This window comes from Pseudomonas mendocina (genome assembly GCA_037482215.1).
Classification (GTDB): domain Bacteria; phylum Pseudomonadota; class Gammaproteobacteria; order Pseudomonadales; family Pseudomonadaceae; genus Aquipseudomonas; species Aquipseudomonas mendocina_E.
Genome location: CP148074.1, coordinates 4,145,135 through 4,375,820, shown reverse-complemented (window position 1 = coordinate 4,375,820; position 230,686 = coordinate 4,145,135). Strand labels below are relative to the sequence as shown.

Sequence of the window (230,686 nt, the reverse complement as noted above, 5' to 3'; positions counted from 1 at the left end):
GGCCATGGTTATGCACAGGGCCAGAAACTCTTCGGCTGTGAGTACATAAAGGGCACCGGTTTTTTGCAGTTTGACGTCGAGCTTATCCATCACTCGCGGTGGCATGTTGCTGCAAAAGTGATGACTGACCAAACGTACCAGCGGCCAGATCGGACGAATCCAGCCGGGCACCGGGTCCATGTAGGCGCGGTTTTCGTCTGGCAGTAGCGACAGCAGAGAAATGATCAGCAGCAGCGTACAGGTGACGGTAACGCCGAGGCTGGCGCTGCTGAGCAGGACAAGGATCTCGTTCATGATTAGGCGTCGATCGTGGTGATTTTACGAATGAACAAGAAGCCCAGAACTTCCATGATGACCATGACGGTCAACACGATCAGGCCGTTGCGTGTGGTGTACAGCTGGCTCATGGCTTCCGGCTCAATCACGCTGAGAATGCCGGCGAGGAAAATCGGCAGCATCGCCATGAACGTACCCTGAGCTTTACCTTGAGCGGTCAGACTGTCGATCTTGCCTTCCATCACTCGCTTGCGGCGCAGCATAGCGGCCATGGAGTTGATGGTTTCTACCAAGTTGCCCCCCACTTCACGGCTGATGCGAATCGCTGAACTGGCCATGATGAAGGAGGGCAGAGGTAGACGTTTTTCCAACTTGAGCAGGGCATCTTCCAGGGTGATACCGAGGCGGATGTTTTTGACCAGCAGGCCGAACTCCTGATTAAGCGGGGCAGGGGATTGCTGCACCACATTCTCCAGCGCCATGTTCAGGCTGGCACCTGATTGCAGGCTGCTGGAGAGCAGCATGAAGGCGTCGGGCAGTTGTTCTTCGAACTTCTTCAGGCGGGTTTTGCGCATCTGGTTGATGATGAGCTTTGGCACGAACAGCATCAGCACCGCACCGGCAATGGTGACGACGAGGATGCCGAACACCACGTGCAGGAACAGGGGAATCAATACCATGAGCATGGCATTGGCGATGAAGAACTGTTTGCCGCTGGCGAAGATGAACATATCCGCCATATCCAGTTCGGTACTGCGGGAGAACTGGCTGCGGTAAAAGGCCAGCTGATCGCTGACCTTGTCCGTCAACAACATGGCCGCGGCGAAGCCTGCCACTGCCAGCAACAACGCACACAAATAAAGCAGCATCTCAGACATGGCGCGGTACCGTGCGGAAGATGTCCATGTTCACCCCAATCCCGCGCTCGCGGAGTTCTTCATAGAACTCCGGAATTAGCCCGGTGGCCTGGTAATAGCCTTTAACCCGTCCGTTCTCATCGAAACCTTGTTGTTGGAAGGTAAAGATTTCGTTGAGCTGAATGGTGCTCTGCTCCATGCCGGTGATTTCGGTGATGCTGGTGATGCGACGGGAACCGTCACCGAAACGGGTTTGCTGGACGATGATTTGCACGGCTGAGGCGATTTGTTCGCGGATCGCTTGTACCGGTAAGTCCATGCCTGCCATCAGCACCATCACTTCCAGGCGGCGCAGCATGTCCCGTGGTGAGTTGGCGTGGCCGGTGGTGAGTGAGCCGTCGTGGCCAGTGTTCATGGCCTGCAACATGTCCAGTGCTTCACCGCCCCGGCACTCACCGACCACGATACGATCAGGACGCATCCGCAGACAGTTTCGAACCAGGTCACGGATGGTGACCTGCCCCTTACCTTCCATGTTAGCCGGGCGAGCTTCCAGTGCTACCACGTGAGGCTGCACCAGTTTTAGTTCGGCGGCGTCTTCCACCGTCACTACCCGTTCTTCCATCGGGATGAAGTTGGAAAGGATGTTTAGCAGCGTGGTTTTACCTGAGCCGGTACCACCGGATACCACGATGTTCATGCGCTGCTCTACCGCTGTACGCAAGAACTCCACCATCGGTTCGTTGATCGAGCCGAACTTGATCAGATCGTCGGTGGTGAGCTTCTTCTCGGAGAACTTACGGATGGTCAGGCACGGACCGCGCAGGGCCAACGGTGGGATGATGGCGTTAACCCGGGAGCCGTCTTTAAGACGTGCGTCGACCATGGGTGAGCTTTCGTCGATACGACGGCCTAGCGGCGAGATGATCCGCTCGATGGTGGACAGAACCGCTGCGTTGGAGCTGAAGTTGATCGGTGTCCGTTCCAGGCGGCCGGCGCGCTCAACGTAGATGTCGTTGTGCGCGTTTACCATGATTTCGCTGACGGTTTTGTCTGCCAGCAGGTCTTCCAATGGACCGAGGCCGACGGCTTCATCCAGTACGATTTTGCGAAGTACATCGGTGCTTATGTTTGCGGGCAGTCGTGCTGCAATTTGTTCGATGATGCCGTCGATAAGTTCAGACAGGGTCTCACGGACTTCATCCGGGCCCAGATCATCCAAATTCATCCGGCGTAAATCGAGGGCGCGGAACAGTTCGGTGTGGATGAACTGTGACCACTCCATGTAAGGCAGTTCGTCTTCTGGCTCAAGCTCCAGCGTTTCGTGCTCGTGAGCCTCCGGGACTTTTTCTTCGCAGACCTTCTGCTCCAGCGAATTGACGCGGATATGGTAGCCGCCGATAGCAATCACATCGGTCGGTGCCAGCGGACCATGCCGGTTGACGACCTGGCCGTTGACCCTGACCTCATAGCCGCGGCTGACATCTTCAACAAACAGGCCCGCTAGGCATTGCTCAATGCGCGCATGGACAGGCGCGACTTTCCAGCCGCGCAGCCTGACCAGTCCGGTACGTGCTTTGCCCAGTTCGCAGGAGGCGCTGGCGCAGCTCAGTTTGTCGACTGGCTGGCCATCCTTGTAAGTGACTTCTATCTCAAACATGGACGCCTCAGTCGATCAGTTCGATGTTGCCGAAGGATTTCTGATACTTCTTGATCATCTCGTCCTGTTGTTTCTGAGCTTCTTCCGTCACAGAACCTGGGCCGTTAGTCATCAGGCGTGGGGTGATGAAAATAACCAGCTCGGTACGCTTGCCCTGAGCGCTCTTATTGCGGAACAGGCCGCCAATCAGAGGCAGGTCTTTGAGGAAGGCGATACCTTCAACAGTGGCTTGAGCGTCTTCGGAAACCAGACCTGAAAGCACCAGTGTTTCACCGACTTTCAGCTGGACTTCGTTCTCCGTGCGACGGGTTTTAAAGGCCGGATAGCCCTGTACTTGGTTCGCCTTGTCCACCTGGCTGATTTCAGCCATGACGTGGGTGGACACCATTTCGCTGCCGTACAGTTGCGGGGCAATATTGAGCATGACCCCGTAGTCTTTATATTCAACGGAAGGGCCATTGATGCTGCTGGTGACCACCGGTACCTGGCCGCCCACGGTCAGTTCGGCTTTACCGCCGCTGCGTGCGCTCAGGCGCGGGGAGGCAAGGGTCAGGGCTGAGCCGTTTTTCTCCAGCAGGTTGATACGAGAAGTCAGCTCGCTGGCGATACCCCAGTAAGCGTGCGATCCCACATCACCGACTTGTGCATTGAGACCTTTGAAGGTGTCTCCAGTAAATTGGCCGCGATACAGGTTGTTGGTGCCACCATCCGCATTAAAGGCAAACGTAGGGCCGTTGATGTTGGTGCTCCAGTTAACGCCCAATTCCTCTACATCGTCTTTGGCGAACTCAGTGATACGCACATCGAAGTAGATCATTGGCGCAAGGAATTCGGACATCTCCTGAGCCAGTACCAAAACATCCGGGTAACGTTCTTTGAGCAGGTCGATACGAGCCATGTCGATCTCGTGCAGATCGCCATCGATAACAATCTGGCGGCCTACCGGCTTGATCTTGATGCCTGGAATTTGGCCAAGCATGGCCTGAACTTCGGTGAGGATTTCAGCCGAGTCGACCTTGGTCGCTGCGCCGCCTTGTTCCTCGGCCAGAACCAGCACGTTGTCATAGAACTTGGCGGCTTCTTTTACCCGGTTCAGGTATTCAGGGCTCAGGCGGCCCTCAAGCACAACCTGACGGCCAACGGTGCGGATTTTCAGACCCGGAATGTTGGCCAGCATGGCTTTCAATTCTGCCTGCTGGCGGTAGCCATTGGCTTTGGCGACGACCACGCTCATTTTGTGGCGGGTGCCGTCATCGAACCAGAAATGCACAGTGGTTTCGCCGTCTTTTTGGGCGGTGACCACGACTTCCTCGTTCTTCAGCATGGTGGCGCTGATGATCTCCACATTACCGACCGCCACACGCTCAACGCCTGGTGCTTCAAGCACACTGACGTCGCCGTCATACAGGACGATGGAGGGTGGGATGTCATAGGCCTGGGCGCTTACTCCCCAGGCCGTGGCGCAGAAGAACCCCAAAGCTTTTTGAATATTCATTGTTGCCCCAGCGTATTACGCAGATAAATTGTGTCCCGTGCCGGTACCCCGGCACGGTATTGCTTAGTTATTCCTGACGCAGGGTCTTGACCGGAAGAACCCCTTCTTTGCCGGTACCGCCGGGTATGAATTGGATCATCCGGGCGGCTTCGGTGCGTTTGGCGGGTGTTGTGTCAGTGGCTTTCGGGGCTTCCAGGCCGATGGTCACGCCGCGATACAGCACGTTGCCGTTGGCATCTACGATTTTGCCGTCTACCAGTGTGCCGATCAGCTTGCCGTCCATGCCGTACACCGAGTCGCCACGCAGTACGCCGATGATGGTGCCGCTGGCGTCGCGAACCACTTGAACCATGTCTTGCTCAACGCCAACTTCAGCACCCTGAATCGCGTTGCCGGACATATCTTGAACCTGGCCATCCTTAACGGTGCCGACCTTGCGGCCCTGTGCATCGATGATGTCGTTGCCGGATACAGTGCCGATCACATTGCCTTGTGCGTCACGCACCACGCGGGTGTTGTCGGCTACCGGGCGGCCGTCTTTGTCGAGCATGGTTTGCTCGACTTTGCCCAAGACCTTGCCGCTGCTGTCCACTACTTGGCCGTCCTTCACTGAACCCAAGACTCTACCGCTGGCATCGACCAGCTTGCCGTCTTTGACAGTGCCGATGATTTTGCCGTCTTTGTCACGGACCACTTCGCCCATTTCACCGACGACTTTGTTGTTGGCATCCATCAGCACGGTGCTGACTTCACCCAACAATTTCCCGTCTAGGCCGTAGGCTTTGCCGTCGCGGAAATGACCGATCAAATTGCCATTTTCATCATGGATTTCATCGCCGACGCGGTAGCCGATGATGTTGCCGTTGGCGTCGCGCACAACCTGACGTTCACGGTTGGTGTCTGTGGTGGTGGATGGCTGCACTTGCGAGGTGCGCATGTCGATCACCCGGCCATGTTCATCCAATGCAGCATTTTTCTCGACTGTGCCCAGTGACTTGCCATCTAAGCCAACGGCTTTACCATCCACAAGGGTGCCAATCGGGTTGCCCGCGGCATCGACCACTTTGCCATCGACAATACGACCGACCACATTGCCTTGTGCATCTCGTACCACAGTCGCTTTTTCACGCATGCGCAGCAGCGGATCATCTGGGGACAGGCCGCGGACAATACGACCCATGACTTTTCCGTCCAGACCAATGGCCTGACCTTCAACGATCTTGCCGATGATCTTGCCGTTGGCATCAATAATGTTGTCACCGACGATGCGGCCCAGCAGGTTGCCTTCGGCATCCAGCACAACATCCACGGTTTCGACCGGTGGCGGGTCAAGCAGGTTGGAGACTGTGATCTGCCCAAGGTTTGCGTTGCTGGTGTCTTTCGGGTGACGCAGTACGGCAACCAGTTCGCCTGACTTTTCTGCCAGCTCGACACGTGCTACCTGAGCGGGGGTGAGCATCAGGGACAAGGTCGAGAAGTTCATGTTGAAGCCGTCTGGTGTGCTGCGGTCGTAGAAGTTCTCGTACTTGCGACCGTTGGCGTCCTCGCGGCCTGCTGCCAGTACCGCGACGTCTTCGAGCACAGTCATGACCACATCGTCAGCGTAATTGGGCTGAGCTTGTAGACCGACTTCTTCAGCGGTAAAGGTGCCAAGCAGGTCGATACGGTCGCCGGGGCGCAGCATGCCATCGAAGGAGTTGATCTTGCTGACCTTGACGGTTTTAACGCGCTTGCCCAGCTCGACGTTTTCCGAGAATCGAGTTACGCCGTCACGCTCTACCGCATCCCAGGTAATCGGGCGACCTTTTTGCAGCTCCATGAGGGTCATACGGCCTTCTAAGCGCGGCCAGTCTTCAGCCATGACGGCGTTGGAGGGCAGGTATTCACGCGGTACATCGAGTGCAGCCACGAGCTCGCGCTTGATGGTCTGTGACTTGCCAATGTTGTTATTGGGGACAATAACCGACAGCTTGACCTGATTGGCCGGGCGGTAGGCAGCTTTGTACTGAGATTCTTTGGCCTTCAGATAGGCCCAGCCCAGCAGTGCTGCCAGCACGCCACAGGCGATGGCAATGATCAGCAGTTTTTTTCCTGAAACAGATGACATGTTTCTCCCCATCAAGCAAAGGCGCACAAGGCGCGGATCTAGCTTTTATTAAGTGTGTGGCCGTATGGCGATTCTTTGTGACGCGCTTAGCGCAACTCCCAGTTGCCATCCGTCTTGAGTACAACGGTCTTGCTGGTCCGGCAGTCGGCACTGCTCGTATCGACGTAGCTACTGGGCTGCAGGAATAACTGGTCACCCAAGCCAAACGTGTTCAGTAATGAGCTGTTCATACCGGTGCTCCAGTTGTTTTCGGTCACGACGCACGGTTTGTATTTTTTAGGCTCGGATATGGGTAACTGAGAGTTTTCAAAAATGACTGTGACCAGTTCACCCTCAATGGTTTTAGTCTTCGAAAAGTCCTGTGTGTCGGTTTGAACGCTGCTTTCGGTGTAGATAAAACCGTTTGCTTCACGGCCGGAGATAAAAGGCTTGCCGTTTCCATCCAGGCTGATCACAGGGCGGGTTTGTACTGCCGTGAGGTTGGTTGGCTGCGGGTCGAGCCGCTTGCGAGACACTGCGTCGTAATAGTTGTCGTTGTAGAGGTAGGCAAAACCTACAACGGCATTTCCACGACTCAGCGCGAGAAGCTGAAGAGGGTTGCCATCATCATCCGCCCACTCCGAGCCGGTGCTGTAGCCGTCAATGACTTCACCGGTTTCTGTATCGACGAACTCGCACTGACCGTAATTCGGCCCTGGAGTCGTGATTGGACGGCACCAAGCGATTTCTTTGCCGTTCTCGTCAATCAGGCGGTTATTGCGATCCAGTTTGCCCACGGCTTGGCCTGAGGCGTCAAACACGGTCGTAATAACGGGGGGATAGTCTGGTGGCGGAATGTCCACAGGGGTTTCTGGTGAGCGATCACCATCATCGCCATCCCCTTCATCGCGGATGGCTGTGCTGGTTTGGAACTTGGGGTTTCCATAGAGTTGAACTTTGTTCATCTCACTGGACTGGGTGTGATAACTGTCCTGAACATTGTCAAACAGCTCAGTGACATCTGTGGTTGCAGCCAGCAGGGCAGCGCCGGTAACGCCCAGCACTACCAGATATTCAGTCATGGATTGGCCCAGTTGCTTTCTCATCAGCGATCCATCCTGTTGAGTAGCACTTGGGTTTTTTCCGCATGGCGCAGCAGGCCCACTGTCATCAGCTCACGGCCTTTTGCAAAGCTCAGTACAGTGGCGTTGTCCTGCACACTGCGGTGCTCCAGTTTCCAGCCTTGATGCAGCAACTCGGTTTCGTACCAGGCACGGGTCGCATGCATGGTGTCGTGGCTGAGGATGAGCACCATGCGGCCTTTGCGAATCTTGTCGTCACTGCGCATGTCGCTGACGACTTGAGCATCTGGCTGCACTGGCATGCCGCTGCCCAATTCCAGGGTCGCGCCACCGTTTTCAGGTGGATTGGTGATGGTCATGCGGCCATAGCTGAAACGCTCATTTTGAGCTTTGACCTGAACCATCATCATGCAGTCTTCGTTGATGTGCAGGATCTGGTCCCAGCCATCGAACTCGGTGAAGTCGACGGCGTCAGCCCACTCGCCCGCGTAGAAGCCCTTCACCCCACTGACTGTGCTTGGAACGCGGAAAGCCCGTGCGTTGAGTGGCGTGTGATTCCACTGAATGCTGTCGCCAATACTGCTGACGAGCATGTCATCCATGCGCGGGAAATCGTCAAAATCACAGTCGGCCTGAGCGTGCAGGCAGATGCTCAGAGCCATCAAAGGCCAATATGTGCGCATAAACCTATTCATCGAAGTAGCAGAAGCCGGTGGTGACATTGCATCGAGGTTTGCTGTCGTTGATCGGAGCGGTATCAACCGGTGCCAGATCCAGTGTCTTAAACGAGGGCTCGAAGATGCCGATGATTGATTGCACGGTCTCGAAGATCGGGTTCTCGTCGATCAGCGTACCCAGTACGAAATCGTCCACCTTCTCATCGAAATGGCTGCCTTCACCGTCCTCGGTTTGGGCGACCCAGCCGTCGGCCAGAACCGCTGAACGGGCGCCGACATTGAGCTCGTTAAAGCGGTCGCCAAATAGAGGCTGGTTGCCCAACTGACTGCCACCTGCAATCGGCACCGGAATGTTGACTGAGGTGGTGTAGAAGTTGCGGGTTGGGTGGGCGATCTGCATAAAGTCCTGATCACCCTGGCCGAAGCTGATGACGTTCAGCACATCGGCCACCACACCCATCACCGTGTTATAGCCATCCACGATGCTGTACGCGGTTGACGGCGTTGCCTGATTGGCAATGGCGGAGGACTCGGCCATATCGCCAGGCCCGGTCATAGGCTGGCCGCCTTCACCGTGGGTCCAGCGCCAAAAGTTGTTGGCCCGCGTAGCGGTTTGCGGGTCGATGTCCTGCGCATCAAACGGCTGGGGATCACGACTGAAACTGAGGATGCGGCGCTCAGCTGTGTTGAGGATGTCTTCGTCGTTACGCGTGGCCAGATAACCATCCTCCAGGTTCATCTGGCTTGGCATGGTCTCGCCTTCAACGCCGTTAGTCTGGTACCAGACAGTACGCTCCCAAGCGGTATAACGTGCGGCTTCTTGCGCCTTGTACGACATGTCAGAGAGCTTGGCGACCACTGGGACCAGTACAAATAGGATCAACAGAAAACCGGCGGTCATGACTACAAACTCGGTCATGGCCTGGCCGTTCTGGCGGTGGCATTCAGGCCGACGGATCATTGCGGAATCGCTCCGATAATGCCGTCTTTGGCTTCGTCCAGAACCTTGTCGGTAATTTCCTCGATGGGGCCTCTGGCAAAGGTATTCAGCGGTGCCGGAATCTTGTCGAGCATGACGTCGCGCCCCGGTTTGACCACGTTGTCAAAAGCCAAGTCGATCAAGAAACCTGCGACATAGGAGGGCGTGATACTCAGCATGCCCAGGAGCTCTTGAATATCGATCTTGCCCGAGGCAATAAACTCGATAAACCGGCTTGGCTCGCGCAGGCGTGCATCCCAGAACGGGCTGTACTGGTTGGCAGATTCGTCCCGTCCTGACGGTGGCGCAAAGAAGGTCTCGGCTGAGGAGACAGTCATCATCCGTTCGCCATCGCCCCACAGAAATACCAGCGGGTTGTCATCCACACCGTTGGTCTCCAGAGCAAAGCGACCCTGACGAAGATTCAGGCTGTCTGGATTATCGCTGGTGCGAATGCTCTCCAGCGGCTTGGAGACGGCAACCGTGAACTCCTTGCTCACACCGGTTTCGGCATGGTCTGAACCCAAGCTGAAAAACGAAGGTGAACCGCTGTAGCCGATGGTTACGTCAGAAGGCATATGCCCGTGCGAGGTCGGCACAATGGGCATATGCGCCCAGCCCCACGTCGTGGCGTGTACCGGTCGCATCGCGTCACCGTAGGGGACATTCTTTTTGTACAGCATGGCATCGGCAGGTGTTCCCCACTGTGAGGGGAACAACTTTTGGTCGCCCTGGTTGGTGACCAGCTGATGCGTACCGGCTCCCAGTGGCAAGCCAAAACCTAATCCAAATTCGCCGTCAAAAATCGACACGCAGCCCACAAAAGGCATGCACAACTCAACCGCCAGTGAAATGTTGAATTCTGCTCCCATGGAGCTGTAATCCAGAGAGGACCAGCCGTAGACGGGGATGCCCTTACTGGCGTTGGCGATACTCAGCGGGTTGTACACAAAGGCGGTGCCGCCGTTGTTGAATACCCCCACTTCGAAACTGAAGCCCAGCTTGATATTGATAAAACCTAAGTAGATTGGGATTTCCGGAATCCCAAAGCCCACCGTCGCGTTGAAATTTCGCTTGCTCAGCCAATCGTTACGGCTGCCGTTGAGCAACGCTGCGAAATACCGGGCAGAGTTTCGAGCATCAATACTGCTCAAGCTATTCGGCGTTCGGTTATGCATTTCCGGGGAGTTGCTGACCAGCATGGACGCCGGTGAACCACCCAGAAAGTCCGAAACGATACTGCCAGGTGTCGGGTTACTTTCTTCTATTTCCATGCCCGTTGAGGATGGACCTGGTGGTGTTCCCGGCGTGGGGGCTGCCGGTTCATTATTGGCGCCGGTCGCAGCATTGATCAGATCCGCAAGCGACAGGTAATCAGCGAAATAGGTCAGGATGAAGTTCTGGATCAGGAACAGTTGCGACATGGTCGCAACCTCTAGGTTGTCGTCTGACCTGTGGGTCATTCTGTGCTGTTTGACCACCTCCTGGGGCACCGATATTTGTGCCTCGAAGGTCGCAATCGAGAAGGCTTTCTGGAAGAAGCCCATGATCATGTTGAAGCTGGAGACCACCCGTGGATAGATCGACACCACAGGTGTCGCAGCGGCCTGAACACCCATACCGATGATCTGATACGGCAAGGTCACAACCGACAAGATGTCGCTGATCATCGGCTTGGGGGCCGGAGGCGCGACTGGAATCTGGTAAGCCGGGAAGGAGTTAACCCAGCCTGCAATATTGGCGTAGCGCTTGGACCACGACATCAGCGCAACCACCTGCCCAACCGATAGCTCGTTAGCGATGATGGCGCGGTTGGTGTAAGCGATCAGGTTCTGGTGACGGGCAAAAAGTTTTGCCTGTGAGTAAACGGCGGCGTCAGCAGCGTTTTCCAACTGCACACGGTCACGCGTGAGAATGCCCTGATTGAACATGACAATCAGGGCGATCAGCGTGATGCCAACAAAAAGCAGGCCAAATACCATGGCCTGCCCTTGTTGGAGCTTCCGGTTCATGACGCCGCGCATGGCTTACTGACGTTCTTCTTGCTGGAACTGGCCGAGGTTATGAGACGTGGTACCTGCTGCTTTGGCCTCGTCACCTGTTTGCCGTGCGGACTGGTCAGCCTGACCACCACCCAGCTCAGCAGCCATATCTCCCACCTGTTCACGAACGGTACTGCCGAACAGGTTGTATACAACGATGGCGGAAATGGCGATCAACGCCACGATGATGATGTATTCGGTCATGCCCTGACCAAGCTGGCGGGCGCGTGATTTGAGTGACATGAAAATCCCCTTTGACCCTGTGAGTCGTGTGTTGGCTGAGTGACTGAGCGGGCTCGGACACACAGGGTTGGCAGCCTGTGCGGCTCAAGCGGATAGGTCATGCAGACTGCTCAGTTGTTCGAACGGTCAGGATGCCTATTGGGGCGGGACAGTAGCGGAGGGCGGGGGAAGAAAGCCCCGTTTGTTTGAATAGGGTCTGTTTTTGAAAATTAAAAATACTTGAGATCAGGGATTTTTTTTTGAAGAAAAAAGCGGCTAAGCCGAGCAGCCGCTCGTAATTCAGAGAGGGCGAGGAATCCTTATGATGTGCGGGCTCAAGGCTGTTTTGGGTATGGGGTGAGTGGCGTTTCTATGTGTCCGTATTCCATACGATTGGTGCCATTTTTGTGGCACCAATAAAGCGTCATTAATTTGTAAAAATGTGATGCAAATCACAATATTTACGAAATATAGTGGGAACTAAATGGGTTTGTTGTGCTTCCGGCGCTGGTAAAACGTCACCAAAGAGCGGTTTAATCCATTCCAGACGAAATTCATATTCCACATTGGTATTGATTGATTTTTTTTAATCTCTATCAGTTTGGTTTTTGGCTCAGGCGGAAACCTGGAAGGTTCCCACCTGGGTAATGGCTTAGACCGGCTACAGAAACGCAGTGCGTTTTGCGGTCGTGAGCAGCGATAACAAAAAGCTTGGCGATACCTGCGCAAGGAACTGCTCTATCGCCGGAGTTAACCAAGGGTAATTTCGGTGTCTCTCATCTCTTCAAACAGAACTACTCTAAGCGTTCTAGGCTTTTGCTCGGCTCGGATAAGCCGTCAATCTCGGCCCAGGTTGTGGGCTGTATTTGTCATTTTCGTGTTGAGCGTGATGTGTGGTCCCGTATCCCACGCAGAGGTGCTGCTTTCTGTGCGCAGTGCGGACCAAACCCTCGATATCACCCGGGAGCAGATCGAGTCTTTGCCGCAACAACAGCTACGTACGTCGACCGCCTGGACCGATGGCGTTAGGGAATTTAAAGGGCCACTGCTACGGGATGTACTGAGCCTATTGGATAAGCCAGTCGCTGAGACAGCTACAGCCAGACTTATTGCCTTGAACGAATACGAGGTGAAGGTCGCGATCAGGGACTTTCTGACCTGGGATGTCATTGTCGCGTATGAGCAGGACGGCAAGGCTTTGACCCGCAGCACCAAAGGGCCGCTTTGGGTGGTCTATCCCCGTGACCAGCATGAGGAGCTTCAGGATTCCCGCGTCGATCATCGCTGGGCTTGGATGCTTCGAACCATTGTCATTGAGCCCTGAGAGTACCTGTGATGCGTGCGTGTATTTTATGCATCGAGGATGAGGCGACTTTGTTGCGCGATCTTTGTGAGGAGCTGGAGAGCGCCAACTATCAAGTGTTGGCGGCTCGCTCAGTGGACGAGGCGCTTGCGCACCTTGAGTTCACGCGACCGGATCTGATTTTAAGTGACGTTATGCTGGGGGGCGATGCCCAGCGTGATGGCTACTTCATCCATCAGTACCTACGCACTCAACGGCCCGATTTAGCTGAAACGCCTTTTCTGTTTCTGACTGCACTCGGCCAGCGTGACGCTTTGCTTGAAGCCAAGCGCCAAGGCGTTGATGATTACTTGGTCAAGCCAGTGGACTACGACATGTTGCTGGCCACCATCGAGTCGCGGCTGGCGCAAGTTGCTCGCTTCAGAAGCCACGCGCAGCGGGGCCAGCAGGATATTTTGTCACGACTCAGCGGCGTATTTGATCAGCTACCGGGTGCTGTGCTGTTGTGTGACCAGCGTGGCCATTTGTTCTATGCAACACCCAAAGCCAAGCACATCTCTGCGGAAGAAAACCTTTGGCAGGTAAATGCCGGTGGAGCGCTTTGCTGGCCGGCCTTTAAGGCAAGCAGCGCCGAGAAAATCGCTAAGGCACTGGCTGATCTTAAAACCGCTGGAGAGCGCAAATCGCTTGCGATGGAGCGTCACAGTGGCGATGCAGCTGTAGCCGCGAGCGTTGTGTGTCTGGATGATGGATACGCAAAAGGTGACTCCACCTGCTTGTTAGCTGTGTTTCTGTCTTCGACTTACAGCCGCACCTTGCCGGATGTGGGGACATTGCGCGAAGTGTTTGGTTTGACCCCCACCGAGGCCAATGTTGCCTTGTTGATGGCTCAAGGCATGCGTACTGAAGATGTTTCCCACGAGCTGGGAGTTTCTTCGACGACTGTGGCGTTCCACTTACGCAATATTTTTTCAAAAACCTGCGTGACACGTCAGTCGGAGTTGGTGGCGCTGATTCTTTCCACGGGGTGGGCGATTCCCAGTTTGCCTGCTGCGGTTTCCGAGCTACGTACTCGCAGCAGATGAAGCGACAACGGCAAGTACGAAGCCTGGCATTCGCGGCGATCCTGATATTTGCGCTGATGCTGGGCTATGCCCTATACAAGCTGCTTAATCTGCAATCTGAGATAAGCGCTGACATTGGCGAGAATATGGTCTGGGCAATCAGCCAGAGTGTGTACCAGAGTGTTCAACTGGAGCGCGCTGCACAGGTGTCACCGCCTACTGCGGACTCCAAGTCGGACCTCGCGCTTCATCTTGATTTACTCAAATCCAGCTTGATGATCCTGAATCAGGGGCCTCAACTGCGCTACATGCAGCGCAGTGGTGTGGACGCTCGCATCCGCGATGTCATTTTCAGTTTGGATCACCTGCCCATCAACTACGAGCTTGTCACCAGAACGCTGCGTCAGGTTGGCAATACTGTCATGCTTGCTGAGCGCGAAGATGCAGGCCGGCGCCGTGAGGATCACCGCCGATTAGTACTTCAAGTGATCTTGACGGTCGTTGGACTGCTAGTTGCAGGATCGCTGCTATGTTGGCAAATGTTGCGCAATCTGCGAATGGCCACGCAGGCCAAGGAAGCCCTGCAACTTCAGCACTTACAAACCCAGCGTTTGCTTGAGGTGCTTCAGCAGGAGCGCTCGGTACGCATGCGTTACCGGGACTTTGTTTCGCTGATGTCTCATCAACTTCGTACCCCGCTTGCCGTGATTGATTCAACAGCCCAGCGGCTCAAGCGCCAGCTCACCGACGCAACGCTTCACGAGGCCAGCGTGAAGGAGCGCTCGCAACTGATCCGGAACTCAGTCAACCACCTCAACTACCTGATTGGTCGGGTGCTTGAAGGTTTGCGTCTGGATGAAGGGGTGAACGGCAGTGACGGTGAGAGGCGTTTGGATCTACAGCCTTGCAACTGGCTTGAGTTGGTCGAGTCGTCTTTGGAGCGCTTTGGCGATTTACTGCATGATCGTGAGATTCGCCGTCATCAGGACGGGAAAAACACAGACTTTACAGTGAATTGCGACAAGACGTGGTGTATCGAAATCATCTGTAATCTTGTTTCAAACGCACACAAATACAGCCCGCCAGGATACCCAATTGAAATTTCCCTGGTGCGCCAAGGCGGACATTTTAAGTGTGCTGTACGCGACTATGGGCCGGGTGTGTCTGAGCAAGAAAAGTCGCTGATTTTCGAGCGTTTTTACCGCTCTGAAAACAACCTGAGCGTGGCAGGTATAGGCCTCGGTCTGCCCATCGCCCGTACGCTTGCAGAGTGGCACGGAGGATCACTTGAGGTGATGAATGCCGAAGGTGGCGGAGCCGTATTTACCTTGACGCTGCCTGCTTAAGTTCAGCGGTGATTTGAAGCCGCCGTGGGGCGGCTTCGAGCGGTCCTAACAAACCCATCAATTCTGGATCAGACAGTTCTCTGAGAAGGTCTGATACGACAGTTTGCGGACTTGGCCTTTGGAGTCTTCATAGGTCATGACCGCAGTCCCAGGCTGGCAGATTTGGCTATCCTGAGGGTGCTTGATGGACAGGACACGGGCAATATCCAGCTTGTTGCCGTAGCGGTACGTATCGGCCTGAGAGTCATTGGCTTGTACCCAGCTGGAAAAGGCGAGCAGTGATAATGCAAGAGCGAATATGCGCATGAGAGTTACCTGTTTGCAGTGCAAGTTTTGAGCTCTGTTTGCGAGGTCTGAATAACCTTATTCGACGCCGCTTATGCGTTTGTTATCAGGAGCAGTACTAATCCTAGACTGCTATCTGAGGTCTGGGAAATCGCTAACGCTGATCGTTGTCATTGCCTATTTCGATAGCCTGTAGCCCCGCGGGGCTGTCACTTTGGCGGCTGGGCCAAGGCTAGTCCAGAACCTGTCTCTACAACCCAGTGAATAACCTGCTGGCTGAGCTCGTCAGCGGCCGTGCCAAATGCAGCGACGACTTGGCCGATCTGCGCGGTTGCGCTAGGCGTGCTCACTTTAAAGCGCCGACTGGCAACAATGCTTTGATCTCGGACATTCACCAGTTGTGCGTCCAACTGGATCTGCGTACTGACGATGCCATCCTCATACCGGCTGTTAAATCGCCGCAGGGTGCTGGTCAAGGCAAGGTCTGCATAGAGGTTTTGTTCGTCACTGCTCAACGCTTGAATGCGTCCGTCATCACGAAATGCATCCAGCAGGCGATTTCGCACTAACTCCGGTGCATGTTCACTCCAGCGTGCGCCCTGGTATGCATTGATGTGGGCAGCCTTGGGTACAACCAATATGCGTGTGCTATCTAGCATGCGCTCGCTGTTGGGTGTTTCTACCTTTAGTGCCCAATTGACGGTCGGGCTTTGTGCGGGCAGCTCTTTGGCTGGCAGGGGGTAAATATCCAACGGCTCACTTTCAGGCAGAATTGAGCAGCCGCCCAGCAAGGCCAATGTCAGCAGAAGACGAGTGGGCTTCATGGCTGGAACTCCTTAATGCTGTCATTGCGTAGCAGATAACCGGCTGGGTCTTCTTCAAGGCGGCGGGTAAAAGATTGCAGATTGTTTAGGGTTTTACGCAGTTCAGCGATTGTTGGGCCAAGCTCGCTCATACCTTGCATACCCCCATTGATGGCGTTGCGGTTGTCGTTAAGCAGCTGCTCTACCACGCTACTGCTGCGCTCCAGTGACGCCAGAGTGCGTTGGGCATTATCCATCGCATCTCGGCCCTGATTACTCAGCAGGGCGTTAGCATTTCGCATCAGCTCGGCGGCCTCACGGCTGGCGCTGCTCATCTGTTGCAGAGCCGTGCGCAGCTCTTCACGCTGGCCGGCGATGCTCGCGGTGGTTTGCTCAATGTTTTCCAGCGAGTGGGTGATGTGCTCGATGTTGGCGTCGGAGAACAGGTCATTGGCGCGATTGAGCAAGCTGGTGACATTGAGCACCAAGTCCTCACCGTTGGACATGAGTCGCGTCAACGGCGAAGGGTCAGCGACGATCTCCCCAGGATTGCCATCTTCACCTTTCAGTTTGGGGCTGTGCGGTGTACCGCCATGCAGTTGAATCAGTGCTGCACCGGTAATGCTGGTGATCGAAAGGCGCGCGCGGGTGTCACGGCGAATCGGGGTTGAGGCGGTCACACGGATGTGCGCGCGGACTTTGCGCGGATCATCCTTATCCAGGGACAGACTCAGCACATCGCCGACTTTGATGCCGCTGTATTGCACAACACTGCCGGGCGTCAGGCCTGTCACCGCTTCATTGAAGATCACCACATAGTCGTTCATCTCTTCATCGGAGCTGGAGTGGTTCAGCCACAGGGCAAAGGCCAGGGCTGCTGCCAATGCGATGAGGGTGAACAAACCGATCAGTACATGATGGGCACGGGGCTCCATTCAACTTCTCCTCGATATGTCACGGGCGGCTTGTCCGGCGGCGCGTCCGCGGGGGCCGTGAAAATAATCATGAATCCAGGCGTTGTCATACGCGGCGACCACATCCAGGCGGTCAGCCACCAGCACGTGTTTTTCTGCCAGCACCGCTACCCGGTCGCAGATGGTGTATAGCGTGTCCAGATCATGGGTGACCAGAAACACGCTTAAGCCCAGCGCATCGCGTAGGGTTAGAATCAACTGATCAAACGCTGCCGCGCTGATGGGGTCCAGCCCTGCGGTCGGTTCGTCCAGAAACAGGATGTCAGGCTCCAGTGCCAACGCGCGGGCCAACGCGGCGCGTTTGACCATTCCGCCAGACAGTTCTGTGGGGTATTTATCGCCCGCCTCCAGCGGCAGTCCGACCAAGGCCAGCTTCACCTGAGCCAGCCGTTCAGCGCTGGTGCGACTCAGACCTGCATGTTCAATCAGAGGTAAGGCGATATTTTCAGTCACCGTTAGTGAGGAGAACAGGGCTCCGCGCTGATACAGCACGCCAAAGCGTCTCTCTAATTCCGAGCGGCGTTCGGTTGGCAGTGCCAGCAACTCCTCACCGAATACATGGACCGTGCCCTCATTGGCTTGGCGCAAGCCCAGAATACTACGCAGAAGGACTGACTTACCCGTGCCTGAGCCGCCTACCACGCCGAGAATCTCACCCCGATACAGATCAAGGTTGAGGTTCTGGTGCACGGTCTGGCTGCCAAAGCGATTAACCAGATGACGGACTTCGATGATGGACTCTTTCGTCACCAGCCCATCTCCATCAGGAACAGTGCGGCAAGGGCATCCAACAGGATGACCACGAAAATTGACTGCACCACGCTGCTGGTGGTTCGCTCGCCCACCGACTGTGCGCTGCCGGTCACCTTGAAGCCCTCAAGGCAGCCAATCACCGCGATCAGAAAGGCGAACAGCGGAGCCTTGCCGAGGCCGACAAAGAAGTGTCGCAGCTCGATGTCCTCTTTGAGCATGCTCAGGTACAGCGTCGGGGAAATATCCAGGCTCAGTGCGCTGACCACCGCACCACCGAGCAGGCCGCTGAGCATGGCGATAAAAGTCAGAATCGGCAGGGCAATCAGCAGGGCGAACACACGTGGCAACACCAGCAATTCCATCGGATTGAGGCCGAGTGTACGAATGGCATCAATTTCCTCGTTGGCTTTCATTGAGCCGATTTGGGCGGTAAAGGCACTGGCTGTTCGGCCCGCCATGAGGATGGCAGTCAGCAGTACGCCAAACTCCCTTAGAAACGAGAAGGCAACCAGGTCTACTGTGTAAATACTGGCGCCAAAGTCCGCCAGCACGGTGGCACCGAGAAAAGCCACCACAGCCCCAACCAGAAACGTCAGCAGTGCCACGATCGGCACGGCATTGAGCCCACTCTGCTGGAGGTGGGCAACCAGTGAAGTCATGCGCCAGCGTTGGGGCTTCAGGATAATGGCGAGCATCGCGGCCAGCGTCATACCGATAAAGCCGGTCAGGGCAACGGCTTGCTGCCACAGATCCTCAACGCCGCGGCCGATCTGCCCGAGCAGCTCACGCCACAGCGGAACCGGTCTGGCAGGCGGGGTATCACACTTATCCGCCATGGCCGTACCCACTGCCATCAGCAAACCACGGCGCTCTTTGCTTAGGCCTGTTGAGGCCACTTCTGCTAAACGCTGACTGCCGAGTAACTCAACTAACAGCGCAGCCCCAGCAGTGTCTAGAGCACCCAACTGGCTCAGGTCAACGGCAATATTGGCGCTCACGTGCTGGCGCTGGCCGTGTACCAGCGGCTCTAAGGTCGCATAGTGAGCGAGCGTCCAGTCACCGCCAATCAGTAAGCTGGCGGTCTCATCTGTCGGTGACGGAACGGTGATGTAGGGAGTTGTCATGGGCGGACAGCTTACATCGCTCTTCTACTAAGCGCCCAGAGTCCCGCCTGGGATTTTAGTGAATATGCATTATTCGGTCGGTTGATTTGGCGGGTGCGGAATAAAGCAGATTGAGGTCGAGATCAGAACAGTCTGAGACCGCCTGCAGCCATAGGCTTGGGGACTACTGACCCATTATCTGGAGCGACCTGTGAAACCGATAACCGTCCTGCGTGACACTACCCCTGTTCCCGTACTTGATGCCTGCAAGTGGACTCGAATCGACGGCGAGCCTCACACCGTCAACCTGAATGCTTACACTTCCGAAGATGGCAGCAAGATCATGGGTACCTGGATCTGCACGCCCGGCAAGTGGCAGGTCGCTTACGAGAAGTGGGAGTACTGCCACTTTCAGGAGGGCTACTGCATCATCACGCCAGAAGGCCAGGAGCCCATTCACTTGCGGGCGGGCGATATTTTTATCGTCGAACCCGGCATGAAGGGCACCTGGGAAGTGGTGGAAACCGTACGCAAATACTTCGTATTTGCCTGATTCGGTCCAATGATCAGGGCTTGAAGTTACGAACGTCCTTCGCCCACTCATCCAGCACCGGCTTGATGTCTTTGAGAGACAGCTGAGTGCTACTGTTCTCCAGCTGCTGACCGTGACCTTTGCGTACAACGCGGGTCACCGGTTTGCGGCTAGCACCATCCAGAACTTCGACCTCAACGTAAACATCCGTTTCAAGATCACGGGTGCCTGCTGCGGTACTCGCGGCTGCGGCCACCAATGCGATAGGAATCACCTCATACACCTTCAACCCTTCCGGAGTGAGTTCCACCGCGCTAATGGCAGTGCGCAGAATCAGGCTGTTGGCATCCGGGTGATGGGCGATTGTCATTGAGCTAGACATTTCACGCTGGATCGCCTGCTGCAAATATACGGCTATCTCATCCAACGTTTGCTGGCTGACCTGATCATTGGGCTTCGGCGCCGGATAGAAAACCGGCTTTTCTACGTAAATCGAGTGATAGTTCTGCGGCTTAAAATCCGCCGCGACCCAGCGCATCACCGGTACACCACTGGCGGACTGAGCAGGCTTCAGTTGCGAGTAATCGCTGAGAAAACCGGAGTATTGGTCAGGAGTAGTTGTTTGGCTGGCGCAGCCGGTAAGAAACAGTGAAACCGATAAAACAATGGCTAAAGGCAGGCGCGTCATTTCGGTAGTCTCAGCAGTGGAGGATGCCTTAACTGTAGTTCAGCGCCCAAGCGTCACACACATACCTAGGTGTTAGTTCTGGTTCAAAGACAGGAATATTCTTATCTGCTGGCTGGGAGTCTGGTGGGTTATCGGTTTTTTCTTCTTTCTTAGCTAAGCGTGATCAGGCTGCTGTGCTTGGGTGATCGGCATCTGTGAACAATATGCTCGGGCGCTTGAAAGGCTATAGAAGCCCAACCTGCTCCAGTGCTAGCAGCAGATGAGCTACCAGATATCGAGCAGTCTAATAATTGACTGTATAAATTGTTGCAACTATGGCGCTTGCATCGTGCTTGTAAGAGTAGCTATTCCATTCTGGATGTTTGATATTCCTTAACTTGCCTGATTTATATTTTGCTAGGTTTAAATGCAATACTAAGAATGCTTTATTAAGCAGTGACTCCAGCATTTTGCGTGAAGACAATTATCAGATAAGTTATTGATTTTTAGGGTCTTATATATTCATAAAGATATGATTGTTTGCTTTCTTTAACTTTGAACCTTGGTGCTATTTCTGTTAATTAATCCTTGAAGCCTTGATAATGGCCATTCGGTCATGTTCTCATTCGGCCGCCACACGGAGACTGTGCGCCTAATCAAAGGACTGATAGTAATGAGAGTCGCTGTTTATTTATCGGCGCTAGGGCTGCTATTCGCGTTTTATTCGACTGTGTCTTTAGGGCAGACACCCGGTGAGATCGATCTCATTCGTGAGCGTCAGGACCGCCTTTTACAAGAGCAGCAAAAACGGCTAGAGGAACTACGGCAGTTGCCTGGGCCGTCGCCTCAGCAATCAGCAGACCCCACGCCTGATCAGTCTGATCGCTGCTTTACCATCCAGAGTATAGAACTGAGTGGGGCCACACTGCTCAGCGCAACAGACAAGGCCCGTCTCGTTGAAGACTACACAGGAAAATGTCTTGGCGCTGGTCAGTTGAACCAGCTGCTCAAAGACATCACCAATCATTATCTGAACCGAGGGTATGTGACTACCCGTGCATACTTGCCACAGCAAGATCTTGCTGGTGGAGTTTTGCACGTTACGGTTGTTGAGGGGCGGCTTGATGGATTGAACAGTTCTGAGCTGGCCTCTGACAAAGAGTTAGCCATGGGCTTCCCCGGCAAAACGGGCGATATGCTTAATCTTCGGGAGCTTGAGCAGTTGGTTGAGCAGATCAACCGGCTACCTTCGCGCCAAGTCCAACTCGATCTGGTTCCAGGTGAAGAAGTGGGAGCCAGCGTCGTTCAGTTACAGGGCCAGCGCAGCAAACCCTGGCGCGTTAATGTGTCCAGACACAATGATGGGCAATTGAGTACTGGCGAGCAGCAGTGGGGGCTTGGTCTGGACTGGGACAGCCCCTTAGGTATTGCCGATCAGTTGAGCCTTAGAGCTGGCGGGGATGCCGTCAGCGACAGCTATCGCAAATCTGATAATCAGAGCCTGTATTACAGCATTCCCTATGGCTGGTGGACGTTCGCCTACAGTTACAACCAGAGCTATTACCGAACCAAGACCCAAAGCAATGGGTTCTCGTTTGATCAGGATGGCGATAGCAGTACTCACGCCCTGCGCGCTGAGCGGGTTATGCACCGTGACAGTGTTAGTAAGACAGGGGTTAGCTTTGGTTTAAGCCATGTGCGCACCAACAACTTTATTCTCGGAAACCGTATTGGTACTTCCAGCCAGCGCCTTTCAGAGGCGCAATTGGGGATTAACCATGGTCGGCGTATCGGCAATGCCTATATCAATGCTGATATCGGTTGGCAGCGTGGTATCGGTGCTTTTGATGCCCAGAACGAAGGGCATCCAAGAGGCGGTGAACCCGTAGCTCGTTACAACAAGTACACACTGACGCTGAGTTACTTGCAGCCGTTTCAATTGTTGGGTGAGACCTTCTCTTTTGACAGTCTGCTCAATGGCCAGCGTAGCGAGGACGTGTTGTTCAGCCCGCAGCGTATCAGCCTGGGGGGGCTTAGTTCGATCCGGGGTTACAAGGATCAGTCGTTGACTGGCGATACGGGGGCTTATTGGCGTAATCAGATCCGTTGGCGCAGGCCTGTGAGCTGGGAGCTGTTGCAGCCTTTTGTGCAGGAATACGGTGTCGCGTTTGCTTATGACGTAGGTGTCATCAGTGGTGACAGCTATAACCCAGAGCAAAAAGGCAGGCTTTCCGGCAATGCAATCGAGCTAAGCGCCAGAGGCAAATACTTGGCAGTTTCGGCCACTTTTGCCCGCTCCTTGGAGCGGCCTGATGCGCTGGAGCGCCAGGAGCATCCTGTGTATTTCCGTGCGGACATTTTTTTCTGACTTTATAAAAATCAACAAAGATTCAATGGAGTTTCAACATGGATGTTAGAGCGCCATTTTTTCAGAACATAGCTTGTGTTCTGATCGGGGTTATTTTTCTCAATCCGTTGATGTCTGCAACAGCACAAGTTGTTGTAGATGCCAAAGCTGCGGGCAATACAACGCTGGGGCAGGCTGGCAATGGCGTACCCATCATCAATATTGCGGCGCCTAACGGCAGCGGCCTGTCTCATAACAGCTTTACGGACTACAACGTCGGTAAACAGGGGCTGATCCTGAACAACTCGACTGAACGGACTCAGTCGACTCAGCTTGGGGGCATTATCGTTGGTAACGGTGCCCTGAATGGGCGGGCAGCGGGCGTTATCCTCAATGAAGTGACAGGTCCGCGTGCGAGCCAGATGCTGGGCTATACCGAAGTTGCCGGTAAATCGGCTCATGTCATTGTGGCAAACCCGCACGGTATTACCTGTAACGGTTGTGGCTTTATCAACACCCCCAGAGCGACGCTGACTACGGGTAAACCAATTGTTGAAAACGGTAACCTGAGTCGCTATCAGGTTGATGGTGGGCAGGTTGTGGTTGAAGGCGCAGGGATTGATGCCAGTAACCTCGACAGTTTTGAGCTGATTGCCCGTAGCGCAACGATCAACGCGCAAATCAACGCCAACAAGCTTGCAATAATTGCCGGGGCAAACGACGTAGATGCCAAGACCCTGGCGGCGACGCCGCGTGCTGCCAATCCGGCAGATGCTCCGCAGTTGGCCATCGACTCAAGTGCCTTGGGCGGTATGTATGCCGGAGCAATTCGCTTGGTCGGCACCGAGAAGGGAGTCGGGGTAAAACTGGCCGGCAATATGGCAGCCAGTGCAGGTGATATTCAGATTGATGCAGGTGGCAAGCTCAGCTTGGCTCAGGCATCGACGCAGAGCAATTTGCTTGCCTCGGCCCAGTCCGTTGAACTGACGGGCAATACCTATGCCGCAGGCCGGGTCCAAATCAAGAGTGAGAAGGGCCTGGATAACCAAAAGAGCCTCGCCGCTCGTAATCAGATCAATTTACAAGCAACTCAGATCAGCAATGCTGGAATCATCGAAGCTGGAGTTGAGAGCAATCTGAGCCGTAACGCTCAGGGAGATGTGACGCTCGCAGGTCAGACTATTCGCAACGGTGGCAGTGTCATAGCCAGCCGGGATCTGCAAATCAATGCCGGTGGCCAGCTAAATAATCAAGCAGGTGGCCTCAAAGGAACAGAAACAAGAATCAATGCAGGCCAGTTGAACAATCGAAACGGGCTTATTCAGGCTGAGCGTGAATTGGCTGTTGAAGCCAAACAGGCCATTGATAATCAGAAGGGGGCGCTATCGGGTGCTGACATCAAAGTCAGCACTGCGCAGTTGGATAATCGCGCGGCCAAAGTCACCGCCAGAAATGAACTCAAACTTTCAGCAGATCAGAGTCTTGATAATCAGGGGGGGAGCTTAAAAGGTGCTTCCGCCCGGATTAGCGCGGGAGCGATCAATAACCGCTCAGGGGAAATTGTTTCTGAGCAGCATTTTCAGCTGACCAGTGCCAGTCTGGACAACAGTCAGAAGGGTGTGCTTTCGAGTAAGCAGAATCTGACCCTTAACGTATTGGGGGCGATCAACAATAGCCAATCAGGCAGTTTGGTCAGTCAGGGGAGCCAGCACATTGATGCCGGGAGCATAAACAACAGCCGTGATGGCCTGATCTCGAGCCAGGCAGAGTTAACCCTCCAGGCAGGACAGATTGATAACCGAGCCGGAGGCATTAGTGCTGGTAAGAACCTGACTATTACAAGCACCGCGCTGGATAACAGTGACAAAGGCAGGGTTAACAGTAAGGGCAATACCCAGCTTGCTCTTGAAACGCTGAGCAACACCTCAGCAGGCAGCATCGTCAGTGATGGCACGCTCAAGTTGAAGGCCGGTGACGTCAATAACACCAAGGGGCAAATCGCAGCACAGGGAGATTTGACGGCAGAGGTTGCGGGTGGGGTTATCCAGCAAGGCGGTAAGTTGCTCAGCGAAGGGGCATTGCTGCTCAAGGCTGATCAGATTGACAGTCGGGGCGCAGAGATAGTCGCGAACCAGGGAATTCAAGTCCAGGCGCGTGCTATTGATAACCGGGGCGGGGTGCTTTCGAGCCAAGGTGCCGTACAGCTTAAACTTGCAGAACAGCTGGATAACCAAGGTGGCAAGGTTATTGGGGATTCTGGCCTGAGCTTGACTGTAGCGCGCTTGTTGAATCAGGCCAAAGGGGTCTTAGCAGGGCGTGATGGACTAACGCTAGTAGCTGACAGCCTTAACAACAGCCAGGGCGGCCTCATCAACAGTAAGAGCCGCATCGACGTTACCCTGAGCGGAGATCTGGACAATCAGCAAGAAGGATCCCTGGTTAGTTCAGGAGCAATCACTGTAAAAACAGCTCGCCTCGGCAATCAGGCGGGCGTGATCTCCAGTGCCGGTACACTGACACTTCAGTCCCTAGGGGCTGTGAATAATCAGAGTGGCGCCCTCAAAGGCGGCAAAGTCCAGGTTGATGCAACTGATATCGACAACCGTGACGGAGAGATTTTGTCTGACAGCCAGTTGCATTTGACAGGCAACGGGCTGGACAACCATGACGATGGACTGCTCCTGAGTCAGGCGGAACTGAGCCTGCAGTTCGACAAGATAGATAACCGAACCGGTGCAATCGGTGCTGGTGCTACGCTGGATATTGCTGCCGCAACGTTTGATAACAGTGACGAAGGGCAGGTGAGTGGCAAAGGTAATGCCCAGCTTACTCTGGGGGCTCTGCGCAATACGGCCTCAGGCAGTATAGTCAGCGATGGAAAACTCACCCTCAAGGCTGATGCTGTCAACAATTCGCAGGGGCAGATAGCTGCTCAGGGCGATCTAACCGCAGAGATTGCCAAGGGGCTGACCCAACAGGGCGGCAAGCTGCTTAGCCAGGGGGGCTTGCAGCTTAAGGCTGATCATATTGATAACCAGAATGCACAGATAGCTGCCAATAAGAGCATTCAAACTCAGTCGCGCTCATTTGATAACCGCGGCGGTGAGCTTTCCAGTAAGGGAGCTGTTCTGCTCAACGCGAGTGAGCTGCTGAATAACCAGAGCGGCCAAATCATTGGTGATAATGGCCTGACTCTGACCGTGGCGCGTCTGCTGAATCAGGCCAAAGGGGTTTTAGCAGGGCGAGATGGCGTCACGCTTGTAGCTGACAGTCTCAACAACAGTGACGGCGGCCTCCTCAACAGTAAGCAACGCATCGACATTTCCCTGACCGGTGAGCTGGACAACCAGCGACAAGGACTGCTGAGCGCGGGCAGTATCAGTGTTAAAACGGCACGGCTGGAGAACCAGGCCGGAGTGCTCTCCAGTGTGGGTGAGTTGGTCCTTCAGACTCAGGGGGCTGTGAACAACCAAAGCGGTACGCTGCAAGGCCTGAAAACCCAGGTTATTGCGGGTGGTATTGATAACCGCAGCGGCGAGATTTTGGCTGATGGGCACTTGCAGGTAGACAGCGGCAGTCTGGACAACAGTCAGGACGGTCTTCTCCTCAGTAAGGGGACACTGACAGCAAATATCACCGGTCATCTCAACAACAGTCAGTCAGGCAGCATAGCCAGCCAGGGAAGCCAGCGCCTCGATACCGCAAGCCTGGATAACAGCGCAGACGGTTTGCTGTCGAGCCAGTCAGAGCTAAATCTGAACGCTGGTCAAATTGATAACCGGAGCGGGGCAGTCAGCGCAGTTACAGTCCTGAACATTGCCAGCACGACATTGGATAACGCTGACAAGGGGAAAATAGTCAGCAAAGGTGAGGCACTCATTAGCCTCAAAACGCTGAGCAATACTGCCGCAGGCAGCATTGTTGCCGATGGCAAGCTTGCCCTTAAGGCCGATGAGGTCAACAACTCGCAGGGGCAGATAGCGGCCCAAGGGGATTTGACTGCAGAGGTCGAAAAATCTCTGATCCAGCAGGGAGGTAGTCTTCTTAGCCAAGGTGCATTGCTGCTCAAGGCGGATTTGGTTGATAACCAGAACGCAGAAATCTCCGCGAATCAGGGCATTCAAGTCAGTTCACGCTTGTTTGATAACCGCGGTGGGGAGTTATCGAGTAAAGGTACTGTACGTCTCAGCGCCGCTGAGCAGCTGAATAACCAGGGCGGTTCAGTTATTGGTGACAGTGGGCTAACCCTGACCGTCGCTCGGTTGTTGAATCAAACCAAGGGTGTCCTGGCGGGGCGTGATGGCTTGAGCCTTAAGGGTGACTCGCTGGTTAATACAGATGGCGGCCTTCTCAGCAGTGCAAAGCAAATTGATGTTGTACTTAGCGGCGGCCTGGAAAACCAGCGAAACGGTTTGCTAACCAGCGAAGGTGGGATAACCGTTGACGCAGCAAGTATTAACAACCAAACCGGCAGTTTTTCCGGTGCAGGCAATTTAACGCTGAACAGCCAAGGCGCGCTGAATAACCAAAGCGGCAAGCTGTTAGCGGATGGGCAGCTCAACCTGCAAGGCAGCCAACTCGACAACAGTCACTCAGGCCTTATCAGTGCTAAAGGCGTGGTCACGGTCAATACCGGAGAGCTCAATAACAGCCAGCAGGGCAGCGTTACCAGTAACGCAGATATCACACTGAAGGCAGGTAATGCAGATAACAGCCAAAAAGGCCGTATTGCTGCAAAGGGTGCAATCGACGCCAACTTCACCTCCTTGAGCCAGCAGGCAGAAGGGATGCTGACTAGTGAAACCAGCATCACTCTGGACCTGAATAATGGTGTGCTGACCAATCGCGAGCGGGGGCTGATAGCAACGCCTGGAACGTTACTTTTGCGTCAGATCGCATCGGTGGATAACAGCCTGGGCGGGGAGTTATCCAGTCAAAAAGCCTTCACACTCCAGACGAGTGAACTGAGTAATCAGGGCGGACGGCTGATCAGTGGCGAAACACTGTTGGTACGTATTGCCAGAGTTCTGGATAACAGTCTTAAAGGCGTGCTCTCTGCTGGCGCTGATTTGACTGTAGTGGCCGACAGCCTGAATAACAGTGATGGCGGTACCTTAGTAAGCCGAGGCGACACCAACCTTGAGTTGAAGGGAATCTTTAACAATCAGAATCAGGGGAATGTCGTTGCGGGAACTGAGCTTAAGGCATCCAGCGGCACATTGCAGAACAATAACCAGGGCCTCATCTCAGCCAAAGCTGATCTCGAAATAAATACAGGCACGCTGGACAACCGTTCAGGCGGCCAACTGATCAGCCAGGCAGGCATGAACATCACCAGTGCGGATCTTGATAACCGCTCAGGTGCCCTCAGCAGCAAGCAAAATTTGACTGTTTCTGCGGATAACCTGAATAACAGCGCTCTTGTGAATGGCCAACCTGCAGGACTGATCACAAGCGAGGGCGCTCTCACCATCACCGCCAAGCAGTTGAATTCCAGTGACGGTGGTGAGCTTTCCAGTAAAGGGGATCTGCAGTTACTGGTTGAACAGCTCATACAGCGGCAGGGACGCTTGATCACAGAGAAGGGTTTAAGCCTTGATCTGCAAGGTGGGGATCTGGATAACAGCGCCGGGCTTATCAGTGTACGCGGCCCGCTCAGTATCGAAAATCTGCGAGTACTGAATAACAGTAAAAAAGGCGAGATATCCAGTCAGCAGAGCTTCAGTCTGCTGGCCAAATCTATCGACAACAGCCAACAGGGACGGATCATCAGTTCTGAGCACTTACAACTGAATGTGGATGATCTGGACAACAGTGGCCAGGGCCTTCTTTCAGGTTGGCAAGGGTTGTCTGTTAAAGGTACAAGCCTCAACAACAGTGCATCCGGTACGCTTTCAAGTAAAGAAGGTGCTCTCGACATTAAGCTGGCAGGTGCCCTCGATAATAGTAATCAGGGCGCGATGGTGAGTCTGGGCAAACAGACACTTGCAGCCGCCAGTCTTAATAACGCCAATGGGATTGTCTCAACTGAGGGTGATATTGACCTCAACATAGTAGGCAAACTCAACAACACCCAGAATGGCCTGATATCTGCGAAAAAGACTCTGGAGCTGAATCAGAAGACGGCTCAGATTGAAAACCAGAATGGTCAAATCAATGCCCAGCGTATCCAGCTGCAAGCTCAGAGCTTGAACAACAGCGCTGGATTGCTCAGTAGCCAGAGCACACTAGACCTCAACCTGCAGGGTAGCCTGACTAACATCCAGAATGGACAACTGGCCAGTGCCGGAAACCTGCTGCTGGTCGCCAATAATGTGGATAACAGCGCGGGGCAACTGATCAGTAAAGGCTTGCTCACGCTTACGGCCAATAGCCTGAATAACAGCCAGAAAGGCACTCTGGCAAGCCAAGGGAATCTGCTGCTACGTCTGAACAAAGGCACCTTGCAGAACCAGCGCGATGGTTTGATCTACAGCAAGGCAGGCAGCCTCGATGTACAAGCCGGTAGCCTTAATAACCAAGCCGGTACGTTACTGAGCCAGGGCGATAGTCTTGTGCGCCTTACTGGAGCTATTAATAACCAAGGTGGTCGGGTGGAAAGCCAGACCGGCAAGCTCGACCTTGAAAGCACATCATTTGATAACAGCAACGCTGGTGTACTGAGCAGCAGTAAAGGGTTACTCAAGCTGGTAACCGGCCTGTTCAATAACAATGCAGGTACCGCGCAGGCAAAATCGCTTGAGGTTCAGGCAACTGGCGGCGTGCGTAACCACAAGGGTTTTATCTCTGCGCTTGCGGGAGAAGCACGGGTCAATACGACTGATTTCGATAACCAAGGTGGGGGGCTCTACGCTAGTGGTTTGCTGTCTGTCGCAGGTCAACAGTTCCTCAACCAAGGTGCAGCCTTGGGACAAGGCGGTAAGGTCGGGGCCGGTCGTATCGACTTTGGCCTGTCAGGCATACTCAACAACCAGTTTGGTCAGTTGGAAAGTGAAAGCGATCTGCAGCTGCGCGCCAGCCAGATCAATAACGTGGTCGGTAACCTGAGAGCATTGGGAACGGCCGGGAAAACCCGCCTTATCGCAAGTGGTGGATTGAATAACGCCTACGGCGTTGTAGAAACCGCCAACCAAGACCTGGATCTGCAAATCGGCAGCTTCAATAATGCGGGCGGTCGTGTGCTTCACACCGGGACCGGCACATTTGGCTTGGGTTCTGCTCTCGTAACTCAGGCTGGTGGCAACCTTACCAGCAACGGTCTGCTCAATATCCGTGCAGCAAGTTGGCAAAACAGCAGTGTGCTTCAGGCCGGTAAGCTGGTGCTGGACATTGGAGAGTTTAGCCAGACTGGCAGCGGGCAATTGTTGGCCCGTGAGTCGATCACTGGAACAGGCAATAACTGGTCGAACGACGGACTGCTTGCCAGTGATGGCAGCATCAGCATTAATCTTTCGGGCAAGTACAGCAGTGCGGGTAGGCTCACAAGTCTGGGCAGCCTGACCTTGAACGCTAATGTGGTGGATATCGCCAATACCGCCAGTATTAGCGGTGCAGGTCAGACCACTGTAGGGGGGCGGAGCCTGCTTACCAACGATGGCAAGCTGACCTCAGCCGGGGACATGCTGGTAAATGCCGGAACCCTGAACAACTACGGCACGCTAGGGGCCGCCCAACAACTGAGGATCAATGCCCCAAACCTGCGTAACCAGAATGGCCTGATCTTCAGCGGCACCAATATGGTGCTCGACGTTGACCGACTTACTAACTTCTATGCAGATATCTACAGCCTCGGCGATCTGCGTATCGGTCGTGAAGGTGCGATCGATGGGCAGGCTTCTGTTGAGAACATTTCTGCGACGCTGGAAAGCTCCGGTGATCTTTCGATTCGTACCTGGGCCTTGACCAATCGTAGTGAGAAGTTTGCAGCTGAGCGTAAGCCTGCCTCTGGTGTCATCACCATGCGCTGCTATGACTGCGGTGGAGATAACTACAATGTCGATTTCACACTGAAAGAGACTTACAAGAATACAATCACTGAAGACTCACCCTCTGCCTTTATCTCCGCTGGCAGGGACTTTATCTTCGAGGGGGGGGGACTTACCAACCAGAGAAGTAGCATCACAGCGGCGCGTAACATTACCGCCAATGCGTTCCAATTCGTTAACCAAGGGGCTGTCGCTGGTGATGTGGAGCGGGTTCGCGTCTACAACTGGCAGGTAACAGATGGAACGGTCGAGCGTTTTATGGGCGGTGACATGGCCCAATACAACCAGGCCAATGACCCTAAGTCTTCCAAATACAATCCGGATGCACTCGCGCCTGCACCCTGGAAGTTAGCCAGCTACGGTCGGCTAGTCAGCGATGTAGAACGTGTCACTCCAGGAAGCGAAGGCCACTACGCTGTTGTCCAAGCCGGCGGTAACGTCACCATCAACGCCACCCAAAGCCTTGAAAACAGCGTCATTAATGAGAGTGCAAACTACAAAGGCGGAGCTAGCCGTGTAGGCAATACAAACACGTCCGGAACCGGCAAGACTTTTGTCGTCAAACTCAACCCTCAATTACCGCCAGATCTCGCTCAAAAACAGGTCAACCCGCTGGCATTACCGGGGTTTGCTTTACCGCAAGGTGAAAATGGTTTGTTCCGTTTGAGTGGCCAGGGAGCATCGTCGCTCAACGGACGATCGTCCATTGCGGCCGTTGAGCGCGGAACTGTGAGCGGAGCTACTGTCGGCATCAATACCAGCCACGAACTGTCAAAATTTAAAGTGGAGTCCGGCTCTGCAGTTACGGTTGCGGCAGGACCAGATACTGGAGCAAACGTCAGGCCAAAAGGCGATTACACCTTACCGCAAGATGGACCACTTTCTGCTTCGACTGTTGCTGTAGGGCGTGGCGCAGATATCGGCGCGAACGCAGGTGGCAATCTATTACCGCAAAACCCGACCCTTTCAGGTTCTGCCTGGCAAATTGTCCCAGAGAACGGCAGACAGCATCCGATTAATCAAGACAAGGGCCAGCTAAATGTCCCGGTATTAGTGAGTGCGAAAAACTTCCTCAGTACTGCTATGCCAGCCCATAGCAGCAAATACCTGATCGAAACCAATCCGGAGCTGACCAACCTCAAACAGTTCCTCAGCTCCGATTACCTGTTGGGGGGGCTTGGTAATAACCCCGATGTGGCCCAGAAGCGCCTGGGCGATGGCCTGTATGAGCAGCGCCTGATCCGTGAAGCCATCGTTTCCCGTACCGGGCAACGCTTCCTTGCAGGGGCAGACTCTGACGAAGCCACCTTCCGCTACTTGATGAACAACGCAATCGCCAGCAAAGAAAAGCTGAACCTCTCTGTTGGCGTTAGCCTCAGTGCGGAACAGATAGCTGCACTGACCCACGACATCGTCTGGCTTGAAGAACAAGAGGTTAATGGCGAAAAAGTCCTGGTGCCGGTGCTTTACCTGGCACAGGCAGAGGGACGTCTGGCTCCAAACGGTGCGTTGATTCAGGGGCGCGACCTCAACCTGATCAGCGGAGGTGAGCTGAAGAACAGCGGTACCCTGCGTGCGTCCAACAACCTCAACGCTGTCGGCAATAACATCAGTAACAGCGGCCTGATCGAAGCAGACAACCGCCTAAGCCTGCTCGCCAGTGACACGATCCGCAACAGCCAAGGTGGCGTGATTGCAGGACGTGACGTAAGCCTCACCGCACTGACCGGCGACATCATCAACGAACGCACTGTCTCCCGTTATGAGACCACTACTGGCAACCGCCAGAACGTGCAAGACATTGCCGACAGTGCCGCGCGTATTGAGGCAGCTGAGCGCCTGACGCTTGTGGCCGGGCGGGATGTCGGCAACGTTGGCAGCGTGCTTAGCAGCGGCAGTGACATGCGCATAACGGCAGGACGTGACGTTGCCATCACCTCGGCGGAAACCACTGAGCAGCAGAGCATTGGCAAAAACAATCGTGAGGAGCGTATCCGGCAGATCGGTTCAGAGCTTCAGTCCGGGCGCGACATCGTCATCGGAGCCGGGCGAGATATCGCCGTTGTGGCCAGCGATATAACCGCCACAAGGGATATCGACTTTGATGCCGGACGCAACACGCTGTTGACCTCTGCTGCTAACGAAGAGCACTCCTATTCGAAACGCAAAAAAGTCACCCGTCAGAACGACAGTGTCGAACAGCAATCGACAGAAATCACAGCAGGTGGCAGCGTAAATATCCGCACGGATGAGAACCTGATCCTGCAAGCCAGCGATATCAAGGCAGGCGAAGATGCCTACCTTGTAGCCGGTGAGAGTCTGGCGCTGCTCAGTGCGGAAGATTATGAGTACTCGCTGTACCAGAAAAAGAAAAAGGGCTCATGGGGTCGCAAGAGCTTCCGCCGTGATGAAGTGACCAAAGTCACCAACGTAGGCAGTGAAATCACCACGGGTGGAAACCTGAACCTGGTCAGTGGCGGTGACCAGCTCTACCAGGCTGCCAAGCTGGATAGTGGTGAGGACATCAACATCACCAGCGGCGGTGCAGTGACCTTTGAGGGGGTTAAGGACCAAAGCCAGGAAAGCCACAACAAAAGCAAAAACAGTTGGGCATGGAGCAGCATGAAAGACAAGGGCAGGGTTGATGAAACCTTGCGCCAGAGCCAGCTCACTGCCCAAGGTGAAGTGCTGATTAACGCGGTCGGCGGACTGAAAATCGACGTTAAGCAGATCAACCAGCAAACCGTAAGCCAAAGCATTGATGCAATGGTGAAGGCTGATCCTAGTCTTGCTTGGTTGAAAGAGGCCGAAGCCCGTGGCGATGTGGACTGGCGGCAAGTACGCGAGCTGCATGACAGCTGGAGCAAGAGCCACTCAGGGCTAGGTGGCCCGGCGATGATTGTGATCGCGATTATTGTCACTTACCTGACCTGGGGGGCAGGATCAAGCATGGTGGGAGCTGCGCAAGGTAGTTGGCAGGCTGCCGCTGCAAATACCGTTGCAAGCTCCGTCGCCTCGAATGCCGCTACTAGCACGATTAACAACCGCGGCAATTTGGGGGCTGTAGTTAAAGATGTTACATCCACTGAAGCTGTTCGTGGTTACTTGGTAAGTGGAGCAACCGCTGGACTCACCACCGGACTATTTGATGGCATGCTCCAGACGAAGACCAATCCCTTAACCGGCGAGGTCAAGGTTGATCTTTCTAGTGTTGAGGGTATTGGACGCTTTGCGGGCAATCAGCTATTGCAAAACGGAACATCAACTGTCCTTGATCGTGCTCTCGGGGGAGATAGCACAGTAAGCAATGTTTTACGTGCAAGTCTTGCAAGTACTTTTGCCGCTGCTGGTTTCAACTGGGCTGGTGATATATCAGCCCCCAACAGGTGGGACCTTAAAAACGGAAGCCCTGCCAAGATAGGTTTACATGCAATTGTTGGTGGTCTTGCTGCTGAAGCTGCAGGTGGTGACTTCAAGACAGGCGCGTTAGCCGCTGGGGCTAACGAGGCGCTGGTTGACAGCCTTTCTGACTGGTATGGAAAAATGGATCCGGAGCAGAAGAAAAGTCTGCTCGTGATGAATTCGCAAGTACTTGGGGTGCTTACGGCAACCGCACAGGGCGGTGATGAGAAGGATATGCAGGTTGGATCTTGGGTTGCTAAGAATTCAACGCAATATAACTACCTAGAACATCCGGACGTTAAATCCCTCGACCAAGACATGGCCTCGTGCACTGGGGTGGATGCTGGGAAATGTCAGGAACAAAAGTGGATCAGTGGCGGTTATGACGCTGAAAGCCAGGAACTGTTCGACGTCGCTATGACGACCAGCGGGTCCATGATGGCGAAGTATCGCAGAGACCAGGTTGCCGGCAGCCTTGACGCGTTGATGGCCATGCAATGCTCGACCTCAACCTGCGAGGGCTACAAAGCCACGCTGGTCGAGCGAGCGTTGACCAGCTATGTGCACCTGAGCGATGTGATCGGGGAATGGGCTCCGAGCATGGACCGGTTCTCCTTGATTGCGGGCGGAGCTGTTGGTGGGAAATCCCAGTCGTATGTGAGGCCGGCAGGAACACCTACTCCCGCGGGTATTAGTCAGTTTGAGAAGGCGGTAGAGTATTGGAAAGGCGTGGGGGCAAAAGGCCGCTCGTTGGCAGGGAAAACCATTGATGATTTGTCTAGTGCGGGAAAAGTGTTGGACCCCGCGGATAAATCAGGGCAGCTTTCACTAGCTGGCCGAGCGCTCCAGAAGCATGGCAGCCGAGAAGGTAGCGCATTCCCTAGCGTTAAAGGGAGTCCTTCCGAAATCAATGCTCAAGGTCAAAAAATAGCTGATGATATTTTGAGTAATCCCGCGTCGACCATAACCTACAAAGACACCGGGAGGTTTGGGAAAGTTATGGATGTAGTTGCTCCCGACGGAAGGGGGCTTCGCTACGATGCTAGTGGGAAATTTATTGGTCTGTTGGAGCCGCCGAAGCCATGACACATCTAACCTCTTTGATGAGTAGCCCTCCAGATCGAGAAAATTTGGTTTTCGAAATCTGGTTGGGAACTGATCAACTAGCTGAAGTATCCCACGAACCAGGAAGACCAGTTGAAATCGAAATATACCCGCCTGCTGAAGGCGGGAAGTGGAGTTTTGAGCTTGAAGAATTTATGTCTATGTTGAGTCAGGCAGTTAAAAATTTACAACAGCTATAATTAAGTTGGTCCAAAAGCAACTGGCGAAGTTGTGCCGCCCACGCCTGTTGCGTCTTCAGGTACGACGAGGACAGGTGTTGTTCGTACAAATGCTACTGACTGGCGAATATTGCGTGATAATTGGGACGATCTTGGGTATGGCCAAATATTTAAGAGAAATGGGACAGATTTATTTTCCAGAAAAATATGAAGGATAAATTATTCATAGCCCGTCTAAGCTGAAGGCCTCAAGTGAGGAGGTGGTTATGCCAAGGATGGGGCGTATCGTTTTGCCAAACTATCCACATCATGTGGTTCAGCGAGGGCACAACAGGCAAGTGGTGTTTGCTGATGAGGAGGATTATCAGCGGTACATTACTGACCTGCGAGAGTTGAAGGATGTCTTCGCGAGAAAAGGGGACAGATTTATTTTTCTGGCGGTGAAAGCGTGAATAAATAAATCTGTCCCCTTTTTCGCATCATTATTATCTGGTTATTTGAAAGGGGACTTTCCAGAGGCTGTTACTGCTGAGGCGTTAAGTGATGGTTTTGGGCGTTTTATAAAGCGTTTAGGCCTTCCTGAAAATGTCGCTTCAAAAGTGTCTAATGCTGTTGGTGCTGCCGGAACTTGGGATGTTTTAGTGGGCGCTTCGAAAGAGTTTTATAAAGGTGAGTGATTTTAATTTATTTATGTATAAGAGTAGGTTCTTGGTTGGGTTTGTTTTGTTGCTAGGTATAGTGCTAAATTGCGTTTTAAGATTGGGAGGAGGGGGGTATGAGCTTGTTAGTGCTACATTTGGGCAGGTGTGGTTCGGTCAAGCAGTATTTTCTTATGTAAGGGGGGGGCGAGTATCAATTGGCCCTAGTGGGTTTGAAAAGGATGATGATCCTGTTTGTCGTGCTGTTTTGGCTGGTTTTTCGCTAATTGTGTACATATTGTGTTTTTTCTTATCCTTCAAGGTTTAAGAAAAGGGGGCAGATTTGAATGGCACTTACTTAACATGCTTAGGGTGTCCATGCTTCCTGACATCCGCCCTTGCTGACCGACGAGGTTTGGTCAGTAATGGGTACGCTTGAGGCCTTCGCTTTATTGCTCGCGGTTCGATACGTCCTGAGAAAAGGAGAAAAGGGACAGATTGAACTACCTCCGATATTTCGGACACGCTATGAATTCAATCCCTCCCGCAGCTTCTAACTACTCCTCCCTCGTCTAAAAACCAACGCCTTCAACGCACTATCCGGATTGCTATCCGGGAACTCCGGTGGGTTCTCCAAGCGCTCGATAAACTTGAGTTGTGGGGCCTGTTCGTTCATTGCGTTGATCAGATATTCCGGGCCGATTTCCGGGTCGTTGCTGCAGGCCAGGACAGTTCCGTTTTCACTGAGCAATTCGGGCAGGCGGCGCAGGACTTTGGGGTAGTCCTTGCTGAGGACAAAGCTGCCGCGCTGGAAGGAGGGCGGGTCGATGATGATCAGGTCGTACGGGCCGGATTTGCGCAGTTTGCCCCAAGAGTTAAACAGGTCGTGGCCGAGGAATGACACCTTGCTCAGGTCGTGATGGTTCAGTCGGTGATTATCACGGCCACGGGCCAGCGCTGCTTTGGCCATGTCCAGATTGATCACCTGCTGAGCTCCGCCTGCAAGGGCTGCTACGGAGAAGCCGCAGGTGTAAGCAAACAGGTTGAGCACCCGTTTACCGGCAGACTGCTGTTGCACCCATTGGCGGCCCAGGCGCATGTCCAGAAACAAGCCGCTGTTCTGCTTTTTGCCCAGATCAAGGCGGTAGCTCAAGCCGTGTTCGCAGATGTCCCAGTGGTCCTGCGGCTCGCCCAGCAACCACTCGCTTGGGCTCTCCGGCAGGTAGCGCAGTTGCACAAGCAGGCTGTGCCCTTGGCTGGTTTGCCAGGCCTCACTGTTGCTCAAGTCAAGCAGCATGGCGCGTAGTGCGTCCAGTACCTCATCACTCACAGGTTTGAACAGCGTTACCAGCAGCACGCCTTGTAACCAGTCCACTGTGATCTGTTCCAGCCCTGGCCAGCAGCGCCCCCGGCCGTGAAAGAGGCGGCGGGTTTCGGTTGGGGCAGGGGTGAGAGCGTTTAGTAGGTGCTCTTGCAGGGTCTTGAGGTTAGCTGGTGTCATAGCGGTGCATCGGCGGTGTGGGCGTCTATGGTAGCAGGTGCTTGCATGCTGCATGGGGCGTGCAGATCGTCAGCTGATGGGAGCCAAGGCCTGTCCTTGAGGCTTTGGCTTGAAACTTATGGCAATCATGACCCTCTCAGCTGCTGAGATTTTTGATGATTTGGTCAGCTCGGCGGCCTGTGTTTTTTTTTACAGCACGCTAGAATGCGCGCCGTTGAGCATGGAGCAGTTTGCCTGCCACTGTTTGACCACCAAGATTTTTTCCGGCGACGTTAGAAAGCTGACGCAGCTGGGCTATAACTATTTTGCTTTTCGCAAGTCATGAGGTTGGAACATGAGCGACGAAGATCTGGAACACGACGAGTTAGACGGCGCTGACGAAGACGAAGGCGAAGAACTGGCCGCGGCTGATGATGTTGATGGTGCTGATGACATCGAGGGTGATGACGAGATCGCACCGGCGGCCAAAAGCAAGAAGGCCAAGGCTGTTGTCGATGTAGACGAGTTGCCGAGCATCGAGGCCAAGCAGAAGGATCGTGATGCGCTGGCGCGCGCGATGGAGGAGTTTCTGGCCCGTGGCGGTAAGGTTCAGGAGGTTGAGCCGAACGTCGTGGCTGATCCGCCCAAGAAGCCAGACAGCAAATACGGCAGCCGCCCTATCTAAGCTGGCTTAAAGAAAACCCGTATACCTTATGGTTACGGGTTTTTTTCTATGGGGTGCGGTTTAGCTCCAGCGCTTGAGCAGCTCTGGGAGTTGCGAGAGGCTGCGGATTTCGGCGTCAGGCTGATAGTCGGCTTCCCAGGTTTTGCCCTGTGGGTTGAACCAGATGGCACGTAGTCCGGCGCCCTGAGCACCGGCGATGTCGTCGGTTGGGTGGTCGCCGATATGCACGGCCAGCTCGGCGCTGCTGCCTGCGCGCTTAAGGGCCTCTTGGAAGGGAATAGGATCGGGTTTGCCGATGCCCAGCTCTTCAGCGTTTAAGGCAAATTGAAAATAGTCTGCGATGCCGATGCGGTGTACATCCGCATTGCCATTGGTGATAACCCCCAGTTGAAAGTCCTGTGCCAGGCTGTGCAGCGTGGGCCGTGCATCGCTGTACAACTCGACCCGGTTGCGGGCCTCCAAGAACGTTTCAAAGGCCTCTTCGGCCAAGGTTTGCGCTTGTGAGGCTGCGTAGCCAGCGCTGTGCAGGGCGTGGGCTAAGGCGCGGCGGCGCAGTTCACTGATGCGGTGCTTGAGGCCGGGGTCTTCGGCTAATAGGGCGCTGCGAATCTTCCAGTAGTCTTCGAATGGCAACGCACCCAGCCGAGGTGCATAGGTGGCCAGCCAGTCACGCAAGACGATTTCGGCCGCCTCAATGGCGGGGGCAACATCCCACAGCGTGTCGTCCAGATCGAAGGTGATCAGTTGAATACTCATTCGCTGCTGTCCTTGCGTTTAGCCCTTGGGTGAGCTTGATCGTAAACCGCTGCCAGGTGTTGGAAGTCCAAGTGGGTATAAACCTGAGTCGTGGCAATGTCGGCATGGCCAAGGAGTTCTTGCACGGCACGTAGGTCTTGGGACGACTCCAGCATATGGCTGGCGAAACTGTGTCGCAGCATGTGAGGGTGCACGTGTTGCCCCAGTTCGCGCACTCCAGCCTGACGTACCCGTAACTGTACGGCGCGAGGGCCAATGCGTCGGCCCTGTTGGCTGATAAATACAGCACCGTCAGCAGGTCGGGCCATGGCTCGCAGAGGCAGCCAGTTCTCCAAGGCTTTACGGGCTTTGCTGCCCACCGGCAGTTCTCGGGTTTTGTTGCCTTTACCGAGCACGCGCACCAGACCTGAGGGCAGGTCCAAATCGTCGAGGTTGAGGTTAACCAGCTCCGACAGGCGCAGGCCGGAGGAGTAGAACAGTTCCAGCATGGCCTGATCACGCAGGGCGATGAAGTCGTCTTCCAGCGCACCATCCAGCAGTTGTGCGGTGCGATCGGTGTCCAGCGTTCTGGGCAGGCGCCGTTCGCCTTTTGGTGGTGTCAGGCCGCTGGCTGGATCGCTTTCGCAATGGCCTTCGCGAATCAGGTAGCGGTACAAGCCGCGTGTTGCCGAGAGCAGGCGGGCCAGGCTGCGGCTGGATTGCCCCTGCATGTGCAGGCGGCCGATCAGGCGGCGCAGCTGAGCGCTGTCCAGCTCACGCCAGTGCTGCATGTGTTCGGTCTGACAAAAGCTCAGGACTTTGCTCAGGTCCTGGTTATAGCCGCTCAGGCTATGGGGAGAGAGCTGGCGCTCACTGCGCAGGTGTTCGAGGTAGGCATCCAGTAGGTCTTGCATGGAGGCTCCCGCCGGGGCGCTGCCACCCCGGTGTAGGATCAGCGTACCGAACGTAGCGGTGTCGCGTGGCTGGGCACAACGCGGGCCAGGACTTCGGCGATATAGCCGAGGAACAGGGTGCCAATTGAGCTTTTGTAATGCTGCGGGTCGGCACTGCCAATGGCCAGTACACCGTGGTTGCCCTGATGGTTAATCGCGACTACAGCCGCTGAGCCGATCTGGCTGCCGTCTTCCTCACCGAAGAGGAAGTTCAGCTCATGCTCGCGCAGGCCGCCGCAGATGGTTTTGCCGCCGCTGAGCAGGCCGCCGATGGCTTGTTGAGCCTCGGCGCTGGTAACCGAACGGCCGACCGGTAAGGGCGCGTCGCTGAACAGGATGAGGCCGACAAAGGGCACCTGAAACTCACGGCGCAGGCTGTCTTCAACGCAACTGACGACTTCTTCCAGGCTGTTGGCGTCCAGCAGATCTAGGATCAGGCGGCGGGTCTTTTCAAACAGGCGGTCGTTGTCACGGGCAACGTCCATCAGTTGCGAAAGGCGGTGGCGCATCTCGATGTTGCGGTCGCGCAGCAGTTTGACCTGACGCTCCACCAGCGACACGGTATCGCCACGTTGGTGTGGAATACGCAGATCAGGGATCAACTCGTCGTGGTCGATAAAGAACTCCGGGTGCAGGCGCAGATAGGCTGCGACGGTCTCGGAATCCAGTACCTGTGGGGCGTCCTGTGTATCGGTCATAAGCGAACCTGTCCTTCGTATACGCGTACTGCTGGGCCGGTCATCATAACGGGCTGGCCTGGGCCTGCCCACTCGATGTGCAGTTTGCCGCCCGGCAGCTCGATCTGCACCGGCGAATCCATCCAACCCTGGCTAATGGCTGCCACAGCCGCAGCGCAGGCACCTGTGCCGCAGGCCTGGGTTTCACCGACACCACGTTCCCATACGCGCAGTTTGGCGTGACTGCGGTCGAGCACTTGCAGGAAACCAATATTGGCCCGCTGCGGAAAGCGTGGGTGGTGCTCAAGTTTCGGACCGAGGCTATGCACGGGGGCTGTTTCGACATTATCCACGCGCAGCACACCATGGGGGTTGCCCATGGAGATGGCCGCGAGCTCGACCTGCTGGCCGTCGACTTCAACCTGATAGCTCAGGGCCTGTTGCTCAGCCTGGAACGGCACTTGTGCCGGTTGCTGGCGCGGAGCACCCATGTCCACGGTGATCTGGCCGTCGTGACGGACATTCAGCTCGATGATGCCGCTCTTGGTTTCAACGCGGATCAGCTTCTTGGTGGTCAGGCGCTTGTCCAGTACAAAACGGGCAAAGCAGCGTGCACCATTACCGCATTGCTCAACTTCCGAGCCATCGGCGTTGAAAATGCGGTAGCGGAAATCCACGTCTGGGTTGCTCGGCGGCTCCACAATCAGTAACTGGTCGAAACCAATACCGGTATGGCGATCGCCCCAGTGTTTGACGTTTTTCGGCTGGATGTGCGCGTGCTGGCTGATCAGGTCAAGGACCATGAAGTCATTACCGAGGCCGTGCATCTTGGTAAAACGCAGAAGCATAGGCTGATCCTTTAACTCGGCAGGCAGCTCTCGCCGGCGAACAGCTCGGTGAGGGTTTCGCGGCGGCGCACTTCAAAGGCCTCGTCGCCATCCACCATCACCTCAGCCGCACGGCCGCGAGTGTTGTAGTTGGAGCTCATGACAAAACCGTAAGCACCGGCAGAACGTACAGCCAGCAGGTCCGCTTCTGCCAGTACCAGCTCGCGGTCTTTGGCGAGGAAGTCACCGGTTTCGCAGATCGGGCCGACAATGTCATAGCGACGTGCTTCGCCGTCGCGCGGCTGCACCGCCGACACGTCCATCCAGGCTTGATACAGCGCCGGACGGATCAGGTCGTTCATCGCCGCATCAACAATGGCGAAGTCTTTGTGCTCGGTGTGCTTGAGGTATTCGACGCGGGTCAGCAGCACGCCTGCGTTGGCGACGATATAACGGCCCGGCTCGAAAACCAGGGCCAGATCACGCCCCGTCAGACGCTGGCGAATTGCCTGTACGTAATCGCCTGCGACCGGCGGTTGCTCGTCGCGGTACTGCACGCCAAGGCCGCCACCGAGATCTAGGTGCTTGATGGTGATGCCGCGCTCGGCCAGACGGTCGATCAGAACCAGCAGGCGGTCCAGGGCGTCGAGGAACGGCGGCAACGTGGTCAGCTGGGAGCCGATGTGGCAGTCCACGCCGATGATGTTCAGGTTCGGCAGCTCGGCAGCGCGGGCATAAACTGCCTCGGCCTGCTCGATATCGATGCCGAATTTGTTTTCTTTAAGGCCGGTGGAGATGTACGGGTGAGTACCTGCGTCCACGTCCGGGTTCACGCGCAGGGAGACGGGCGCCTGTTTGCCCATTTCGGCTGCGACGACTTGCAGGCGCTCCAGCTCTTCGCTGGATTCAACATTAAAGCAGTGCACGCCCACTTCTAGTGCGCGGCGCATGTCGTCACGGCTCTTACCGACGCCTGAGAACACCACTTTAGCCGGATCGCCACCGGCGCTAATGACGCGCTCAAGCTCACCACGGGAAACGATATCGAAACCGGCACCCAGGCGCGCCAGCACATTCAGCACACCGATGTTGGAGTTGGCTTTTACCGCAAAGCAGACCAGATGCGGCATACCTTGCAGGGCGTCGGTGTAGCTGCGGTACTGCGCCTCAATGTGGGCGCGGGAGTAAACGTAAGTCGGTGTGCCGAAACGCTGTGCAATCGCGGACAGGGCAACACCTTCCGCGAACAGCTGACCGTCGCGGTAGTTGAAAGCGTTCATGAACAGTCCTTATTCGGTTTGCGCGGCGGCAGGTTTGCTTTCGTCAGGCAGGTACAGAGGACCTTTCTGGCCGCAACCTGCGAGCAGGGTGCTGACGGCAAGCATCGCGATAAAGGCTGTGAACAGGCGCTTCATGGTGAAATCCTTGAAAAAATGCATGATTGCACCGGAGTATACCGAGCGCCAGACGCCTTGCCTATTCGCCGGGCATCCCGTCTGGCGCGGCTTTGCCTGTAATGTTGCAGGCTTGTGTATGACCACTGCGGTAATCGGGAGCCAGGATGGAACAGTCGCTCAACCTCAGCAGTTCGGTTTCTGTCGCTTATGTTCAGGGTTTGCTGGATTACCTCGGGCGACGGGGTCTGGATATGACGGAGTTGCTGCAGCAGGTGCGTCTAAACCCGCACATACTGACCCAGCGCGATCAGCGTATTGCTGCCAGTACCTATCTTGAGCTTCTGGAGCTTGGCAGGAAGCTGACCGGGGACGACAGCCTTGGCCTGCACGTGGGGGAGTCGGTGCGTCCTGGCTATTACGGCGTACTGGGCTACCTGATCATGAGTTGTGCAACGTTGGCTGATGCGCTGCATCGGCAGGCGCGGTATGCCTCGCTGGTGGGCAACCTTGGCCGTGTCGACCTAGCGGATGAGCCGCCCCGGGAGGGCTGGGAGGCGCATGTCGTACACAGTTGGGTGCCTTATTCGACGCAACAGCAGCGGCAGTTGAGTGAGGAAACCTTGGCCGGGTGGGTGACATTCGGGCGCTGGATAAGCGGTCTGGATATTCCGCCCAGTGAGGTGCGCTTTCAGCATGCTGCACCGCCAGACACTTCGGAGCATGCGCGAATTTTTCGTTGCCCGGTTTTGTTTGGTCAGGCAGATAACGCTTTGGTCTTTCCCAAACGGCTATTGCCGACCCCGCTGGGGCAGGCGGATGCTCAGCTCAGGCTGATGCTGGATGCCTATGCCGAGCGCCTGTTGGCGGAAAGCCAGCAGGGCCATAGCGTGCTGGACCGGGCGCGGATGGAGCTTTTTCGATTGCTGCCGGAGTCTGGCGCTGATTTGCAACAGATTGCAGAAAAGCTGGCCATGAGCCCAAGAACCTTACAGCGCCGCCTGAGTGAAGCCGGGATGTCATTCAACCAACTGGTGGATGACACCCGCCAGCAACTGGTGCTGCATTACTTGCGCGACCCGGCGCTGGAATTGACCGAAATTGCCTTTTTGGTGGGCTTTAGTGAGTCGGGCTCTCTGGCCAGAGCTTTTCGCCGTTGGACTGGGCAAACACCCGGCGAATACCGCCGCCAGCTGTCGCCTTGAGATGAGTTTCTGCTTTGTGCCTTGCTTAACCGCCAAGGGCACGGTTTCATAGCGCGAAGTTCGAAATGTGTCGTGCTGATTTTTTGAGGTAGCCGTAATGAGTTTGACTGAAGCCCGTTTCCACGATCTGGTCGACGCCACCCAGCAAGCGGTGGAAGACATTTTTGATGACAGCGACCTGGATCTTGACCTGGAAAACTCGGGTGGTGTGCTAACTGTGCGTTTCGAGAACGGCACACAACTGATTTTCAGCCGTCAGGAGCCGCTGCGTCAGCTGTGGTTGGCGGCGCGTTCGGGTGGCTATCACTTCGATTATGACGAGGAGAGCAGCCAGTGGGTGTGTGACAGCAGTGACGAAGCGTTGGGTGAGATGCTGGCGCGCATCACCTTGGAGCAATCCGGTGCAGAACTCGACTTCGACGAGATCTGACAGTCCAAGGCAGAAGGTGGCCTCACCCTGTCGTCGGCAATGTTGTCTGAATAATCAAGATATGTGCTTGGGTTGCGGGCGCCTTCTGGCAGAAATCCTGCAATGGGCCGCCCTAGACAGTGCCGCACGTCGGCAGGTTTGCGCACAGTCAATGCAGCGACTGCAGGCGGCTAAACAGGCCCATACAGAGTAGGGTCTTGTTTATTTAATTGGCTGTGGTAGGGTCAATGCAAATTCAGCGAAAACCCCATCATCACGATGGGGTTTTTTGCATTTATTACGTTTAATTTAAAGGAGATGTAATCGCACTATGAGTAGCGCACCTTCAATCACTATCACTCGCTTGGACCTGCAGCGTCTGGAACAGATGCTTGATGACCTGGACGATTTCGGGCCAGGTGCCGAGGCCCTGCAAGCTGAGCTTGATCGCGCCGAAGTGGTTGGCCATGACGAGGTGCCAGCCGGTGTGGTTACCATGAACTCTCGCGTGCATTGCCGTGAGATCAGCAGCGGTAAAGACTACAACCTGACGCTGGTTTACCCGCACGAAGTCGGCCCTGAAGGCACTGTCTCGGTTCTGGCTCCAGTGGGCACGGCGCTGTTGGGGTTGAGCGTAGGCCAAGAGATCGACTGGCCAACGCCATCTGGCAAGGTGCTGAAACTGAGTCTGCTGGCGGTGGACTATCAGCCTGAAGCAGCTGGTGAGTACACCCGTTCCTGATTGGCCCCGGCGCTCGGTTCTTTACAGAACCGAGCGAGGATCAGGCGAGGCAAAAAAACGCTGAGGAGCGGACTGGGCTCGCATTCGAGTTTGCGCAGGGAATGAGCATTCCAGACTGTTTTTAACGAAGTTTCATCAAGCGCAGGCACTTTTCATACAGCGCCTAGGACTTCTCCAGCGCCAGATTAAGCGCCGCTTCCAGGCGGCTCTTGTAGCGTAAGTAATGCACGCTCTGAACAGGGCCCTCGCCATACACGGCGGACAGATCCAGGTCGGTGATATAGCAGGGGTAGCGGGCATTATCGCGACGTTGCGAGAGAATGTGCTGAGCCACCGCCGTAAACAGTTCAGTGGTGTATTCCAGCTCAGAAAACTCCCGGTGGTTGCAGTACAGGGTCACGTAGGCCGGCTTGCTGGCCACGGTATCCACAATGGCCTGCACATCGTAGAACGGGTGGCTCAAAGGGGCTGATGGCGCTGGGCGCTGCTCCAGCCGCTGTGGACGTTGCGGGTGATCTGGCAACACCCGGTAGTACTGAATCTCTAACTGCTGGAGCGGGGTGCCGGTATCCAATGGCAATAGGGCATTGCGCCGATACAGCAGCGAGTGCAGAAAGCGTTGCAGAGGTGTAAGCAGGCTTTGCTCATCCCTGAATGGAACACGCTGGCGCCAGAGCGAGTTGTGCTCGTCGAGTACGCTTAGCTCGGCTTGATCACCGGCTTCATTGAGGCGGTAGAACACCTGGATACAGTTGGGGCGACCAGCCGGCAAGATCAGGGCAAGGTCTTCACCCTCCAAAGCTCCCCGGTCCAGGTTGAGCGTGCTGTACTGCGCTTGGCCTTCACCCAAATGCTCCAGCAGTGCAGGCAGGCCTTTTACGCAGGTATGGCTGACTGTGCCCGCTTTGAGGCTGAGCAGGTGGTATTGCTGCTTGATTTGTAGCAGGTAGCGGATGTCGTGCTGCTTGCTGTAGTTGCTGGTTGCGTCGCTGAACAGTTCTTCTACCCGCTCGGCAATGGCTATCGCCCGGTTACGGCAGAAACAGCGCACCCGCAGATTCGGGCGGTTGCCATTATCGGGCAGGCCATTCAAGTAGTCGCGCAGGCACTCCAGTAAGGCATTGGGCCCGGCATAGCGGCTTACATGCAGCTCGTTCCAGCTGTTCAATGTAACTTGATCCAGGGTCAGGATCAGGTTTTCCCGAACACCTGAATAGCCCAGTGCATCGGTGCGCCCCGTGGTCATGTGCATGTTCATTTGGCTGAACTGCTTTAGCGGGTCGATGCCGACGTTGATCAGTAACAGCACCTCGACGGGCTCGCTGGGGCGCAGAAGGGCTTCTTCATCTGCAGGGGGCAGCGGCAGCGGAATGCTTTGCTGCAGGCTGAGGATCAGGTTGGACAGTTCGTTATCGCTCATGTCACTGCTGCCTGGATGCAGTGAGAGCCGGGTGCTGGCATCAATGACGCCGTTACGGTGACACCACGCTAGCAGTTCAACCAGTTCGCGGCTGCGTCGCAATGGGGCAAAGTTTTCCAAGTCGCGGGCACCCAAACTGCCGCTGAAAAAGGCCCAGGTGGTGTCTTTGGGGGCTTCAGGCACAGGCAGTTGGGCCAGGGTCAGGGTGTCTTCGCCTAAGTCCGGGGCGATGCCAGGGTTGATGAATTCGATCTTGCCGGATTTACGCTCGAAGGCGGCATACAGGCGTCGCCCAAGTATGGCCATGTCTCGGGCGCTGACGCTGTTGGTCAACAGCTCCTTGCGGGCAAACTGGGAAAGAAAGCGATAGCTGTAGTTCAGTTCGTTAACCAGCATGCGCCGTTCGGCGCTGACCTGACGTAGCTTCCACTGGCTGCGACTGTCGAGCATGGCCAACTGGCGGTTATCCCAGTTCCATTCGCGGGTGAGCTTCTCAAGCAAGATGCGCTGCCAGCTTTTTCCGGGGGTGCGTGGCGGGCGGCTGAGCTTCTTATCGACTTTTAAATACAAACAGCGCCTTACCAGTTCTAGACGTTCGTGCTCGCCCCGGGATTTAAGGTATTCCTCAAGGCGGCGGTAGATGACTACGTACGGGTCCAGCTCGTCTATGTCCAGGCGGTTGGCGTACACCGCTTGCTTGAAACGCAGTGACAGGCATTCGACATTAGGTTGTTCGCTGGCGTAAACCTCGGTCAGTAGCAGCTTGAGTACGGATTTGTAGGGCGACTCAATGCCTTTGAACAGTTGCCACATGCCTGCACCGATAAACTCTTCTGCTGGGATGTGGGCGAGATGGCCAAGGTCGAGTACGTCTTCTGCGCGGATGAAGCGTTTGGCCAGCAGTGTTCCGGTGTAGTTCTCGTAACGGTGTTCTTCATAGGCTGGCACCAGCCACCAAAGGGGGGTGCGACCGCCTAGCCAGATCGCCGTGCGGTAGAACTCATCCAGCAGTAGGTAGTGCTGCGTAGTGCCGCAGTCGTCAGAGGTCAACTGGGTATCCCGCATGCCCTGAATAAAGCGCTGCGGGTCGATCAAAAAGAAGTGAGCTTCAGCACCTTGTGTCGCTGCCCAGCCTTCAAGTAAGTCGCACTTTTTGCGCAGTTCTCGCAGTTGTTGCTCATTGAGATCGCTGGCATGGCAGAGCCATAAATCCATGTCGCTTTGTTCAGCCTGAGCGACCGTACCTAAGCTACCCATTAAAAACAGGCCGTGGATCGGTAGCACGTGCTGGCCGCGGTAGGGTTTATAGCTAAAGGAACGGCTAAAACGCTGAGCTTCGGTGAGTAGCTCGTCATCCGGCTCGTAGTGGCTGAGGCCAGCTGGGGTCATGCCTGAGACATAACCAGGCAGCAGTGGATGATTGACGTGGAACAGCAGCGGCAAAAGCCTCAGAACCAACTGCTGGCGGGTCGACAAGGCTTGCATGGCGCGTTGCAGGCGGCCCTGATTAACCTTGAGGAAGCGTGCGCGCAGCTGCGTCAGCACTTTGCGATCAATGCCGTCTTCGATGTCCGGGCGTATTTCGTCGATACGTCTCATTATGGTGCTTCTGCTCGACAACTGATTTCCAGGCAGTGCATGTTCAAACCTCAAGTGCCCCAGCGACTTGAGGTTATGTCTGGATGCCGGGCGGTTCGGCATCCAGACGGGGGCTTCAGGCGTTGGCTGCCACTTTGAGAATGGTCAGCAGGCCTTGGGCGTGTTGGGCCGCATCCAGGCCCAGGCTGGTCAGATAACCGCCATCGGGCTGGCTGATCAGGCCTTTGTCGTATAAGCGTTGGGCGGCGGCAACAGCCGTTGCGGCGGCAGTGTGGTGAACCTTGATGCCTTCTTGCGTGCTGTCGAGGTTAAACAGGGCAAGAATTTCCAGTTCGGCAACCAAATCGGGGGTAAAGGCCATATGAGCTCCGGCTATAAGATGTGTGTACTGCGTTTTGCCTGCCGCTGCCATTAGGGCGTGGTGACGCCTGTTGGCAGTGTAGGGCACCTGACACCTTGTTGCTCCCTGATGCTGCCAGAAGTTGCCGGGCAGCGGTAAAAATCCTGCTGCGGCTATTCGCCCTGTTCTGGTAACTGTGGCAGTGCACGCAGGCCCTGCTCGTAGCGGGCCAGATCAAATGGGCGGTCGGCGGCGAGCATCTGCTCGATTTCATCGGCCAGAACCAGGGCCATCATCTCGATGATTTCCTCACGCTCGATGCCAACCAGGGTCAGCTTATTCATCACGGCTTGAACAAATGGCGGGTCACCCGCCTCAAGCTGGTTTTCAATGGCCTGACTCAGGGTGTCCTGGGCGAAGTCTTCGTCTTCCTGTTCGTTCATATGTGCTCCGTTAGCCTTAGCCCTGGGCGAAATCCAGCAGGGCTTGGCCGGTAAGGCGGTAGATGATCCACTCGTCCAGTGGACGGGCGCCGAAAGATTCATAAAACTCGATTGCCGGGGTATTCCAGTCCAGCACTGACCACTCGAAGCGGCCACAGCCTTTACTGACTGCAAGTTGGGCCAGATGGCGCAGCAGCGCTTTGCCTGCACCTACGCCACGGCTTTGTGGGCTGATGTACAGGTCCTCAAGGTACAGACCGTGTTTGCCCAGCCAGGTGGAGTAGTTGAAAAAGTACACGGCATAGCCGATCGGCACGCCGTCGTACTCACAGATCAGGCCGTGAGCAGTGCTGCCGTCAGCGAACAGGCTGGACTCGATACCGGCCACATCCGTTTTAACCTCGTGCTCGGCTTTCTCATAGATTGCCAGTTCGGTGATAAAACGCAGGATCAGTGCGGCGTCATCGCGGGTAGCGGGGCGGATGTGCAGGGACATTAGGTTCTCCTAACCGGTACTTGAACTGACAAACTGTTCAAAAACTGTTCCGTTTCGGCATGAGAGCCGAGGCGTATGTAGCGTTGTGAGGGTGGGGCTGCTTTCATTTCTGCGCTGTAGCGCGAGCGATACACCGGGTGCCGAGTCCACGTCCAAGCGAGAATAGATCGCCGTGGGTCGAGCCTGAATAGATTAGCCCAGCGCTCGCGATTACCGTTCCACAGTTCTGCGCGGGTCAGCAGGCGCTTTAGGGTGCGCAAGATGACTTGGCGCATGACTGTTGCACGCGGAAAGTCCAGCCAGATGACCATGTCTGAGTGTTGCAGAATCTGCTGACGCACTGCGCTGTAGTTTCCCTCAACAACCCAGTGTTCAGGCTGCAGCATTTTGCTCACCTGTTTTAGAAATTCATCTTCCTGCAGTGGCTGCCAATTGGCTTGGTGGTAGAGCGCATCCAATTCGATATGTGGACAGCCCAGCTCCCTCGCCAAGTGGCGGGCCAATGTGGTCTTGCCCGATCCTGAGCAACCGACCACAGAAATGCGCCGTCCTAGCGCATCGCCTAGCACCTTAGCGGCTGGACAGCAGTTCGCGGCCACGCACGACAGCTTTACGCACCTGATTCGGTGCCGTGCCGCCAATATGGTCGCGGGCGTTGACTGAGCCCTCAAGGGTCAGGAAAGCAAATACGTCCTGCTCGATCTGGTCGCTGAACTGGCGTAGCTCTTCCAGGCTCATTTCGGCCAGGTCTTTGCCGGTGTCGACGCCATATTTCACCGCATGGCCAACGATTTCGTGGCAGTCGCGGAATGGCAGGCCTTTGCGTACCAGGTAGTCCGCCAGGTCGGTCGCCGTGGAGAAACCGCGCAGGGCCGCTTCACGCATGATGGCGTGCTTCGGCTTGATCGCCGGAACCATGTCGGCGAAGGCGCGCAGGCTGTCGCGCAGGGTGTCGGCGGCGTCGAACAGGGGCTCTTTGTCTTCCTGGTTGTCCTTGTTGTAAGCCAGTGGTTGGCCTTTCATCAGGGTCAGCAGGCCAGTCAGGGCGCCAAATACGCGTCCGGTTTTGCCACGTACCAGTTCCGGGACATCCGGGTTTTTCTTCTGCGGCATGATCGAAGAGCCGGTGCAGAAACGATCCGGCAGGTCGATGAATTGGAACTGGGCGCTGGTCCACAGCACCAGTTCTTCGGAGAAGCGCGACAGGTGCATCATTGCCAGCGACGCGGCGGCACAGAATTCGATGGCGAAATCGCGGTCGGAGACGCCGTCCAGGGAGTTACCGCCGACTTGATCGAAGCCCAGCAGCTCAGCGGTGATTTCACGCTGGATAGGGTAGGTCGTGCCAGCCAGTGCCGCCGAGCCTAACGGCATGCGGTTGGTGCGCTTGCGGCAGTCCACCAAACGCTCATAGTCGCGGCTGAGCATTTCGAACCAAGCCAGCAAGTGGTGGCCAAAGGTGACCGGCTGAGCGGTTTGCAGGTGCGTGAAGCCCGGCATGATGGTGTCGGCTTCGCGCTCCGCCAGGTCCAGCAGGCCCTGTTGCAGGCGGGTGATCTCGGCCAGGATGAGGTCGATTTCGTCACGCAGCCACAGGCGGATGTCGGTAGCCACTTGGTCGTTACGGGAACGGCCGGTGTGCAGCTTCTTGCCGGTGATACCGATGCGGTCGGTCAGGCGTGCTTCGATGTTCATGTGCACGTCTTCCAGATCGACGCGCCAGTCGAACTGACCGGCTTCGATTTCGCTCTGGATGGTCTTCAGGCCATCAATGATGGTGTCGCGCTCGCTGTCGTTGAGCACACCGACCTTGGCCAACATGGTGGCGTGGGCGATGGAGCCCATGATGTCGTGGCGGTACAGGCGCTTGTCGAACTCGACAGAAGCGGTGAAACGGGCAACGAAGGCGTCGACAGGTTCGCTGAAGCGTCCGCCCCAGGATTGGTTGGTTTTTTCAGTGCTCATGGGTTTCGCTCGGCTGGTGCGCTAAATCGGGCTGGCCGCTTTGTGCGACCGGCAAACAAAAATGTATGCCGATAATAACAGGCTGGCCCACAAATTAGCCCAGCAGTTGAGCGTGTGCTGGGATATGTGTACTTAGAGGTGCCCTTAGTTGGCTGAAATTGGCCTCGAATGACGCATTGAATGCATAACTGTACCTGTTTCACAGTTTAAAGAAGGCAAAGCCCCAGCTCTTCTTTAATATGGCTTGCTTAACTGTCGTTAGCGGGTTCGGCGCGTGGGGGCGTGATGGCAAGGTCAGCATTCAGACTTAAAACCAATAAAAAGCCTGCTGTTGATGATGATTTCTTCGTGCCTGAGCTGTGTGAGCCAGAAGCACTGTTGAGCATGCTGTTATTGGCGGAGCTGCTGGTGTTGGTGCTGGTGCTGTCGGAGCCGATGCGTCCCGGCTTTGATTGGGTAAAACTGGCGCTGACGTCGCTCTTCGTTCAGTGGAATATGTTGCTATCGGCTGCCACGTTATGCCGGTTACGCCCATTGTTGGCGCAGTTGCCTGCGCCTCTGGCTGGCGGCTTGTGTTGTGCCATTGTGGTTGTGCTATGTCTGGGCTGTACGGCGGTCGCCGACTATTTTGAGCTGGGTGGGCCGCTGCCTCATCCTGGGGAAGTGAATCTGTACCTGCGTCACGGCCTGATCAGTCTGATCATGTCGGCACTGTTATTGCGCTATTTCTATTTGCAAAGCCAGTGGCGCAAGCAGAAGCAGGCTGAACTGAATTCCCGTATAGAGGCGTTGCAGGCGCGAATTCGGCCCCATTTTCTGTTTAATAGCCTGAACAGTATTGCCAGTCTGGTTGTGGTCGATCCGCACAAAGCCGAACAGGCTGTACTGGACCTTTCTGACCTGTTTCGGGCCAGTTTGGCCAAGCCGGGCAGCTTGGTGTCATGGCGTGAGGAAGTTGAACTGGCTCACCGTTATTTATCGATTGAGCGCTATCGTCTCGGAGAACGTCTACAGTTGCAGTGGGAGATCGGTGAAGTTCCAGAAGATTTACCCATACCACAATTGACATTGCAGCCCCTGTTGGAGAATGCAGTTGTCTATGGCATCCAGCCGCGGGTTGAGGGTGGATTAGTCAAGGTGGAAGGCCGATACCTAGATGGGGAGCTGCGTCTGTGCGTTAGCAGCCCTTATGAACATGAGAAGGAAGTGCAACCTTCCAGGGGAACTCGGCAAGCGTTGAAAAATATTGAGGCGCGATTGGTGGCACTTTTTGGAACAAAGGCCAGTCTTAGCGTAGAGCGCCGTGAAGGTCGCCATTTCACTTGTCTACGCTATCCTTGTGCAAGAACAAAGCAGGAAGCCCGTGCACTATGAATGTCCTGATTGTCGATGATGAACCGTTAGCGCGTGAGCGATTGAGCCGCATGGTCGGCGAGCTCAGTGGTTATCGCGTGCTGGAGCCCGCTGCAAGCAATGGCGAAGAGGCCTTGAGCCTGATCGACAGCTTGAAGCCGGATGTAGTGCTTTTGGATATCCGCATGCCTGGCCTGGACGGCCTGCAGGTTGCGGCGAAGTTGTGTGAGCGTGAAGCGCCTCCGGCGGTTATTTTCTGTACGGCCTACGACGAGTTCGCTGTGGAGGCTTTCCAAGTGAGCGCGGTGGGTTATCTGGTCAAGCCAGTGCGTCCAGAAAGCCTTGCCGAGGCGTTAAAAAAAGCTGAACGACCCAATCGAGTGCAACTGGCAGCGTTAACGCGCCCAGCTGCAAGCGGCGGTGTGCCGCGCAGCCATATCAGTGCTCGTACTCGCAAAGGCATTGAACTGATTCCGCTGGAGCAGGTGATCTATTTCATTGCCGACCACAAGTACGTCACCCTGCGCCATACCGGCGGTGAGGTGCTGTTGGATGAGCCGCTCAAGGCCCTTGAGGACGAGTTTGGTGAGCGCTTTGTGCGCATCCACCGTAACGCGCTGGTGGCACGGGAGCGGATTGAGCGTTTGCAGCGAACCCCGCTCGGTCACTTCCAGTTGTACCTCAAAGGCATGAACGACGAGGCCTTGATCGTCAGTCGCCGCCATGTGGCAGGGGTACGTAAACTGATGCAGACCCTGTAAGGCTCTGTATCACCCGCATGTGACGCCTCACGTTCCCGGCCATTCGGTCGGGAGCGGGATTGGCGTCTGGGCAGGCTTGAACGCGGTTAGCCTGTTATCATCATAGGCAGTTTGTCTTCTGGAATTGCCCATGTCTCGTGAAATCCGCATTGCTACCCGCAAAAGTGCTCTTGCCCTCTGGCAGGCCGAACACGTCAAAGCGCGTCTGGAACAGGCTCATCCTGGTCTGACGGTTACTCTGGTTCCCATGGTCAGCCGTGGCGATAAGTTGCTGGATGCGCCGTTGGCGAAAATCGGCGGCAAAGGTCTTTTCGTTAAAGAGCTGGAAACTGCGCTGCTTGAGAATGAAGCCGACATCGCGGTGCATTCGATGAAGGATGTGCCCATGGATTTCCCTGAAGGCCTGGGCTTGTATTGCATCTGTGAGCGTGAAGATCCGCGCGATGCATTTGTGTCTAATACCTATGACAGTCTGGATGCATTGCCTGCTGGCAGCATTGTCGGTACTTCCAGTCTGCGCCGCCAGGCTCAGTTGCTGGCGCGCCGCCCCGATCTGACTATCCATTTCCTTCGCGGTAACGTGAATACCCGTCTGGCCAAACTGGATGCAGGCGAGTACGACGCCATCATCCTGGCGGCCGCTGGCCTGATCCGCTTGGGCTTTGAATCACGGATTCGCTCCTCAATTAGCGTTGAAGACAGCCTGCCTGCCGGTGGCCAGGGTGCTGTTGGCATCGAGTGCCGCACCGCCGATGCCGAGATCCATGCGTTGCTGGCGCCGTTGCATCATCGTGAGACAGCATTGCGCGTGACTGCTGAGCGTGCACTCAATAAGCACCTCAATGGTGGCTGCCAAGTGCCGATCGCTTGCTATGCCGTGCTGGAGAACGAGCAGCTGTGGCTGCGCGGTTTGGTCGGCCAGCCAGATGGCACACAGTTATTACGTGCTGAGCAACATGCCGCAGCCGCTGATGCTGAGCAGCTGGGCATCAGCGTAGCCGAAGCGCTACTGGCTCAAGGTGCAGGCGAGATTCTGCACGCCGTCTACGGTGAGGCATCGCGCGAGTGAGACGCTGGCGTTTGCTGCTGACCCGGCCAACTCAGGATTCAGCTGAACTGGCGTTGACGCTGGTGGCGCAGGGTGTTTACAGCTGCAGCCTGCCGTTGCTGGCGATTGAGCCGTTGGCTGAAACCGAGCAGCAACGGCAGTGCATGGCTGGGTTGGATCGTTACGCAGCAGTGATTGTGGTCAGTAAGCCAGCGGCAACACTGGGCATTCGATTGATGCAGCGCTGTCTTGCGCAAAACCCAGCCGGGCCCCGGTGGTTTACGGTGGGGGCCGCTACCGCCAAGATTCTTACTGCTCAGGGGCTGGCTGTGTATTTCCCCGCGCACGGCGATGACAGCGAGGCCTTACTGGCCATGCCGCAGTTACAGCAGGCGTTGGCTGGACAGGTTTCGCCACGGGTGCTGATTATGCGGGGTGATACCGGTCGCGAGCTGCTGGCTCAGCGACTGGGCAGTCAGGGCGTGCAGGTGGATTACCTGCCGTTGTATCGTCGGGTTATGCCTGTGTATCCAGCTGGTGAGCTGGCCCGGCGCGTCGCTGAAGAGTCGCTCAATGGGCTGGTCGTCAGCAGTGGCCAGGGCTTTGAGCATTTACGCGAGTTAGCGGGGGATGCATGGCCTGAGCTGTCTCGTCTAACCTTGTTTGTACCGAGCCCGCGAGTTGCTGAACTGGCAAAGGCAGCTGGCGCTCAAACCGTTGTGGATTGTCGTGGCGCCAGCGCCGCGGCGTTGCTGGCAGCGCTGCACAATCAGCCTGTCGCCGATCTCTGATGTAAAGGATGAACTCGTGAGCGAAGCAAGCACCCCGAAAGATCAGTCCCCGGAACTACCCGTCATTGAGCAGCCGGTCATCCCTGAGCCGGTTGCTGCAAAACAAACAGGCAGCGGTAAAGGGTTGGCAGCCCTGGCGTTGCTAATCGCACTGGGTGGTGCGGCCGCTGGAGGCTGGAGTGCCTGGCAGTTGTATGAGAAGAAAACAGCTGAGCAGACGCAAGCGAGCCAACTGGATACCGTGCAAGCGCAATTCGCTGGGCTGACTCAGGGGCTTTTGGCCGAGCAGAAGCGTGGTGAGGCGTTACAGCAGCGGTTGGATCAATTGCCAGCTTCTGAGGAGCTGGAGACGCAGCGCCGTTTGGTCAGTCGCTTACAAGGTGATCAGCAGTTACTTAACGAGCGCCTCGAAACTGTGTTGGGCGCGAGTCGACAGGAGTGGCGAATCGCTGAGGCCGAGCACCTGTTGCGTCTGGCCAGCTTGCGCTTGTCCGCCTTGCAGGATATTCCCAGTGCCACGGCGCTGGTGAAGGCCGCAGATGACATCATCAATGAACAGGATGATCCGGCTGCCTATGCTGCCCGTGAACAGCTGGCTAAGAGCCTGGTTGCGTTACGCTCGACCCACAATCCAGATCGCCTCGGGCTTTTTCTGCAAATCGGTGCGGTGCGTGAGCAGGCTGCTCAGTTGAATGCCCTGGCACCAGTGTTTGATGGCGAGGGCGGTGTACTGCGTGAGTGGGCGCAGGAGCCCGGTGGCGAGCAGCAATGGTGGCAGCGGGCATTGGAAACCCTCTCCGAATACTTCCGTCTGGACTTCGATGCCGACCGTAACATCAAACCTATGTTGGCCGGTCAAGAGCTCGGCCAAGTGCGTCTGGCGCTGAACCTTGCGCTTGAACAGGCTCAGTGGGGCGCTTTGCATGGGCAGACAGGTGTCTACCGTCAGGCCATGGAGCAGGCTCGAGATACGCTTGATACCTATTTCGATGCTGATCACCCCAATAGCCGTACATTGCGCACGCAGATTGTCGAGCTGGAGCAACGTCCAATTGATGTGACACCGCCTGATCTGAGCCCAGCCCTAAATGCTGTGCAGGCGTATATCGAGGCGAAGCTGACCGCCCGCGCCCAGCAAGGTATCCCAGCTGCCAAGGGGGCTGAGCAACCCGCTGCCGCAGGGGAGGTTCAGGAATGAAAAAGCTGCTCTGGATTGTTCCGTTACTGTTGGTGATTGCTGCGGTAGTCAGCCTGTTGATCTTCGGTGTGCCGGTACCGGGCCAAAAAGGCTACGTACTCATCGCGTTCGAAAGTTTCCGCTATGAGTCCACACTCTGGAGTTTCCTGCTGCTGGTGCTGGCGCTCTGTTTGCTGGTGTATGGGGTTCGCTTGTGTTTGCGGATACTGGTTACGTCCGGCGGGCTGGTAAACCCGTGGTCGCGCCTGCATAACAATCGCCGTGCGCGTATTGCAGCACGCAGGGGCTATGTCGAATTGGTTGAGGGGCATTACCCTTCGGCTCTGCGCCATCTCAAACGTGCAGCTGATACCGGCGATGAACCATTGGCTTACTTTCTCGGCGCGGCCCGTGCGGCACATAACCTTGGCCGCTATGAAGAGAGTGATGAGTTACTGGAGGCAGCGCTGAATCAGCAGCCGCAAGCAGAGCTGGCGATTGCTTTGCAGCATGCCGAGATGCAGCAAGAGCGAGGTGAGATGGATTCCGCTTTGGAGACTCTGCACGCCATGCGGACGCGATTTCCGCATCATCAACAGGTTTTGCGTCAGCTTAAGCAGGTTTACCTGCAACGCGAGGACTGGTCTGGGCTTGTCGGTTTGCTCCCAGAATTGAGTAAGGCCAGTGTTCTTGGCAATGCCGAGCTCGGTGTATTGGAGCAGAGTGCTTGGCGCGGGCGATTGCTACAAACCGTCGCGCACAGTGCAGGGGATAACGAATCAATCCGCAAGGCCCTCCAAGAGGTGTGGAGTGCAATGCCTTCTCCCTTGCATAAGAACGCAGAGATCGTGGCGGTCTATGTGGATCAGCTGCGTCTGGCCGGGGCTGATGCTCAGGCCGAGGAGCTGTTGCGCAGCGCGATAAAACAACGCTACGACACAACGCTGGCAAGGCTCTATGGGCTGCTTCAAGGCGCCGATGCCGCGCGCCAATTGAAAACCGCTGAGGGCTGGTTGAAAGAGCATCCCGATGATGCGGGCTTGCTGCTGACGTTGGGGCGTTTGTGTCTGCGAACTCAGCTTTGGGGCAAAGCGCGCGATTATCTGGAGTCGAGCCTGCGTTTTCAGCAGCATCCTGAAACCTGCGCCGAGTTGGCCCACCTGCTTGCACAGCAGGGTGAACTTGCGCGTAGCAACGAGTTGTATCAAGAAGGCTTAAGGCTGCTCGATTCCCGCCTCTCTCTGCCGCTGATTGCCAAAGTAGGCTAGCCACTGCAGAAGATTGTGCGGCAGCTTGGCATGTGTGCTGCCGCACAATCTGGCGTATAAATACTACCGTCTGTCGGGTTTTATCTGACTATAGTGCCAAAAAAACATCTGTGCTTTTTGCGCGTATTGTTCAGTTTTCCAGATGCACAGGTGCATCCTGTTGCCGGTTATTACCCTTGAGCTAGGGCGCTGTAAATTAATTCGCCTAGTTTTTATGTGGTTGTTAAATAATTTCTAATGGCTGCTTAATGTCCAAACGGCTGTATGAAATTTTACATTTGCACATATTGAAGCCACCCTGTTGCCAGCCTAATCTCCGGGTGGCTTTACTGAATTACAGCATAGAAGCGTGACCCGGGCATTCTGGTGATTTGAGGTGTCGGGGCAATAGCAAAAGGGAAGGAGAGCGCCATGCTCGAGACATGTCGGAATGCTCAGGAGCGCTGGGGCGGGGTCAACCAACTGATTGACCGCTGGCTGCAAGAGCGAAAAGAGTTAGTTGTAGCGTACGTGGACATTATTGGTTCCGGGCGCGAACTCAGCTGTAATGACCAGCAACTGCAGCGTTTTTGTGAAGTGCTAGTTGACTATGTGTCTGCCGGTCATTTCGGGGTTTACGAGCAACTGACCAATGAGGCCAAGGCCTTTGGTGACCAGCGTGGCCTTGAGCTGGCCAAACAGATCTATCCCCGTATCGAAGCCATTACTGAGGTTTCCCTCGCTTTCAATGACTTGTGTGACAACGGTGACTGCCGGGATTCCAGTAGCTTGAGTGAGGAACTTAAGCGCTTGGGTCAATTGTTGCGTGAGCGTTTCGAGCTTGAGGACTGCCTGATCGAAGTCCTCCATATGGCTCATCAGGAAAAGGCTGCTGCTGAGGCCTGACACCCGCCCCTTACTTGTCTCTGATTTCAAGCAGCTCCAGCTCGAATATCAGCGGGGAGTAAGGGGCAATCAAATCCCCTGCACCTTCTTCTCCATATGCCTGAGCGGACGGGATAGTGATCCGCCAGTAAGCGCCAACAGGCATTTTCATCAGGGCTTGCTGCCACCCTGCAATCACACTGTCCAGGCTGAACCATTGTGGTGTTTGAGTTTGATCAAAACTCGAGCCGTCGGCCAGGTAACCTCTGTAGTTCACACGCACTTTGCTGTTGGCCTTTGGCATCGGACCGTTACCTGCTCGTAGCGGTTGTATCAGGATGCCGTTGGGAAGAGCCGTGATACCGCTTTTAGCCTTTTCCAGAGCCAGAAAACGACGTTCAGCTGCTTTGGCTTTTTCTACTTGTGGATCGGGTGCTTGTGCCAATTTGGCCTCGTGCTCGGCCAGCAGTGCTTCAATGCGGTCTGGTTCGAGTCGCAGGGGCTCACCGCGATAAGCCTGACGAAGGCCTTCGAGCAGTGGTTGCAGCTCTACTTGCGGCACTTCATGCCGCAGTCGTTCTCCCAGTTTCACCCCGAGGCTGTAGGCCAGGTCCTGCGAGTCTTCACTGCTGTATGCCAGAGGGGCAAGCAGGAAAAGAAACAGCAGAGAAAAGCGTGGCATAAGGGTGTGCTCCGTCTGAAGTTGCGGCGATTATGCCTGTTAGACCGACAAGCTCAATGCATAAGGTGGAAAGACAGGTGTGAGGCAGTCTAGTATGGCAACAACTTCACACGCCCGGAGGCGCAGCCATGTCGTCAGTCAAAAACGCAAAGAAGAAGTCTGTGAGTACTCCGCTGCATCTGTTGCAGCAACTTTCCAGTAGTCTCCTTGAGCATCTTGAGGATGCTTGCAGCCGGGCATTGGTTGATGCTGAGAAGTTGCTGACCAAATTGGAAAAGCAGCGTGGCAAAACTCAGGAAAAACTGCTCAAGGCACGCAATAAGATTCAAGAAGCCGCCAAGGCTGGCAAAAGCAAGGCGCAAGCCAAGGCTAAAGACGCCGTTGCTGAGCTGGAGCATCTGTTGGATGCTCTTAAGGCGAGCCAGACTGAAACTCGCGAATACATCGCAGGCCTCAAGCGTGACGCTCAGGAAAGCCTCAAGCTGGCGCAGGGTGTTGGCAAAGTGAAGGAGGCCGCTGAGAAAGCACTGGATAGCCGTAATAAACCAGCCGCGAAACCTGCCGCTACAAAAGCTGCTGCTAAGCCAGCCGCAAAACCTGCTGCTGCCAAAACAGCTGCTAAGCCAGCCGCAAAACCTGCTGCTGCCAAAACAGCTGCTAAGCCAGCCGCAAAACCTGCTGCTGCCAAAACAGCTGCTAAGCCAGCCGCAAAACCTGCTGCTGCCAAAACAGCTGCTAAGCCAGCCGCAAAACCTGCCGCTGCCAAAACAGCTGCTAAGCCAGCCGCAAAACCTGCCGCTACCAAAGCTGCTGCTAAGCCAGCTGCGAAACCTGCTGCTGCCAAAACTGCCGCTAAGCCAGCCGCGAAACCTGCTGCTGCCAAAACAGCTGCTAAGCCAGCCGCGAAACCTGCTGCCAAAGCTGCCGCTAAGCCAGCTGCGAAACCTGCTGCCAAAGCTGCCGCTAAGTCAGCTGCGAAACCTGCTGCCAAAGCTGCCGCTAAGCCAGCCGCGAAACCTGCCGCTGCCAAAGCTGCCGCTAAGCCAGCTGCAAAACCTGCCGCTGCCAAAACTGCTGCAAAACCAGCCGCACCTGCCGCAACTGCTAAGCCAGTAGAAAACAAAGCAGTAGAGGCTAAGCCAGCCGCTGCAGAGGTTACCGCCCCGGTAACCAACACCACTGCACCTGCCTCAGGTGTTTAAATCATCAGCTCTGCCGCTGTGCAGCGTAACAGTTGCACGGCCGCAGGGTTGAGTGGCTCTGGCCCTAGTTGCCCGAGCCAGTCTTGCGGCGTCGTGTCGGGCTCATTCAGCCAGTGATGAGTGAGCTCCGTCAGACGCCGTAATTGTTCACGTTCCGCCTCCAGCTCTAGCCTTTTCACGTGCTCGCGCAACTGCAGCAAGTGCGTATCCTCTTGGGCTGGCTGGCGCCAGCTTTGCCTGAGTTGACGTAGCGCCTGCACCACCTGCTCATGCCAGTGGCGCGTGTGGTTCTGTAATTCGAGCACACGCTCGGGCCTGCAGGATGCCTGGTGCTTTTCCAGCCAGACTGCACAGATCACGACACACACGTCAGCCCCCTGTGCCTGTAATTGCAGGCAAGCCTGCTCGACTCCGGGCTGTTGGTATAAGGTGACAGCGAACGGCCACAGGTCTGTTGGCATCGTGCTTCTCGCGTAAGTAAAAGGGGACTCTGGTAGACTCCGCCGCCATTATGATCCGACTACAAAATCTCACACTACAGCGTGGTCCTCAGCGTCTTCTGCAAGACGCCGAGATGACTTTGCATCCCGGCCATAAAGCCGGTCTGATCGGTGCCAACGGCGCCGGTAAATCCAGCCTGTTTGCTCTGCTGCGCGGCGAGTTGATTGCCGATGCGGGCGACTGCCTGATCCCGGCTGACTGGCGAGTGTCGCACATGCGCCAGGAAATCGAAGCGGTGGATCGCATCGCAGTCGATTACGTGCTGGACGGCGACATACGTCTGCGCCAAGTACAGGCCGAGCTGGCCGCCGCCGAAGCCGCCCACGATGGCGCAGCTGTGGCGCGCTTACATGTTGAGCTGGATACCCTGGACGGCTACAGCGCCGATGCACGTGCGCGTAAGTTGCTGGCGGGTCTTGGATTTGATAACGCGCAGATGGATCGCCGTGTCGGCGATTTTTCCGGTGGCTGGCGGATGCGCCTGAATCTGGCGCAGGCGCTGATGTGCCCGTCAGACCTCCTGCTGTTGGACGAACCCACCAACCACTTGGACCTGGATGCGATCCTGTGGCTGGAAAGCTGGCTGAAAGCTTATCCCGGTACTTTGCTGCTAATTTCCCATGACCGCGATTTTCTGGATGCTGTAGTGGACAACGTTGCCCATCTTGATCAGCAAAAGCTCACGCTTTATCGCGGTGGTTATACCGCCTTTGAGCGCACCCGTGCTGAACGTCTGGCGCAACAGCAGCAGGCGTATGAGAAGCAGCAAGCGCAACGGGCGCACATGGAAAAGTACATTGCCCGCTTCAAGGCGCAGGCAACCAAGGCCCGTCAAGCCCAGAGCCGGATCAAGGCACTGGAACGAATGGAAGAGCTGTCAGCAGCTCACGTTGACTCCCCGTTCGACTTTAGCTTCCGCGAGTCCGACAAAATCTCCAGCCCGCTGCTGAGCCTGAGTGAAGGCTGCCTGGGTTATGGCGACAAGGTGGTGCTGGAGAAGGTCAAACTGAGCCTAGCTCCCGGTGCCCGCTTGGGTTTGCTCGGGCCCAATGGTGCAGGTAAGTCGACCCTGATTAAAAACTTATCCAACGAGTTGCAGCCCATCAGTGGCGAATTACAGCGCGGTGAGAATCTGTCTGTCGGCTACTTTGCTCAGCATCAGTTGGATGCGCTCGATGATCTCGCCAGCCCGCTGCTCCATCTTCAGCGTTTGGCGCCTACAGAACGTGAGCAAACACTGCGCGACTTCCTCGGTGGCTTTGATTTCCGTGGCCCCCGTTGCGATGAGCCGGTGCAAAACTTCTCCGGTGGTGAAAAGGCACGACTGGCCTTGGCGTTGATTGCCTGGGGCAAGCCCAACCTGCTGCTGCTCGACGAACCGACTAACCACCTGGACCTTGAAATGCGCCTGGCCCTGACCATGGCGCTGCAAGAGTTCAGCGGCGCAGTGGTGGTGGTTTCCCACGACCGTCACCTGCTCAAGAGCACAACAGACGAGTTCTTGCTGGTGGCTGATGGCCGTGTGCAGCCGTTTGATGGTGATTTGGATGATTATGCCCGCTGGTTGGTGGATTACCGCGCCCGTCAGCAGCCAACTACCGCTGCGGCTGAAACTAACCCGGATAAGTCCGATAAGCGACTGCAGCGCCAAGCTGCAGCAGCCCTGCGTCAGCAGTTGGCGCCTTATAAGCGTGAGACTGAAAAGCTTGAGAAAGAGCTGGGGCAGGTCCAGGAGAAGCTGGCCACTGTTGAAGAAAAACTAGGTGACAGTGACCTATACGATCCTGCCCGCAAAGATGAGCTCCGTGATTTGCTGGCTGAGCAAGCTAAGCTAAAAGCACGTGAGGGCGATCTTGAGGAGCGCTGGATGGAGGCTTTGGAAGCGCTGGAGGCTTTGCAGGCTGAGCTGGAGGCTGCCAGTTGAGTCTGACGTTGCCTTCACTTGAGTGGCTGTTGACCTGGCGGGAGCCTTTGCTTAGAGCCGGACAGGTGATTTTAATCCTGTTCTTGGCGTGGCTAGGTCAGCGTATTTTGACCCGTGCGATCAGCCGTCTAGCTGTTCGTTACCCGCAGTTACCACCTGAGTTAATGCTGCCGGTACGGGGGCTGGTACGATGGTTGATACTCGGCAGCGCATTTATGCTCGTGCTAGAGCGTTTAGGGGTTTCTGCTCAGGTACTCTGGACAGCTTTAACCGGTTTTGCAGCGGTAGCGGCGGTGGCGTTTTTCGCCATTTGGAGCGTGTTGTCAAACATGTTCTGCTCGTTGCTTATTTTCGCCCTTGGTCCCTTTCGTATCGGGGAGTATGTCGAGGTTATGGAAAGTGCCGACAAGCCGGGTGTCTGCGGACGTGTGATTGCCATCAATCTGTTCTATACCACCTTAGAAGACGCTACCGGCGACGCGCCGGGGGCTTTGTTGCAGATTCCGAATAGTCTTTTTTTTCAAAAAGCCGTGCGCCGATGGCGTCATGGCGAACAACCCAAACCGCGTAATAAAGAGGTTTAAGAAAATATGGAATGGCTGGCTAACCCGGAGATCTGGGTTGCTTTTCTGACGTTGACTGCTCTGGAGATTGTTCTGGGGATCGACAACATCATCTTCATCTCGATCCTGGTCAGCCGTTTGCCCAAGGCACAGCAACCGAAGGCGCGTTTCTTTGGTCTTGCATTGGCTATGGGTACGCGGATCCTGCTGTTGCTGTCGATTAGCTGGGTGATGCGCCTGACGACCGACCTGTTCACGGTATTGGGCCAGGGGATTTCCGGTCGCGACCTTATCTTGTTCTTCGGTGGTCTGTTCCTGCTGTTCAAGAGTACGGCAGAGATCTACCACAGTTTGGAGGGTGAGGAAGAAGGCCCACAGGCTGGCGGTAAGACTTACGGCTTCATGGGCATCATTATTCAGATTGCCATCATCGACATCATCTTCTCGCTGGATTCGGTGATCACCGCGGTAGGTATGGTCAACAACGTACCGGTGATGGTGGCTGCCATTGTGATCTCGGTTCTGGTGATGATGCTGTGCGCCGGTACCATCAGCAACTTCATCGACAAGCACCCGAGCCTGAAAATGCTGGCGCTGTCGTTCCTGATCGTTGTGGGTACCGTGCTCATTGCCGAGTCGTTCGATGTGCATGTGCCGAAGGGCTATGTGTACTTCGCCATGGCCTTCTCCTTGGCCGTTGAGGCGATCAACATCCGCATGCGTACACTGCGCGCTCGTGCCCGGAAGGAAGAGCTTGATCCGGTGCAGCTGCGTAAGGGCTCGCCGTACTGATTACAGTCTGTGCGTAGCGTCAAGACAGGGGTAGGCTAAGGCCTACCCCTTTTTTATGTGTTCGGAAATGGAGTTGAGCAGCATGGCGATTGAGACATGGCTGGCGTTTTTTGTGGCCTGCTGGGTGATCAGCTTATCGCCCGGTGCCGGAGCGATTGCATCCATGTCAGCGGGTTTGCAATACGGTTTTCTGCGTGGCTACTGGAATGCGCTGGGCCTGCAAATAGCGCTGGCCGTACAGATCGCTATTGTTGCAGCGGGTGTGGGGGCGGTGTTGTCGGCCTCTGAGCTGGCGTTTGGGTTGATCAAGTGGTTTGGTGTGGCCTATCTGGTGTATCTCGGCTACCTGCAGTGGAAAGCTCAGCCCAGTGAAATGCAGGCGGATGCTGGTCGACCCATTGGCCGTCCACTGAGTTTGGTGGCGCGGGGCTTTCTGGTGAATATCAGCAATCCCAAGGCAATCGTCTTCATGCTGGCGGTACTGCCGCAGTTTATTGATCCGAAGTCTCCGTTGCTGATGCAGTACCTCATCATGGGGGTGACTATGATCACAGTCGACTTGATCGTCATGGCCGGTTACACCGGTTTGGCGGCCCGAGTATTGGGCGCTTTGCGCTCACCGCGTCAGCAGCGTGTGCTCAATCGCACGTTTGGTGGCTTGTTTATTGGTGCTGCGGCTTTACTGGCTACGGTGCGTCGGGCGGCTAGTTGAGGGCCGGACGGTAGAAACCCAAGGCTTGGGCCGATGTCTACAACGGGCGCCCAAGCTAACTATTTGTAACAGTTTATTGCTGATGGAGAGGCTGGCGCTCATAATCGAACGCTAACTGTTTGCATTTGGTACTCCTTCCCAATGAAGATCCTCTCCCGATTCTGCAACTGGATGCTGTTGCCGGTTCTGGCTTTTTGCAGCCTGAATGTCTTAGCCGGGCCGGTCGATGGTGCCGCTCAGGCACTGCATCTGCTGGGCTACCTGAGTGTTGACTACCCTGCGACCGTAGCAGCAGGGCAGGTGATTGATACTGGTGAGTACAACGAGCAAGTCGAGTTCTTGGGCGTGCTGCATGGCCTAATTGTGGCGCTTCCTGCCCGGCCTGAGCGGGTAACCCTTGAGCAGGGTGTAAACGAGTTGCAGCAGGCTGTTGAGCAACGCAAGGATGGCGCCGCGGTGGCAGCACAGGCGCGCCAACTGGCAGCCATTCTGGCCAAAGCCTATGACGTTTCGCAGACTCCGGCGATAACCCCTGATCCATCCCGGGGTGCGACGTTGTTTGCTGAAAATTGCAGCGTTTGCCATGGAGCGACAGGTGCCGGTGATGGCCCCGCCAGCATGGGCATGGAGCCGCCCCCTGCCAACCTGCGCAGCCATGCACGTATGGATCACCTGAGTCTGTACGACCTGTTCAATACCGTCGGGTTGGGTATTGAGGGCACCGATATGGTGTCATTCGCGGATCAGCTTGATGAGCGGCAACGCTGGGATATCGCCAGCTACATCGCGGGGTTCACCGCAAACCCTGCGCTCAAGGGCGAGCCCATTGCCCTCAGTGAACTGGCCAGCCTGACGCCGGCACAGGTGACCGAACAGCGTGGCGCTGAAGCGGCCGAGCTGTTTCGGGCCCAGCGTGCGCAGCCGCCTATGCAGCAGCGCGGCCCTAAGCAGTTGATCGAGCATACCGTGCAGACCCTGGAGCAAAGCCTGGCTGCCTACCAGGCGGGCGATTCGGCGCAGGCTTACGATTTGTCGGTTGGGGCCTATCTGGAAGGCTTTGAGCTGGTCGAAAGCGCTCTGGATAACCTCGATACCGAGCAGCGCAAGACCACTGAGCGAGCGCTGATGGCTTATCGGCAGGCGTTGCAGGACAGCCAGCCGGTGGCTCAGGCCGCGCAGCGTCTGGAACTGGCCAAGGCTGAACTGGCTAAGTCGGCCAAATTGCTTGAGGGCGAAGGTATGTCCGCCTCCCTGAGCTTCATTTCCAGCTTGCTGATTCTGCTGCGTGAGGGGCTTGAAGCGATTCTGGTACTGGCGGCAATTTTGGCCTTTCTGCGCAATACCGAGCAGCACCATGCTGTACGCAGTGTGCATGTGGGGTGGGCACTGGCGCTGGTTGCCGGTGTGGCGACCTGGGCCCTGGCGGCGTATCTGATTGATGTCAGCGGCGCCCAGCGTGAGTTGCTGGAGGGCGTTACAGCCCTGTTCGCGAGTGTCATGGTGCTGTGGCTGGGTGTGTGGATGCATGACCGCCGCCATGCCGCCGCTTGGCAGGATTACATCAAGAGCAGTTTGGTCAGCGGCGGTGGACGCTTCGGTTTTGCAGTGCTGGCGTTCTTCTCGGTTTACCGCGAGCTGTTTGAAGTCATTTTGTTTTACGAAACCCTGTGGTTACAGGCTGGGCCGCAAGGCCATGGCATGGTTCTGGCCGGCGCCGCTGCGGCGTTGGTGCTGTTGTTGGGGCTGGCGTGGGTGATTCTGCGCGGTTCGCGCAAGCTGCCGCTGGCGACCTTCTTTGGCTTGAATGCAGTGCTGTTATGCGTGCTCTCGGTGGTGTTTGCAGGCCATGGTGTGGCAGCGTTGCAAGAGGCTGGCGTACTGGGCACTCGGCCGGTGGCGTTCTTCGAATTTGACTGGCTTGGCATTCATGACGATGCCTACACCTTGTCTGCACAAGCACTGGCATTGCTTGCCATCGTTGTTTTGTATGGCCGCAGCTGGCTGGCGGCACGGCGTAAAGCCGCTGTCAGTGCGTAGGGCGATGAAAGCCGGTATGGCGTACCATGCCGGCTTTTGCCTGAGTTAGAAGCGAACCATGCGAGTTTGGATTGATGCAGATGCCTGCCCAAAGGCTGCCAAGGATCAGGTGGTCAAATTTGCCCTGAAACGAGGTTTTGAGGTCGTTCTGGTGGCTGGCCAGTCGCAGATCAAACCTGCCTTCAACTGCGTGCGGCTGATTGTGGTGCCCAGTGGCCCTGATGCGGCAGACGACTATCTGGTCGAGCATGCTGTGGCGGGCGAGCTGGTTATTTGCAGCGATATTCCGCTGGCAGATCGCCTAGTCAAGAAGGGTGTCAGCGCACTTGACCCGCGTGGACGTGAGTTTGATGAGCGCAATATGGGCGACAAACTGGCAACCCGAAATCTGTTTACCGAGTTGCGTGAGCTGGGGCAGGTCGGAGGTGGCCAGGCCCCTTACAGTGACCGTGACAAACAGGCCTTTGCCAACAGCCTTGACCGCATCCTGACTCGCCTGCAACGCAAGCAGCCCGCAGGCTGATGCCTTATCCGCAGAGGTAAGTGCCTGTACCTACGGCAACGAGAGTGCCATCGTCACTGTGCAGCTCCGAGCGTACCACTGCGACTTTATTGCCACTTCTCAGCAGCACTGCACTGGCCGTGAACAATTGGCCGCGGCCTGGGCGCAGATAATCCACGCGCAAGTCGATAGTCCCTAGCTTGGAGAGACGGGCCATGCGCTCGCTGGCCGACAGATGTTGGTGTTTGTCGAAGGCGCCGATCAGTGCCATCGCTCCGCCCGCCACATCAAGCAGTGAACTGATCACGCCGCCGTGAAGGATGCCATGGACAAAGTTACCGATCAGCTCGGGCTTCATGGGCAGAGTCATGATGACTTTTTCAGCACTCATTTCGCCCATCTGAATGCCCAGCGCTTGATTGAAGGGTATGCGCTGAAAAAAGTTGATCACCGCGTCGCGCTGTTCAGCTGAGAGTTCAAACGGTTTTGTGCTCATGGCGGCCCTGCCTGCAAAAGAATGCCTGCAAACTGCCGCAGCACACCCGGCCTGACCAGAGGGCAGGCCGGAGTGGCGTAGCCATTGTCGCGAATGCCTTAGGCACCCTCTCAATGGCCAACGTGCAGATTACGCTGCAGGGTGGGCGCTGAGCTCCAGGATGCGGTCAACCAGCTTGTTGATGCCGGAAGCCGCTTCGCTGATGGACTGGGCGAGCATGTAAGCCGGCGTGGTGACCAGCTTGTGCTTTTCATCTTCGACGATGTCGGATACTTCGCATTCTTCGTGTTGGGCGCCCATCTGGGTCAGGGCTGCCGCTGTATCAGCATCCTTACCGATGGTGCAGATCACGCCAGCGCCGAAGATTTTTGCGGCCATGGCCGGGGCAATGCACATCAGCCCTACTGGTTTACCCGCACTGGCAAACGCTTGTACGGCTTGCAATACGTCGGGTTGGACGGTGCAGTTGGCGCCAGCGGTGGCGAAGTCCGACAGGTTTTTAGCCGCACCAAAGCCACCCGGCAGGATCACGGCATCAAAGTCAGCTGCGTGCAGCTCTTTGACATCTTTGATGTTGCCCCGGGCAATTCGGGCTGATTCCACCAGTACGTTGCGGGTGCCGTCCATTTCGTCACCGCTGTAGTGATCCACCACATGCAGTTGCGGGATATTCGGAGCAAAACACTGCACCTGCGCACCGCGCTGGTCGAGGCGCAGCAGGGTAATCACGCTTTCGTGGATCTCTGCGCCGTCGTAGACGCCGCAGCCGGAAAGAATCACCGCGACTTTTTTGTTCATCTCTATCTCCTGATAAATGCAGGGCGAAGGGCATCGCCTTATAACGAATCTGTCGCCAAACGCTACCAGGGTTGGCACAGTTGGCCGTGAGGCCTGACAAACCTTGAATTAAGCTTTATGAAGTAATCCTAGCTGTAAGCCGGTTCTCGCGATACGGCAGACCTATAAATACAAATCGACAGTCCTGCTCAATGCAGAGACATGCCGGAGCACGTCGGGGAGAGACATGGACTACATACTCTACGCAGTACCGTTTTTCTTTGTATTGATCGCCCTTGAATTGCTGGCGGACCGTTGGCGTGGTGTCAGCACCTATCGCTTTTCTGATGCGATCAACAGCCTCAGCACTGGCGTGTTGTCCACCACGTTTGGGCTGATCACCAAGGTGGTAGGGCTCATCACCTACACACTGGCCTGGCAATACCTGGGGCTTTTTGAGCTGTCGGCCGATGACCTCTGGGTATGGCTGTTTGCCTTTGTCTTCTACGATTTCTGCTACTACTGGAACCATCGCCTGGGGCATGAGCGCAATGTGTTGTGGGCGGCTCATTCGGTCCATCACCAGAGCGAGGATTACAACCTCAGTACTGCCTTGCGCCAGACCAGCAGTGGTTTTCTGTTCAGCTGGATTTTCTACCTGCCCATGGCGGTTGTCGGTGTACCGCCTTTGGTGTTCTTGACCGTTGCAGCGATGAACCTGCTTTATCAGTTCTGGGTGCATACACGGCATATCCCCAAGCTGGGTTGGCTGGAGTGGATTCTGACCACGCCGTCGAACCATCGTGTTCACCACGCGCAAAACCCACGTTATATGGATCGTAATTACGGTGGTGTGTTCATCGTTTGGGACAGGATTTTTGGCACCTTTCAGGAGGAGCTGGATGAGGAACCTGCGATCTTTGGTGTTACCACGCCGCTGGCCAGCTGGAACCCGCTGTGGGCAAATATCCAGTTCTATGTGGCGCTGTGGAAGGATGCGGTACGGGCCGAGTCGTGGTGGGACAAGGTGCGCATCTGGTTTATGCCGACTGGGTGGCGTCCCGCTGATGTGGCGGCGAAATACCCCGTAGAAAAACCGGACTTAAGTCGTTTTGTGAAGTTTGATGTGCCCCTGACGTTGGCGCAAAAAATCTATGCCGGTGTCCAGTTTGCCCTTTACCTTGCGTTGGGCAGTGCTCTGCTGGGATTAGGAGAGTCGATGACCATGGCGCAGGCCTTGGTGGGGGCCGTATGGGTAGCGTTTGGCCTGTATTGCATTGGCGCCTGGCTGGAAAACCGCCCTATGGCCAAAGCGCTGGAGCTGCTGCGATTGGTGCTGAATGCGGTGTTTCTCTGGTTGGCTATTGCGGTCGGTATGGTTGCGCAACAGCCTGTGCTCTGGTGGGCGCTGCTGACTTACAGCCTGATTAGCCTCATTGTGATTTTTTGGGCCCCGCGTCCGGCTCCGGCGCGTACTGCCTGAGCATTATCGTCTTACGACTTTGGTGCGCTGCCTGTCTCGCAGTGGCAGGCAGCAGGCCCAGGGGGTGGTACCATGGATGGTGATCCGGACCTGGGCTCTGCATGAATGGCGTTTGCGCATGCTAGCAGCGCTTATTGCACAGTCGAGTTTGGCCATCCCGCGTTCAGTCTTCCTGGTGTAAACAGCGCATGCAGCGCTGGCAGGCTGGCGTGTACACATCAGTGATGTGTTGTAACCATTTGGTCATAATGTCCGCTTATAACTGTCCTGCTTGCCTGTGCTACAGGCTACGGAGTCTGCTGTGAGCGTTACCCCCGCCAATCGCCTGTTTCCCGGAACTCGTCTGCGTCGTAACCGCCGTGACGACTTTTCCCGCCGTCTTGTTCGTGAAAACCGCCTGAGCACCGATGACCTAATCCTGCCGGTGTTTGTTCTGGATGGTGAAAACCGTCGTGAAAGCATTCCGTCCATGCCGGGCGTGGAGCGCCTGTCCATCGACTTGCTGCTGAAAGAGGCTGAGCATTGGGTTGCCCTTGGTATTCCGGCGCTGGCGCTGTTCCCGGTAACGCCATTGGAGAAGAAATCCCTGCAGGGTGAAGAGGCGTGGAACCCCGACGGTATCGCTCAGCGTGCTATCCGCGCTTTGCGCGCCAAGTTCCCGGAGCTGGGCATCATCAGCGATGTCGCTTTGGACCCGTTCACGACCCACGGTCAGGACGGCATTCTCGATGAAGATGGCTACGTGCAGAACGACATCACCGTCGATGCACTGGTTAAGCAGGCCTTGTCCCACGCCGAAGCGGGTGCTCAGGTCGTTGCACCGTCGGACATGATGGACGGTCGCATTCAGGCCATTCGCGAGGCGCTGGAGCTGGCTGACCATACCAACGTGCGCATCATGGCTTACTCCGCCAAATACGCCAGTGCCTACTACGGTCCGTTCCGTGATGCTGTCGGCTCGGCGGCTAACTTGGGCAAAGGCAGCAAGAACACTTATCAGATGGACCCTGCCAACGGTCACGAAGCCCTGCACGAAGTGGCAGCGGACTTGGCCGAAGGCGCCGATATGGTCATGGTCAAACCGGGCATGCCGTATCTGGATATCGTCTGGCGAGTTAAAGATGCGTACAAGGTGCCGACCTTTGCGTATCAGGTCAGTGGTGAATACGCGATGCACATGGCCGCCATCCAAAATGGCTGGCTGAGTGAAGCGGTGATCCTTGAGTCACTGACAGCCTTCAAACGTGCCGGTGCAGATGGCATTCTGACCTACTTCGCCGTACGTGCAGCAGAACTCTTGAAACAAGGGCAATAATTAACCAGGAGCACCCATGAATACCGAAGGACTCACGAATACTGAGTTGCAGGACAGCACCGTCGCAGTACCAGAGGAGGCCGTGGTCGAGACACCCTGTGTCGAAACACCTGCCCCGGTTGTTGCAGCACCGGTTCCTGGGCTGGATGACAGCAGCTTGTACATCCATCGTGAGCTGTCGCAGTTGCAATTCAATATCCGCGTGCTGGAACAGGCGCTGGATGAGTCCTATCCGCTTCTGGAGCGCCTGAAGTTCCTGCTGATTTTCTCCAGCAACCTGGACGAGTTTTTCGAAATTCGGGTTGCTGGCCTGAAGAAGCAGATCAACTTTGCCCGTGAACAAGCCGGTGCGGATGGTTTACAGCCGCACCAAGCTTTGGCCCGCATCTCTGAGTTGGTGCATGAGCAGGTTGAGCGTCAATACGCCATCCTCAATGACACCCTGTTCCCGGAGATGGCCAAGCACAATATTAATTTTATCCGCCGTCGTTTCTGGACACCCAAAATCAAGACCTGGGTGCGCCGTTACTTCCGCGATGAGATTGCGCCGATCATTACGCCGATCGGTCTTGATCCAACTCACCCGTTCCCGCTGCTGGTGAACAAGAGCCTCAACTTTATCGTTGAGCTTGAAGGGGTGGATGCGTTTGGCCGCGACTCCGGTCTGGCAATCATCCCAGCCCCACGCCTGTTGCCGCGCATTATCAAAGTGCCGGAAGAGGTGGGGGGCGCAGGGGACAATTTCGTATTCCTGTCCTCCATGATCCACGCCCACGCCGATGACCTGTTCCAGGGCATGAAGGTGAAGGGTTGCTACCAGTTCCGTCTGACCCGAAACGCCGACCTGTCGGTGGATACCGAGGATGTCGAAGACCTGGCCCGTGCCCTGCGTGGCGAATTGCTCAGCCGTCGATATGGCGATGCGGTGCGCCTGGAGGTGGTCGACAGCTGCCCGAAACCGCTGGTGGATTACTTGCTCAAACAGTTCGGCCTGAGCGAAGGCGAGTTGTACCGTGTTAATGGCCCGGTCAACCTGATCCGCCTGTTCAGCATTACCGGGCTGGAAAGTCACCCGGAGCTGCAATACGCGCCGTTTACTCCGGTAATCCCCAAGCTGCTGCAAAATGCAGAGAACATCTTCAACGTGGTGAGCAAGCAGGACATCCTGCTGTTGCACCCATTCGAATCCTTCACCCCCGTGGTTGACCTGCTGCGCCAGGCGGCTAAAGATCCCCATGTGTTGGCCATTAAACAGACGCTGTACCGCTCTGGGGCGAACTCGGAAATCGTCGATGCGCTGGTGGAGGCTGCCCGTAACGGCAAGGAAGTCACCGCGGTCATTGAACTGCGCGCGCGCTTCGATGAAGAGTCCAACCTGCAGCTGGCCAGCCGCCTGCAAGCGGCGGGTGCAGTGGTTATTTATGGTGTGGTGGGCTTCAAGACCCACGCCAAAATGATGCTGATCCTGCGCCGCGAAAACGGCGAAATCGTCCGTTATGCCCACCTGGGTACCGGTAACTACCATGCTGGTAACGCCCGCTTGTACACTGACTACAGTCTGCTTACCGCCGACGTAGCGCTGGGTGAAGACGTGTCCAAACTGTTCAGCCAGCTGATTGGCATGGGCAAAACCCTGCGCATGAAAAAGCTACTGCATGCGCCGTTTACCCTGAAGAAAACCCTGCTGGACATGATTGCGAAGGAAACTGCGCTGGCTGCAGAAGGGAAGTCCGCGCACATCATCGCCAAGTTCAACTCCCTGACAGACCCTAAGGTCATTCGTGCCCTGTACAAGGCCAGTCAGAGTGGGGTGAAAATCGACCTGGTGGTGCGCGGTATGTGCTGTCTGCGTCCGGGGATTCCAGGGGTTTCCCATAACATTCAGGTGCGCTCAATTATTGGTCGCTTCCTCGAACACACCCGGGTTTTCTACTTCCAGAATGGCGGTGAGGAAAAGATTTACCTCTCCAGTGCTGACTGGATGGAGCGTAACCTCGACAAGCGTGTCGAGACGTGTTTCCCGGTAGAGGGCAAAAAATTGGTCACTCGGGTGAAGAAAGAGCTGGAAAGCTACCTGACTGACAATACTCAAGCCTGGCTGTTGCAGCCCGATGGCCGTTATGTGCGCTGTTCGCCCAGTGGTAACCAGAACCCACGCAGTGCTCAGGCCGGTTTGCTGGAGAAGCTGACAGCACCACAAGTCAGCGTGCGTTGAATGCGAGCTCGATAACGCCAGCATGGCAAAACAAAACGGCAGCCTAGGCTGCCGTTTTAGTTTCAGCTGATACGCAGATCCAAGTTGATCCGCTTAAGCCATTCGGCTTCAGCCTCAAAGTCAGCCTGAGTCAGCGGGTTTTGCTCAAGCCAGCCTTTGGGGAAGATGATTTCCAGGCTGCTTTCGCTGGCTTTCAACTGCACTTCCGGCATCTCCTGATTACCACGAATGTGGTGGAACAGGATGGCGAAACGCAGCAACACACACAGACGAATCAGCTGGGTGCCTTCGTCAAAGTCGGAAAATTTGTCTTTAGGAATGTTGCGGCGGTGGCCGCGAACCAGCAGGGCAAGCATTTCCTGATCGCGGCGAGAAAAACCTGCGAGGTCCGAATGCTCAATCAGATAGGCGCCATGCTTGTGGTAGTGGTAATGAGCAATGTCCAGACCCACTTCATGCACTCTGGCAGCCCAACGCAGCATGTCGCTGTGCCATTCCTCTTCCAGCTCCCAGTCTTTGGCGACCTTATTCAGGGCGGACAGGGCTTTGGCCTCAACCCGAGCAGCCTGATACTGATCGACGTGGTAGCGCTCCATGAAGGAAGTCAGCGTGCGTTCGCGCACGTCCTCATGCTGGTAGCGGCCTAGCAGGTCGTACAGAACGCCTTCGCGCAGGGCGCCTTCAGAGTGACTCATGTGCTCGAGGTCACAGGCATCGAAAATGGCTTCGAGAATGGCCAGGCCTGAGGGGAAAATGGTGCGGCGATCTGGCTTGATACCATCCAGGTCAATTTTCTCTACATCACCGGCCTTAAACAGCTTTCGCTTAAGCCATGCCAGGCCTTGGGTATTAACTTCACCGTTACCCAGTCCCGCTGCTTTAATCGCCAAGCCAACAGCTTTGATCGTGCCTGAGGCGCCTACCGCTTCTTCCCAGGTGATCCGACGCAGGGCGTTTTCAATCCCCATCAGTTCCAACCGGGCAGCGGTGTAAGCCTGGGCGTAACGTGCGGCAGTGATCTTGCCGTCTTTAAAGAAGCGCTGGGTATAGCTCACGCAGCCCATTTGCAGGCTTTCACGCAGCAGGGGCTCGAAGAACTGGCCGATAATAAATTCGGTACTGCCGCCGCCAATATCCGCCACCAGACGCTTGTTCGGGGTGTCGGCAATGCTGTGGGAAACGCCCAGATAGATCAGGCGCGCTTCTTCACGACCCGAGATGACCTCGACTTGGTGACCGAGAATCTCTTCTGCACGGCGAATGAATACCGCACGGTTACGGGCTTCACGCAGGGCGTTGGTGGCGACTACCCGCACTGCACCTTCTGGCAGCCCGGCAATCATTTGCGCGAAGCGGCGCAGACAATCCAAACCGCGATTGATCGCTTCCTCGCTGAGCTGATGGTTTTCATCCAGCCCTGCTGCCAGTTGAACCTTTTCCCCGAGCCGTTCGAGGATGCGAATTTCTCCATGATCGGCCTTGGCCAGCACCATATGGAAGCTGTTAGAGCCCAGATCAATGGCGGCTATAAGAGGAAAGGATTCGGCAGTTTTATGCGGCATAACAGACAATTCTCGAGGCTGAACCGCGCCATCCTGCCACGATAGGGCAGCCTAGCCAACGCATTCTGATGCCGCAGGGGTTCGTTACAGTGAAGTTTATAAAGGTGTCCGTTGAAAGTCTGACCAGTTGTCTGAAATTCCCTGACTTTGCAGTTTCATATGTCTGCGTTGATAACCTTTATAGATAAGCTCAATGGCGATTGCCTTCCTGTCAGGGGGCAAGACAGCTATCATGTCGGCCATCTTTATGCTTCCGTAAACGGAGATTTTCCATGAGCGAATTCATCACCAACGTCAGCGATGCCAGCTTCGAGCAGGATGTCATCCAGGCTGAAGGTCCGGTTCTGGTCGATTACTGGGCTGAATGGTGCGGTCCCTGCAAAATGATCGCTCCGGTGCTGGATGAGATTGCTCAGGCTTATCAGGGCAAGCTGAAAGTTTGCAAACTGAACATCGACGAGAACCAGGAAACTCCGCCTAAGTTCGGCGTGCGTGGCATCCCGACTCTGATGCTGTTCAAAAACGGCAACGTTGAAGCCACCAAGGTTGGCGCACTGTCTAAGTCGCAACTGGCTGCTTTTATCGACGCCAATATCTGATTTAAGCGTTAACAAAAGCCCCGCTATATGCGGGGTTTTTTGTTTAAAGATACTAGACGCGATAAATATTCAAGTGTTACATTCGTTGTCGCTGCATTTTCTATGTGGCCCTCTGCAAGCCGTCGCCGGCACTTCTACTCGAACTATCGACAATTAAAGCAGGCGCTCAGCCGTTCTCAGCGGCACGGCTTATCAAGCTGAATAGCTTATTTCCCTCCTTACAATGATTACGTCATTCCTATGAATCTGACCGAACTCAAGCAAAAGCCGATTACCGAACTGCTGGAACTCGCCGAACAACTTGGCCTGGAAAACATGGCCCGTTCGCGTAAGCAGGACGTGATTTTCTCTCTGCTGAAAAAACATGCAAAAAGCGGCGAGGAAATCTCCGGTGATGGCGTGCTGGAGATACTCCAGGACGGTTTCGGCTTCCTCCGCTCTGCGGATGCTTCCTATCTCGCTGGCCCCGATGACATCTATGTCTCGCCGAGCCAGATTCGTCGTTTCAACCTGCGCACGGGCGATACCATCGTCGGTAAGATCCGTCCGCCGAAGGAGGGCGAGCGTTATTTCGCCCTGTTGAAGGTTGATACCATCAACTTCGACCGTCCAGAAAACGCGAAGAACAAGATTCTGTTCGAGAACCTGACGCCGCTGTTCCCTAATGAGCGCCTGCTCATGGAAGCTGGTAACGGTTCCACTGAGGACATCACCGGCCGTGTGATCGACCTTTGTGCTCCGATTGGTAAAGGCCAGCGTGGCCTGATCGTGGCACCGCCGAAAGCGGGTAAAACCATCATGCTGCAAAACATTGCAGCAAACATTGCCCGTAATAATCCAGAGTGCCACCTGATCGTTCTACTGATCGACGAGCGTCCGGAAGAAGTAACCGAGATGCAACGCACCGTGCGCGGCGAAGTGGTTGCATCGACCTTCGATGAGCCGCCAACCCGCCACGTGCAAGTGGCCGAAATGGTGATCGAGAAGGCTAAACGTCTGGTTGAGCACAAGAAGGATGTGGTCATTTTGCTCGACTCCATCACCCGTCTGGCCCGCGCCTACAACACCGTCATCCCAAGCTCCGGCAAGGTGCTCACCGGTGGTGTTGATGCCCATGCTCTGGAGAAGCCGAAGCGTTTCTTTGGTGCTGCCCGTAACATCGAAGAAGGCGGCTCACTGACCATCATCGCCACCGCGCTGGTTGAAACCGGCTCGAAGATGGATGAAGTGATTTACGAAGAGTTCAAAGGCACCGGTAACATGGAGCTGCCGCTGGACCGCCGTATCGCTGAGAAGCGCGTGTTCCCAGCCATCAACATCAACCGCGCAGGTACCCGTCGCGAAGAGTTGCTGACTGCTGAAGACGAACTGCAGCGTATGTGGATTCTGCGCAAGCTGCTGCACCCGATGGATGAAATCGCTGCCATCGAATTCCTCATCGACAAGCTCAAGGTCACCAAGACCAACGATGAGTTCTTCCAGTCGATGAAGCGCAAATAATTGCGGTGATGCCGTAATCAGAAAGCCCCTCGGGATTCCCGCAGGGGCTTTTTTTATTCCTCTTTAAATTGTTTTTTATCCTACTAATTTGATCGGGATATATCGGGGGTTAATTACCAGTTTCTAGTTATTGTGTTTGGAAGGTTTTTTTGATTCATGTCAAATGTTTGCTAAGTATCCGAAAAATCTAGTTTTTTTCTCATCTTAAGCCCCGTCGAACATTGCGTTCAGTGTGAGCAATGTGCAACGCTAATATCCAAATGCCATCATGGAGTATCGTCGCCGAAAAGCTGTTTTGGTGGTGAGTGGGTGGTCGAACGCTTGTGGCTGGGCAGTTTGTTCATGGATGGGCATATATGCTCCAAAGGATGGTCCTTCCATGACGAATAACAAGTCGCGTTTCCCTGCACGTTCTCAAGCCTATGCGCTTGAGCCTAGGGTTTTGTTTGATGGGGCAGGTGCGGTCGCGGCTGTCGAGCAGCTTCCAGCGTCTGGGGAGCCTGTTCAGCATGCACCCGAGGCAGAGCAAGGGGCCGTACCAGCTGCGTTTGCTATGCCCATGTTGTTTGGCTCAGCACCGGAGATTGAAAGCATTCTCCGTCAGACCCCGAGTTTCGATACTACCGGCGCGGAAAGTGTGACCTTCAGGGTGACGTTCAGTGAGCAGGTTAAAGGCGTCACCGCCAACTCCTTTGTGATTGCTCCCGGTTCGCTCAGTGGCGCAACAATTCAGTTGGTAACATCCGTGGGTTCTGATGGTCGACAATACGATGTTGTCGTCGGCAATCTGAGCGGCAGTGGTACGTTGAACATTGATTTGGCGGCCAACTCAGGCGTCAAAAGTCAGGCCACTGATATAGCGCTGGCGGCGACTAATCCGACTGACTCTAGTCGCGATCACAGCTACAGCATCGATCGTGTGATTAACGCGCCAAGTGCCACGGCTATTGATGTCGGCCAGGTGAGTCAGTCCACCATTATCACCAGCGCTAATTCCGAATTTACCTTGAGTGGTCGCGCCGATGCAGGCGATACGGTGCGTATTTATTTGGGCAGCGCGCTGGTGGGCAGTGGAGTGGCCAACCCTGACGGAGAATGGTCCGTACAAGTGCGGCCTGCTGCAGCTCTGGCCGATGGCAGTTATAACCTGGTGGTGCGTAGTAATGACGCCGCGGGAAACACCAAGGCTGAGGCCTATGTTTTGCAGATTGATACCGGTTTGCCTGTGCCGGATCCAGGTGCGAGCAAGGTCAGCGACATCATTGTCACGTTGCAATTCAACGAGCCTCTAAAAAACAGTGGGGTTCCGGCGCTGACGGACTTTAGTGTGAATGTCGACGGTTCACTGGTGACGCCTGTACATATTGCCGTCAGCGGCAATCGTGTGCAGTTGACGTTAGCCAACCCCGTACAGGCAGGACAGGTCATCAAGGTCAGCTACGGTGGTAACGCACTGAGGGATGCGGCGGACGGCCGGGTACTTCATTTCAGCGATTTGCTCATTAGCAATGATACGAAAGCCGGTAATCAGGCTCCGGTGATCGGTGGAACCGCATTTGCTGCAGGCAAGAATGCCACCTGGTACAGCTTGGGTGACCCGGCTGTTGCGGTGTTCGGTTCGCGGCTTGCCAACGACACTCGAACCTTGCTGTTGACCGACGCAGATGATACCGAGCTGGAAAAGGCGGTCGCCAGCATCAGTGGCAATTTTAAAAGTGGCGACAAACTGGGCGTATGGGACCCGCTCAGCCAATCTCTGAGTGTCAGCGGCACACTGCAATCAGGCATCCGTTACCAGTTCGATGCAGCTACGGGGAAATTGACCTTCACTGGCCATGCGACTCGGGAACAGTACGAAACGGCGCTGCAAAGCGTGCGCTTCACGGCATCGTCCGATAAGGACGCTAAGCGAACGATCAGCCTGACGGTGAATGACGGGCAGGCCAACTCGGCGGTTGCTACACGAAGCATTTATGTTCTGGGTACGGCGTTTTCTCTTGATGCAACCACAACCTCTTACCTGGTCGGCGAGATTTCTGATTTTGGCGGTACTGGCTTCGATCTGGTCGGCGTCAACTTGGTGATGGGGACAGTCGATACGGTAAAGCTCACCGATGGCAGTGCGTATAACGACTTCACGTCGTCTAGCGTCAATGCTCTGGGTTTTAACCCGATTGACGGCCACCTGTATGCATCTCTAAATGCCGATCCTCGAGGGGTTATCCGCTTAGACGCGGAAACGAAAACCTTTGTACAAATAAGCAAATACAGCGACCACACCAACGCGCCGACTGGTACAGGTGCTGTTAACTCAGCAGACTTTGATAACAAGGGTGTGATGTGGCTGTACCGTGACAGTAAATTTTATCGCTTGGATCTGAACCCAGAGTCGGCTACCTACGGCCAGTGGCTCAAACCAATTTCCGTAAGCGCTTATGGCGGTACCGACATGTCGTTCAGCAAGGACGGTCGGCTGTTTACTGCTGATTCCGGGAAGCTCTACGAGGTCACTTTCGCTGGACTGGACGGCGACTCCCCGACTGCTACCTCAACGCAGGTGACTACAACCGGAGTGGCGATCCCAACCACTTCGCTCTATGGATTTCCCATGCAGTATTTCGATACGAATGGGTATTTCTATTTCACCAACGGTGGCACAACGATCTATCGCGTCAACGTCTCGGATAGTGCGGCGGCTGATTACCGCAAGGTGACTACCATTAATGCGGGCGCCACTTTGCCGACCACGGGGGACGCCGGGCGGGTAGTAACCATCAACCTCGATTTTGGTGATAGTGCGGATAGTCGCTATAAGACGACGTTAAGCAATGACGGCGCGCGGCATAACTTATTGGGCAGTGAGGTCTGGTTGGGTAGTCGGCCCGATGCTGAGACCGATGCTAAGAGTGACAGCAGCACGACACCCGATAGCGACGAGGCCGTCACTGAGTTCCCCGCTCTGCGTCAGGGTATGAGCAGCTACAGCGTCGATGTGAAGGTCACTAACACAGGCGGTGAAGCTGCAACGCTGATCGGCTGGATTGATTTCAACAAAGACGGCAAGTTCAGTGTCAACGAGGCGGCGACCATTACGGTGCCTGCCAATACGGTTAATGGCACGGTGCGTTTGACATGGACGGTGCCTGCAGGTGTGACGCTCACGACGGGGGACACCTATGTTCGTTTGCGTATCGCCAGTGAATGGAATGCCGCGACCGATGTTAATGGCCATGACCAGCGTTCCTACGGCCCGCGCATGGATGGTGAGGTTGAAGACTACAAAATCACCATTCAGGCGCCTGACAGCATTGCGCCGAAGATAACCACGGTCAGCGTGGTCGACGGCAATGTCGGGCCGCGTAGTACTCCGGTTGGTAAAGTTGAAATCGTGTTTTCCGAGCCTGTTGTGGGCGTCGATATCAGCGACTTCACCCTTACCCGCGACGGTCAGACTATCACTTTGCCGGCTAACACCCCGGTCAGTGGCAGCGGTACAACCTGGACCATTGATCTTTCAGCCGTGACCAGCCCGACGGGGGGCTATGAGCTGAGTGTGCCCAATGGCGCAGGCATTCTCGATGATGCAGGCAATCAACTGACTGACGGCGGCAGCATCAGCTTTGAGATCGACACCACCGCTCCGGTGATTGATCTGGACACCGCCAATGACAGCTCCCGTGACTGGCGAGCCACCAGTTTGGCTGGCGCAGCGGTTAGCTTGGATAACAATAATGGCCCCGCTCTGGTGGTGGAGAAAGACAACGGCCGCAGCGAAATCACCCGCATTGATATCACCATCTACGGTATCCGAGACGAAGGCGATGAGCGTCTGATTATCGGTAGCGCCGTCTTCGACGCCTCCGGCGGTTCTGGTGCGCAGCTCGGTGTAAACGTGGATGGCGTGATCGTTGATATCAGCTACAGCAACGGCACCTTTACCATTGTCCGCAATGGCGGTGGGGTTCTCAGCCAGGAGCAGGCGTCGACCCTCATCGCTAACTTGCAGTACTCCAATGAGTTAGGCAACGCTGCTACCAATGGCGAGCGTGTGTTCAACATTACGGCTACCGACAAGGCTGGGGTTAAATCCAGTCCAGCCGTTGCCACTGTTGAGGTAACTGGAGGCAGCGGCAGTGCTGGGGTGCAGATACCCACGGTGGATAGCCTATACACTGCCAACAGCACCCCAACGCTGACGGGGCAGGCTGATGTGCCGCCCGGCCAGACCTTGACGGTTACGGTTAATGGCGTTGACTACAGCTGGCAGGAAGGTTCTGCGCCGGGTGAGCCCTTGCAGTACGATCCGGACCAGCACACGTGGACGCTAACAATCCCTGACGCTAATGCCCTAGCAGATGGGACTTATCCAGTCACCGCTACGGTTACTGATGGCGCTGAAAACCGCACCGACATTACAACCAATGAGTTGGTTATCGATACCTTGCCGCCTGAGCCGCCGACAGTGGTGAGTCAGATCACCAGTGACCTGACGCCGACCATTACCGGCAGCGCTGAGGTTCGTGACGGTGAATACCTCGAAGTGACGGTTAACGGTGTCACCTATGCCGAAGGCGATGGCAATCTGCTGCGGGTCAACAATCAGTGGACGCTGGTGATTCCGCAGGGCGATGCCCTCACGCCAAACCAAACCTATAACGTCACCGCTACCACCTTCGACCGTGCAGGCAACAGCCGCGATGACATCAGCAGCGCTGAGCTGATCATCGACACGATTGCTCCTACGCTGGATTTGAACCCTGCTGACACTAAAACCCTGGATGATCGAGTGATCACCTATGGTTCAGCGGTCAGTCTGGATGTCAGCACCTCGCCTGTAGGCTTGGCTGAGGATGGCGGTCTGTTGGCACACATAAGTATCACGGTCGATGGCCTGAAAGACGGGAGTAATGAGCAACTCAAACTGGGCTCGCAGACCTTCTCCGCAGCCGGAGCCAGCGTAGCTTCTGTGCAGGTGGCTGGGGTGGACTTCAAGATCAGTCACTCTGGTTCGAGCTTCACCATCACCCGCACCGATGCTGCTCCGATGAGTGTGGAAGAGGCCAAATCCGTAATTGCTGCGCTGCAGTACCAAAACGCTGCCCCGAGTGGTACCGCGAGCAGCGGTGAGCGCACATTTAGCTTTACCGTTACTGATCTCGCCGGGCTTAGCAGTGAGGCTGCGGTAGCGCATGTCGTTATCCCAGAACCTGTCACCATCACCAGCCCCGTGGTTAACGAAGCTTCACCCTATGCCGTATTTACAGTAACGGGCACCCCTGGCGAGGTGCTGACGCTGGCATTGGCCGATGGCACTGGGGCCAAGGGCGCTCAAGGCGCGGGCACCGACTTCGGCAGCAAAACCTCAGATCCCAATCTTGAGTACTCTCTTGATAACGGTGAGACCTGGATTGAATACACGGGCTCCTCATTTACCCTCACCACAGGCGATGGCAACCTGCTGGTGCGTACCCCTATTGTCAGTGATGCGGATGATGAGGGCAGCGAAACCTTTACCCTGACCGTTGCGGCGGTCGGTGGTTCGAGTGCAACGGGCACTGCCACGATCAACGATGATGGCAGCGGCAATATCTTTAAGTCTGACGGCAGCCAAGCCTCGCTTGTCCCAGGTGCGCCGGACTATGTCGTACCAGACGATGATCGTCGCGTCTCGGTGACTAGCCCGCAGGTAAACGAAGCCTCTGATCACATTGTCTACACCGTCAGCGGCACACCGGGGCAGTCGGTTGATCTTGCGCTGGGCAGCAGTGGTACAGCCACGTCCGGCGTGGATTACACAACCGGTATCCAGTACTCCACGGATAATGGCGGCAGCTGGATCACTTACAGCCCCGACACACCGGTGGTCACGCCTGCGGATGGCGAGATTCTGGTACGTATAGAGCTGATCAACGATGACCTTGCCGACAATGGCGAAACTGTAATCCTGCAGGTCACTCCGATCGGCGGCCATACCTCAAGCGGCACTGCGACCATCAGAGACGACAGCACCGGCGATATCTTCAAGGATGATGGCAGCGAAGCACCTAAATATCCGGCTGATACGGGGTATGTGGTGCCGGATGATGATCGTCGCGTCACCGTCAGCAGCCCGGATGTTAACGAAGCGTCGCCGCATATCGTTTACACCGTCAGCGGCACTGCTGGGCAGTCGATTGAGTTGGCTGTTGGTGCGACCAGTACCGCGACGGTGGCTACGGACTATCAGGGCACTCTCCAGTACTCCACAGACAACGGTCTGAACTGGAATACCTACACAACAGGCACACCGGTGGTGACTCCAGCCGGAGGCAGCGTGCTGGTGCGTCTGCCGTTGAGCAACGACAGCGATCTGGACGGTGGCGAAACTGTTGTACTTGAGGTTACGCCCGTTGGCGGCCACACCGGCAGTGGCACTGCGACCATCAGAGACGACAGCACCGGCGATATCTTCAAGGACGATGGCAGCAAAGCATCTAAAGATCCGGCTGATACGGGGTATGTGGTGCCGGATGATGATCGTCGCGTCACCGTCAGCAGCCCGGATGTTAACGAAGCGTCGCCGCATATCGTTTACACCGTCAGCGGTACGGCAGGGCAGGCGGTGCAGTTGGCGATTGCCGGCGGCACTGCGACAGACGGCGGTGTCGACTATTACGGCACCCTGCAGTACAGCACCGACAACGGCAGCACATGGCATGACTACAGCGCAGCAGTAGTTACCCCAGCCAGCGGTGATTTCCTGGTACGAGTGCCGCTGGTCAACGATAGCGTTGCCGACAATGGTGAAACCGTGCTGCTGCAAGCTACGCCTGTTGGTGGGCACAGCAGCACAGGCACGGCAACCATTTTGGATGAGGGCAGTGGGGATATCTTTAATCCTGACGGTTCGCTGGCTCCAGACACCGAAGGTACGCCGGGCTACGTCCAGCGTGACGATGACCGCCGTGTCACGGTGACCAGTCCGCAGGTTAATGAGTCATCGCCGCATGTCGTCTACACCGTAACCGGCACGCCGGGCCAAGCGCTTGAGATTGAAATCAGTGGCGGCACAGCCACTGAAGGCAGCGATTACCAGCCTGTTGTCGAGTACTCCATCGACGACGGTCAGACCTGGAGCATCTATGAACCGGGCACGTCAGTGGTTACGCCGCCATCTGGTGAGGTGCTGATTCGTGTGCCGCTGATCAACGACGCGCTCCCAGACAACAACGAGACGCTGGTTGTCACCGTCACGCCGCCAGGTGGCTACCCTGCTGAAGGGACTGCCACTATCACTGATGATGGCACCGGTACAGTGTTCGGCCCGGATGGCAAACCGCGCACGGATGTAGTGCCGGGCGATGATCGACCGGTCACCGTCAGCAGTCCGGACGTTAACGAGGCTTCTGATTACATCGTCTACACCGTCAACGGCACACCAGGGCAGTCGGTTGATCTGGCGCTGGGCAGCAGTGGTACGGCCACGTCCGGCGTGGATTACACAACCGGCATCCAGTACTCCACGGATAATGGCGGCAGCTGGATCACTTACAGCCCCGACACACCGGTGGTCACGCCTGCGGATGGCGAGATTCTGGTACGTATAGATCTGATCAACGATGACCTTGCCGACAATGGCGAAACTGTAATCCTGCAGGTCACTCCGGTCGGCGGCCATACCTCAAGCGGCACTGCGACCATCAGAGACGACAGCACCGGCGATATCTTCAAGGACGATGGCAGCGAAGCACCTAAAGATCCGGCTGATACGGGGTATGTGGTGCCGGATGATGATCGTCGCGTCACCGTCAGCAGCCCGGAGGTTAACGAAGCGTCGCCGCATATCGTTTACACCGTCAGTGGTACGGCAGGGCAGGCGGTGCAGTTGGCGATTGCTGGCGGCACTGCGACAGACGGCGGTGTCGACTATTACGGCACCCTGCAGTACAGCACCGACAACGGCAGCACATGGCATGACTACAGCGCAGCAGTAGTTACCCCAGCCAGCGGTGATTTCCTGGTACGAGTGCCGCTGGTCAACGATAGCGTTGCCGACAATGGTGAAACCGTGCTGCTGCAAGCTACGCCTGTTGGTGGGCACAGCAGCACAGGCACGGCAACCATTTTGGATGAGGGCAGTGGGGATATCTTTAATCCTGACGGTTCGTTGGCTCCAGACACCGAAGGTACGCCGGGCTACGTCCAGCGTGACGATGACCGCCGTGTCACGGTGACCAGTCCGCAGGTTAATGAGTCATCGCCGCATGTCGTCTACACCGTAACCGGTACGCCGGGCCAAGCGCTTGAGATTGAAATCAGTGGCGGCACAGCCACTGAAGGCAGCGATTACCAGCCTGTTGTCGAGTACTCCATCGACGACGGTCAGACCTGGAGCATCTATGAGCCGGGCACGTCAGTGGTCACGCCGCCATCTGGTGAGGTGCTGATTCGTGTGCCGCTGATCAACGACGCGCTCCCAGACAACAACGAGACGCTGGTTGTCACCGTCACGCCGCCAGGTGGCTACCCTGCTGAAGGGACTGCCACTATCACTGATGATGGCACCGGTACAGTGTTCGGCCCGGATGGCAAACCGCGCACGGATGTAGTGCCGGGCGATGACAATAATCCCAGCGCAGGCCCTGTGCTGAGTAGCGAGTCGCCGGACGGCCGTCCGATCACCGTGGATGTGGTGCGCGAAGCTTCTGATCCGAATGGTGATCCGTTGCGTGTCACAGAGATCAACGGCCAGCCTGTGCGGCCGGGTCAGATTATTGTGATTGAACAGGGCACCATTCGTTTGGATGGCGAGGGGCGCATTACTTTCACGCCCAAGCCTGGGACGCAGGAAAGCCTGACGATTCAGTACACCCTCAGCGATCCAAGCGGGCGCAGCGCGACCGGCACCTGGAACATCACTGTGCAGGTTGCGCCAGTCCCGCAGGCAGACGATTCCTCTTGGGGGCGGCCGCAGGGTAGCTTCACTTATTGGAGCGATGCCTCGGCTGCTGCATTTCGTCCGGCTCAGTCATTACTGCTTGAGGATCAAGCTAGGCCGCTGAGCGTGTTCTTTGACGGCTCGGTGTTTGATCGTGTAGCGCGCTTGCCCATCCCACTGCATCCGGCGCTATTCATCAACAACGAAGTGGCCAGAACCCAGGCCGAACGTGAACGTGATGACCAGCGTGCGCAGATGAGCGCTTACTTCAATCCAGCGGAGCAGCCTCGGCGTTTTATCGCCACTGATCCTGGGTTTGTACCGGGCCAATACGTTCAGGGTGAAGTGTTCAACACGCAAATGCTCGCCAAGCGTCTTGCTGAAATCGCGGCGGGTCGATTTGCTCCACTCGTTATAGAGGCAGGGGCTGAGGGTGTTGAGCAGCCCGACAGCGATTCGGATGAGCGTGGGACGCAGGATGCATCTGAGCAGGTTGGCGTCAGCCGAAATAGTGGCAATGCCACAGTCGGCTCGGCCAAATCCTTCACCGAACAGCTGCGTCAAGGTGAGCGCCGCTTACCGTTGGCCGTGCGCTAGTTTCAGCCGTTAACAGTATTCCTAAGAGAAAGCTTATGTTTGTAACGAACACGCAAGTGGTAAAAACCAGAGGTCTGCGTCCAGTGGCCCCCTTACTGGTGGCGCTCATGCTGGCAGGTTGCGGAGCGCTGAGCCCAGTGCCATACAGCGACGAAGAAGTGCGTAACCGGGTTCAGGTTGACCGCCAGGGCATGTTTGCCGAGCAGGAGCCGGTGTTAGCGCCGATTACTTTTCATGAGGCCGCTGCCCGGGCGCTGAAGTACAACCTGGATTATCGCCTGAAGCTGATGGAAAACGCCCTCAGTCAGAACCTGCACGAGTCTTCGTTGCATGAGATGCTGCCTCGGGTGGTGGCGGGGGCCGGTTATTCATGGCGCAGCAATGATTCTGGTGGCACTTCCATTGGCATAGAAGATCGCCAAGAAAGCTTACGGGCATCCACCAGCCAGGAGCGTGAGCGTTACCTGGGTAATCTGAACTTCTCCTGGAGTGCGCTGGACTTTGGCGTGTCGTACTACCGCGCGCAGCAAAAGGCGGATCAGGTGCTGATGGCTGAGGAGCGTCGGCGTAAAGTGGCGCAGAACGTGATTCAGGACGTGCGCAACAGTTACTGGCGCGCTGTCGGTGCACAAAAGCTGCTGAATCAGGTGGATGACCTGCTGGCCCGGTCGCAACGCGCGTTGAACAAAGCTAAAGAGGTTGAGCGTCAGGGCCTGATGCCGCAGGCGCAAGTGCTGGCTTACCAGCGCGCATTGATCGATGCCGTGAACTTGCTGACCCTGCGTCGTCAGGATCTCGAACTGGCTAAAACTGAACTCGCAGCTCTGATGTCTCTACCGCCGGGCACTGCGTTCAGTTTGGCCGAAGAGCAAGAGCAGGTGCTGCCGCAAGCTCCGACCAACTTGGATCAGCTGGAACTGCTGGCCCTGCAAAAACGCCCGGAAATCATGGAGGAGTGGTATCGCAAGCGTGTCACCGAAAACGATATCAAAGCGGCCAAACTGTTGCTCTGGCCTAACCTTAGTGTGGATGCCGGGCCGCAGTACGACAGTAACCGTTATAACTACAGCAGTCACTGGACTGATGTGGGCGTTCGACTGTCATGGAACATCCTTAAACTGTCGCAGTACCCGTCGCTTAAACGCTCGCACGAGATGCAAAATGAGGCAGATGACATGCGTCGTATGTCTCTGTCCATGGCGGTGCTGACGCAAGTTCGCGTGGGCGTGCAGCGCTACGACCTGTCGCTGGCTGAGCTGGAAATGGCCGAAGAGAGCTTGCGTGTCGACCAGAGTCTGCTCAAGTACGCTCGTGCGGCAGCCCAAAGCCGCTTTGACTCCGAACTTGAAGTGATCCGCGCCGAAGCCCGCGCGCTGCTCACCGAATACCAGCGCTATGTTGCTTACTCCAATGCTCAGGCAGCCTGGGGCCGGGTGTACAACTCGGTGGGGCTGGATGTGATGCCTGATGTGATTGAAAGCAACGACGTTAAAACACTGGCAGCGGCCATGCAGAGCACTGTCGATCAATGGCAGCAGCAGGTATTCACCAGCGCTAAGGCGTTATAAGCATGTGTGTAGGTACAAAACGGGCCAGCATCGTGCTCCTGGCCCTGGCTGCTGTTGCCTCGCACAGCTGGGCGCAGAATGATGCTGACGCTGTACTGGCTGATCCCAACGCTATTCGTGTATTGCTCAGTGCGCAGACCGAGACCACCTTGGTGGCGCAGATGATGGGACAGATTGCGACGCTGAATGCGAGTCTTGGTGCCACCGTTAAGAAGGGACAGACTTTGGTGGGTTTTGACTGTGCTGAAGCTCAGGCTCGTCTGAAGATGGCTCAGGCGGAGCGTGACTCCGCCAAAGAAACCCTCTCAGTTAAGGACAATCTGCGCAAGTTGGACGCTGCTGGAGATCTGGAGGTGTCACTGGCCCGTACAGAGCTGCGGCGCAGTGAAGCTGCGGTGGCCATGAGCACCGCGCAAATGGCGCATTGCACTGTGCTCGCGCCGTTTGACGGGCGCGTTGTGAAAACCCACGTTAAGCCTTATCAGGGCGTCAATGTCGGCGCGCCATTGGTTGAGCTGGTCAGTAGCGGTGCGCTGAAAATCCGCCTCAATGTGCCGTCACGCTTGTTGTCCGAGATCAACCCAGGCACGCCGTTCAGTGTTGAGATTGATGAGACTGGGCGCAGCTATAGCGCCAAGGTCACAGCGATCAATGGCCGTGTGGATGCGGTCGCGCAGACCATTGAGTTGGAGGGCCGCTTGGATGAGGTCTCCGCTGAGTTGCTGCCCGGCATGAGTGGTGTGGCTCGGTTTGTTGCGGATACGCCAGCGTCGCTATGAACACCAACAGTGATCAACCGCAGGCCGTCATACTGCCTGCGCTAGAGGCCCGTGCCAGACAAGCGCTCAACGTGGCAGAGCTGCAGTTCAGTGTCGCTAACGACAGCTATGCACTGCTGGCTTTTCAGCAAGCCCTGGTGTTTAGCGCCGATGGCAACAGTGCCCGCCTGAGCTGTGTCTCCGGGTTGGCCAAATTGAGTGAAGACAGCCCCTATCTGGTTTGGTTGAAGCGAGTCTGGCCGGAGCTGCAACAGCGGTTCAATGAGCAGCCAGCCTGGCTGGTGGCGCAGGATCTGTCGCAGGCCTCCCCTGATTTAATCGAGGGTTGGGCTGAGTGGTGGCCGCTTGGCGTGTATGCCATTCCGTTGAAGCGCCGTGATGGGGGGCTGCTAGGGTGGGTCTGCTTCCTGATGGCGCAGGCTCCTGCCGAGTCGCAGCATCAGGCAATTATGCAGTTGGCGCAGTCATGGGGATACTGCTGGGAAATGCTGGCCGGTAAACCTCGCCAAGGCATTCTTAAGCGCTGGCAAAAAATCGGGCGTGTTCAGCGTCTGGTGATTCTTGTCTGTTGCCTGGCCGTGCCGCTGCTGCCTGTGCGGCAGAGCTTGCTGGCGCCTGCTGAAGTGGTAGCGCTGGATGCGACAGTGCTGTCTGCGCCGATGGATGGCGTGATCAAAACCCTGCACGTGCGGCCGAATCAGGCGGTCGTGGCAGGCGATCTTCTGTTCTCGCTAGATGACACGACCTTGCGCAGTCGAGAGGCCGTGCTGATCCAATCTGTGGCGGTGGCCGATGCTGAGTTGATGGCCAGCACCCAGAAAGCCTTTGACGATCCACGTAGCAAGAGTGAGCTAAACCTGCTCAATGGCCGCGCTCAGGAACGTCGCGCTGAGCTGGCTCAGGTTCAGGCTCAGTTGCGCCGGGTGGATGTGCGTGCTGAGCAAGCTGGCGTGGTGGTGTTTAGTGACCCAGATGACTGGCTCGGGCGGCCGGTGCGAACAGGCGAGCGCATCATGCAACTGGCGGAGCCGTCCAGCGCAGGCGTTTTAATTGAAGTACCAGTGGCGGATGCGGTGACTTTACAGCCCGGTGCTGAAGTCCGCCTGTTTCTGACGGTACAGCCGCTCTCGCCATTGAGCGCCCGTGTGATTGAAAGCAGTTATCAGGCTCAGCTTTCAGCCGAAGGTATTGCCAGTTACCGTTTGCGTGCCCGCTTTGACGCGTCCAGTGAACAAGCCCGCATCGGCCTGCGTGGCACCGCCAAGGTGTATGGCGACTGGACCGTGCTGGGTTACTACCTGATGCGCCGGCCGTTGGCCAGTTTGCGTGAGTTAAGTGGATGGTGATGGCTCAGGCCTCCAGCCTGTCTGCACTGCGTGAAGACTTGCGACTGTTTGAGTCCGGTGCGGATCGCAGTGGAGCACCCATGTGGGCGATTCAGGACCCTGTCAGCAATCGCTTCTTCCGCATTGGCTGGTTGGAATATGAGTGTCTGTTGCGTTGGCCAGCCCAGCCTGAGCAAATTGCCGCTGATATCGAGGCACACACGCCACTCAGCGTGGAGCCTGAGCAGGTCGAACAGTTCGCCCGTTTTCTGGAGTTTAACCAACTGCTGCGTCCTGGCGCTGAAGGCCGCCAGCGCTTGTTGGAGAAAACCCGCGATCACGGTTGGCGTGACTGGCGCTGGTGGCTGCACAACTATCTGTTTTTGCGGGTACCGCTGATTCGCCCCCAGCACTCGTTAGAGCGAGCGATGCCATGGGTGTCGCCGCTGTTCACGCCAACGGCGCTGTTCCTGTTACTACTGGCGACGCTAACCGGCGTATTGCTGGTGGCGCGGCAGTGGGACACATTTACCCATGATGTGATGGACATGCTCACCCCGAGTGGTCTGTTCGGCTTTGCTTTGGCTCTGGTGCTTTCAAAAACGCTGCATGAATTAGGTCACGCCTTTGTTGCAACACGCTTGGGTGTTCGTGTCGGTCATATGGGGGTGGCCTTCTTGGTGATGTGGCCCATGCTTTACACCGACACGGGAGAGTCTTGGCGGCTGCGTTCACACCGCCAGCGGCTAGCCATTTCGGTGGCCGGCGTCAGCACGGAAATGGCCTTGGCAGGGGTGGCCACTTTAGCGTGGGCGCTGTTGGATGACGGTGCACTGCGCCAGGCCATGCTCTATCTGGCCACCACGGGTTGGGTGTTGTCGCTGGCCTTGAATGTGAGCCCGTTTATGCGCTTTGACGGGTATTTCATCCTCTCCGATCTGCTCGACTTCCCTAACCTGCATGAACGCTCCGGGGCACTTGCTCGTGCTTGGTTGCGGCGCACGTTGCTTGGTCTTAACGAGCCTGATCCAGAGGTTTTCCCAGCCCGCGTGCGGCGGGGGCTGATTCTGTTTGCCTTCTGTACTTGGTTGTACCGGCTGGTCATGTTTTTGGGGATCGCCCTGGCCGTGTACCTGTTCTTTTTCAAAGTGCTGGGGATTTTTCTGCTGTGCGTCGAGCTGATTTGGTTTATTGGACGGCCTGTGTGGTCGGAGGTCAGTGTGTGGGTTAAACGCTGGGATGAAGTGCGTATTCGCAGACGATGTGCCATTGGCGGCGCGTCCCTGGCTGCTTTGGCGTTACTGGCCATGCCCTGGACCTTTGATGTTGAGGCTCCGGCGGTGGCGCAGCCACAGCGCGTACAGCAGGTGTTTGCCCCTTTGCCCGCCCAACTACAAGCGCTGAGGGCGGCAGGTGAAGTGAAGCAGGGAACGCAATTGGTGGAGTTCTCGGCGCGGGATTTGGATTTACGCGCAGCCCGTTCTGAGGCGTCGTTGCAGGCACTGCATCAACGCATCGGCGGTTTGCTGGCGGAAGAAGATGGAATAGCTGCTCAGCCAGCCCTGCGTGAGCGCCTGCAAGAGCAGATGGCGGAGTTGTCGTCCGTGCATGAGGAGGGCGCGCTGTTGAGGATATTGGCCGAGTTTGACGGTGTCTGGCTGGATGTCGATCCGCTGGTGCGCGAGGGCGTCTGGATCGCCAGTGATCAGCCGCTGGGCGTGTTGGTCGACCCTCAGGCCTGGGTGGTGGACGCCTATGTGGAACAGCAGGATGTGCAGCGCATTGCACTGGGCAATCAGGCCCGCTTCCGTGCTGAGAACAGCCTTGAGTGGATTCCTGCTCAGGTATTGGAGATCGACACCACCCGTGCGCGTGAGTTAGTTCTTCCTCTGTTGGCGGACCGTCACGGCGGACAGATCGCCACCCATGCCAGCCGCCGTGAGGCCGAGCCCAGTGCGGCACTGTACCGGGTTCGTCTGCAACTGGCGCAGCCCCTGAACGAACTTCGTCAAACTCGAGGCAGTGTGCACATTGAGGCTGAGAGTGTCAGTCCGCTATGGAGTGGGATTAAAAGTGCTGCGGCGGTTTTGCTGCGTGAGAGCGGTTTTTAAGCAAGGGGGTAAAGCCTTCCGGCGATATGTAGTTGGGGAATCTCCCAGCTAAGCGGTAAACTTTACAGTCCGCTCTCCATCACGAGACCTCAGCATGCAGTATCGCGACCTGCGCGATTTCATCCGCGAATTGGAAAATCGCGGTGAGCTCAAACGCATTCAGACTCCGGTTTCCCCGGTACTGGAAATGACCGAAATCTGTGACCGCACCCTGCGCAAAGGCGGGCCGGCACTGCTGTTTGAAAACCCCACGGGGTATGACGTCCCCGTACTGGGCAACCTGTTCGGCACGCCTAAGCGTGTGGCGCTGGGTATGGGCGCTGAGGAAGTGTCGGAGCTGCGTGAAATCGGCAAACTGCTGGCTTTTCTCAAAGAGCCAGAGCCGCCGAAAGGTCTGAAAGACGCCTGGAGCAAGCTGCCGATCTTCAAGAAGGTCATCAACATGGCGCCTAAAGTCCTCAAGGACGCGCCGTGTCAGGAGGTGATCGAAGAAGGTGATGATGTCGATCTGTACAAGTTGCCGGTGCAAACCTGCTGGCCAGGCGACGTCGGCCCTCTGATCACCTGGGGCCTGACCATCACCAAAGGGCCGAACAAAGAACGGCAGAACCTAGGCATCTATCGCCAGCAGGTGATTGGTCGTAATAAGGTCATCATGCGCTGGCTCAGCCACCGTGGCGGCGCGTTGGATTTCCGCGAGTGGTGCGAGAAATATCCCGGTAAGCCGTATCCAGTTGCGGTCGCCTTGGGCGCTGACCCGGCGACTATTCTCGGCGCGGTCACGCCGGTGCCGGACAGTCTCTCCGAATACGCCTTCGCCGGTCTGTTGCGCGGACACAAAACCGAGCTGATCAAAGCCCGCGGCAGTGACCTGCAAGTGCCTGCCAGCGCGGAGATCGTTCTTGAAGGTGTGATCCATCCCGGTGAGATGGCCGATGAAGGTCCGTATGGTGACCACACCGGTTATTACAACGAGGTGGACCGCTTCCCAGTGTTTACCGTGGAGCGCATCACCCGCCGCCAGAAGCCGATCTACCACAGCACCTACACCGGACGTCCGCCAGATGAACCGGCCATTCTCGGCGTTGCGCTGAACGAAGTGTTCGTACCGATTCTGCAAAAGCAGTTCCCGGAGATCACTGATTTCTACCTGCCGCCGGAAGGCTGCTCCTACCGCATGGCCGTCGTGACCATGAAGAAGCAGTACCCAGGCCACGCTAAGCGCGTGATGCTTGGGGTGTGGTCGTTCCTGCGACAGTTTATGTACACCAAGTTCGTTATCGTGACCGATGACGATATCAACGCGCGTGACTGGAACGATGTGATCTGGGCGATCACTACGCGCATGGACCCCAAACGTGACACGGTGATGATCGACAATACACCGATCGACTATCTGGACTTCGCCTCGCCGATCTCTGGGTTGGGTTCCAAGATGGGCCTGGATGCCACCCACAAGTGGCCGGGCGAGACCAGCCGCGAATGGGGACGGGCAATTGTCCAGGATGAAGCGGTTAAGCAGCGCGTTGATGCACTGTGGTCTGAGTTGGGAATTGATTAATGAAGGTCACCCTGAATCCTTCAGGTGCGGTACTTGAAGTTCAACCCCGCGAGCGCATCCTCGATGCCGCGCGCCGGTTAGGTTATGACTGCCCGCAGAGCTGTCGCAACGGCAATTGCCATGTGTGCGCCGCGCTGCTGGTAGAAGGCAAAGTGTTGCAAGACGGTGTCGAACTGGGGCAGGGCGAGTTGTTCACTTGCCTGGCTGAACCGCTGGAGGATTGCGTGCTGCATTGGGATGGCGTGTTGGCACCGGGCGAGTTGCCGGTGCGGGACATGGCCTGCCAGGTGGTGGCCTGCGATGACATGGGTGGTGATGTAGTGCGAGTGCGCTTGCAGGCACCGGCCGGTAAACGTGTGCGTTACCATGCCGGGCAATACCTGCTGCTGGAGCGCCGCGACGATTACTCGGCATTTTCCCTGGCATCGGCGCCGCACAACGGCCGCCTGCTGGAGCTGCATGTGCTGGCCCGAGAAGAGTCCGCCATTGCCTTGATCGAGCAGCTGCGCAGCAAATCAGTGGTGCGGGTGAAAATGCCGTTTGGCGACACCCACTTGGCTGAGCTGCCGGATGGCCCGCTGGTGCTGCTCGCTGCGGGCACAGGCATGGGCCAGATGCAGAGCCTGATCGAACATTGCCGCGAATCAGGCTTTGCTCACCCCGTGCACCTGTATTGGGGGGCGCGCAACCCAAGCGACTTCTATGAAATCGAACATTGGGCGCAGTGGCAGCAGACGCCGAATCTGTTCCTGCACAAGGTTGTCAGTGACGAATGCGGTTGGACCGGGCGTTGCGGCCTGCTGCATGAAGCCGTGACGCAGGACTTCCCTGATCTCAAGGCGCTGCATGTGTATGCCAGCGGCTCACCCGCCATGGTCTATGCCACTCTGGATGCGCTGGTGGATGCCGGGATGGATGCCCACCAGATGCGTGCCGACGTATTTGCCTACGCGCCCCGCAACTGATGGCATGACCGCCGCTGTCAGACAGCGGCGGGTTTCTTACGCAGAGTCAGGCTGAGGAACAGGATCGCCAGCACGCAGGCACCCAGCATCAGCTTAAAGCCGCCATCCCAACCGAAGTGATCCACCGTGTAGCCGACCAGTGCGCTGGCGGCGACCGAGCCACCCAAATAACCGAACAGTCCGGTAAAACCCGCTGCAGTGCCTGCGGCCTTCTTCGGCACCAGTTCCAGGGCCTGCAAGCCAATGAGCATGACCGGGCCGTAGATCAGAAATCCGATCATCACCAGCGCTGCCATGTCCACGCCCGGATTGCCAGCCGGATTGAGCCAGTAGATCAGTGTGCCGACGGTCACCAGCAACATAAACACCACGCCGGTAGCGCCGCGGTTGCCTTTGAACAGTTTGTCCGATAGCCAGCCACACAGCAGGGTGCCGGGAATACCCGCCCACTCGTAGAGGAAATAGGCCCAGGACGACTTATCCACCGTGAAACCCTTGGCCTCTTTCAAATACGTCGGTGCCCAGTCCAGTACGCCGTAGCGCAGCAGGTAGACAAATACGTTGGCAAAGGCGATGTACCACAGCAGCTTGTTGCGCAGTACATAGGTGACAAAGATCTCTTTGGCCGACAGCTCCTGCTCGTGTTGCTCGCTATAGCCTTCCGGATAATCATTCTTGTACTGCTCAACCGGCGGCAGGCCGCAGGATTGTGGCGTGTCGCGCATGGTCACATAGGCAAACAGGGCCACGGCAATGGCGACAAATGCAGGCAGGTAGAAGGCGGAGCGCCAGTCGGCAAACAGGAACAGCCCGAGCAGAAACAGCGGGCCGATCAGGCCGCCGCCGACGTTGTGCGCCACGTTCCACACGGACACCACGCCGCCGCGCTCTTTCTGCGACCACCAGTGCACCATAGTGCGTCCGCTTGGGGGCCAGCCCATGCCCTGTGCCCATCCGTTGATAAACAGCAGCACGAACATGATCGCCACGCTGGACGTAGCCCAATGGCTAAAGCCCATCAGCAGCATCACGCCTGCTGAAATCAGCAAACCAAAGGGCAGAAAGATCCGTGGATTGGAGCGGTCTGAAACCATGCCCATGATGAACTTGGACAAGCCGTAGGCGATGGCAATTGCTGACATGGCCAGGCCCAGCTGGCCGCGGGTGTAACCGTCCTCTTCAATTAGATAAGGCATGGCCAGCGAGAAATTTTTGCGCAGCAGGTAGTAACCGGCGTAGCCGATAAAAATGCCAGCGAAGATCTGCCAGCGCAGACGCCGGTAATGGCTGTCTACCTGTTCAGCCGGAATGGACGGCTGATGCGGCGCAGGGCGAAAGAAAGCAAACATGGACTAACTCCCTAGTCATTTTTGGTGCATCCAGTGCGGGGGCGGAACAGTACTGTTTTATCGGAGCGGGCAGTAGGGGCAGGGGTAAAAAAATCAGCCTGCGGGGCTGCAACAGAGAATGGGCTCTGGCTGTGAGCCAGAGCCCGCAATGTTAGCGAACGCTGATAACCAACTTGCCCACTGCCTTACGCTGGCCGAGGGTGTCGATGGCTTTGGCAGCCTCAGCTAGCGGGAAGGTCTGTGATACCAGCGGTTTGAGTTTGCCTTGCGCGTGCCAGGCGAACAGTTGCTGGAAGTTGGCGGCGTTGTCCTGCGGTTGGCGTTGGGCAAACGCGCCCCAGAATACGCCCACCAACGAGGCTCCCTTGAGCAGCGGCAAGTTGGCCGGCAGGGCTGGGATGCCGCCGCCAGCGGCAAAGCCGACCACAAGGAAGCGGCCGTTCCAGGCAATCGAACGGAAGGCTTCTTCAAACAAGTCGCCGCCGACGGGGTCGTAAATCACATCCACGCCCTTGCCGCCGGTGAGGCGTTTGATCTCGTCTTTCAGGCTGCTGTCTTTATAGTTGATCAGCTCATCGGCACCTGCGGCCTTGGCCACGGCCAGTTTCTCCGCGCTGCTGGCGGCTGCAATTACCTTGGCACCCAGAGCCTTGCCGATTTCCACCGCGGCCAGGCCCACGCCGCCAGAGGCGCCCAATACCAGCAGGGTTTCACCGGCTTGCAGGTTCGCGCGCTGTTTAAGGGCGTGCATCGAGGTGCCGTAGGTCATGCTGAAGGCTGCCGCAGTGGAAAAATCCATTGAGCCTGGCATGGGCAATACGTTGTAGGCGGGCACGGCAACTTGCTCGGCAAAACTGCCCCAGCCCGTCAGCGCCATGACACGGTCTCCGACTTTCAGGTGGCTGACTTTATCTCCCACAGCGCTGACAACACCGGCAGCTTCACCGCCCGGTGAGAACGGGAAGGGCGGTTTGAACTGGTATTTGCCTTCGATAATCAGGGTATCTGGGAAGTTGACGCCCGCAGCATGAACATCAATCAGCACTTCGTTGCCTTTGGCAACGGGGCTGGCGGTTTCTTCCACAACCAGCGTTTCGGCAGGGCCGAAGGCTTTGCACAGCACGGCTTTCATCGGGCGCTTCCTCCTTTATAGATGCATCCCAGTTTAGGTTCGACCAGAGGGAGGTCAACGAGCATGCCTGTTCCTGATGGTTGTGCATAAGTCCGGCTGTCGATGCTGGCCAGGCAGTGGCTATGCTAGGCTCTGCACGAAAAGTGCCTGCGCTCGATGATGCTTCGTTAAAAAACGGTTCGGAATGCTCATTTACCACTTGTAAACTCCGCTTCCTCACCGTTTTTTGCCTCGCCTGATCTTCGCTCGGAGACTTTTCGTACGGAGCCTAGGCTCTGCAACCAATGTGTCTGCCGTTTACATGCTGAGGAAATAGTCCGTGAAAGCCCTGATGATGTTGCTGTTGGCTCTGTCTCTGCCTGCGTTGGCTGCTGCTCAGGAGGACGATAAATCGGTTCCGAAAGTTTCCTATGTGACCATGGTGCCGGCGTTTGTCGGAAACTTCGGTAATGGTCCGCGCATGAAGTTCTACAAGGCGGATATCTCCCTTCGTGTTCCCAATGCTGAGGTCGAGGCGAAGGTGAAGCACCACGAGCCATTGATTCGCAACCAACTGGTGATGCTTTTCTCGCAGCAGACGGATGAAGCCATGTCTGCACCGGGCGCCCGTGAAGCATTACGCATGGAAGCATTGAAGCAGGTGCAGAGCGTACTGACTGAGGAAGAAGGTCTGCCGTTGGTTGAGGACCTGCTGTTCAACAACCTGATTGTTCAGTAAGGGCCGAGCAATCAGGCCATCTGTGCCAAGGTTCGGCGGAAGCGGGTGAGTGCGGCAATAAAGAACAGCGCCCCAACGCCTGCGATTGCCAGCAGTTGAGGCCACACAATCGACAGCCCTGCCCCGCGATAGAGTATCGCCTGCGCCAGCGCCACAAAGTGCGTGGTCGGCGCTGCCAGCATCAGGTGCTGCACCACTTCAGGCATGCTCTCCCGTGGTGTGGTGCCGCCAGAGAGAATCTGCAGGGGCAACAGCACCAGAATGATCAGCAGACCCAGCTGCGGCATAGACCGGGCCACCGTGCCGAAAAATATTCCCATTGAGGTGGTGGCAAACAGATGCAGCGCTGCGCCGAACAGGAACAGCGCGACTGAGCCTTCAATCGGCACATTCAGCCAGCCTTGCACCACCAGTGTCAGAGACAAAGCGGCTGCACTGAGTACGACAAGGCCCATTGACCAGACTTTGGCCAGCATGATCTCCAGCGGTGTAACGGGCATCACCAGCAGGTGCTCGACGGTGCCATGCTCGCGCTCGCGGATCAGTGCTGCGCCGGTGAGGATGATCGAGAGCATGGTGATCTGGTTGATCACCTCCATCACCGAGCCAAACCAGGCCCGCGTCAGGTTTGGGTTGAAGGCTACCCGCACGGCCAGTTCGGCTTGCTGGGGTAAGGTCGCCCGGTAACTGCGTACAAACTCGGCCACTTCATCGGCGGCAATGCTCTGGATATAACCGGCGCCGGTAAAGGCTGAACTAACCTGGGTGGCATCCACGTTCAGTTGCGCGGTGGGGGAGCGTCCGGCGAGCAAGTCGCGCTGAAAGTTGGGCGGAATATTCAGGGTAAAGGTGTATTGCCCTGCGTCCATGCCGCGATCCATTTCGTTCAGGTCGATGCGCTGCGGTGGGCGGAAATAGGGGGGCTGGAAAGCATGGATGATGCGTTCGGAAAGCTGCGAGCGATCCTCATCGACGACGGCCAGTGAGGCGTTATGCAGGCTTTCCGGCATGCTGCTGGCAGAGGAGTAAACCCCCATGCTGAACGACCAGATAATCAGCAACAGTAAGGCGTAATCCCGTTGCAGACTGCGCAGCTCTTTCAGGCCAAGATTGAAGATGTTGAGTAGTTTGCGCATCTCAGGCCTCCTGCTTTTTCAGCAGGCTGACACACACCGCCAGCAGTAACGGGATGGTCAGCAGCAGGGGGATAAAGTAGCCGTACAGGTCGGCCAGCCCTAGCGCCTTGGAGAACACGCCCCGGCTGATCACCAGAAAGTGAGAAGTGGGGTAAATCTGTCCGATCAGTGCGCCGAACCCTTCCAGTGTCGCCACTGGGTATATCAGGCCGGAAAACTGAATGGCAGGCAGCAGGGTGATGATCGCTGTGCCGAACACGGCGGCAATCTGGCTTGTGGTGAAGGTCGACATCAGCAGCCCCATGGCCGTGGCGCAGATGATGTAGAGCAGCCCCCCGATCAATAGGGTGAGAACGCTGCCTTTAAGCGGCACGTTGAAAACGGTTATGGCCAATATCACCAGCAGAACAAAGTTGATCATGCCCAGCCCGATATAAGGCAATTGCTTGCCCAGCAGGAACTCCAGTCGCGTCACCGGAGTGACGTACAGGTTGATGATGGAACCCAGTTCTTTTTCCCGTACTACGCCCAGGGCCGTGAGCATCGCCGGGATCAGCATCAACAGCATGGGAATGACTGCAGGCACCATGGCTTTCAGGCTTTCCACATCCGGGTTGTAGCGATAGCGCACTTCAATCCCGGCCGGGCTGGCTGCGCTGCCGGTTGTTGAGGTGCGGGCAAGTTCCTGCAGGTAGGTTGTATGAATGCCCTGCACGTAGCCTTTGATGGTTTCGGCACGGGTTGGCATGGCGCCATCAACCCATACGCCGATTTGCGGAACATCACCGCGTTTAAGGTCGCGGCCAAAGTTGGGTGGGATTTCCACTGCCAGGCTGATACTGCCGTCACGCAGGCGTCGGTCCAGCTCTTCGTAGCTGTGCAGCGGTGGCTGCTCGATGAAATAGCGTGAACCTGACAGAGACAGGGTGTAGGCCTGACTCGTAGTGGTCTGGTCACGGTCGAGGACAGCAAAACTCAGGTCTTCGACATCCATGCTGATGCCGTAACCGATGATAAACAGCAGCAGTACTGTGCCGAGCAAGGCCATGGTGCCGCGGATGGGGTCGCGGCGCAGCTCCAGGGATTCGCGCAGGGCGTAGCTGAACAGGCGGCGCAGGCTGAAGCGCTGGCGCAGGTTAGCGCTGTGGCTGCTCGCCTGCTGGGAGGCCGGTGGGCTTTCTTCTGGTTTTCCCGCCAGCCCGGCGGCCTCTTCCAAGTAGGCGATAAAGGTCGCCTCAAGGGTTGGCAGGCCGCGCTTGTTCATCAGGCCTTGCGGCGTGTCACTGTCCAGCACTTTGCCGGCGTGCATCAGGGAGATACGGTCGCAGCGCTGGGCTTCGTTCATAAAGTGGGTGGAGATGAAAATGGTCACGCCATCCTCGCGTGACAGGTCCAGCATCAACTGCCAGAACGTATCTCGCGCCACCGGATCAACCCCGGAGGTGGGCTCATCAAGGATCAGGATTTCCGGCTTGTGGATAACCGCCACTGCCAGCGACAGGCGCTGGCGAATGCCTAACGGCAGGCTGCCGGGAAGCATGTCCATGACATCCGCCAGATCAAAGCGGCGGGCCATTTCTTCGATGCGGGCCTCCAGCTCATTGCTGGGGACATGGAACAAGCGGGCATGCAAATCCAGGTTCTGCTGCACGCTCAGCTCGCCGTATAGGGAGAACGCCTGGGACATATAGCCAACCCGCTGGCGGGTGCTCATGTCATTCGGGTTAATGCTCTGGCCAAACAGAAAAGACTCGCCCTCGCTGGCCGACTGCAAGCCTGTGAGCATTTTCATGGTGGTGCTTTTACCGCAGCCGTTGGAGCCGAGGAAGCCGAAGATTTCGCCGCGCTCAATGCGGAAGTTAACGTGATCCACCGCGACAAAATCGCCGAAACGGCAGGTCAGGTCGCGGGCCTCAATGGCGATATCGCCGCTGCCTGCGTTCTGCCTGGGCAGAATCTCCAGGGCGCGGTGAGCGCGGCGTTTTTCTTCCGGCAACAGGGCGATGAAGGCAGACTCAAGGTCATTGCAACCGGTATTTTGCAGCAATTCCGTGGGGCTGCCTTCAGCGAGAATACGGCCGCTATCCATGGCCACCAAGTGGTCGAAGCGGGCGGCTTCATCCATATAGGCCGTGGCGACCAACACTCCCATCTGTGGGCGCTGCTGGCGGATACGTTGGATCAGGCGCCAGAACTGATCGCGGGAAAGAGGATCAACCCCGGTTGTGGGTTCATCCAAAATCAGCAGGTCAGGGTCGTGGATCAGTGCGCAGCACAGCCCCAGCTTCTGTTTCATGCCTCCAGAGAGTTTGCCTGCCGGGCGCTCACCGAAGGCGCTCATACCGGTGCTGCGCAGCAGGTCGGCAATGCGCTGGTTGCGCTCTTCGGCATCAAGACCGAACAGGCGGCCGAAGAAGTGCAGGTTCTCCAGCACCGACAGCGTCGGGTACAGATTTTTGCCCAAGCCTTGTGGCATGTACGCAATCTGCGGGCAAACCAGCCTGCGATGCCGACGGCTGCGCATATCACCGCCGAGGACTTCGATCTGGCCTGTCTGGATTTTGCGGGCACCGGCAATCAGGGCCAGCAGGCTGGATTTGCCTACACCATCCGGCCCGATCAGGCCGACCATGCGCTGTGCCGGAACCGTCAGGCTGATCTCAGCCAAGGCCTGGGTGTTGCCGTAGCGCAGAGAAACCTTGTCCAGCCGGGCTATCGGGGCTGGTGCTGTGGTCATTGCGGAACCTTGATCGACAGGTGCTCAGGCCATTCTTGTTCCGGGTCCAGCTTCAGGTAGGCCATACCCGGTACGCCGGTTTTGACGTAAGCCAGGTGACGTTGCAGCAGCTCCGGGTCGATGCGTGCTTTGACCCGGAACATGAGTTTTTCCCGCTCACTGGTCGTCTCCACGGTTTTGGGGGTGAACTGCGCCACACTGGCGACAAAGCTGACTTTGGCCGGAATGACGTAGTGCGGTGCGGCATCGATCACCAGACGTGCTTCGCTACCCAATGCAACTTGGCCAGCCACCCGTTCGGGTAGGAAGAAGGTCATGTAAACGTCGGACAGATCGACCAGATTGACCACCTTGCCACCAGCTCCGAGCACTTCACCGGGCTGGGCAATACGGTATTGCACCCGCCCGGCGCGAGGGGTTTTAAGCTCGCTGTCGTCGATATCCGCTTGCAGGCGTCCGACGATGGCTTTGGCTGCCTCAATGGCGGAGCTGGCTTCTTCAGCTTGGGCATGGGCCGCCGCGATACCGGCACTTGCAGAGGCCACTTGGGCGTGGGCTGCGGCCAGAGCCGCTTGAGCGCTTTGCAGCCGGGCCAGATCGTCATCCAGCGTTTGCTGCGGCAGCGCATTACGCTTAACCAGCGTGGCGCTGCGGCTGTGACGTTTCTGCGCGGCATTCAGCTCGGCCTGTCGCTGTTGCACGATAGCTTGTGCTGTGGCTTTTTCACTCTCGCGTAGTTGCACCTGAGCAGCGGCCGTACGTGCTGCACTTTCAGCTTGTCGTACTTGGGCCTGCGCTTGTTGTAGCTGGGCATTCAGGCTCTGGGTGTCCATACGGGCGACCCGTTGGCCTGGCTCCAGCATCTGGCCCTCTTCAACCTCAATGCTGGCGACTCTGCCGCCCAGCTTGCTTGCGATATCAACTTCTGTCGCTTCGATTCGCCCGTTACCGCTGGTAAATCCATCACCAAGCCCCGTAGGGCGCAGTTCGTACCAAAGGCCTGTTGCAGCGCCGATGACGAGGAGTAAGGCAATGCCTCTTAACACGAGATTGTTGGGTTTGCTCATGGGGCAGCTGGTTCCAGATCGTTTGGTTCAGTGTGCCACTTGGAAGCGAAACCCAAGCTGACATCAGTCAAACGATCGTACCAGAAGGCTCTAGCGCATGAGGAGAATGGCTTGCCACTGTTCTTCTGTCACAGGCATCACCGACAGGCGCGTCCCTTTCTGTACCAGTGGCAACTCAATCAGGGCCGTCTGAGCTTTAAGATGAGCCAGTGGAATAACACGCTTGAAGGCTTCTACAAAACACACATCAATGGCGCTCCAAGGATTTTTTTCGGCGCTGGCTTTGGCATCGAAGTAGTGACTGTCAGGCTGTAACGCGGTCGGGTCTGGGTAGTATTCCGAAATGATACGCCCGATACCGGCAATGCCCGGTTCCGGGCAGCTTGAGTGATAAAAGAAGAACTGGTCGCCAGGCTGCATGCTGCGTACGAAGTTGCGCGCCTGATAGTTGCGAACCCCGTCCCAGCGCGCTTGCTCAAGCCGTTGTAAATCGTGAATCGAAAGTTCGTCGGGTTCTGATTTCATTAGCCAATAAGGCATGAACTTTGCTCCTGTTCTAGAGTCATTATGGCGCGGTAAAAAGTGCTACCGCAGGGATCGACTTACAACTATGCGACGCGGGTTCACCGCGCTGAGCAACAGAGGGAAATCTGTAGTATGAAACGCAAGCCAGATCTGCTTTGGGTTCTAGTATTAGTGTTTGGCCTGGGGGTGGTAACAACGGGGTATACCGAAGGTCTTTGGAGTCAGCGTAGTGATACATCACCTGCTCAACTGCAGGTGTCGCAGTAAGCGCAGGCTGAGCGTTTGTGAGCAGGTACTGATACCGGTACCTGCTTAATACCAGCCCTTATCTGTCACGGTGCCCTGTAGCGGCACATCCCAACTGGCCATGCTCAAGCGGTCAACCTGCTGACATTTATGCGCCAGCCCCAGTAACACCGGTTTGTTCCAGCATTTGCGTCGGCTGCGATAGGCCAGGCTTCTGTCATAGAACCCACCTCCCATGCCCAGACGCCCACCATAGCAGTCGAAACCCACAAGCGGTAACAACACCAAATCCAGCGTCCAGACTTTGCGCTGTTGCGCGAGGTTGCGTGCCGGCTCGTGAATGCCAAAACGGTTCTTTACCATGTGTTCGCCAGGGCGAATGCGTTGAAAAACCATCTTAGTGCGCGGCCAGGGGCTGAGGACTGGAAGGTAAGTGGCTTTTCCGCGTTTTTGTGCGGCGCGCAGCAATGGGCGTGGATCAATCTCGCCATCGTTCGGCAGGTACAGGGCAATGTGGCGGGCGCGGTGAAAAAGAGGGTGATGGGCCAGTTGCCGGTACAGGTCTTGTGCGGCCTTACGTTGAGCCGCAGGGGGTAGTGCGCGGCGCGCGGCGCGTAGCTGGCGGCGTAACTGAGGGCGACTGAGCGAAGTGCTGTCGAACATCTTAAAAGAGGACTCCCCGACGTGCCGCTGTCGGTTTAGCCCTTGAACCCGAAAGTTCAAGGTGGAGGTTGCAGGAGGCGTTAAGGCTTTCCGTCAGGCGGACATGCACACCGGCCTCAACATACAACCCCCGGGTTTGTGCGTATCGGCTCAGGGACATCACCAACTGGCGCACACTACAGGGAGCGCTGTGGAGTATATCCCAAACCTAAGGTGTACAGGCGTCTTATTTATACATCGGGGTCGCGTTCCAGAGCCTTATCGACCCGGTCAATAAGGTCACGCACCTGCTCACGGTTGGCATCGGCCTGCTCATCGAGGTTTTGCTGTTTGTGCAGCAAATCGTGTGTGATATTCAGGGCAGCCATCACAGCAATGCGATCGGCGCCGATCACTTTTCCACTTGAGCGAATCTCACGCATCTTGCCGTCGAGGTAACGCGCAGCGCTTTGAAGATTGGCGCGTTCATCTTCCGGGCAAGCAATGCAATATTCTTTGTCCAGAATGCGGACAGTCAGGGTGTTTGGCTGAGTCATTAATCCTGCTCCAGTGCTTTAAGGCGCGAAATCATGGATTCGACCTTGTGCCGGGCCATTTCGTTCTTTTCAATGAGATGGGCGCGTTCTTCACGCCAGTTTTTTTCGCTCGCCAGAAGCAACCGGTTTTGTGCTTTGAGCTGCTCTACACGCTGGATCAGGAGCTCCAGTTTTTGCGTGAGGGCTTGCAGGTCAGCATCGTCCATGGGGCTCTTCTCGTGAAAGTTAAAGCGGACTAACGGTTGAAAATAGCGTCTTTCAATGGACTGTGACAGTGCAATGTTCAGCTTTACTGCCAGAATCCAGTAGATAGTTATCGTTTTGTTCGGGCCACCAGCTCTATATCAGGGGGTTCAGCCGTTCAGGCAAAAGGCTGCTGGATTTTATTGCGGTACAACCTGCATGAGCTGAAGGGATTATTCTGGGCCTCTGTCGGATGTGTTGCGGACTGAAACATGATGTGGCGGTGAGTACCCGTCGAACCTTCTGCTGGCACCGGTGAGCGCTTTAATGGTCTTGCCCTGTCTGCCGGTGCTAGGATACGAGGCCATCATTTTAGACATTGCGCTGCCTGGCGCCTAGCACCTATGCCCACTTCGAATTCTCCATATTCCGCTTTCGCCGCTCTGCTTTCCAATAGCGGTTACACCGTATCCCCTGCCGAGTTGCACGGCCTGTTATTGGGCCGCAGTTGCGCAGGTGCAACCTTTGATGCCGAGCCATGGTTGCTTGAAGCGACCGAGCTGCTGGGTTCCGAGCCTGAAGAGACTGTGCGTCAGGCACTGATTGGCCTGCAGGAAATGGTCAAAGGTGAACTGAACAGCACCGACGTTACCCTGGTTCTGCTGCTGCCCAATGATGATGCCCCATTGGCTGAGCGCACCACCGCACTTGGGCTCTGGTGTCAGGGCTTCCTTGCCGGTTTTGGCCTGACAGCCCGCGACAACGCGCTGAGCGCTGAAGCCATGGAAGTTCTTCAGGATCTCTCTGCGATTGCCCAGATTCAGGATGCGTTAGAGGAGTCTGATGACGGCGAGAATGACTATATGGAGGTAATGGAATACCTGCGTGTTGCTCCGCTGCTGCTGTTTAGCGAGTGCGGCAAATCCGCGCCTGTAGAAGCAAAACCGTCGTTGCATTGATCGATCGCCACTGGAAAAGGATAAGTCCAAGATGACCAGCATTCCAAAAGCCGAATATGCCCGTCGCCGTAAAGCGCTGATGGAGCAAATGGAACCTAACAGTATTGCCATTCTGCCGGCTGCGCCGGTGTATATCCGCAACCGCGATGTGGAGCACACCTATCGCCAGGACAGTGATTTTCAGTACCTGTCGGGCTTCCCGGAGCCGGAAGCGGTCATTGTTCTGGTGCCGGGCCGTGAGCACGGTGAGTACATCCTGTTCTGCCGTGAGCGTGACGCGCTGCGCGAGCTTTGGGACGGCTTGCGTGCCGGTCAGGAAGGCGCAATCAGCCAATATGGTGCAGATGATGCCTTCCCCATCAGCGATATCGACGACATTCTGCCGGGCCTGATTGAAGGACGCGAGCGGGTTTACTCATCCATGGGCACCAACCATGAGTTCGACCGCCAGTTGATGGAGTGGATCAACGTGATCCGTTCCAAGGCACGTCAAGGCGCTACGCCGCCGAACGAGTTCATCACCTTGGAGCACCTGCTACACGACATGCGTCTGTACAAGTCGGCAGCTGAGGTGAAAGTGATGAAGGCCGCGGCTGAGATTTCCGCCCGTGCCCACGTCCGCGCCATGCAAGCCAGCCGTGCAGGCCTTTACGAGTATCACCTTGAAGCCGAGCTGGACTACGAGTTCCGCAAAGGCGGGGCGAAAATGCCCGCTTACGGTTCCATCGTCGCTGCGGGCAAAAACGCCTGCATCCTGCATTACCGTGAGAATGACGCGCTGCTGAAAGACGGCGATCTGGTGCTGATTGACGCCGGTTGCGAGATCGACTGCTATGCCAGTGACATCACCCGCACCTTCCCTGTTAACGGCAAGTTCTCTCCAGAGCAAAAGGCCATCTACGAGCTGGTGCTGGCCTCGCAGGAAGCAGCGTTCAAGGAAATTGCACCGGGTAAACACTGGAACCAAGCCCACGAAGCCACCGTACGCGTGATCACCAGCGGGCTGGTTGAACTGGGGCTGCTCAAAGGCAACGTCGATGAGCTGATCGCAAGCGAAGCCTACCGAGACTTCTACATGCACCGTGCCGGTCATTGGCTGGGGCTGGACGTGCATGACGTAGGCGAATACAAAGTCGGCGGCGAATGGCGTGAGCTGGAAGTGGGCATGGCGATGACCGTTGAGCCGGGCATTTACATCGCAGCTGACAACCAGAATGTCGCGAAGAAGTGGCGCGGTATTGGCGTACGCATTGAGGACGATGTGATCGTCACCAAAAATGGCTGCGAAATCATTACCGGCGGCGTGCCGAAGACGGTCGCAGAGATCGAAGCGCTGATGGCTGCGGCGCGCAGCGAGGCGGCTTGACCTATGCAGCGCGTGGACATTGCGATTATCGGAGGGGGGCTGGTCGGTGCCAGTCTGGCGCTGGCTTTACAAGCTGAGGCTAAACAGCGTGGCTGGACGATCTGCCTGATCGAACCGTTCACCCCTGGCCAGGGCTATCAGCCCAGCTACGATGCGCGCTCCACAGCGCTGTCTTACGGTTCGCAGCAAATTTATCAACGCCTTGGTCTGTGGCAGGCCATCAGTCAGCGGGCTGAGCCCATTACCCAGATTCACGTATCCGACCGTGGCCGTTTTGCCGCAGCCCGCATGCACGCCGAAGATGAAGGCGTGCCAGCGTTAGGTTATGTGGTCGAAAACGCCTGGCTGGGCGAGTGCCTGTGGAAAGCGCTGGACCCCGATGTGGTGAGCTGGCACAGCCCGGCCCAAGTGACGCGTATGCAAGCGCTTGCTGACGGCTATCGGCTGACCCTGGAAAACGGTGCCGAGCTTGAGTGTACGCTGGCTATTTTGGCCGAAGGCGGCCGGTCCGGCCTGCGGGAGCAACTGGGGATTACCGTCAGTGTCTCGCCTTATGGCCAGAGTGCGCTGATTGCCAATATCACCCCGCAATTGCCCCATGAGGGACAGGCGTTTGAGCGCTTCACCGATGAAGGGCCAATGGCCATGTTGCCGGTCACGGACAACCGCTGTGCGTTGGTATGGACCCGTGTAACCGCAGAGGCCGAGCGTCTTCACGGGTTGGATGAGCGTTCATTCCTTGAGGAGTTGCAGCAGGCTTTCGGCTATCGGCTGGGCCAGCTGCGTCAGGTGGGGACTCGTCATCTGTACCCGTTGGCACTGACCTCTGCGATTGAGCAGGTGCGTCCGCATCTGGTGGTGCTGGGCAACGCAGCGCATAGCCTGCACCCGATTGCCGGGCAGGGCTATAACTTGTCCCTGCGCGACACGTGGGTACTGGCCGAAACCCTGCTCGACAGCGATGCGCCGCTGGGTGATCTGAACACGTTGCAGCGCTATGTCGACAGCCAGTTACTCGACCAGCAGCTGACCGTGGGCTTCTCCGACAAGGTCACCCGCCTGTTCAGCAGTGGTCAGCCGTTACTGGTGGCAGGGCGTAACCTCGGCTTGATTGGTCTTGATCTACTGCCACCGGCAAAACGCTGGTTTGCCCGCCAGGCCATGGGCCTTGGCGTTCGCGCGGAGTCCTGACAATGGCGGCCAATTTGGCGCGCAAAGCGCGCATATTGCGCTGGGTTATGAATTTCTATCCGCCGTATCTGGGGGCGGGTGTGTGGGTGCGGCACATCAGCGCGGACTTCCGTCATATCAAGGTGGAAATGCCGCTGCGCTGGTATAACCGCAATTATGTGCGTACCCACTTTGGCGGCAGCCTGTACTCCATGACCGATCCGTTCTACATGCTGATGGTGATGGAGAACCTCGGGCGTGACTACATTGTCTGGGACAAGGCCGCCAGCATTGATTTCGTCGCGCCGGGCAAGGGGCCGGTGTATGCCGATTTCAGCATCGACCAAGCCCTGCTGGATGAGATCCGCCAGCGCACGGCTAGTGGCGAAAAGTATTTGCCTGAGCTACAGGTGGATGTACGTGATGCTGCCGGTGAACTGGTGGCGCGGGTGCACAAAACCCTTTACGTGCGGCTTAAGCCGCAGGCTCGTCAGGTGGGATAAGGAAGGACTATGCAAGCTGATCTGATCATCGTCGGTGCTGGAATGGTAGGCAGCGCATTGGCGCTGGCCCTGCAAAACAAAGGATTGGACGTTCTGTTACTGGATGGCAGTTCACTTGAGGTGTCGCCTTTTCAGGGCGGTGGATTCGAGCCCCGTGTTAGTGCTCTGTCCATGGCCAGCCAGCGCATACTTGAGCGCCTTGGCGCCTGGCAGGGTATAGAAGCCCGGCGTGCATGCCCGTACAGCGAAATGCAGGTGTGGGATGGCTCCGGCACCGGGCAGATTCACTTCAGCGCCTCCAGCGTTCATGCCGACGCGTTGGGGCATATCGTTGAAAATCGGGTGGTGCAGGATGCACTTCTTGAGCGCCTGCATGAAAGCTCGATTGGTCTGTTGGCCAATTCCCGTCTTGAGCACTTGCGTCACTCCGGTGATGGCTGGCTGCTGACCTTGAATGATGGTCGCGAGCTGCGCACAAAACTGGTGATTGCGGCGGACGGTGCTAACTCGGCAGTACGGCGTCTGGCCGGGTGTGAAACCCGAGAGTGGGATTATCTGCACCATGCCATCGTCACCAGCGTGCGCTGTGACAAGCCGCATCAGGCTACAGCGTGGCAGCGTTTTACTGATCACGGCCCGTTGGCCTTCCTGCCGCTGCAAGGGGCTGCGGGGGAGCATTGGTGCTCGATTGTTTGGTCGGTCACGCCTGAAGAGTCGGAGCGCTTAATGGCGCTGGATGATTCGGCTTTCTGCGCTGAGCTGAGTGAAGCCTTCGAGTATCGCTTGGGCGATGTGCAGCACGCCGATGCACGGCTGTGCATTCCGCTGCGTCAACGCCATGCCAAACGTTACGTGGAGCCCGGATTAGCTTTGATCGGTGATGCTGCGCACACCATCCACCCGTTGGCCGGGCAGGGCGTTAATTTGGGCTTTCTTGATGTGGCGGTACTGGCTGAGGTACTTCTGCATGCCGCTGAGCGCGGTGAAGCGCTGAATGATGTGAAGGTGCTCAGTCGTTTCGAGCGTCGCCGCATGCCCCACAACCTGGCGATGATGGCGGCGATGGAGGGCTTCGAGCGCCTGTTCCAGTCTGATCAGCTGCCGTTGCGTTGGCTGCGTAACACCGGCCTCAAATGGGTCGATGAAATGCCCCAAGCCAAAGCCATGTTTGTGCGCCAGGCACTGGGCCTGTCGGGTGACTTGCCGGATCTGGCCCGCGCCTGAGGGTGATTACGCCTGGATAAAAAAAGCCCAGCGTTGTGCTGGGCTTAAGGGAGCAGGGATCGCCTGCTCGAATCGAATGTTTCGAATCAGCTCATGCCCAGCCAGTTTGGCAAGGCCAGCGAGATCGCCGGAATGTAGGTGATCACGATCAGGAAGCTGATCAGCAGCATCAGCCATGGCCAAGCTGCTTTGACTACGCTTGTCAGCGGCATCCCTGTCACCGCAGAGGTGACAAACAGGTTGAGCCCAACTGGCGGCGTAATCAGACCGATTTCCATGTTCACCACCATGATGATGCCCAGGTGGATCGGGTCGATGCCCAGTTGCATGGCAATCGGGAACAGGATCGGCGCCAGGATCAGGATGATCGCGGATGGCTCCATAAAGGCACCGGCGATCAGCAGCACGATGTTCACCACCAACAGGAACTGCCAGGGTTGCAGGCCCATATCCACCACCCAGGCAGTGATGGTTTGTGGGATCTGCTCAGTGGTCAGCACGTGGGCGAAGAGCATGGCGTTGGCGATGATGAACATCAGCATGATGCTCAGCTTGCCGGACTCCAGCAGCACCCGCGGGCAGTCGCTGATCTTCAGGTCTTTGTAGACGAACAGGGCGACAAATGCGGAGTACACCGCTGCTACGGCGGCGGCTTCGGTCGGGGTAAACATGCCGGTGTAGATACCGCCGAGGATGATCACCATCAGCAGCAAGCCCCATACTGCCTTACGTGCAGTGCTGAGGAACTCACGCAGGGTGGCGCGTGGCATGGCAGGCAGGTTCATTTTGCGCGCCACAATGTAGATCGCCACCATCAGCACCAGGCCCAGCAGCAGGCCTGGGATAACCCCCGCCATGAACAGTTTGCCGACGGATTGCTCAGTCGCTGCGGCATAGACCACCATCACGATTGACGGCGGAATCAGGATGCCCAGCGTACCGGCGTTACAGACAATACCGGCGCCGAATGCTTGTGGATAACCTGAACGCACCATCCCGGCAATGGCAATTGAGCCAACCGCCGCAACAGTCGCCGGTGACGAACCGGACAGTGCTGCGAACAGCATGCAGGCCAATACGGCAGAAATGGCCAGGCCGCCGCGGATGTGACCGACGCAGGCGTTAGCAAAGTCGATTAAGCGACGGGCCACGCCACCGGTGGTCATAAAGGCGCCGGAAAGCAGGAAGAACGGAATCGCCAGCAGGGTGTAGTGCTCGGATGTCTCAAACAGTTTGATCGCCAGCGAGCGAACCGAGTCCGGGCTGAACAGCATGATGGTCATGGAACCGGCCAGACCGAGCGAAACCGCAATCGGTACGCCGATGAACATCAGCAGGAAAAGCAGCAGGAAGAGGAACAGAATGGTCATTACTTGTGCTCCTCATGCTCATTCATTTTCAAGGCGTCGGCCGCTTCATCAGCCAAGCCCAAGCCGGTTTGCTGATTGCGCAGAATGCGCACAAGAATTTCGGCAAAGCGGATAAAAACCAGGGCAAACCCAAGCGGTACGATGGCGGTGATATGCCACTGCATGATGCCAAAGTGACCCAGGTCTTCTGCGCCAATGGCGGCGGTAAAGAGGGTTTTCACCCAGTCATAACTGGCCACGCTGAGCAGGCCTGCGTAGCCCAGGCAGGCGAGGCAGGCGATGATGCCGATGACGCGTTGAACCGGCTTGCTGGCCAGCTTCACCAGAGCGTCGACACCAATGTGACCCGCGGTGCGTACGCCATAAGCCAAACCAAAGAAAATCAGCCAAGCGAACAGCGCTTTGGTCAGCGCCACACTCCACGTCATGGATTGAGCCATGTCGAGGATGAAGTCACCGATATTCAAGAAGAAATCGCTGGTGCTCTCCCAGCGGTCAGCCAGGTTGTAGAACAGCGTGTAGAGGTTGTTAAGGATTACGTAGACGAACGTAACCAATGTCATGGCAGCTAGCAGGAAGGCGATAAAACCTTCCTCGAAGTGGTCCCAGACGCGCCGTAAGGCATTCATCGTGTGAGTCTCCGGTGAGTGTGCAGTCCATCCAGACCCGAAGGTCTGGATGTTCAGTAACGCTGGGTGTTTCGTTACTGCTGGTTGGCAGCGTCGGCTGCTTTGATCAGGTCTGCGCCGATCTCGCCTTCAAACTTCTTCCAAACAGGCTTCATTGCGTCGCGCCATGCGTTGCGCTGTTCTGGAGTCAGGGTGATGATCTCGGTGGTTTTGGCGTCCAGAATGCGCTGTTTGTCGCCCTGGTTCAGGTCATCTGCCTGCTTGTTCACCTCTGCGGTGACTTCTACGATGATCTTGTCCAGCTCGCTGCGAACGTCTGCTGGCAGGCCTTCCCAGAATTTGGTGTTGGTGATCAGCATGTAGTCCAGCAGGCCGTGGTTGGTCTCGGTGATGTACTTCTGAACCTCATGCATCTTCTGGCTGTAGATGTTGGAGTACGGGTTTTCCGCACCGTTAACTACGCCAGTCTGCAGACCCTGATAAACCTCGGCGAAGCTCATCTTACGTGGGTTGGCGCGAACGGCTTTGAATTGCTCTTCCAGAACAGCAGAGGCCTGTACGCGGAATTTCTGACCGCGGATGTCTTTAGGCTCGCGGATCGCTTTGTTAGCGGACAGCTGCTTCAAGCCGTTGTGCCAGTAAGCCAGACCGGTGATGTTCTTGGATTCCATGGACTTCAGCAGTGCCTGACCTTCCGGGCTCAGCTGGAAGCGGTCAACAGCGGCCATGTCGTTAAACAGGAACGGCAGGTCGAAGATCTGGATTTGCTTGGTGTAGTGCTCAAACTTGGCCAGCGACGGAGCGATCAGTTGGACGTCGCCCAGCAGCAGCGCTTCCATTTCTTTACCGTCGCCAAACAACGAGGAGTTCGGGTACACCTCGACTTTGACCTTACCCGGCAGGCGCTCTTCAGCCAGCTTCTTGAACAGCAGGGCACCCTGGCCTTTCGGCGTGTGCTCAGCAACTACGTGGGAGAACTTGATGGTAATGGGCTCAGCAGCTTGTGCCATGCCCGCAACGAGCAATGACAGTGCGCATGTGAATGCTTTGGCAGTCAGTTTAAACATGGGGTGGTACCTCTTGTTTTTGTGTAGTTGAGCGTCAGTACTGCGCTGTGGATAAAGCAGCTTCAGACAGGGCTGGCCCCACTACATTGACGGTTAACCGGCAGAAGGCCTCTAGTCAGCATAGTGCGACCTAGAGCACTAGACAGAGCAACCGGCATGCCAGCCAGTGCGCTTAAGGCGTTTGGGCGGGATATACGATGGAACGCCCGTCCGTATTGAGGTCTATGGGACGGGCGTAAAAGGACTTACGTTTTAAGTGGCGAGATATCGCCTTTTATTCGCCTATGTGTGGCGGATTTCCGCCTTGGTCCGAGAAGTTGAGCCCGTGTTTGCGGAGTTTGTCATGCAGGGTTTTGCGGGGCAAACCAAGGGCTTCTGCCAGGCTTCTTAGTGAGCTGTGGTTACGGCTCATTTCTGCGCTGATCAGGCTGCGCTCAAAGGCCTCAACCTGGGCGTTGAGGCCACCGGGGTTCTCCTCAATCGGAGCATTGCTTTCGCTGCCTAGCTCAAACCCAAGCCCCAAGGCAAAACGCTCGGCCGCGTTCTGCAGTTCGCGAACGTTGCCAGGCCAGTTATGGCGCAGCAGAGCCGCGCGTTGGCTGGGCGTGAGGTGGCGTTCGGGCAAGCCATGGCGTGTGCTGACTGCTTCAGTGAAGTGCTGGAACAGTAGCAGAGCATCTTCGTTGCGCTCGCGTAAGGGGGGAATGCGCAGTGAGGCGACGTTAAGGCGGTAATACAGGTCCGCGCGGAAGCGGTTTTGGTCTGCGGCCTGGCGCAGATCCTCCTTGGTAGCGGCAATTACCCGGATATCCAGTGGAATCAGTTGGTTGCCGCCAAGTCGCTCAACCACACGCTCTTGCAGCAGGCGCAGGAGCTTGACCTGCACCTCAAGGCTCATGCTTTCGATTTCGTCGAGGAACAAGGTGCCGCCGTTGGCAAACTCAAATTTTCCGATACGGCGTTTTTGAGCGCCGGTAAAAGCGCCTTGCTCATGGCCGAACAGTTCGCTTTCAACCACCGATTCGGCCAGGGCCCCGGCATTGATGGCGACAAAAGGGCCATTACGGCGGCTGGACATATCATGCAGAGCGCGTGCGACGACCTCTTTGCCTGCCCCGGTTTCACCCAAAATCAAAACGTCACTGTTGATCGCCGCCAGTGCGCCAATCTGTTCGCGCAAACGCTGCATCGGTTGTGACTGGCCAACCAGCCGGGCACTCAGGGCTTGTTTGTCAGCCAACGCCAAGCGCAGGCTGCGGTTATCCAATACTAAACGGCGCAGATTAAGGGCGCGGCGCACGCTGTCGATCAGCTCTTCGCTGGCGAACGGTTTCTCCAGAAAGTCGTGGGCGCCTGCACGCATGGCTTGCACGGCCAGAGGCACGTCGCCATGGCCGGTGATCAGCAGTACCGGCAGTTCGGCATCTAGCTCCTGTAGCTGTTGCAGCAGTTGCAGGCCGTCAATGCCAGGCATGCGGATGTCACTGATGACGACACCGGGCCAGTCACGCTCAATGCGTGCAGCAGCCCCTCGGGCATCCGCCAGCGTGGTGACGTTAAAGCCCGCCAAGTCCAGGGTTTGTCCGACCGCCTGGCGTAGGTGAGGATCATCATCAATCAGCAGTACCTGAGTGCGGGCATCAATCATGCTCATACAACAAAATCCTCTGACGACTGGGGTTTAATGCCTTGTTCGCCTGCTTGCAGGCGCAGGGTCAGCTGGGCGCCACCGCTGGGGTGATTGGCGATCAGCAACTCGCCTCCCAGTGCGCGCATCAGGGTGTCGCAAATGGCCAAGCCTAGGCCCAGTCCCTGCGCGCTGGTTTTGGTGGTGAAGAAGGGTTCGCGGGCACGCTGGATGGCTTCCTCGCTGAATCCAGGGCCGTTGTCTCGCAGAATGAGGTCTACGCCGGTCTCTGTGATTTCGGCGCTGATCATTAGGCGGCGTGGTGGCGGTACTTCGCTGAGCGCGTCCAGCGCGTTGGCCAGCAGGTTGCCCAGCACCTGACGCAAACGGGTTTCCCCAGCTTGAACCCATAACGTGGCCTCAGGCAGGTCGCGCACGAGTTCCACGTCCATGGCGCGGCGGCGTTTGGCTAGCAGGGCGAGGGCATCGTCGATGGCTGGTTGCAGGGCCATGGTTTCCGGTGCGTGGCGGTCGCGGCGGGCAAAGGCGCGCAAATGGGCGGTGATGGAGGCCATTCGTTCGGTGAGTTTGCTGATCAGTTTGAGGTTGGCGCGGGCGTCATCGGTTCGCCCGTGATCCAGCAGTACGCCGCTGTTGTCGGCATAGCTGCGGATGGCCGCCAATGGCTGATTGAGTTCGTGGCTGATACTGGCACTCATGGTGCCCAAGGCTGACAGTTTGCTCGCCTGCACCAGCTCGTCTTGAGCGCGAACCAGTTCCTGTTGAGCTTGTTCGCGCTCCAGAACTTCTTGTTTCAAGCGACTGTTCAGGCGTTCCAAATCCTCGGTGCGCTCCAGTACACGCTTCTCCAGTTCGGCGCGGGCCTTACTGGCCAGGGCGATACGTTCCAGATAATGGCGGCGGCGCTGCATCAGCAGTCCCAGCAGCAGCATGAGCAGCAGCAATACGCCGCCGCCAGCCACCAGCACGGTATGCACCGGGCGGTCGAGCAGGGCGCGTGGGGTGAGGATGCTAACGGTCCAGCCGGTTTCTTTAAGGTCGTGATCAAGCCGGATCCAGTGCTCGGGGTTGAGAGTGAGCATGGGTGGGTTCTGTGTGGGGTAGGGCCGGTTGGCTGAAATGGCGGCCCGCTCACTGAGATCGAGGGTGCGTGTGGCGGTAAACCGCCATGGGCTGTGCGAGGTAAGAATCACCACGCCGTGGGCATCGGTAACCAGCAATTGTTCGGGGGTTTTACCCCACAGTGTTTCAGTCTTGTTGAAGTCGACTTTGATGACCAATGCCCCGAGGTTTTGATCACCCTCTCTTACTGCTGAGGCGAAGTAGTAACCACGACGTCCCGAGGTGGTGCCCAGGCCGAAGAAGCGCCCAGGGCGACCTTCTATGGCTTCGCGGAAGTAGGGGCGGAATGCAAAGTTGCGGTCAACAAAGGAGTCTTCACGTTGCCAGTTTGACGCGGCCAGCGTGTTGCCTTCGGGGTCCATCAGGTAAATCACATCGGCACCGACTTGATCGCGCAATTGGTCCAGCAGTCGGTTGGCCTTGTTACGCAGCTCAGGGTCATCTGGGTTTAGCAGAGCTTGGCGCACTACAGGCAGATCACCCAGGATCGGAGGCAGTACATCATATCGGCGCAAGGTGCCGAGCAGGTTGGCGACATATAGGTCGAGTGTCTGGGTGTTCTGCTCAAGCAGGACATTGCGGTAATAGCGCTCAGCCAACTGATGCAATGGGATCAGCAGTGGCGATAGCAGCAGAAACAGGATGACCAGGCTGCGCCAGCGGGGGCGGTGAGGTGGCCGGTTGTGGGACATGTTTTCTCTCAATAAGCACGTACTGGGTAACTGCCATGCAATATGCGGGCAAACTTCCGCCGCTGGCAGATGATTGGCTACTTTAGGCTCAGTATGGCTTAAGACGTCAAACTGTCCGGGGATATCCTGAGTGGATAAATCCCCGCTGCACCGGGATCGCTATCCACCCTTGGGAGGATGGATAGCGAAGGGGATCAGGCGAACACGTCGGCGTCTTTGAAGCTCACAGCCGCCTGGTCTTTGCCCGAGAGTTGCGGTGCTTCCTTAAAGGGCCATTCGATGGCCAGATCAGTGTCGTCCCAACGAATGCTGCGCTCATGCTCCGGGGCGTAGTAGTCGGTGGTTTTGTAGAGGAACTCGGCATAGTCGCTGAGTACCACAAAGCCATGGGCGAAGCCTTCCGGTACCCACAGTTGGCGCTTGTTTTCAGCCGAGAGAATTTCACCGACCCACTTGCCGAAAGTCGGCGAGCTGCGACGCAGGTCAACCGCCACATCAAAGACTTCACCCGCGGTTACGCGTACCAGCTTGCCCTGCGCCTGCTGCAGTTGGTAATGCAGGCCGCGCAGTACGCCGCGAGCGGAGCGCGAATGGTTGTCCTGAACAAACTCACGTTTGACGCCGGTGGCTTCTGCGAAGGCTTTGGCATTGAAGCTTTCAAAGAAGAAACCGCGCTCGTCACCGAAGACTTTGGGTTCCAGGATCATGACCTCTGGGATGGCAGTTGCAATGGCGCGCATGGAATGTCCTTGAGCAGTATCAGGCTGGTGGCTGCTGAGCGGCAGGCCAAAGCGCAGAGTTTCGCCGATGCGGGGCACTCAGACCACCCGTGGTTGCAGTTTATTAGTAGTCTGTTGGTCGAATCAGCTGTCCAGACATAACCATTTGGTTGGTTATTGAGGCATTCGGCGTTAGGCTGCATCCAGTTTCTTCTGTGGTCTTCGTCCATGAATATCGACAATCGCATCAAGTTCCGACATTTGCAGTGCTTCCTGGAAGTGGCGCGTCAGGGCAGTTTGGCACGGGCGGCGGAGGTGCTGGCGATCAGTCAGCCTGCGGTTTCCAAGACCCTTAAGGAGCTGGAGGAGGTGCTTGATGCGCGTTTATTTGAGCGCGGCAAGCATGGGGTGACCCCGACGGCCGCCGGGTTGGCTTTTCTGCGTTATGCGGGGCCTAGTGTGCAGGCCCTGCGTGAAGGGGTGCGCAGCCTGCGCAGTGGCGAGCATGAGGCGGGGCAACTGCGCCTTGGCGTGCTCTCCACCGTTGAAAGCTCGTTGATTCCGGATGTGGTGCGGCGCCTGCATGAGCGTCACCCAGCGTTGGTGATCAGTGTGGCCACAGGTCAAAGCACGGAACTGCTGGATAAGCTGCGCGCGGGGGATTTGGACTTGGTTGTTGGGCGGGTTAGTGACAGCCCGCGAATCGAAGGCCTGACCTTTGAGCATCTGTACAGCGAGTCCATGATTCTCGTCGTGCGTCCAGGGCACCCTTTGCTGCAAACCCCGCTGCGGGATGTGGCGATGCTGGCGGATTACCCCGTGGTTGTGCCTCTGGCCGGAACCATCATCCGGCGCTACGCCAATAGCCTGTTTGTGCAGTGTGGAATTGGTCTGCCCTCCCAGCGGCTGGAGACTATTTCTGTGGCCTTGAGCCGGCGTTACGTGCAGTCCTGCGATGCGGTCTGGGTCGCACCGCTGGATGCGGTTCGTCAGGATCTGGTGCGCGGCGATCTGTATGAGCTGAACATCGGTTTGCGCGAGCCCGGTGGTTCGGTGGGGATCTGTAGTAACCCAGCGGCGCTCATGTCTTTGGCGGCGCAATGGTGCTGTGAGGCACTTCGTGAAGCGGCTCAAGGTTATCGGGATACCCTTGAGCCATAACCGATAGGTTATTGATGTGGCCGATCTTTTCAATTTTCACTTGCCTGCATCTGCATAAGACTGCGCGTCTGTGCCTGCGCCTGCAGATAACGCAAACAATCCGAAGAGGAGATCGACATGTCCGATGCGCCGCATCGCCGTTTCGTCATTCGTGACCGTAACTGGCACCCGAAAGCCCTGACACCTGACTACAAGACCTCTGTAGCCCGTTCGCCGAGTCAGGCGCTGGTCACCATTCCACAGTCGATCTCTGAGACTACTGGGCCGGACTTTTCGCACCTGAAAATGGGGCAGCACGACAATGACCTGCTGCTCAACTTCAACACCGGTGCGCTGCCGATTGGTGAGCGCATCATCGTTCATGGTCGTGTGGTTGATCAGTTCGGTAAGCCAGTTCCGCACACGCTGGTGGAAATGTGGCAAGCCAACGCAGGTGGCCGCTACCGCCACAAGAACGACCGTTATCTTGCGCCACTGGACCCGAACTTTGGTGGCGTGGGTCGCGCCCTGACCGACAGTGAAGGCCGCTACCATTTCCGCACCATCAAGCCGGGCCCGTACCCATGGCGTAATGGTCCGAATGATTGGCGTCCGGCGCACATCCACTTCTCCATCAGTGGTCCGGCGATCTGCACCAAGCTGATCACTCAGCTGTACTTTGAGGGTGACCCGCTGATCCCGATCTGCCCGATCGTCAAAGCAGTAAACGACCCGGAAGCTGTAAAAACCATGATCGCCCGTCTCGACCTGACGGCGAACAACCCGATGGATTGCCTGGCGTACCGTTTCGATATCGTCCTGCGTGGCGAGCGTCAGACATTCTTCGAGAACAAATAAGGAGGCGACCATGACTGAGATCAATCTGCTGCGTGAGACCACCTCCCAGACCGCTGGCCCGTACGTTCACATCGGCCTGGCGCTGGCTGCTGCCGGAAACCCGACCCGCGAACAGGAAATCTGGAACGTGATGGCCAAGCCCGAAGCGCCGGGCGAGCACATCACCGTGATCGGCCGTGTATTCGATGGCAACGGCCATCTGGTGCGTGATTCGTTCCTGGAACTGTGGCAAGCCAACCACGAAGGCGTGTATGACGAGGAATACAACCTCGACAAACCGTTCAATGGCTTTGCCCGTACCGCGACCACCTTTGAGGCGGGCAGTGAGTGGACCGTTCACACCGTTAAACCGGGTGTGACCCTGGCCGCTGACGGCCGTCCGCAGGCGCCGCACATCAACGTGTCGCTGTTCGCCCGTGGCATCAACATCAACCTGGCTACGCGCATCTACTTCGAAGACGAAGCAGATGCCAACGCCGTTGACCCGGTGTTGAACTTCATTGAACAGCCGGAGCGTCGTCAGACCCTGATCGCCAAGCGCGAAGTGGTCGACGGCAAGACCATCTACCGCTTCGATATCCGCATTCAGGGTGAAGGCGAGACGGTGTTCTTTGACTTCTGAGTTGTACCAGCAGGCCTGCGCTGTCATCGCACAGCGCGGTCTGCAACCGGATGCTGCGCAGCAACGCGCATTGCATCGTCTGGCCGAATGGTTGCAGGCGCGCTTGCAGCCGTCTGGCTGGCTGCGCCGCACGCCGCGTGGCGCCTATTTTTATGGGGAGGTCGGGCGCGGCAAAAGCCTGCTGCTCGACAGCCTCTTTGCGGTTGCGCCTGTTCCTGAAAAGCGCCGTGTGCACGTGCACGCGTTGTTGCAGGAGATTCAGCAGCGCTCGTTGCACTACTTGGGGCAGGGCGATCCACTGATCAAGGTCGCGCAAGAATTAGCCGGCGAAGCGCGCCTGCTGTTTTTTGATGAATTTCATGTACACGACATTGGCGATGCCATCCTGCTGGGGCGTCTGTTGGAGCAATTGCTCAAACATGATTGCATCCTGCTCTTCAGCTCTAACTTTGAGCCGGATGGTTTGTGCCCCAATCCGCTGTATCACAGCCGCTTCAAGCCATTTGCCAACCTGCTGAAGAAACAGTGCCTGGTATTACGCATGGAGGAGGGCTGTGATTATCGCCCGCTGAGTGAGCATCACTGGGGACGGTATTTCCAGGGTAGCGCCCAACTGCTGAGCGATCACCTGAGTGATTGGCCGGTATGTAACAGCCTTGAGCTGGGAAGGCGATGTATTACGGTGCAGGCCATGGATAGCGAGCGTCTGTGGGTGGCATTCAATGAGTTATGCCAGCAGCCTTTGGCCAGTGCTGACTACATACAGTTGTGTCAGCGCTTTCGTCAGATAGTCGTATCAGCAGTGCCGCAAATGGCCATGTTGACGCTGGATGAGCAGCAGCGCTGGGTGAACTTTGTTGATATCGCCTATGACTGCGGTGTCGAGTTACTGCTACAAGCCGAGAAAGGGCTGGGCGACTTGTGTGAAGGATGTGGCCACAGTGATTTTGCCCGCACACGTAGCCGATTGGCGCAGTTAAGGCAGGTGCAGATCGTTGCCGTTTGACTCATCAGGGTGGCGGCTGTTTGCGATTATCGAACATTGGTTCGATAATCGACTGACCTTCCGTGGTTATTTTTGGAGTTCTCATGAGCGATAACCGTCCGTCGACCTCCATGTTGGCGCCTCCGCCCTATGTCTCACCGGCCAAGCGTATTGAAGAGTTTGGCGGTGATCCGAACTTTATGGCGTCGCTGGCCCGTGGTCTGGCGGTGATCAATGCATTTCAGGAGCGTAAACGGCAGCTGACCATTGCCCAGATCAGTCATCGCACCGAAATCCCCCGTGCAGCAGTAAGGCGTTGTCTGTACACCCTAATGAAGTTGGGCTTCGCTACCACCGATGGCCGCACCTATTCGCTGCTGCCTAAAGTCCTGACTCTGGGTCATGCGTATCTGTCATCAACACCCTTGGCGGTGTCAGCGCAGCCGTATCTGGACCGCCTCAGTGAGAAACTGCACGAGGCGTGCAGCCTGGCCACCCTGGAAGGTGAGCAGATTCTTTACATCGCTCGCTCAGCCATTCCCCAGCGTTTGATCTCGGTTGATCTGAGTGTGGGCAGCCGCCTGCCTGCGTATTGCACATCCATGGGGCGCGTGTTGCTCGCGGCTATGGATGACGACCAGCTGCACGACTACCTGGCCAATGCTGAGCTACAGCCTAAGACCAGCCGCACCCTTTGCACCCGCGATGAGTTGTGGGACTGCCTGCAAAATGTCCGGCAGCAGGGCTGGTGCATTGTTGATCAAGAGTTGGAGCAGGGGCTGCGCTCATTGGCGGTGCCGGTGTATGACTCGGCTGGCCACGTTTTGGCGGCCATGAACATCAGTACCCACGCCGGGCGAGTGCCTGCCAGTGAACTGGAAAAGCGCTATTTGCCGATGATGCTCAATGCCAGCCGTGAACTCAGCAGCCAGCTATTCCGCGCTCCCTAAGTCAGTTGATCAATCCCTTTGCTATGCCTGATCGGCTGACTGTTGCAGAGGGATGATCGATCTAATCCATTAGTCTACTAATGTTCGATAATCGAACATTAAGGCGATTATCGGATTGTTCCGGCTCCGGCTCCGGCCTAATCTCAGCGCACTGCCACCCAGCCAGGTGGCGTCTGTCACTTGAGAGAGAACCACACGATGGCCGATATCATTTCCCTCGGCGAAGCCATTTCGCGCTACGTCAACGACGGCGATACGGTAGCCCTTGAGGGTTTTACCCACCTGATTCCGACTGCTGCTTCACACGAGATCATCCGTCAGGGCAAGAAAGACCTGCACCTGGTTCGTATGACGCCGGATTTGGTCTATGACCTGCTGATCGGCGCTGGCTGCGTGCGCAAACTGACCTTCTCCTGGGGCGGAAACCCTGGTGTTGGCTCACTGCATCGCCTGCGTGATGCGGTTGAGAAGCAGTGGCCGCAGCCGCTGGAAATCGACGAGCACAGTCACGCTGACCTGGCTAACTCCTACGTGGCCGGTGCATCTGGCCTGCCGTTCGCTGTGCTGCGTGCATACGCTGGTTCCGACCTGCCTAAGGTCAACCCGAACATCAAGTTCATCAACTGCCCGTTCACTGGCGAGCAACTGGCTGCAGTACCGAGCGTGCGCCCTGACGTGACCGTGATTCATGCACAGAAAGCCGACCGCAAAGGCAACGTGCTGATCCAGGGCATCCTGGGTGTGCAGAAAGAAGCTGCGCTGGCTGCCAAGCGCTGCATCGTCACTGTGGAAGAGATCGTCGACGACCTCAACGCACCGATGAACGCCTGCGTGCTGCCGACTTGGGCGCTGACCTCAGTCTGCCTGGTACCGGGTGGTGCGCATCCGTCATACGCCCACGGTTACTACGAGCGTGACAACGCGTTCTACCAAGCGTGGGACCCGATTGCCCGCGAGCGTTACACCTTCAACGCGTGGATCGACACCTACATCCGTGGTACTGCTGATTTCGCCCAATTCCAGGAAAAGTTGGCTCAGGCCAAGCTGCAGGAGGCCAAATAATGAGCGCCTACACCACTAACGAAATGATGACCGTGGCCGCTGCCCGTCGTCTGACCAACACCGACGTGACCTTCGTAGGTATCGGCCTGCCATCCAAGGCGGCTAACCTGGCTCGCCTGACCCACGCACCTGACGTGACCCTGATTTACGAATCAGGCCCGATCGGTGCCAAGCCGAACGTATTGCCGCTGTCCATCGGTGACGGCGAGCTGGCTGAAACCGCTGACACTGTTGTGCCGACCGGCGAAATCTTCCGTTACTGGCTGCAAGGCGGCCGTATCGACGTAGGCTTCCTGGGCGCGGCGCAGGTCGACAAATTCGGCAACATCAACACCACCGTAATCGGTGATTACAACGCTCCCAAAGTGCGCCTGCCAGGCGCCGGTGGCGCGCCAGAAATCGCAGGCAGCGCGAAGAAGGTGTTCATCATCCTCAAGCAAGGTCATCGCACCTTTGTGGATAAGCTGGCCTTCATCACCTCCGTGGGCCACGGCGAAGGCGGCGACCACCGCAAACGTTTGGGCCTGCCAGGTGCTGGCCCGGTGGCACTGATCACCGACCTGTGCATCATGGAGCCGGAAGAAGGCACTAACGAGTTCATCGTCACCTCGATCCACCCGGGTATTACCCGCGAGCAGATCATCGAGAACACCGGCTGGGCCATCCGCTTTGCTGATGTGGTAGCCGAAACTGCCGTGCCGCAAGCGCACGAGCTGGAAGCCCTGCGTGCCCTCGAAGAGCGCACAGCAATTGCCCACGGCCAGAAGAGTGGTGACGAGTAATGACACGCGAAGTGTATATCTGCGACGCGGTACGTACGCCCATTGGTCGCTTTGGTGGTTCGCTATCGGCCGTTCGGGCTGACGATTTGGCTGCCATTCCGCTGAAGGCACTGCTGGAACGCAACCCACAGCTGGACCCAGCTGCCATTGAAGAAGTGTTCATGGGCAGTGCCAACCAGGCTGGTGAAGACAACCGTAACGTCGCCCGTATGGCGCTGCTGTTGGCCGGTATTCCGGCCAGCGTTCCGGGTGTGACCCTAAACCGCCTGTGCGCTTCCGGTCTGGATGCAGTGGGCACGGCTTACCGTGCCATCGCTTGTGGCGAAATGGACCTGGCGATTGCCGGTGGTGTGGAGTCCATGTCCCGTGCGCCGTACGTGATGGGCAAGGCTGACACGGCGTTTGGCCGTACCCAAAAGATTGAAGACACCACCATCGGCTGGCGCTTCATCAACCCGAAAATGAAAGAGCTGTATGGCGTTGACGCCATGCCGCAAACCGCTGACAACGTGGCCGATGATTTCAACATCAGCCGTGCTGATCAGGATGCTTTCGCTATTCGCAGCCAGCAAAAAGCCGGTCGCGCTCAGGCTGAAGGTTTCTTCGCGGAAGAGATCGTGCCGGTTGTGATCAAGGGCAAGAAGGGCGACACCATCGTCGACACCGACGAGCACCCGCGCCCGGACACCACCCTTGAGGCGCTGACTAAGCTCAAGCCAGTCAATGGTGCAGACAAGACCGTCACCGCAGGCAACGCCTCCGGCGTCAACGATGGTGCTGCCGCGCTGATCCTCGCGTCCAAAGAGGCGGTGGAAAAGTACGGCCTGACTCCCCGCGCCAAAGTGCTGGGCATGGCCAGCGCCGGTGTAGCACCACGCATCATGGGTTATGGCCCGGTACCGGCGGTACGCAAGCTCAATGAGCGCCTGGGCATCAAGATCGAAGATTACGATGTCATCGAGCTGAATGAAGCCTTCGCGGCGCAAGGCCTGGCCTGCATGCGTGACCTCGGCCTGGCCGACGACGCAGCCAGCGTTAACCCTAACGGTGGCGCGATTGCACTGGGTCACCCGCTGGGCATGAGCGGTGCACGCCTGGTGCTGACTGCCGTTCATCAGCTGGAAAAAACCGGCGGCAAGCTGGGGCTGGCGACCATGTGCATTGGTGTTGGTCAAGGTCTGGCGCTGGCGGTTGAGCGCGTCTGATCAGAATGGTCTCAAACCCCGGCAGGCAAAGCCTGTCGGGGTTTTGAACTGGAACGAAGGTGTGTGGTGAATGTCCGATTCAGGTTATTGCCACGGAGTCTGAAAATGACAACAACTCACTACACCGCCGAACAAAAGCGTTCACGCATCTTTTCCATTGTCGGCGCCTCATCCGGCAACCTGGTCGAATGGTTCGACTTCTACGTCTATGCGTTCTGTGCGATTTATTTCGCCTCATCCTTTTTCCCTTCCGACGATCCCACTGTTCAGCTGCTGAATACGGCTGGCGTATTTGCTGCCGGTTTTCTGATGCGACCGATTGGCGGATGGATATTCGGGCGCCTTGCTGACCGCAAGGGCCGCAAACATTCCATGGTGATTTCGGTGATGCTGATGTGTGTCGGCTCACTGGTGATTGCCTGCTTGCCGACTTACGACCAGATCGGCGCTTGGGCACCGTTCTTCCTGCTGATGGCGCGCCTGCTGCAAGGTCTGTCGGTGGGGGGGGAATATGGCACCACCGCGACTTACATGAGTGAAGTGGCTTTACGCGGTCAGCGCGGCTTCTTCGCTTCGTTCCAGTACGTGACCCTGATCGGCGGCCAATTACTGGCGGTATTGCTGATCGTGATCTTGCAGCAGCTGCTCAGTGAAGAGCAGATGCACGACTGGGGCTGGCGCATCCCGTTTGTGGTGGGGGCACTGGCTGCGATTGTGTCGCTGTTCCTGCGTCGCTCACTGGTGGAAACCAGCAAACCGCAAGAGCGTGAAAGCAAAGACGCTGGCAGCGTCAAAGGGCTGTTCCGCAACCACTGGGCTGCCTTCATCACGGTGCTTGGTTACACCGCCGGTGGCTCGCTGATTTTCTATACCTTCACCACCTATATGCAGAAGTACCTGGTCAACAGCGCGGGCATGGACAAATCAACCGCCAGTTTCGTGATGACCGGCGTATTGTTCGTCTATATGTGCATGCAGCCGTTGTTCGGCATGCTATCCGACCGCATTGGTCGGCGTAACTCCATGCTCTTGTTTGGCGCGCTGGGTGCGCTGTGCACTGTGCCGCTGATGCATGCGCTGAAAGCGGTGGATAGCCCGTTCATGGCCTTTGTGCTGATTACCATCGCTTTGGCTATCGTCAGTCTGTACACCTCCATCAGTGGTCTGGTAAAGGCTGAGATGTTCCCGCCCCATGTGCGTGCGCTGGGCGTCGGCTTGGCCTATGCGGTAGCCAATGCAATGTTTGGCGGAACCGCCGAATATGTTGCCCTGGGTCTGAAGAGCTTGGGCATGGAAGACACGTTTTATTGGTATGTGACGGCCATGATGGTGATTGCATTCCTGTTTAGCTTGCGTCTGCCTAAGCAGGCGGAGTACCTCCACAACGATCATTAAGGTTTTTTCATGATGCAGGGTATGGGGAATCAACTGTTCGAACGCTACTTCAGCAGCCAGGCCATGAGCGCCGTGTTTTCCGACGCGGGCCGTGTGCAAGGCATGCTGGATTTCGAAGCTGCTCTGGCGCGGGCTGAAGCCCGTGTGGGGCTGATTCCTCTAACCGCTGTCGCGCCGATTGAGGCTGCCTGTAAAGCCGAGCTGTTCGACTATCAGGCGCTGGCTGTGGCTATTGCCACCGCTGGCAACTCGGCCATTCCGCTGGTTAAGGCGCTGGGTAAACGTATCGCCGCCAGCGATGCTGAAGCCGAGCGTTATGTGCACCTCGGTGCGACCAGCCAGGACGCGATGGACAGCGGTCTGATCCTGCAAGTCCGTCAGGCTATTGAATTGATTGAGGCTGATCTGGCTCAGCTGGCCAATGCGCTGGCAGAACAAGCCAGCCGCCACGCCGCTACTGTACTGCCGGGGCGCACTTGGCTGCAACACGCCACGCCCGTCACGTTGGGCATGAAGTTGGCCGGTGTGTTGGGTGCAGTGACCCGCCATCGTCAGCGTCTGGCTGAGCTGAAGCCCCGTGTGCTGGTCCTGCAATTCGGCGGTGCTGCCGGTACGCTGGCGGCGCTGGGCGAGCAGGGTTGGGCGGTGAGCGAAGCGCTGGCCTCTGAACTGAATCTGGGCCTGCCTGAGCAGCCGTGGCACACCCAGCGTGATCGGCTGGTGGAGTTCGCCAACCTGCTCGGTTTGATCGCCGGAACCCTGGGCAAACTGGGGCGCGATTTGAGCCTGCTGATGCAGACCGATGTGGGGGAAGTCTTCGAACCGTCCGCACCGGGCAAAGGTGGTTCCTCCACCATGCCGCATAAGCGCAACCCGGTCGGTGCCGCCGTGCTGATCGGAGCTGCTACACGCGCACCGGGCTTGGTCTCCACCATGCTTGCCGGTATGCCGCAGGAGCACGAACGCAGCCTGGGCCTGTGGCACGCTGAATGGGAAACCCTGCCGGAGCTGTGCCGTCTGGTTGCCGGTGCCTTGCAACAGGCGCTGATCGCCGTGCCGGGGCTGGAAGTGGACAGTGCGCGCATGCTCAGTAACCTCGACCTGACCAAGGGCCTGGTGCTGGCTGAAGCTGTGAGCATTGCACTGGCTCAGCGCATTGGCCGCGACGCCTCGCACCATCTGGTCGAAACCTGCTGCCGTCAGGCAATTGCCGAAGGCCGTCACCTGCGTGCCGTGCTGGGCGATAACGCTGAAGTCAGCGCGCAACTCAATAGCGATGAGCTGGATCGTCTACTCGATCCGGCCCATTACCTCGGACAAGCTGAGCGTTGGGTCGCCCGCGCTGTAGCTGAACATGAAAAATTCTGAAGGAGAATTGTCGTGGCAACTCTGCAATTGGCTGATGGCGTGTTGAACTACCAAATCGACGGCCCGGCCGACGCTCCGGTTCTGGTGATGTCCAACTCGTTGGGCACCAACCTGGGCATGTGGGATGTGCAAATCCCGGAACTGAGCAAATCCTTCCGTGTGGTGCGTTACGACACCCGTGGTCACGGCCAGTCATCCGTGACTGAAGGCCCTTACACCATCGAACAGCTGGGCCGCGACGTACTGGCGCTGCTGGATGAGCTGAAGGTTGAGCGCGCCGCATTCTGTGGCCTGTCCATGGGCGGTCTGATCGGCCAGTGGCTGGGTATCAACGCGCCGAAGCGTTTCACTCATTTGGTGCTGTGTAACACCGCTGCCAAAATCGGCAACGCTGAAGGCTGGAACAGCCGCATCGACACGGTAAATGCTGGTGGCGAAAAGGCCATGGCTGAGCTGCGTGATGGCTCCATCGCCCGCTGGTTCACTCCGGAGTACTCCGCTGCCAATCCGGCAGTGGCTGATCGTATTGTCTCCATGCTGGCCAGCACTAACCCTGCGGGTTACGTTGCCAACTGCGCTGCCGTGCGTGATGCGGACTTCCGTGAGCAACTGGGCCAAATCGAAGCCAAGACCCTGATCATCTGCGGCACTGGCGACGCTGTGACCACTCCGGAAGATGGCCGCTTTATGCAACAGCGCATCGCTGGCGCACAACAAGTCGATTTCCATGCCGCGCATTTGTCCAACGTCGAAGCGGGTGACGCGTTCACCACCGCACTGGTCAACTTCCTTAACGCATAAGTTTTTTGCGCAGCGCCTGCGGACGCTGCGCCTCTGAATATAGGTGCCAGAAATGGACGAGAAAGAACGTTACGAAGCCGGCATGCAGGTACGTCGTGCGGTGCTGGGCGATGCTCACGTAGACCGCAGCCTGCAAAGCCTGACCCCATTCAATGAAGAGTTCCAGGAGATGATCACCCGTCATGCCTGGGGCGATATCTGGACCCGTCCGGGCCTGCCGCGTCACACCCGTAGCTTGATCACCATTGCGATGCTGATCGGCATGAACCGTGAAGGCGAACTTAAGCTGCACCTGCGCTCCGCCAAGAACAACGGCGTGACCCGCGACGAGATCAAAGAAGTGCTGATGCAGAGCGCGATCTACTGCGGCATCCCGGCAGCCAATGCCACCTTCCACCTGGCTGAGTCGGTGTGGGATGAAGTGGGTGTTGAGTCGTTGCAGAACGACGCCTGACAGGGTCAAGGAACAATAAAAAACCGGCTGATAGGGCCGGTTTTTTATTGTCAGAGCATCAACGCTTTGCGGCTTAAGCCGCGCCTTCAGGGCCTGTTTATCCCTAGAGCGGAGTGTTCCACCGTTGCGGTGATGCCCCGAAATGCGTCTAGGGATAATCCAGGCCACAGGTGCCCTACGTCATTCAACGATGCTGGTTTTGAATGATCAACGCTAAGCTGCGTGAGACATCGCGTAGGTTGCTGCTGGCCTGTTCGGTGCGGGTGACGTTCTCCTGATTGTTGGCCGCAATGCTCACCAGATCTGTCAGGTTGCGCGAGATGTCCTCGGCTACCAGGGTCTGTTCTTCAGCGGCGGTAGCGATCTGCATGTTCATATCGCGGATGGTTTGAACGGCGTCTGTCACACCATTAAGGATCTTGCCAGCGTGTTGAACCTGCTCGACCCCTTTGACGCTGCTTTGTTTGCCGCTTTCGATGGCTTTTACAGCGCTTTCAGCACCGCGCTGAACAGCACTGATGATGACGTTGATTTCAGCCGTTGATTGCGCAGTGCGTTGCGCCAGGTTGCGAACTTCATCCGCTACGACCGCAAAGCCGCGGCCACTTTCGCCTGCGCGTGCGGCTTCGATGGCTGCGTTGAGGGCCAACAGATTGGTTTGTTCGGCAATACTGTGAATGACTGCCAGTACTTCGCTGATACGGCCGCTGTCGTCTTCCAGTTGCAGGATAACTTCGGTGGTGCGACTGATCTCATCGCGGGTGTTGATGATGCTGCTGACCAGCGCAATCATCGCCTGCTCACCATCCTGAGTGGCGCGCTCGGCGTCGTCGGCAGCCTGCGAGGCGCGGACTGTATGGCCGGCCACTTCTTGGGCTGCAGCGGTCATTTCTTCCATAGCGGCTGCAACTTGATCAGTGCGCAGGCTTTGCTCGTGCATGCCTTGGGTCATGTGTGAGGCAATTACATTTAGCTCATCGCTGGACTGGTCCAAGTGGCTGGTGTTTTTGCTCAAGTTGGCAAAGGTGTCAGCCAGAAAATCGCTCAGCCTGTTACTGGCTTCAGCCAGCTCACCGACTTCGTCACGGCGCTGGTTGTTAATGCGCTCACCAAAGTTGCCCCGGCTGAGTTGGACCAGTGCATGGGTAACCCGTGACAGCGGTGAGATCACCTGGCTCGACAGCCACCACCAGAAGGCTAGGAAGTTCAGCAGCGTGAATGCACCTATGAACAGGCTGCCACTGATCCAGGTACGCGTAACCTGCTCGTCGATGTGTGCGATTTGTTGTTCTGAGGTTTCGCTGATCTTGTCGATAAGGTTGCTGAAATGCAGGCTGCCATCGTTGGCAATCTTTTCGATGCGAGCCGAGGCCGCGTCTGCGTTGTTGCGGAACTGATCACCGAGCATTTCATGGTCTGCACGCAGTTCGCTGAGTTCATCTTCTATCGCGCTATCAAGCTGCAGGCGTGCCAGTGCATTGAGGTACTGCTGAACCTTTTTCTCTTCGGCCTCAAACCGTTCACGGCTTGGCGAGGACGAGTCATAAGCTTGATTAGCAGCTGAGAGTTCACTCAACTGCAGTGTGTAGGATTGGGCTGCCTGAGCAATGTATCGCGAGGCCTCCAGAGCGTTGGCACTTAAGGTTTTATAGCTGTGCGAGTGTTGGGTCAGAATGCTGAAGAAGGTGATTGCGATGATCAACAGTACCAGCAGGCTGGCACCACAAAGCGTGAGAATTTTGGTCCGCAAGGACAGGTTGTTAAGCATGAAGCTAATCCGTCTGGAAATTTTGCATGGCAACAACCACAGTTCAGCGTGGGCTGAACCGAGAGTGTTGTGAGTGTTGGTGCAGGAGAGCAGGGCGAGCCGGGTACGGCAGACCCAAAAGCCTGTGCCATGGGTTAGGCCCAGGCATGCGTGTAGAGATCGTTTGGATGCCTACTGACTTGGTGCTCAGGCTGGCGCCCGGCAGGTTTAAGTTGCCATTTCCATTGGATTGAAGTCCTGGCTGAGGCTCAGGTTACGAGCGCTCAATACAACCTCGCCGGAGGGACCCGGCGAGGTTGGTACTGCTTAGAAGTCGTTGTTCAGGTCGATACCTGATTTGCCCGGAGCCAGGATGTTGTTCGGGTCCAGTGCACGCTTGAGGGTGTGCTCAAGTTTGCGCTTAACCGTACCGTAGCTCTGTGCAACACGATCCTGGAAGTGCGGGTTAACGCGGTATACCGCGTAGCCGCGCTTCTCGAACTCGTCCAGCAGTTCGTTGAAGCAAGCATCAGCGCGCTTCAGCTCTTCCGGGTTGGTGCGGTCAAACAGCACGTCGATCACGTGGTGCATGTCACGCCAGCCCACAATGAACTCACCGACGTAGTCCAGGCCATGTTTGTTAAGGATGCTCTTGGCAAGTGAGTACTGCTTGTCACATTCGCTGCCGCGCGCTTGGCTGACTGGGGCGAACCACATGGAGCCACCGCCCCCACGCCAGTTGTACAGACCAAATTCTTGCAGGTTCGGGATGCCTTTCATCATCTCGGAGCGGTATTTGAACGGCTGCTTACCGGCGGATTCTTTCTCGGTGTACAGCTTGCCTTTGCCCAGTTGAGCCAACGCGCCTTTAACGATCTTCAGGTTAACGTCAACCTGCTCCTGGGTGCCGTACAGGCACGCATAGACGTTCCATGCACCCATGTCTTTGTCGTCGCGGATCTTCTGGATCACTGCGTCTGGAGTGGCACCCGGCTCAGTGATGTAGTCAGAGCGACGTACGCCAGCAGCCGCAGCTTCCCAAAGGGTACCGGCGATAACGACCGAGTTCGGGATGATCTGAGCGATACGCAGCGGACGGATGAATTCAACGATGTCGTTGATATCGGTCTCTTTCGGGAATTTGATTTCCAGCGGCATCATCACCGGTGGTTTCGGCATCAGCCAGAAGCCCATCTTGGTGCAGATACCGTAGTTGGCCTGAGTGAACATACCGTCCAGTGTCGGGCCGTAACCCCACTTGAACACTTGCCAGGCGTTGTCGCCTTTAACGCCACCCATACCGGTGCGGTACACGTCACCGTTGGCCAGAACCACTTCCATACCGCACTGCATCAGGAAGTGTTCGCCGTACGGGGTGTAACCCACGCCACGGTCCATGGTGTTGCCCAGGGGGCCGGCGATGGCCGACGGTGCCGAGAAGGACAGCATCAGCGGCAGGTTGTTTTCCTGGATGTAATCGTACAGCTGGCCGTAGGTCACGCCCGGCTCAACCAGAGCGGTGCACAGCTCTGGGTCGATGTGAAGAATCTTGTTCATCTTCTTCAGGTCAAGGATGACCTGGCCGCGCTGGCCTGGGGCAGCGGAACCATAACCGAAGTTACGGCCGGTGGAGATGGTCCACACCGGAATCTTGTGCTCGTTACAGATCTTCACCACACCTTGAACGTGCTCAACGCTCAGGGCAGTAACTGCCGCCGAAGGCGTGTGGTTTTCGTTCTCGGTGGACATCATGATCTTGTTGTACGGGACGAGTTGCTCGTTCTTAACCAGTACGTTTTCATCGCCGACCAGCTTGCGGAACTTGGCAACGGCCTGTTCGAAGTTGGCAGCGTCTACGCCCTTAGGCAGCAGTTGGGTATTTTGCTCGGTCATACGTTATGACTCCTTCCGGACTCGATCGAGAACGAAACGAAATGGCCGCGAAGCGGCTTGTTTTGATTGCTGATGCGTGGCGCATTGCCTGCGTCGGTGCGTCCGGCTGAAGCCAGTACATGGCCCAGGGTGGCAGCCCATTGATCGGCTGCGTCAGTGCGCTTGGCGTTGATGGCCAGATCAAGGTTCAGGCGCTGTTCGCCCTGACGCTGTTCACGCAGGGTGAAGGCTGCACCGCAGCTGCTCAGCTGGTGGCCGAGGCGCAGTGCGCAGCTGTCGCTGCTATCGGCGCTGAGCAGCTCGTGGCGCGAGCCTTTGCTGTCAGCCGCATGCAGGCCGACCCACTGAACACGGGCACCGGCACTGCGGGCCAGATCCAGAATCAGCGTGGCACTGGCATCATCCACCAGACCGATGATGCGCTGCTGCTGCGGGCTGGCCAGTTGAGCGGCCAGTGCCTGCATGTAGGCAGCATCCAGATCCGTACGCTGAACCTGGATAGCGCTCTGAGCGTTACGTGCGCCCAGCAGGAAGGCAGCTTCAGCCGCATTGCCACTGACCAACGCCAGCGACGGGCGAGCCGAATCACGCAGCAAGCCAGAGGCTACAGAGAGGCCCGAGGCGCTCAGTGCAGCAACGGACAGACCGCTGACGGCAGCCCCTTTGAGAAGAGTACGACGTGCGACGTTCATAGCGTCACTCCTCAAGGTTTGGCTACAGCAGCCGGAGCCGGAGACTTCTGGATGTACTCGGCAACCTGCTGCAGCGACTTATCGTCGATGTAGGACGCAGTGAAGGCAGGCATCGCGCGGAAGCCGTTACGGACGATCGCCTGAATGTACTCAGGCGGCAGTTGGCGACCTTTGATCACCGGGCCTACGCCCGCGTCGTGGCAGTGGCCGCACACTTTCGCGTAAACGTTCGCGCCGCCTTTCCAGACACCATCGCCATCAGCAGAGGCGGTAGTGCTCATCAGGGCCATTGGCAGTGCAAGGCAGGCTGCGATGGCACTGCCACGCAACGCGCTTTTTTTCAGCTGGAACATGTGGTGCTCCTGGTTTTTATAAGACACGGTTTAAAAAGGGTAGTGACGTGGCTGGTGTTGCACCGAAATCCAGTGATCCGTGGTGAACTCGTCGATAGCCCAGTCGCCGTTGAAGCGGCCAAGACCGGAGTTCTTCTCACCACCAAACGGGGCGTTTGGTTCGTCGTTGACCGGGATGTCGTTGATGTGAGTCATGCCAGCGTGAATACGACGGGCAAAGCGCACACCACGGTCCAGGTTCTGGGTGAACACAGCGCTGGACAGGCCGTATTCGCTCATGTTGGCCAGTTCAAGTGCGTGGGCTTCGTCGCGGGCGCACTGAATGCCTACCAGTGGGCCGAAGATTTCTTCGCGGGCGATGTCCATGTCGGCGGTGACGTCAGCAAACACGTGCGGCGGCATGACGTTGCCTTGCGGCTCAGCCTCAACCAGCACCTTGGCGCCTTCGGCTTTGGCAGTGGTGATCTTCTCTTTCAGACCATCAAGCTGTTTGCTGTTGATGACCGGGCCAACCACGGTTTTCGGGTCGCTCGGATCACCGTATTGCAGGGTTTTAACGCGGGCGGCATAACGCTCGCAGAACGCTTCGTACAGCGGCTGTTCAACGATGATGCGGTTGATCGCCATGCAGATTTGGCCCTGGTGCAGGAATTTGCCCACCACTGCTGCGTTAACGGCCTGGTCCAGGTCCGCGTCAGCCAGAACCACGAACGGGCTGTTGCCGCCCAGTTCCAGCGCCACATGCTTCAGGTGCTGACCGCCGCTGGCGATACGGCCGATGTTGCGACCAACCTGAGTTGAACCCGTAAAGGAGATGAATGCCGGAACCGGATGCTCAACAAAGGCATCACCGATTTCTGCGCCGGAACCCACAACCACGTTCAGTACGCCTTTAGGTAGGCCAGCTTCTTCGAAAATACGTGCCAGCAGCAGGCCGCCAGTCACTGGAGTATCGCTCGCAGGTTTGACCACAACTGCGTTGCCCAGGGCCAGAGCAGGGGAAGCCGAGCGTGCAGTCAGGTGCAGCGGGAAGTTCCACGGGCTGATAACGCCAATCACGCCCAGTGCTTCGCGGTAAACGCGGTTTTCTTTACCCGGTACGTTAGAGGCCATGATGCGGCCATGGACGCGGCTTGCCAGGCTGGCCGACTCCAGAGTAATAGCGCGTGCCGCACCCCACTCGATTTCAGCCTTGATACGGGTGCTGCCTGATTCACGAATGATCCACTCAACGATTTCCTCATGGCGCTGATCGAAGATTTCGACCGCTTTCACCATGATCGCTGCGCGCTGTGCCGGGCCGGTTTCAGCCCATGCCTGCTGTGCAGTGCGAGCCGCTTCGTAAGCCTCATTGAGGTCTTCACGGGTGGCCAGTGGAATGGTCAGCAGCTCAGCGTTGTTGAATGGATTGAGCACACTCAGGGTACGGCTGGAAGAACCAGCGCGCCACTGACCAGCAATAGGTTGCAGCTCAAGGTTTTCGTAGGCAGCAGGACGTGTGGACATGGAGTTACTCCTCCGTTTTTTTCTAATTCGAAGTAGCCTGTTAAAGCCGTCTCAATACGAGTTGCCATGCGCTGATAGCCCCCTCATTGATGCGGTAATGACTGACCCTTTCTCCCCTGTGGGGCTAAAGGTCGCAGCTACGGTGCTTCCGTTGGCCCTGTATCAAGAAGCATGCCTGTTCCTGTTTTAACTGCGCGAAATTGACGCAGGTCAGTGCTGGCAAGGTTTTGCCGGTTTTGATGGCAGAGATTAGGTCGTGGCGGTGGCGGAGGTGGTGCAGGAAATTATTGAGAATTTTTACGCTCGGACGAAAACCCTACAAAAATTCACTGATTACGTGCGTTAATCGGACGCATTAGTAGTGAATGGCCGGACTTGCATTGACCCGAATCATTGCCTGGCCAACTATTGCTGCTGAATTTAAGGCCAGAGAAAAGAGACCTTATGCCGCGTTCAACTCCCCCGAATTCCGGCTCTGAAGAAGACTTCATTACTCGTCTGCTTAGCCGAAAAAAACGCTTGTTGGTCAACCGCAGTAGTCAGTTTCAAGACAGCGGTTTTCCCAACGCAGAGCAGTTGGCAGAAACGGTAGCCTTTGCCCCACAAGACGGATTTATCTGGCTGTGTGGCCAACGCATGATGCTTCTACAAGGCTCGGCATTTGGCGCTATGCGCTGCGAGCTGATTAAGTCCATGGGCAAGGAAAAGGCTCGTGGCCTGCTCACCCGGTTGGGCTGGCAGGCTGGCGCGAGGGATGCGGCGCAGGTGGCCGAACAGTGGCCAGAGGGCGATCACACTGCGTTATATAGCGCAGGGCCTCGCCTACACATGCTTGAGGGCATGGTTAACGTTGAAGCCGTGCGCTTCGAGATCGACAACAGCATCGGCCACTTTTACTCCGAGTTTCTCTGGCTCAACTCGCTGGAGGCGGATGAGCATCTGGCTGCCTACGGGCTGAGTGATGATGCGGTGTGCTGGATGTCCATCGGTTATGCCAGTGGATACGCCTCATCGCTGTCTGGGCGCCTTATCGTCTTCCGAGAGCTTGAATGTTGCGGATGCGGGCACGCGGCCTGCCGCATTGTCGGTAAGCCTGCCAATCAGTGGGAGGATGTGTCCGCAGAACTGGCTTGGCTGGATGCCGAAGCGTTCCTCAGCGAGAGCAACCACCCCGTACAAAACAGCGACGATGACATGATGGCTTCGGAGTACGAAGTGGATCTGTCCGCTGAAATGGTCGGTGGCTCATCTGGCTTTATTGCTGCTCGCCAGTTATTGGAAAAAGTCGCGCCCACACAGGCGACCGTACTGCTCACTGGTGAGTCCGGCGTGGGTAAGGAGTTTTTCGCCCAAACCTTGCATCAGCACAGTCGCCGCAGTGAAAAACCATGGGTGGCCCTGAACTGCGCCAACCTGCCGGAAAACCTGGTTGAGGCCGAACTGTTCGGCGTTGAGCGCGGCGCCTTTACCGGTGCCGAGCGTTCTCGCCCTGGCCGCTTTGAACGGGCCGATGGCGGCACTTTGTTTCTGGATGAAATCGGCAGCCTCAGCCTTAATGCCCAGAGCAAGATCCTGCGCGCTTTGCAGGAGGGTGAAATCGAGCGTGTCGGCGGTAATACCTCCATTAAGGTGGATGTGCGTGTGATCGCTGCGACCCACGTTAACCTGCGTGGAGAAGTCGCGGCCGGGCGATTCCGTGAAGACCTGTTCTATCGCCTCAATGTCTACCCGATCCACCTGCCGCCGCTGCGTGAGCGTCGTGAAGACATTCAGCCGCTGATGAACTACTTCCTGCGGCGCTTTACTCAGCGCTACGAGAAGCACATCCCCGGCTTTACCACGCGCCTGGTCAACGTACTGTTGACCCACACCTTCCCGGGCAACATCCGCGAGCTGCAAAACCTGATCGAGCGGGGTGTGATCACCTGTGATGAAGGCGAGGCCATGGACCTCAAACACATCACCTTGGGCAATAAAGAAAGCTTCGCCTCGCCGTCCGGCCTCACCTCCGCGGGCCGTCTGCAAGCGGCACCCACACTGCAGCAGGTGCCTGAGCAGACTCAGGCCGGGCAGAGTGATGTACCGACTGAAGAAGAACTGTTCGGCGCAGAAACAGCGCTGGATAACCTGCGCGCCTTCGTCAGCGGCCAGCGCCGCGAACTGGGCACCACGCTGGAAGATGTCGAGACCATGCTCATCCGCCTGGCCCTGGAAAAGTCAGACGGCAACATCACCGCCGCTGCACAAATGCTCGGCATGAGCCGGGCGCAGGTGAGTTACCGGATCAAGTCGCAGAAGTAGGTTGTCAACGGGCAACGAAACCCGGATTACGTCCTTGCGGGCTAATCCAGGCCACAGAGCCCTTAAAAAGCCCCTGCCAGCTCACGCTGACAGGGGCTTTTTGATTCACCGGGCGCTTAGAGCGGGGTGGTGAATTTGAACCAGTAGGTCTGGCCTTCGGCGCGGTTGCGTACGCCGGTTTCTTCTTGCCACTTGGCGCTGAACAGCCAGCCGTCTTTGCTTGCGTACTGGAACGCAGGGCCGATCGACAGGGTGCGGCCGCGGTTGCCGCCGGTGGCGTCTACAGCAGCTGCGGAGGCGCAGTTGGAGTAGCTGCACTTGTCGTCGCTGATTTGGGTGTAAGCGTGGCCGCCAACGCCCACTACCCAGCCATTACCCAAGCCCCAACCCAGGGTGTAGTCCAAGTGCAGTTCCTGGCCGGAGGTGTAGTTGGTGTCTTTGTTTTCGAAGTTGTAGTCGTACATCAGACGCATGTCGGCGTTGAAGCCGTTCGGGTCCATGTGGGTCAGTGCGAACACGCCCTGTACGGTGTAGTAGTTGTTACCCAGGTTGATGATGTCGTCTTCGTCGTAGCTGCCGGTAGGCAGAACGAAATCAACACCTGTGGCGATGTGCAGTTTATCGCTCAGGTGGAAGCCAACAACCGGGCCCAAGTGCATGTCACCAATGCCGCGCTTATGGTCGTGTGGGCCGCCGTTTTTGATGTTCAGGCGCATGTCGTTCAGCGGCAGCAGGGCGTGGAAGCCGAGGTCGCCGCCCAGTACTTTTTGCTCTGTTACCCAGACAAAACGAGGCACGATGCTGGTCACGCGCAGGTCGATTTCAGCAGCTTTGTTGCCTGCATTGTCCCGCACGGTATCGGCGGTGTAGTTGCCCGCGAAGATTTGGCCGTAGGTGCCAGCAGGAGGCAGGATGCCCATACCGAAAATTTCAATGCCCATCGGCCAAGAGGACAGGCCGCCCTCGGTGGCGTTTGCGCCGCCGGCTACGGCAGTGGTGAGCAGGGTGGCAGCAGCAAGTTTTTTCAGGCGCACAGAAGTGGAGCTGATTTTTTTAGAAGAGTGCATTGGTTAGGCCCATTTGTTTTTTATAAGCGTGGGGCCTGCTTTCAAAGATCGCGCCAAGTGCAATAAAACTGAAACCCTGCGCTAAATCGCGGGGTTGCGACGTTTTGACTCGGGCAATGTGCTTCGCCGCGGCGTTGGGTTGCGGATTCTGTTAATGAAATTCTTCGCTGTTTAAATCTATCGACACTTCCTCGGCGTTTGGACGTTGCCGACGGAAGCTGTTGGCGGTCTGGCCGCTGACGCGTTTGAAGAAGCGTGAGAAATACGCCGGGTCAACAAAACCCAGTGCATCGGCAATCTGGGCAATGGACATCGTGGTGTAGATCAGGTTGCGCTTGGCCTCCAGCAATAAGCGCTGATGAGTCACTTGCAGCGCGCTGTGACCGGTGAACTGGCGGCAGAGGTTGTTCAGGTAGGTGCTCGACAGACCGATGTGGTGTGCATAACGCTCCACTGACCAGTGTTCGCGGTAGTGTTTTTCGATGAGGTTCAGGAACGCCACCATATAGTCACGACCGCGGTCATCGCTGTTGTTCACCGGAGCGGTGCGCTTGCGTTGTCGCGCCAGCCATACGGCCAGGGCATTGACCATGGCTTGCAGGAGCGTGTCCCGCGCCATGTCAGCGCCTTCGTATTCTTTTTGCAGCACTGCAAACAGTGTGTCCAGTTGTTGACCCCATTCCCGCACGGGGTAGCAGGCTGCTGTGCTGAGTTTAGGGTCTAACTCTGCTTCAAGCCGGGTGACCAGTGGAGCCGCCAGGGTCAGCACGTAGCCATCTATGTCATCAGAAAACTGAAAGCCATGGACGAACATGGCGGGCACGACCTGGACAGAGGGCTCACTGATTTCTTGGCGGGTGCCTTCAATCTCGGCCTGACACACGCCATGGCGGAAGTAGAACAGCTGATAAAGGTCGGCGTGCTGATGCGACTGAATCTCCCAGTGGTGCTTGCTGCTGCGACTGGAAATGGTCTCGCAATGGATCAAATCAGGGGTCGGCCAACCCTGGTTTTCCCCATAGAGCTTGAATACCGGGATCGGCGTTTTGGTCTTATCCATTAGTCGTATAGGCCCCTTGGGATGCGCATGATAAGTGCGCCACAAAATAATTCGATAATCGCACGAATTTTCGAAAAGTACATTTTATTGCCCGATTTTAACCTTAACAGGGCCAGGCTTTTGGCAAAAATGCAGGGGAGTATTAAACACCCCAGCCGGAAGCATTGCGTGTGACGGCTAAATCAAAGCGGGAAATTACAAGATGAAAACTCAGGTTGCGATTATTGGTGCCGGTCCGTCCGGCCTTCTGCTGGGTCAGCTGCTGCATAAAGCGGGCATCGACAACGTCATTCTGGAGCGCCAAACCGGGGAGTACGTTCTGGGCCGTATCCGTGCAGGCGTTTTGGAGCAGGGCACAGTGGATATGCTGCGTGAAGCAGGCGTATCTGAGCGTATGGACGCTGAAGGCCTGGTTCATGACGGCGTTGAGCTGCTGGTGGGTGGCAAGCGCGTGCGCATCGACCTTAAAGAGCTCACCGGTGGCAAGACTGTAATGGTCTACGGCCAGACCGAAGTGACCCGCGACCTGATGGAGGCCCGTGCAGCTGCTGGCCTGACGACCATCTACTGCGCTGAGAACGTAAAGCCTCACGACATGAAGGCTGATAAGCCTTATGTGACGTACGAAAAAGACGGCGAAACCTTCCGCCTGGACTGCGACTACATTGCTGGTTGCGATGGTTTCCACGGTGTTGCCCGTCAGAGCATTCCGGCTGAGCTGCTGACCCACTATGAGCGTGTGTATCCGTTCGGTTGGTTGGGCCTGCTGTCTGACACACCACCATGCAACCACGAGCTGATCTACGCACACCACGAAGATGGCTTTGTACTGTGCAGCCAGCGTTCTAACACGCGCAGCCGCTACTACCTGCAAGTGCCGCTGACTGACAAAGTTGAAGACTGGTCTGATGAGCGTTTCTGGGACACCCTGAAGTCGCGCCTGCCGCAGTCTGTTGCTGATAACTTGCAGACTGGCCCGTCACTTGAGAAGAGCATTGCGCCGCTGCGTAGCTACGTCGTCGAGCCGATGCAGTACGGCAAACTGTTCATGGTCGGTGATGCTGCGCATATCGTGCCGCCAACAGGGGCTAAAGGCTTGAACTTGGCTGCCTCGGATGTGTGCTATTTGTACCGCATCCTCGTTAAGGTCTACACTGACGGCCGTACCGACCTGCTGGATAAATATTCTGAACTGGCATTGCGTCGCATATGGAAAGGCGAGCGTTTCAGCTGGTTCATGACAAATCTGCTGCATGACTTTGATGGCCATAAGGACGCTTGGGATCAAAAGATGCAGCAAGCCGACCGTGAGTATTACCTGAATTCCCATGCCGGTTTGGTCAACATCGCCGAGAACTACGTGGGCCTGCCCTACGAAGCAATCGAGTGATTCATCTGGCTGTCGATACACACGTCGACAGCCAATTAATCCCATTAGCGAATCAGAGGATTTCCCATGATCCGTCAATGTCTGGCAGCTTCCCTGCTGGTACTGAGCAGCACAAGTCTGATGGCCGCCGAGTGCGCCGTTACTGTAGACAGCACCGACCAAATGCGTTTCAGCACAGACAACATTGTTGTTGATAAGTCCTGCAAACAGTTCACCGTCAACCTGAACCACACTGGCACCATGCCGGCTACGGTAATGGGCCACAACCTGGTAATCAGCACCGCTGCTGATCAGCAGGGCGTTGTGACTGAGGGCATGAGCGCTGGCGCTGCCAATCAATACGTTAAGGCTGGTGACACCCGCGTTATCGCTCACACCAAGGTCATTGGTGGTGGCGAGAAAGACTCTGTGACTTTTGATACCAGCAAGCTTAAAGAAGGTGAGAACTACACCTTCTATTGCACCTTCCCAGGCCACGTGGCTCTGATGAAAGGCACCCTGGTATTCAAGTAATCACCAGTACTCTGTTCGTCTGAACAGGGTTTGCACACTTGAGGTAGCCTTGCCTACCTCAAGTCCTGTTTCTTCCCCCCTTCGTTCCTTCCTCTGCTTTACGGGCTTCTGCCTGCCCATGCGGCCTGCGTGCCACAAAATTTTCCCGAAATTGATTTAAATCATGGTCGCCTGACCGGCTTCGTTAATGATGCGTTCGTTTAGGCGGCGCTTGTTGTGTCGTCTGTGGTGAGGCATGAATGCGGGAGGCACGATGCAGATCAGCGACAAGCGTAAGGCCATGGCAATACCGGCTGTGCTGCGTTTGAGTTTCCGTCCGTTCTTTCTCTTGGGGGCTTTGCTGGCCTTGGTGGCGGTGCCAGTGTGGGTGCTTGAGCTCAGTGGTGTTGCTGCACTGACGGCTCCGGCTGGTGGCTGGCTGGCATGGCACCGGCATGAGTTGGTATTCGGTTTTGCCGGGGCAATCATTGCAGGCTTTCTGTTGACGGCCGCCCAGACCTGGACCGGGCAGCACAGTGTGTCAGGTTGGCCTCTGGCTGGGTTGGTGTTGCTCTGGTTATTGGCGCGTCTGGCCTGGTGGGTGGATGAAATCTCGCTGCTGGTGCTCAATGCACTGTTTCTGTTGGCAGTGGCCTGTGTTCTGGGGCGGATGCTGTGGCGGGCCCGCCAAGTGCGTAATTATCCGACGGTGTTCCTGTTGTTGCTGCTCTGTGCCAGCGATGTGCTGACACTGTTGGGGGTTCAGGCTGGCAATGAGGCGTGGCAGCGACAGGGCGTTTTGGCTGCTGTGTGGCTGGTCAGTGGAATGATGAGCCTGATTGGTGGCCGGGTGATTCCTTTCTTCACTCAGCGCGGGCTGGGGCGAACACATCAGGTGACGGCTTGGCCGTGGTTGGACTGGTTTTTGTTGATTGGCAGTGTGCTGATCGCTGCGCTCACCGCGCTAGGGTTGATGCACGACGCGCACTGGTCAGCCGGAGTGCTGTTTGCTCTGCTGGGGGTAGGGCATGCAGTGAGGCTGGTGCGTTGGTTTGATGCCGGTTTTTTGCGGGTGCCATTGTTGTGGTCATTGCACATCGCTTATGCGTGGCTGGTGGTGGCGTGCGCGGGTTTGGCTGCGTGGAATTTTGGTGCGCAGATCGCGCCCAGTCAGGCGCTGCATGCGCTGACTGTTGGTGCCATGGGCGGGCTGATTCTGGCCATGCTGGCGCGGGTGTCACTGGGGCACACAGGACGGCCATTGCAACTGCCAACGGCCTTTTCGCTGGCTTTCGTCTTACTCAATCTGGCCGCTATGGCGCGGGTGTTCGGGGTGTCGTTGGATTACTCAACGGCCTTGTGGCTGGCGGCAGTGGGCTGGTCGCTGGCGTTTTTACAGTTTGTGCTCTGCTATGGCCCGATGTTGTGCAAAACCCGTGTGGATGGTCATCCGGGGTAAACCTGTTGCGCTTATGGAGGGAGTCGAGCCGTGACGTACTTACTGCTGAATATCATCCACCTGGGGGCTGCAGCGTTCTTTATCGGCGGGGTGTTTTTTGAGGTGATGATTCTCTCCCGTGCCGCCAGACAGCTGGAGGCCGAGCCCCGTGAGCGTTTATCCAAAGCCTTAGGGCAGCGGGCCCGTAAGGTGATGCATTGGGTGGTGCTGGCGCTGTATGGCGCGGGCGTGGGGCTGGCCTGGGAGTATCGGGCGCTGCTGCAGGATCCATTCGCCAGCAGCCTGGGCCTGTTGATGAGCCTGAAGATTCTGCTGGCGGTGAGTATTCTCGGGCACTTTCTGTTGGTGGTGTTCCTCATGCGTAGCGGACGAATGACGCCTGTCCGCTCACGCCGGATTCACCTCAGTGTGTTGGCCCAGATGCTGTTAATCCTATGCCTTGCCAAGGCGATGTTCGTGCTGAACGTTTGAACGATCAGCACGCACGGGGCTTGGGCTTGTAGAGGAACAGCAGCGTAGTGAACACACTGAATACGCCCAGCCCGATGTAGGTATAGGCGAAGGCATCCATCACGGTGTCTTGCGGCAGTGCCCCTTCAGCCGGGTTAAACAGGGTCAGGAAGGCACCTGCCGTCGAAACCGCAAGGCCAATGGCCAGCTGGATAGTGACCGACATCAAGCTGGTACCGCTGCTGGCTTGTTGGCTGTCCAAGTCAGTCAGGGTAAAGGTGCTCAGGGCTGTGAACTGGATGTACATCGACATACCAATCAGTGAAAGCAGCAGGAGCAGCCAGGCCAGGTGAGTATCCGCAGTGATCAGCGACATGGCGGCAATCATGAAGCCCTGAACGAACGTGTTGCAGGCCAGCACGTAGCGATAGCCGAAGCGTTTGATCAGCCAGGTCAGCAGGGGTTTACTGGCCATCCCGGCCAGGGTCAGCGGGATCATGCTCATGCCAGCTACAGACGGTGAGTAACCCAGCCCGACTTGCATCATCAGCGGGGTTACGAACGGCATAGCAGAGCTGCCCAAGCGCGAGAGCAGGTTGCCCAGAATACCAACGGTGAAACTGGGAACTTTGAACAAACTCAGGCTGAACAGCGGGTGTTTTTTGCGTGAGGCATGCAGGTAATACAACACCAGGGCAACCACGCCGCTGATGACCATCCAATAAGGCTGCACAACACTAGGATGGGCCAGTGTTTCCAGGGTGAAGATGACCGATAGCGTGAGTGCACCAAACAGGGCGAAACCGACAAAGTCGAAGGACCAGGACTTTTCCGGGCGCAAATTCGGCATCAAGCGGTAACTGGCGATTGCACCGATCAGGCCAATGGGCAGGTTAATGGCGAAGATCCAGCGCCAGTTGGCGTACTCCACCATCCAGCCGCCTATGGTCGGGCCAATCAGTGGGCCGACCAGGCCGGGCAGGGTGACAAAGCCCATGATCCTGACCAGCTCGCTACGCGGGTAGGCGCGCAGTACAACCAAACGGCCTACAGGCATCATCATCGCGCCACCGGTGGCCTGAATCACCCGCGACACCAGCAGGCTGTCATAGGTGTCGGCAAAGGTGCATAAGAGCGAGCCGGTGCAGAACAGCAATATGGCGCCGAAAAACACCCTCCGCGTGCCGTATTTGTCGGCCAGCCAACCCGAAGCCGGGATCAGAATGGCGACGGTAACCAAATACGCCAACACAAGGCCGTGCATGCGCAACGGGTCTTCGCCCAGTTCATGGGCGATTGCGGGCAGCGCGGTATTGAGAATGGTGCCATCCAGTGCCTGCATGAAAAACGCAACAGCGACCAGCCAGGGCAGCATTCGGGCAGTGCGAGGATCAAGAATGGATTGAGCAGTCACGTCTAACCTTGTGCACGGCAGTGGAGGGGGAAAGCGGCCACACAAAATTTCTGTGTGGCCGGGGCGGATCAGTAGCCCGAGCTTGGCGCTTGCGTCACGCTGGGTGTTTCTTTGAATTTAGCCAGTAATCCCTTCGCTGCACTATTGAGCAGTGAGGTATCGACACCAACAGCGACGAACTGCGCACCGAGGCTCAGGTAATGCTTGGCTCGCTGTTCGTTGGCACAGAGGATACCTGCTGCCTTGCCTGCTTTGCGAATCCGGGCGATGGCATCATCAATCACTGCGCAGACTTCTGGGTGGTCAACCTGACCGGCAAAGCCCATGGAGGCCGATAGATCAGACGGGCCGATAAATACGCCATCAACACCCGGCGTAGCGGCAATCGCATCCAGGTTAGTGATGGCTTCGACGGTTTCCACCTGAACCAGCAGGCACACCTGCTCGTTAGCCTCTTTGATGTAATTGGTGAAGCGGTGCCAGCGGGATGAGCGGGAAATGCCGCTGCCCATGCCGCGGATACCTTCCGGTGGGTAGCGCATGGCGCGTACCGCATCTTGCGCCTGCTCGGCGGTATCGATCATCGGCAGTAGCAGGGTTTGTGCGCCAATGTCCAGATACTGTTTGACCAGCACCGGATCAGCCACCGGCAAACGCACCACCGGATGCGAGTCGACACTGCCTGGTACGGCATGGACAGCGCTGGCAATGGCCTGCAGTTGTGGCAGGGTGCTGCGCACATCGTTAGGCACGTGCTCGTTGTCGATCAACAGCCAGTCGTAACCGACACCACCGAGAATCTCGGCGGCATAGCTGTCAGCAAGACCCAACCACAAGCCAATTTGCGGTTTACCTTCAGCCAGCGCCTGTTTGAACGGATTGTGTAAACGTGGAGTGCTCATCGTGGCGCGCCTTATACGAAGCGGAACGAAATACTGCCCAGCGGGCCGTAGTCCGCGTGGAAGTGATCACCGGCCACACCACCCACCGGGCGGGTGAAGGAACCGGCCAGTACCACTTGCCCGGCCTCAAGGCCTTCACCGTACGGGGCGAGCTTGTTCGCCAGCCAAGCCACACCCGTTGCCGGATGGTTAAGCACGGCTGCGGCAACGCCGGATTCTTCAATCACCGAGTTTTTGTACAGCAGGGCGCTGACCCAGCGCAGGTCGACGGCATCTGGCTTAACCGGACGGCCACCGAGGACGATACCGGCGTTAGCCGCGTTGTCGGAGATCGTGTCGAACACTCTGCGCGGTGCTTTGGTGTAGCGATCAAACTGCTCAATACGCGAGTCGATGATCTCCAGTGCCGGTACCACGTAGTCAGTAGCGGCCAGCACATCAAAGATGGTGACGTTTGGGCCTTTCAGCGGCTTGGCCAGAATAAAGGCCAGCTCCACTTCAACCCGTGGCGCGATGAAACGGGACACCGGAATGTCGCTGCCCTGATTGAAGAACATGTCATCCAGCAGGGTGCCGAAATCAGGCTCGTTGATTTGGCTGCTGATCTGCATGGCGCGGGAGGTCAGGCCGATTTTGTGGCCTTTAATGACGCGGCCTTCTGCCAGCTTCAGTTTCACCCACTCGCGGGAGATGGCGTAACCATCCTCGATGGTCATCTCCGGGAAGCGCTTGGAGAAGTGTTCAGTCTGGGTGCGCTCTTGTTCGGCGCGGTGCAGTTCAGCGGCCAGTTCAGTGATCAGGGCTTGGTCGAGCATGGGGTAATCCTTATTACAAAACGCTGATCAAATCAGGCGCTGAGGTATTCGATGGCGGCTTTGTTGAATAGCTCAGCCTGTTCGTAGTGAGCCCAGATGCGGCACTCAGGAATCTCAATGAGGGTGGCGTTAGGCGCCAGCTCAGCGATCTTGCGGGCGTTATCCACAAACATGTGCTGAATGCTGACGGCAGCGGTCACCAACACTGGGGTTTGCAGGGCGCGCCACTGATCGTGGGTGAGGAATTGCTCAGGCTGCGCCGAGGACATCATGTTAGCCATGCGTGTTTGCAGATTGTCGCACTCATAGCAATCCAGGCGGGCGCTGACCAGATCAGGCATCAGGCTCTTCTCTGGGTTGTAGAACAGCGCAGAAACAATCTTCTCGACGTTTTCCCAGGTCAGGTTCTCGGTTGCAGCACCGCGACGCTCTTTAACACCGGAGATGAATTTGCCGACTTCTTCTTCGTTCACCACGATGGCGCCAGGGGACACCATGACCACTTTATTCACTCGCTCCGGGTGATAGTGAGCCATGTGGATGGCAATCGCAGAACCGAGCGCCACACCAATGAAGGACGCTTTGTCGATATTCATGGCATCCATAAAGTCGCGCACGTGGGTGCGGTATACGCTTGGGGTGTACGGGTAATCCGGTGCTTCAGTCAGGCCGTTACCCATCATGTCCACAGCAATCACGCGGAAGTGCTCGGACAAGGCGGCAATGTTGGCGCAGAAGTATTCCAGGCTACCGGTGGCGCCGTGCAGCAGGATGACCACCGGCGCATCGGCCTTGCCCGCTTCCAGATAGCGGGTGCTGACGCCTTTAACGTCGATCCAGGCCAGTTGATGCGGGGTGCGGAACAGGTGTTTCCAGATGCTTTGGTACTGCGTCATAAGGTGTCTCGCAAAGGCATGGCCGACGCGTGTGGCAACACAGGCGACGGCACTTAATCAGGTGTTGGTCGGTGCCGGGCTTAGGGCTTGAGGAAGTTGATGCTCAGTTCATTAAAGGCATCGGGTTGCTCAAACTGCGCCCAGTGGTCACAGCCGGTCATTTCCAGCAGTTCGACATTCGGGGCGGTTTCGGCAATGGCGTAAGCGTTGCGCAGGAACATGTTCGGCGCATCGACGGCGGCAATACTCAGTATCGGTTGCTTCAGGCTGCGCCATTGCTCCGGCTTGAGATCCTGCCCACCCAGGCTGAAGGCCAGCAGGCGCGGCATCGCGTCTTGCATGCGCGGGTCTTGGTAGATGTCCAGGCGGATGGCGATCAGGTCGTCGATCAGGTCTTCTGGTTTGAGCATCAGGCCACTCATGGCCGCCTGCACGGTTTCCCATGTTGGGGTAGTGGCAGCGGCGCTACGACGTTTACGCACGCCTTCAGCCACGCGGCGCTCCTCTTCGGCATCGACAATAATGCCGGCCGGTGCGACCAGAATCAGTTTGTTGACGCGCTCAGGCGCATCGTAAGCCACCTGTGCAGCAACCCAGGAGCCGAGCGAGACGCCGACCAGAGAGGCAGACTGCACACCCACAGCATCCATAAAGCCTAGGACGTGTTCGGCGTAATTAGGGATCAGGTAGTCATAGTCGGGCTTGTCGGTTGCACCGCAACCCAGCATGTCGATACCGAAGACATGGAAGTGCTCGGCATAGGCGGCATAGTTAGCGCAGAAGTTCTCCAGGCTGCCGGCCGTGCCGTGCAAGAGGATGACAACCGGTGCGCCGGGTTTGCCGGCCTCAAGATAACGTGTGCTAACGCCGTTGACGTCAACCATATTGAGGCGGTGAGGGGTGCGGAAAAGATACTTCCAGATGCTTTTGTAATTGTTCATGGCCGACCTTGGAGCTAAGGGTAGCGCGCCCTGCAAGGCGCAAAGGGCGCGAAATACCTGAGGAAAACTAATGCTGGTTAGGGCATGTTCCGACAGTAGCCAAGGGGCTCAGGTTGAGGCAACGAAAACCGTAATTTATGTGCACTAAGTGCACGATTAGCTAATGGCTTCAGCGTCTTCATACAGGTTGTTGGTGTTGCCAAACTCGAACTGTTTCCAGCAGGCCTCAATCTGCCCAACGGCGTCTTTGAGCATGGGCAGATAACGCTTGGCGGCATCCTGAATGGTCATGGCCTTGGCCACGTACACCAGGCTCAGGCACGCCGCGACTTTTTCGCCGTTGAAAACCGGCAAGGCAATGGCCGCAATGCGCTTCTCTGACTGCCAGTGGGCGTAGTTTTCACCGTAGCCGGTTTTGCGCGTGTGCTCGATCAGGCGGCGGATGTAAGTCTCGTCACGGGCCAGTGCGCCTTCCTCGTCTTCGCGGGCGCGCAGCAGGTCCAGAATGGCTTCGCGTTCTTCGTCCGGGCAAAAGCTCAGGTAGGCTCGTCCCACCGAGGTATAGAGCATGGGCAGGCGTCGACCAATCATGGCCTGGTTGAACGAGAGGCGGCTGAATTTGTGCGTGGTTTCCCGGACTAGCATGGCATCCACATCCAGGGTGCAGAGGTCGGTTGGCCAATGCACTTTCTGCAACAGGCTGCCCAATACTGGGGAGGCCAGGGAAGAAATCCATTGCTCGTCGCGGAATCCCTCACTCAGTTCACGCACCTTGAGGGTGAGCTGATAGAGGCTGTCCTCGGAGCTGTGGCGCTTGATGTAGCCCTCTTGGTGCAAGGTTTCCAGTAGGCGTCTGACCGTTGTGCGATGCAGCCCGGTTTCCTGGCTTAGTTGGTTGATGCTGGCAGAGCCGCTGGCCCGGCTCATGGCATGTAAAACGGCCAGGCCGCGAATCAATCCGCGTACGGATTTGTACTCAGTTTCTTTTTCTTCTTGTGTCATCACGCTTACTCAAAGCTATGTGCATCCAGTGCACAACTAACGGCTTTCTGATTGCTGCTGTTTTTTTCTTGTTTCTATACTCCGGCCAACCCTTAAAAAGGTGGTTTGGCCGGTGATCATACACCTTGGTAAACATCGACCGACATCGCGTAGCTGACGCGGCAATGTCGGGGTGCCAACCCCTTCCCTGATATGCATAACCACGCGGCGCTTCACCTTGCGGTGAGCTTCGGGGTCATTTTCAACCCTGAAAAATCAGCGCGCGCTATTTCCTGGCGGAGAACAATAATGACCCAGACCCCACAAGAGCTTAACGAGACAAGCTATAAGGCGGAAGTCGTTGTGCTTGGGGCCGGACCGGTCGGACTGGCTATTGCAAACTACCTCGGACAAATGGGTGTCGAGGTTCTGGTTATCGAAAAACTCGATACCCTGATCGACTATCCACGCGCCATCGGCATCGACGATGAGTCGCTGCGCACCATTCAGTCCTTTGGCCTGGTTGATCAGGTATTACCGCACACAACGCCTTGGCACGCCATGCGTTTTCTGACGCCTAAGGGCCGTTGCTTTGCTGACATTCAGCCGATGACTGATGAGTTCGGTTGGTCGCGCCGTAATGCGTTCATCCAGCCGCAAGTCGATGGAGTGATGTATCAAGGCTTGGGGCGCTTCCCCAATGTTCGCTGCCTGTTCTCCCGCGATATGTACAGCTTCTCTCAGGATGCCGCAGGCGTTGATCTGAGCCTGCGCAAGAGTGATGGGACTGAAGAACGTGTGCGTGCCAATTACTTGGTTGCCTGTGATGGTGGCAACAGCTACGTGCGCCGCACCCTGAACATTTCCTTTGATGGTAAGACTGCGCCGAACCAGTGGATTGTGGTCGACATCGCCAACGACCCGCTGGGCACGCCAAACATTTACCTGTGTGCTGATCCGGTGCGTCCGTATGTATCCGCTGCACTGCCGCACGGTGTTCGTCGTTTCGAATTCATGGTGATGCCAGGTGAAACGGAAGAGCAACTGAGCCAGCCTGAGAATATGCGCAAACTGCTCTCGCAGGTGCTGCCGGAGCCGGAGAAGGTCGAGCTGATCCGTCAGCGTGTGTATAACCACAACGCCCGTCTTGCCGGTCGTTTCCGTATGGATCGCATTCTGCTGGCGGGTGATGCTGCCCACATCATGCCGGTTTGGCAGGGCCAGGGTTACAACAGCGGTATGCGTGATGCCAGCAACCTGGCGTGGAAGCTGGCGCTGGTGGTCAAAGGCCTGGCTGATCCTGCTCTGCTCGATACCTACGAGGCTGAGCGTCGTGACCATGCCAAGGCGATGATCGATCTGTCCGTATTGGCAGGCAACGTGCTTAACCCGCCGAAGCGTTGGTACGCCACGCTGCGTGACGGTATCTCCTGGCTGCTCAATTACGTACCGCCGGTGAAGCGTTACTTCTTGGAGATGCGCTTTAAGCCGATGCCGAAGTACACCCAAGGTGTGGTGGTTGCCGACAACATTAAAGACTCCCCAGCCGGGCGCATGTTTATTCAGCCCAAAGTGGAGCTGGAAGATGGTCGTCAGGTGCTGTTGGATGAGGTCATTGGTAGCAACTTCGCGATCATTGCCTGGGGCAGCAATCCGAAGTGGGGCATGAAGCCTGAGCAGATCGCCGCGTACGAACAGCTGGGTGTTAAGTTCATCCAAGTGCTGCCAGCGGTTCAGCTCAAGGCTGAGCGCGAAGTGATCGACGGTGTGATCACCGTGGGTGATTGCACGAACCGTCTGAAGACTTGGTTCGGTCTGCACCCGGTTTCTGTTGTGATTCTGCGTCCGGACCGTTTCGTCGCCGCTGCGACCATCCCGCAAATGCTGGATAAGGCCGCCGCTCAGGTGCTTTACGCATTGCGTGCGACGCCGGTGATCGGCAACGCCCAGATCAACCCAGGCAAGGTGGCCTGATATGGCCGCTTTGCTGGAGTGCCTGTCGCACACACCACTGGTGGGGTTTGTCGACCCTGCGCAAGCGGTGCTGGATGAGGTGGACAGTGTGATTGCGGCAGCCCGTCAGCGGGTTGCCGAGTTTGATCCGGAGTTGGTGGTGCTGTTCACGCCGGATCACTACAACGGTTTTTTTTACGACGTGATGCCGTCGTTTTGTATCGGTATGGCAGCTCATGCCATTGGTGACTTTGGCACGCTGGCAGGGCCGTTGACGGTCCCTCAGGAGCTGGCAGAGTCCTGTGCTGCCGCTGTGCTGGACGCTGGTATTGATTCGGCTGTGTCTTACCGCATGCAACTCGACCACGGAGCTGCTCAGCCATTGGAACTGTTGTTCGGTGGCCTGGGAGAAGTGCCGGTGATCCCGGTCTTCATCAACTCGGTAGCGACCCCGCTGCCGAGCTTTCAGCGTGCCCGTCTGCTGGGCGAAGCCATTGGCCGTTGGGCCCAATCGCTGAACCAGCGCGTCCTGTTCATTGCATCTGGCGGGCTTTCCCATCAGCCCCCGGTGCCTGAACTGGCCAAAGTCGATGGGTTAATGGCCGACAGGCTAAAAGGCAGTGGCAGGTACCTACCTGCCGATGAGCGCGAAGCACGCACGCAGCGGGTGATCCTCGCTGCGCAGCGATTCGTGCACGACCAGAACTCGCTGCACCCACTCAATCCTGAGTGGGATCAGCAGTTCCTCGACATTCTCAGCGAAGGCCGCATGGCCGAGCTGGACAGCGTAGCGAATGCTGAGCTGTCTGCGCTGGCAGGTAAATCCACCCATGAAGTGAAAACCTGGGTTGCCGCCAGTGCTGCATTACAAGCGTTTGGCCCGTATCAGGCCAGTGACCGTTATTACCGCGAAATTCCCGAGTGGATTGCCGGATTCGGCACGCTGAGCGCCCGTCCATGTGCTGACGGGCAATGATCAAGAATTCATTACGGAAGACACGCTAATGAGCCGATTCAACGAAGAGAGCACCAGCCAGTTCGTCACCATTGAAGATGCTGGTCGCTCGCTGAAAGTCCACTACAACGACATTGGCAGTGGCGAACGTGTTGTGGTCATGTTGCACGGCTCAGGCCCGGGTGCAACCGGTTGGGCTAACTTCAACCGCAACATCGACCCGGTGGTGGATGCTGGTTTCCGTGTCCTGCTGATTAACTGCCCCGGCTGGGGCAAGAGTGATTCGGTGTTGTGCGCTGAGTCCCGTTCCGACTTCAACGCCCGCGTGGTGAAGGCTGTGATCGATCATCTGCAGATCGACAAAATCAGCCTGCTGGGCAACTCCATGGGTGGTCACAGTGCTGTTGCGTTTGCCCTGACATACCCGCAAAACGTTGACAAGCTGGTGCTCATGGGCGGCGGTACAGGTGGCGTGAGCGCCTTTGTGCCGATGCCAACCGAGGGCATCAAGCTGATCGGTGCGCTGTATCGCGACCCGACCCTGGAAAACCTCAACCGCATGATGCAGGTGTTCGTTTACGACGCCAGTGACCTGACTGAAGACCTGATGAAAGCTCGCCTGGCGAACCTGCTGGCGCGTCCGGATCACCTGGAAAACTTCGTTAAGAGTCTGCAAGCGCACCCTGTGCAGTTCCCGGATTTTGGCCCGCGTTTGCCTTCAATTCAGGCGGAAACCCTCATCGTTTGGGGCCGCAATGACCGTTTTGTTCCGGTGGATACGGGCTATCGCCTCAACGCTGGGATTCTCAATTCACAGCTGCATGTCTTCAACAAATGTGGCCATTGGGCGCAGTGGGAACATGCTGAAAAGTTCAACCGACTGGTGTTGGACTTCCTCACCCACTGATCACTGCTGCAGCCATTAGAGAGGTCATCATGAGTGTTTCCTTTGACACGCTGGAGCAGCTGGCTCAAGCCCTGCGTAAGGCAGAACGTAGCGGCGAAGGCATCGAGCCTTTGCGCGATCAGATTGGTCTGGACGGTGCAGAAGCGGCCTATGCGATTCAGCGCTTGAATGTTGCCCATGCCGAGGCCTTTGGCCGTCGTGTGGTCGGTCGCAAAATCGGCCTGACCAACAAGAAAGTGCAGGCGCAATTGGGCGTGGATCAGCCGGACTTCGGCACCCTGTTTGCCGACATGTGCTACGGCGACAACGACACCGTTCCGTTTAACCGCGTGATGCAGCCAAAGATTGAGGCGGAAATTGCGCTGGTGCTGGAAAAAGACCTGCCGCGTATCGACACCACTTTCCTCGACGTACTCGATGCCACGGGCTGGGTGATGCCGTCGCTGGAGATCGTCGGTTCGCGCATCAAAGATTGGAACATCCGCTTCGTCGACACCGTGGCCGATAACGCCTCCAGCGGTTGCTTTGTACTCGGCGGCCCGGCGCGTCGCATTGCGGATGTTGACCTGCGTAAAGCGGCCATGAGCATGACCCGCAACGGTGAAGTGGTATCCAGCGGCAGCGGTGCTGAATGCCTGGGCCATCCGCTCAATGCAGCGGCCTGGCTGGCCTCGACCATGGCCCGTTTGGGGACGCCGCTGAAAGCGGGCGACATCATCCTGACCGGTGCATTGGGTCCGATGGTGGCGGTGGCTGCCGGTGATCATTTTGAAGCGGTGATTGAAGGCATTGGCCAGGTCGGCGTGCAGTTCAGCGCTGAATAACTTTGCCTGCGTGCACTTAAGGTACTAACGATGAAAAAACTAAAAGCCGCCATCATCGGTCCGGGCAATATCGGCACCGACCTGATGATCAAGATTATGCGCAACGCCAAGTTCCTCGAAGTAGCAGCCATGGTCGGTATCGACCCGAGATCCGACGGTCTGGCCCGTGCTGCGCGCATGGGTGTTGCCACTACAGCTGAAGGCGTACAGGGGCTGATCAATCTGCCTGAGTTCGCTGACATCGACTTCGTGTTCGATGCCACCAGCGCCGGTGCTCACGTGAAAAACGACGCCCAGCTGCGTGCTGCCAAGCCGGGCATTCGCCTGATCGACCTGACACCTGCGGCCATTGGCCCGTACTGCGTACCGGTGGTCAACGGTGCTGAGCACATCGACAAGCTCAACGTGAACATGGTCACCTGTGGTGGCCAAGCCACCATCCCGATGGTGGCTGCGGTCTCCCGCGTGGCCAAAGTGCATTACGCCGAGATCATCGCCTCCATCGCCTCCAAATCCGCTGGCCCGGGCACCCGCGCCAACATTGATGAGTTCACCGAAACCACCAGCAAAGCCATCGAAGTGATCGGCGGTGCAGCCAAGGGTAAGGCGATCATCATCATGAACCCGGCTGAGCCGCCGCTGATCATGCGTGACACGGTGTTCGTGCTCTCCGAAGCGGCTGATCAAGCTGCTGTGGAAGCCTCCGTGCTGGAAATGGAAAAAGCCGTTAACGCCTATGTGCCGGGCTATCGCCTGAAGCAGAAAGTGCAGTTCGACGTGATCCCTGAAGATGCACCGCTGAACATCCCGGGCCACGGCAAGTTCTCCGGCCTGAAAACCTCCGTGTTCCTCGAAGTCGAAGGCGCGGCGCACTACCTGCCAGCCTACGCGGGTAACCTGGACATCATGACCTCTGCCGCGCTGGCTACCGCCGAGCGCATGGCTGAATCCATGATCAACGGCTGAGGACAGCACCATGACCTTTGATCCAAGCAAAAAGCTCTACATCTCCGACGTGACCCTGCGTGACGGCAGCCATGCCATCCGCCACCAGTACTCGATCCAGAACGTGCAGGACATCGCCCGCGCGCTGGACAAGGCTCGCGTTGATTCCATCGAAGTCACCCACGGTGACGGCCTGCAAGGCTCCAGCTTCAACTACGGTTTTGGCGCACACTCCGATCTGGAGTGGATCGAAGCCGCTGCGGATGTCATCGAACACGCCAAAATCACCGTACTGCTGCTGCCGGGTATCGGCACGGTTCACGACCTCAAGGCTGCCTACGATGCCGGTGCACGCTCGGTTCGTGTCGCCACCCACTGCACCGAGGCGGATGTGTCCAAGCAGCACATCGAATACGCCCGCAGCCTGGGCATGGACACCGTCGGCTTCCTGATGATGAGCCACATGATTCCGGCGGAAAAACTCGCCGAGCAAGGCAAGTTGATGGAGTCCTACGGTGCCCAGTGCATCTACATGGCCGACTCCGGCGGCGCGATGAACATGAACGACATCCGCGACCGTATGCGTGCCTTCAAGGCCGTGCTTAACCCGGAAACTCAGACCGGTATGCACGCGCACCACAACCTGAGCCTCGGCGTGGCCAACTCCATCGTTGCGGTGGAAGAGGGCTGTGACCGTATCGACGCCAGCCTCGCCGGCATGGGCGCCGGTGCCGGTAACGCACCGCTGGAAGTGTTTATCGCAGCCGCCGAGCGCATGGGCTGGAACCATGGCACGGACCTGTATGCACTGATGGACGCAGCGGATGATCTGGTGCGTCTGCTGCAAGATCGCCCGGTCCGTGTAGACCGTGAAACCCTCGGCCTCGGCTATGCCGGTGTTTACTCCAGCTTCCTGCGTCACGCTGAAGTGGCGGCGCAGAAATACGGTTTGTCGACCCTCGACATCCTCGTTGAGCTGGGCAAGCGCCGCATGGTTGGCGGTCAGGAAGACATGATTGTGGATGTCGCGCTGGACCTGCTAAAGCGCTGACACCACCGCTGTGCCTGAATTTGCCGTGGTTCGCCACGGCTTTTTTTTATGTGTTGAATGCGACTGGAGATGACCATGCAATTGCACAATCAGGATCTGTTCCGCCAACAGGCCTATATCGACGGACAGTGGGTGGATGCTGACAACGGCCAAACAATTGCCGTGAACAACCCAGCCACGGGTGAAATCCTCGGCAGCGTGCCGAAAATGGGCCGTGATGAAACCCGTCGCGCGATTGATGCCGCTGAGCGTGCCCTGCCAGCCTGGCGTGACCTGACCGCGAAAGACCGCGCCAACCGCCTGCGCAAATGGTTCGAGCTGATGATGGCTAACCAGGAAGACCTGGCCCGTTTGATGACCATGGAACAGGGCAAACCGCTCACCGAATCCCGCGGCGAAATTGCCTATGCAGCGTCCTTCCTTGAGTGGTTCGGTGAAGAAGCCAAGCGCGTGTATGGCGACACCATTCCCGGCCACCAGCAAGACAAACGCATCATCGTGCTCAAGCAGCCGATTGGCGTGACCGCTGCGATTACGCCGTGGAACTTCCCCTCCGCGATGATCACCCGCAAGGCAGGCCCGGCACTGGCAGCGGGTTGCACAATGGTGCTCAAGCCTGCTTCGCAAACTCCGTACTCGGCACTGGCTCTGGCGGCTCTGGCTGAGCAGGCGGGTATTCCGGCGGGCGTGTTTAGCGTAGTGACTGGCAGCGCTGGTGAAGTCGGCGGTGAGCTGACTGGCAACCCGAAAGTACGCAAGTTGACCTTCACCGGCTCCACTGAAATTGGTCGTCAACTCATGGCTGAGTGTGCGCAGGACATCAAAAAGGTGTCGCTGGAACTGGGCGGCAACGCGCCGTTTATTGTCTTCGATGACGCTGATCTGGACGCTGCTGTTGAAGGCGCGCTGATCTCCAAATTCCGCAACAACGGCCAGACCTGCGTGTGTGCCAACCGCCTGTACATTCAGGACGGCGTCTACGATGCCTTCGTTGAGAAGCTGGTAGCAGCGGTCAACAAACTGCAGCTCGGTAATGGTCTGGAAGCAGGCATCACCACTGGCCCGCTGATTGATGCCAAAGCTGTCGCCAAGGTACAGGAACACATTGAAGATGCCGTGAGCAAAGGCGCACGTATCGTCAGCGGCGGTAAGCCAAGTGCGCTGGCTGGCACCTTCTTCGAACCGACTATTCTGGTGGACGTGCCGACCTCCGCACTGGTCTCCAAAGACGAAACCTTCGGCCCGCTGGCGCCGCTGTTCCGCTTTAAAGACGAAGCTGAAGTCATCGCCATGTCCAACGACACTGAATATGGTTTGGCTTCGTACTTCTATGCCCGTGATCTGGGCCGCGTATTCCGTGTGGCGGAAGCGTTGGAGTACGGCATGGTCGGCATCAACACCGGTGTGATCTCCAACGAAGTTGCGCCGTTCGGTGGCATCAAAGCCTCCGGCCTGGGCCGCGAAGGCTCCAAGTACGGCATCGAAGACTATTTGGAAATCAAATACCTCTGCCTGTCCCTGTAAGGCCGTGTTCGTGGCTGAAGCCATTCCTGCAGAGTTAAGTGGTTTGCAGGCGTGGCTTTAGCTGCGAAGAGGCTATTAGCAGGCTGACTCAACGTATTCAGGCAAAAGAAAAACCGCGATCAGCGGTTTTTTTACGCCTGCTATTTAACGGCTTCTGTATCTGGCGCACGCAGTTGCCATTCTTGGCTGAAGCCACTACTACAGGTTTCGGTGGTTTGTGGGAGCGGCTTTAGCCGCGAACTAGGTGTGTAGGCAGGGTCATAGATTGCAGACGAAAAAAAGCCCGCAGCGTGGTGCGGGCTTTTTTTTCACGTTGCCTGATTAGGCTGTCGCAGGTTTGGCATTCGCCTCTGCGGCTTCAGCAGCTTCTGCTTCTTTGCGCTTGGCTTCGTTCTCATCGGAGACGCGCTGCAGCTCAGGACGCAGGTAGCGCAGGCTGATGCCCAGAACAATGATGGCCAGGATCACGCTGGTGGCCGAGACGCTGATCAGGGAGTAGCCCAGTTTGGCTTGGTCCTCGAACACGTGCTCGGTGATGTACGCAACCAGTGGCGGCGACAGGGTCGGTGCCAGGGTACCTACCACCAGAATGAACATACCCATGACGCGACCACGTAGGTGAGTCGGGGCCATCAGTTGGATGGTGGCGCTGACGTAGAACACGGAGTTCAGCAGGATCACGTCCAGTGCTGCATAGGCAATCACGAACACCTTGAAGTCATCCGTGGTGAATGCAATGCCGATAGCAGGCAGAGCCAGTACCAGGATGAAGGCGTAGAAGCGGATGTGGGCATCTTGGTAGCCGCGCTTGTACATCCAGTCAATGATGATGCCTTTGAGCAGCATGGTGCAGGCACCTACTGCGTACAGGATACTCAGGGCCGGCGCGTACTCTTTCGGCGTCAGGCCGAAGTGACGGGTGATGTAAGTCGGAACCCAGGACAGAGAAGCCAGTGCCGCTACGGTGGTGCAGGAGAAGCCCAGCAGGAGCAATCCGTACAGCAATTTACGCTGCTTGATGTAGTCCTTGAAGTTGATCTCACCAACCTGTTCTGTCACCGATTTGGCGCGTTCTGTCAGGCCGTTCATGCCGCGACGGATCGGCTCACGGAAAGTAAAGACCAAAAGGGCAAGCAGTACACCAGGTGCACCAAGCAGGATCAGCGCTGAGCGCCAAGCACTCATTTCACCGACCACAGGGAAGGCCATGGTGCCTACGCTGGCGGTGTAGGCAATGACCCAGCCGCCTACGCCAAATGCGAATGCGTTACCGAGTTTTGGGCCCATGCCGAAGATCGACATGGCAGTCGTCATACGGTGGCGCGGCACGCGGTCGGCAATCATCGAGTAGGCCGCAGGCATCAGCGATGCTTCTGCTGCACCGACGACTACACGGCTGGCAAACAGCGATGGGAAGGTCTTCGACAGACCTGCACAAACGGTCGCTGCGGACCACACTGCGAAGCCGCCGAACAGCACTTTACGGCGTGAGAGACGGTCGCAGGCCCAGCCCAGCGGAAACGCGAAAAGCCCGTGCGCAATAGCGAATGCGGGGCCAATGATCAAACTCATCTGTACGTCAGTGAAGCCCATTTCCTTCTGGATGGGCACCACCAGCATGTTGAGGGCCAGACGGTCGAGAATTGACATTACATAGAACATCAGCAGGACCAGAACCATCCACCATGGCTCAATGTTGTCCCAGATGCTCGCCAGCGATCTGTCTTTGTTATGCATACATCACCGTTTTTTTAGTTGTATTGGTGGGGTGTTGGCCAGAGAGGTCCGCACGCCGAAATCATCCCGTTAGTGCACCGTTTCAGTGCGTAACTGGCAGTGTCTGCACCAGGTCGGGATGGGAGTGGAATACTAGTCATGAGTTTTTCTGGGAGGTACGGAAAAATAGTCATCCGTGCACAAGGTGCACAGCTTGCTAGGCATTTGTTGCTGTGCGCTAAAACGCATCGCTAGAGTTGGTGCACTGGGCTTTGTGTGGGCAGGCAGCTGGCAGGGTGAATAGGCATGCAGGCGTTGCCCCCATGGAGCCCGATATTTTTCGACAATAAGATTGGTAAGGCGGCCCCATGTTTTTGCAGCAGATCGCTCAGCACATTACAGACACCCAATACGAGCAACTCCCGCAGGATGTTGTGCACGCAGCGAAGTTGCGTTTGATTGATGCTTTGAGCTGCTCGGTCGGCGGTTATCAGGCGCCGAGCAACGATGCCTTCATGAACCTGTACCGCAGCTGGGGTGGTACTGGCCAGGCCACCGTACTGGGCTACGGTGAAAAATTGCCTTTGGCACAAGCTGCACTGATGAACTGCCTGACTGGGCGCTCATTCGATTTCGAGGTTTGCGGGCCATCACCGGAAGGTATCAACCGCGGCAAGATGGTTGGGCACGTGTGCAGCACCACTGACCCAACGGCTTTGTCAGTTGCTGAGTTCCTCAATGCTGATGGCAAGGAGTTGATTGTCGCCGTGGTATTGGGGGGCGATATCGGTGCACGCCTGGCTGTTTCGGAAGAGTTCAACTTCGATAAGTGTTTTGAAGTCTGTGGTACGGCCAACGCCTTCGGTGCGCTGGCTGTCGTGGCGCGTCTGATGAAGCTGGATCAGGCCGCCATCATCAATGCTTACGGCATTCTCCTGCACATGATGTCGGGTTCTTACCAATCTCTGTGGGATGGCGCTGACACGTTCAAGTTGCCCGGTGCGCTGGCTGCTTATAACGCCGTGACTGCGGTGCAACTGAGCCAGGCCGGATTCGGCGGTGTGAAAGATGCCCTGACCAGCCCGCTGGGCTACTACAACCTGTTCTCGGTCAACTACAACCCTGAGCATCTGGTTGTGGATTTGGGTAAGACCTATTACGCCAAGGGCATGCACAAAATTCATCCGTCCTGCTACGGCAACCACAACCCAATCGAGTGTGCGCTGGATATCGTGCGTGAACACCAGTTCGCCGTTGAAGACATCGAGCAGATCACCATGGATGTGCCGCCGCATCGTCTGGTGCACTTCCTTAACCAGACCATGACTGAAAACGACACTCAAGCGCGCTCGCTGTTCAGCATCCCGTATGCGGTGGCCAACGTGATGGTCAATCGCAGTGTGGAAATAGCTCACTACACCCATAAGCATGCTTACAAGCCAGACGTGATGGCGCTGACTGAGAAGGTCAAAATGCTGCCTGCAACGGATCTGACTAACCACCTGACCCGTCTGGCTGTGCACTTGAAAGATGGTCGTGTGTTGCGTGCTGAACGTAACCAGTTGCCGCTGGGTTGGGCTGAAAACCCAGTAGGTGAAGCACAGGTGATCGAGAAGTTCTGGCGCAATATTGATTTCGCTGGAACTGTGGATAAAGACCGTGCCGAACGTGCGCTAGCCGCCCTGATGGATCTGGAAAATCAGGCTGACGTGCAGGCTATTGCCAGCAACCTTTGCTGATCAAAAAAGGGCGCCGACGGTGTCGGCGCCCGCTATCAATGCTGTGCAGAGTAGAGGTGAGGCGCTCTATTGTCATGGACAAACGCGTCTCTTAATCCTGCCTGCAAGCAGCGATAAAAAAGCCCCACTTCGTTGCCGGAGTGGGGCTTTTTGTGCAGCTTCAAACTCAGCTTTCGAAGGCTTCCAGGTTCGCCTTCACGCCAGCGCGGATGCGCTCTTGCCACTCTTCACGGGAGCAGAAGCCAGGTGATTCTTTGGCTTTGGCTTCAGTGCGGGCATAAATTTCTTCAATGGATTCGTTAACCAGGTCGATGTCCCACCAAGTTGGTTGGGTCACGTACCACGGGGACGGTGTGTAGCACTCGATGCGGTTACCTTCCGGGTCACTGACGTAGATGCTCCAGGTGTTGCCGTGATCTTTCTGCTGCAGGATCGGTACGCCGGCCTTGTGGAATTCCACTGCCATTTTCTTGAGGTCTTCGAGGGTGTCGTAGACGAAGGAGATTTGCTGCATGCCAGGGTGGCCTTCGCGGCGCAGGTTGGCGAATGCAATCTGGTGATGCTCTTCCGGATCGCCAGTCATGAATACCACGCGAGCACCATCACCACGGCCATTACCGGTGTCAGATACCACGAAGCCAAACCAGCGGGAGTAGAACTGGCCCAGTGCATCCGGATCGAAAGCAGGGACGCCAATGTGGCGGAAGCGGCCTTGAGGAAGTGCCATGGTCAATAACCTCTTGTTATGAGTTAGCAGGTTTACCTGTTTTAGGCGTTTGCTGTGCACGCAACGCCCGATACTTTTCATCGCATGCACCTTTTTGGTGCGTGCTGATAACTGTAATCAGTTACACCCATCGTGCTTACTCGATCGGTGCAATCCAGGCTAAACGACAGCCTGTTTAGGTGGCTGTCGAGTGCTGTGATGTTTTTTTGCCATCAGTCTGATCTGCCGTATTATGCGCTGTAGACGTGTTGATTGCTTTTGGCTAGCCTCCACGCCGGGCACGGTTCAACGCTGAAGATTGCCGCCTTAGCGTTCTCATCTGCAGATCAAACTGTCAGGAGCGTATTGATAGCAGTTCGATTCGTTTGGGGGGATCAAATCTTTATTTGGTGTGCACTAAGTGCACTCCAATTCAAGTTTCAATTGAATGAAATTGCACCGATTTTGATACTGATGCCCAAGCTCGGTGCAAAGGATTGATCGTAGACACAGGGAGGATTGCCCACCGAGGCATATTAAAAAGAATAAGAGAAATACTATGTCCTGCACTAAGAAGTCCCTGGGAAACGCTTCACTCCTTTCGTGTGCCGTTACCGCCATTGTCTGCACATCCTTCGCTCAGCCTGTACTCGCTTCCGGTTTTCTGGATGACTCTCAGGTCTCTCTGCGTCTGCGCAACCTCTACTACGATAACGATTTCCGCTCCGGCCACGGTTCCGGCGGCTCTCGTCTGACTGAGTGGGGTCAGGGTTTCATGCTTAACGCGCGTTCCGGTTATACCGAGGGCACCGTTGGCTTTGGCGCCGATCTGACCGCGTTCTACGGCCTCAAGCTGGATTCGGGTGGTAAGGCGGGTGATCCGAACTCGTCACGTCAGCCGGCTATTTTGTTCCCGCGCGAGACTGATAACAGCTCGGTAGATGACTTTTCCTGGGCTTACGTGAATCCCAAGATTCGCTTCTCCAAAACCGAAATCGTATACGGTGCACATCAGCCGCGTATGCCGATCGTCCAGGCATCGACCGGCAGTATTGCTCCGCAACTGTTTGAAGGCACCATGATCACGTCGCGTGAGATTGATGACCTGACCATCGTTGCCGGTATGTTCGAGAAGTCTAAAGGCCGTGCTTCCAGCGACGGCATTTCGATGAGCATTAACGCCGCCAACACGGGGCGTAATGGCTACCGCTCGCCAGCTAACGTAGCTAAATACGGCGCGCAAATTCCAGGCACGCCGCAGGACAGCAACAAATTTTGGTTCTTCGGCAGTGACTACGTCGTCGATCCGAGCCTGACCCTGCGCTACTACTACGCGCAGATGGATGACTTCTACTCCCAGCACATGATTGGTGCGCTGACCTCTTGGAAGGTGGGTGATGGTGTTCTGACCGGTGACTTCCGTCACTACGACAGCTCGGGCCATGGCAAAAACCGCAGCTTCGACGGGCAGATGGAAGGCTACCTGGTCAGCGGTTTCTACGCCAACGACGTAACCCTGGGTGAAGTGGACAACCAACTGACCAGCGCCCTGTTCAGCTACAAGTACGGTGCGCACACCTTCGGTGCCGGTTACCAACACAGTGAAGGCGACAGCGACTTCGTTTGGCCGAACCAAGGCGACGGCTCTATCGCGCCGATCACCAGTGACATTCAGGTCAACAAATTTGCCCGTGCCGGTGAGCGCACCTGGCAGGTTCGCTACGGCTATGACTTCACTGCACTGGGCGTTCCAGGTCTGAACTTCAACTGGATCTACCTCAAAGGCAGCAATGCCCTGTCGGCTGCTGGTCCGAAGAAAGAGCAGGTACAGATCGTTTCCATGACCTATGCCGTTCAGGAAAGTGCACTTAAAGGCCTGTTCTTCCGCTTGGATCGCGGTGCGCTGAAAACCGAGTTCCCAGGCGCACGTGACATGACTGAAACACGCCTGACCACCGAGTACGTCATTCCGCTCAAGTAATTCGCCTGTGCTGCGCAGGTGCACACCCGTGCACCTGTTGCGGGTAATACCGCCTGATAAAAATAACTACGGAGTATTCGTATGTCTGGCAAACCAATTCCGCCGCTGCATCAGTCCTGGTGGCAGCGTATTGAACCCTGGTGGATGGTCGGCGTACTGCTGCTGTTCTATGTCATCTCGATTCTGGATCGTCTGGTCATCAACATGCTGGTGATCCCAATCCAGAAAGACCTCGGCTTAACAGACTTCCAGATCAGTCTGCTGCTCGGCCCTGCATTCGCTATCTGCTTTGGTCTGTGCGGTTACCCGCTGGGCTGGATGACGGATCGTTTCTCCCGTCGTGGCGTAATTTTCGGCGGCATCGTGTTCTGGTCCGCTGCGACCATCATGACTGGCCTGTCGAAAACCTTCCCGTTCCTGTTCGCCTCGCGTATGGGTGTGGGCGCTGGTGAAGCGGCTCTGCAACCAGCGGCTTATTCGCTGATTGCCGACAAATTCCCGAAAGAGCGCATGACCACCGCACTGTCGATTTTCGGCATGGGTCCTAAAGTCGGCACCGCGTTTGCCTTCGCTGTTGGCGGCTGGGTGATTGCCTACTCGGCTTCGCACGATGGCATGGTATTGCCGATTGTGGGTGAGCTGACCTCCTGGCGTTTGGCGATGGTGCTGATCGGTGTGCCTGGCATTCTGCTGGCGCTGCTGGCCTTCACCTTTAAAGAGCCTGCGCGTAAGAACCACGTTAAACCGGCGACTGACGGTGTCAACGTGTTCAAGTACATGGGCCAGAACAAGCCACTGTTTATCAGCCTGCTGTTCGGCTTCGCCATGGCGGCTGTCGCGGCTGCAAGTCTGGTGAGCTGGGTACCGACTTACATCACCCGTGAGTTTGGTTGGACGCCGAAAGAGTACGCGCCAATCATGGGCATCATTAACGTGATCAGTGCGTCGAGCATTCTGTTTAAGGGTGTGATCATCGACTGGCTGTACAAGCGTGGTGTGCGTGATGCTCACGTACGTTTCTACACTTGGCTGTTGGCGATTACTCCGCCGCTGGCAATCCTGTCCTTCAGCATGACCAACCCATACTGGTTCATGGCGATGTACGCAGTGGTTGATGTGGTGCTGGTATCCTTCCTGCTCTACATCGCTGCGACCATCCAGCTGCTGATGCCGAACAACATGCGTGGCCAAACGACAGCCATCTTCATGTTTGTGACCGCTACCGTGGCTGCTGGTCTGGCACCGACTATCGTTGCTTCGTTCACTGACTTCGTGTTCGGTGATCAGCAAGCGCTCGGTAAGTCGCTGATGATCGTGACCACCTCGGCCAGTATTGTTGCGTTCTTCGTACTGCGTTACTCCCTGCGTCACCTGCGCCCGGCGCTGGAGCAGCAGGAGCGTGAAAACGATGCGCACAACAAGAAGCTCGCTGATGCTCAAGCCACTCCGGCCTGATACTCAGTAAGTTGAACAAGAGCCCGCTTGGCATTGCCACGCGGGCTTTTGTGCGTTTAGCCGGTATAGTAATTGCCGTTTTGTAGTGGGATTTAAGTTCAATGCACCGTTTACCTTCGCTCAATGCCATCCGTAGTTTTGTAGCCGCTGCCCGTGCTCAGAGTTTTACTGTGGCAGCGCAGGAACTGCATGTGACGCAAGGTGCTGTCAGCCGAATGGTGCAGGCGCTGGAGCAGGAGTTGGGCGTCCAGTTGTTCAACCGCAACGGACGCTTTATCACACTGACTCAGGCAGGCCAGTCTTACTACGAAGATGTCAGTCAGGCGCTTCAGCTGATTGAGGATGCGACCCGTAAACTGCATCAGGAGCAGGCTAATGTAGCGCTGCAACTGGTGGTTAACTCAGGCTTTGCCATCCGCTGGCTCATGCCGCGGCTGCCGTCTTTTCAGCAACAGTACCCGCGTATTGATGTGCACATTCTCGGGGGTGAAGCGGAAATGGCGCAGTCGGGGGATAAAGCCAACCTGACTGTTCGATACGGCGTCGGCAATTGGCCGGGCGTAATTTGTGATTTTCTGCCTGTGGGTAATCTGATGGGCGTGGTGTGTTCGCCGGGGCTGAAGGCCTCACGCGAGCTGCATGGCCCGCACGATTTGCTGCAAGGGCCGCTGCTGACCCACACGCCCAGCAGTGGGTTTTGGGCGGAGTATTTTGAGCATTACGGACTGCCTGCACCTGACCTGGGTGTGGCGCCGCGTTTCTATCAACTGATGCTGCTGGCTGAGGCTGCAATGGCCGGCCTAGGCTTTGCGCTGGTGCCGTTGTTCCTGTTTCAAAACGAGTTGGAAAGCGGCCGCTTGGTGCTGGCGGTGCCCCATACATTCGACTCGGCTCGTGGCTACTGCACCACCCATGCACCGGGTGCTGACAGCGATTACAAAGTGCGCGTTTTCAAAGAGTGGCTGATGCAGCAGGCGCAAGAGTGTCACCATCAAACCGAGGCGGTTTGGCGCAGGTCTGAGTAACTGAGGATCGCTTTGGTGGATAAGGCTTGGCTTTGTCTCCCTGTCTGATTCGCGGCTAAAGCCGCTCCCACGATGTTTGCAGACTACTGTAGGAACGGCTTTAGCCGCGAACAGGGTGGCTCAGTCTACGCCGCATTCCATTGTAAAAGCCCAAGCAGCAGGCATAAAAAAGCCCCCATAAGTGGGGGCAAGGTGTGAAGCAAGAGCAGTCAATTTGCGAGCAGTTTCTGCAATACCCGCTTGGCGGCAGCAATATCCGATTCCGGAATGCCGGCAAGTTGCTCGTGGGTAAATTCGGTGGCGCGGGCTACCAGTGCTTGACGCTTTTCCAAGCCACTTGCGGTCAGGGCATACTCCCCGGCATTGGCTTGCACGTAGCCCTGACTGATCAGGCCATTGAGTGCATCCTCAATGGCGCCACGGCCAAGAAGGGTTTCACTCTCAATGCCATCCAGTGCAACTGAACCGGCAGACAGCAGGTTGAGCAGGCGAGAGGTGGCGCGTGTCACGCCCAGCTCTTCACGATGAGCCTGGAACAGCTGTGAGAGGTGCTGGCTGGTATTGCTCAACAGACTGGTGAACAGCATGTCGTCGTCGGCACTCTGGGTGTTGCTAACGGCCTGGGATTGGCTGAGCTGTGGGTGGTTCTGAGTGACCGCATATTGCCCTTGGGCAAACAGCAGCGGCTCGCCGCTGAAACGGGCGTAATGCTCAACCTGGCCTAGCAGAATCCAGTGATCACCCCCTTCGTAAATTTTCACCAGACGGCATTGGAAGTGGGCGATTGCACCATCAATCAATGGAGCACCGCCCGCACCTGCGGTCCATGGCACGAGGTTAAAACGCTCTTCGTGACCAGAGCCAAACAGTTGCGAGACTTCCACTTGATCAGCCGCGAGTACGCTTACGGCAAAGTGGCTGGCTTCCATAAACGTGGCAGCGCTGGAGGACTCGCAGCGAATCGACCAGAGCACCAGGGCTGGGTCCAGAGATACGGCTGCAAACGAGTTTGCCGCCATTCCAACGCGTTTTTCACCGTGTTGTGCGGTGATGACTGAAACACCCGTCGGGTATTGTCCGAGGCTGCGGCGGAAGGCGCGGGAATCTTCAAGCGGGTTGCCCTGCTCGATCAGTCGGGCTTCAGGGGTGTGCACAGTGGAGTTTGGCATAACAGATATCCTTGCCCTGGCGAGCGCCACGGGCTGTGTATACAGGCTGTCTGCGCGAGCGCGCCGACGCTTCGGCGCGGTGGTGCGCTGCGTGGGCGCACCACCGCAAATGTGGCTTACTTGTAGTAGGCCAGCGTGCCGAAGTCGCAGAAGGGCGCAGGCTCCATGCCAAACATGGTTTTGATGTACTGACTGGCTGCCAGCTCACGACCGGCTGAGCCATGGTTACGGGCGGCCATCAGGTCGCGCATTACCAGTTGCAGAATGTTGTTGGACGCCGAAGCCGCAGCGCCTGCAATCGGCCACAGTTGAGTCATGGTTTCGAAGCAGGTGCCGTTAGCATCGGCGGATTCGAAACGCACGCGCATGCGCTCAAGCGGAGTGGCTTCTTCGCCGCGGCAAGCGGTTTCGAACAGCTCGCGCCAGTTGTTCAGGTGACGATCACGTGCGCCGTTCACTTTAGTCAGCGCATCAGCCAGCTTCAGGTGCAGGAACGGGTTCTGTGCAATCGGCGCACCGGTGCCCTGACGCGTCAGGCGGACACGGGATTGCTCAATGAAGGTGTTGATGCCACACAGTGCAGTACCGATCACAGTGTTGGTGGCGGTGGAGTTGAAAATGCCTAGGAACGACATCCAGTACAGCGGGCGGTTGTTCACTTCCCAGCCTGGGTTGGCGTCGTTGTAGGTGTCGACCAGCTCGTGGATACGGTAGTCCGGTACGAATACGTCTTTCAGTGTCAGGGCTTTACTGCCGGTGCCTTTCAGGCCGGATACATCCCAGCTGTTGTGGTCGATGGACACATCGCTCACAGGCACTACGAAGTTGCGCGCACCGCCGCCAAGGATGACCCACTGTGCATGGTCAACACCGCTGGAGAAGGTCCACACGCCGTTGAGCAGGTAGCCGCCTTCTACTTTTTCTGGCTTGCCAATCGGGGCATAGGAGCTGGAGGCACGGGTGTCCGGGCCGGTTGCCCAGAACTCATCCTGCATGCGCTTGCTCATCAGGGCGATTTCGAATGCGTGGCAGTTCAGCTGGCCAGCAATCCAGGCTGCGGAGCTGTCGGCAGCACCGATTTTCATGATGCCTTCGAAGAACGAAGCGGGGTCGATTTCCAGACCGCCGTATTGCATCGGAGTGAAGGTGCGGAATACACCCGCATCAATCATCGCCTGGACGGTTTTATCGGAAACCCGGCCATTGGCTTCGGACTCATAACGGCCTTCAGCAATGACAGGTACTGCAGCCTCCACAGCTTCCACGAATGCCCGGCCGGCAGTCAGGGCACGTTCACGGTATTCCTTCCAGCACGCGTTGCGTGGGTTGGCATTGGTAGCGGTCAATTGCATGGACGCATTAGGCATGATTCAGCACCTCACATTGTTGTTGTGGGGGCAGAATTTATTGGCCGGGGGAAAACCACTCAAACTATATTTATGGCGTACTTATGAGAAAAACTCATTTAAGTGGGTTGGCTTGTAAGTGGCGCGCCAGAGCGCTTCGGGCACACGGGCAAGCCGGAAGGTACCGGCTTGCCCGTGTGGAAGATGCTGATTAGAGATGTAGGGCAAAGGTCAGGGTTTTACCAGGCTGATGTTGATTAGCATCTCGCGGCTTTCACCTCCGCCAATGGCATTCACTGGCAGGATGCCGCTGTAGGTACCGGGTGGGAGACTGGTGTTGTCTTCCGGCAAATATTCAACAAGCAGGGAACTCTGAAGGGTATTGCTCCCGCAGCTAACACTGGCGTTCATCGGACGAATACGGCATTCAGTGGTGCGGTAGCCTTTGAGCTTAACCACCTCGATGTTGCCTAAACCGTCGCGCAGTGGGACGTTGATCAGCGCTGAGTCTCCAACGGGGGTCCACTCTGTTGTATTGGGGCCTTGTAGGGGGTAAGTCGTCACATAACTGTATTGCTGGCCGGTCAAGCGTTTGGACACAGAGGCCTTCTCGCCTGCATCCGGGACATCCAGATTAACTAGGACAGTATTCACGCCATCGAACGGGGACTGGAAGGGGTTATAGCTTGCAAAGTTCAGCGCAACGATGAGGTTTTGTAAGCGGCGCCCTTGCTCATCGTTAATCCTGAAAGGCAGCCAGCCTCTCTGAGTTTGAGGCGCACTGTTCTGAATAGGTTCCTGAATATTGACCAGTAATTTGCCCTTGCCAACTGCTGGTGTGCCTAGATCATGGATGCCGCTGTCATCCTGAATCGAGAGCTGTAGCAGCTGATGCTCGATTACCTTGCTGACCGGATTTTTCAATGCAATGCGGACGCTTGAGTAGTCGCCCAGATTCTCGAGAGTCATGTCTGGATAGGCCTCAATACGTCCACCCGGTGGAATATCTACCTGCGAGGTTGGCTGGAGATAAGGTGCTATCCCAAGGTTATAGCCCTTGAACTTGCCCTCACCAGGGACATTGGTGTTATTGAAGCCAAGCAGTGGAGTGATCTCTTTTTGCAATATTGGCAAACCAACCGCTACGTTGACACTTGCGCCTCCCCAGTGGACTCCGACTATTTGTGAACTCTCTTGCTCGAGAACAGCGGAGCCGGAGCTGCCTGGCTGAGTGTCGGCATCATGATCGAGTTGGAAAGTTTGGGCATTGATTTTGGTGATGGTGGTTTTCAGCCCTGCATCATTCACGGCTGCGATCATCATGGGGCGAAGTCCGCCGTTGCCGTACTGGGGAACATAAATCGCTGTGCCCACTTCTTGGGGCTGCTTTTCCGATATTTTCAGGCTGCCGAATACATCGAGCGCATGAGAGTTTTCTACGTCGAATGTATCAAGTTCCAATAATGCGTAGTCAGTTGAAGAGCCGGGATTGCCGCGTACCAATTGCTTGGTTGTGCGCAAGCTAATACTACGGTTCTTAGGGATGGCTGTAGGGGCATCGCAGGTGTCATTGAACCAACCTAAGCGGACTTCATTGTCCAGCAGCGTTGGCCCGCCATCGGGCCCCAGTTCTGGAGTCACGTGCGCATTGGTCAGTGTATAACGTCCATTGCCGACCAATGAGCCTGAGCCATTGTTGAGTGGTGAAACTGCTGCCAGTGAGGGTGTGTAGAACGGTGTGTTGGCATAGCATTCCAGATCACGGCGGTTGTCTGTGCCGAGAATCGCACGTGGTTGCCTGTGTGCTGGGGCGGGTTGATACGTGACCTTTGTCAGGCGCAGTGATGCACTCTGCAAGCCGCTGGATAACACTTGAATAGTTGCATTCTCACCACTGATTTTGATGCCAGCCTCAAGATCCAGCGCCGATGAAAAAATCTGGCTGTGACCCGAGTCATCAATTATCTCGACGTAAGCGCCGTCGGGTAAGTCGATTGCATCAAATTTCAGGCTCAGGTTAAGTGCGCCTTTGTGCTCAATGTAGTGCTTGCTGATCTGGCTGCGTGACTGTGGTTCAACAATGTACTGGTTATAAGTAGTGGTTACTGTCTGCGGTAGTTCGATCGGTGTAGCAGCTAAAGCTTGGGCTTGCGAGAGTGCTAAGGCCAGAACTGAGTAGCTCAAGTATTTTTGGGCAATACGGATTCTATGGTTACGGTAAGACATGGGACCTTCCTTGGTTTGAATAGAATGATATTCATTAGCGACTGATAGGTCGCAAAAGGTCAGTCTAGACAGTGTTCGGGCAGGCGCCTGATGAAGAGCTTCTTTTATGACGGGCGGGGATTCGAGTGCCAAACCCTTCCAATAGATTGCTAGCGCTGCGGCCTTCAGAGCGAGAGACTGCTGGAGTATTTGGGATGAGTGCGGAGCAGAGGAGGGAGGGCTTGGGGTAGCCCCGGCCAAAGCCGGGGCCGGTAATCAGGCCGGAATAGCCGCGGTGATTATAAGTTCGACCAGCAGATTCTGGACGCTGTGTGTTGAGGCGATACGCCAGTCATTCTGAAGTAATGAAACTTAGATACCGGGTGTGCTAAAGGGCGCCAAGCCGCTAGTCTGACTCAAGACGCTGCACACGCTGAAGTAACCTGACGGATTCGGTAGCCATGCCGCCGAATCCGCTAGTGGCTGTTTAGTGATGATGTTTGTGTTTTTTCTTACCGTGCTTATAGCCACGGTCGTGGCCGCGCTTATAGCTGCGATCGTCACGGTTATTGTCCCTAGCGATTTCATTGGCCAGCGCACCACCGGCTGCGCCGCCTAAGCCTGCGCCAATGGTCGAACCGGTGCTGCCGCCGACTTTACCGCCTACGACGGAGCCACCCGCAGCGCCCAGGCCACCGCCCAGTGCGGCTTCAGTCTTGTTGCCATCGCGGGCGGTGATTACGCCACCCGCTGCGCCACCTAAGCCGGCACCAATAGCTGCGCCAGTGCTGCCGCCTACTTGTTGGCCGATCACATTACCCAGCACTCCACCTACACCGCTGCCAAGGGCGACTTTGCCCGTGTCGCCTGCAAAGGCCATCGGGGCGGCCAAGGCGCTGAACAACATTGCAGAAATTAACGTACGCATACGGCAAACCTTTTCAGATAAATGAGCACGCGGTGCTATGGAGCGACCGCTCCGGGCTGTTTTGGATGCAGCCCGGATATAGGCTTAGAGCACGGCTGTTCAGAAAATTCCGTACCGTTTGCGAAATTTTTTAGGCCTTTGGTGTGAGGCCCGCGCTAGACGATGCGGGCCGATGCAGTGCTAGGTGACAGGCGGATAGCGACGTACTTTGAGGTGGGGGTAAAGCTGCCGGTGCCATAGCTCTCCAAAGGAACCAATGGGTTTGCCTCCGGATAGTAGGCAGCAGCCTGACCGCCGGGTATATCAAAGGCCAGCAGGGTGAAACCCGTTACTTTGCGCTCGATACCGTCGTTCCAGAGGGTTTCAATGTCCACTTTTTGCCCCGGTTTGAAGCCCAGACGAAGTATGTCGGCTTCATTGACGAAGAGTACGTCACGCTGCCCGGAGACGCCGCGATAACGGTCATTGAGTCCATAGACAGTGGTGTTGTACTGATCATGGGAGCGCAGGGTTTGCAGGATCAGGTCAGGCTTTTGTCCGGTTTGGCGTACCTGCTCAGGCAGCAGGTCATCCGGCAGTTGGTTAGGTTTGAAATTGGCTTTGCCTGAGGCTGTCTTCCAGTTGCGCGCACCCGCTGAGTTACCGAGGTAGAACCCGCCAGGGTGTTTTACCCGCTCATTGAAGTCATGGAAGCCGGGAATGGTGTCGGCAATCAGCTCGCGGATTCGGCCGTAATCGGCAATCAGTTCATCCCAGTTGACCGGGTGATTACCCAGCGTTGCTTTAGCAATACCCGCGATGATGGCAGGCTCAGAGCGCATCTGCTTCGACAGCGGTTGGAGTTGGCCGTAGGAAGCGTGGATCATGCTGAACGAGTCTTCCACGGTCACGGCTTGGGGGCCGTTGGCTTGCATGTCGATATCGGTGCGCCCCAAACACGGCAGAATCAGTGCGTCGGCTCCCGGTGTCAGGTGGCTGCGGTTGAGCTTGGTGCTGATCTGAACCGTGAGTGCACAGTTGCTCAGGGCTTGGTGGCTGCGTGGGCTGTCCGGTGTGGCTTGGGCGAAGTTGCCGCCGAGGCCGATAAAGACTTTGATCTGCCCGTCGAGCATGGCGTTGATGGCTTCCACCACGTTGTGGCCATGCTGGCGTGGGACCTCAAACTTAAAGCGCTTTTCCAGCGCATCCAGGAACGTCACCGGTGGGCGCTCGTTGATGCCCATGGTGCGATCACCCTGTACGTTGCTGTGCCCACGTACCGGGCACAGGCCCGCGCCGGGCCGACCGACGTTGCCGCGCAACAGTTGCAGGTTGACGATCTCCTGAATAGTCGCCACTGAATGATGGTGCTGGGTAATGCCCATGGCCCAGCAGATGATCACGCGATCGGCGCGACGGTAGAGCAGGGCGGCGTGTTTCAGTTCATCCAGCGTCAGGCCCGACTGCTCAACCAACGATTCCCACGACGTGTCGTCCAGAAGCGCGAGATAGTCATCCATGCCGGTGGTGTGCTCGGCGATAAAGGCCAAGTCGAAGACGGGAGCTTCGCCGTTGGCCAATGCTTCGCGGTGCCATTGCAGAAGGAACTTGGCGATGGCGCGGATAGCGGCCATATCGCCACCCAGTGCGGGTCGAAAGAACGCCGTGTTCAGCGGCTCGGAACCATTGGAGAGCATCTCAAGCGCGTTCTGAGGGTGCTGGAATCGCTCCAGCCCCCGCTCTTTCAGCGGGTTGAAGCACACCACTTGTGCGCCCCGTTGAACCGCTTCACGCAGTGGCTCAAGCATGCGCGGGTGGTTGGTGCCGGGGTTTTGCCCAAGCACGAAGATCGCGTCACTGTGCTCGAAATCATCAAACGTCACCGTGCCTTTACCGACGCCAATGCTCTGGCCCAGCGCTACGCCGCTGGCCTCGTGGCACATGTTTGAGCAATCCGGGAAGTTGTTGCTGCCAAAGGCGCGGACAAACAGTTGATACAAATAGGCGGCTTCATTGCTGGCCCGGCCCGAGGTGTAAAACTCAGCCTGATTAGGGGACTCCAACGCGTTCAGGTGTTGCGCAATCAGGGCGAAGGCGTCGTCCCAACTGATTGGGCGATAGCGGTCGCTGGCGCGGTCATAGCGCATTGGCTCGGTCAGGCGACCTTGGTATTCGAGCCAGTAATCGGACTGCTCACGCAACTGGCTGACGCTGTAGCGGGCGAAGAAGGCGTCGTCCACGCGGCGTTTAGTGGCCTCCCAGTTAACGGCTTTGGCGCCGTTTTCGCAGAACTTGATGTGGCCGTCTTCCGGTGAGTCACCCCATGCGCAACCGGGGCAGTCAAAACCGCCGTGTTGGTTGGTTTTAAGCAGGGCACGCAGGTTCTTGAACGGCTGCTTACTGTCCAGCCAGAACTGCGTCACGCTGCGCAGTGCGCCCCAGCCAGCCGCCGGGCCGGAATAAGGTTGGTATCGAGGCTTGTTGGCTTGCAGGCTCATGGACGCACGACTCCCTGCGCAACCGGGCTGTAGACCCTTGGCGCACTGTGTTTAGGCAAATGAATAAGATTGAGTTTATGTTGCCTGGCCCATTGCACGCTCAGGCTGGTTGGCGCAGAAAGGCTGACCAGCGTGCCGATACCGGCTCGCAGTGCCTTGTGGATCAGTTCCAGGCTGCAACGGCTGGTGACCACCGCGAAGCCGGCTTGCGTCGCGGTGCCTGTACGTTGCAGGGCGCCGATCAATTTATCCAAGGCGTTGTGACGGCCGATGTCCTCACGGCAGAAACGAATCTCGCCCGTAGCATCAACGAATAGCGCCGCGTGGACGGCACCGCTGTATTGCGCCAGTTTTTGTGCTTGCTCGATTCGCGGGCGCAAGCCGTGTAGGTGAGTGGCCGGTGGCAGGTTTGCCGGTGGCAGCGCTTTGAGCTGGGGCAGCGCTTGCTCCAGTGCTTCCACTCCACACAGTCCGCATCCTGTATTGCCAGCCAAGGTTCGGCGCTGCTGCTTGAGGGCCCAAAAGGCCCGGCTACTGACCTGTACCTCCGCTGAGGTCGCCTGACCGTTGCTGTTAAGCGTGACATCATAGATGTCGTCGATGGATTCGATCAGGCCGCTGCTCAGGCTAAAACCAAAGATGAAATCTTCCAGGTCGGACGGGCTGACCATCATCACGCTATGGCTGATGCCGTTGTAGCTAATGGCCAGCGCAGACTCCTCTGCGAGCATTGTCGTTTCAGCGTGCTCAGGCTTTTCCAGCTCGACATAGGCGTAGCTGAGGGCTGGCTGAATGGCGTCGTTTTGCGTGTCGCTGGTGTTGCGCGGCATGGGACGTTCATCTCACGGCTTACAGGTGATACTGCAAGCCTAGAGTGCTGCTAATGACGCGTCTAATCGCTGCTGCTGATTTTTTGATCGAAACTGTCTATTGATGAGGCGAACTGGTCGTTTAGGTGGCGCTTATGCCTTTGAAAAGCGGCGCCCCTCTTCAAAACAGGCGGCGGCTAGGGCGGAACGAGGTTCGCTTTTGCGAATGATCAGGCCCAGTGGAGAGAGGGTGTGGGCATCCTCAATAGGGAGCAGCGCCTGATGCCGGGTGATCTCGTGCAGGCCACTGTTCATGGGCATGATGGCGCAGCACAGACCGGCGTTAACGGCCTGTAAAAGCTGGTGCACAGCGTCTGTTTCCAGCCTGGCAGAAGGGCTCAGGCCGCGAGAGCGGAAGTTGTGATCAATGGACTGACGAAAGTGCATGCCACTGGTCAGGAGCCCCAGCGGCAGCTCTGCCAACTTGTCCCAAGTAATGGACGCCTGTTCAAACTGAAAGTGTCGCTGGTCATACAGCAGGCCCATGCGGGTTTCAGCCAGCTCGATGCTGTCGAAGTGTTCACGGTCCAACCGGTCCAGGTAGGAAATGCCCAAATCCAGTTGGTTGCTTTGCAGCCCTTCCAGGATGCGCTCACTGCTCAGGGAAAACAGGCGAAAGTTCAGGCCGCTGTGTTCTTGGGCGAATGCTTGCACGAGTAACATCGGGTCAACACCCGCCAAGGGCACAACACCCAGGCGCAGGGTGCCGATCAGTTGACCCCGGCAGGCTGCTGCCTCTGCATGCAGGCCGTCGTGGGCCGCCATGACGCTGCGGGCCCAAGCCAGAATGCGTTCACCTTCAGGGCTGAATCCTTCGAAACGCTGCCCCCGACGCACCAGTTCAAAACCGAGTTCGTCTTCAAGTTGGCGCAGGCGCATGGACAGCGTCGGTTGGGTGATGTGGCAGCGGGCGGCGGCTTGGCCGAAATGCCGGGTTTCATCCAGCGCGATTAGAAACTTCAGTTGCTTGATATCCATCCCAACACCCTGCCAATACACGAATCAGCGGATTCTAGCAGGTGCGTTGTTCAGGTTGGGCGGGCAGAAAAGATTCTACGCATGCCCATGGCCATATGGAGATGGATAGAGTCTTGGGGCCATAGTGATAATGGCCCGGAGTGATGGAAATCTGTATGCGTACGAGAGAACTAAATCGTGCGTAATTGAGTAGAGTTATATAACTCTTTAGGAGAACAGATTGGGCTTCTGATGAACTTCGATCACATATTCACCGGGGAATCGGAGTATTGCGCGACGGAAGTCAGGGTCGGTGTACTCAGGGCGCAACAGAATATCGACACCTGCCTGTTCAGCTTTCTCAATAACTGAATCAATGTCATCAACATTGAAGTCAGTTTTGATATCGGTATACGGATAAACCAGCTTGTCGCGGATCTCAGCTGTTACCCCAATAATGTTTATATTGCCCAGCGTTGATGCTATTTGAACCCTGCGGAACATTGCTCCCGGAATGCCGATTTCCTCTGAGGGGTAGTAACCATCTCTGATGATTTCACCGGCAGTTGCATTGATAAACGTGGTTATGAATTGCGCTGCGTTATCGTGGCTGAGGTAGTAGCGGGTATTGGAGACAGAGTCCCGAATTGGCATGTCCGGTGCTTCGCCTGCATACGAATAAAACTGAATACGCACGCCGCCCGGCCACTCCAGCATGGCCTCTCCATTACTGCCCACTAGCCAGCGTCTTAAGACCTTCGCACCAACACGCAGGGCCGCTTCGATGGCTTTATCCATATCAATCACAGCGAAGCCGACACTCTCCTTACCCATTGGAAAGGGCGGTGCGTTGTCTTTGTAAGCCTGAGCTGAGATTGCACCAACCCGCGAGTACACATCAGTAAATTGCATAACAGCGGGAACCGGAGCCAGGTTCAGATCGCTGATAGGGTCAGACGTGCCATCGAAAGCGCTGCTGAATTTTTCGACAAATACCGGCAGTTGTTGCGGAAACATAAATACATGCGGGAGCGCATATTGAGGGCCGTTGCCAACGGCTATGGCTTTATCAGACATGATAAATCTCCTATTTATCAGGTTGCGCTTAGGAAAATCATCTCGATCGAGATCGTTGCTGAACCCCATTTAAAAACGTGGGTGTTGCGGCCTGACAAACCGACAATTTCCATTGCATCTATCTGTCAGAAGTTTCCTAAGGCCCTCAGTAGACCTTTCCGTACAGAGGGGTTCAACCGTTTACAGCAGCTTTAACGGCGAAATAGTTGTTCTAAAAAACTGCATAATTTTTTGGTCGCTTATGCTGTCCATATGACATTTGGATATCGCTGATATTTATCTTGAATATGGGTACGACTTCATAAGTGGTGCGGTAAATGGGCAGATATTTCAGAGTTTTCGGTCTAGACTTCTCCTTCCGGGTGCTCCGGTCTATTTCCAAGGATTAAGAGGAAACCTTATGAGTCTGTTCTCATTTGTTAAAGAAGCAGGTACCAAGCTGTGGGAGTCGTTGGTAGGGCAGGAGGCACAAGCCGCCGAGTCGCTGACTGAGCACGTGAAGCAGGTTGGTCTGGGTAACCCGAACATCCAAGTCAGCGTTGAAGGGGAGAAGGTAATCGCCAAGGGCGAAGTGGCCACTCAGGAGGAGAAGGAGAAGATCCTGCTGGCGCTTGGTAACGTGGCTGGCGTGTCTGAAGTGGAAGACCAGATCACCGTGGCCACTCCGGCTGCAGCTGCTCGCTTTGTCACCGTGAAGAAGGGCGACACCTTGAGCGCGATTGCCAAGGCTGAGTACGGTAATGCCAACCTGTATCCGAAAATTTTCGAAGCGAACAAGCCGATGCTGACTCACCCGGACAAAATCTATCCGGGCCAGGTCCTGCGCATTCCTGAGTAATTGCGCATCAGAGCAGGCGGTCGCAAGGTCCGCCTGCTTTCTCGCCTTATAAACCGCTAATCAGTTGGCGGTAGTCTTCTACTGCATCAAATTCTTCTGTTGCCTTTAACGCACCACGGCTATCCGGTTGGCGGATGGCGAGTAGGTGTGCAACGCCATATTGTCCCGCGCTGCGCAGAATCGGCAGGCTGTCATCAATGAACAGGCTGCGGCCGGGCTCAAACGCAAAGTCGGCCTGTAGGGCATGCCAGAACTGTTGGTCCTCTTTGGGGAAACCGTAGTCGTGGGAGCTGATCAGGCGGTCAAAGAAAGGTGCCAGCTCAACCCGCTCCATCTTCAGTGACAGTGAATCCCGGTGCGCGTTGGTGATGAGTACGACCTTCTTGCCCGCGTTGCGGATGGCAGCGAGGAAGGTGTCTGCGTCAGGGCGCAGTGCGATGAGGTGCGCCACTTCGCGTTTGAGGTCGCGAATCGACAGGTTGAGTTCCCGGCTCCAGAAGTCGGTGCAATACCAAGTCAGCTTGCCTGCATGCTCACGGAACAGCGGCATCAGTTCTGCATCGGCAAGCTCGCGGCTGATACCGTGATGTTCTGCATAGCGCTGGGGTAGGTGTTCCAGCCAGAAGTGGTTGTCGAAATGCAGATCAAGCAAGGTGCCGTCCATATCCAGCAGGACGGTGTCTATGTCATTCCAAGGCAAAGCAGGCATGTGGTGGTCTTCGATCGGTGAGCCGGGGCGTATCTGTCCAGGATAGGTGACGCATTTTCATGGGGATAACACCCTTGGCCTAGGAGTAAGTATGTGGTGCTATCGTCCTGAAAATTTCATGTCATCTCAGGCGCAGATAATCGGTTAAGCCGCGTTATGATAGCCCGTTCTGTCTTACCCAGGAGCAGTACCATGCGCCAGAAGCCCACAGTCCTTGCCCGTGAAATTGTTGCCAGCAGCCGTTTATTTCGGGTTGAAGAGCTGCAACTGCGTTTCAGCAATGGCGTGGAGCGCACCTATGAGCGCCTCGTGGGTAAGGGGAGCGGTTATGGTGCGGTGATGGTGGTGGCCATGGCCGACGCCGAGCATGCCCTGCTGGTTGAGGAGTATTGCGGTGGCACGGACGACTACCAACTGTCGCTGCCTAAAGGGCTGATTGAGCCGGGTGAGGATGTGCTGGACGCTGCCAACCGTGAGCTGAAAGAGGAGGCAGGCTTTGGCGCACGCCATCTCGAGCTTATTGCCGAGCTGAGCCTGTCACCGGGCTATATGAGTCAGAAAATCCAGGTGGTGCTGGCCTCGGACCTGTATGAAGAGCGTTTGCCGGGCGATGAGCCGGAGCCAATGGGCTTGGATCGGGTTAACCTGCGCGACCTCGCCGAGTTGGTACAACACCCTCAATTCACGGAGGGGCGCGCACTGGCCGCGCTGTACCTAGTGCGCGATCTGCTGACTAAACGTGGGAGCTTCAGCCTGTGAGCACACCTCTCAATGCCCAGCAGGTGAGTGCGCTGGTGGCGCTGGTGCGCGAGGCGGGGGCTGCGATCCTGCCGTTTTGGCGTGCAGACGTAGAGGTGCTGGAAAAGGCCGATGCTTCACCCGTGACCGCTGCAGATATGGCAGCCCACCACATTCTCGACGCCGGGCTGCGTGCATTACTGCCAGACGTGCCGGTGCTGTCAGAGGAGGCGGCGGACATTACCCTCGGCGAACGTCAGCAATGGCAGCGCTGGTGGCTGGTCGACCCGCTGGACGGCACCAAGGAGTTTATTTCCGGCTCTGACGAGTTCACCGTAAATATTGCTCTGATCGAGCAGGGGCGCGTGGTCTTTGGCGTGGTTGGCGTTCCAGCCACTGGTCGCTGCTATTACGGTGGTGCTGGTCTTGGCGCATTTGTTTGTGAGGCCGCTGGCGAGCCACAGGCGATCTTGGTGCGTGAAGCTCCGGCAGAAGCCTTCACTCTGGTGGCCAGTAAGCGTCACTCCAGCCCGCAACAAGAAAGCCTGCTTCAAGGTCTCGCCGAACGCTTTGGCGAGCTGAAGTTAGCCAATATAGGCAGCTCCCTTAAGTTCTGTCTGCTGGCTGAGGGCCAAGCTGATTGCTACCCACGGTTGGCTCCGACATCCCAGTGGGATACAGCGGCAGCGCAAGGTGTGCTTGAGGGCGCAGGCGGTGAGGTGCTGACCTTGCAAGGTGAAACGCTGACCTATGAAGCCCGCGAGTCGCTGCTTAATCCTTACTTTTTGGCGTTGCCTGCATCGGCTGCATGGCGCTCGGATCTGATTGCACTGGCCCGTTGTTTGGCCTGAGCCTGATGTGCTCGTGCAGGTTCGCGACTGACGTCGCTGCTACAGTGAGCTCCGCTTCTGACCGGAACCCCTTTGAAGAGGGGGAAATTCCTTTCTACAGGTTGAGTCAGGTCTGACAAACGTCATGTGTTGGCACGGCTTCAGGTTGATCGGCACGATTAATAGCTGAAGCAAAAATGCCGTAGCCCTCGGCAGGACTACGGCATTTTTCTTAGGTGAGCAGCACAGCCCAATTTCAAGGGGCTGTACCCAAATCAGTCGATCATGTCGCTGTAGCGGCTGTCTTTGCTGTACACCAGCGGCTGCTCGAAGCCTGGGACCTTGATTTGCTCCTGACTGATCTCGATTTCTTTATCGTTGATCATGTCATTGCCGAAGTTGTAGATCACATCCAGCTGGCCTTTGAGGGCTTTTTCGTCATAAGCCTGCGCTGCTGCGCGGGTGACTTCGCGGCGGGTCACGTAATCGGCAAAGGCTGCTTCACCATGACGTTTGCGCAGCATGCGCTCAGCCACGTGCGGAGCCAGTACTACGGCGCTGGCGTTGTTGCCGCCAAAGCCTTTGGAGTTGATAAAGCAGGCATCCAGCTGCTGCGGTTGCAACGTGCGATCCTGAGTGGAGATGCTCAGGTGATCCTGGAACACATCATCCGCCACCGCATCAATGGTCTTGATGCCGGGGATGATGCCGTACTTGAAACTACCCAGTGCTGAGATCAGTTGATCTCCGCTGGCAGTGGCCAGGGAGTGGCCGACGAATGCCTTGGCAGCGGTTACTGGCCAGTTACTGATATCGAAGGCGCTGGCAACGCGATCAAGGATTTCCGATTCAGTTACGCGGTTAGCCGGGGTGCTCGAACCGTGGGCGTGGACGAAGCTGCGCTCGCGCACAGCGTCAATGCCAAGAATTTGCACGGCACTGGCAACGGCCTTGGCCACGGTCAGGTAGTTACCTGGGCCAGGGGCGGAAATGGATTTTTTGAAGCCGTCGGCGTTGATGAACACATCCGTCACCGCACCGTGGATGTCGGCACCCAGTTGCAGGGCCAGTTCGTCATCCATCAGCACGACAAACTGGCAGGCTTCGGCCAGGGTGAAACCGCAGTTCTCACCGAACGGGCGGCTGGCGCGGCGGAAGTCCACATCGTCTTTGCCTTCGATCTGGCGCAGGCCATCTTCAGTGGCCAGTGCGCCCATGGCGCCATAGCCTTCGATGCATTCCTGAGTCAGCGGCGCTTCACTGTTACCGACGATAACCAAACGAGCCTTGCCACTGGCAATCTGCTCAACACCTTTCTGCAGGTTGTACAGGAAGGTGGCGCAGGCGCCGGTGATGCTACCGGTGGTGCCGACGCTGCCCAGCACGTAGGCGTTGATAAAGTCCGCGGGCATGGTGTTCAGGCCCAAGGCGAGTTGTTTCGCGGTGACACGCCCACCTTTGAGGCGCGACTGCATCATGCCTGCGTAGCCGTTATCGTCCAGCTGGCTCATAACGCTGCCAGCGAATACGGCGACTTGATCAGGGGCAAGCTGCTGAGCGATCTGCTGCCACTCGATACCTACCGAGCGCAGGGCATCTGTGACGCCGACCACGGTCATAGCCAGACCGCGCGGGTGGAAGCGGGAGTTGTAATGTTCGGCAGGTTCGAAACCGGTCGGCAATTGACCGGCGGATTTCACTGCAAGCGGGCGGTAGCTGTTGACCTTGAAGTCGCAGCTGTCATGCAGGGTGACCTGAACTTCGCTGGCGTTTAGCTCTTGAACCGACCAGTTTTCCGGCAGCGGTTCAGGCAGTTGCTTGCGCTGAGTGACAAAGCTAATCGAGCTGCCTTCGCTGGGGCTGATGCTGATGTTTTTTTGCCAGAAGGCCGCATCAGGATCGAGGTGTTGAGCTTCAAGGCGACGTACCAGGGTGCCTGCCAGAATTTGTTCGGCATAGCGGCTGTCGATTTCAGCAAGCGTTACCGGCTGGTCGTTCTCGTCGCGGTATTCGCCATCCACAACGGTCACCAGTTTCATCATCTGGGCAAGACCGGCCAACGTCTGCTGACGCGCAAGGCTGTCCATGGATTCCAGCACGGTACGGCGGAAACCATGGTGGAAGGAGCTGCGCCCTGCAGCGTTATATCCACCAAAACCAACAATTACAGGCAGGCGAGAGGTCACTCGATCACTCCTTCAATAAATAACGGCAGACAAGCTCAGATGAATCTATGCCAGCTTGCTTTTATGCCCTGGGCGCATTAGCGAGGCTAATTTCCCCCTTTTGGCACCCATTTTGACATTTGGATGCCTATGCAGACGAATTTTATGACTTGTAAGTCACGGGCTGCGACGAAGGTAGAAGTTCGTCGGAACCGCTCAACTGATACGGTTTGCACAGTTTTGCTGGAGAAGAACAATGCACAACGTAAACCCCTACGAATTTGGTATGCCTCGCGAAGCGGCCAACTTTCAGGCCCTGAGCCCTCTGAGTTTCCTGGAGCGCGCAGCCAATGTTTATCCACAACGCCTGGCCGTGGTGAACGGTGCCCTGCGTCAGACCTGGGGGCAGACCTACACGCGCTGCATCCGTCTGGCTTCTGCACTGTCTAAACGCGGCATTGGCTTGGGGGACACCGTTGCAGTGGTCGCGCCAAACGGCCCGGCTATGTTCGAAGCCCATTTCGGTATTCCGATGTGCGGCGCGGTCCTGAACGCCATTAACACCCGTCTGGACGCCGAGGCGATTGCCTTCATCCTTCAACACGGTGAAGCCAAGGTTGTGCTCGTAGACAAGGAATTTGGTGAGCTGGTTCAGCGTGCGACCAGTCACCTGCCTAAGCGTCCGCTGATTGTTGGTATTGATGATCCTGAGTACCAGGGCGGCCAGCTGATCGGCCAGATGACCTACGAAGAATTGGTCCAAGAAGGTGACGAGGATTACCCGTGGCAGATGCCTGCCGACGAGTGGCAAGCGATTTCCCTCAACTACACCTCCGGCACTACCGGCAACCCGAAAGGTGTGGTTTATCACCACCGTGGTGCGCACCTGAACTCATTGTCCAATGGCCTGTGCTGGGACATGAACCGTTTTCCGGTGTATCTGTGGACACTGCCGATGTTCCACTGCAACGGCTGGTGCTTCCCGTGGGCGATGGCTGCCTATGTCGGGGTGAACGTGTGCTTGCGTCATGTGCGCGCCGATGCGATTTACTCCGCCATTGCTGAGCATAAGGTCGACCACTTCTGTGGTGCGCCGATTGTGCTGAACATGCTGGCCAATGCTGACGACAATCTTAAAGCGCTCAAAACTCAGCCCGTGAAAGTGCTGACGGCTGGCGCTGCGCCACCCGCTTCGGTCATTGAGGCCATGGAAGCCCTGGATTTCAAAGTGACTCACGTCTACGGCCTGACTGAAACCTATGGCCCGAGCGTGGCCTGCGAGTGGAAGACCGAGTGGGATGCTGAGACCCCGGAAAAACGTGCCCGCTTGAAGTCCCGTCAGGGCGTTCGTGCGGCATTGCTGGAAGGGCTGATGGTGGCAGATCCGGATACGATGCAGCCGGTGCCAAAGGATGGTCAGACCATCGGCGAAATCATGATGCGCGGCAATATCGTGATGAAGGGCTACCTGAAGAATCCGAGCGCGACGGCAGAAGCATTTGAAGGTGGCTGGTTCCATTCCGGCGACTTGGCCGTATGGCATGAAGACGGCTACGTCGAGATTAAGGATCGCTCGAAGGACATCATCATTTCCGGTGGTGAGAATATCTCTTCAATCGAAGTTGAAGATGCTCTGTACCGTCATCCGCTGATTTTGGAAGCCGCCGTTGTGGCCATGCCACATGCGCGCTGGGGTGAAACGCCGTGTGCGTTCGTAACCTGTAAGCCAGGGGCAGTGCTCAGTGAAAAAGAAGTGATTGAGTTCTGCCAGCAGCACATCGCCCGGTATAAGGTTCCAGGTTGCGTGGTGTTCACCGAACTGCCGAAAACCAGCACGGGCAAAGTGCAGAAGTTTGTTCTGCGTGAGATGGCCAGAGAGCTGGCACAGCAGACGTCAGTAGCCTGATTCTGGCGGTCTGAAGGGCAGGGGCTGTAATAGTTTGTGGTGGCTTTCAGTTGTTAAACGAAATGCTATTCACTACTATTTAGCCCCTGTTTTTATGTTGGAGGCACGTTTAGATGTCGGCAAGCAAACGCCTTTTAGCTGCACTTACCCTGTCCACACTTGCTGGAACAGTTCAGGCCTCCGAAGAAGTCGTGATCTACTCCTCGCGCATTGATGATCTGATCAAGCCGGTATTTGATGAGTACACCAAACAGACCGGCGTGAAGGTCAAGTTCATCACTGACAAAGAAGCTCCGCTGATTGCTCGTCTGAAGGCTGAAGGCGAGAACACGCCAGCTGACATCCTGATCACCGTTGATGCCGGTAACCTGTGGCAGGCTGAGCAGGAAGGCATTTTGCGTCCGATCAAATCTGAAGTGATTGAGGCCAATATTCCGCCGCAATATCGCTCCAGCACCAATAGCTGGACCGGTTTGTCACTGCGCGCGCGCACCATTTTCTACTCCACTGAGCGCGTTCAGCCCAGCGAACTGTCTACCTATGAAGCGCTGGCGGATGCCAACTGGGAAGGTCGCCTGTGCCTGCGGACCAGTAAGAAGGTTTACAACCAATCGCTGACTGCCACCCTGATTGAAACCCATGGCGCAGAAAAGACTGAAGAAATCATTAAGGGCTGGGTCAACAACCTGGCCACTGATGTGTTTTCGGATGACACCCAGCTGCTGCAAGCGATTGACGCCGGGCAGTGTGACGTAGGCATTACCAACACCTACTACTATGGCCGTCTGCACAAGCAGAACCCAGACCTGAAAGTGAAGCCGTTTTGGGCTAACCAGGGTGATCGTGGTACTCACGTGAACCTGGCAGGTGCTGGTGTGACCAAGTACGCACCCCACGCCGAAGCTGCTCAGAAGTTGCTGGAGTGGATGACCACCCCGCCAGCACAAAGTATTTTTGCCGGGGTAAACCAAGAGTTCCCGGCCAACCCGAACGTGCCATTCTCGGACGAAGTGAAGTCCTGGGGCGAGTTCAAGGCTGACAGCATTGCCATTGAAGTGGCGGGCAAGCGTCAGGCTGAAGCCATTATGTTGATGGACAGAGCAGGCTGGAACTGATTCGGTTCTAGTACTGGTCAACGGTTATACTCAGCGCCCCGGCATGCCCGGGGCGTTGTGTTTTAGCTGCTCAGTGACCGTCTTTAGGAGTTTGCGTGGCCCATCCTGCTCAGCGTCGTTGGTACCCCTTCGCCTTTATAGCGGCGTTGTTGGTTCTGTTGCCGATCAGTGTGCTTTTGCTCAGTTGGCACGACATCGACACTAAAATCTGGACCCATCTATGGGACACCCAGATGCCCCGGCTTATGGGCAATACCGTCACTCTACTGGTTGGGGTGGGTATTGGCGTCACGGTGTTGGGCGTCAGCCTGGCGTGGTTGACCAGTCTGTGTGAGTTTCCAGGCAGACGCTGGTTGGACTGGGCGCTGATGCTGCCGTTTGCTATTCCTGCCTATGTGCTGGCCTTTGTATTTGTCGGCTTGCTGGATTTTTCCGGCCCGGTCCAGACGCTGGCGCGAGAGTGGTTTGGGACGGGCATACGTTTCCCCAGAGTGCGATCCACTGCAGGGGTCATTATTGTCTTGGTGCTGGTGTTTTACCCGTACGTGTATCTGCTGGCGCGCAATGCTTTCCTGGCTCAAGGTAAGGGCCTTATGGAGGCGGCTCGGGTACTGGGGCTGAGCCCGTGGCGTGCATTTTGGCGCGTAGCGCTGCCTATGGCGCGCCCAGCCATTGGCGCCGGTCTGGCACTGGCGATGATGGAGACGTTGGCGGACTTCGGTGCGGTGGCGGTGTTCAACTTCGACACCTTCACCAATGCCATTTACAAAACCTGGTATGGCTTTTACAGCCTCAATAGCGCCGCGCAACTGGCCAGTCTGCTACTGCTGGCAGTGATGCTGGTGCTGTATGGGGAACGCCGTGCCCGTGGTGCTGTTCGCCCCACCAATGAACGCCCAAGGGGTAAGGCGCTTTATCACTTGCGCGGCATCAAGGCCTGGGCTGCTAGTGGTTGGTGTGGTCTGGTCTTTGCCTGCGGTTTCGTGATTCCGCTACTGCAATTGCTGGTGTGGTTCTGGCAGCGTGGCCGCTTCGATCTGGACGAGCGCTACCAAGAGCTGATCCTACATACGCTCTATCTCGGCGGGATGGCAGCACTGATCACGGTCAGTGTGGCGCTGCTTTTAGCCTTCTGTAACCGCCTGACCCCAACCCGTTTGATGCGTTCATCGGTGGGTGTGGCAAATCTGGGTTACGCCTTGCCCGGTTCGATGCTGGCAGTCGCCATCATGTTGGTATTCAGTTATTTGGACCGCGAACTGGTCATACCGCTTTCCGGTTGGTTGGGCGGCGCAGGCAAGCCCTTGCTGCTGGGCAGCCTTGGTGCGCTGATTCTGGCTTATTTGATTCGTTTCATGGCCGTTGCCTACGGGCCGTTGGAAAACAGCCTGGCGCGGATTCGCCCTTCGTTGCCTGAGGCGTCCCGCAGTTTAGGTGTGGGCGGGGTCACGCTGTTCTTGCGGGTTTACCTGCCTTTGCTGGTTCCGGGTGTGCTGACAGCTGCATTGTTAGTGTTTGTGGACGTGCTTAAGGAAATGCCGGCAACCCTGTTAATGCGACCGTTCGGCTGGGACACCTTAGCTGTTCGGGTATTCGAAATGACCAGTGAGGGAGAGTGGGCCAGGGCCTCATTGCCTGCGTTGACCTTGGTTATGGTGGGTTTGTTGCCGGTGATCCTGCTGATCCGGCGTTCAGCACGTCGGATTGGATAAGCCAGGTGGCGGATGACCGCCATCTGATCAGCCGGTACAATGCGCGCCATTTGCAGCGACCAACTTAAGCTTCCTCTTATTCAAAGTTGAGGAAATTCCTACAGGTCGCCGCTGTGTAGCCAAGCCCGCAAGGAGATACTTATGGGACAGCGAACAGCACTCTATAACTTGCATATTGTTATGGGTGCGAAGATGGTCGACTTCGGCGGTTGGGATATGCCGTTGCACTATGGGTCGCAAGTTGAGGAGCACCATCAAGTCCGCCGTGATTGCGGCGTATTTGACGTCTCCCATATGACCGTTGTGGATGTCACCGGCGCTCAGGCCAAAGCCTATTTGCAAAACTTGTTAGCCAATGATGTCGCAAAGCTGCAGGAACCTGGCAAGGCGCTCTACAGCGCCATGCTTAACGAGCAGGGCGGGGTCATTGATGATCTGATCGTTTACCTGACCGATTTTGGCTACCGCCTGGTGGTTAATGCCTCCACGCGGGAGAAAGACCTGGCCTGGATGCGCTTGCACAGCGTTGATTTTGATGTGGAGCTGCGTGAGCGTCGTGACTTGGCCATTCTGGCTATTCAAGGCCCCCATGCGCGGGTCAAAACAGTTGAGCTGTTAACGCAGACCCAATCCGCGCTGATTCAGTCCCTCAATCCGTTCGAAGGTCGCTCCGATGGCGAGTGGTTTATCGCCCGTACCGGCTACACCGGCGAAGATGGTTTGGAAATCATGCTGCCCGCGACAGAGGTTGAAGATTTCTTCAACGAACTGGTTGGGGCGGGCATTCCTACCATCGGTCTTGGCGCTCGGGACACGCTGCGCCTTGAAGCGGGTATGAACCTCTACGGACAGGACATGGATGAGCGGGTCACGCCGCTGCAATCGAATATGGCCTGGACGATTGCTTGGGAGCCTCAGGAGCGCACCTTTATTGGTCGCGATGCTCTGTTGAAACAGAAAGAGGCCGGTGTCGACAGCAAGCTTGTAGGCTTGGTGTTGGAGGAGCGCGGTGTGCTGCGCGCCCATCAAGTGGTACGGATTGATGGGGTTGGCGAAGGTGAAATCACCAGTGGCAGTTTTTCGCCTACGCTTGGTAAAGCGATTGCATTGGCGCGCGTGCCGGTTGGAACCTGCGACCGTGCTGAAGTGGAAATTCGCGGCAAGTGGTTCCCGGTACGTGTGGTGAAGCCTACATTTGTCCGTCATGGCAAGACGCTGATTTGACTTATAACGCCTAGCCAGTGGCGTAATGGCGTGCATTAATGACATGCTTCGACAGTGCCTTCGTCACAGTTGTGTTCTGAGGTGCTGCAAAGGCTACGGCCTGTTTAATTTCCATGACGGCGCCGTGGCCGTCTGCAAGATAAGGAGCGACACATGAGCAATATTCCAGCCGACCTGCGTTACGCCGCCAGCCATGAGTGGGCGCGCCTTGAAGCTGATGGCAGCGTTACTGTTGGTATTTCCGATCATGCTCAGGAAGCGCTGGGCGATGTGGTGTTCATTGAGCTGCCAGAGGTCGGTAAAACCCTGAATGCTGGCCAGGAAGCCGGTGTTGTGGAGTCGGTTAAAGCCGCATCTGACATCTACGCGCCTGTGAGTGGTGAGGTTATCGCCATCAACGAAACCCTGGCCGACAGCCCGGAGAGCGTAAACAGCGATCCTTACGCCAGCTGGTTCTTCAAGCTGAAGCCGACTGATGCCAGCGAGCTGGACAAGCTGCTGGATGCAGCAGGCTACAAAGCCGCTGCTGACGAGTGATCTGAGATCACAGACAAAGCCCTGCATAGCAGGGCTTTGTTGTTTATGGGCGTGGGCCAGACGTTAATCGGGCTTACAGCCTTTGCGGGGCAGACTTTCAAAGGCGCGTTTGATCAGCAGGGCACTGCGCTCACTTTGAAGAATGCCGGCGTGGCTATCATCCAGCAGATATAACCGATCGGCTTCATCCTGCGCTGGCGGGTACAGCTCGCTGGCCAGCGGTACCGCGCCATCGTTCGGCTGGGGCAATAATTGTCGGTTGCCACCGTAACTGATCAGTTGCCACTGGCGGATATGCTCCGGCAAACGCTGAGAAAACAGCCGCTGCAAGAACGGGCTGCCAGGGGACAAGTCGCGCCACAGGGGAATATCCAGCGGCACATCATGCACCCCCGCCGCTGCCATCGGATGCCCCGCCCACGGTGTAGACAGGGTGACGAACAGGCAGAGCGACTGGTTGTACTCATCACTCAGCTGTTGCAACGCCCTGCGCGCCACCAAACCGCCCATGCTGTGTGCGATCACGTGCAGGCGTTTAGGTTTATGGCGCAATTGCAGGTCACGGATGGCCATGCTCAGCATGTAGGCGTTGTTATCCAGCGGCAGTCCCCCCGGATAATGGAACAGCACCGGTTGGAAGCGTGCACGGTCCAGTTTATCTGCCAACCAGGCCCAATCCTTGGGAGATGAATTGATGCCGTGCACCATGATTACGGGCTCTTTCTGCTCATCCCAGGGCGCCAGCAAATACAGCCCATAGCCCAGCTCGTTGATAAAACTGACGGGCTCCCAGGTACCTTTGCGGGTGTTTAGTGCATCAAAGCGCTGGTCGTCCAGGCTGACTGTTTGCAGGTAGTTGCGCTGGAAGCGAGGGTGCTCCTGATAGACCTCTTCCAAGCTGAGGTCCAGTTGAGGTGCTGCCCCTAATGCCTCCGCGGGCAAGTTGAGTTCATTGAGGTGGCCAAGCTGTCTGCGCTCTGCATCTGACGGTTGTACGGTGAGTGGTGTTCTTTTGGCTTCGGTGATCCATTGGCGGGGCTCATCGGTATCAATCACGAAGTTGTTGTTGCGGTCATCAAAGGCCAGCAGCTGATAAGCGCCGGGTGGCGTGATGAAATAGAACACCTCGTCTGGCGAGGCGATGCGGTAGGCGATCAGTTTGTTATCGGCATCCAGCAGGGCGACCAGCGCGCTGCGGTGGTCAACGCTGTTCTGCAATTGACCGCTGACTAGCACGAGGTGCTGGTGGGCCTGCTGCATTTCCCGGTCGAGCTTAACCAAGCTGCACCCGCTGCTGATCAGAAGTGTTGCGTACAGCAGCAGGTGTTTGAGGTTCATGCTTGGGCTCTGACGCGGCAGGCTGTTATTCCGGGATGACCTTAAGCAACACGCCATCCTGACCAATGACTTTCACATTCTGGCCTGCAGCAGCATCGGTCCCGGTCACCAGCCACAAGGTATCGCCCGCCTTGATCTTGCCGCGACCATCGATGATGGCCTCATGCAGCACAAAGGTTCGGCCGATCAGTTCACTGCCGCGTTGGTTCAGGCCTGGTTGAGCGCTGGTGCTGACAGACTTCCGCTGGCGCTGCCACCAGAAAACGGCGGTGATGATGGCGATCAGACCAAACAGGCTGAACTGCGCCTCCCAGCTCAGGTCAGGGAACACAAAACTCAGCAGGCTGGTGCAGGCGGCTGCCAAGCCAATCCAGAGCAGGTAACCGCCTGCACCGAACACCTCCAGAATCAGCAGTAAGATGCCGAGTCCGAGCCAGTCCCAGTACGTCAGCTGTTGCAGGTAGCTGAGCATGGCTTAGCCCTTTTTGTCATTGAAGGTGGCTTTGACGATTTCGCCAATGCCGCCAACCGCGCCGATTACCTGACTGGCTTCCAGCGGCATCAGGATGACTTTGCTGTTGTTGGCCGAGGCCAGTTGGCCCAGCGCTTCCACGTATTTTTGCGCGACAAAGTAATTGACCGCCTGCACGTTGCCGCTGGCGATTGCCTCGGACACTACGCGGGTGGCCTCCGCTTCTGCTTGGGCGGCGCGTTCGCGGGCCTCGGCTTCAAGGAAGGCGGCCTGCCGCTGCCCCTCGGCTTTGAGGATGTCACCCTGTTTCTGCCCTTCGGCAGTCAGAATGGCGGCAGCCCGCAGGCCCTCAGCCTCAAGAATCTGCGCCCGTTTAATTCGTTCGGCTTTCATCTGCCCGGACATGGCTGCCATCAGGTCATCGGGTGGGCTGATGTCCTTGATCTCAATCCGGGTGATCTTGATGCCCCATGGCGCAGTCGCTTCGTCCACGGTTTTCAGCAGGCGCTCGTTAATGGCGTCACGCTGGCCGAGCATGGCATCCAGTTCCATTGAGCCCAGCACGGTACGGATATTGGTCATCACCAGATTCCGAATCGCATGTTCGAGATCATTCACTTCATAGGCGGCCTGAGCCGTATTAATGATCTGGAAGAAGCAGATGGCATCAATCTGCACGGTGGCGTTGTCGGCGGTGATGACTTCTTGTGGTGGAATATCCAGCACGTTTTCCATCACGTTGAGCTTGCGGCCGATGCGGTCCATCACCGGGACGATGATGTTCAGGCCCGGTTTAAGCGTATTGGTGTAGCGGCCAAAGCGTTCCACGGTCCATTCATAGCCTTGCGGCACGACCTTGAAGCCCATGAGGACGATGACCACAGCGAGCACAACAAAAAGTGAAATAACACTTCCGACTTCCATTCAACTGACTCCCTAGCTGGTGTTTATTAGCGATTGTCCACGCGGACTATACCCATAATTGCAGCCGGCCAGATGCCGAAAGGCTTGCAATCACTGATGTCCTGAGTGGCTGGGCCTGCGCAGGAGGCATTAGTGCCGGCCGGCATCCAGTGCGCTGATCAGTTGCTGATCCCGTTCATAAATGTCTGGGTAGTAAGTCAGGGCGCCGTCGTTGTTGGCTTCAGTTGTCCAATAGGCCATTAGCAAGACCGCGGGATCTTGCAGGCGGTATTGCTGGGTCTTGCCGCTCTCAATGCGCGACTTTACGTCTTCCAGTTCTGTTGGGCTGAGCAGCCAACTGAGCAGGGTGTCCACCGCTTCGACACGGACGCAGCCGGAACTAAAGGCGCGGGGGGCCTTGCTGAACAGGCTCTGGCTGGGGGTGTCGTGAAGGTACACCGAGAAGGGATTATCAAAGCGGAAGGCCATCCGCCCCAGCGGATTGCGCGTGCCAGCAGCCTGGCGCAGCATGATGTTGCCGGGGTTTTCCCAGTCTACCAATGCCGGATCAAGGGTTTCTCCGTTGCGGTCCAACACAGTCAGGTCATGCCGTGAAAGGTAGCTAATGTCGTCGCGGATGGCGGGAAGTTTGTCGTTGCGCAGGATGGTCGGTGGCACTGTCCAAGTGGGGTTCAGAGTCAGCCTGTTCAGGCGGGATAGCAACAGCGGCGTCTGCCGGTCATTACGGCCAACTTGTGTGCGCGTACGCCAAACAATCTGGTCGCCCTGAACGATTTGCAGTTCACTGGCAGGGATATTGATCACCACTTTGCTGATGCTCAAATCGTCGGCCAGCCAGCGCAGTCGTTCCAGATTGGCCCGCAGTTGATCAAGACGCTGCCGCGCCGGGACGTTAAGTTCGCGCACGCTGGCTGGGCCCAGCACCCCGTCTGGGTTCAGGCCGTGAGCACTCTGGAAATGTTCAAGTGCCTGTTGGGTGGCGCTGTCGTAAAGGCTGCCGGGTTGTTCTTCGGTGACTGACAGGTAGCCTTCAGCTTCAAGGCGGGCGCGCAGCGTCGGCAGGCGCTCGTCCGTACCGTTGGCCCTGAGCAGTTTACCGCTGGCAAGAGTAGGCCAATCGCGTACTGGCAATTGGCGCTGAATGGCGTAGGCTTTGCGCAGGCTTAAGTAGCGTGTGCTTGACGGGCGAGCTGCCGCGAAGGCACGGGCCGGCTCGGCAAGATGCAGAATAGCCAGCGATACCGTGGCCAGTCCGGTGTCGGTGGGTGGCAGGCTGGGTGTACGCCACAGGCTTTCGGCTTTGGTGATCTTGATGCGGCCGCCACGCAGGTGCTGTAAAGCCTGGAGGTAGCCGTGAGTGGTGAGGATTTCCGCACAGTCCGGGTGAGCGGTGGCGTGCTGGCTGAGCAGTGGTTGAGGGTAGTCCGCAGGGTTGAGGCCATCGTCGGCCAACTGACTTAGCTGTTCCTTCAGCTGGTTCAGTTGGTTGTCATTAACCCAGGCAGGCTGACCTTCACGTAGTTGGTAAAAGGCCTGCAACTGTGCCAATGCCGCTTCGTTCAGGCTGGCAGGCAAGGGGCTGCATTGTGCGGCTAGATGGGAAAGCAACGGGCGCAGATCGTTGGGGGCGGCAAACTGTGTCGCTTCAGCATTCGCGACCAGCGGAGAAATAGAAGCCGTTAACGTTAGGTAAAATGCTGTAATTTTAAACAATTTGGCACTCCGATCCTTGGCTGTCTGCCGTGATTGCCAATAGGGTAGGCTGATCCAGTATAGACGGGCTAGTCCACTATCGGATTGTTGTGCACTCGCGCTCCCCAACGTAGGGATTTTTTGTATGTATTCTCGTTTACTCCGCATCGTTTTAGCGGGTTTGCTGGGGTTTTCCACGCCTTTGTTGGCCGCCGGTAATGACGCATTGCAGCGGGATCTCTCCCGTATTGCCCCAGGGCTCAATCAGCAGGCGCTGCGCCACGCACTGGCTGCGATGCAGTGTGCTGTGAATAACGGTGCGGGTCCTGCTCGCCGTTTAGCTGTGATTGATTATTCACGCCCCTCAACGGAGCGGCGCCTGTGGATCTTTGATCTACAGCGTAAGCGTCTCGTGTTACGGGATTTTGTAGCCCATGGGCGGCAGTCTGGAGAAAACTTCGCTCAGAGCTTCTCCAATCGTCTCAACAGTAACCAGACCAGCCTCGGCCTGTTCCGCACCGCTGAGAGTTACAGCGGCAAGCATGGCTATTCATTGCGGATGGATGGGCTGGAGCCAGGGCTGAATGATCTGGCCCGGGAGAGGGCGATTGTCATTCACGGTGCTGACTACGTTAGCCCGAATCTTGTCCGTAGCCAGGGGCGAATTGGCCGCAGTCTAGGTTGTCCGGCGGTTAGGCCTGAGGTCGCGCGGATGGTGGTTGATCAGCTTAAAGGTGGGCAGTTCTTGTTTGCCTGGCACAATGATCCACGCTGGCTACAAGGATCGGACTACCTGAACTGCAAGCCGCAGCGTGTGGCGCAGGTCATCTCTAAGCTGGGCGGTGTACAGCGCTGGCACGCCGGGATTTCGCAGCGCTGATCAGCGCTGCTCGCTCTGCGGCGTAACCCGCAACACTTCCTCGATGGTGGTCAGGCCACTGGCGATTTTCTGTGCGCCGGATAAGCGCAGACTGCGCATGCCATCCTTGAAGGCGTGACGGCGCAGCGCAACTAGGTCTGTGTCGGCTGTGATCAGTGGCTTGATTGCGTCATTCAGCAGCATGATTTCGTAAACACCCACGCGGCCACGGTAACCGGTGTCGCGGCACTCCAAACAGCCGACGGCACGGTGGGCTTGAGTCGGCAGTGGGGCATTCCAGGGCTTGGTCAGGTTCTGCCAGTCTTCTTCGTCCAGCGAATGCGGCTCTTTGCAGTGCGGGCAGAGTGTGCGCACCAAGCGTTGGGCCATAACCCCAAGCAATGTGGCCTTGAGCAGGTAATGCGGTACGCCGAGTTCCAGCAAGCGCGTTATGGCGCTTGGTGCATCGTTGGTGTGCAGGGTCGACAGTACCAGGTGACCAGTGAGTGCCGCCTGAATGGCCATCTCGGCGGTTTCCAGATCGCGGATCTCACCGATCATGATGATGTCCGGGTCCTGACGCATCAGGGCGCGTACGCCGCTGGCAAAAGTCAGGTCGATGTTGCTCTGCACCTGCATCTGGTTGAAGGAGCCCTCGATCATTTCGATCGGGTCTTCAATGGTGCAGACGTTGACCTCGGAGGTCGCCAGCTGCTTGAGCGTGGTGTACAGCGTGGTGGTTTTACCTGAACCAGTGGGGCCCGTGACCAGAATGATGCCGTTGGGCTGGCAGGTCATGCTTTGCCAGCGCTTCATATCATCGGCGGAGAACCCCAGCTGATCAAAGCTCTTAAGCAGCACTTCGGGGTCGAAAATCCGCATCACCATCTTTTCGCCGAAAGCGGTCGGCAAGGTGGAAAGGCGCAGTTCGACTTCGTTGCCGTCCGGTGTTTTGGTTTTGACCCGGCCGTCCTGCGGCTTGCGCTTTTCCGCGACGTTCATGCGGCCCAGGCTTTTCAGACGGCTGACAACGGCGAGGGTGACCTGTGGCGGGAACTGATAAACCGTGTGCAGCACCCCGTCGATACGGAAGCGCACGCTGCCTTGTTCCCGCCGAGGCTCAATGTGGATATCACTGGCGCGCTGCTGAAAGGCGTATTGGAACAACCAGTCGACGATATTGACGATATGGGCGTCGTTAGCGTCCGGTTCCTGATCCTGTGCACCAAGGTTGAGCAGCTGCTCAAAGTTGCTGACGCCGCTGATCTTCATGTCGGCAGCAGATGCGCCGCTGACGGAGCGGGCCAGACGGTAGAACTCGACGGTAAAGCGCTGAATGTCAGTTGGGTTGGCGATCACGCGTTTGATCGGGCGTTTCAGCACATGCACCAGATCCTGTTCCCACGCCCGTACATTGGGCTGGCAGGTGGCGATGGTGACGCTGTCCCGGTCTACTGCCACGGCAAGAATCTTGTGGCGTTGAGCAAAGGCGTAGGACATCAGTGGTGTGACGGCCGCGACATCAATTTTCAGTGGGTCGATGCGCAGGTACGGTTGGCCGCAGGACTCAGCCAGCCAATAGGTCAGGCACTCCAAGTCCAGCTTTTTGCCGGGGTGCTTGAGATCATCCAGTTGCTGGGCGGCGAGAAACTCCAGCGGGTGCTGCTGGTTATTGACCGCGCTGCGGCGGATAGCCAGACAATGTTCGGCAGTGTCCTGAAGGGTTCTGCCTTGGGCGACCAACTCACGTAACACGTCGCCCAGATCAAGCTGGCGATCCTGAGTAGACGGCGCGAGTGTGGACATGGGGCTCCTTAAGTCGCCAATGGCTGTGGCAGATCAGGCAGCCGACTGAAGCCGGCTTTTATGGAATAGGCTCAATCTTGCACAGCCGTCAGGCTCCACTGCAAGCCCTGGAGTGATCAGGGCTTTTGCAGGGTTTTCACGCCTTCTGCAGTGCCAAGCAACAGCAGGTCTGCCGGGCGGGCAGCAAACAGACCATTGGTCACCACGCCAACGATGGCGTTGATCTGGGTTTCCAGCTCAACCGGATTAACGATGGACATGTTGTGCACATCGAGAATGACGTTGCCGTTGTCGGTGATCACACCTTCACGGTAGACCGGGTCGCCGCCCAGTTTAACCAGCTGGCGGGCTACGTGGCTGCGGGCCATTGGGATCACTTCAACCGGCAACGGGAAGTTGCCCAGTACCGGAACCAACTTGCTGGCGTCGGCGATGCAGATGAATGTCTTGGCCACCGCTGCAACGATCTTCTCGCGGGTCAGGGCTGCGCCACCGCCTTTGATCAGGTTCAGGTGTTCGTCGCTTTCGTCAGCGCCGTCAACGTAGAACTCCAGGTCGCTGACGCTGTTCAGTTCATACACGGGGATGCCGTGACCTTTCAGGCGCGCAGCGGTCGCTTCAGAGCTGGCGACGGCACCATCGAACTCCATCTTGTGTTTAGCCAGTGCATCAATGAAGAAGTTAGCGGTGGAGCCGGTACCGACGCCAATCACACTCTTTGCGTCGAGGTGGGGAAGAATATAGTCGACGGCAGCCTGAGCAACGGCTTGCTTGAGTTGATCCTGGTTCATCATCTGGCCTGGCGAAAAGAGAAGGGAAAGTTTGAATTATACCTCCGTTGTTCACTCTTCGTGGTTTTCAGAGGGAAATCCCTGTGTCTCTTATGGTCGCACCCGCTAAGCGTGGAGTAGACTTCCGGACTCCCTGTACTACACCTGCGATCCCGCCATGCTTGAAGAATATGTGAAGAACATCCTCACCTCCCGCGTCTATGACGTGGCGGTGGAAACCCCTCTGCAACCTGCTAATCAACTTTCTGAACGACTGGGCAACCAAATTCTGCTCAAGCGTGAAGATCTGCAGCCGGTGTTCTCGTTCAAGATTCGTGGCGCCTACAACAAGCTCGCTCAGCTGTCTGCTGAAGAACAGGCTCGCGGCGTGGTTACCGCTTCGGCTGGTAACCATGCTCAAGGGCTGGCTTTGGCCGCGAAGAAATTGGGTGTTAAAGCCACCATCGTGATGCCGAAGACCACCCCGGAAATTAAGGTGCACGGCGTGCGCTCCCGTGGCGGCAAGGTTGTGCTGCACGGTGACAGCTTCCCTGAGGCGCTGGCCTACTCCCTCAAGCTGGTGGATGAAAAAGGCTACATCTATATCCACCCGTACGATGACCCGCACACCATTGCGGGGCAGGGCACCATTGCTATGGAAATCCTGCGTCAGCAGCAGGGGCAGATTGACGCGATTTTTGTCCCCGTGGGCGGCGGCGGATTGATTGCGGGGATTGCGGCGTATGTGAAATACCTGCGCCCAGAGATCAAGGTGATCGGCGTTGAGCCGGATGACTCTAACTGCCTGCAAGCTGCGCTGGCAGCCGGTGAGCGCGTGGTGCTGCCGCAGGTGGGGCTGTTTGCAGATGGTGTGGCCGTGGCACAAATTGGTGAGCACACCTTCAATATCTGCAAAGAATGCGTCGACGAGGTCATTACCGTCAGCACCGATGAAATTTGTGCGGCGATCAAGGATATCTACGACGACACTCGCTCCATCACCGAGCCGGCAGGTGCGCTGAGTGTGGCGGGAATCAAGCGCTACGTGCAGCGTGAAGGGTGCACTAAACAGGTTTTGGTGGGTATCGACTCTGGAGCCAACATCAACTTTGACCGCCTGCGCCACGTTGCTGAGCGTGCAGAGCTGGGTGAGCAGCGCGAAGCCATTATCGCTGTCACCATTCCGGAGCATCCGGGCAGCTTCAAGAGCTTCTGCGAGGCACTGGGTAAGCGCCAAATCACCGAGTTTAACTACCGTTTCCATGAGAATGGTTCGGCGCACATCTTTGTTGGCGTGCAGACCCATCCTGAGAACGATCCGCGCGGGGCATTGGTCAAAGGTCTTCAAGACAAGGGCTTCCCGGTGCTGGATCTGACCGAGAACGAGCTGGCCAAGCTGCATATCCGCCACATGGTGGGTGGGCATGCGGCAGCCGTGCCTGATGAGTGTGTTTACCGCTTTGAGTTTCCAGAGCGTCCGGGGGCGCTGTTCAACTTCTTGCAGAAGCTGGGCGGTCGCTGGAATATCTCTATGTTCCACTACCGTAACCATGGCGCTGCCGATGGTCGTGTGGTGGCGGGGCTTCAGGTGCCGCACGAGGAGCGTCATCTGTTACCGGCTGCGCTGGATGCGATCGGGTACCCGTACTGGGATGAAAGCGATAACCCAGCGTATAAACTATTCCTTGGCTAACCCTGATAACTGACAGGAACCTTGTAATGGAACACTACCAACTGCTGAAAATTGCCCACAGTGCTCCGGGCATGTTGCTGTTGCTGGGCCTGATTGCCCATGCATTCATGCTGTGGAAGGCTTCGCGCAATGGCGACAGTGCCGTGTTGCAGCGCAAGCTCAAGCGTACTCGTCTGATTAGTCTGCCGGTGTTTGCGCTGCTGGCGCTGAGCCTGCCGGTCAGCGGTTGGTGGATGGTCAACCTGGCAGGCTTCCCGCTGGGGCAGACCTGGCTGCTGGGTAGCAGCATTCTGTTCGCGGTGCTGGTGATTGTCGGTTTGCTGCTGAGCGGACGTCTGAATGCTTGGCAGACGCTGGGTGATACGCCTGCACCTGCTGGTTTGAAGCGCCTAAGCCTGATTTATGCAGTGCTGTTGGCTGTCTTGCTGATTGCCATAATGGGCCTGATGGCCGCCAAACCGCTGTGAATAGCTGCTCATATAAAAGCGCCGCCTGATCAGGGCGGCGTTTTTATTTGTCTGTCTTCAATTGGCCGGGATGGCTTTATTGCGTGCCTCAGACCATTGGTGGATAAGCTGCTTTGCAGCCTTATGCCACCCTACAGTACGTGTGATTTTGTAGGGTGATGTAAGGCCGCAGGCTTACCGACCATTGGCCCGCTGCAGTTACCTAAAAAGCGGCATGTCCACGTCCGTGTAAGCGCCACCAGTCCAGTAGGGTGGATGGACGAAGCCATCCACCAATGGATTCAGTGCCGCAGGGCCTTATCAGCCGAATGGCTTAGTCGCGCAGGGAGATGATCTTCCAGCCACGCTGTTGCGCTTCGGCGAGCAGCTTGGCGTCCGGGTCCACGGCGAACGGGTGAGTCACTTGCTCCAGCAGGGGCAGGTCGTTGATCGAATCGCTGTAGAAATAGCTGTCTTGCAGGCTGTAGCCGGTCTCATCGAGCCAGCGTTGCAGGCGCACGACTTTACCGCCCTGGAAGCAGGGAATGTCAGTGGTACGGCCGGTGTAGCGGCCATTCTGCATTTCGCATTCGGTTGCAAGCAGATGGTCAACGCCCAAGCGTTCAGCAATCGGGCCAGTGACGAAACGGTTGGTGGCGGTGATGATTACCAGCTTGTCGCCAGCAGCACGGTGCTCAGCCAGCAAAGCTTCGCCTTTGGCGAGGATAATGGGCTCAATGCGGTCGCGCATGAACTCCTGGTGCCACTGTGCCAGCTGCTCCATATCGGTGCGGCCGAGCAGCTCAAGGCTGAAGTTCAGGTATTCGGCAATGTTCAGCGTGCCAGCCAGGTACGCCTCATAAAACTGATCGTTACGTGCTTTATGAGCTGCGCGATCCAGAATGCCGCGCTCACACATGTAATCACCCCATGCGTGGTCGCTGTCGCCGCCCAGCAGGGTATTGTCCAGATCAAATAAAGCCAAACGCACAGAACACCTACTCATAAAGGATAAATGAAGGGCGTCAGGATAGCCGCTTTTACAGGTCATTCCCATTACAGGGCAGCACTTGCATTGCTGCTGTGAGGACCTTTATGGAACAATGCCGGAACATGCGTTTACGAGGTTTGGCGCCGTGATCGATTCTGATGGCTTTCGTCCGAATGTCGGCATCATTCTGACCAATGATGTTGGCCAGGTGCTGTGGGCGCGGCGCATCAATCAGGATGCCTGGCAGTTCCCACAAGGTGGTATCAACGACAACGAGACACCCGAACAGGCGTTGTACCGTGAGTTGAATGAAGAAGTGGGGCTGGAAGAGCAAGACGTGGAAATTCTTGCCTGCACCCGTGGCTGGCTGCGTTATCGTTTGCCCCAAAGACTGGTGCGTACCCACAGTCAGCCTCTGTGTATCGGCCAAAAACAGAAGTGGTTTTTGTTGCGCCTGACTGGCGCCGAAGACCGGGTCCGGATGGATCTGACCGGCAAGCCGGAATTTGATGGCTGGCGCTGGGTCAGTTACTGGTACCCGTTGGGACAAGTCGTAACATTCAAGCGCGAGGTTTACCGTCGCGCCCTCAAGGAACTCGCTCCGCGCCTGATGGTGCGGGACTGATACAGGCCAAAGCCCATAATGCTCAATACGCTGCGCAAGATTGTCCAGGAAGTAAACGCCGCTAAGGACCTTAAGACGGCGTTGGGCATTATTGTGCAAAGGGTTCGTGCCGCCATGGGCACCCAAGTGTGCTCTGTATACCTGCTTGACCCGGAGTCTCAGCGCTTTGTGTTGATGGCGACCGAAGGCTTGAATAAGCGAGCCATCGGTAAGGTCAGCATGGCGCCCAATGAAGGCTTGGTGGGGCTGGTCGGTACCCGTGAAGAGCCGCTTAACCTTGAACATGCCTCCGAACACCCGCGTTATCGCTACTTTGCTGAAACGGGCGAAGAGCGTTATGCCTCTTTTCTTGGTGCTCCGATCATTCACCACCGCCGTGTGATGGGAGTCCTTGTTGTACAGCAGAAAGAGCGCCGCCAGTTCGACGAAGGTGAAGAAGCCTTCCTCGTCACCATGAGTGCCCAGCTCGCCGGGGTTATTGCTCACGCCGAAGCAACGGGTTCTATCCGGGGCTTGGGGCGTCAGGGCAAGGGTATCCAGGAAGCGAAGTTTGTGGGTGTTCCGGGCTCGCCCGGTGCTGCTGTGGGTACCGCTGTGGTGGTGCTGCCGCCAGCTGATCTGGACGTTGTGCCAGACAAGCAGGTGGACGACGTAGACGCTGAGTTAAAGCTGTTCAGTGATGCGCTTGAGAGTGTTCGCGACGATATGCGCTCACTTTCGCAGAAGATGGCTGCGCAATTGCGCCCTGAAGAACGCGCATTGTTCGATGTTTATCTGATGATGCTGGAAGATGCCGCCCTCGGTAACGAGGTGGTCAAAGTCATCCGCACTGGGCAGTGGGCGCAAGGTGCGTTGCGCCAGGTGGTCAAGGAGCACGTCAATCGCTTTGAGCTGATGGACGACGCCTATCTGCGTGAGCGCGCCAGCGATGTACGGGATCTGGGGCGTCGTTTGCTGGCCTATCTCCAGAAGGCTCATAAGCAAGCTTTGGTGTACCCGGATAACTGCATTCTGGTCAGTGAGGAACTGTCGCCTTCTATGTTGGGCGAGGTACCGGAAGGCAAACTGGTAGGTCTGGTTTCGGTACAGGGTTCTGGCAACTCGCACGTAGCGATCTTCGCTCGGGCCATGGGTATCCCCACCGTTATGGGGGTGGTAGATCTGCCGTACTCCAAGGTGGATGGCATTCAACTGATTGTTGATGGCTACCACGGTGAGGTGTACACCAACCCCAGCGAGATCATGCGCAAGCAGTACGCTGAGGTGGTGGAAGAAGAACGTCAGCTGGCACGTGGCCTTGATGCGCTGCGGGCTCTGCCGTGTGAGACCCCTGATGGCCACCGCATGCCGTTGTGGGTCAATACCGGCCTGCTGGCTGATGTCAGGCGTGCTCAGGAGCGTGGTGCGGAAGGTGTTGGTCTGTACCGTACCGAAGTGCCGTTCATGGGCAAAGAGCGCTTCCCCAGCGAGAAAGAGCAGCTGGCGATTTATCGCGAGCAGTTAGAGGCGTTCCATCCGTTGCCAGTGACCATGCGCAGCTTGGACATTGGTGGTGACAAGGCGCTCAGCTATTTCCCGATTAAAGAAGAAAACCCGTTCTTAGGGTGGCGCGGCATCCGCGTAACCCTGGATCACCCGGAGATTTTCCTGGTGCAGGCTCGGGCTATGCTCAAGGCCAGTGAAGGGTTAAATAATCTGCGTATTCTGCTGCCGATGATTTCCGGAATTCAGGAGCTGGAAGAAGCCCTGCATCTGATTCATCGTGCTTGGGGCGAGGTGCGTGATGAGGGCACGGATGTGCCGTTGCCGCCCATCGGGGTGATGATTGAAGTTCCTGCTGCGGTTTACCAGATCCACGAGTTGGCACGGCAGGTGGACTTCTTATCAGTCGGCTCCAATGACCTGACTCAGTATCTGCTGGCCGTGGATCGCAACAACCCACGGGTGGCGGATTTGTACGACTTCCTCCACCCTGCGGTGTTGCAGGCGCTGTGCAAGATTGTTGAGGGTGGGCATGCCGAAGGTAAGCCGGTGACCATTTGCGGTGAAATGGCGGGTGATCCGGCTTGTGCACTTTTGTTGATGGCAATGGGCTTTGATGGTCTGTCGATGAACGCCACCAACTTGCCCAAAGTGAAATGGTTGCTGCGCCAGGTGTCCATGGAAAAGGCTAAAGAACTGCTGGCTCAGGCCATGTCCATCGACAACCCGCAGGTGATCCGCAGTACCTTGCAACTGGCCCTGCGTAAGCTTGGGCTAGAACGCATCATTAATCCGGCTTCGGATATTCAGGGCTGATCGAATCAGCCCTGTAGCGGGTACTCAATCCGCACTTCTCCCAGGAACACTCCATCCGGCCCATAGCTGCGCTCGTGCATAATTCGGCTGCCGTCGGCGTGGGCCGTAAGCACCGTGCTGGCTCGGGTGCCATAGCCGGTGCTGGCGATAAACACGCTGGACAGCATGCGCTCCATTTCCAGACTAATGCCAGTCTGAGGCAGTTCCTCATCGGCGGCGCGCTGTGAGTCGTTCAGCAGGTTGAAAAGTGCGATTGGGTCTGACGTTGGCAGAGCGTTTTTGAGGGCCCGTTTGGCGCGTTCAAGTTTTGGCCAAGGAGTGTTCAAATCCGCGTTAGAAACACCATAAACACCCGCTTTTAGGCGGTTGATCACGGCGCTTTTGGAGTTAAAGTGCCAAAGCTCATTTTGGTCGCCTACCAGCAGGTTGAAGCCACCGTACAGTTGATGCTGTTCAGCTACTTCGTGCAGATACTGCTCTGGTGTGTGCGAGCCCCTGAGAAACTCGACAGGTAAGTCGCCTCTGGATCGTTCCCCTTGGGGCAAGCTGAGGTCGCGGATATTCGTCAGGGCCGCGAAGCGCCCCTCAGGACCAAGGCCCAGCCAAGTACCGCCTGCTTGAAGGTCGCGGCCCGCGATGATGCCCGGCGCATCAGGCCATGGGGCGGCGGCTAAGCAGGGGCGGGGGAAAAATTCATCACGGTTAGCGGCGAGGATCAGCGGCTGCGAATGCCCGGGCTGCCAGGCGAAAACAATCAGGCACATCAGTTATCTGCTCACTTGGGCTTAATACGGCACTCAGGGTCTAGAGCATGCATGATCTGAGCACCGAAGTGCACGCCTTTACGTCATACAAGGTGGGTCGTACATCTGCTGGAAGTGGAGCGCGCGGGGGCGATCCGTTACCATGCCGCATCACATGTGGGGGTGGTTATGGAACTGTTGATGTATTTACTGCTGGGGGCTGCTGCAGGGACTCTGGCCGGATTGTTTGGTGTGGGCGGCGGTATCATCATCGTTCCTGTACTGGTTCTGAGTTTTACCGCCCAGGGTGTCCCTACAGAGGTGCTGACTCACCTAGCAGTGGGCACGTCGTTGGCCACTATCATCTTTACGTCGATCAACTCTGTACTTGAGCACCATCGCAAAGGTGCGGTTCTCTGGCCGGTTTTCGTCTGGATGACCATCGGGATTTTGCTGGGTGCAGGTGTCGGTGCGGCCACCGCTGCGGCGATCAAAGGGCCGATGTTGCAGAAGATTATTGGTGTCTTCGCCATCATTATTGCCATACAGATGGCGCTGGAGCTGAAACCCAAAGCCACTCGTGATGTCCCAGGCAAGCCGGGATTAATTGCGGCAGGTGGGGTAATCGGTTGGGCATCCGCCATTTTCGGTATCGGGGGTGGTTCGTTAACCGTGCCTTTCCTTAGCTGGCGCAGCGTGCCCATGCAGAAGGCCGTTGCAACCTCCGCCGCCTGCGGCCTACCCATTGCGATTGCCAGTGCGCTGAGTTTTGTCTGGCTGGGCTGGGGTAGAGCTGAGTTGCCGGAGTGGAGTCTGGGCTTTGTGTATTTGCCTGCTCTGGTCGGCATTGCTATCCCCAGTATGTTTTTTGCGCGCTTTGGTGCACGTCTGGCGCACAAGTTGTCGCCGCGCTTGCTCAAGCGTTTGTTTGCGTTGCTCCTGTTCAGCGTGGGCCTGAGCTTCCTGATTTGAGGAATTGAAATGCTGCCTTATCCACAGATCGACCCCGTAGCGGTATCGCTGGGGCCTCTGCAAATTCACTGGTACGGCCTGATGTACCTAGTTGGTATCGGCGGAGCCTGGTTGCTGGCGTCTCGCCGACTGGCTCGCTTTGACCCGACCTGGAATAAGGAAAAACTGTCCGATCTGGTTTTCTGGGTTGCCTTGGGGGTGATTCTGGGTGGCCGTTTAGGCTATGTGCTGTTCTACGATTTGGCGGCGTATATTGCCGAGCCTGCTAAGGTCTTCCGCATCTGGGAAGGCGGCATGTCGTTTCACGGCGGCTTGATCGGTGTGCTGCTGGCGTCCTGGTTGTTTGCTAAGCGCAACAACAAGGGCTTCTTCGAATTGATGGACTTTATCGCCCCTTTGGTGCCGATTGGTCTGGGTGCAGGGCGCATCGGAAACTTTATCAATGGCGAGTTGTGGGGCAAGGTCAGTGATGTGCCTTGGGCCATGGTATTCCCCACTGGCGGGCCGCTGGCGCGACATCCCTCGCAGCTGTACCAGTTCGCACTGGAAGGCGTCGCGCTGTTCCTGATCCTCTGGATCTACTCGCGTAAGTCTCGTCCGACCATGGCGGTATCCGGTGTGTTTGCCCTGTGCTATGGCGTCTTCCGTTTTATCGTTGAGTTTGTCCGGGTACCGGACGCTCAGCTTGGTTACTTGGCCTTCAACTGGCTGACCATGGGGCAGGTGCTGTGCTTGCCAATGATCGTCGGCGGCATCGGCCTGATTATGTACGCCTATCGCAAAAATGCTTACGCCCAAGGAGTCGCGTAATGAAACAGTATCTCGACTTGATGCGCCTGGTGCGTGATACCGGCACATTCAAGAGCGATCGCACAGGTACTGGCACTTACAGCGTGTTTGCCCATCAGATGCGTTTCAACCTGGCGGATGGTTTTCCGCTGGTGACTACCAAGAAGTGCCACCTGAAGTCCATCATTCATGAGCTGCTGTGGTTCCTGAAGGGCGATACCAACATCAAATACCTGAAGGAAAACGGCGTCCGCATCTGGGACGAATGGGCTGATGAGAACGGTGATCTGGGCCCGGTCTATGGCTATCAGTGGCGCAGCTGGCCTGCACCGAATGGTGAGTCGATCGATCAGATCAGCAAACTGATCCACATGATCAAGACCAACCCCGATTCACGTCGCCTGATTGTCTCTGCGTGGAACCCGGCGCTGGTCGACCAGATGGCGCTGCCGCCATGCCATGCTCTGTTCCAGTTTTATGTGGCGGACGGCAAGCTGAGCTGCCAGCTGTACCAGCGCTCCGCGGATATCTTCCTTGGCGTGCCGTTCAATATTGCCAGTTACGCATTGCTGACTCTAATGGTGGCGCAGGTGTGTGGTCTGCAACCGGGCGATTTCATCTGGACCGGTGGAGACTGCCACCTGTACGCCAACCATATCGAGCAGGCTGACCTGCAATTGAGCCGCGAGCCGCTGCCGTTGCCGACCATGAAGCTGAACCCAGACGTCAAAGAGCTGCTGGACTTCCGCTTTGAGGACTTCGAGCTGGTGGGCTACGAGGCCCATCCGCACATTGCCGCGCCTGTGGCAGTCTGATTTTCGCTGGAATTGAAAAGGGCGGAATCGCTAAGCGGTTCCGCCCTTTTTGTTTGTGTGGCGGGATGTTCGGTTGTTACCGGGTGTAGGGGCGACTTTAGTCGCGAATCATGGCGTTGCAGGTTTTCGCGGCTGAAGCCGCTCCTACGGGCTATTCGGTTGTCAGGGTTACGCTGAGTTGCTCCAGCAGCACCTGGCGCTCGCTGTTTTGCAGCTGAGAGCCGGGGTTGAGGGATGACCACTCGGGGTGGGCGCGGGCTTTGTTGAGGGCGTCTGGCAGTTTACCTTCGCGCCAGTTTTGCTCCTGCGGCATGTCCACCTTGATCGTCTCGTAGGCCGCATGACCCCGAGCCTCCAGGGCTTGTAGCAACTGCTGTTGGCGCACGGCCAACAGGCGTAGCACAGCATCGTCTACGGTCAGCTCACGCTGGCCTTTGAGTTTGCCTTTCAAGCGTGATCCGTAGTTGCGCAGGGTTTGCGCACTGCCGCCGATGATGGCCCCCAGCGCTGCGGCTGCACCCAGGGTGACGCCCCCCACAAGCAAGTCGATACCGACACCGGTGGCCGCCCCTGCGGCCATGCCGCCGCCCACTTTGATACCGAGTTGCTTGAGGGTTTCGGGGTTGAACAGGTCATCGCCCCAGCGCCCATCCAGCAGGGGTAGTTCACCGGCTTTGGCGTCGTCGCGGCGGAAGGCGTAGAGGCGCAGCAGGGCTTCGACGCAGTGTTGTTCACGCTTGCGAATGCTTTGGTGCAACTCGCTGATTGCGCTGCGCTCCTGTGAGTCGTCTGTGCTCACGCTGCGGCGGAAGGCAGCCACGTCCATTAGCAGCTCAGCAATCAGGCGGGCGCCACTGTCGCGGCGCATCTGCCGCTGAGCCTGGTGATCGTCGATCAGTCGTTGCAGCTGTGGCCGGGCCTTTTCCAAGAGCAGGGCGAGGCTGTCGTAGAGTCGTCGCTCACCATCCATGGGCGGTGCCACGCTGTCGAAGCCGACCAGTGCATGCAGGCCGAGTCGGGCCAGGGCTTCACGCCATTCTTGCTCACGGTGCTGGTGGCCGCTGACAAAGTTCAGCACGGGCAATAGCGGACGGCCACACATAGCCAATACGGCCAACTCGTCTCGGTACTTAGCCAGCACCGGCTCCCGTGCATCAATCACGTATAGACCGGCGTCGGAAGTCAGCAGCTGGCGCAGCACTTTCGCTTCCTGCTCAAAACGCTGCCGCGCTTCGCTGCCAGCTAAGAAACGCTCCAGCCGCGCTGGGCCATCCAGGCGTTCTCCGGGGCGATCCAGTTGTTCCAGATAGTCGAGCAGGGCGATGGCGTCCTCAAGGCCGGGTGTGTCGTACAGCTCCAGAAGCGCTTGGCCTTCGACCGATAAGCGAGCGCCCTCCACATGGCGGGTAGTGCTGGGGCGATGGGACACTTCGCCGAAGCCGACATCCCGAGTCAGGGTGCGCAGCAGTGAGGTTTTGCCGACGTTGGTGTGGCCGACCACGGCCAGTTTCAGGGCTTCAGTCATGGCCGGACTCCAACCAGGTGAGCGGTGCGCTGTCACTATGGCGCAAACCGAGCTGATCCAGTGCCTGATGCCAGTCACCCAGGCGCTGGCTGTCGAGGGCTTCCCCTGGCGGTGGTTGCAGCAGCCAGACTCGGGTAGCTGCGGCGTTGCGGGCCAGTTCTCCGATCAGGGCGAGGCTGCCGCGATCCGGCGAGCGGCGTGGGTCACAGGTGATCAGCAGGCGTTGTGCCGGGAAGCGGCTGAGCTGCTCCAGTAACTGGCGACGTTGTTCGCGGGTGTCTATCACGCCCGCATCGCTAATGCCTTGTGGCAGCGCTGGAGGCCATGGGCGTTGCGGGTCCAGTTCGATGGCGACCAGTACCGCGCCGTCACTGTTCAGCCCTGTCTGCCCGGCTTGAGGTTGGTACAACTGGCCGGGGTCTGCGTCGCATACTCCTAGACGCTCGCTGCTCGGTTGCAGGCGCTCACGTAAGAGGCTGTAACCGGGTTGGCTGAGGTCCAGTTCCAACTTCGCGGTGCCCCGCGACCAGCGCCATAGGCACAGCAGGCTGAGTAGCAGGCGGGGGAGTAGGCCATAGATGATGAGTACACCGACCAGCCAGTGCGCCCAGATTTGCCGGGCGCCCTCGTTGGCCAGTGGATTATCGCCACTGGCGCGGATTAATTCGGCGTCTGGCAGGGTAAAACCAAGCAGGGCCGGTAATTGGCCGATGGTTTGGGTCAGGGTGATAAAGGTTTCGCTGCTGAGCAGAGTGCTTTCCCAGACAAAACCATAGCGTCGGGTGGCCAGCAGAATCAGTAACGTGATCAGTGCAGACAGCGAGGTTGCCAGCCAGAAACCGTGCGTCAGTAAGCCGACGCCCCAGCGGGTGAGTCGTTGCCGTTGCAGGAGCAGCATCAGCGCTGGGGCCAGTTGTGCTGCTTGGGCATCGCGGGCAAGTTTTTCGCTCAGCCAGAGCCACAGGCGGCCGAGAGCGCCTGTGCTGTCCCGCACCAAAAGTCCCAGTAGCCACAACAGCAGCATGAGCCAGTTTAGGCCGAGTAAGCTGCCGAGCGCCCAGAACACGTTAACCGGGCGCTGGCCGTCACCTAGCGCGGCAACTGCAAGGCCGCTGCCAGCGATCACCGCCAAGACAAGCAGCAACACCCCGGCCAGGCGGGCGCCTTGTAGCCAGTGTGCCAGGCCCTGGCTTTGTCCATCGCGCTCGGCCAAAAACAGGGCGCGGGTCTGAATCCGTTGGCTGAGGTTGCCGCCCTGCGCTTGGGCGCGTCGGTTGGCTTCACTGTCCTCCAGCAGACCTGCGTGCTCTTCACGCAGGCGAATGGTTTCACTGAGCCAGAGGGCGTTCAGACCGGAGAAGGGGCGGTGGCTCAAATGACCTCCTGAGCTTGAATTTCTGACAGGGCGGACTGTCTGACCTGCCGCAAACATAGCAAAACTTCACTGAGAGCTCATGCTGAGTTGACTCGGTGGTGTTAAGGCATGAGGTTTCGACGGCACCCTGAGGGAGAGGTTCGGTGCTGATAACAGAAGGGAGGTATCGATGAGAATATTACAAGTGTTTCCGTTAGGGCTGTTGCTCGGTTGCACTTTAGCGTTTGCTGATGGCTTGCCTGAAGAAGGCTCATTACTGCAGCGTTTTGGCGTTCAGGCCGATGAGCTGCCTCTGTCACAGGAGGGGCCAGCGCAGGATGGGGTTCACTTCCAACTTGAGCCCGATTCTCCGCTGGTGCAGTTTAAGTTTGAAGATGAGAAACCTATTGAGACAACCGGTAATCCTGCGATTGACGCGATGCGCGAACGGGATCGACGTAACTGTGAGAACACCCGGCAGGAGCTGATTAAACGAGGCGGCGCCCCCATAGAGTGTCGATGAGGACGAGGACGACTCTCGTCGCCCTCATCTTTTCACTGGCTCAACGCCCCTCACGCAGCTTGACGGCAATATCCGGCTGATCAATGAACAGTCCATCAATTCCGGTAGCCAAAAAGCGCTGAATCTCGGCGTTGATATCGCCACGCTCTTGCGGGTTATCGCCTTTGCGCAGGTTGGCTGGCAGGAAGTTATTCTCCGCGCGGAAGGTGTAAGGGTGAACCTTAAGCCGTGCCGCGTGGGCATCGCCTACCAGTGTGGTGGGTGTGGTCAGGTTGCCGTTGGCGTCGCGAGGGATGATCTGGCCTTTTTCAGGCCCGATACCTGCCGCATAGCGGGCAATGTTCCGCAGGCCAGCGGGGGTTACCATCTGCGCATACGTCAGTTTGCTGCCTGTGGCTTGCTGATCAAATGGCTGCCCTTGGGCTTCAAGTAACTGGATCAGTGGGATCTTGGTCAGTGTGCTGAGGGTCTTCAGGTTGTTCACTTCAAAAGACTGGATATACACCGGCGCTTTAGGGTTGTCGTAACCATTTTTGCGAAGCACTTTAAGCAGAGGACGCTCCATGGCCAGACCTAACTGCTGGAAGTGGGTTGGGTGTTTGGTTTCTATATACAGGCCAATACTGCGGCGCTGGCTGATCTCCAGGCTTTTCACCAGATTGATGATTTCTTGGAGGGTTGGGATCTCGAAGGTACCGTCCAAGCGAGCATTACCGGGGCGGATGTTGGGGATGCGTTCAACGGCACGCAGGGTCTTAAGTTCGGCCAGGGTGAAGTCCTCACTGAACCAGCCGGTCAACTCATTACCGTCGATATTCTTCGTGCGCTTGCGGTCAGCGAACTCCGGGTGGTTGGACACGTCGGTGGTTAGGCCCAGCTCGTTATCGTGACGGGCTAACAGGACACCGTCTTTACTCATGACCAAGTCCGGCTCGACGTAATCCACCCCTTGCAGGACGGCCAATGCATAGGAGGCCAAGGTGTGTTCTGGTACATAACCGCTGGCACCACGGTGGCCAATAACAAGTGGTGTTTGTGCCTGATGGCTGCGGTTGTCGCTGATGCCAGGCTGCTGCTTAGCCCATTGGACGGCCTTGTTTACAGGGTCTGCTAATGTGCCAGCCGAGACGGTCAACATAAGCATGCACAAAGTTGTTCGGGCGAATTTCATAGAAGCGAATCCTTGCTTGATGATTGACCATCAGGCTGACTGAATAAAATGACGCCAAGGTGACAGTTTGACCGAGACTCGACAAGAGTATGCCCAGATCAACGAAAGGTAGGCTGCGGCTCTTTGGAACCCTCTGATATGCTAGCCCGTATGACTAAGACACTCCCTCTCTCTCTTATCGCTGCCCTCGCCGAAAACCGTGTGATTGGCCGCGACAATCAGTTGCCTTGGCATCTGCCGGCAGACCTCAAACACTTCAAGGCCCTGACCCTCGGCAAGCCGATCATCATGGGCCGCAAAACCTGGGACTCTCTCGGCCGTCCGCTGCCGGGTCGGTTGAATCTGGTGGTAACCCGCCAAGCTGATTTGCAGCTCGAAGGTGCAGAAGTCTTCACCACGCTGGACGCAGCTATCCAGCGCGCCCAAGAGTGGGCGCTTGCAGAAGATGCTGAAGAGGTGATGCTGATTGGTGGCGCTCAGTTGTACGAGCTGGGCCTGCCACAGGCTGATCGCCTGTACCTGACCCGTATACTGCTCAGCCCCCATGGTGATGCCCATTTCCCGGAAGTGAGCGAGCAGGATTGGCATCTCGCGTCAGCCATTGAACATGCAGCCGATGTCGAAACGCCCGGTTATGTGTTTGAGGTTTGGCAGCGCAAGTAAGGCCATCTCACCCGCTTCAGGCTGTTTTGTTATGGCTTCAACGAGGGAGTGCCCTGGTGATAGCGCATCTGCCAGTGCCCCTGCTTGTTGACCCATACTGAACTGCGTAGGGAGCGGATTGCCTCTCCAAGGCAGACCTTCTCAAGAGCATAGGTAACGAGGACCACTTGTGGCGTGAGCAAATGGGCCTGCATGGCGATGGCGATATAGGTCACTCCGGTCTGTAGCGGCAGCGCCTCTGCGAGCTTACGGCGAATAATTTCAGCCTGGCGCTGCACGCTGCGAAACGCCGATACCATAAACAGTGAAATGCCCGCGCGCAGAGCCGCGGCATGTAGCTTTCTCCAAGCCTCGGCCGCCTCTGGGGATAGCTGGTGCCCCAGCCATCGGCATCTGTTGCGGCGATTACCAGGTGTTGGGCTTCGGCATATTCGACCACTCGGCGGTGCAGGAAAAAGTCTTCCGGTACACCGAACTCATGGGGAAATTGGTAAAGGCGTGCCGATGGCATTGGGGCGTCCTTGCTGTTGAGTCTGTTGGCATTTGAGTGCTTAGGCTCGGCCATCATTCAATGCCTTTATCAGGGCTTTATTAAACCCTGTCGGGTCTTCCATCTGTGGCGCATGGCCCATGCCGGGGAATTCGATCAAGTGTGATCCTGGGATCATCTTCGCGGCATTTTTACCCAGTAGGTTGTAGTGGCCTATCTTCGCTTTGACTTCTGCAGGTGCAATATCGCTGCCGATTGCCGTGGTGTCGGCATCGCCGATCATCAGGATCGTCGGCACCTTGAGGTTGGGTAGTTCGTAGTACACCGGCTGGGTGAAAATCATGTCGTAGATCAGCGCTGAGTTCCACGCGACAAGGCGGTGGCCGGGGCCCTTGTTGAGACCGGCGAGCATATCCACCCAGCGATCATATTCTGGCTTCCAGCGCCCGGCGTAATAGGTGTTTTGCTCGTACTTGCACACGCCTTCGGCGCTCAGCTTCAACTCACGCTGGTACCACTGGTCGACGCTGCGCCATGGAACCCCGAGGGCTTTCCAATCTTCGAGTCCGATTGGATTGACTAACACCAGATGCTCGACCTGCTGAGGAAACATCAGCGCATAACGGGTTGCTAGCATGCCGCCGGTGGAGTGGCCAATCACCTCAGCGCGTTGGATATTCAGGCTGTTGAGCAGGGCGCGGGTGTTATCGGCCAACTGCTGGAAACTGTACTGATAGTGCTCCGGTTTGCTGGAGGTGCAGAAGCCGATTTGATCAGGCGCGATCACCCGGTAACCGGCTGCGCTGAGGGCTTTGATGCTGTCCTCCCAGGTCGCCGCACAGAAATTTTTGCCATGCAGCAATACGGCGGTTTTGCCATTCGCTTTAGCGCTTGGAGCAACATCCATATAGCCCATGCTCAGTGCCTGATTCTGAGAGGTGAAGTTGAAGTGGTGAAGCGGGTAGGGATACTGGAATCCTTCTAGGTGCTGCCCGTACTCGCTTGCGTAAGGGGCGCTGCCAGGGCTGGCATGAGCCATTGCGGACAATGCGATTGTGAGTGCCATAAGAGCCGTTTTTAACTGCACGGAGCTATCTCCCAGGACAAGCTGTTCAGCTACGGACTAGGCAAGTGAGCGGGAGTTCTTAACGGCCGCTGTGTGCAGACAGGCGGGCGCTGAAAAACCTATGCAGTCCGGAGTCGTGCATACGTGTAATCGGCCGATCCGCCATTGGCTTTTCATAGTGTTGCGGCCTGTAATTTGCTTTGATGTGTACTCTTTCATCAAAGGAATGATGGCATGGCAAACCCTGCTCAAGCGTTTGCGCAATCACGACGGGCGTCGTTGATTGCTGCGATCTTTATGATGGCAACGTCGGCCATCGGCCCTGGTTTTCTCACGCAGACGGCAACCTTCACTGCGACCCTGGGGGCGGCGTTTGCCTTTGGCATTCTGGCGTCGATCCTGATCGACTTTGTGGTGCAGCTGAATGTCTGGCGCATCGTCACGCTGAGTCGCAGGCGGGCGGCTGAGCTGGCCAACTGTGCAGTACCGGGCAGTGGTTACGTGCTGGCTGTGTTGGTCATTTTTGGCGGGCTGGTATTCAGTATCGGCAATATCGCCGGGGCTGGTTTGGGGCTTAATGCACTGATCGGCCTGGACCCACTATGGGGTGGTGCGTTAAGCGCGTTGATTGCGATTGGGGTATTTACCTCGCACCGGGCGGGCGTTGCCATGGATCGCATCATGATAGCGCTGGGGCTGGTTAAGGTCGGCCTGATTGCTTACGCGGCCTTTGCTGCGCACCCGCCCTTAGGCGAAGCGCTGCGGCAAACGGTGTGGCCAGAGTTCGTGGATTTTGCCGCTATTACCACCATCGTCGGTGGCACAGTTGGTGGATACATCACCTACGCCGGGGCGCACCGTCTGTTGGATCGCGGCACGGTGGGGGTGGAGAACATTGAGGCTGTCTCCAAGGCAGCGTTGACGGGGATTCTGGTCACTGGCGTTGTGCGCTATGTGTTGTTCCTCGCCATTCTTGGCGTGGTCGCCAGCGGCGTGGTGATTGATGTTTCCGGGCAGGGCGCAAACCCGGCTGCACAGGCATTTGGCGAGACGGCAGGCAAGTTTGGCCTGATGGCCTTCGGTCTGGTGCTGTGGGCGGCGGGCATCAGCAGTGTGATCGGTGCGTCCTACACCTCCATGTCGTTTATTACCGTGTTCTCGGACATCATCACTGAGCGTGTACGCCATCTGGTAACAGTCGGCTTCATTTTGATTGCGCTGTTCGCCTATCTCGCACTCGGCAAACCGCCGGCGGCACTGCTGGTATTCGCCGGTGGTTTCAACGGCCTGATTCTGCCGCTGGGTCTGAGCATCTTTATGTATGTAGGCTGGCGACGAGCTGATCTTCTCGATGGCTACCACTACCCGCGCTGGCTGCTGGTGTTGGGCGTGATGACCTGCGTGTTGTCTTGGTATATGGCGTTTAAATCGGCGGGGGCGATATTTGCGTTTGTGATTGGGAGTTGATTCGTCACTTCAGCATTTCCTAAACCTGCCTTACCCGTGAGGGATAAGGCAGGCCGCAAGGTTAAAGCTCCGGCAATTGACCAAGCCGCCCGATCATTTCCGTAACGATTTGCAGGTCCAGCTGGAATTGCTCCAGTGTCTTGAATTCGCCATCGGTGTGGCCGGTGTATTTTTCCTCGGGGCGAGCCAGGCCGAATTGCACGCCATTGGGCAGTTCGTGCACTGAGGTGGCACCGGATGAGGTGCCGAACTTGGAAGGCAGACCGAGGTTTTCACTGGCCACAGTCAGCAGGGCTTTGACCCACTCACCGTTCGGGTTGCGGTACATCGGCTCGGTAAGTTTGTAATCCAGAGTCAGTGCTATGCCGCTGTGTTGCTGCCACTGGCTGAGCTTGTCTGCGATCTGCTGTTTCAGTTGCTCTGGTGTTTTGCCTTTGGGGGCGCGCAGGTTTACTGCCAGTTTCAGACTTTTATCGTTCAGCTCCACAAATGTCAGGGATGTCGTCAGTGGGCCCATAAAATCGTCGCTGTAAGCAACGCCCAGTTTGTTGCCGAAGTAGTCCAGGCCCCAGTTGTCAGCGGCGTAACGGGCGGCATCGGTGATGTGGTTGTGTTTCAGCGCGATGGCTGGCTCCAGCCCAGCGAGCAAGTCGAGCATCCTCGCTACCGGGTTAACCCCGCTTTGTGGTTTGGAGGAGTGGGCGGACACGCCGGTGACGGTCAGCTGCACCTGCTTGTCGATCACCTCGGCAGTGACACTGTAATCGCCGCCATTACGCGTCACATACGCTTTACCGGCTTTTTGCAGCTGGGCTGCCAGTTGTTCCGGCTGATCTGTAACGAAGGTGGCAACTGACTTAGACGGAATCTGGTTGGTTGCAAGCCCACCTGTCAGGCTAATAACCTCCGCGCCTTTTCCGCTGCCGGGGCGACGGGCAAATTCGGCCATCACTGTGCCGGAGCCCTTTTCAGCTATCACTACCGGGTAACTGCCATCCAGGGCGAGGTTGTAGTCCGGCGTCGGGTTACGGGCGAAGTAGTAGGGGATGGCATCGCCGGTCGTTTCTTCGGTGGTATCAATCAGCAGTTTGAAGCTGCGGGCCAGCGGCAGCTGTTCATCCTTGATCACCTTCATGGCGTACAGTGCCACGACGATGCCGTTTTTATCGTCCTGCGTGCCGCGCCCATACAGGCGATCACCGATTTGCGTCAACTTGTAGGGCTCAAGTTTGGTGCCATCCTCCAGCACCCAGTTGGCGGGGTTGGCCGGAACCACATCAGCATGCACATGCAGGCCGATAACTTCCTTACCGTTTCCGGGCAGGGACACTTCATAAACCCGGTTATCAATATTGCGGAAGTTCAGGCCAAGTGCTGTGGATAACTGCTCAATGTGCTTGGCAATGCGGTGAAACTCGGGGTTCTCATGCTGCTCCACACCCTCAACCCGTGCAGTAGGAATTGCCACCAACTGAGTTAGCTGCTCCAGCGCCGCCGCGCTGTATTTGACCCGCGCGTACAGCCCCAACAGCCGGTAAATCTCGTGCTGCTGATCGGGCGTTAATGTCTGTTTATTCAGGTAGGCGTTGATGCTGCTGGCCAGTTGCGTCTCTTTGCCCAGATCCAGTTGGCTGACCTGATTCAGAAAGGCTTTGAAGTCAGTAGCCGAGCTGGCCTTAACGCCCTGAACAATCGCCGTGTTTTGCTCGGGTGTCAGATTCGCGTAGGCGGTGGAGAGGGTGAAAAACGAGCTGAACAGCAGGGCAGTCAGAGCCAGCGGTTTGAAGCGCAGTTCCATAGAGCATTCCTTTGCAGAAGTGGGTTGTCATGAAGACACGAGAGTGAACTTACCACTTGGGTTGTGAGGGTAGCGGAAAATTCTTTGATTTTTTGGGCATAACCTTAGGAGGTTTGTAGCGGGGATAAAAAGTTGGCAGTGGAGGGGAAATGTTTGATCCCATGTAGGTAATTTCTGAAAGCACGGGTTCAAGTTCGGAAATGTCGGGTGTCTTCAGGGGTGATCTTCTCGGTTGGATTACCTTCGGGCGTTTGGTTACTCAGGTGCAAGCCCGAATAACATTCTCCGTAGATATTCAAGGATGAAAAATGATCCCATCTGCCCGTTTAGGTGACGCGCACGTCTGCCCATTGCCAGGTCATGGCACCACTCCAATTGCCACTGCCAGTGCTGACACTCTGATCAACTCCATGGGGTCAGCCCGTGTTGGGGATGTTTGCGGATGTGGGGCTGTTATTACAACGGGCTTCCCTTCAATCATGGTTAATGGTCGACCGATGGCCCACTTGGGGAGTCCAACCAGCCACGGCGGCAAGATCATCACTGGCTCGGGTGATGTCGGCGGTGGTTTTCTGGCGGCTGCCAGTGCAACGGCTGCTGTTATCAATTTCGCAACTATGGGCGCTATTCGTGCGGATGGCTCAGTAGATGACGCCAAACTCGCTGCATTACTAGCTGACCCTAAACTGACCGAGAAAGCTGCAGCGGCAAATGCATTGGTTAGCCCTGCACCTCAGCCCGCTGCTCAATCCATTGCAGCGGCAAGTGCGCCTGCTGCTTTGAACGAAGCGTCAGAAGTCGAGCCGGGTTTTTACATCGTGCAGAAACCTATGTCTCGCTCTGAGCTGGAGACAATGCTTTTCGAGAAGCCTGATGCCGCTGTTATGTCAAAGTTTCGCGCGTTGAACCCCACGCTTGCGACGCATGCTAAACCGGGCCAGTTGGTTGTTTTGAGCGACCCCAAAAACTATCAATGCACCCGTGAGGAAGCCTTGCTGATGGAGGCGGCTGACAAAGTTAATACAGCCCTTGAGCCGATGAGCGATGAAGAAGCCAGCTTTATGCTGCGCCATCTTGATGAAATCAGCTCGATGCTAGCGTCCGGCTCTACCGGGATGGGTGTCGGCATGGCTGTGTCCGCCAGATACCTGACATCAGTAAAAGATGTATTGGAAGAGATTGAGGTGCTGCACCAACAAGCGTTTCAGCGCGATGGGCACCTTCGCTCGGCTAAGTTCTTTGAGGATCGCGAGAAAGTCTTCAAGAAGCTGGATTCCTATTTGATCTCAATGACCAAAAAGGGCATCGGCATTCCTGAGCATCCGAAACTTAAAAGCGCGTTGGGAATATCCAGCCGCAGTGTGGTCCACAGTTGGACGAAAGCCGGTGTGGCAGGGCAGATCCCCGGTTATGCCACCCATATAGATGGGATTGCCAAAGCCTCTACCTACATCAAATACGGCGGCTGGATTGGAACGGCTGTTGGCGGCAGTGCATCCATTATGAAGGTGCAGGATGTGTGTACTGCAGGTGATAAGGACGCGTGTGAACGGGTGAAATATACCGAGGGTGGGAGTTTTGTGGGCAGTTTTGCTGGTGGTGTTGCGGCTAGTGCGCTGCTAGGTGTTTCAACAACAGGAGCCATTTGTGTTGCTTTGGGAGCCCCCACTGCTGGAATAGGTGCTTTGGCATGCGGGCTTGTCGTAGTCGGGACTGGATCGTTGGTTGGCGGTAGTCTGGGTGGGACGGTTGGAGAAGATGTTGGTGAAATGATTTACGAGAAAAGACAATGATAACGATCGAACTACTTCGTGCTTTAGTCGATGCAATGTCATTAGCATTTATGGTGGCTGGTGTTGTTTGGATAATCACAAGTTTGCATATGTGCTACACCTGTCTGGATGAGTTGTTAGAGCACTTTAGCGGCAATGCAACGATTATGTCTTATGCAGCACTAAGAAAAGGCGGGCCGTGGGGGAAACTAATGCTATTGGTGGAAATTTCTAAGGTTGTCACTTTTCCAGATTTCTATATTAAAAGAAATAGAGTTGTCCATGCGGAGTTGGCAGGGTTACGCATGGGTTTGCGGGTACGGTTAAAATTAAATCTGTGGCTTTGTGCTTTTGTTTTATTCTCTATGTGTATTGCTGCTTTTGGCATTAAGTTTATAAAGGAGTGACTGCAATTGTTTTTGGGTGTAAATGGGGCGCTGCAGATAGTAGGGTGGAAATATAGCTGTGAGTGATAAAATTGATTGCTGATGGATTTTTGTACGACGCTGTAGCTATTTTCTCTGGTGCAGTACTGATTGGGATGTTTGTAGCCATTAGTTTGTGTTTGCATCTGGCCTATGCCCGCTTGGATGAAATCCTAAGTTGCCTTATTAACTGCAGTTCAATTATTAAGCGGACCCCGCTGAGAAATGGAGGGGTTTGGGGTAGGTTAGTGCTTGTAGGTGGTATATCCGGGATCGTTACCTTTCCTAATCGGTATTTAAAGAATGGTTCGGTTGATGCTCAAGACCTAAAGAGTCTACCAGCAGGCTTGAGATACAGGCTTGCTTTTGTTCAATGGCTTCTGATTTTGAGTCTTGGCGGGATGGTTGTCTGTTTTGTACTGATAAAGATAGTTAAGACTTAATAATCTTTAATTAAATGCCTATAAGAAACCCGGCCTAAGCCGGGTTTATTGTTCACGCTACTGCTCCAGCCTTAGCCGTCCAGCAACGCCTTATTACGTACCGCACCTTTATCCGCGCTGGTGGCCAGCAGGGCATAGGCTTTGAGGGCGGTGGTGACTTTACGCGGACGCTGTTCGGCTGGTTTCCAACCTTTTTTGTCTTGCTCGATACGGCGGGCGGCGAGTTCTTCGTCGCTGATCAGCAGGTTGATGCTGCGGTTCGGGATGTCGATCAGCACTTTGTCGCCGTCTTGTACCAAGCCGATGGCGCCTCCAGCGGCAGCTTCTGGCGAAGCGTGGCCAATGGACAGACCGGAAGTACCGCCGGAGAAGCGGCCGTCAGTCAGCAGGGCGCAGGCTTTGCCCAGGCCTTTGGACTTCAGGTAGGAGGTCGGGTAAAGCATTTCCTGCATGCCCGGGCCGCCTTTCGGGCCTTCGTATCGGATGATGACGATGTCGCCTTCTTTCACTTCGTCAGCGAGGATGCCGCGTACGGCGCTGTCCTGGCTTTCGAAGATTTTGGCGTTGCCTTCAAAGACGTGAATGGATTCGTCCACACCGGCAGTCTTCACCACACAACCGTCGAGGGCAATGTTGCCGTACAGCACGGCCAGACCACCTTCTTTAGAGTAGGCGTGTTCTACCGAGCGGATGCAGCCATTTTCGCGGTCGGCGTCCAGGGTTTCCCAACGGGTGCTCTGGCTGAATGCAGTTTGTGTCGGAATGCCAGCGGGGCCAGCGCGGAAGAAGGTGTGTACCGCTTCGTCGTTGGTCTGGGTGATGTCCCACTGGGCGATGGCATCAGCCATGGTTTTGCTGTGGACGGTGCTGACGTCGGTGTGCAACAGGCCACCACGGGCCAGTTCGCCAAGGATGGAGATGATGCCACCGGCGCGGTGCACGTCTTCCATGTGGTACTTCTGGATGTTCGGAGCCACTTTGCACAGCTGTGGGACCTTGCGGGACAGGCGGTCGATGTCGCGCAGATCGAACGGCACTTCAGCTTCTTGGGCTGCGGCCAGCAGGTGCAGGATGGTGTTGGTGGAACCGCCCATGGCGATGTCCAGCGTCATGGCGTTCTCGAATGCCTTGAAGTTGGCGATGTTGCGTGGCAGGACGGATTCGTCGCCTTCGCCGTAGTAGCGCTTGCACAGTTCGACGATGGTGCGGCCGGCTTGCAGGAACAGCTGTTCGCGATCGCTGTGGGTGGCCAGGGTCGAGCCGTTGCCCGGCAGGGACAGGCCCAGGGCTTCGGTCAGGCAGTTCATGGAGTTGGCGGTGAACATGCCGGAGCAGCTGCCGCAAGTCGGGCAGGCGCTGCGCTCGTATTCGGCGACTTTCTCATCGCTGGCGCTGCTGTCGGCGGCGATCACCATGGCGTCAACCAAGTCCAGGCCGTGGCTGGCCAGTTTAGTTTTACCGGCTTCCATCGGGCCGCCGGATACGAAGATCACCGGGATGTTCAGGCGCAGGGCAGCCATCAGCATGCCGGGGGTGATTTTGTCGCAGTTGGAGATGCAGACGATGGCGTCAGCGCAGTGGGCGTTGACCATGTATTCCACAGAGTCGGCGATGATTTCGCGGCTCGGCAGGGAATACAGCATGCCGTCGTGGCCCATGGCGATGCCGTCGTCGACTGCGATGGTGTTGAATTCTTTTGCCACGCCGCCAGCTTTTTCGATCTCGCGGGCAACCAGTTGGCCCAGGTCTTTCAGGTGCACGTGGCCCGGTACGAACTGGGTGAAAGAGTTGGCTACGGCGATGATCGGTTTTTTGAAGTCTTCGTCCTTCATCCCGGTTGCACGCCACAGGGCGCGGGCACCGGCCATGTTGCGGCCTTGGGTGGAGGTCTTGGAACGATAATCTGGCATGGCTTTAAATCCTGCAAAGGCTAATCAGGTCACGCGCTCAGGCGCTGGCGCGGTACAGGCACGGTTTGACGGTGCGTATGTTGAGCCGGGTTCGGGCCTAAGGCAATGCATGTGTGCATCGGTTGGGCCGTGGCAAGGCGTGGCGCGGGGTGGGCGCTGGCGTGGCCGGGCTGCATGTCCGCCTGGGATGGGGCAGGGGGTTGGGAGTTTAATCCTTATTGGGGTGGAGCTGAAAGGGCGGGGCGATAAGGGTGGATGAATTGTGCTGTGTCCGTTGTTATGTTGTTTGAAATGCTACAGGTAATTGTAGTCAGTTGATTTTGTTCAGCTGAGTCGCGGGAGATTGAGTAGGACCTTTTGTATGGGTTTCGCCCTTTTCGGGCGAGTCTCCTTTGTCAAACGATACAAAAGAAACCAAAAAATCTTGCCCCGACATCCGGCCCTGCGCTTCGCTGCGGGTTCGTGCCCGGAATCACCGCTCCAGAGGCCCGCCGCGAAGGGCCATCCTTGGCCCATCGCGACTCTCGCGGCATCCATGCCGCTCAACCTCTTACACGGTAATTCCGGGCACCCTTCTGATGGGGCCGTTGGTGGTGCTCTTGCGTTCAGTGAAAGGCATCAATATTTAACATTGTGGGATCACGCTGTTATTGCAGTGGAAATAAGCCTTGCTGCTTTAAAGTTCCGCATTATGAATCCGCCAGCGCACGCCCGTGACGCCGGGTTCGACGCTCAGGCGGCCGATGCAGTTTTCCAGTTTCTGGTCGCTGCGTTGGTCGGCTTCCAGTAGCGCACTGACTTTGCAGCGTTCGCCGTTATCGGTTTCTTTGCTGTCCAGACGCAGCAGGCGCAGGCCGCTTTGTTCGGCGGCGCGGGTGAGTTGGCTGCGGATGTGGGCTTCGTAGTCGACCAGGCAGGTGACGCTAACCGCGTATTGTTGTTCTTCTTCGGACTCGACTTGCGGCTGGCGGTTGATCATGCGCACGACCGGGCGCAGGGCGACGTTAGCCATCAGAATCAGGCCGGTGACGGTGGCCGCCTCCAGCAGAAAACCTGCTCCTGCCAGGATGCCCACTGCGGCTGAACACCAGAGGGTGGCGGCGGTGTTCAGGCCGCTGATTTGCAAGCCATCGCGCATGATCACACCGGCACCAAGAAAACCGATACCGGAGACAATCTGCGCGGCGACCCGTGTCGGGCTGCTGTCGCCATCTACCAGACCTGCAAAGACGGTGAAGCTAGCGGCCCCAAGGCACACCAGCGCGTTGGTGCGTAGCACGGAGAGACGCTGGCGCCACTGGCGTTCAACGCCGATCAGGGCGCCGAGCAAAAGGGCAGCCAGCAAATTTATGGCGAACAGAAATTCACCCATGGAAATCTCCTTTTTAGGGGGCTACAGCGTGAGGCAGATGGCTGCGGCCATGGTGAGGCTGCGCTGGCAGAAATCTATCCAGCGTAGACCTTGGGGAAGTAAAGCAAAGGTGCGCGTGCAGTGAGCGCAACGTGGGCGGGCTAGCCCGCAAGGGTAGGCAGCCCTGCCATTAAGGGCAAGGCTGTGACTGCTGTATCAGCTTTCCGTTCAGGTGCTGTTCAGGTGGATTCGGAAAAGTCTCAGGTTTACTCCTGCGTTTCGGCTCCTCTCAGCCGTTCAGAGCGACGGCGCAGCAGTTCCATGGTCACCAGCAGGATGATCGACATCACAATCAGCAGTGTCGCTACAGCCAGAATGCTCGGGTTGATTTGCTCGCGCAGGCCGGAAAACATCTGCCGCGGAATAGTGCGTTGCTCGGGACCTGCCATAAACAGGATCACCACCACTTCGTCGAACGAGGTGATAAAGGCGAACAGGGCGCCGGAAATCACGCCGGGGCGAATCAGCGGCAGGATCACATCAAAGAACGCCCGCAGCGGCCGTGCCCCGAGGTTCAGCGCAGCGCGCACCAATGAGTAATCGAAACCGGCCAGCGTGGCGGTCACGGTAATGATCACAAAGGGCGTGCCGAGTACCGCGTGGGCGAGGATGATGCCGAGGTAATTGCCCGACAGGCCAATGTCTGAATAAAAGAAGAACATCCCAGCGGCGGTGATGATCAGCGGCACGATCATCGGCGAGAGCAGCAGGGCGGTGATCAAACGGCGTGCAGGCATTTCCGCACGGGCTAAACCTACCGCCGCACAGGTGCCCAGCACCGTGGCGATCAGGGTGGAGAAGATGCCGATGACAAAGCTGTTTTTGATCGACAGCAGCCAGGCGCTGTCCGTAAACACTTCCCGGTACCAGCGCAGCGAGTAAGCCTCTGGCTGCAGCGTAAGCATGCCTTCGGTGAAGCTGAAGAAAGGTTCGCTGTTAAATGACAACGGTACGATCACCAGAATCGGCAGGATCAGAAACAGCAGAACCAGCCACGAGCAGAGTCGCAGCAGCCAGCTGCCCAGTCGGTGCCCCACGCTGTAATAAACGGTCGAGCTGCTCATGTTCACCCCAGTTTGATATTGCTGGTGCCGACAAAACGGTCGTACACCCAGTACAGAATCAGGATCAGGCCCAACAGCAACGAGCCCAGCGCGGCGGCCAGTTCCCAGTTATTCGAGCGCTGCATGTGGAAGGCGATGATGTTGCTGATCATCTGCCCATCGGTGCCGCCGACCAGCGCCGGGGTGATGTAGTAACCAATGGAGATGATGAACACCAACAGCGCCCCGGCACTTAAGCCCGGCAGCGTCATCGGCAGGTAGATGCGGGCGAACGCGGGCAGCGGTTTAGCCCCCATGGACAGCGCGGCGCGGGTATAGCTTGGGTCAATGCTGCGCATCACGCTGTACAGCGGCAGGATCATGAACGGCAGCAGGATGTGGGTCATCGCAAGAATGGTGGCGAACGAGGTGTAGAGCATTTCCACGGGTTCTGCGACCACGCCCATGCTGAGTAGGAAACTGTTGACCACGCCGTTGGTTTGCAAGAGCGCAATCCACGCGGTGGTGCGGACCAATAGCGAGGTCCAGAACGGCAGCAAAACCAGCACCATCAGCAGGTTGGCGCGGTTGCTCGGCAAGTGCGCGAGGTAATAGGCCAGCGGGTAGCCGATCAGGGCGCAGAGCAGGGTGATGATCAGCGCCATGTACAGGGTTTTGCCGTACAGCTTCAGGTAAATCTGGGTGTCACGGCTTTCGATATCGCCCTCGTGGGTCATCTGCAAATCGAGGGCGGTCAGGTAATTGTCGTAGGTATATGGGCGGCCTGAACGTTCAATGGCGCGCCACAGGTTGACCTCGCTCCAGTTGCGATGGGCCTTGAGTAAGGTTTCTGCGCCTTTATCCGATAGCTCTTCAGCTTTGAGTTTGCCGACTTTGCGGGCGCTGGCTTTGACCACACTGGACATGCCGCTGTAGGCACGGTTGATCTCTTCAGCGAGCTTGCCGGATTGGCGGCTTTTGTTCAGCGCATGCAGTTCGTTGGCAAAGGTGCCGAGCACCTGTTGGTCTGGCGTGCTTTCACCATCCCATTGCTTGAGCTGTTCCAGGGTTTGCGGAATCAGTTCGATCAGTGTTGGGTGATACACGCTGCGCCACAGCATGGTGCCGATAGGGGCCACGAAGGTGACGATCACAAACAGCAGCAGCGGTAATACAAAGGCCAGTGCCATCAGGCGTTTGCGCCTGTAGCTCTGGGCGGCCTGACGGGCTTCGGAAGTGCTAAGGGACGGCGACAAGACAGAACTCCAGTCAGCAAATCAGGAAGCGGGGGCGCGTGCCCCCGCGACAGGTTTCAAGCGATTACTTTTTCAGCAGCCACTCGTTGAATTTCTCGCCGAGGGTTTCGCCGTAATCAGCCCAGAACTCGGAGTTGGCGTTCAGGCCAACGTCCAGGTGCGAGGTGGGCAGGTTGGCGACCACGTCTTTCTCCAGCAGTGGCATGGACGATTTACGGGTCGGACCGTAGGCCACGTCAGCCATGCCAGCCAGCGGCTTGGACTCGGTGCTGTAGCTGACAAATTTCATAGCCAGGTCTTTTTTCGGCGTGCCTTTCATCACCGACCACACATCCATGTCGTACAGGTGGCCGTCCCAAACGATCACGAACGGCTTGTTCTCACGGCGGATGGCGTCATAGAAGCGGCCGTTGGCGGACTGCACGATGACCGCGCCGCCGTCGTTAAGCAGTTGTGGCGCCTGGGACCAGGAGTCGAACCAAACGATGTCTTTCTTGATGGTGTCGAGTTTGGCAAAAGCACGGGCCTGACCTTCGTCAGTGGCCAGCACTTCGTAGACTTTGTCTTTAGCCACGCCGTCGGCCATCAGTGCCCATTCCAGCGCTACTTGCGGACGCTTTTGGAAGGCGCGTTTGCCGGGGATTTTGTTCAGGTCGAAGATATCGGCAACGCTCTGCGGTACAGCCGAGCCAATGGTGTTTTTGTTGTAGGCGAACACCACCGAGAAGATGTCCGTGGCCACCGCGCACTCACTGGCCAGGGCTTCCGGGAAGAAGTCTTCAGCGGCGGGTTTGCCGTCGATACCGGCAGGCAGTTTGCTATGGTCGATGACTTCCAGCAGGCCTTCGGAGCAGGCGCGCTCCAAGTCGATGGCTTCGATGCTGACCACGTCCCAGGTGATGCGGCCAGATTCAACTTGAGCTTTCATCTCGGCGATGCCGCCGGAGTAGCTGTCCATGAGGATTTTGGTGCCGGTGTCCTTCATAAAAGGATCCACCATGTGCTGCTTGTGCGCAGCGCCGTAGGCGCCACCGAATGAGATGACCGTCAGACTTTCCTCAGCCACAGCACCTGCGCATACAGCGCTGAGGGCGGCGGCCAGTGCATAGCGGGAGAAACGTTGTGTCAGTGCTGCCATGTCGATGCTCCATTTCGCTTTTTTTAGTGGTGTCAGACTTACTGCTTACGAGCCCGGATGATCGAGCGCATGACTGTGCTCGGGCAGCCAGGCCAGGGTTACCTCTTGTTCGGGCTGGAAGTGCGGGGCGGAACTGTCGTTGAGGTATTTCACAACCAGTTCGGTGCCGCACGGGCTGGTGAAGTGATAGCGGATGTATTCACCCACGTAGTGACGGATCACAAAGCGCGCGTTGATGCGGTTGCCTTCGCTACCGAGCTTGTCAGTGAACGTGAGTTTTTCCGGACGAATGCACACGCTGGTGGCCAGACCTGCCTCGTGCCGGTTAACACGGCGGGCGCGGACGCTTTCGCCGCCCTTGAGGCGCACCTGGCAGTAGTGCTCGTCGACGCTTTCAATCGTGCCCTCAAGCGTGTTGCTCTCGCCGATAAAGTCCGCCACAAACAGGTTCGCCGGTTGCTCGTAGAGCACGTGGGGGGCGTCGCATTGCTGCACCACACCGTTGTTGAACACGGCGATGCGGTCGCTCATGGTCAACGCTTCAGTCTGGTCGTGGGTGACGTAAATCACGGTGAAGCCGAGCTGCTGGTGCAGACGTTTGATCTCGTACTGCATCTGCTCGCGGAGTTTTTTGTCCAGGGCGCCGAGTGGCTCATCCATCAGCACGATGTCGGGTTCAAAGATCAGGGCGCGGGCCAAGGCCACGCGCTGGCGCTGGCCGCCGGAAAGCTGCGCCGGGTAGCGCCCGCCGAAATCTTTCAGCTCGATCAGGTTGAGGTATTCATCAACCTTGGCGCGAACCTCGGCCTTGGGCAGTTTGCGCAGTTGCAGCGGGTAGGCGAGGTTCTCGCGGATGGTCATGTGCGGGAACAGTGCGTACTGCTGAAACACCATGCCGATGTTGCGATCGTAGGGCGCGATGCTGGTGACGTTGCGGCTGTTGATAAGAATTTCGCCGCTGGTCACATCTTCAAAACCGGCGAGCATCATCAGGCAGGTGGTCTTGCCGGAGCCGGATGGCCCAAGCAGGGTGATGAATTCTCCTTTGGCTACATTCAGGTTGAAGTCTTTAACTACCAGTGTCTTGTGATCGTAAGTCTTCTTGACGTTGGTGAATTGCAGAAACGCTTGTGACCCGAACTGCTCAGCCATACTTCTCCCCAATGTTCACAATCCAGATAAAGCAAACGGCTGTTATCTGCTTGCATAAAACGTGCACCTACTTAATAAGACGGTGCTTATTCCCCTGAGTATTTAGGCAAACTGTGTGCCATTTCTGCTCAGCGGCGGTACAGACTGCTCTGGCCATGATTCGGCTGAAAAGATGAGGGTGCAGCAGATGAGGAATGTGGTGAGTGGTAACAGATGCCGAGGGCAAACGTGTTTCGTGCGCACTAAATAAGTGCGTTAGGTGTGCGTGATAGCATTCCGTTAAGAGAAGCCAGTGCTTCTAACCGCTGCAGAGGTATTTTCTTGACCACTTTTCGGTCGTGCTGATCGGATATCTCACCAAACCCTGTAGCCGAAATGAGTGGCAATCAAGGACAGAACAAATGAAATTTGGGTACACCATAATTTACGTGGCGGACGTGGCCGAAACGCTGGCGTTCTTTAATCTCGCTTTTGGGTTGGCGACACGTTTTATTGCGGACGGCGGTGACTATGGTGAGCTGGAAACCGGCGGGACTGTGCTGGCGTTTGCCAGCCATGCGCTAGCCAACAGTAACGCTCATGGCGGCTATCAGTTCACCGATTCACAGGAGAAGCCACTGGGTATTGAGATCGCGCTGGTGACGGATGATGTTCACGCCGCCCATGAAAAAGCGCTGGCAGCCGGTGCCAGCGAGCATGCACCGGTGAGTCAGAAACCATGGGGGCAAGTGGTGTCGTACGTACGCTGCCCGGCTGGTATTTTGATTGAACTGTGCTCACCGGTTGGTCAGTGAGCGCGGAGCAGATATTTTCGAAGAACTGATCTGCTAGAGCACGCTGTAAGCAAGCAGGCTGCTGAATTAAGCAATCAGAAGCCTGTGCTTAACTATCGCAGATCAGGCCAGCCCAGCCAGCTCGCGCAGTTGGGCCAGCTCTTCGGCTTTCAGGCTGACGCCTTCTACCAGCGCCTTGGCGCGGTTCTGATGGCGGTTCTGCCCGGGCATACGTGTTTGCCCGACACCCTGCATGCGCTCAACCAACGTTTCGCAACGATTGGCGAAAGCCGCGCCGGTGGTTTTGCCGGGGTCAATCACGATCAGCAGTTGCCCTGTCCATGGGGTTTTGGCGCCGGGGTGCTGGCTCCAGTCGAACTCGAATGAGAAATTCCCCCCCGTCAGACCTGCCGCCAGCAACTCCACCATCATCGACAGGGCCGAGCCTTTGTAGCCACCGAAGGTGAGCAGGGCGCCGCCCTCCAGCACTTCACGCGGATCATTGGTTGGGTTGCCGTTGCGATCTACTCCCGTGCCAGGCGCTAGCTCCTTGCCTGCCAATGCTGCCAGCTGAACGTCGCCGTGGGCGATGGCGCTGGTGGCCATGTCGAACACCACTGGCTCGCCGTTGGCGCGCGGCGCAGCAAAGGCAATCGGGTTGGTGCCGAACAAGGGTTTTTGTGCGCCGTGGGGCACTACGCAGGTCATGCTGTTGACCACAGAAATGGCAATCAGGCCTTCTTCTGCAAAGGGTTCTACGTCCGGCCACAGGGCCGCGAAGTGGTGGCTGTTGTGGATAGCCAGCAGGGCAATACCATTTTCTCGGGCCTTATCCACCAAGAGCTGGCGCGCTGCCGCCAGTGCCGGTTGGGCGAAGCCGCCGCCTGCATCCACGTTGATGTAAGACGGCGCGGTGTCAGTTACCACCGGCTCAGCTTTGCCGTTAACCCAACCGCTGCCCAGTGATGACAAATAACCAGGAATGCGAAAAACACCGTGGCTGTGAGCGCCATCGCGCTGCGCCGAGGCGCAATTGTGCGCCAGAACCTCCGCTACACGCTGGCTTGTGCCGTGGCGGACAAAGATCTGTGCAAGCAGGTTTTGCAGTTCTTCAAACGGGATAGTGGCCAGGGACATGAACGGCACCTTGGTGTGATGATCGGTATGGTTTTGCAAGTTTACTGTCAGATATTGACTTACTGGCAGAAAACCATCAATTTCATTTCCATTCCAACAAGAGCATTGCCATGAATCTTTCTCTCAAACAGCGTCTGGAAAAGAGCCTGACGTCGAGAACCGCGTCGAGCCGGGCAATTGCTACATACATGTTGGCCAATCTTAATGAGCTGGCTTTTTCCAATGCCGCTGAGGTGGCTGCCAAAGTCGGGGTAAGTGAGTCCACGGTGGGGCGCTTCTGCCGCACTCTGGGGTATCCACACCTCAAAGCCTTGAAAGAAGACCTGCGTGATGACCTGGGCGATAGCCCCTGGCTGATTGGTGACCGCCTCAAAGCGTTTCGCCGCAGCAGTGTTGATGAAACCGCCGTCAGCGGGCTTGAGCGTGAAATCGCCGCGCTGGTTCGCGTGCACGAACACCAACATTCCGCTCAGTGGAAAACCATCACTCAGCGCTTGGCTGAGCGCCGCAAAGTGTTTGCCGCAGGGTTTCAAACCGAGCGCGGTATCGCTGCGTCGTTTGCGCACCTGTTGCAGTACCTGCGTGATGGTGTCCACGTCGTGGATGGTGCGGCGGGCCATTATGCCGACGTATTGCTCAGCGAACCTGAACAGACGGCGCTGGTTGTGTTTGAAGCGCGACGCTACTCGCGCCATGCCTTGGAGCTGTGTCAGCAGGCCAAGGCCCGTGGCATCGCAGTGACGTTGATCACCGATGACTACTGCGACTGGGCCGAGCAGCACGCCGATGAGGTGCTGCGCGTGCCGACGGACTTCAACCTGTTCTGGGAATCGACGGCGGCCATGCTGTCGCTGGTTCACCTGCTTATCAACGACGTGTTCAGGCAGTTGGGCCCGGAAGTGGATCAGCGCCTGGAATCAGTCGCCCGTTTACACAATGCGTTTGTTGGCTACACCTCATCCCTTAAAGAAAATAATTAGGAAAAACACAATGAAGCGTTTGATCAGCACGACTCTTGCGTCTTTAGGTCTGTTTGTTGCGGCAGCTGGCGTGCAAGCCGACACCATTCGTATCGCCACCGAGGGGGCATACCCACCCTTCAACTATGTGGACTCCAATAACCAACTGCGCGGCATGGACGTAGATATTGCCAACGCGCTGTGCGCCAAGATGGGGGCTGAGTGCACCCTGGTTGCGCAGGATTGGGACGGTATCATCCCGGCGTTGCTGGCGAAGAAGTACGACGCCATTGTCGCCTCCATGGTGGTCACTGAAGAGCGTCAGAAGAAGGTCGCCTTCACTGATCGTTACTACAGCACCCGCCTGGCTATGGCTGTCGGCAAAGACTCCAAGCTGAGCGATACCAAGCCAGAAACCTTCAAAGGCTTGGTCGTTGGTGCGCAGTCTTCCTCCACTCAAGGCGTTTACGCTGA

192 protein-coding genes, 1 other RNA gene and 2 pseudogenes (2 of these 195 cut by a window edge) are annotated in these 230,686 nt (G+C 56.8%); 99 read left to right on the top strand and 96 right to left on the bottom strand.

Features of this window, described 5'->3' with window-relative positions; genetic code table 11:
* From WG219_20185 to WG219_20140, 10 genes are all read right to left on the bottom strand, one after another.
* Window positions 1–294: the 5' end (the start) of a type II secretion system F family protein gene (locus WG219_20185; protein WXL25588.1), read on the bottom strand. The gene continues 585 nt to the left of window position 1, outside the view; only the first 294 of its 879 coding nucleotides appear in the window; the start codon lies at window positions 292–294; its stop codon lies beyond the left edge, outside the window.
* A gap of 2 nt (window positions 295–296) precedes the next feature.
* Entirely contained in the window at window positions 297–1,154 is an 858-nt protein-coding gene (locus WG219_20180; GenBank protein WXL25587.1) for a type II secretion system F family protein, read from the bottom strand.
* Entirely contained in the window at window positions 1,147–2,793 is a 1,647-nt protein-coding gene (locus tag WG219_20175) for an ATPase, T2SS/T4P/T4SS family (protein ID WXL25586.1), read from the bottom strand. Before WG219_20175 ends, WG219_20180 begins: the two co-directional genes overlap by 8 nt.
* Window positions 2,794–2,800: 7 nt before the next feature.
* Window positions 2,801–4,288: a pilus assembly protein N-terminal domain-containing protein gene (locus tag WG219_20170; GenBank protein ID WXL25585.1), complete on the bottom strand. Its 1,488-nt coding sequence runs from the start codon at window positions 4,286–4,288 to the stop codon at window positions 2,801–2,803.
* A 67-nt stretch (window positions 4,289–4,355) separates the two neighbouring features.
* On the bottom strand, window positions 4,356–6,395 hold the full coding sequence (cpaB, locus tag WG219_20165) for a Flp pilus assembly protein CpaB (protein WXL25584.1): 2,040 nt from the start codon (window positions 6,393–6,395) through the stop codon (window positions 4,356–4,358).
* Between the two features lie 86 nt (window positions 6,396–6,481).
* Window positions 6,482–7,480, bottom strand: coding sequence for a hypothetical protein (locus tag WG219_20160; protein ID WXL25583.1), 999 nt, complete (start codon window positions 7,478–7,480; stop codon window positions 6,482–6,484).
* Window positions 7,480–8,139 (bottom strand): hypothetical protein, encoded by a 660-nt coding sequence (locus WG219_20155; GenBank protein ID WXL25582.1) that lies wholly within the window; start codon window positions 8,137–8,139, stop codon window positions 7,480–7,482. The genes WG219_20160 and WG219_20155 overlap by 1 nt, the downstream gene beginning before the upstream one ends.
* Window positions 8,140–8,143: 4 nt before the next feature.
* Window positions 8,144–9,094 carry a hypothetical protein gene (locus WG219_20150; protein WXL25581.1) on the bottom strand — a complete coding sequence of 317 codons (951 nt, stop codon included), beginning with the start codon at window positions 9,092–9,094 and terminating at the stop codon, window positions 8,144–8,146.
* Window positions 9,091–11,124, bottom strand: a complete 2,034-nt coding sequence (locus WG219_20145; protein ID WXL25580.1) for a Tad domain-containing protein — start codon at window positions 11,122–11,124, stop codon at window positions 9,091–9,093. The genes WG219_20150 and WG219_20145 overlap by 4 nt, the downstream gene beginning before the upstream one ends.
* 15 nt (window positions 11,125–11,139) lie before the next feature.
* Window positions 11,140–11,397, bottom strand: coding sequence for a hypothetical protein (locus tag WG219_20140; protein WXL25579.1), 258 nt, complete (start codon window positions 11,395–11,397; stop codon window positions 11,140–11,142).
* An 868-nt stretch (window positions 11,398–12,265) separates the two neighbouring features.
* Between WG219_20140 and WG219_20135 the strand changes: the two genes are divergently transcribed.
* From WG219_20135 to WG219_20125, 3 genes are read left to right on the top strand one after another with little or no spacing between them, the layout of a single operon-like run.
* Window positions 12,266–12,700 (top strand): molybdopterin-dependent oxidoreductase, encoded by a 435-nt coding sequence (locus WG219_20135; GenBank protein ID WXL25578.1) that lies wholly within the window; start codon window positions 12,266–12,268, stop codon window positions 12,698–12,700.
* An 11-nt stretch (window positions 12,701–12,711) separates the two neighbouring features.
* Window positions 12,712–13,764 carry a DNA-binding response regulator gene (locus WG219_20130; protein ID WXL25577.1) on the top strand — a complete coding sequence of 351 codons (1,053 nt, stop codon included), beginning with the start codon at window positions 12,712–12,714 and terminating at the stop codon, window positions 13,762–13,764.
* On the top strand, window positions 13,761–15,089 hold the full coding sequence (locus tag WG219_20125; GenBank protein WXL25576.1) for a HAMP domain-containing sensor histidine kinase: 1,329 nt from the start codon (window positions 13,761–13,763) through the stop codon (window positions 15,087–15,089). The genes WG219_20130 and WG219_20125 overlap by 4 nt, the downstream gene beginning before the upstream one ends.
* Before the next feature lie 57 nt (window positions 15,090–15,146).
* Here WG219_20125 and WG219_20120 read toward each other — a convergent pair whose 3' ends face one another.
* From WG219_20120 to WG219_20100, 5 genes are all read right to left on the bottom strand, one after another.
* A complete protein-coding gene (locus WG219_20120; GenBank protein WXL25575.1) occupies window positions 15,147–15,395 on the bottom strand; it encodes a DUF2790 domain-containing protein in 249 nt (82 codons plus the stop codon).
* A 188-nt stretch (window positions 15,396–15,583) separates the two neighbouring features.
* Window positions 15,584–16,198: an ABC-type transport auxiliary lipoprotein family protein gene (locus WG219_20115; protein WXL25574.1), complete on the bottom strand. Its 615-nt coding sequence runs from the start codon at window positions 16,196–16,198 to the stop codon at window positions 15,584–15,586.
* A complete protein-coding gene (locus WG219_20110; protein ID WXL25573.1) occupies window positions 16,195–17,112 on the bottom strand; it encodes an MlaD family protein in 918 nt (305 codons plus the stop codon). Before WG219_20110 ends, WG219_20115 begins: the two co-directional genes overlap by 4 nt.
* Window positions 17,113–17,901: an ATP-binding cassette domain-containing protein gene (locus WG219_20105; protein ID WXL25572.1), complete on the bottom strand. Its 789-nt coding sequence runs from the start codon at window positions 17,899–17,901 to the stop codon at window positions 17,113–17,115.
* Window positions 17,898–19,028, bottom strand: coding sequence for an ABC transporter permease (locus WG219_20100; protein ID WXL25571.1), 1,131 nt, complete (start codon window positions 19,026–19,028; stop codon window positions 17,898–17,900). The genes WG219_20105 and WG219_20100 overlap by 4 nt, the downstream gene beginning before the upstream one ends.
* A gap of 190 nt (window positions 19,029–19,218) precedes the next feature.
* Here WG219_20100 and WG219_20095 point away from each other — a divergent pair, with 190 nt between their 5' ends.
* On the top strand, window positions 19,219–19,560 hold the full coding sequence (locus WG219_20095) for a cupin domain-containing protein (protein ID WXL25570.1): 342 nt from the start codon (window positions 19,219–19,221) through the stop codon (window positions 19,558–19,560).
* Between the two features lie 13 nt (window positions 19,561–19,573).
* Here WG219_20095 and WG219_20090 read toward each other — a convergent pair whose 3' ends face one another.
* The gene (locus tag WG219_20090; protein WXL25569.1) at window positions 19,574–20,227 is read right to left on the bottom strand and encodes a DUF3313 domain-containing protein; all 654 of its coding nucleotides are present in this window, start codon (window positions 20,225–20,227) and stop codon (window positions 19,574–19,576) included.
* Between the two features lie 652 nt (window positions 20,228–20,879).
* Between WG219_20090 and WG219_20085 the strand changes: the two genes are divergently transcribed.
* From WG219_20085 to WG219_20070, 4 genes and pseudogenes are all read left to right on the top strand, one after another.
* Window positions 20,880–22,574, top strand: coding sequence for a ShlB/FhaC/HecB family hemolysin secretion/activation protein (locus tag WG219_20085; protein ID WXL25568.1), 1,695 nt, complete (start codon window positions 20,880–20,882; stop codon window positions 22,572–22,574).
* A gap of 38 nt (window positions 22,575–22,612) precedes the next feature.
* On the top strand, window positions 22,613–35,026 hold the full coding sequence (locus WG219_20080; GenBank protein ID WXL25567.1) for a filamentous hemagglutinin N-terminal domain-containing protein: 12,414 nt from the start codon (window positions 22,613–22,615) through the stop codon (window positions 35,024–35,026).
* Entirely contained in the window at window positions 35,023–35,244 is a 222-nt protein-coding gene (locus WG219_20075; protein WXL25566.1) for a hypothetical protein, read from the top strand. The genes WG219_20080 and WG219_20075 overlap by 4 nt, the downstream gene beginning before the upstream one ends.
* A 245-nt stretch (window positions 35,245–35,489) precedes the next feature.
* A pseudogene (locus WG219_20070) lies at window positions 35,490–35,630 on the top strand (transposase).
* A gap of 784 nt (window positions 35,631–36,414) precedes the next feature.
* On the opposite strand, the gene WG219_20065 reads toward WG219_20070, so the two are convergent.
* The gene (locus tag WG219_20065) at window positions 36,415–37,362 is read right to left on the bottom strand and encodes a class I SAM-dependent methyltransferase (GenBank protein WXL25565.1); all 948 of its coding nucleotides are present in this window, start codon (window positions 37,360–37,362) and stop codon (window positions 36,415–36,417) included.
* A 118-nt stretch (window positions 37,363–37,480) separates the two neighbouring features.
* On the opposite strand from WG219_20065, the gene WG219_20060 reads away from it, so the two are divergent.
* Together WG219_20060 and sutA are read left to right on the top strand one after the other, a co-directional pair.
* Entirely contained in the window at window positions 37,481–37,687 is a 207-nt protein-coding gene (locus WG219_20060; GenBank protein WXL25564.1) for a hypothetical protein, read from the top strand.
* Window positions 37,688–37,696: 9 nt separating this feature from the next.
* Complete coding sequence (gene sutA, locus WG219_20055) at window positions 37,697–38,026, top strand: transcriptional regulator SutA (protein WXL25563.1); 330 nt, start codon at window positions 37,697–37,699, stop codon at window positions 38,024–38,026.
* A gap of 60 nt (window positions 38,027–38,086) precedes the next feature.
* Here sutA and WG219_20050 read toward each other — a convergent pair whose 3' ends face one another.
* The 6 genes from WG219_20050 to WG219_20025 are packed head-to-tail and all read right to left on the bottom strand — an operon-like array spanning window position 38,087 to window position 42,633.
* Window positions 38,087–38,782: an HAD-IA family hydrolase gene (locus tag WG219_20050; protein ID WXL25562.1), complete on the bottom strand. Its 696-nt coding sequence runs from the start codon at window positions 38,780–38,782 to the stop codon at window positions 38,087–38,089.
* Window positions 38,779–39,675: a tyrosine recombinase XerC gene (gene xerC, locus WG219_20045; GenBank protein ID WXL25561.1), complete on the bottom strand. Its 897-nt coding sequence runs from the start codon at window positions 39,673–39,675 to the stop codon at window positions 38,779–38,781. The genes WG219_20050 and xerC overlap by 4 nt, the downstream gene beginning before the upstream one ends.
* A gap of 38 nt (window positions 39,676–39,713) precedes the next feature.
* Window positions 39,714–40,412, bottom strand: a complete 699-nt coding sequence (locus tag WG219_20040; protein ID WXL25560.1) for a DUF484 family protein — start codon at window positions 40,410–40,412, stop codon at window positions 39,714–39,716.
* Window positions 40,409–41,239 carry a diaminopimelate epimerase gene (gene dapF, locus WG219_20035; protein ID WXL25559.1) on the bottom strand — a complete coding sequence of 277 codons (831 nt, stop codon included), beginning with the start codon at window positions 41,237–41,239 and terminating at the stop codon, window positions 40,409–40,411. The genes WG219_20040 and dapF overlap by 4 nt, the downstream gene beginning before the upstream one ends.
* A gap of 11 nt (window positions 41,240–41,250) precedes the next feature.
* Window positions 41,251–42,498: a diaminopimelate decarboxylase gene (lysA, locus tag WG219_20030; protein ID WXL25558.1), complete on the bottom strand. Its 1,248-nt coding sequence runs from the start codon at window positions 42,496–42,498 to the stop codon at window positions 41,251–41,253.
* 9 nt (window positions 42,499–42,507) lie between these two features.
* The gene (locus WG219_20025) at window positions 42,508–42,633 is read right to left on the bottom strand and encodes a lipoprotein (protein ID WXL25557.1); all 126 of its coding nucleotides are present in this window, start codon (window positions 42,631–42,633) and stop codon (window positions 42,508–42,510) included.
* 146 nt (window positions 42,634–42,779) lie between these two features.
* Between WG219_20025 and WG219_20020 the strand changes: the two genes are divergently transcribed.
* From WG219_20020 to rnk, 4 genes are all read left to right on the top strand, one after another.
* Complete coding sequence (locus WG219_20020; GenBank protein WXL25556.1) at window positions 42,780–43,817, top strand: AraC family transcriptional regulator; 1,038 nt, start codon at window positions 42,780–42,782, stop codon at window positions 43,815–43,817.
* A gap of 97 nt (window positions 43,818–43,914) precedes the next feature.
* Entirely contained in the window at window positions 43,915–44,247 is a 333-nt protein-coding gene (gene cyaY, locus WG219_20015; GenBank protein WXL25555.1) for an iron donor protein CyaY, read from the top strand.
* Between the two features lie 61 nt (window positions 44,248–44,308).
* Window positions 44,309–44,440 (top strand): DUF1289 domain-containing protein, encoded by a 132-nt coding sequence (locus WG219_20010; GenBank protein ID WXL25554.1) that lies wholly within the window; start codon window positions 44,309–44,311, stop codon window positions 44,438–44,440.
* Window positions 44,441–44,557: 117 nt separating this feature from the next.
* Window positions 44,558–44,968, top strand: a complete 411-nt coding sequence (rnk, locus tag WG219_20005; GenBank protein ID WXL25553.1) for a nucleoside diphosphate kinase regulator — start codon at window positions 44,558–44,560, stop codon at window positions 44,966–44,968.
* 163 nt (window positions 44,969–45,131) lie between these two features.
* Here rnk and WG219_20000 read toward each other — a convergent pair whose 3' ends face one another.
* From WG219_20000 to argH, 6 genes are all read right to left on the bottom strand, one after another.
* Window positions 45,132–47,987, bottom strand: coding sequence for a class I adenylate cyclase (locus tag WG219_20000; GenBank protein ID WXL25552.1), 2,856 nt, complete (start codon window positions 47,985–47,987; stop codon window positions 45,132–45,134).
* Between the two features lie 115 nt (window positions 47,988–48,102).
* A complete protein-coding gene (locus WG219_19995; GenBank protein ID WXL25551.1) occupies window positions 48,103–48,348 on the bottom strand; it encodes a TIGR02647 family protein in 246 nt (81 codons plus the stop codon).
* 152 nt (window positions 48,349–48,500) lie between these two features.
* Window positions 48,501–48,770, bottom strand: a complete 270-nt coding sequence (locus WG219_19990) for a hypothetical protein (GenBank protein WXL25550.1) — start codon at window positions 48,768–48,770, stop codon at window positions 48,501–48,503.
* 16 nt (window positions 48,771–48,786) lie between these two features.
* On the bottom strand, window positions 48,787–49,266 hold the full coding sequence (locus tag WG219_19985) for a GNAT family N-acetyltransferase (protein ID WXL25549.1): 480 nt from the start codon (window positions 49,264–49,266) through the stop codon (window positions 48,787–48,789).
* Window positions 49,266–49,865 carry an AAA family ATPase gene (locus WG219_19980; protein WXL25548.1) on the bottom strand — a complete coding sequence of 200 codons (600 nt, stop codon included), beginning with the start codon at window positions 49,863–49,865 and terminating at the stop codon, window positions 49,266–49,268. Before WG219_19980 ends, WG219_19985 begins: the two co-directional genes overlap by 1 nt.
* Window positions 49,837–51,231, bottom strand: a complete 1,395-nt coding sequence (gene argH / locus WG219_19975; GenBank protein ID WXL25547.1) for an argininosuccinate lyase — start codon at window positions 51,229–51,231, stop codon at window positions 49,837–49,839. The genes WG219_19980 and argH overlap by 29 nt, the downstream gene beginning before the upstream one ends.
* Window positions 51,232–51,516: 285 nt before the next feature.
* Between argH and WG219_19970 the strand changes: the two genes are divergently transcribed.
* The 7 genes from WG219_19970 (at window position 51,517) to rsd (ending at window position 58,514) form a co-directional block, all read left to right on the top strand.
* Window positions 51,517–52,605 carry a sensor histidine kinase gene (locus WG219_19970; GenBank protein ID WXL25546.1) on the top strand — a complete coding sequence of 363 codons (1,089 nt, stop codon included), beginning with the start codon at window positions 51,517–51,519 and terminating at the stop codon, window positions 52,603–52,605.
* Window positions 52,602–53,345 (top strand): LytTR family DNA-binding domain-containing protein, encoded by a 744-nt coding sequence (locus tag WG219_19965; protein WXL25545.1) that lies wholly within the window; start codon window positions 52,602–52,604, stop codon window positions 53,343–53,345. The genes WG219_19970 and WG219_19965 overlap by 4 nt, the downstream gene beginning before the upstream one ends.
* A gap of 130 nt (window positions 53,346–53,475) precedes the next feature.
* Window positions 53,476–54,414: a hydroxymethylbilane synthase gene (gene hemC, locus WG219_19960; protein WXL25544.1), complete on the top strand. Its 939-nt coding sequence runs from the start codon at window positions 53,476–53,478 to the stop codon at window positions 54,412–54,414.
* Window positions 54,411–55,184, top strand: coding sequence for a uroporphyrinogen-III synthase (locus WG219_19955; protein ID WXL25543.1), 774 nt, complete (start codon window positions 54,411–54,413; stop codon window positions 55,182–55,184). The genes hemC and WG219_19955 overlap by 4 nt, the downstream gene beginning before the upstream one ends.
* A 16-nt stretch (window positions 55,185–55,200) precedes the next feature.
* Complete coding sequence (locus tag WG219_19950) at window positions 55,201–56,382, top strand: uroporphyrinogen-III C-methyltransferase (protein WXL25542.1); 1,182 nt, start codon at window positions 55,201–55,203, stop codon at window positions 56,380–56,382.
* The gene (locus tag WG219_19945) at window positions 56,379–57,629 is read left to right on the top strand and encodes a heme biosynthesis HemY N-terminal domain-containing protein (protein ID WXL25541.1); all 1,251 of its coding nucleotides are present in this window, start codon (window positions 56,379–56,381) and stop codon (window positions 57,627–57,629) included. The genes WG219_19950 and WG219_19945 overlap by 4 nt, the downstream gene beginning before the upstream one ends.
* 411 nt (window positions 57,630–58,040) lie before the next feature.
* Window positions 58,041–58,514 carry a sigma D regulator gene (gene rsd, locus WG219_19940; protein WXL25540.1) on the top strand — a complete coding sequence of 158 codons (474 nt, stop codon included), beginning with the start codon at window positions 58,041–58,043 and terminating at the stop codon, window positions 58,512–58,514.
* Window positions 58,515–58,524: 10 nt separating this feature from the next.
* On the opposite strand, the gene WG219_19935 is transcribed toward rsd, so the two are convergent.
* Window positions 58,525–59,175 carry an FKBP-type peptidyl-prolyl cis-trans isomerase gene (locus tag WG219_19935; GenBank protein WXL25539.1) on the bottom strand — a complete coding sequence of 217 codons (651 nt, stop codon included), beginning with the start codon at window positions 59,173–59,175 and terminating at the stop codon, window positions 58,525–58,527.
* 128 nt (window positions 59,176–59,303) lie between these two features.
* On the opposite strand from WG219_19935, the gene WG219_19930 reads away from it, so the two are divergent.
* Window positions 59,304–60,377 (top strand): AlgP family protein, encoded by a 1,074-nt coding sequence (locus tag WG219_19930; protein WXL25538.1) that lies wholly within the window; start codon window positions 59,304–59,306, stop codon window positions 60,375–60,377.
* Here the strand turns inward: WG219_19930 and WG219_19925 are convergent.
* The gene (locus tag WG219_19925) at window positions 60,374–60,838 is read right to left on the bottom strand and encodes a TIGR02444 family protein (GenBank protein ID WXL25537.1); all 465 of its coding nucleotides are present in this window, start codon (window positions 60,836–60,838) and stop codon (window positions 60,374–60,376) included. The two genes, WG219_19930 and WG219_19925, sit on opposite strands and share 4 nt — an antisense overlap.
* A gap of 50 nt (window positions 60,839–60,888) precedes the next feature.
* Between WG219_19925 and WG219_19920 the strand changes: the two genes are divergently transcribed.
* The 6 genes from WG219_19920 to WG219_19895 all read left to right on the top strand — a co-directional run bounded on the left by WG219_19920 (window position 60,889) and on the right by WG219_19895 (window position 67,429).
* Complete coding sequence (locus tag WG219_19920) at window positions 60,889–62,802, top strand: ATP-binding cassette domain-containing protein (protein ID WXL25536.1); 1,914 nt, start codon at window positions 60,889–60,891, stop codon at window positions 62,800–62,802.
* 8 nt (window positions 62,803–62,810) lie between these two features.
* Window positions 62,811–63,386, top strand: a complete 576-nt coding sequence (locus WG219_19915; protein WXL28056.1) for a mechanosensitive ion channel family protein — start codon at window positions 62,811–62,813, stop codon at window positions 63,384–63,386.
* Window positions 63,387–63,392: 6 nt separating this feature from the next.
* Window positions 63,393–64,157, top strand: a complete 765-nt coding sequence (locus tag WG219_19910) for a TerC family protein (GenBank protein ID WXL25535.1) — start codon at window positions 63,393–63,395, stop codon at window positions 64,155–64,157.
* Between the two features lie 82 nt (window positions 64,158–64,239).
* Window positions 64,240–64,869 (top strand): homoserine/homoserine lactone efflux protein, encoded by a 630-nt coding sequence (gene rhtB, locus WG219_19905; GenBank protein WXL25534.1) that lies wholly within the window; start codon window positions 64,240–64,242, stop codon window positions 64,867–64,869.
* 141 nt (window positions 64,870–65,010) lie between these two features.
* Entirely contained in the window at window positions 65,011–66,906 is a 1,896-nt protein-coding gene (locus tag WG219_19900) for an FTR1 family protein (GenBank protein ID WXL25533.1), read from the top strand.
* Between the two features lie 58 nt (window positions 66,907–66,964).
* Window positions 66,965–67,429: a YaiI/YqxD family protein gene (locus WG219_19895; protein ID WXL25532.1), complete on the top strand. Its 465-nt coding sequence runs from the start codon at window positions 66,965–66,967 to the stop codon at window positions 67,427–67,429.
* A 4-nt stretch (window positions 67,430–67,433) separates the two neighbouring features.
* Here WG219_19895 and WG219_19890 read toward each other — a convergent pair whose 3' ends face one another.
* Together WG219_19890 and elbB are read right to left on the bottom strand one after the other, a co-directional pair.
* On the bottom strand, window positions 67,434–67,904 hold the full coding sequence (locus WG219_19890) for a thioesterase family protein (protein ID WXL25531.1): 471 nt from the start codon (window positions 67,902–67,904) through the stop codon (window positions 67,434–67,436).
* A gap of 129 nt (window positions 67,905–68,033) precedes the next feature.
* Window positions 68,034–68,702 carry an isoprenoid biosynthesis glyoxalase ElbB gene (elbB, locus tag WG219_19885; GenBank protein ID WXL25530.1) on the bottom strand — a complete coding sequence of 223 codons (669 nt, stop codon included), beginning with the start codon at window positions 68,700–68,702 and terminating at the stop codon, window positions 68,034–68,036.
* A gap of 226 nt (window positions 68,703–68,928) precedes the next feature.
* Between elbB and WG219_19880 the strand changes: the two genes are divergently transcribed.
* From WG219_19880 to ppk1, 3 genes are all read left to right on the top strand, one after another.
* A complete protein-coding gene (locus WG219_19880) occupies window positions 68,929–70,164 on the top strand; it encodes a sterol desaturase family protein (GenBank protein ID WXL25529.1) in 1,236 nt (411 codons plus the stop codon).
* Between the two features lie 301 nt (window positions 70,165–70,465).
* Window positions 70,466–71,479 (top strand): porphobilinogen synthase, encoded by a 1,014-nt coding sequence (gene hemB, locus WG219_19875; protein ID WXL25528.1) that lies wholly within the window; start codon window positions 70,466–70,468, stop codon window positions 71,477–71,479.
* 16 nt (window positions 71,480–71,495) lie between these two features.
* Entirely contained in the window at window positions 71,496–73,694 is a 2,199-nt protein-coding gene (ppk1, locus tag WG219_19870; GenBank protein WXL25527.1) for a polyphosphate kinase 1, read from the top strand.
* Window positions 73,695–73,756: 62 nt separating this feature from the next.
* Here the strand turns inward: ppk1 and ppx are convergent, their stop codons facing one another.
* On the bottom strand, window positions 73,757–75,256 hold the full coding sequence (gene ppx, locus WG219_19865) for an exopolyphosphatase (GenBank protein WXL25526.1): 1,500 nt from the start codon (window positions 75,254–75,256) through the stop codon (window positions 73,757–73,759).
* Window positions 75,257–75,528: 272 nt separating this feature from the next.
* Between ppx and trxA the strand changes: the two genes are divergently transcribed.
* The 9 genes from trxA (at window position 75,529) to WG219_19820 (ending at window position 95,178) form a co-directional block, all read left to right on the top strand.
* Window positions 75,529–75,855 carry a thioredoxin TrxA gene (gene trxA, locus WG219_19860; GenBank protein WXL25525.1) on the top strand — a complete coding sequence of 109 codons (327 nt, stop codon included), beginning with the start codon at window positions 75,529–75,531 and terminating at the stop codon, window positions 75,853–75,855.
* A gap of 240 nt (window positions 75,856–76,095) precedes the next feature.
* Complete coding sequence (gene rho, locus WG219_19855; protein WXL25524.1) at window positions 76,096–77,355, top strand: transcription termination factor Rho; 1,260 nt, start codon at window positions 76,096–76,098, stop codon at window positions 77,353–77,355.
* A gap of 379 nt (window positions 77,356–77,734) precedes the next feature.
* Window positions 77,735–86,869, top strand: coding sequence for an Ig-like domain-containing protein (locus WG219_19850; GenBank protein WXL25523.1), 9,135 nt, complete (start codon window positions 77,735–77,737; stop codon window positions 86,867–86,869).
* Between the two features lie 35 nt (window positions 86,870–86,904).
* On the top strand, window positions 86,905–88,437 hold the full coding sequence (locus tag WG219_19845) for a TolC family protein (GenBank protein ID WXL25522.1): 1,533 nt from the start codon (window positions 86,905–86,907) through the stop codon (window positions 88,435–88,437).
* 2 nt (window positions 88,438–88,439) lie between these two features.
* Entirely contained in the window at window positions 88,440–89,216 is a 777-nt protein-coding gene (locus WG219_19840; protein ID WXL25521.1) for an efflux RND transporter periplasmic adaptor subunit, read from the top strand.
* The gene (locus tag WG219_19835) at window positions 89,213–90,562 is read left to right on the top strand and encodes an HlyD family efflux transporter periplasmic adaptor subunit (GenBank protein WXL25520.1); all 1,350 of its coding nucleotides are present in this window, start codon (window positions 89,213–89,215) and stop codon (window positions 90,560–90,562) included. Before WG219_19840 ends, WG219_19835 begins: the two co-directional genes overlap by 4 nt.
* The gene (locus tag WG219_19830) at window positions 90,562–92,652 is read left to right on the top strand and encodes an HlyD family efflux transporter periplasmic adaptor subunit (GenBank protein ID WXL25519.1); all 2,091 of its coding nucleotides are present in this window, start codon (window positions 90,562–90,564) and stop codon (window positions 92,650–92,652) included. The genes WG219_19835 and WG219_19830 overlap by 1 nt, the downstream gene beginning before the upstream one ends.
* A 94-nt stretch (window positions 92,653–92,746) precedes the next feature.
* Window positions 92,747–94,213, top strand: coding sequence for a 4-hydroxy-3-polyprenylbenzoate decarboxylase (gene ubiD, locus WG219_19825; GenBank protein ID WXL25518.1), 1,467 nt, complete (start codon window positions 92,747–92,749; stop codon window positions 94,211–94,213).
* A complete protein-coding gene (locus WG219_19820) occupies window positions 94,213–95,178 on the top strand; it encodes a CDP-6-deoxy-delta-3,4-glucoseen reductase (GenBank protein ID WXL25517.1) in 966 nt (321 codons plus the stop codon). Before ubiD ends, WG219_19820 begins: the two co-directional genes overlap by 1 nt.
* Window positions 95,179–95,195: 17 nt before the next feature.
* Here the strand turns inward: WG219_19820 and glpT are convergent, their stop codons facing one another.
* Both glpT and WG219_19810 read right to left on the bottom strand, forming a co-directional pair.
* Entirely contained in the window at window positions 95,196–96,527 is a 1,332-nt protein-coding gene (gene glpT / locus WG219_19815) for a glycerol-3-phosphate transporter (protein WXL25516.1), read from the bottom strand.
* A gap of 151 nt (window positions 96,528–96,678) precedes the next feature.
* On the bottom strand, window positions 96,679–97,659 hold the full coding sequence (locus WG219_19810; GenBank protein ID WXL25515.1) for an NADPH:quinone oxidoreductase family protein: 981 nt from the start codon (window positions 97,657–97,659) through the stop codon (window positions 96,679–96,681).
* A 319-nt stretch (window positions 97,660–97,978) separates the two neighbouring features.
* Here WG219_19810 and WG219_19805 point away from each other — a divergent pair, with 319 nt between their 5' ends.
* Window positions 97,979–98,377: a flagellar basal body-associated FliL family protein gene (locus WG219_19805; protein ID WXL25514.1), complete on the top strand. Its 399-nt coding sequence runs from the start codon at window positions 97,979–97,981 to the stop codon at window positions 98,375–98,377.
* 11 nt (window positions 98,378–98,388) lie between these two features.
* On the opposite strand, the gene WG219_19800 is transcribed toward WG219_19805, so the two are convergent.
* From WG219_19800 to WG219_19765, 8 genes are all read right to left on the bottom strand, one after another.
* The gene (locus tag WG219_19800) at window positions 98,389–99,513 is read right to left on the bottom strand and encodes an ABC transporter permease (protein ID WXL25513.1); all 1,125 of its coding nucleotides are present in this window, start codon (window positions 99,511–99,513) and stop codon (window positions 98,389–98,391) included.
* Between the two features lies 1 nt (window position 99,514).
* On the bottom strand, window positions 99,515–102,250 hold the full coding sequence (gene rbbA / locus WG219_19795) for a ribosome-associated ATPase/putative transporter RbbA (protein ID WXL25512.1): 2,736 nt from the start codon (window positions 102,248–102,250) through the stop codon (window positions 99,515–99,517).
* Complete coding sequence (locus WG219_19790; protein ID WXL25511.1) at window positions 102,247–103,317, bottom strand: HlyD family efflux transporter periplasmic adaptor subunit; 1,071 nt, start codon at window positions 103,315–103,317, stop codon at window positions 102,247–102,249. The genes rbbA and WG219_19790 overlap by 4 nt, the downstream gene beginning before the upstream one ends.
* A gap of 90 nt (window positions 103,318–103,407) precedes the next feature.
* Window positions 103,408–103,857, bottom strand: a complete 450-nt coding sequence (locus WG219_19785) for an EVE domain-containing protein (GenBank protein ID WXL25510.1) — start codon at window positions 103,855–103,857, stop codon at window positions 103,408–103,410.
* A 297-nt stretch (window positions 103,858–104,154) separates the two neighbouring features.
* Entirely contained in the window at window positions 104,155–104,751 is a 597-nt protein-coding gene (locus WG219_19780; protein ID WXL25509.1) for a 5-formyltetrahydrofolate cyclo-ligase, read from the bottom strand.
* Between the two features lie 9 nt (window positions 104,752–104,760).
* A non-coding RNA gene (gene ssrS / locus WG219_19775) (6S RNA) lies at window positions 104,761–104,939 on the bottom strand.
* A gap of 42 nt (window positions 104,940–104,981) precedes the next feature.
* A complete protein-coding gene (locus tag WG219_19770; GenBank protein ID WXL25508.1) occupies window positions 104,982–105,287 on the bottom strand; it encodes a cell division protein ZapA in 306 nt (101 codons plus the stop codon).
* Window positions 105,287–105,493 (bottom strand): TIGR02449 family protein, encoded by a 207-nt coding sequence (locus WG219_19765; GenBank protein WXL25507.1) that lies wholly within the window; start codon window positions 105,491–105,493, stop codon window positions 105,287–105,289. The genes WG219_19770 and WG219_19765 overlap by 1 nt, the downstream gene beginning before the upstream one ends.
* 381 nt (window positions 105,494–105,874) lie before the next feature.
* On the opposite strand from WG219_19765, the gene WG219_19760 reads away from it, so the two are divergent.
* From WG219_19760 to WG219_19740, 5 genes are read left to right on the top strand one after another with little or no spacing between them, the layout of a single operon-like run.
* Window positions 105,875–106,429: a YecA family protein gene (locus tag WG219_19760; protein WXL25506.1), complete on the top strand. Its 555-nt coding sequence runs from the start codon at window positions 105,875–105,877 to the stop codon at window positions 106,427–106,429.
* Window positions 106,430–106,460: 31 nt separating this feature from the next.
* Window positions 106,461–107,795, top strand: coding sequence for a Xaa-Pro aminopeptidase (gene pepP, locus WG219_19755; protein ID WXL25505.1), 1,335 nt, complete (start codon window positions 106,461–106,463; stop codon window positions 107,793–107,795).
* A 3-nt stretch (window positions 107,796–107,798) separates the two neighbouring features.
* Window positions 107,799–108,986, top strand: coding sequence for a 2-octaprenyl-6-methoxyphenyl hydroxylase (ubiH, locus tag WG219_19750; protein ID WXL25504.1), 1,188 nt, complete (start codon window positions 107,799–107,801; stop codon window positions 108,984–108,986).
* Window positions 108,987–108,988: 2 nt separating this feature from the next.
* A complete protein-coding gene (locus WG219_19745; GenBank protein WXL25503.1) occupies window positions 108,989–109,468 on the top strand; it encodes a DUF4442 domain-containing protein in 480 nt (159 codons plus the stop codon).
* Window positions 109,469–109,477: 9 nt separating this feature from the next.
* Entirely contained in the window at window positions 109,478–110,692 is a 1,215-nt protein-coding gene (locus tag WG219_19740) for a 2-octaprenyl-3-methyl-6-methoxy-1,4-benzoquinol hydroxylase (protein ID WXL25502.1), read from the top strand.
* Window positions 110,693–110,778: 86 nt separating this feature from the next.
* Here the strand turns inward: WG219_19740 and dctM are convergent, their stop codons facing one another.
* The 6 genes from dctM to rfbC all read right to left on the bottom strand — a co-directional run bounded on the left by dctM (window position 110,779) and on the right by rfbC (window position 117,960).
* Complete coding sequence (gene dctM / locus WG219_19735; protein ID WXL25501.1) at window positions 110,779–112,062, bottom strand: C4-dicarboxylate TRAP transporter large permease protein DctM; 1,284 nt, start codon at window positions 112,060–112,062, stop codon at window positions 110,779–110,781.
* Complete coding sequence (locus WG219_19730; protein WXL25500.1) at window positions 112,062–112,691, bottom strand: TRAP transporter small permease; 630 nt, start codon at window positions 112,689–112,691, stop codon at window positions 112,062–112,064. The genes dctM and WG219_19730 overlap by 1 nt, the downstream gene beginning before the upstream one ends.
* 74 nt (window positions 112,692–112,765) lie before the next feature.
* Complete coding sequence (gene dctP / locus WG219_19725) at window positions 112,766–113,758, bottom strand: C4-dicarboxylate TRAP substrate-binding protein DctP (GenBank protein ID WXL25499.1); 993 nt, start codon at window positions 113,756–113,758, stop codon at window positions 112,766–112,768.
* Between the two features lie 274 nt (window positions 113,759–114,032).
* The gene (locus tag WG219_19720) at window positions 114,033–115,412 is read right to left on the bottom strand and encodes a sigma-54 dependent transcriptional regulator (protein ID WXL25498.1); all 1,380 of its coding nucleotides are present in this window, start codon (window positions 115,410–115,412) and stop codon (window positions 114,033–114,035) included.
* Complete coding sequence (locus WG219_19715; protein ID WXL25497.1) at window positions 115,409–117,220, bottom strand: ATP-binding protein; 1,812 nt, start codon at window positions 117,218–117,220, stop codon at window positions 115,409–115,411. The genes WG219_19720 and WG219_19715 overlap by 4 nt, the downstream gene beginning before the upstream one ends.
* 194 nt (window positions 117,221–117,414) lie before the next feature.
* Window positions 117,415–117,960 (bottom strand): dTDP-4-dehydrorhamnose 3,5-epimerase, encoded by a 546-nt coding sequence (rfbC, locus tag WG219_19710; protein WXL28055.1) that lies wholly within the window; start codon window positions 117,958–117,960, stop codon window positions 117,415–117,417.
* A gap of 207 nt (window positions 117,961–118,167) precedes the next feature.
* Here rfbC and pcaQ point away from each other — a divergent pair, with 207 nt between their 5' ends.
* The 12 genes from pcaQ (at window position 118,168) to pcaC (ending at window position 129,561) form a co-directional block, all read left to right on the top strand.
* A complete protein-coding gene (pcaQ, locus tag WG219_19705) occupies window positions 118,168–119,100 on the top strand; it encodes a pca operon transcription factor PcaQ (protein WXL25496.1) in 933 nt (310 codons plus the stop codon).
* Between the two features lie 117 nt (window positions 119,101–119,217).
* A complete protein-coding gene (gene pcaH, locus WG219_19700; GenBank protein WXL25495.1) occupies window positions 119,218–119,937 on the top strand; it encodes a protocatechuate 3,4-dioxygenase subunit beta in 720 nt (239 codons plus the stop codon).
* Between the two features lie 10 nt (window positions 119,938–119,947).
* Window positions 119,948–120,559, top strand: a complete 612-nt coding sequence (gene pcaG, locus WG219_19695) for a protocatechuate 3,4-dioxygenase subunit alpha (GenBank protein ID WXL25494.1) — start codon at window positions 119,948–119,950, stop codon at window positions 120,557–120,559.
* On the top strand, window positions 120,549–121,565 hold the full coding sequence (zapE, locus tag WG219_19690; GenBank protein ID WXL25493.1) for a cell division protein ZapE: 1,017 nt from the start codon (window positions 120,549–120,551) through the stop codon (window positions 121,563–121,565). Before pcaG ends, zapE begins: the two co-directional genes overlap by 11 nt.
* A gap of 83 nt (window positions 121,566–121,648) precedes the next feature.
* A complete protein-coding gene (locus WG219_19685) occupies window positions 121,649–122,494 on the top strand; it encodes an IclR family transcriptional regulator (protein ID WXL25492.1) in 846 nt (281 codons plus the stop codon).
* Between the two features lie 198 nt (window positions 122,495–122,692).
* Window positions 122,693–123,556 carry a CoA transferase subunit A gene (locus tag WG219_19680; protein WXL25491.1) on the top strand — a complete coding sequence of 288 codons (864 nt, stop codon included), beginning with the start codon at window positions 122,693–122,695 and terminating at the stop codon, window positions 123,554–123,556.
* Window positions 123,556–124,338: a CoA-transferase subunit beta gene (locus WG219_19675; protein WXL25490.1), complete on the top strand. Its 783-nt coding sequence runs from the start codon at window positions 123,556–123,558 to the stop codon at window positions 124,336–124,338. The genes WG219_19680 and WG219_19675 overlap by 1 nt, the downstream gene beginning before the upstream one ends.
* On the top strand, window positions 124,338–125,543 hold the full coding sequence (gene pcaF, locus WG219_19670) for a 3-oxoadipyl-CoA thiolase (protein ID WXL25489.1): 1,206 nt from the start codon (window positions 124,338–124,340) through the stop codon (window positions 125,541–125,543). The genes WG219_19675 and pcaF overlap by 1 nt, the downstream gene beginning before the upstream one ends.
* 105 nt (window positions 125,544–125,648) lie before the next feature.
* The gene (locus WG219_19665; protein WXL25488.1) at window positions 125,649–126,938 is read left to right on the top strand and encodes an MFS family transporter; all 1,290 of its coding nucleotides are present in this window, start codon (window positions 125,649–125,651) and stop codon (window positions 126,936–126,938) included.
* 21 nt (window positions 126,939–126,959) lie between these two features.
* Window positions 126,960–128,306 (top strand): 3-carboxy-cis,cis-muconate cycloisomerase, encoded by a 1,347-nt coding sequence (locus tag WG219_19660; GenBank protein ID WXL25487.1) that lies wholly within the window; start codon window positions 126,960–126,962, stop codon window positions 128,304–128,306.
* Window positions 128,307–128,318: 12 nt separating this feature from the next.
* The gene (gene pcaD / locus WG219_19655; protein WXL25486.1) at window positions 128,319–129,107 is read left to right on the top strand and encodes a 3-oxoadipate enol-lactonase; all 789 of its coding nucleotides are present in this window, start codon (window positions 128,319–128,321) and stop codon (window positions 129,105–129,107) included.
* Window positions 129,108–129,159: 52 nt separating this feature from the next.
* Window positions 129,160–129,561, top strand: coding sequence for a 4-carboxymuconolactone decarboxylase (gene pcaC, locus WG219_19650; GenBank protein ID WXL25485.1), 402 nt, complete (start codon window positions 129,160–129,162; stop codon window positions 129,559–129,561).
* A gap of 184 nt (window positions 129,562–129,745) precedes the next feature.
* On the opposite strand, the gene WG219_19645 is transcribed toward pcaC, so the two are convergent.
* The 5 genes from WG219_19645 to pchA form a co-directional block, all read right to left on the bottom strand.
* Window positions 129,746–131,329, bottom strand: a complete 1,584-nt coding sequence (locus WG219_19645) for a methyl-accepting chemotaxis protein (GenBank protein ID WXL25484.1) — start codon at window positions 131,327–131,329, stop codon at window positions 129,746–129,748.
* Between the two features lie 306 nt (window positions 131,330–131,635).
* Window positions 131,636–133,201, bottom strand: a complete 1,566-nt coding sequence (locus WG219_19640; protein ID WXL25483.1) for an FAD-binding oxidoreductase — start codon at window positions 133,199–133,201, stop codon at window positions 131,636–131,638.
* Window positions 133,198–133,893, bottom strand: a complete 696-nt coding sequence (locus tag WG219_19635) for a hypothetical protein (protein WXL25482.1) — start codon at window positions 133,891–133,893, stop codon at window positions 133,198–133,200. Before WG219_19635 ends, WG219_19640 begins: the two co-directional genes overlap by 4 nt.
* An 11-nt stretch (window positions 133,894–133,904) precedes the next feature.
* Window positions 133,905–134,246 carry a cytochrome c gene (locus tag WG219_19630; GenBank protein ID WXL25481.1) on the bottom strand — a complete coding sequence of 114 codons (342 nt, stop codon included), beginning with the start codon at window positions 134,244–134,246 and terminating at the stop codon, window positions 133,905–133,907.
* 30 nt (window positions 134,247–134,276) lie between these two features.
* Window positions 134,277–135,752, bottom strand: a complete 1,476-nt coding sequence (gene pchA / locus WG219_19625; GenBank protein ID WXL25480.1) for a 4-hydroxybenzaldehyde dehydrogenase — start codon at window positions 135,750–135,752, stop codon at window positions 134,277–134,279.
* Between the two features lie 444 nt (window positions 135,753–136,196).
* On the opposite strand from pchA, the gene WG219_19620 reads away from it, so the two are divergent.
* Window positions 136,197–138,053 (top strand): sigma-54-dependent Fis family transcriptional regulator, encoded by a 1,857-nt coding sequence (locus WG219_19620; GenBank protein ID WXL25479.1) that lies wholly within the window; start codon window positions 136,197–136,199, stop codon window positions 138,051–138,053.
* A gap of 116 nt (window positions 138,054–138,169) precedes the next feature.
* Here the strand turns inward: WG219_19620 and WG219_19615 are convergent, their stop codons facing one another.
* Entirely contained in the window at window positions 138,170–138,994 is an 825-nt protein-coding gene (locus WG219_19615; protein ID WXL28054.1) for a transporter, read from the bottom strand.
* A gap of 277 nt (window positions 138,995–139,271) precedes the next feature.
* Entirely contained in the window at window positions 139,272–140,180 is a 909-nt protein-coding gene (locus tag WG219_19610; GenBank protein ID WXL25478.1) for a helix-turn-helix domain-containing protein, read from the bottom strand.
* A 202-nt stretch (window positions 140,181–140,382) separates the two neighbouring features.
* On the opposite strand from WG219_19610, the gene pobA reads away from it, so the two are divergent.
* The 4 genes from pobA (at window position 140,383) to WG219_19590 (ending at window position 143,992) form a co-directional block, all read left to right on the top strand.
* Complete coding sequence (pobA, locus tag WG219_19605) at window positions 140,383–141,570, top strand: 4-hydroxybenzoate 3-monooxygenase (GenBank protein ID WXL25477.1); 1,188 nt, start codon at window positions 140,383–140,385, stop codon at window positions 141,568–141,570.
* Window positions 141,571–141,636: 66 nt separating this feature from the next.
* Window positions 141,637–142,083 (top strand): azurin, encoded by a 447-nt coding sequence (azu, locus tag WG219_19600; protein WXL25476.1) that lies wholly within the window; start codon window positions 141,637–141,639, stop codon window positions 142,081–142,083.
* A gap of 253 nt (window positions 142,084–142,336) precedes the next feature.
* Window positions 142,337–143,521 carry an NnrS family protein gene (locus WG219_19595; protein WXL25475.1) on the top strand — a complete coding sequence of 395 codons (1,185 nt, stop codon included), beginning with the start codon at window positions 142,337–142,339 and terminating at the stop codon, window positions 143,519–143,521.
* A 30-nt stretch (window positions 143,522–143,551) separates the two neighbouring features.
* Window positions 143,552–143,992, top strand: a complete 441-nt coding sequence (locus tag WG219_19590; protein ID WXL25474.1) for a hypothetical protein — start codon at window positions 143,552–143,554, stop codon at window positions 143,990–143,992.
* 4 nt (window positions 143,993–143,996) lie between these two features.
* Here WG219_19590 and mdtD read toward each other — a convergent pair whose 3' ends face one another.
* The 6 genes from mdtD to WG219_19560 form a co-directional block, all read right to left on the bottom strand.
* Window positions 143,997–145,385, bottom strand: a complete 1,389-nt coding sequence (gene mdtD / locus WG219_19585; protein WXL25473.1) for a multidrug transporter subunit MdtD — start codon at window positions 145,383–145,385, stop codon at window positions 143,997–143,999.
* Window positions 145,386–145,453: 68 nt separating this feature from the next.
* Window positions 145,454–146,287, bottom strand: a complete 834-nt coding sequence (hpaI, locus tag WG219_19580) for a 4-hydroxy-2-oxoheptanedioate aldolase (GenBank protein ID WXL25472.1) — start codon at window positions 146,285–146,287, stop codon at window positions 145,454–145,456.
* Window positions 146,288–146,298: 11 nt separating this feature from the next.
* Entirely contained in the window at window positions 146,299–147,102 is an 804-nt protein-coding gene (gene hpaH / locus WG219_19575; protein WXL25471.1) for a 2-oxo-hepta-3-ene-1,7-dioic acid hydratase, read from the bottom strand.
* A 32-nt stretch (window positions 147,103–147,134) separates the two neighbouring features.
* Window positions 147,135–147,998: an alpha/beta hydrolase gene (locus WG219_19570; GenBank protein WXL25470.1), complete on the bottom strand. Its 864-nt coding sequence runs from the start codon at window positions 147,996–147,998 to the stop codon at window positions 147,135–147,137.
* A gap of 80 nt (window positions 147,999–148,078) precedes the next feature.
* The gene (locus WG219_19565) at window positions 148,079–148,939 is read right to left on the bottom strand and encodes an alpha/beta hydrolase (GenBank protein WXL25469.1); all 861 of its coding nucleotides are present in this window, start codon (window positions 148,937–148,939) and stop codon (window positions 148,079–148,081) included.
* A gap of 156 nt (window positions 148,940–149,095) precedes the next feature.
* A complete protein-coding gene (locus tag WG219_19560) occupies window positions 149,096–149,941 on the bottom strand; it encodes a DNA-binding transcriptional regulator (protein WXL25468.1) in 846 nt (281 codons plus the stop codon).
* 288 nt (window positions 149,942–150,229) lie between these two features.
* On the opposite strand from WG219_19560, the gene WG219_19555 reads away from it, so the two are divergent.
* The 7 genes from WG219_19555 (at window position 150,230) to gabD (ending at window position 158,079) form a co-directional block, all read left to right on the top strand.
* Window positions 150,230–151,894 (top strand): bifunctional 3-(3-hydroxy-phenyl)propionate/3-hydroxycinnamic acid hydroxylase, encoded by a 1,665-nt coding sequence (locus tag WG219_19555; GenBank protein ID WXL25467.1) that lies wholly within the window; start codon window positions 150,230–150,232, stop codon window positions 151,892–151,894.
* Window position 151,895: 1 nt separating this feature from the next.
* Window positions 151,896–152,849: a 3-carboxyethylcatechol 2,3-dioxygenase gene (mhpB, locus tag WG219_19550; protein ID WXL25466.1), complete on the top strand. Its 954-nt coding sequence runs from the start codon at window positions 151,896–151,898 to the stop codon at window positions 152,847–152,849.
* Window positions 152,850–152,877: 28 nt separating this feature from the next.
* A complete protein-coding gene (locus WG219_19545; protein WXL25465.1) occupies window positions 152,878–153,735 on the top strand; it encodes an alpha/beta fold hydrolase in 858 nt (285 codons plus the stop codon).
* Between the two features lie 29 nt (window positions 153,736–153,764).
* A complete protein-coding gene (gene mhpD / locus WG219_19540) occupies window positions 153,765–154,559 on the top strand; it encodes a 2-keto-4-pentenoate hydratase (GenBank protein WXL25464.1) in 795 nt (264 codons plus the stop codon).
* 30 nt (window positions 154,560–154,589) lie between these two features.
* A complete protein-coding gene (locus tag WG219_19535; protein WXL25463.1) occupies window positions 154,590–155,525 on the top strand; it encodes an acetaldehyde dehydrogenase (acetylating) in 936 nt (311 codons plus the stop codon).
* Window positions 155,526–155,535: 10 nt separating this feature from the next.
* Window positions 155,536–156,555, top strand: a complete 1,020-nt coding sequence (gene dmpG, locus WG219_19530; GenBank protein ID WXL25462.1) for a 4-hydroxy-2-oxovalerate aldolase — start codon at window positions 155,536–155,538, stop codon at window positions 156,553–156,555.
* Window positions 156,556–156,630: 75 nt separating this feature from the next.
* Window positions 156,631–158,079 (top strand): NADP-dependent succinate-semialdehyde dehydrogenase, encoded by a 1,449-nt coding sequence (gene gabD, locus WG219_19525; GenBank protein ID WXL25461.1) that lies wholly within the window; start codon window positions 156,631–156,633, stop codon window positions 158,077–158,079.
* A 321-nt stretch (window positions 158,080–158,400) separates the two neighbouring features.
* On the opposite strand, the gene WG219_19520 is transcribed toward gabD, so the two are convergent.
* Window positions 158,401–159,816 (bottom strand): MFS transporter, encoded by a 1,416-nt coding sequence (locus WG219_19520; GenBank protein WXL25460.1) that lies wholly within the window; start codon window positions 159,814–159,816, stop codon window positions 158,401–158,403.
* A gap of 347 nt (window positions 159,817–160,163) precedes the next feature.
* Here WG219_19520 and WG219_19515 point away from each other — a divergent pair, with 347 nt between their 5' ends.
* Window positions 160,164–161,534 (top strand): MmgE/PrpD family protein, encoded by a 1,371-nt coding sequence (locus WG219_19515; GenBank protein WXL25459.1) that lies wholly within the window; start codon window positions 160,164–160,166, stop codon window positions 161,532–161,534.
* 166 nt (window positions 161,535–161,700) lie between these two features.
* On the opposite strand, the gene WG219_19510 is transcribed toward WG219_19515, so the two are convergent.
* Window positions 161,701–162,261 carry a VOC family protein gene (locus WG219_19510; protein ID WXL25458.1) on the bottom strand — a complete coding sequence of 187 codons (561 nt, stop codon included), beginning with the start codon at window positions 162,259–162,261 and terminating at the stop codon, window positions 161,701–161,703.
* Between the two features lie 538 nt (window positions 162,262–162,799).
* Here WG219_19510 and WG219_19505 point away from each other — a divergent pair.
* The 3 genes from WG219_19505 to WG219_19495 all read left to right on the top strand — a co-directional run bounded on the left by WG219_19505 (window position 162,800) and on the right by WG219_19495 (window position 166,701).
* The gene (locus tag WG219_19505) at window positions 162,800–164,221 is read left to right on the top strand and encodes an OprD family outer membrane porin (protein ID WXL25457.1); all 1,422 of its coding nucleotides are present in this window, start codon (window positions 162,800–162,802) and stop codon (window positions 164,219–164,221) included.
* A gap of 81 nt (window positions 164,222–164,302) precedes the next feature.
* Complete coding sequence (locus WG219_19500; protein WXL25456.1) at window positions 164,303–165,676, top strand: MFS transporter; 1,374 nt, start codon at window positions 164,303–164,305, stop codon at window positions 165,674–165,676.
* A 101-nt stretch (window positions 165,677–165,777) separates the two neighbouring features.
* Window positions 165,778–166,701, top strand: coding sequence for a LysR substrate-binding domain-containing protein (locus WG219_19495; GenBank protein ID WXL25455.1), 924 nt, complete (start codon window positions 165,778–165,780; stop codon window positions 166,699–166,701).
* A 209-nt stretch (window positions 166,702–166,910) separates the two neighbouring features.
* On the opposite strand, the gene WG219_19490 is transcribed toward WG219_19495, so the two are convergent.
* The 8 genes from WG219_19490 to WG219_19455 all read right to left on the bottom strand — a co-directional run bounded on the left by WG219_19490 (window position 166,911) and on the right by WG219_19455 (window position 177,729).
* Complete coding sequence (locus WG219_19490; protein ID WXL25454.1) at window positions 166,911–167,870, bottom strand: flavin reductase family protein; 960 nt, start codon at window positions 167,868–167,870, stop codon at window positions 166,911–166,913.
* 116 nt (window positions 167,871–167,986) lie between these two features.
* Window positions 167,987–169,237: a hypothetical protein gene (locus WG219_19485; GenBank protein ID WXL25453.1), complete on the bottom strand. Its 1,251-nt coding sequence runs from the start codon at window positions 169,235–169,237 to the stop codon at window positions 167,987–167,989.
* Window positions 169,238–169,447: 210 nt separating this feature from the next.
* On the bottom strand, window positions 169,448–171,574 hold the full coding sequence (locus WG219_19480; GenBank protein WXL25452.1) for a serine protease: 2,127 nt from the start codon (window positions 171,572–171,574) through the stop codon (window positions 169,448–169,450).
* Between the two features lie 334 nt (window positions 171,575–171,908).
* A complete protein-coding gene (locus WG219_19475; GenBank protein WXL25451.1) occupies window positions 171,909–172,349 on the bottom strand; it encodes a glycine zipper domain-containing protein in 441 nt (146 codons plus the stop codon).
* A 155-nt stretch (window positions 172,350–172,504) separates the two neighbouring features.
* Window positions 172,505–174,826 carry an FdhF/YdeP family oxidoreductase gene (locus tag WG219_19470; protein ID WXL25450.1) on the bottom strand — a complete coding sequence of 774 codons (2,322 nt, stop codon included), beginning with the start codon at window positions 174,824–174,826 and terminating at the stop codon, window positions 172,505–172,507.
* Complete coding sequence (fdhD, locus tag WG219_19465; protein WXL25449.1) at window positions 174,823–175,656, bottom strand: formate dehydrogenase accessory sulfurtransferase FdhD; 834 nt, start codon at window positions 175,654–175,656, stop codon at window positions 174,823–174,825. The genes WG219_19470 and fdhD overlap by 4 nt, the downstream gene beginning before the upstream one ends.
* 132 nt (window positions 175,657–175,788) lie before the next feature.
* A complete protein-coding gene (locus tag WG219_19460) occupies window positions 175,789–176,673 on the bottom strand; it encodes a LysR family transcriptional regulator (GenBank protein WXL25448.1) in 885 nt (294 codons plus the stop codon).
* A 207-nt stretch (window positions 176,674–176,880) separates the two neighbouring features.
* Window positions 176,881–177,729 carry a hypothetical protein gene (locus tag WG219_19455; GenBank protein WXL25447.1) on the bottom strand — a complete coding sequence of 283 codons (849 nt, stop codon included), beginning with the start codon at window positions 177,727–177,729 and terminating at the stop codon, window positions 176,881–176,883.
* Window positions 177,730–178,129: 400 nt separating this feature from the next.
* Between WG219_19455 and lysM the strand changes: the two genes are divergently transcribed.
* A complete protein-coding gene (gene lysM, locus WG219_19450) occupies window positions 178,130–178,567 on the top strand; it encodes a peptidoglycan-binding protein LysM (protein ID WXL25446.1) in 438 nt (145 codons plus the stop codon).
* 46 nt (window positions 178,568–178,613) lie between these two features.
* On the opposite strand, the gene yrfG is transcribed toward lysM, so the two are convergent.
* Window positions 178,614–179,276: a GMP/IMP nucleotidase gene (gene yrfG, locus WG219_19445; protein ID WXL25445.1), complete on the bottom strand. Its 663-nt coding sequence runs from the start codon at window positions 179,274–179,276 to the stop codon at window positions 178,614–178,616.
* A gap of 192 nt (window positions 179,277–179,468) precedes the next feature.
* Between yrfG and nudE the strand changes: the two genes are divergently transcribed.
* Together nudE and cysQ are read left to right on the top strand one after the other, a co-directional pair.
* Window positions 179,469–180,035 carry an ADP compounds hydrolase NudE gene (gene nudE / locus WG219_19440; protein ID WXL25444.1) on the top strand — a complete coding sequence of 189 codons (567 nt, stop codon included), beginning with the start codon at window positions 179,469–179,471 and terminating at the stop codon, window positions 180,033–180,035.
* A 23-nt stretch (window positions 180,036–180,058) separates the two neighbouring features.
* A complete protein-coding gene (gene cysQ, locus WG219_19435) occupies window positions 180,059–180,865 on the top strand; it encodes a 3'(2'),5'-bisphosphate nucleotidase CysQ (protein ID WXL28053.1) in 807 nt (268 codons plus the stop codon).
* Between the two features lie 254 nt (window positions 180,866–181,119).
* On the opposite strand, the gene WG219_19430 is transcribed toward cysQ, so the two are convergent.
* Complete coding sequence (locus WG219_19430) at window positions 181,120–183,030, bottom strand: beta-ketoacyl synthase (protein WXL25443.1); 1,911 nt, start codon at window positions 183,028–183,030, stop codon at window positions 181,120–181,122.
* Between the two features lie 235 nt (window positions 183,031–183,265).
* Here WG219_19430 and WG219_19425 point away from each other — a divergent pair, with 235 nt between their 5' ends.
* From WG219_19425 to gcvH, 5 genes are all read left to right on the top strand, one after another.
* The gene (locus tag WG219_19425) at window positions 183,266–184,915 is read left to right on the top strand and encodes an acyl-CoA synthetase (protein ID WXL25442.1); all 1,650 of its coding nucleotides are present in this window, start codon (window positions 183,266–183,268) and stop codon (window positions 184,913–184,915) included.
* A 113-nt stretch (window positions 184,916–185,028) separates the two neighbouring features.
* Entirely contained in the window at window positions 185,029–186,030 is a 1,002-nt protein-coding gene (locus WG219_19420; protein ID WXL25441.1) for an extracellular solute-binding protein, read from the top strand.
* 95 nt (window positions 186,031–186,125) lie between these two features.
* The gene (locus WG219_19415) at window positions 186,126–187,742 is read left to right on the top strand and encodes an iron ABC transporter permease (protein ID WXL25440.1); all 1,617 of its coding nucleotides are present in this window, start codon (window positions 186,126–186,128) and stop codon (window positions 187,740–187,742) included.
* Between the two features lie 141 nt (window positions 187,743–187,883).
* The gene (gcvT, locus tag WG219_19410) at window positions 187,884–188,966 is read left to right on the top strand and encodes a glycine cleavage system aminomethyltransferase GcvT (GenBank protein WXL25439.1); all 1,083 of its coding nucleotides are present in this window, start codon (window positions 187,884–187,886) and stop codon (window positions 188,964–188,966) included.
* A gap of 153 nt (window positions 188,967–189,119) precedes the next feature.
* The gene (gene gcvH, locus WG219_19405; GenBank protein ID WXL25438.1) at window positions 189,120–189,503 is read left to right on the top strand and encodes a glycine cleavage system protein GcvH; all 384 of its coding nucleotides are present in this window, start codon (window positions 189,120–189,122) and stop codon (window positions 189,501–189,503) included.
* Window positions 189,504–189,566: 63 nt separating this feature from the next.
* Here the strand turns inward: gcvH and WG219_19400 are convergent, their stop codons facing one another.
* From WG219_19400 to WG219_19385, 4 genes are all read right to left on the bottom strand, one after another.
* On the bottom strand, window positions 189,567–190,841 hold the full coding sequence (locus WG219_19400) for an alpha/beta hydrolase (protein WXL25437.1): 1,275 nt from the start codon (window positions 190,839–190,841) through the stop codon (window positions 189,567–189,569).
* Between the two features lie 25 nt (window positions 190,842–190,866).
* Window positions 190,867–191,313: an NfeD family protein gene (locus WG219_19395; GenBank protein WXL25436.1), complete on the bottom strand. Its 447-nt coding sequence runs from the start codon at window positions 191,311–191,313 to the stop codon at window positions 190,867–190,869.
* Window positions 191,314–191,316: 3 nt separating this feature from the next.
* The gene (locus WG219_19390) at window positions 191,317–192,237 is read right to left on the bottom strand and encodes an SPFH domain-containing protein (protein WXL25435.1); all 921 of its coding nucleotides are present in this window, start codon (window positions 192,235–192,237) and stop codon (window positions 191,317–191,319) included.
* Between the two features lie 129 nt (window positions 192,238–192,366).
* Entirely contained in the window at window positions 192,367–193,950 is a 1,584-nt protein-coding gene (locus tag WG219_19385) for a L,D-transpeptidase family protein (GenBank protein ID WXL25434.1), read from the bottom strand.
* Window positions 193,951–194,074: 124 nt separating this feature from the next.
* On the opposite strand from WG219_19385, the gene WG219_19380 reads away from it, so the two are divergent.
* Window positions 194,075–194,809 (top strand): murein L,D-transpeptidase catalytic domain family protein, encoded by a 735-nt coding sequence (locus tag WG219_19380; GenBank protein ID WXL25433.1) that lies wholly within the window; start codon window positions 194,075–194,077, stop codon window positions 194,807–194,809.
* Here the strand turns inward: WG219_19380 and WG219_19375 are convergent, their stop codons facing one another.
* Both WG219_19375 and rpiA read right to left on the bottom strand, forming a co-directional pair.
* Window positions 194,810–196,594 (bottom strand): GspE/PulE family protein, encoded by a 1,785-nt coding sequence (locus tag WG219_19375; protein WXL25432.1) that lies wholly within the window; start codon window positions 196,592–196,594, stop codon window positions 194,810–194,812.
* A 116-nt stretch (window positions 196,595–196,710) separates the two neighbouring features.
* On the bottom strand, window positions 196,711–197,385 hold the full coding sequence (rpiA, locus tag WG219_19370) for a ribose-5-phosphate isomerase RpiA (protein ID WXL25431.1): 675 nt from the start codon (window positions 197,383–197,385) through the stop codon (window positions 196,711–196,713).
* 157 nt (window positions 197,386–197,542) lie between these two features.
* Between rpiA and ilvA the strand changes: the two genes are divergently transcribed.
* Together ilvA and WG219_19360 are read left to right on the top strand one after the other, a co-directional pair.
* The gene (gene ilvA, locus WG219_19365; protein WXL25430.1) at window positions 197,543–199,057 is read left to right on the top strand and encodes a threonine ammonia-lyase, biosynthetic; all 1,515 of its coding nucleotides are present in this window, start codon (window positions 197,543–197,545) and stop codon (window positions 199,055–199,057) included.
* A 26-nt stretch (window positions 199,058–199,083) separates the two neighbouring features.
* Window positions 199,084–199,524 (top strand): DUF2269 domain-containing protein, encoded by a 441-nt coding sequence (locus WG219_19360; protein WXL25429.1) that lies wholly within the window; start codon window positions 199,084–199,086, stop codon window positions 199,522–199,524.
* A gap of 313 nt (window positions 199,525–199,837) precedes the next feature.
* Here the strand turns inward: WG219_19360 and WG219_19355 are convergent, their stop codons facing one another.
* Window positions 199,838–200,494, bottom strand: coding sequence for an HAD family hydrolase (locus tag WG219_19355; protein WXL25428.1), 657 nt, complete (start codon window positions 200,492–200,494; stop codon window positions 199,838–199,840).
* A 145-nt stretch (window positions 200,495–200,639) separates the two neighbouring features.
* On the opposite strand from WG219_19355, the gene WG219_19350 reads away from it, so the two are divergent.
* The gene (locus WG219_19350; GenBank protein WXL25427.1) at window positions 200,640–201,119 is read left to right on the top strand and encodes an RNA pyrophosphohydrolase; all 480 of its coding nucleotides are present in this window, start codon (window positions 200,640–200,642) and stop codon (window positions 201,117–201,119) included.
* An 18-nt stretch (window positions 201,120–201,137) separates the two neighbouring features.
* Window positions 201,138–203,417, top strand: a complete 2,280-nt coding sequence (ptsP, locus tag WG219_19345) for a phosphoenolpyruvate--protein phosphotransferase (GenBank protein ID WXL25426.1) — start codon at window positions 201,138–201,140, stop codon at window positions 203,415–203,417.
* A 5-nt stretch (window positions 203,418–203,422) separates the two neighbouring features.
* Here ptsP and WG219_19340 read toward each other — a convergent pair whose 3' ends face one another.
* Window positions 203,423–204,181, bottom strand: coding sequence for an NRDE family protein (locus WG219_19340; protein ID WXL25425.1), 759 nt, complete (start codon window positions 204,179–204,181; stop codon window positions 203,423–203,425).
* A gap of 168 nt (window positions 204,182–204,349) precedes the next feature.
* Here WG219_19340 and WG219_19335 point away from each other — a divergent pair, with 168 nt between their 5' ends.
* Genes WG219_19335 through WG219_19325 form a run of 3 tightly spaced genes read left to right on the top strand, consistent with a single transcriptional unit; the run spans window position 204,350 to window position 206,736 of the window.
* Window positions 204,350–205,132 carry a sulfite exporter TauE/SafE family protein gene (locus tag WG219_19335; protein WXL25424.1) on the top strand — a complete coding sequence of 261 codons (783 nt, stop codon included), beginning with the start codon at window positions 204,350–204,352 and terminating at the stop codon, window positions 205,130–205,132.
* A 9-nt stretch (window positions 205,133–205,141) separates the two neighbouring features.
* Complete coding sequence (gene lgt / locus WG219_19330) at window positions 205,142–205,942, top strand: prolipoprotein diacylglyceryl transferase (protein WXL25423.1); 801 nt, start codon at window positions 205,142–205,144, stop codon at window positions 205,940–205,942.
* Entirely contained in the window at window positions 205,942–206,736 is a 795-nt protein-coding gene (locus tag WG219_19325) for a thymidylate synthase (protein WXL25422.1), read from the top strand. The genes lgt and WG219_19325 overlap by 1 nt, the downstream gene beginning before the upstream one ends.
* 151 nt (window positions 206,737–206,887) lie before the next feature.
* Here WG219_19325 and WG219_19320 read toward each other — a convergent pair whose 3' ends face one another.
* Together WG219_19320 and WG219_19315 are read right to left on the bottom strand one after the other, a co-directional pair.
* Window positions 206,888–208,261 carry a GTPase/DUF3482 domain-containing protein gene (locus WG219_19320; GenBank protein ID WXL25421.1) on the bottom strand — a complete coding sequence of 458 codons (1,374 nt, stop codon included), beginning with the start codon at window positions 208,259–208,261 and terminating at the stop codon, window positions 206,888–206,890.
* The gene (locus WG219_19315; protein WXL25420.1) at window positions 208,254–209,636 is read right to left on the bottom strand and encodes a DUF2868 domain-containing protein; all 1,383 of its coding nucleotides are present in this window, start codon (window positions 209,634–209,636) and stop codon (window positions 208,254–208,256) included. The genes WG219_19320 and WG219_19315 overlap by 8 nt, the downstream gene beginning before the upstream one ends.
* A gap of 169 nt (window positions 209,637–209,805) precedes the next feature.
* Here WG219_19315 and WG219_19310 point away from each other — a divergent pair, with 169 nt between their 5' ends.
* Window positions 209,806–210,138 (top strand): hypothetical protein, encoded by a 333-nt coding sequence (locus WG219_19310; protein ID WXL25419.1) that lies wholly within the window; start codon window positions 209,806–209,808, stop codon window positions 210,136–210,138.
* Between the two features lie 40 nt (window positions 210,139–210,178).
* Here the strand turns inward: WG219_19310 and WG219_19305 are convergent, their stop codons facing one another.
* Window positions 210,179–211,282, bottom strand: a complete 1,104-nt coding sequence (locus WG219_19305) for a glycerophosphodiester phosphodiesterase (GenBank protein ID WXL28052.1) — start codon at window positions 211,280–211,282, stop codon at window positions 210,179–210,181.
* 165 nt (window positions 211,283–211,447) lie between these two features.
* Between WG219_19305 and WG219_19300 the strand changes: the two genes are divergently transcribed.
* Window positions 211,448–211,972 carry a dihydrofolate reductase gene (locus tag WG219_19300; GenBank protein WXL25418.1) on the top strand — a complete coding sequence of 175 codons (525 nt, stop codon included), beginning with the start codon at window positions 211,448–211,450 and terminating at the stop codon, window positions 211,970–211,972.
* A gap of 29 nt (window positions 211,973–212,001) precedes the next feature.
* Here WG219_19300 and WG219_19295 read toward each other — a convergent pair whose 3' ends face one another.
* On the bottom strand, window positions 212,002–212,271 hold the full coding sequence (locus WG219_19295; protein ID WXL25417.1) for a hypothetical protein: 270 nt from the start codon (window positions 212,269–212,271) through the stop codon (window positions 212,002–212,004).
* 252 nt (window positions 212,272–212,523) lie between these two features.
* Entirely contained in the window at window positions 212,524–213,501 is a 978-nt protein-coding gene (locus WG219_19290; protein ID WXL28051.1) for an alpha/beta hydrolase, read from the bottom strand.
* 261 nt (window positions 213,502–213,762) lie between these two features.
* Here WG219_19290 and WG219_19285 point away from each other — a divergent pair, with 261 nt between their 5' ends.
* Window positions 213,763–214,995, top strand: a complete 1,233-nt coding sequence (locus WG219_19285; GenBank protein WXL25416.1) for an NRAMP family divalent metal transporter — start codon at window positions 213,763–213,765, stop codon at window positions 214,993–214,995.
* Window positions 214,996–215,056: 61 nt separating this feature from the next.
* Here WG219_19285 and WG219_19280 read toward each other — a convergent pair whose 3' ends face one another.
* Window positions 215,057–216,793 (bottom strand): dipeptidase, encoded by a 1,737-nt coding sequence (locus tag WG219_19280; protein ID WXL25415.1) that lies wholly within the window; start codon window positions 216,791–216,793, stop codon window positions 215,057–215,059.
* Window positions 216,794–217,101: 308 nt separating this feature from the next.
* Here WG219_19280 and WG219_19275 point away from each other — a divergent pair.
* From WG219_19275 to WG219_19265, 3 genes and pseudogenes are all read left to right on the top strand, one after another.
* Window positions 217,102–217,194, top strand: a pseudogene (locus tag WG219_19275) (hypothetical protein).
* A gap of 96 nt (window positions 217,195–217,290) precedes the next feature.
* The gene (locus WG219_19270) at window positions 217,291–218,586 is read left to right on the top strand and encodes a hypothetical protein (GenBank protein ID WXL28050.1); all 1,296 of its coding nucleotides are present in this window, start codon (window positions 217,291–217,293) and stop codon (window positions 218,584–218,586) included.
* Window positions 218,583–218,972, top strand: a complete 390-nt coding sequence (locus WG219_19265; GenBank protein ID WXL25414.1) for a hypothetical protein — start codon at window positions 218,583–218,585, stop codon at window positions 218,970–218,972. The genes WG219_19270 and WG219_19265 overlap by 4 nt, the downstream gene beginning before the upstream one ends.
* A 532-nt stretch (window positions 218,973–219,504) precedes the next feature.
* Here WG219_19265 and ilvD read toward each other — a convergent pair.
* The 6 genes from ilvD to WG219_19235 form a co-directional block, all read right to left on the bottom strand.
* On the bottom strand, window positions 219,505–221,343 hold the full coding sequence (ilvD, locus tag WG219_19260) for a dihydroxy-acid dehydratase (protein ID WXL25413.1): 1,839 nt from the start codon (window positions 221,341–221,343) through the stop codon (window positions 219,505–219,507).
* A gap of 676 nt (window positions 221,344–222,019) precedes the next feature.
* Complete coding sequence (locus WG219_19255; GenBank protein ID WXL25412.1) at window positions 222,020–222,715, bottom strand: MgtC/SapB family protein; 696 nt, start codon at window positions 222,713–222,715, stop codon at window positions 222,020–222,022.
* 245 nt (window positions 222,716–222,960) lie between these two features.
* Complete coding sequence (locus WG219_19250; protein ID WXL25411.1) at window positions 222,961–223,818, bottom strand: ABC transporter permease; 858 nt, start codon at window positions 223,816–223,818, stop codon at window positions 222,961–222,963.
* A 2-nt stretch (window positions 223,819–223,820) separates the two neighbouring features.
* Window positions 223,821–225,053, bottom strand: a complete 1,233-nt coding sequence (locus tag WG219_19245; protein WXL25410.1) for an ABC transporter permease — start codon at window positions 225,051–225,053, stop codon at window positions 223,821–223,823.
* Between the two features lie 64 nt (window positions 225,054–225,117).
* On the bottom strand, window positions 225,118–226,191 hold the full coding sequence (locus WG219_19240; protein ID WXL25409.1) for an ABC transporter substrate-binding protein: 1,074 nt from the start codon (window positions 226,189–226,191) through the stop codon (window positions 225,118–225,120).
* Window positions 226,192–226,236: 45 nt separating this feature from the next.
* A complete protein-coding gene (locus WG219_19235; GenBank protein ID WXL25408.1) occupies window positions 226,237–227,343 on the bottom strand; it encodes an ABC transporter ATP-binding protein in 1,107 nt (368 codons plus the stop codon).
* A gap of 401 nt (window positions 227,344–227,744) precedes the next feature.
* Here WG219_19235 and WG219_19230 point away from each other — a divergent pair, with 401 nt between their 5' ends.
* Window positions 227,745–228,137: a VOC family protein gene (locus tag WG219_19230; GenBank protein WXL25407.1), complete on the top strand. Its 393-nt coding sequence runs from the start codon at window positions 227,745–227,747 to the stop codon at window positions 228,135–228,137.
* A 102-nt stretch (window positions 228,138–228,239) separates the two neighbouring features.
* Here WG219_19230 and WG219_19225 read toward each other — a convergent pair whose 3' ends face one another.
* Window positions 228,240–229,253 carry an Ldh family oxidoreductase gene (locus WG219_19225; protein WXL25406.1) on the bottom strand — a complete coding sequence of 338 codons (1,014 nt, stop codon included), beginning with the start codon at window positions 229,251–229,253 and terminating at the stop codon, window positions 228,240–228,242.
* A gap of 110 nt (window positions 229,254–229,363) precedes the next feature.
* Here WG219_19225 and WG219_19220 point away from each other — a divergent pair, with 110 nt between their 5' ends.
* Together WG219_19220 and WG219_19215 are read left to right on the top strand one after the other, a co-directional pair.
* Window positions 229,364–230,233 carry a MurR/RpiR family transcriptional regulator gene (locus tag WG219_19220; GenBank protein WXL25405.1) on the top strand — a complete coding sequence of 290 codons (870 nt, stop codon included), beginning with the start codon at window positions 229,364–229,366 and terminating at the stop codon, window positions 230,231–230,233.
* 10 nt (window positions 230,234–230,243) lie between these two features.
* On the top strand, window positions 230,244–230,686 hold the 5' portion of the coding sequence (locus WG219_19215; GenBank protein ID WXL25404.1) for an ABC transporter substrate-binding protein. 316 nt of this gene lie beyond the right edge of the window; 443 of the gene's 759 nt are visible here — the first part of the coding sequence; it begins with the start codon at window positions 230,244–230,246; its stop codon lies off the right edge, out of view.

Excerpts from the sequence above, each read along its gene's own strand:
- WG219_20180 (WXL25587.1), bottom strand. The coding sequence starts at position 1,154 with ATGTCTGAGATGCTGCTTTATTTGTGTGCGTTGTTGCTGGCAGTGGCA.
- WG219_20175 (WXL25586.1), bottom strand. The coding sequence starts at position 2,793 with ATGTTTGAGATAGAAGTCACTTACAAGGATGGCCAGCCAGTCGACAAA.
- WG219_20170 (WXL25585.1), bottom strand. The coding sequence starts at position 4,288 with ATGAATATTCAAAAAGCTTTGGGGTTCTTCTGCGCCACGGCCTGGGGA.
- cpaB (WXL25584.1), bottom strand. The coding sequence starts at position 6,395 with ATGTCATCTGTTTCAGGAAAAAAACTGCTGATCATTGCCATCGCCTGT.
- WG219_20160 (WXL25583.1), bottom strand. The coding sequence starts at position 7,480 with ATGAGAAAGCAACTGGGCCAATCCATGACTGAATATCTGGTAGTGCTG.
- WG219_20155 (WXL25582.1), bottom strand. The coding sequence starts at position 8,139 with ATGCGCACATATTGGCCTTTGATGGCTCTGAGCATCTGCCTGCACGCT.
- WG219_20150 (WXL25581.1), bottom strand. The coding sequence starts at position 9,094 with ATGATCCGTCGGCCTGAATGCCACCGCCAGAACGGCCAGGCCATGACC.
- WG219_20145 (WXL25580.1), bottom strand. The coding sequence starts at position 11,124 with ATGAACCGGAAGCTCCAACAAGGGCAGGCCATGGTATTTGGCCTGCTT.
- WG219_20140 (WXL25579.1), bottom strand. The coding sequence starts at position 11,397 with ATGTCACTCAAATCACGCGCCCGCCAGCTTGGTCAGGGCATGACCGAA.
- WG219_20135 (WXL25578.1), top strand. The coding sequence starts at position 12,266 with ATGTGTGGTCCCGTATCCCACGCAGAGGTGCTGCTTTCTGTGCGCAGT.
- WG219_20130 (WXL25577.1), top strand. The coding sequence starts at position 12,712 with ATGCGTGCGTGTATTTTATGCATCGAGGATGAGGCGACTTTGTTGCGC.
- WG219_20125 (WXL25576.1), top strand. The coding sequence starts at position 13,761 with ATGAAGCGACAACGGCAAGTACGAAGCCTGGCATTCGCGGCGATCCTG.
- WG219_20120 (WXL25575.1), bottom strand. The coding sequence starts at position 15,395 with ATGCGCATATTCGCTCTTGCATTATCACTGCTCGCCTTTTCCAGCTGG.
- WG219_20115 (WXL25574.1), bottom strand. The coding sequence starts at position 16,198 with ATGAAGCCCACTCGTCTTCTGCTGACATTGGCCTTGCTGGGCGGCTGC.
- WG219_20110 (WXL25573.1), bottom strand. The coding sequence starts at position 17,112 with ATGGAGCCCCGTGCCCATCATGTACTGATCGGTTTGTTCACCCTCATC.
- WG219_20100 (WXL25571.1), bottom strand. The coding sequence starts at position 19,028 with ATGACAACTCCCTACATCACCGTTCCGTCACCGACAGATGAGACCGCC.
- WG219_20090 (WXL25569.1), bottom strand. The coding sequence starts at position 20,227 with ATGACGCGCCTGCCTTTAGCCATTGTTTTATCGGTTTCACTGTTTCTT.
- WG219_20085 (WXL25568.1), top strand. The coding sequence starts at position 20,880 with ATGAGAGTCGCTGTTTATTTATCGGCGCTAGGGCTGCTATTCGCGTTT.
- WG219_20080 (WXL25567.1), top strand. The coding sequence starts at position 22,613 with ATGGATGTTAGAGCGCCATTTTTTCAGAACATAGCTTGTGTTCTGATC.
- WG219_20075 (WXL25566.1), top strand. The coding sequence starts at position 35,023 with ATGACACATCTAACCTCTTTGATGAGTAGCCCTCCAGATCGAGAAAAT.
- WG219_20065 (WXL25565.1), bottom strand. The coding sequence starts at position 37,362 with ATGACACCAGCTAACCTCAAGACCCTGCAAGAGCACCTACTAAACGCT.
- WG219_20060 (WXL25564.1), top strand. The coding sequence starts at position 37,481 with ATGGCAATCATGACCCTCTCAGCTGCTGAGATTTTTGATGATTTGGTC.
- sutA (WXL25563.1), top strand. The coding sequence starts at position 37,697 with ATGAGCGACGAAGATCTGGAACACGACGAGTTAGACGGCGCTGACGAA.
- WG219_20050 (WXL25562.1), bottom strand. The coding sequence starts at position 38,782 with ATGAGTATTCAACTGATCACCTTCGATCTGGACGACACGCTGTGGGAT.
- xerC (WXL25561.1), bottom strand. The coding sequence starts at position 39,675 with ATGCAAGACCTACTGGATGCCTACCTCGAACACCTGCGCAGTGAGCGC.
- WG219_20040 (WXL25560.1), bottom strand. The coding sequence starts at position 40,412 with ATGACCGATACACAGGACGCCCCACAGGTACTGGATTCCGAGACCGTC.
- dapF (WXL25559.1), bottom strand. The coding sequence starts at position 41,239 with ATGCTTCTGCGTTTTACCAAGATGCACGGCCTCGGTAATGACTTCATG.
- lysA (WXL25558.1), bottom strand. The coding sequence starts at position 42,498 with ATGAACGCTTTCAACTACCGCGACGGTCAGCTGTTCGCGGAAGGTGTT.
- WG219_20025 (WXL25557.1), bottom strand. The coding sequence starts at position 42,633 with ATGAAGCGCCTGTTCACAGCCTTTATCGCGATGCTTGCCGTCAGCACC.
- WG219_20020 (WXL25556.1), top strand. The coding sequence starts at position 42,780 with ATGGAACAGTCGCTCAACCTCAGCAGTTCGGTTTCTGTCGCTTATGTT.
- cyaY (WXL25555.1), top strand. The coding sequence starts at position 43,915 with ATGAGTTTGACTGAAGCCCGTTTCCACGATCTGGTCGACGCCACCCAG.
- WG219_20010 (WXL25554.1), top strand. The coding sequence starts at position 44,309 with ATGTGCTTGGGTTGCGGGCGCCTTCTGGCAGAAATCCTGCAATGGGCC.
- rnk (WXL25553.1), top strand. The coding sequence starts at position 44,558 with ATGAGTAGCGCACCTTCAATCACTATCACTCGCTTGGACCTGCAGCGT.
- WG219_20000 (WXL25552.1), bottom strand. The coding sequence starts at position 47,987 with ATGAGACGTATCGACGAAATACGCCCGGACATCGAAGACGGCATTGAT.
- WG219_19995 (WXL25551.1), bottom strand. The coding sequence starts at position 48,348 with ATGGCCTTTACCCCCGATTTGGTTGCCGAACTGGAAATTCTTGCCCTG.
- WG219_19990 (WXL25550.1), bottom strand. The coding sequence starts at position 48,770 with ATGAACGAACAGGAAGACGAAGACTTCGCCCAGGACACCCTGAGTCAG.
- WG219_19985 (WXL25549.1), bottom strand. The coding sequence starts at position 49,266 with ATGTCCCTGCACATCCGCCCCGCTACCCGCGATGACGCCGCACTGATC.
- argH (WXL25547.1), bottom strand. The coding sequence starts at position 51,231 with ATGAGCACTGAAAAAACCAACCAATCCTGGGGCGGACGCTTCAGCGAA.
- WG219_19970 (WXL25546.1), top strand. The coding sequence starts at position 51,517 with ATGGCAAGGTCAGCATTCAGACTTAAAACCAATAAAAAGCCTGCTGTT.
- WG219_19965 (WXL25545.1), top strand. The coding sequence starts at position 52,602 with ATGAATGTCCTGATTGTCGATGATGAACCGTTAGCGCGTGAGCGATTG.
- hemC (WXL25544.1), top strand. The coding sequence starts at position 53,476 with ATGTCTCGTGAAATCCGCATTGCTACCCGCAAAAGTGCTCTTGCCCTC.
- WG219_19945 (WXL25541.1), top strand. The coding sequence starts at position 56,379 with ATGAAAAAGCTGCTCTGGATTGTTCCGTTACTGTTGGTGATTGCTGCG.
- rsd (WXL25540.1), top strand. The coding sequence starts at position 58,041 with ATGCTCGAGACATGTCGGAATGCTCAGGAGCGCTGGGGCGGGGTCAAC.
- WG219_19935 (WXL25539.1), bottom strand. The coding sequence starts at position 59,175 with ATGCCACGCTTTTCTCTGCTGTTTCTTTTCCTGCTTGCCCCTCTGGCA.
- WG219_19930 (WXL25538.1), top strand. The coding sequence starts at position 59,304 with ATGTCGTCAGTCAAAAACGCAAAGAAGAAGTCTGTGAGTACTCCGCTG.
- WG219_19925 (WXL25537.1), bottom strand. The coding sequence starts at position 60,838 with ATGCCAACAGACCTGTGGCCGTTCGCTGTCACCTTATACCAACAGCCC.
- WG219_19920 (WXL25536.1), top strand. The coding sequence starts at position 60,889 with ATGATCCGACTACAAAATCTCACACTACAGCGTGGTCCTCAGCGTCTT.
- WG219_19910 (WXL25535.1), top strand. The coding sequence starts at position 63,393 with ATGGAATGGCTGGCTAACCCGGAGATCTGGGTTGCTTTTCTGACGTTG.
- rhtB (WXL25534.1), top strand. The coding sequence starts at position 64,240 with ATGGCGATTGAGACATGGCTGGCGTTTTTTGTGGCCTGCTGGGTGATC.
- WG219_19900 (WXL25533.1), top strand. The coding sequence starts at position 65,011 with ATGAAGATCCTCTCCCGATTCTGCAACTGGATGCTGTTGCCGGTTCTG.
- WG219_19895 (WXL25532.1), top strand. The coding sequence starts at position 66,965 with ATGCGAGTTTGGATTGATGCAGATGCCTGCCCAAAGGCTGCCAAGGAT.
- WG219_19890 (WXL25531.1), bottom strand. The coding sequence starts at position 67,904 with ATGAGCACAAAACCGTTTGAACTCTCAGCTGAACAGCGCGACGCGGTG.
- elbB (WXL25530.1), bottom strand. The coding sequence starts at position 68,702 with ATGAACAAAAAAGTCGCGGTGATTCTTTCCGGCTGCGGCGTCTACGAC.
- WG219_19880 (WXL25529.1), top strand. The coding sequence starts at position 68,929 with ATGGACTACATACTCTACGCAGTACCGTTTTTCTTTGTATTGATCGCC.
- ppk1 (WXL25527.1), top strand. The coding sequence starts at position 71,496 with ATGAATACCGAAGGACTCACGAATACTGAGTTGCAGGACAGCACCGTC.
- ppx (WXL25526.1), bottom strand. The coding sequence starts at position 75,256 with ATGCCGCATAAAACTGCCGAATCCTTTCCTCTTATAGCCGCCATTGAT.
- trxA (WXL25525.1), top strand. The coding sequence starts at position 75,529 with ATGAGCGAATTCATCACCAACGTCAGCGATGCCAGCTTCGAGCAGGAT.
- rho (WXL25524.1), top strand. The coding sequence starts at position 76,096 with ATGAATCTGACCGAACTCAAGCAAAAGCCGATTACCGAACTGCTGGAA.
- WG219_19850 (WXL25523.1), top strand. The coding sequence starts at position 77,735 with ATGACGAATAACAAGTCGCGTTTCCCTGCACGTTCTCAAGCCTATGCG.
- WG219_19845 (WXL25522.1), top strand. The coding sequence starts at position 86,905 with ATGTTTGTAACGAACACGCAAGTGGTAAAAACCAGAGGTCTGCGTCCA.
- WG219_19840 (WXL25521.1), top strand. The coding sequence starts at position 88,440 with ATGTGTGTAGGTACAAAACGGGCCAGCATCGTGCTCCTGGCCCTGGCT.
- WG219_19835 (WXL25520.1), top strand. The coding sequence starts at position 89,213 with ATGAACACCAACAGTGATCAACCGCAGGCCGTCATACTGCCTGCGCTA.
- WG219_19830 (WXL25519.1), top strand. The coding sequence starts at position 90,562 with ATGGCTCAGGCCTCCAGCCTGTCTGCACTGCGTGAAGACTTGCGACTG.
- ubiD (WXL25518.1), top strand. The coding sequence starts at position 92,747 with ATGCAGTATCGCGACCTGCGCGATTTCATCCGCGAATTGGAAAATCGC.
- WG219_19820 (WXL25517.1), top strand. The coding sequence starts at position 94,213 with ATGAAGGTCACCCTGAATCCTTCAGGTGCGGTACTTGAAGTTCAACCC.
- glpT (WXL25516.1), bottom strand. The coding sequence starts at position 96,527 with ATGTTTGCTTTCTTTCGCCCTGCGCCGCATCAGCCGTCCATTCCGGCT.
- WG219_19810 (WXL25515.1), bottom strand. The coding sequence starts at position 97,659 with ATGAAAGCCGTGCTGTGCAAAGCCTTCGGCCCTGCCGAAACGCTGGTT.
- WG219_19800 (WXL25513.1), bottom strand. The coding sequence starts at position 99,513 with ATGCGCAAACTACTCAACATCTTCAATCTTGGCCTGAAAGAGCTGCGC.
- rbbA (WXL25512.1), bottom strand. The coding sequence starts at position 102,250 with ATGACCACAGCACCAGCCCCGATAGCCCGGCTGGACAAGGTTTCTCTG.
- WG219_19790 (WXL25511.1), bottom strand. The coding sequence starts at position 103,317 with ATGAGCAAACCCAACAATCTCGTGTTAAGAGGCATTGCCTTACTCCTC.
- WG219_19785 (WXL25510.1), bottom strand. The coding sequence starts at position 103,857 with ATGCCTTATTGGCTAATGAAATCAGAACCCGACGAACTTTCGATTCAC.
- WG219_19780 (WXL25509.1), bottom strand. The coding sequence starts at position 104,751 with ATGTTCGACAGCACTTCGCTCAGTCGCCCTCAGTTACGCCGCCAGCTA.
- WG219_19770 (WXL25508.1), bottom strand. The coding sequence starts at position 105,287 with ATGACTCAGCCAAACACCCTGACTGTCCGCATTCTGGACAAAGAATAT.
- WG219_19765 (WXL25507.1), bottom strand. The coding sequence starts at position 105,493 with ATGGACGATGCTGACCTGCAAGCCCTCACGCAAAAACTGGAGCTCCTG.
- WG219_19760 (WXL25506.1), top strand. The coding sequence starts at position 105,875 with ATGCCCACTTCGAATTCTCCATATTCCGCTTTCGCCGCTCTGCTTTCC.
- pepP (WXL25505.1), top strand. The coding sequence starts at position 106,461 with ATGACCAGCATTCCAAAAGCCGAATATGCCCGTCGCCGTAAAGCGCTG.
- ubiH (WXL25504.1), top strand. The coding sequence starts at position 107,799 with ATGCAGCGCGTGGACATTGCGATTATCGGAGGGGGGCTGGTCGGTGCC.
- WG219_19745 (WXL25503.1), top strand. The coding sequence starts at position 108,989 with ATGGCGGCCAATTTGGCGCGCAAAGCGCGCATATTGCGCTGGGTTATG.
- WG219_19740 (WXL25502.1), top strand. The coding sequence starts at position 109,478 with ATGCAAGCTGATCTGATCATCGTCGGTGCTGGAATGGTAGGCAGCGCA.
- dctM (WXL25501.1), bottom strand. The coding sequence starts at position 112,062 with ATGACCATTCTGTTCCTCTTCCTGCTGCTTTTCCTGCTGATGTTCATC.
- WG219_19730 (WXL25500.1), bottom strand. The coding sequence starts at position 112,691 with ATGAATGCCTTACGGCGCGTCTGGGACCACTTCGAGGAAGGTTTTATC.
- dctP (WXL25499.1), bottom strand. The coding sequence starts at position 113,758 with ATGTTTAAACTGACTGCCAAAGCATTCACATGCGCACTGTCATTGCTC.
- WG219_19720 (WXL25498.1), bottom strand. The coding sequence starts at position 115,412 with ATGAGCATGATTGATGCCCGCACTCAGGTACTGCTGATTGATGATGAT.
- WG219_19715 (WXL25497.1), bottom strand. The coding sequence starts at position 117,220 with ATGTCCCACAACCGGCCACCTCACCGCCCCCGCTGGCGCAGCCTGGTC.
- rfbC (WXL28055.1), bottom strand. The coding sequence starts at position 117,960 with ATGCGCGCCATTGCAACTGCCATCCCAGAGGTCATGATCCTGGAACCC.
- pcaQ (WXL25496.1), top strand. The coding sequence starts at position 118,168 with ATGAATATCGACAATCGCATCAAGTTCCGACATTTGCAGTGCTTCCTG.
- pcaH (WXL25495.1), top strand. The coding sequence starts at position 119,218 with ATGTCCGATGCGCCGCATCGCCGTTTCGTCATTCGTGACCGTAACTGG.
- pcaG (WXL25494.1), top strand. The coding sequence starts at position 119,948 with ATGACTGAGATCAATCTGCTGCGTGAGACCACCTCCCAGACCGCTGGC.
- WG219_19685 (WXL25492.1), top strand. The coding sequence starts at position 121,649 with ATGAGCGATAACCGTCCGTCGACCTCCATGTTGGCGCCTCCGCCCTAT.
- WG219_19680 (WXL25491.1), top strand. The coding sequence starts at position 122,693 with ATGGCCGATATCATTTCCCTCGGCGAAGCCATTTCGCGCTACGTCAAC.
- WG219_19675 (WXL25490.1), top strand. The coding sequence starts at position 123,556 with ATGAGCGCCTACACCACTAACGAAATGATGACCGTGGCCGCTGCCCGT.
- pcaF (WXL25489.1), top strand. The coding sequence starts at position 124,338 with ATGACACGCGAAGTGTATATCTGCGACGCGGTACGTACGCCCATTGGT.
- WG219_19665 (WXL25488.1), top strand. The coding sequence starts at position 125,649 with ATGACAACAACTCACTACACCGCCGAACAAAAGCGTTCACGCATCTTT.
- WG219_19660 (WXL25487.1), top strand. The coding sequence starts at position 126,960 with ATGGGGAATCAACTGTTCGAACGCTACTTCAGCAGCCAGGCCATGAGC.
- pcaC (WXL25485.1), top strand. The coding sequence starts at position 129,160 with ATGGACGAGAAAGAACGTTACGAAGCCGGCATGCAGGTACGTCGTGCG.
- WG219_19645 (WXL25484.1), bottom strand. The coding sequence starts at position 131,329 with ATGCTTAACAACCTGTCCTTGCGGACCAAAATTCTCACGCTTTGTGGT.
- WG219_19640 (WXL25483.1), bottom strand. The coding sequence starts at position 133,201 with ATGACCGAGCAAAATACCCAACTGCTGCCTAAGGGCGTAGACGCTGCC.
- WG219_19635 (WXL25482.1), bottom strand. The coding sequence starts at position 133,893 with ATGAACGTCGCACGTCGTACTCTTCTCAAAGGGGCTGCCGTCAGCGGT.
- WG219_19630 (WXL25481.1), bottom strand. The coding sequence starts at position 134,246 with ATGTTCCAGCTGAAAAAAAGCGCGTTGCGTGGCAGTGCCATCGCAGCC.
- pchA (WXL25480.1), bottom strand. The coding sequence starts at position 135,752 with ATGTCCACACGTCCTGCTGCCTACGAAAACCTTGAGCTGCAACCTATT.
- WG219_19620 (WXL25479.1), top strand. The coding sequence starts at position 136,197 with ATGCCGCGTTCAACTCCCCCGAATTCCGGCTCTGAAGAAGACTTCATT.
- WG219_19615 (WXL28054.1), bottom strand. The coding sequence starts at position 138,994 with ATGGGCATTGAAATTTTCGGTATGGGCATCCTGCCTCCTGCTGGCACC.
- WG219_19610 (WXL25478.1), bottom strand. The coding sequence starts at position 140,180 with ATGGATAAGACCAAAACGCCGATCCCGGTATTCAAGCTCTATGGGGAA.
- pobA (WXL25477.1), top strand. The coding sequence starts at position 140,383 with ATGAAAACTCAGGTTGCGATTATTGGTGCCGGTCCGTCCGGCCTTCTG.
- azu (WXL25476.1), top strand. The coding sequence starts at position 141,637 with ATGATCCGTCAATGTCTGGCAGCTTCCCTGCTGGTACTGAGCAGCACA.
- WG219_19595 (WXL25475.1), top strand. The coding sequence starts at position 142,337 with ATGCAGATCAGCGACAAGCGTAAGGCCATGGCAATACCGGCTGTGCTG.
- hpaI (WXL25472.1), bottom strand. The coding sequence starts at position 146,287 with ATGAGCACTCCACGTTTACACAATCCGTTCAAACAGGCGCTGGCTGAA.
- hpaH (WXL25471.1), bottom strand. The coding sequence starts at position 147,102 with ATGCTCGACCAAGCCCTGATCACTGAACTGGCCGCTGAACTGCACCGC.
- WG219_19570 (WXL25470.1), bottom strand. The coding sequence starts at position 147,998 with ATGACGCAGTACCAAAGCATCTGGAAACACCTGTTCCGCACCCCGCAT.
- WG219_19565 (WXL25469.1), bottom strand. The coding sequence starts at position 148,939 with ATGAACAATTACAAAAGCATCTGGAAGTATCTTTTCCGCACCCCTCAC.
- WG219_19560 (WXL25468.1), bottom strand. The coding sequence starts at position 149,941 with ATGACACAAGAAGAAAAAGAAACTGAGTACAAATCCGTACGCGGATTG.
- WG219_19555 (WXL25467.1), top strand. The coding sequence starts at position 150,230 with ATGACCCAGACCCCACAAGAGCTTAACGAGACAAGCTATAAGGCGGAA.
- mhpB (WXL25466.1), top strand. The coding sequence starts at position 151,896 with ATGGCCGCTTTGCTGGAGTGCCTGTCGCACACACCACTGGTGGGGTTT.
- WG219_19545 (WXL25465.1), top strand. The coding sequence starts at position 152,878 with ATGAGCCGATTCAACGAAGAGAGCACCAGCCAGTTCGTCACCATTGAA.
- mhpD (WXL25464.1), top strand. The coding sequence starts at position 153,765 with ATGAGTGTTTCCTTTGACACGCTGGAGCAGCTGGCTCAAGCCCTGCGT.
- WG219_19535 (WXL25463.1), top strand. The coding sequence starts at position 154,590 with ATGAAAAAACTAAAAGCCGCCATCATCGGTCCGGGCAATATCGGCACC.
- dmpG (WXL25462.1), top strand. The coding sequence starts at position 155,536 with ATGACCTTTGATCCAAGCAAAAAGCTCTACATCTCCGACGTGACCCTG.
- gabD (WXL25461.1), top strand. The coding sequence starts at position 156,631 with ATGCAATTGCACAATCAGGATCTGTTCCGCCAACAGGCCTATATCGAC.
- WG219_19520 (WXL25460.1), bottom strand. The coding sequence starts at position 159,816 with ATGCATAACAAAGACAGATCGCTGGCGAGCATCTGGGACAACATTGAG.
- WG219_19515 (WXL25459.1), top strand. The coding sequence starts at position 160,164 with ATGTTTTTGCAGCAGATCGCTCAGCACATTACAGACACCCAATACGAG.
- WG219_19510 (WXL25458.1), bottom strand. The coding sequence starts at position 162,261 with ATGGCACTTCCTCAAGGCCGCTTCCGCCACATTGGCGTCCCTGCTTTC.
- WG219_19505 (WXL25457.1), top strand. The coding sequence starts at position 162,800 with ATGTCCTGCACTAAGAAGTCCCTGGGAAACGCTTCACTCCTTTCGTGT.
- WG219_19500 (WXL25456.1), top strand. The coding sequence starts at position 164,303 with ATGTCTGGCAAACCAATTCCGCCGCTGCATCAGTCCTGGTGGCAGCGT.
- WG219_19495 (WXL25455.1), top strand. The coding sequence starts at position 165,778 with ATGCACCGTTTACCTTCGCTCAATGCCATCCGTAGTTTTGTAGCCGCT.
- WG219_19490 (WXL25454.1), bottom strand. The coding sequence starts at position 167,870 with ATGCCAAACTCCACTGTGCACACCCCTGAAGCCCGACTGATCGAGCAG.
- WG219_19485 (WXL25453.1), bottom strand. The coding sequence starts at position 169,237 with ATGCCTAATGCGTCCATGCAATTGACCGCTACCAATGCCAACCCACGC.
- WG219_19475 (WXL25451.1), bottom strand. The coding sequence starts at position 172,349 with ATGCGTACGTTAATTTCTGCAATGTTGTTCAGCGCCTTGGCCGCCCCG.
- WG219_19470 (WXL25450.1), bottom strand. The coding sequence starts at position 174,826 with ATGAGCCTGCAAGCCAACAAGCCTCGATACCAACCTTATTCCGGCCCG.
- fdhD (WXL25449.1), bottom strand. The coding sequence starts at position 175,656 with ATGCCGCGCAACACCAGCGACACGCAAAACGACGCCATTCAGCCAGCC.
- WG219_19460 (WXL25448.1), bottom strand. The coding sequence starts at position 176,673 with ATGGATATCAAGCAACTGAAGTTTCTAATCGCGCTGGATGAAACCCGG.
- WG219_19455 (WXL25447.1), bottom strand. The coding sequence starts at position 177,729 with ATGTCTGATAAAGCCATAGCCGTTGGCAACGGCCCTCAATATGCGCTC.
- lysM (WXL25446.1), top strand. The coding sequence starts at position 178,130 with ATGAGTCTGTTCTCATTTGTTAAAGAAGCAGGTACCAAGCTGTGGGAG.
- yrfG (WXL25445.1), bottom strand. The coding sequence starts at position 179,276 with ATGCCTGCTTTGCCTTGGAATGACATAGACACCGTCCTGCTGGATATG.
- nudE (WXL25444.1), top strand. The coding sequence starts at position 179,469 with ATGCGCCAGAAGCCCACAGTCCTTGCCCGTGAAATTGTTGCCAGCAGC.
- WG219_19425 (WXL25442.1), top strand. The coding sequence starts at position 183,266 with ATGCACAACGTAAACCCCTACGAATTTGGTATGCCTCGCGAAGCGGCC.
- WG219_19420 (WXL25441.1), top strand. The coding sequence starts at position 185,029 with ATGTCGGCAAGCAAACGCCTTTTAGCTGCACTTACCCTGTCCACACTT.
- gcvT (WXL25439.1), top strand. The coding sequence starts at position 187,884 with ATGGGACAGCGAACAGCACTCTATAACTTGCATATTGTTATGGGTGCG.
- gcvH (WXL25438.1), top strand. The coding sequence starts at position 189,120 with ATGAGCAATATTCCAGCCGACCTGCGTTACGCCGCCAGCCATGAGTGG.
- WG219_19400 (WXL25437.1), bottom strand. The coding sequence starts at position 190,841 with ATGAACCTCAAACACCTGCTGCTGTACGCAACACTTCTGATCAGCAGC.
- WG219_19395 (WXL25436.1), bottom strand. The coding sequence starts at position 191,313 with ATGCTCAGCTACCTGCAACAGCTGACGTACTGGGACTGGCTCGGACTC.
- WG219_19390 (WXL25435.1), bottom strand. The coding sequence starts at position 192,237 with ATGGAAGTCGGAAGTGTTATTTCACTTTTTGTTGTGCTCGCTGTGGTC.
- WG219_19380 (WXL25433.1), top strand. The coding sequence starts at position 194,075 with ATGTATTCTCGTTTACTCCGCATCGTTTTAGCGGGTTTGCTGGGGTTT.
- WG219_19375 (WXL25432.1), bottom strand. The coding sequence starts at position 196,594 with ATGTCCACACTCGCGCCGTCTACTCAGGATCGCCAGCTTGATCTGGGC.
- rpiA (WXL25431.1), bottom strand. The coding sequence starts at position 197,385 with ATGAACCAGGATCAACTCAAGCAAGCCGTTGCTCAGGCTGCCGTCGAC.
- ilvA (WXL25430.1), top strand. The coding sequence starts at position 197,543 with ATGCTTGAAGAATATGTGAAGAACATCCTCACCTCCCGCGTCTATGAC.
- WG219_19360 (WXL25429.1), top strand. The coding sequence starts at position 199,084 with ATGGAACACTACCAACTGCTGAAAATTGCCCACAGTGCTCCGGGCATG.
- ptsP (WXL25426.1), top strand. The coding sequence starts at position 201,138 with ATGCTCAATACGCTGCGCAAGATTGTCCAGGAAGTAAACGCCGCTAAG.
- WG219_19340 (WXL25425.1), bottom strand. The coding sequence starts at position 204,181 with ATGTGCCTGATTGTTTTCGCCTGGCAGCCCGGGCATTCGCAGCCGCTG.
- WG219_19335 (WXL25424.1), top strand. The coding sequence starts at position 204,350 with ATGGAACTGTTGATGTATTTACTGCTGGGGGCTGCTGCAGGGACTCTG.
- lgt (WXL25423.1), top strand. The coding sequence starts at position 205,142 with ATGCTGCCTTATCCACAGATCGACCCCGTAGCGGTATCGCTGGGGCCT.
- WG219_19325 (WXL25422.1), top strand. The coding sequence starts at position 205,942 with ATGAAACAGTATCTCGACTTGATGCGCCTGGTGCGTGATACCGGCACA.
- WG219_19320 (WXL25421.1), bottom strand. The coding sequence starts at position 208,261 with ATGACTGAAGCCCTGAAACTGGCCGTGGTCGGCCACACCAACGTCGGC.
- WG219_19310 (WXL25419.1), top strand. The coding sequence starts at position 209,806 with ATGAGAATATTACAAGTGTTTCCGTTAGGGCTGTTGCTCGGTTGCACT.
- WG219_19305 (WXL28052.1), bottom strand. The coding sequence starts at position 211,282 with ATGCTTATGTTGACCGTCTCGGCTGGCACATTAGCAGACCCTGTAAAC.
- WG219_19300 (WXL25418.1), top strand. The coding sequence starts at position 211,448 with ATGCTAGCCCGTATGACTAAGACACTCCCTCTCTCTCTTATCGCTGCC.
- WG219_19295 (WXL25417.1), bottom strand. The coding sequence starts at position 212,271 with ATGGTATCGGCGTTTCGCAGCGTGCAGCGCCAGGCTGAAATTATTCGC.
- WG219_19290 (WXL28051.1), bottom strand. The coding sequence starts at position 213,501 with ATGGCTCATGCCAGCCCTGGCAGCGCCCCTTACGCAAGCGAGTACGGG.
- WG219_19285 (WXL25416.1), top strand. The coding sequence starts at position 213,763 with ATGGCAAACCCTGCTCAAGCGTTTGCGCAATCACGACGGGCGTCGTTG.
- WG219_19280 (WXL25415.1), bottom strand. The coding sequence starts at position 216,793 with ATGGAACTGCGCTTCAAACCGCTGGCTCTGACTGCCCTGCTGTTCAGC.
- WG219_19270 (WXL28050.1), top strand. The coding sequence starts at position 217,291 with ATGGCCCACTTGGGGAGTCCAACCAGCCACGGCGGCAAGATCATCACT.
- WG219_19265 (WXL25414.1), top strand. The coding sequence starts at position 218,583 with ATGATAACGATCGAACTACTTCGTGCTTTAGTCGATGCAATGTCATTA.
- ilvD (WXL25413.1), bottom strand. The coding sequence starts at position 221,343 with ATGCCAGATTATCGTTCCAAGACCTCCACCCAAGGCCGCAACATGGCC.
- WG219_19255 (WXL25412.1), bottom strand. The coding sequence starts at position 222,715 with ATGGGTGAATTTCTGTTCGCCATAAATTTGCTGGCTGCCCTTTTGCTC.
- WG219_19250 (WXL25411.1), bottom strand. The coding sequence starts at position 223,818 with ATGAGCAGCTCGACCGTTTATTACAGCGTGGGGCACCGACTGGGCAGC.
- WG219_19240 (WXL25409.1), bottom strand. The coding sequence starts at position 226,191 with ATGGCAGCACTGACACAACGTTTCTCCCGCTATGCACTGGCCGCCGCC.
- WG219_19235 (WXL25408.1), bottom strand. The coding sequence starts at position 227,343 with ATGGCTGAGCAGTTCGGGTCACAAGCGTTTCTGCAATTCACCAACGTC.
- WG219_19230 (WXL25407.1), top strand. The coding sequence starts at position 227,745 with ATGAAATTTGGGTACACCATAATTTACGTGGCGGACGTGGCCGAAACG.
- WG219_19225 (WXL25406.1), bottom strand. The coding sequence starts at position 229,253 with ATGTCCCTGGCCACTATCCCGTTTGAAGAACTGCAAAACCTGCTTGCA.
- WG219_19220 (WXL25405.1), top strand. The coding sequence starts at position 229,364 with ATGAATCTTTCTCTCAAACAGCGTCTGGAAAAGAGCCTGACGTCGAGA.